213 protein-coding genes, 2 tRNA genes, 1 pseudogene and 1 riboswitch (2 of these 217 running past the window's edge) are annotated in these 225,606 nt (G+C 60.1%); of the genes and pseudogenes, 72 read left to right on the top strand and 144 right to left on the bottom strand.

All coding sequences use genetic code 11. From position 1 onward, the window contains the following. The 3 genes from H4V98_RS06165 to H4V98_RS06155 form a co-directional block, all read left to right on the top strand. Positions 1 to 3,695: the 3' portion of a translocation/assembly module TamB domain-containing protein gene (locus H4V98_RS06165; RefSeq protein ID WP_231374679.1), read on the top strand. It extends 283 nt beyond the left edge of the window; 3,695 of the gene's 3,978 nt are visible here — the last part of the coding sequence; the start codon falls outside the window, past its left edge; the stop codon is at positions 3,693 to 3,695. 76 nt (positions 3,696 to 3,771) lie between these two features. Beyond that, positions 3,772 to 3,846 (top strand) — tRNA-Arg (locus H4V98_RS06160). 107 nt (positions 3,847 to 3,953) lie between these two features. Beyond that, the gene (locus H4V98_RS06155; protein WP_196863060.1) at positions 3,954 to 4,184 is read left to right on the top strand and encodes a hypothetical protein; all 231 of its coding nucleotides are present in this window, start codon (positions 3,954 to 3,956) and stop codon (positions 4,182 to 4,184) included. A gap of 211 nt (positions 4,185 to 4,395) precedes the next feature. Here the strand turns inward: H4V98_RS06155 and H4V98_RS06150 are convergent, their stop codons facing one another. Continuing rightward, positions 4,396 to 5,379, bottom strand: coding sequence for a polyprenyl synthetase family protein (locus H4V98_RS06150; RefSeq protein WP_196863059.1), 984 nt, complete (start codon positions 5,377 to 5,379; stop codon positions 4,396 to 4,398). Positions 5,380 to 5,545: 166 nt separating this feature from the next. On the opposite strand from H4V98_RS06150, the gene rplU reads away from it, so the two are divergent. From rplU to proB, 4 genes are all read left to right on the top strand, one after another. Then, complete coding sequence (gene rplU, locus H4V98_RS06145; RefSeq protein ID WP_011800165.1) at positions 5,546 to 5,857, top strand: 50S ribosomal protein L21; 312 nt, start codon at positions 5,546 to 5,548, stop codon at positions 5,855 to 5,857. Between the two features lie 27 nt (positions 5,858 to 5,884). After that, on the top strand, positions 5,885 to 6,142 hold the full coding sequence (rpmA, locus tag H4V98_RS06140; protein WP_036805995.1) for a 50S ribosomal protein L27: 258 nt from the start codon (positions 5,885 to 5,887) through the stop codon (positions 6,140 to 6,142). Between the two features lie 99 nt (positions 6,143 to 6,241). After that, the gene (cgtA, locus tag H4V98_RS06135) at positions 6,242 to 7,336 is read left to right on the top strand and encodes an Obg family GTPase CgtA (protein ID WP_196863058.1); all 1,095 of its coding nucleotides are present in this window, start codon (positions 6,242 to 6,244) and stop codon (positions 7,334 to 7,336) included. 100 nt (positions 7,337 to 7,436) lie between these two features. Then, the gene (gene proB, locus H4V98_RS06130) at positions 7,437 to 8,573 is read left to right on the top strand and encodes a glutamate 5-kinase (protein WP_196863057.1); all 1,137 of its coding nucleotides are present in this window, start codon (positions 7,437 to 7,439) and stop codon (positions 8,571 to 8,573) included. 41 nt (positions 8,574 to 8,614) lie between these two features. Here proB and H4V98_RS06125 read toward each other — a convergent pair whose 3' ends face one another. Together H4V98_RS06125 and H4V98_RS06120 are read right to left on the bottom strand one after the other, a co-directional pair. Then, positions 8,615 to 9,127 carry a CNP1-like family protein gene (locus H4V98_RS06125; RefSeq protein ID WP_196863056.1) on the bottom strand — a complete coding sequence of 171 codons (513 nt, stop codon included), beginning with the start codon at positions 9,125 to 9,127 and terminating at the stop codon, positions 8,615 to 8,617. Further along, entirely contained in the window at positions 9,124 to 9,831 is a 708-nt protein-coding gene (locus tag H4V98_RS06120) for an RNA pyrophosphohydrolase (RefSeq protein ID WP_196863118.1), read from the bottom strand. Before H4V98_RS06120 ends, H4V98_RS06125 begins: the two co-directional genes overlap by 4 nt. A gap of 103 nt (positions 9,832 to 9,934) precedes the next feature. Here H4V98_RS06120 and H4V98_RS06115 point away from each other — a divergent pair, with 103 nt between their 5' ends. Both H4V98_RS06115 and H4V98_RS06110 read left to right on the top strand, forming a co-directional pair. Further along, on the top strand, positions 9,935 to 11,677 hold the full coding sequence (locus H4V98_RS06115; protein WP_196863055.1) for a proline--tRNA ligase: 1,743 nt from the start codon (positions 9,935 to 9,937) through the stop codon (positions 11,675 to 11,677). A 27-nt stretch (positions 11,678 to 11,704) separates the two neighbouring features. Then, entirely contained in the window at positions 11,705 to 12,370 is a 666-nt protein-coding gene (locus tag H4V98_RS06110) for a lytic transglycosylase domain-containing protein (protein ID WP_196863054.1), read from the top strand. Between the two features lie 21 nt (positions 12,371 to 12,391). Here the strand turns inward: H4V98_RS06110 and H4V98_RS06105 are convergent, their stop codons facing one another. The 5 genes from H4V98_RS06105 to secA all read right to left on the bottom strand — a co-directional run bounded on the left by H4V98_RS06105 (position 12,392) and on the right by secA (position 19,477). After that, a complete protein-coding gene (locus tag H4V98_RS06105; protein ID WP_196863053.1) occupies positions 12,392 to 13,732 on the bottom strand; it encodes a hemolysin family protein in 1,341 nt (446 codons plus the stop codon). Between the two features lie 313 nt (positions 13,733 to 14,045). Further along, complete coding sequence (locus tag H4V98_RS06100) at positions 14,046 to 14,477, bottom strand: NUDIX domain-containing protein (RefSeq protein ID WP_196863117.1); 432 nt, start codon at positions 14,475 to 14,477, stop codon at positions 14,046 to 14,048. Positions 14,478 to 14,503: 26 nt separating this feature from the next. After that, positions 14,504 to 15,385: an ATP-binding protein gene (locus H4V98_RS06095; protein WP_196863052.1), complete on the bottom strand. Its 882-nt coding sequence runs from the start codon at positions 15,383 to 15,385 to the stop codon at positions 14,504 to 14,506. Between the two features lie 18 nt (positions 15,386 to 15,403). Next, complete coding sequence (gene argJ, locus H4V98_RS06090; protein ID WP_196863051.1) at positions 15,404 to 16,645, bottom strand: bifunctional glutamate N-acetyltransferase/amino-acid acetyltransferase ArgJ; 1,242 nt, start codon at positions 16,643 to 16,645, stop codon at positions 15,404 to 15,406. A gap of 69 nt (positions 16,646 to 16,714) precedes the next feature. After that, the gene (secA, locus tag H4V98_RS06085) at positions 16,715 to 19,477 is read right to left on the bottom strand and encodes a preprotein translocase subunit SecA (protein ID WP_196863050.1); all 2,763 of its coding nucleotides are present in this window, start codon (positions 19,475 to 19,477) and stop codon (positions 16,715 to 16,717) included. Positions 19,478 to 19,779: 302 nt separating this feature from the next. On the opposite strand from secA, the gene H4V98_RS06080 reads away from it, so the two are divergent. Continuing rightward, a complete protein-coding gene (locus H4V98_RS06080) occupies positions 19,780 to 20,094 on the top strand; it encodes a hypothetical protein (RefSeq protein ID WP_196863049.1) in 315 nt (104 codons plus the stop codon). 112 nt (positions 20,095 to 20,206) lie between these two features. On the opposite strand, the gene H4V98_RS06075 is transcribed toward H4V98_RS06080, so the two are convergent. From H4V98_RS06075 to petA, 6 genes are all read right to left on the bottom strand, one after another. Next, a tRNA-Thr gene (locus H4V98_RS06075) sits at positions 20,207 to 20,282 on the bottom strand. A 12-nt stretch (positions 20,283 to 20,294) separates the two neighbouring features. Continuing rightward, entirely contained in the window at positions 20,295 to 20,846 is a 552-nt protein-coding gene (locus H4V98_RS06070; RefSeq protein WP_196863116.1) for a ClpXP protease specificity-enhancing factor, read from the bottom strand. Positions 20,847 to 20,888: 42 nt separating this feature from the next. Next, a complete protein-coding gene (locus H4V98_RS06065; protein WP_036806026.1) occupies positions 20,889 to 21,500 on the bottom strand; it encodes a glutathione S-transferase N-terminal domain-containing protein in 612 nt (203 codons plus the stop codon). Positions 21,501 to 21,618: 118 nt separating this feature from the next. Further along, positions 21,619 to 22,374, bottom strand: a complete 756-nt coding sequence (locus H4V98_RS06060; protein ID WP_196863048.1) for a cytochrome c1 — start codon at positions 22,372 to 22,374, stop codon at positions 21,619 to 21,621. 18 nt (positions 22,375 to 22,392) lie between these two features. Next, positions 22,393 to 23,802 (bottom strand): cytochrome bc complex cytochrome b subunit, encoded by a 1,410-nt coding sequence (locus H4V98_RS06055; RefSeq protein WP_196863047.1) that lies wholly within the window; start codon positions 23,800 to 23,802, stop codon positions 22,393 to 22,395. 107 nt (positions 23,803 to 23,909) lie between these two features. Continuing rightward, positions 23,910 to 24,536 carry a ubiquinol-cytochrome c reductase iron-sulfur subunit gene (gene petA / locus H4V98_RS06050; protein WP_196863046.1) on the bottom strand — a complete coding sequence of 209 codons (627 nt, stop codon included), beginning with the start codon at positions 24,534 to 24,536 and terminating at the stop codon, positions 23,910 to 23,912. Between the two features lie 261 nt (positions 24,537 to 24,797). Here petA and mscL point away from each other — a divergent pair, with 261 nt between their 5' ends. After that, entirely contained in the window at positions 24,798 to 25,217 is a 420-nt protein-coding gene (gene mscL / locus H4V98_RS06045) for a large conductance mechanosensitive channel protein MscL (protein ID WP_196863045.1), read from the top strand. Here mscL and pdxA read toward each other — a convergent pair. Further along, positions 25,208 to 26,341: a 4-hydroxythreonine-4-phosphate dehydrogenase PdxA gene (gene pdxA, locus H4V98_RS06040; RefSeq protein WP_196863044.1), complete on the bottom strand. Its 1,134-nt coding sequence runs from the start codon at positions 26,339 to 26,341 to the stop codon at positions 25,208 to 25,210. The two genes, mscL and pdxA, sit on opposite strands and share 10 nt — an antisense overlap. Next, entirely contained in the window at positions 26,338 to 27,102 is a 765-nt protein-coding gene (locus H4V98_RS06035; protein ID WP_280757347.1) for a Nif3-like dinuclear metal center hexameric protein, read from the bottom strand. The genes pdxA and H4V98_RS06035 overlap by 4 nt, the downstream gene beginning before the upstream one ends. A 191-nt stretch (positions 27,103 to 27,293) precedes the next feature. Here H4V98_RS06035 and H4V98_RS06030 point away from each other — a divergent pair, with 191 nt between their 5' ends. Then, a complete protein-coding gene (locus H4V98_RS06030; protein ID WP_196863042.1) occupies positions 27,294 to 28,460 on the top strand; it encodes a trypsin-like peptidase domain-containing protein in 1,167 nt (388 codons plus the stop codon). 138 nt (positions 28,461 to 28,598) lie between these two features. Here the strand turns inward: H4V98_RS06030 and tatC are convergent, their stop codons facing one another. The 30 genes from tatC to H4V98_RS05880 form a co-directional block, all read right to left on the bottom strand. Next, positions 28,599 to 29,402, bottom strand: a complete 804-nt coding sequence (gene tatC, locus H4V98_RS06025; protein WP_280757346.1) for a twin-arginine translocase subunit TatC — start codon at positions 29,400 to 29,402, stop codon at positions 28,599 to 28,601. A 64-nt stretch (positions 29,403 to 29,466) separates the two neighbouring features. After that, on the bottom strand, positions 29,467 to 29,934 hold the full coding sequence (gene tatB, locus H4V98_RS06020; protein WP_196863040.1) for a Sec-independent protein translocase protein TatB: 468 nt from the start codon (positions 29,932 to 29,934) through the stop codon (positions 29,467 to 29,469). Positions 29,935 to 29,989: 55 nt separating this feature from the next. Beyond that, complete coding sequence (gene tatA, locus H4V98_RS06015; protein ID WP_196863039.1) at positions 29,990 to 30,244, bottom strand: Sec-independent protein translocase subunit TatA; 255 nt, start codon at positions 30,242 to 30,244, stop codon at positions 29,990 to 29,992. Positions 30,245 to 30,399: 155 nt separating this feature from the next. After that, entirely contained in the window at positions 30,400 to 30,759 is a 360-nt protein-coding gene (locus H4V98_RS06010; RefSeq protein WP_196863038.1) for a histidine triad nucleotide-binding protein, read from the bottom strand. Continuing rightward, positions 30,756 to 31,136 (bottom strand): hypothetical protein, encoded by a 381-nt coding sequence (locus H4V98_RS06005; RefSeq protein WP_196863037.1) that lies wholly within the window; start codon positions 31,134 to 31,136, stop codon positions 30,756 to 30,758. Before H4V98_RS06005 ends, H4V98_RS06010 begins: the two co-directional genes overlap by 4 nt. A gap of 15 nt (positions 31,137 to 31,151) precedes the next feature. Next, positions 31,152 to 31,541 (bottom strand): phosphoribosyl-ATP diphosphatase, encoded by a 390-nt coding sequence (locus H4V98_RS06000; protein WP_196863036.1) that lies wholly within the window; start codon positions 31,539 to 31,541, stop codon positions 31,152 to 31,154. 6 nt (positions 31,542 to 31,547) lie between these two features. Further along, positions 31,548 to 31,937 carry a phosphoribosyl-AMP cyclohydrolase gene (gene hisI / locus H4V98_RS05995; RefSeq protein WP_196863035.1) on the bottom strand — a complete coding sequence of 130 codons (390 nt, stop codon included), beginning with the start codon at positions 31,935 to 31,937 and terminating at the stop codon, positions 31,548 to 31,550. A 133-nt stretch (positions 31,938 to 32,070) separates the two neighbouring features. Next, positions 32,071 to 32,850 carry an imidazole glycerol phosphate synthase subunit HisF gene (gene hisF / locus H4V98_RS05990; RefSeq protein WP_196863034.1) on the bottom strand — a complete coding sequence of 260 codons (780 nt, stop codon included), beginning with the start codon at positions 32,848 to 32,850 and terminating at the stop codon, positions 32,071 to 32,073. A 161-nt stretch (positions 32,851 to 33,011) separates the two neighbouring features. Continuing rightward, positions 33,012 to 33,752 carry a 1-(5-phosphoribosyl)-5-[(5-phosphoribosylamino)methylideneamino]imidazole-4-carboxamide isomerase gene (gene hisA, locus H4V98_RS05985; RefSeq protein WP_196863033.1) on the bottom strand — a complete coding sequence of 247 codons (741 nt, stop codon included), beginning with the start codon at positions 33,750 to 33,752 and terminating at the stop codon, positions 33,012 to 33,014. A gap of 82 nt (positions 33,753 to 33,834) precedes the next feature. Beyond that, the gene (gene hisH, locus H4V98_RS05980) at positions 33,835 to 34,518 is read right to left on the bottom strand and encodes an imidazole glycerol phosphate synthase subunit HisH (protein ID WP_196863032.1); all 684 of its coding nucleotides are present in this window, start codon (positions 34,516 to 34,518) and stop codon (positions 33,835 to 33,837) included. 101 nt (positions 34,519 to 34,619) lie between these two features. Continuing rightward, on the bottom strand, positions 34,620 to 35,240 hold the full coding sequence (gene hisB, locus H4V98_RS05975; RefSeq protein ID WP_196863031.1) for an imidazoleglycerol-phosphate dehydratase HisB: 621 nt from the start codon (positions 35,238 to 35,240) through the stop codon (positions 34,620 to 34,622). Beyond that, positions 35,237 to 36,334 (bottom strand): histidinol-phosphate transaminase, encoded by a 1,098-nt coding sequence (hisC, locus tag H4V98_RS05970; protein ID WP_280757345.1) that lies wholly within the window; start codon positions 36,332 to 36,334, stop codon positions 35,237 to 35,239. Before hisC ends, hisB begins: the two co-directional genes overlap by 4 nt. Continuing rightward, positions 36,331 to 37,677, bottom strand: coding sequence for a histidinol dehydrogenase (gene hisD, locus H4V98_RS05965; RefSeq protein WP_196863029.1), 1,347 nt, complete (start codon positions 37,675 to 37,677; stop codon positions 36,331 to 36,333). Before hisD ends, hisC begins: the two co-directional genes overlap by 4 nt. A gap of 30 nt (positions 37,678 to 37,707) precedes the next feature. After that, a complete protein-coding gene (gene hisG, locus H4V98_RS05960) occupies positions 37,708 to 38,346 on the bottom strand; it encodes an ATP phosphoribosyltransferase (protein WP_196863028.1) in 639 nt (212 codons plus the stop codon). Next, positions 38,343 to 39,617: a UDP-N-acetylglucosamine 1-carboxyvinyltransferase gene (gene murA / locus H4V98_RS05955; protein WP_280757344.1), complete on the bottom strand. Its 1,275-nt coding sequence runs from the start codon at positions 39,615 to 39,617 to the stop codon at positions 38,343 to 38,345. The genes hisG and murA overlap by 4 nt, the downstream gene beginning before the upstream one ends. A 4-nt stretch (positions 39,618 to 39,621) precedes the next feature. Beyond that, positions 39,622 to 39,867, bottom strand: coding sequence for a BolA family protein (locus H4V98_RS05950; RefSeq protein WP_196863026.1), 246 nt, complete (start codon positions 39,865 to 39,867; stop codon positions 39,622 to 39,624). A gap of 214 nt (positions 39,868 to 40,081) precedes the next feature. Beyond that, complete coding sequence (locus H4V98_RS05945; RefSeq protein WP_280757343.1) at positions 40,082 to 40,837, bottom strand: ABC transporter permease; 756 nt, start codon at positions 40,835 to 40,837, stop codon at positions 40,082 to 40,084. Then, positions 40,834 to 41,793, bottom strand: a complete 960-nt coding sequence (locus H4V98_RS05940; RefSeq protein WP_280757342.1) for an ABC transporter ATP-binding protein — start codon at positions 41,791 to 41,793, stop codon at positions 40,834 to 40,836. The genes H4V98_RS05945 and H4V98_RS05940 overlap by 4 nt, the downstream gene beginning before the upstream one ends. An 89-nt stretch (positions 41,794 to 41,882) precedes the next feature. Beyond that, a complete protein-coding gene (locus H4V98_RS05935; protein WP_280757341.1) occupies positions 41,883 to 42,176 on the bottom strand; it encodes an STAS domain-containing protein in 294 nt (97 codons plus the stop codon). A 14-nt stretch (positions 42,177 to 42,190) separates the two neighbouring features. Then, positions 42,191 to 42,826 (bottom strand): ABC transporter substrate-binding protein, encoded by a 636-nt coding sequence (locus tag H4V98_RS05930; protein ID WP_280757340.1) that lies wholly within the window; start codon positions 42,824 to 42,826, stop codon positions 42,191 to 42,193. Between the two features lie 177 nt (positions 42,827 to 43,003). Further along, positions 43,004 to 43,774: a VacJ family lipoprotein gene (locus H4V98_RS05925; protein WP_280757339.1), complete on the bottom strand. Its 771-nt coding sequence runs from the start codon at positions 43,772 to 43,774 to the stop codon at positions 43,004 to 43,006. After that, a complete protein-coding gene (gene mlaD, locus H4V98_RS05920) occupies positions 43,771 to 44,280 on the bottom strand; it encodes an outer membrane lipid asymmetry maintenance protein MlaD (RefSeq protein ID WP_280757338.1) in 510 nt (169 codons plus the stop codon). The genes H4V98_RS05925 and mlaD overlap by 4 nt, the downstream gene beginning before the upstream one ends. An 85-nt stretch (positions 44,281 to 44,365) precedes the next feature. Beyond that, positions 44,366 to 45,148 (bottom strand): lipid asymmetry maintenance ABC transporter permease subunit MlaE, encoded by a 783-nt coding sequence (mlaE, locus tag H4V98_RS05915; RefSeq protein WP_280757337.1) that lies wholly within the window; start codon positions 45,146 to 45,148, stop codon positions 44,366 to 44,368. Continuing rightward, positions 45,145 to 45,978, bottom strand: coding sequence for an ABC transporter ATP-binding protein (locus H4V98_RS05910; protein ID WP_280757336.1), 834 nt, complete (start codon positions 45,976 to 45,978; stop codon positions 45,145 to 45,147). The genes mlaE and H4V98_RS05910 overlap by 4 nt, the downstream gene beginning before the upstream one ends. A 54-nt stretch (positions 45,979 to 46,032) precedes the next feature. After that, on the bottom strand, positions 46,033 to 47,499 hold the full coding sequence (locus H4V98_RS05905) for a glutamate synthase subunit beta (protein ID WP_280757335.1): 1,467 nt from the start codon (positions 47,497 to 47,499) through the stop codon (positions 46,033 to 46,035). Between the two features lie 142 nt (positions 47,500 to 47,641). After that, entirely contained in the window at positions 47,642 to 52,384 is a 4,743-nt protein-coding gene (locus H4V98_RS05900; RefSeq protein ID WP_280757334.1) for a glutamate synthase-related protein, read from the bottom strand. 232 nt (positions 52,385 to 52,616) lie between these two features. Then, positions 52,617 to 53,315: a transposase gene (locus tag H4V98_RS05895; protein WP_196863015.1), complete on the bottom strand. Its 699-nt coding sequence runs from the start codon at positions 53,313 to 53,315 to the stop codon at positions 52,617 to 52,619. A 144-nt stretch (positions 53,316 to 53,459) separates the two neighbouring features. Continuing rightward, positions 53,460 to 54,611, bottom strand: a complete 1,152-nt coding sequence (locus H4V98_RS05890) for an ABC transporter substrate-binding protein (RefSeq protein WP_196863014.1) — start codon at positions 54,609 to 54,611, stop codon at positions 53,460 to 53,462. Positions 54,612 to 54,779: 168 nt separating this feature from the next. Continuing rightward, a complete protein-coding gene (locus H4V98_RS05885) occupies positions 54,780 to 55,001 on the bottom strand; it encodes a hypothetical protein (RefSeq protein ID WP_196863013.1) in 222 nt (73 codons plus the stop codon). A 1,358-nt stretch (positions 55,002 to 56,359) separates the two neighbouring features. Then, entirely contained in the window at positions 56,360 to 56,515 is a 156-nt protein-coding gene (locus H4V98_RS05880; protein ID WP_196863012.1) for a hypothetical protein, read from the bottom strand. Positions 56,516 to 56,762: 247 nt separating this feature from the next. On the opposite strand from H4V98_RS05880, the gene H4V98_RS05875 reads away from it, so the two are divergent. Then, complete coding sequence (locus tag H4V98_RS05875) at positions 56,763 to 57,191, top strand: transposase (protein WP_255532153.1); 429 nt, start codon at positions 56,763 to 56,765, stop codon at positions 57,189 to 57,191. Here H4V98_RS05875 and H4V98_RS05870 read toward each other — a convergent pair. The 10 genes and pseudogenes from H4V98_RS05870 to H4V98_RS05825 form a co-directional block, all read right to left on the bottom strand. Next, positions 57,185 to 57,509: pseudogene (locus tag H4V98_RS05870) on the bottom strand (integrase core domain-containing protein); the annotation flags it as partial. The gene H4V98_RS05875 and the pseudogene H4V98_RS05870 sit on opposite strands and share 7 nt — an antisense overlap. A 182-nt stretch (positions 57,510 to 57,691) precedes the next feature. Further along, complete coding sequence (locus H4V98_RS05865; RefSeq protein ID WP_196863010.1) at positions 57,692 to 58,900, bottom strand: deoxyguanosinetriphosphate triphosphohydrolase; 1,209 nt, start codon at positions 58,898 to 58,900, stop codon at positions 57,692 to 57,694. Between the two features lie 85 nt (positions 58,901 to 58,985). Continuing rightward, a complete protein-coding gene (gene aroB, locus H4V98_RS05860) occupies positions 58,986 to 60,107 on the bottom strand; it encodes a 3-dehydroquinate synthase (RefSeq protein WP_196863009.1) in 1,122 nt (373 codons plus the stop codon). A gap of 89 nt (positions 60,108 to 60,196) precedes the next feature. Further along, positions 60,197 to 60,721, bottom strand: coding sequence for a shikimate kinase (locus H4V98_RS05855; RefSeq protein WP_196863115.1), 525 nt, complete (start codon positions 60,719 to 60,721; stop codon positions 60,197 to 60,199). Positions 60,722 to 60,738: 17 nt separating this feature from the next. Then, positions 60,739 to 62,148: a hypothetical protein gene (locus tag H4V98_RS05850; protein ID WP_280757333.1), complete on the bottom strand. Its 1,410-nt coding sequence runs from the start codon at positions 62,146 to 62,148 to the stop codon at positions 60,739 to 60,741. Between the two features lie 174 nt (positions 62,149 to 62,322). Then, the gene (locus tag H4V98_RS05845) at positions 62,323 to 64,344 is read right to left on the bottom strand and encodes a type IV pilus secretin PilQ (RefSeq protein WP_231374677.1); all 2,022 of its coding nucleotides are present in this window, start codon (positions 64,342 to 64,344) and stop codon (positions 62,323 to 62,325) included. 113 nt (positions 64,345 to 64,457) lie between these two features. Further along, positions 64,458 to 65,009, bottom strand: coding sequence for a pilus assembly protein PilP (locus H4V98_RS05840; RefSeq protein WP_196863006.1), 552 nt, complete (start codon positions 65,007 to 65,009; stop codon positions 64,458 to 64,460). Further along, the gene (locus H4V98_RS05835; protein ID WP_196863005.1) at positions 65,006 to 65,683 is read right to left on the bottom strand and encodes a type 4a pilus biogenesis protein PilO; all 678 of its coding nucleotides are present in this window, start codon (positions 65,681 to 65,683) and stop codon (positions 65,006 to 65,008) included. The genes H4V98_RS05840 and H4V98_RS05835 overlap by 4 nt, the downstream gene beginning before the upstream one ends. Positions 65,684 to 65,704: 21 nt before the next feature. Further along, on the bottom strand, positions 65,705 to 66,313 hold the full coding sequence (locus H4V98_RS05830) for a PilN domain-containing protein (RefSeq protein WP_196863004.1): 609 nt from the start codon (positions 66,311 to 66,313) through the stop codon (positions 65,705 to 65,707). Further along, positions 66,310 to 67,389, bottom strand: a complete 1,080-nt coding sequence (locus tag H4V98_RS05825) for a pilus assembly protein PilM (protein WP_196863003.1) — start codon at positions 67,387 to 67,389, stop codon at positions 66,310 to 66,312. The genes H4V98_RS05830 and H4V98_RS05825 overlap by 4 nt, the downstream gene beginning before the upstream one ends. A 261-nt stretch (positions 67,390 to 67,650) precedes the next feature. Between H4V98_RS05825 and H4V98_RS05820 the strand changes: the two genes are divergently transcribed. Beyond that, entirely contained in the window at positions 67,651 to 70,068 is a 2,418-nt protein-coding gene (locus tag H4V98_RS05820) for a penicillin-binding protein 1A (protein WP_196863002.1), read from the top strand. 62 nt (positions 70,069 to 70,130) lie between these two features. On the opposite strand, the gene cyaY is transcribed toward H4V98_RS05820, so the two are convergent. Then, entirely contained in the window at positions 70,131 to 70,466 is a 336-nt protein-coding gene (cyaY, locus tag H4V98_RS05815; protein WP_196863001.1) for an iron donor protein CyaY, read from the bottom strand. Between the two features lie 12 nt (positions 70,467 to 70,478). Between cyaY and H4V98_RS05810 the strand changes: the two genes are divergently transcribed. Together H4V98_RS05810 and lysA are read left to right on the top strand one after the other, a co-directional pair. After that, on the top strand, positions 70,479 to 70,694 hold the full coding sequence (locus H4V98_RS05810; RefSeq protein ID WP_196863000.1) for a lipoprotein: 216 nt from the start codon (positions 70,479 to 70,481) through the stop codon (positions 70,692 to 70,694). A 137-nt stretch (positions 70,695 to 70,831) separates the two neighbouring features. Continuing rightward, positions 70,832 to 72,124 carry a diaminopimelate decarboxylase gene (gene lysA / locus H4V98_RS05805; protein ID WP_196862999.1) on the top strand — a complete coding sequence of 431 codons (1,293 nt, stop codon included), beginning with the start codon at positions 70,832 to 70,834 and terminating at the stop codon, positions 72,122 to 72,124. A gap of 121 nt (positions 72,125 to 72,245) precedes the next feature. Here the strand turns inward: lysA and H4V98_RS05800 are convergent, their stop codons facing one another. The 5 genes from H4V98_RS05800 to H4V98_RS05780 form a co-directional block, all read right to left on the bottom strand. Next, positions 72,246 to 72,905 (bottom strand): protein-methionine-sulfoxide reductase heme-binding subunit MsrQ, encoded by a 660-nt coding sequence (locus tag H4V98_RS05800; protein ID WP_196862998.1) that lies wholly within the window; start codon positions 72,903 to 72,905, stop codon positions 72,246 to 72,248. Beyond that, on the bottom strand, positions 72,905 to 73,903 hold the full coding sequence (msrP, locus tag H4V98_RS05795) for a protein-methionine-sulfoxide reductase catalytic subunit MsrP (RefSeq protein WP_196862997.1): 999 nt from the start codon (positions 73,901 to 73,903) through the stop codon (positions 72,905 to 72,907). Before msrP ends, H4V98_RS05800 begins: the two co-directional genes overlap by 1 nt. A gap of 85 nt (positions 73,904 to 73,988) precedes the next feature. After that, positions 73,989 to 75,377: a c-type cytochrome biogenesis protein CcsB gene (ccsB, locus tag H4V98_RS05790; protein WP_196862996.1), complete on the bottom strand. Its 1,389-nt coding sequence runs from the start codon at positions 75,375 to 75,377 to the stop codon at positions 73,989 to 73,991. After that, positions 75,374 to 77,608 carry a cytochrome c biogenesis protein ResB gene (locus H4V98_RS05785; protein WP_196862995.1) on the bottom strand — a complete coding sequence of 745 codons (2,235 nt, stop codon included), beginning with the start codon at positions 77,606 to 77,608 and terminating at the stop codon, positions 75,374 to 75,376. Before H4V98_RS05785 ends, ccsB begins: the two co-directional genes overlap by 4 nt. A gap of 203 nt (positions 77,609 to 77,811) precedes the next feature. Continuing rightward, a complete protein-coding gene (locus H4V98_RS05780) occupies positions 77,812 to 78,468 on the bottom strand; it encodes a c-type cytochrome (protein ID WP_196862994.1) in 657 nt (218 codons plus the stop codon). A 203-nt stretch (positions 78,469 to 78,671) separates the two neighbouring features. Between H4V98_RS05780 and yihA the strand changes: the two genes are divergently transcribed. Both yihA and H4V98_RS05770 read left to right on the top strand, forming a co-directional pair. Continuing rightward, a complete protein-coding gene (gene yihA / locus H4V98_RS05775) occupies positions 78,672 to 79,433 on the top strand; it encodes a ribosome biogenesis GTP-binding protein YihA/YsxC (RefSeq protein ID WP_196862993.1) in 762 nt (253 codons plus the stop codon). Between the two features lie 110 nt (positions 79,434 to 79,543). Beyond that, positions 79,544 to 80,455, top strand: a complete 912-nt coding sequence (locus H4V98_RS05770; RefSeq protein ID WP_196862992.1) for an alpha/beta fold hydrolase — start codon at positions 79,544 to 79,546, stop codon at positions 80,453 to 80,455. Between the two features lie 111 nt (positions 80,456 to 80,566). On the opposite strand, the gene H4V98_RS05765 is transcribed toward H4V98_RS05770, so the two are convergent. Both H4V98_RS05765 and H4V98_RS05760 read right to left on the bottom strand, forming a co-directional pair. After that, positions 80,567 to 81,430 (bottom strand): lipid A biosynthesis acyltransferase, encoded by an 864-nt coding sequence (locus H4V98_RS05765; RefSeq protein ID WP_196863114.1) that lies wholly within the window; start codon positions 81,428 to 81,430, stop codon positions 80,567 to 80,569. 29 nt (positions 81,431 to 81,459) lie between these two features. Further along, a complete protein-coding gene (locus H4V98_RS05760; RefSeq protein ID WP_280757332.1) occupies positions 81,460 to 82,317 on the bottom strand; it encodes a lysophospholipid acyltransferase family protein in 858 nt (285 codons plus the stop codon). 169 nt (positions 82,318 to 82,486) lie between these two features. On the opposite strand from H4V98_RS05760, the gene metK reads away from it, so the two are divergent. Continuing rightward, positions 82,487 to 83,674 carry a methionine adenosyltransferase gene (gene metK / locus H4V98_RS05755; protein ID WP_196862990.1) on the top strand — a complete coding sequence of 396 codons (1,188 nt, stop codon included), beginning with the start codon at positions 82,487 to 82,489 and terminating at the stop codon, positions 83,672 to 83,674. 171 nt (positions 83,675 to 83,845) lie between these two features. Here metK and H4V98_RS05750 read toward each other — a convergent pair whose 3' ends face one another. Continuing rightward, entirely contained in the window at positions 83,846 to 84,064 is a 219-nt protein-coding gene (locus tag H4V98_RS05750; protein ID WP_196862989.1) for a hypothetical protein, read from the bottom strand. Between the two features lie 357 nt (positions 84,065 to 84,421). Further along, complete coding sequence (locus H4V98_RS05745; RefSeq protein WP_196862988.1) at positions 84,422 to 85,111, bottom strand: hypothetical protein; 690 nt, start codon at positions 85,109 to 85,111, stop codon at positions 84,422 to 84,424. Positions 85,112 to 85,441: 330 nt separating this feature from the next. Here H4V98_RS05745 and H4V98_RS05740 point away from each other — a divergent pair, with 330 nt between their 5' ends. After that, positions 85,442 to 85,732: a co-chaperone GroES gene (locus tag H4V98_RS05740; protein ID WP_196862987.1), complete on the top strand. Its 291-nt coding sequence runs from the start codon at positions 85,442 to 85,444 to the stop codon at positions 85,730 to 85,732. Positions 85,733 to 85,835: 103 nt separating this feature from the next. Continuing rightward, the gene (gene groL, locus H4V98_RS05735) at positions 85,836 to 87,485 is read left to right on the top strand and encodes a chaperonin GroEL (RefSeq protein WP_196862986.1); all 1,650 of its coding nucleotides are present in this window, start codon (positions 85,836 to 85,838) and stop codon (positions 87,483 to 87,485) included. A gap of 76 nt (positions 87,486 to 87,561) precedes the next feature. Here groL and H4V98_RS05730 read toward each other — a convergent pair whose 3' ends face one another. Both H4V98_RS05730 and H4V98_RS05725 read right to left on the bottom strand, forming a co-directional pair. Continuing rightward, entirely contained in the window at positions 87,562 to 89,028 is a 1,467-nt protein-coding gene (locus H4V98_RS05730) for a HAMP domain-containing sensor histidine kinase (protein WP_196862985.1), read from the bottom strand. Further along, on the bottom strand, positions 89,025 to 89,762 hold the full coding sequence (locus H4V98_RS05725) for a response regulator transcription factor (protein WP_196862984.1): 738 nt from the start codon (positions 89,760 to 89,762) through the stop codon (positions 89,025 to 89,027). The genes H4V98_RS05730 and H4V98_RS05725 overlap by 4 nt, the downstream gene beginning before the upstream one ends. 98 nt (positions 89,763 to 89,860) lie before the next feature. Here H4V98_RS05725 and H4V98_RS05720 point away from each other — a divergent pair, with 98 nt between their 5' ends. The 4 genes from H4V98_RS05720 (at position 89,861) to H4V98_RS05705 (ending at position 93,030) form a co-directional block, all read left to right on the top strand. After that, the gene (locus tag H4V98_RS05720) at positions 89,861 to 90,490 is read left to right on the top strand and encodes a cytochrome b/b6 domain-containing protein (protein ID WP_196862983.1); all 630 of its coding nucleotides are present in this window, start codon (positions 89,861 to 89,863) and stop codon (positions 90,488 to 90,490) included. Further along, on the top strand, positions 90,487 to 91,278 hold the full coding sequence (locus tag H4V98_RS05715) for a molybdopterin-binding protein (RefSeq protein WP_196862982.1): 792 nt from the start codon (positions 90,487 to 90,489) through the stop codon (positions 91,276 to 91,278). The genes H4V98_RS05720 and H4V98_RS05715 overlap by 4 nt, the downstream gene beginning before the upstream one ends. A gap of 88 nt (positions 91,279 to 91,366) precedes the next feature. Then, positions 91,367 to 91,687, top strand: coding sequence for a pentapeptide MXKDX repeat protein (locus H4V98_RS05710; protein WP_196862981.1), 321 nt, complete (start codon positions 91,367 to 91,369; stop codon positions 91,685 to 91,687). A 32-nt stretch (positions 91,688 to 91,719) separates the two neighbouring features. After that, positions 91,720 to 93,030 carry a cytochrome c biogenesis protein DipZ gene (locus H4V98_RS05705; protein WP_196862980.1) on the top strand — a complete coding sequence of 437 codons (1,311 nt, stop codon included), beginning with the start codon at positions 91,720 to 91,722 and terminating at the stop codon, positions 93,028 to 93,030. Positions 93,031 to 93,350: 320 nt separating this feature from the next. Here the strand turns inward: H4V98_RS05705 and H4V98_RS05700 are convergent, their stop codons facing one another. The 3 genes from H4V98_RS05700 to tal form a co-directional block, all read right to left on the bottom strand. After that, on the bottom strand, positions 93,351 to 93,680 hold the full coding sequence (locus H4V98_RS05700) for a DUF805 domain-containing protein (RefSeq protein WP_196862979.1): 330 nt from the start codon (positions 93,678 to 93,680) through the stop codon (positions 93,351 to 93,353). A 98-nt stretch (positions 93,681 to 93,778) separates the two neighbouring features. Continuing rightward, positions 93,779 to 95,353, bottom strand: a complete 1,575-nt coding sequence (gene pgi / locus H4V98_RS05695) for a glucose-6-phosphate isomerase (RefSeq protein ID WP_196862978.1) — start codon at positions 95,351 to 95,353, stop codon at positions 93,779 to 93,781. Positions 95,354 to 95,369: 16 nt separating this feature from the next. Next, entirely contained in the window at positions 95,370 to 96,317 is a 948-nt protein-coding gene (gene tal, locus H4V98_RS05690) for a transaldolase (protein WP_196862977.1), read from the bottom strand. A 150-nt stretch (positions 96,318 to 96,467) separates the two neighbouring features. Between tal and zwf the strand changes: the two genes are divergently transcribed. Both zwf and H4V98_RS05680 read left to right on the top strand, forming a co-directional pair. Further along, the gene (zwf, locus tag H4V98_RS05685) at positions 96,468 to 97,934 is read left to right on the top strand and encodes a glucose-6-phosphate dehydrogenase (RefSeq protein WP_280757331.1); all 1,467 of its coding nucleotides are present in this window, start codon (positions 96,468 to 96,470) and stop codon (positions 97,932 to 97,934) included. 1 nt (position 97,935) lies between these two features. Further along, positions 97,936 to 98,781, top strand: a complete 846-nt coding sequence (locus tag H4V98_RS05680) for an SIS domain-containing protein (RefSeq protein ID WP_196862975.1) — start codon at positions 97,936 to 97,938, stop codon at positions 98,779 to 98,781. 139 nt (positions 98,782 to 98,920) lie between these two features. On the opposite strand, the gene H4V98_RS05675 is transcribed toward H4V98_RS05680, so the two are convergent. The 3 genes from H4V98_RS05675 to H4V98_RS05665 form a co-directional block, all read right to left on the bottom strand. Continuing rightward, complete coding sequence (locus tag H4V98_RS05675; protein WP_231374685.1) at positions 98,921 to 100,213, bottom strand: M20 aminoacylase family protein; 1,293 nt, start codon at positions 100,211 to 100,213, stop codon at positions 98,921 to 98,923. Between the two features lie 316 nt (positions 100,214 to 100,529). Further along, entirely contained in the window at positions 100,530 to 101,558 is a 1,029-nt protein-coding gene (locus tag H4V98_RS05670; protein WP_196862973.1) for a porin, read from the bottom strand. Positions 101,559 to 101,909: 351 nt separating this feature from the next. Next, positions 101,910 to 102,968, bottom strand: a complete 1,059-nt coding sequence (locus tag H4V98_RS05665) for a porin (protein ID WP_196862972.1) — start codon at positions 102,966 to 102,968, stop codon at positions 101,910 to 101,912. Between the two features lie 133 nt (positions 102,969 to 103,101). On the opposite strand from H4V98_RS05665, the gene H4V98_RS05660 reads away from it, so the two are divergent. The 3 genes from H4V98_RS05660 (at position 103,102) to coq7 (ending at position 105,823) form a co-directional block, all read left to right on the top strand. Further along, entirely contained in the window at positions 103,102 to 103,371 is a 270-nt protein-coding gene (locus H4V98_RS05660; RefSeq protein ID WP_196862971.1) for a hypothetical protein, read from the top strand. A 336-nt stretch (positions 103,372 to 103,707) separates the two neighbouring features. Beyond that, on the top strand, positions 103,708 to 104,988 hold the full coding sequence (locus H4V98_RS05655) for a porin (RefSeq protein ID WP_196862970.1): 1,281 nt from the start codon (positions 103,708 to 103,710) through the stop codon (positions 104,986 to 104,988). Between the two features lie 205 nt (positions 104,989 to 105,193). Further along, entirely contained in the window at positions 105,194 to 105,823 is a 630-nt protein-coding gene (coq7, locus tag H4V98_RS05650; RefSeq protein ID WP_196862969.1) for a 2-polyprenyl-3-methyl-6-methoxy-1,4-benzoquinone monooxygenase, read from the top strand. Positions 105,824 to 105,836: 13 nt separating this feature from the next. On the opposite strand, the gene H4V98_RS05645 is transcribed toward coq7, so the two are convergent. Beyond that, complete coding sequence (locus H4V98_RS05645; protein ID WP_196862968.1) at positions 105,837 to 106,295, bottom strand: OsmC family protein; 459 nt, start codon at positions 106,293 to 106,295, stop codon at positions 105,837 to 105,839. Between the two features lie 323 nt (positions 106,296 to 106,618). Here H4V98_RS05645 and ilvA point away from each other — a divergent pair, with 323 nt between their 5' ends. The 10 genes from ilvA to H4V98_RS05595 all read left to right on the top strand — a co-directional run bounded on the left by ilvA (position 106,619) and on the right by H4V98_RS05595 (position 118,751). Continuing rightward, positions 106,619 to 108,268 (top strand): threonine ammonia-lyase, biosynthetic, encoded by a 1,650-nt coding sequence (gene ilvA / locus H4V98_RS05640; RefSeq protein WP_196862967.1) that lies wholly within the window; start codon positions 106,619 to 106,621, stop codon positions 108,266 to 108,268. Between the two features lie 11 nt (positions 108,269 to 108,279). Next, the gene (locus H4V98_RS05635) at positions 108,280 to 108,525 is read left to right on the top strand and encodes a cysteine-rich CWC family protein (protein ID WP_196862966.1); all 246 of its coding nucleotides are present in this window, start codon (positions 108,280 to 108,282) and stop codon (positions 108,523 to 108,525) included. Beyond that, the gene (gene cobT / locus H4V98_RS05630; RefSeq protein ID WP_231374675.1) at positions 108,500 to 109,540 is read left to right on the top strand and encodes a nicotinate-nucleotide--dimethylbenzimidazole phosphoribosyltransferase; all 1,041 of its coding nucleotides are present in this window, start codon (positions 108,500 to 108,502) and stop codon (positions 109,538 to 109,540) included. Before H4V98_RS05635 ends, cobT begins: the two co-directional genes overlap by 26 nt. An 8-nt stretch (positions 109,541 to 109,548) precedes the next feature. Next, positions 109,549 to 110,385 carry an adenosylcobinamide-GDP ribazoletransferase gene (locus H4V98_RS05625; RefSeq protein ID WP_196862964.1) on the top strand — a complete coding sequence of 279 codons (837 nt, stop codon included), beginning with the start codon at positions 109,549 to 109,551 and terminating at the stop codon, positions 110,383 to 110,385. Further along, on the top strand, positions 110,382 to 111,071 hold the full coding sequence (locus H4V98_RS05620) for a histidine phosphatase family protein (RefSeq protein ID WP_348535218.1): 690 nt from the start codon (positions 110,382 to 110,384) through the stop codon (positions 111,069 to 111,071). The genes H4V98_RS05625 and H4V98_RS05620 overlap by 4 nt, the downstream gene beginning before the upstream one ends. A 449-nt stretch (positions 111,072 to 111,520) precedes the next feature. Beyond that, the gene (locus tag H4V98_RS05615) at positions 111,521 to 113,272 is read left to right on the top strand and encodes a multicopper oxidase domain-containing protein (RefSeq protein ID WP_231374674.1); all 1,752 of its coding nucleotides are present in this window, start codon (positions 111,521 to 111,523) and stop codon (positions 113,270 to 113,272) included. A gap of 16 nt (positions 113,273 to 113,288) precedes the next feature. Then, positions 113,289 to 113,933, top strand: coding sequence for an SCO family protein (locus H4V98_RS05610; protein WP_231374673.1), 645 nt, complete (start codon positions 113,289 to 113,291; stop codon positions 113,931 to 113,933). 337 nt (positions 113,934 to 114,270) lie between these two features. Beyond that, on the top strand, positions 114,271 to 115,263 hold the full coding sequence (locus H4V98_RS05605) for a 5'-nucleotidase (RefSeq protein WP_196862963.1): 993 nt from the start codon (positions 114,271 to 114,273) through the stop codon (positions 115,261 to 115,263). 20 nt (positions 115,264 to 115,283) lie between these two features. Further along, a complete protein-coding gene (locus H4V98_RS05600; protein ID WP_196862962.1) occupies positions 115,284 to 117,119 on the top strand; it encodes an ABC transporter ATP-binding protein/permease in 1,836 nt (611 codons plus the stop codon). Between the two features lie 12 nt (positions 117,120 to 117,131). Further along, complete coding sequence (locus H4V98_RS05595; protein WP_196862961.1) at positions 117,132 to 118,751, top strand: MFS transporter; 1,620 nt, start codon at positions 117,132 to 117,134, stop codon at positions 118,749 to 118,751. A 56-nt stretch (positions 118,752 to 118,807) separates the two neighbouring features. Here the strand turns inward: H4V98_RS05595 and queC are convergent, their stop codons facing one another. From queC to H4V98_RS05580, 3 genes are all read right to left on the bottom strand, one after another. Next, on the bottom strand, positions 118,808 to 119,563 hold the full coding sequence (gene queC / locus H4V98_RS05590) for a 7-cyano-7-deazaguanine synthase QueC (RefSeq protein WP_196862960.1): 756 nt from the start codon (positions 119,561 to 119,563) through the stop codon (positions 118,808 to 118,810). Positions 119,564 to 119,669: 106 nt separating this feature from the next. After that, positions 119,670 to 119,921, bottom strand: coding sequence for a GlsB/YeaQ/YmgE family stress response membrane protein (locus tag H4V98_RS05585; protein WP_196862959.1), 252 nt, complete (start codon positions 119,919 to 119,921; stop codon positions 119,670 to 119,672). Between the two features lie 59 nt (positions 119,922 to 119,980). Further along, positions 119,981 to 120,562, bottom strand: coding sequence for a hemerythrin domain-containing protein (locus tag H4V98_RS05580; RefSeq protein WP_196862958.1), 582 nt, complete (start codon positions 120,560 to 120,562; stop codon positions 119,981 to 119,983). A gap of 203 nt (positions 120,563 to 120,765) precedes the next feature. Between H4V98_RS05580 and H4V98_RS05575 the strand changes: the two genes are divergently transcribed. Next, entirely contained in the window at positions 120,766 to 122,226 is a 1,461-nt protein-coding gene (locus tag H4V98_RS05575) for a bifunctional aminoglycoside phosphotransferase/ATP-binding protein (protein ID WP_280757330.1), read from the top strand. Positions 122,227 to 122,247: 21 nt separating this feature from the next. Next, a complete protein-coding gene (ybaL, locus tag H4V98_RS05570) occupies positions 122,248 to 123,984 on the top strand; it encodes a YbaL family putative K(+) efflux transporter (RefSeq protein WP_196862956.1) in 1,737 nt (578 codons plus the stop codon). A gap of 129 nt (positions 123,985 to 124,113) precedes the next feature. On the opposite strand, the gene H4V98_RS05565 is transcribed toward ybaL, so the two are convergent. The 4 genes from H4V98_RS05565 to H4V98_RS05550 form a co-directional block, all read right to left on the bottom strand. Then, positions 124,114 to 124,476: a hypothetical protein gene (locus H4V98_RS05565; protein WP_196862955.1), complete on the bottom strand. Its 363-nt coding sequence runs from the start codon at positions 124,474 to 124,476 to the stop codon at positions 124,114 to 124,116. Further along, positions 124,473 to 124,613, bottom strand: a complete 141-nt coding sequence (locus H4V98_RS05560; RefSeq protein ID WP_196862954.1) for a hypothetical protein — start codon at positions 124,611 to 124,613, stop codon at positions 124,473 to 124,475. The genes H4V98_RS05565 and H4V98_RS05560 overlap by 4 nt, the downstream gene beginning before the upstream one ends. 99 nt (positions 124,614 to 124,712) lie before the next feature. Next, a complete protein-coding gene (locus H4V98_RS05555) occupies positions 124,713 to 124,961 on the bottom strand; it encodes a hypothetical protein (RefSeq protein WP_196862953.1) in 249 nt (82 codons plus the stop codon). A gap of 11 nt (positions 124,962 to 124,972) precedes the next feature. After that, positions 124,973 to 125,824 carry a DNA/RNA non-specific endonuclease gene (locus H4V98_RS05550; RefSeq protein WP_196862952.1) on the bottom strand — a complete coding sequence of 284 codons (852 nt, stop codon included), beginning with the start codon at positions 125,822 to 125,824 and terminating at the stop codon, positions 124,973 to 124,975. A gap of 324 nt (positions 125,825 to 126,148) precedes the next feature. Between H4V98_RS05550 and H4V98_RS05545 the strand changes: the two genes are divergently transcribed. Further along, entirely contained in the window at positions 126,149 to 127,447 is a 1,299-nt protein-coding gene (locus tag H4V98_RS05545) for a lytic murein transglycosylase (protein ID WP_231374672.1), read from the top strand. A 196-nt stretch (positions 127,448 to 127,643) separates the two neighbouring features. On the opposite strand, the gene H4V98_RS05540 is transcribed toward H4V98_RS05545, so the two are convergent. The 6 genes from H4V98_RS05540 to H4V98_RS05515 form a co-directional block, all read right to left on the bottom strand. Then, positions 127,644 to 128,606, bottom strand: a complete 963-nt coding sequence (locus H4V98_RS05540; protein WP_231374684.1) for a Brp/Blh family beta-carotene 15,15'-dioxygenase — start codon at positions 128,604 to 128,606, stop codon at positions 127,644 to 127,646. After that, complete coding sequence (locus H4V98_RS05535) at positions 128,606 to 129,814, bottom strand: lycopene cyclase family protein (protein WP_196862950.1); 1,209 nt, start codon at positions 129,812 to 129,814, stop codon at positions 128,606 to 128,608. Before H4V98_RS05535 ends, H4V98_RS05540 begins: the two co-directional genes overlap by 1 nt. Before the next feature lie 10 nt (positions 129,815 to 129,824). Continuing rightward, a complete protein-coding gene (locus H4V98_RS05530; protein ID WP_280757329.1) occupies positions 129,825 to 130,709 on the bottom strand; it encodes a phytoene/squalene synthase family protein in 885 nt (294 codons plus the stop codon). Positions 130,710 to 130,723: 14 nt separating this feature from the next. After that, the gene (gene crtI, locus H4V98_RS05525; RefSeq protein WP_196862948.1) at positions 130,724 to 132,244 is read right to left on the bottom strand and encodes a phytoene desaturase family protein; all 1,521 of its coding nucleotides are present in this window, start codon (positions 132,242 to 132,244) and stop codon (positions 130,724 to 130,726) included. 16 nt (positions 132,245 to 132,260) lie between these two features. After that, positions 132,261 to 133,214, bottom strand: a complete 954-nt coding sequence (locus tag H4V98_RS05520; RefSeq protein ID WP_196862947.1) for a polyprenyl synthetase family protein — start codon at positions 133,212 to 133,214, stop codon at positions 132,261 to 132,263. 93 nt (positions 133,215 to 133,307) lie between these two features. Beyond that, complete coding sequence (locus H4V98_RS05515) at positions 133,308 to 134,108, bottom strand: bacteriorhodopsin-like (protein ID WP_196862946.1); 801 nt, start codon at positions 134,106 to 134,108, stop codon at positions 133,308 to 133,310. A gap of 505 nt (positions 134,109 to 134,613) precedes the next feature. Here H4V98_RS05515 and H4V98_RS05510 point away from each other — a divergent pair. After that, positions 134,614 to 134,832 carry a hypothetical protein gene (locus tag H4V98_RS05510; RefSeq protein WP_280757328.1) on the top strand — a complete coding sequence of 73 codons (219 nt, stop codon included), beginning with the start codon at positions 134,614 to 134,616 and terminating at the stop codon, positions 134,830 to 134,832. A 180-nt stretch (positions 134,833 to 135,012) separates the two neighbouring features. On the opposite strand, the gene glmS is transcribed toward H4V98_RS05510, so the two are convergent. Further along, on the bottom strand, positions 135,013 to 136,869 hold the full coding sequence (glmS, locus tag H4V98_RS05505; protein WP_196862944.1) for a glutamine--fructose-6-phosphate transaminase (isomerizing): 1,857 nt from the start codon (positions 136,867 to 136,869) through the stop codon (positions 135,013 to 135,015). Between the two features lie 136 nt (positions 136,870 to 137,005). Here glmS and H4V98_RS05500 point away from each other — a divergent pair, with 136 nt between their 5' ends. Beyond that, the gene (locus H4V98_RS05500) at positions 137,006 to 137,491 is read left to right on the top strand and encodes an Lrp/AsnC family transcriptional regulator (RefSeq protein ID WP_280757327.1); all 486 of its coding nucleotides are present in this window, start codon (positions 137,006 to 137,008) and stop codon (positions 137,489 to 137,491) included. Positions 137,492 to 138,328: 837 nt separating this feature from the next. On the opposite strand, the gene glmU is transcribed toward H4V98_RS05500, so the two are convergent. Next, positions 138,329 to 139,747, bottom strand: a complete 1,419-nt coding sequence (glmU, locus tag H4V98_RS05495; protein WP_196862942.1) for a bifunctional UDP-N-acetylglucosamine diphosphorylase/glucosamine-1-phosphate N-acetyltransferase GlmU — start codon at positions 139,745 to 139,747, stop codon at positions 138,329 to 138,331. Between glmU and H4V98_RS05490 the strand changes: the two genes are divergently transcribed. Next, entirely contained in the window at positions 139,746 to 140,675 is a 930-nt protein-coding gene (locus tag H4V98_RS05490) for a DUF6279 family lipoprotein (RefSeq protein ID WP_231374671.1), read from the top strand. The genes glmU and H4V98_RS05490 overlap by 2 nt on opposite strands. A 35-nt stretch (positions 140,676 to 140,710) precedes the next feature. Here H4V98_RS05490 and H4V98_RS05485 read toward each other — a convergent pair whose 3' ends face one another. Further along, positions 140,711 to 141,469, bottom strand: a complete 759-nt coding sequence (locus tag H4V98_RS05485; RefSeq protein ID WP_196862941.1) for a Crp/Fnr family transcriptional regulator — start codon at positions 141,467 to 141,469, stop codon at positions 140,711 to 140,713. A 93-nt stretch (positions 141,470 to 141,562) separates the two neighbouring features. Here H4V98_RS05485 and H4V98_RS05480 point away from each other — a divergent pair, with 93 nt between their 5' ends. Continuing rightward, on the top strand, positions 141,563 to 141,964 hold the full coding sequence (locus H4V98_RS05480; RefSeq protein WP_348535217.1) for a BLUF domain-containing protein: 402 nt from the start codon (positions 141,563 to 141,565) through the stop codon (positions 141,962 to 141,964). 185 nt (positions 141,965 to 142,149) lie between these two features. Here the strand turns inward: H4V98_RS05480 and H4V98_RS05475 are convergent, their stop codons facing one another. Next, positions 142,150 to 142,788, bottom strand: coding sequence for a 5-formyltetrahydrofolate cyclo-ligase (locus H4V98_RS05475; RefSeq protein ID WP_196862939.1), 639 nt, complete (start codon positions 142,786 to 142,788; stop codon positions 142,150 to 142,152). 9 nt (positions 142,789 to 142,797) lie between these two features. Here H4V98_RS05475 and H4V98_RS05470 point away from each other — a divergent pair, with 9 nt between their 5' ends. From H4V98_RS05470 to otsA, 4 genes are all read left to right on the top strand, one after another. After that, entirely contained in the window at positions 142,798 to 144,879 is a 2,082-nt protein-coding gene (locus H4V98_RS05470) for a lytic transglycosylase domain-containing protein (RefSeq protein ID WP_280757326.1), read from the top strand. Positions 144,880 to 145,002: 123 nt separating this feature from the next. Further along, complete coding sequence (gene otsB / locus H4V98_RS05465) at positions 145,003 to 145,782, top strand: trehalose-phosphatase (RefSeq protein ID WP_196862937.1); 780 nt, start codon at positions 145,003 to 145,005, stop codon at positions 145,780 to 145,782. Further along, positions 145,779 to 147,599, top strand: a complete 1,821-nt coding sequence (locus tag H4V98_RS05460; protein WP_196862936.1) for a glycoside hydrolase family 15 protein — start codon at positions 145,779 to 145,781, stop codon at positions 147,597 to 147,599. The genes otsB and H4V98_RS05460 overlap by 4 nt, the downstream gene beginning before the upstream one ends. A gap of 157 nt (positions 147,600 to 147,756) precedes the next feature. Next, entirely contained in the window at positions 147,757 to 149,142 is a 1,386-nt protein-coding gene (gene otsA / locus H4V98_RS05455; RefSeq protein WP_196862935.1) for an alpha,alpha-trehalose-phosphate synthase (UDP-forming), read from the top strand. Between the two features lie 30 nt (positions 149,143 to 149,172). On the opposite strand, the gene H4V98_RS05450 is transcribed toward otsA, so the two are convergent. Both H4V98_RS05450 and H4V98_RS05445 read right to left on the bottom strand, forming a co-directional pair. After that, positions 149,173 to 150,132 (bottom strand): ROK family protein, encoded by a 960-nt coding sequence (locus H4V98_RS05450; RefSeq protein WP_196863108.1) that lies wholly within the window; start codon positions 150,130 to 150,132, stop codon positions 149,173 to 149,175. Positions 150,133 to 150,188: 56 nt separating this feature from the next. Further along, entirely contained in the window at positions 150,189 to 150,383 is a 195-nt protein-coding gene (locus H4V98_RS05445; RefSeq protein ID WP_196862934.1) for a DUF2905 domain-containing protein, read from the bottom strand. A 226-nt stretch (positions 150,384 to 150,609) separates the two neighbouring features. Here H4V98_RS05445 and H4V98_RS05440 point away from each other — a divergent pair, with 226 nt between their 5' ends. After that, positions 150,610 to 150,801, top strand: coding sequence for a hypothetical protein (locus tag H4V98_RS05440; RefSeq protein ID WP_196863938.1), 192 nt, complete (start codon positions 150,610 to 150,612; stop codon positions 150,799 to 150,801). Between the two features lie 79 nt (positions 150,802 to 150,880). On the opposite strand, the gene H4V98_RS05435 is transcribed toward H4V98_RS05440, so the two are convergent. Further along, positions 150,881 to 152,503 carry a methyl-accepting chemotaxis protein gene (locus tag H4V98_RS05435; RefSeq protein ID WP_196863939.1) on the bottom strand — a complete coding sequence of 541 codons (1,623 nt, stop codon included), beginning with the start codon at positions 152,501 to 152,503 and terminating at the stop codon, positions 150,881 to 150,883. Between the two features lie 292 nt (positions 152,504 to 152,795). Further along, positions 152,796 to 153,923: an SAM-dependent methyltransferase gene (locus tag H4V98_RS05430; protein ID WP_196863940.1), complete on the bottom strand. Its 1,128-nt coding sequence runs from the start codon at positions 153,921 to 153,923 to the stop codon at positions 152,796 to 152,798. A gap of 78 nt (positions 153,924 to 154,001) precedes the next feature. On the opposite strand from H4V98_RS05430, the gene H4V98_RS05425 reads away from it, so the two are divergent. The 10 genes from H4V98_RS05425 to H4V98_RS05380 all read left to right on the top strand — a co-directional run bounded on the left by H4V98_RS05425 (position 154,002) and on the right by H4V98_RS05380 (position 160,708). Beyond that, a complete protein-coding gene (locus H4V98_RS05425) occupies positions 154,002 to 154,784 on the top strand; it encodes an SDR family oxidoreductase (protein ID WP_196863941.1) in 783 nt (260 codons plus the stop codon). Positions 154,785 to 154,852: 68 nt separating this feature from the next. Further along, positions 154,853 to 155,224, top strand: a complete 372-nt coding sequence (locus H4V98_RS05420; protein WP_196863942.1) for a dihydroneopterin aldolase — start codon at positions 154,853 to 154,855, stop codon at positions 155,222 to 155,224. Between the two features lie 5 nt (positions 155,225 to 155,229). Beyond that, positions 155,230 to 156,174, top strand: coding sequence for a tRNA 2-thiocytidine(32) synthetase TtcA (gene ttcA, locus H4V98_RS05415; RefSeq protein WP_196863943.1), 945 nt, complete (start codon positions 155,230 to 155,232; stop codon positions 156,172 to 156,174). Between the two features lie 33 nt (positions 156,175 to 156,207). After that, a complete protein-coding gene (locus H4V98_RS05410; protein WP_196863944.1) occupies positions 156,208 to 156,828 on the top strand; it encodes a DUF4136 domain-containing protein in 621 nt (206 codons plus the stop codon). 3 nt (positions 156,829 to 156,831) lie between these two features. Then, on the top strand, positions 156,832 to 157,506 hold the full coding sequence (locus H4V98_RS05405) for a histidine phosphatase family protein (RefSeq protein ID WP_196863945.1): 675 nt from the start codon (positions 156,832 to 156,834) through the stop codon (positions 157,504 to 157,506). After that, a complete protein-coding gene (locus H4V98_RS05400) occupies positions 157,503 to 158,699 on the top strand; it encodes a DSD1 family PLP-dependent enzyme (protein WP_196863946.1) in 1,197 nt (398 codons plus the stop codon). The genes H4V98_RS05405 and H4V98_RS05400 overlap by 4 nt, the downstream gene beginning before the upstream one ends. Positions 158,700 to 158,814: 115 nt before the next feature. Then, positions 158,815 to 159,159: a hypothetical protein gene (locus tag H4V98_RS05395; RefSeq protein ID WP_280757325.1), complete on the top strand. Its 345-nt coding sequence runs from the start codon at positions 158,815 to 158,817 to the stop codon at positions 159,157 to 159,159. Positions 159,160 to 159,247: 88 nt separating this feature from the next. After that, on the top strand, positions 159,248 to 159,430 hold the full coding sequence (locus tag H4V98_RS05390) for a DUF3606 domain-containing protein (protein WP_196863948.1): 183 nt from the start codon (positions 159,248 to 159,250) through the stop codon (positions 159,428 to 159,430). 10 nt (positions 159,431 to 159,440) lie between these two features. Beyond that, positions 159,441 to 160,322 carry a hypothetical protein gene (locus tag H4V98_RS05385; protein ID WP_231374787.1) on the top strand — a complete coding sequence of 294 codons (882 nt, stop codon included), beginning with the start codon at positions 159,441 to 159,443 and terminating at the stop codon, positions 160,320 to 160,322. Beyond that, a complete protein-coding gene (locus H4V98_RS05380; protein WP_280757324.1) occupies positions 160,319 to 160,708 on the top strand; it encodes a hypothetical protein in 390 nt (129 codons plus the stop codon). Before H4V98_RS05385 ends, H4V98_RS05380 begins: the two co-directional genes overlap by 4 nt. 413 nt (positions 160,709 to 161,121) lie before the next feature. Here H4V98_RS05380 and ruvB read toward each other — a convergent pair whose 3' ends face one another. The 4 genes from ruvB to ruvA all read right to left on the bottom strand — a co-directional run bounded on the left by ruvB (position 161,122) and on the right by ruvA (position 163,487). Then, on the bottom strand, positions 161,122 to 162,189 hold the full coding sequence (gene ruvB / locus H4V98_RS05375; protein WP_196863950.1) for a Holliday junction branch migration DNA helicase RuvB: 1,068 nt from the start codon (positions 162,187 to 162,189) through the stop codon (positions 161,122 to 161,124). Positions 162,190 to 162,195: 6 nt separating this feature from the next. Next, positions 162,196 to 162,588 (bottom strand): type II toxin-antitoxin system VapC family toxin, encoded by a 393-nt coding sequence (locus tag H4V98_RS05370; protein ID WP_196863951.1) that lies wholly within the window; start codon positions 162,586 to 162,588, stop codon positions 162,196 to 162,198. Next, positions 162,585 to 162,836: a type II toxin-antitoxin system prevent-host-death family antitoxin gene (locus tag H4V98_RS05365; RefSeq protein ID WP_196863952.1), complete on the bottom strand. Its 252-nt coding sequence runs from the start codon at positions 162,834 to 162,836 to the stop codon at positions 162,585 to 162,587. The genes H4V98_RS05370 and H4V98_RS05365 overlap by 4 nt, the downstream gene beginning before the upstream one ends. 78 nt (positions 162,837 to 162,914) lie before the next feature. Beyond that, positions 162,915 to 163,487: a Holliday junction branch migration protein RuvA gene (ruvA, locus tag H4V98_RS05360; RefSeq protein ID WP_196863953.1), complete on the bottom strand. Its 573-nt coding sequence runs from the start codon at positions 163,485 to 163,487 to the stop codon at positions 162,915 to 162,917. Between the two features lie 91 nt (positions 163,488 to 163,578). On the opposite strand from ruvA, the gene H4V98_RS05355 reads away from it, so the two are divergent. Continuing rightward, complete coding sequence (locus tag H4V98_RS05355; protein ID WP_196863954.1) at positions 163,579 to 164,610, top strand: PhoH family protein; 1,032 nt, start codon at positions 163,579 to 163,581, stop codon at positions 164,608 to 164,610. Next, on the top strand, positions 164,600 to 165,055 hold the full coding sequence (ybeY, locus tag H4V98_RS05350) for an rRNA maturation RNase YbeY (protein WP_280757323.1): 456 nt from the start codon (positions 164,600 to 164,602) through the stop codon (positions 165,053 to 165,055). The genes H4V98_RS05355 and ybeY overlap by 11 nt, the downstream gene beginning before the upstream one ends. Before the next feature lie 79 nt (positions 165,056 to 165,134). Here ybeY and dtd read toward each other — a convergent pair whose 3' ends face one another. Together dtd and tyrS are read right to left on the bottom strand one after the other, a co-directional pair. Then, entirely contained in the window at positions 165,135 to 165,599 is a 465-nt protein-coding gene (gene dtd / locus H4V98_RS05345; protein WP_196863956.1) for a D-aminoacyl-tRNA deacylase, read from the bottom strand. 19 nt (positions 165,600 to 165,618) lie between these two features. Further along, on the bottom strand, positions 165,619 to 166,851 hold the full coding sequence (gene tyrS, locus H4V98_RS05340) for a tyrosine--tRNA ligase (RefSeq protein WP_280757322.1): 1,233 nt from the start codon (positions 166,849 to 166,851) through the stop codon (positions 165,619 to 165,621). Between the two features lie 269 nt (positions 166,852 to 167,120). Here tyrS and H4V98_RS05335 point away from each other — a divergent pair, with 269 nt between their 5' ends. Together H4V98_RS05335 and H4V98_RS05330 are read left to right on the top strand one after the other, a co-directional pair. Continuing rightward, on the top strand, positions 167,121 to 168,470 hold the full coding sequence (locus H4V98_RS05335; protein WP_280757321.1) for a M23 family metallopeptidase: 1,350 nt from the start codon (positions 167,121 to 167,123) through the stop codon (positions 168,468 to 168,470). A gap of 41 nt (positions 168,471 to 168,511) precedes the next feature. Then, positions 168,512 to 169,651: an anhydro-N-acetylmuramic acid kinase gene (locus H4V98_RS05330; protein ID WP_196863959.1), complete on the top strand. Its 1,140-nt coding sequence runs from the start codon at positions 168,512 to 168,514 to the stop codon at positions 169,649 to 169,651. Between the two features lie 102 nt (positions 169,652 to 169,753). Here the strand turns inward: H4V98_RS05330 and erpA are convergent, their stop codons facing one another. The 3 genes from erpA to rplM form a co-directional block, all read right to left on the bottom strand. Continuing rightward, complete coding sequence (erpA, locus tag H4V98_RS05325; RefSeq protein WP_196863960.1) at positions 169,754 to 170,119, bottom strand: iron-sulfur cluster insertion protein ErpA; 366 nt, start codon at positions 170,117 to 170,119, stop codon at positions 169,754 to 169,756. Between the two features lie 152 nt (positions 170,120 to 170,271). Continuing rightward, positions 170,272 to 170,664 (bottom strand): 30S ribosomal protein S9, encoded by a 393-nt coding sequence (gene rpsI / locus H4V98_RS05320; RefSeq protein WP_196863961.1) that lies wholly within the window; start codon positions 170,662 to 170,664, stop codon positions 170,272 to 170,274. Continuing rightward, positions 170,661 to 171,116: a 50S ribosomal protein L13 gene (rplM, locus tag H4V98_RS05315; protein WP_196863962.1), complete on the bottom strand. Its 456-nt coding sequence runs from the start codon at positions 171,114 to 171,116 to the stop codon at positions 170,661 to 170,663. Before rplM ends, rpsI begins: the two co-directional genes overlap by 4 nt. Positions 171,117 to 171,323: 207 nt before the next feature. Between rplM and rlmJ the strand changes: the two genes are divergently transcribed. Beyond that, positions 171,324 to 172,340, top strand: a complete 1,017-nt coding sequence (gene rlmJ / locus H4V98_RS05310; RefSeq protein ID WP_196863963.1) for a 23S rRNA (adenine(2030)-N(6))-methyltransferase RlmJ — start codon at positions 171,324 to 171,326, stop codon at positions 172,338 to 172,340. A gap of 125 nt (positions 172,341 to 172,465) precedes the next feature. Here the strand turns inward: rlmJ and H4V98_RS05305 are convergent, their stop codons facing one another. The 7 genes from H4V98_RS05305 to ahcY form a co-directional block, all read right to left on the bottom strand. Next, on the bottom strand, positions 172,466 to 173,497 hold the full coding sequence (locus tag H4V98_RS05305; RefSeq protein ID WP_196863964.1) for a cytochrome d ubiquinol oxidase subunit II: 1,032 nt from the start codon (positions 173,495 to 173,497) through the stop codon (positions 172,466 to 172,468). Further along, positions 173,490 to 175,040 carry a cytochrome ubiquinol oxidase subunit I gene (locus tag H4V98_RS05300; RefSeq protein WP_196863965.1) on the bottom strand — a complete coding sequence of 517 codons (1,551 nt, stop codon included), beginning with the start codon at positions 175,038 to 175,040 and terminating at the stop codon, positions 173,490 to 173,492. Before H4V98_RS05300 ends, H4V98_RS05305 begins: the two co-directional genes overlap by 8 nt. Positions 175,041 to 175,042: 2 nt before the next feature. Continuing rightward, the gene (locus H4V98_RS05295; RefSeq protein WP_196863966.1) at positions 175,043 to 175,684 is read right to left on the bottom strand and encodes a GbsR/MarR family transcriptional regulator; all 642 of its coding nucleotides are present in this window, start codon (positions 175,682 to 175,684) and stop codon (positions 175,043 to 175,045) included. Between the two features lie 136 nt (positions 175,685 to 175,820). After that, positions 175,821 to 176,606 (bottom strand): septal ring lytic transglycosylase RlpA family protein, encoded by a 786-nt coding sequence (locus tag H4V98_RS05290; protein ID WP_196863967.1) that lies wholly within the window; start codon positions 176,604 to 176,606, stop codon positions 175,821 to 175,823. Further along, the gene (metF, locus tag H4V98_RS05285; RefSeq protein ID WP_196863968.1) at positions 176,606 to 177,436 is read right to left on the bottom strand and encodes a methylenetetrahydrofolate reductase [NAD(P)H]; all 831 of its coding nucleotides are present in this window, start codon (positions 177,434 to 177,436) and stop codon (positions 176,606 to 176,608) included. The genes H4V98_RS05290 and metF overlap by 1 nt, the downstream gene beginning before the upstream one ends. A gap of 10 nt (positions 177,437 to 177,446) precedes the next feature. Further along, positions 177,447 to 178,487: a TlyA family RNA methyltransferase gene (locus H4V98_RS05280; RefSeq protein ID WP_196863969.1), complete on the bottom strand. Its 1,041-nt coding sequence runs from the start codon at positions 178,485 to 178,487 to the stop codon at positions 177,447 to 177,449. A gap of 140 nt (positions 178,488 to 178,627) precedes the next feature. After that, positions 178,628 to 180,064, bottom strand: coding sequence for an adenosylhomocysteinase (ahcY, locus tag H4V98_RS05275; RefSeq protein ID WP_196863970.1), 1,437 nt, complete (start codon positions 180,062 to 180,064; stop codon positions 178,628 to 178,630). A 100-nt stretch (positions 180,065 to 180,164) separates the two neighbouring features. Further along, positions 180,165 to 180,239: riboswitch (S-adenosyl-L-homocysteine riboswitch) on the bottom strand. Between the two features lie 71 nt (positions 180,240 to 180,310). On the opposite strand from ahcY, the gene H4V98_RS05270 reads away from it, so the two are divergent. Further along, on the top strand, positions 180,311 to 181,132 hold the full coding sequence (locus H4V98_RS05270; RefSeq protein WP_196863971.1) for an HAD-IIB family hydrolase: 822 nt from the start codon (positions 180,311 to 180,313) through the stop codon (positions 181,130 to 181,132). Between the two features lie 16 nt (positions 181,133 to 181,148). On the opposite strand, the gene H4V98_RS05265 is transcribed toward H4V98_RS05270, so the two are convergent. After that, entirely contained in the window at positions 181,149 to 182,132 is a 984-nt protein-coding gene (locus tag H4V98_RS05265; RefSeq protein WP_196863972.1) for a tripartite tricarboxylate transporter substrate binding protein, read from the bottom strand. A gap of 169 nt (positions 182,133 to 182,301) precedes the next feature. Then, positions 182,302 to 188,361 carry an excinuclease ABC subunit UvrA gene (gene uvrA, locus H4V98_RS05260; protein ID WP_280757320.1) on the bottom strand — a complete coding sequence of 2,020 codons (6,060 nt, stop codon included), beginning with the start codon at positions 188,359 to 188,361 and terminating at the stop codon, positions 182,302 to 182,304. A gap of 277 nt (positions 188,362 to 188,638) precedes the next feature. On the opposite strand from uvrA, the gene H4V98_RS05255 reads away from it, so the two are divergent. Beyond that, positions 188,639 to 189,757: an ABC transporter substrate-binding protein gene (locus H4V98_RS05255; RefSeq protein ID WP_196863974.1), complete on the top strand. Its 1,119-nt coding sequence runs from the start codon at positions 188,639 to 188,641 to the stop codon at positions 189,755 to 189,757. An 8-nt stretch (positions 189,758 to 189,765) separates the two neighbouring features. Here the strand turns inward: H4V98_RS05255 and H4V98_RS05250 are convergent, their stop codons facing one another. From H4V98_RS05250 to H4V98_RS05205, 10 genes are all read right to left on the bottom strand, one after another. Next, a complete protein-coding gene (locus tag H4V98_RS05250; protein WP_348535216.1) occupies positions 189,766 to 190,542 on the bottom strand; it encodes a hypothetical protein in 777 nt (258 codons plus the stop codon). Positions 190,543 to 190,663: 121 nt separating this feature from the next. Beyond that, positions 190,664 to 192,325 carry an MFS transporter gene (locus H4V98_RS05245; RefSeq protein ID WP_196863975.1) on the bottom strand — a complete coding sequence of 554 codons (1,662 nt, stop codon included), beginning with the start codon at positions 192,323 to 192,325 and terminating at the stop codon, positions 190,664 to 190,666. 170 nt (positions 192,326 to 192,495) lie between these two features. After that, positions 192,496 to 193,155, bottom strand: a complete 660-nt coding sequence (locus H4V98_RS05240; RefSeq protein WP_196863976.1) for a 2-hydroxychromene-2-carboxylate isomerase — start codon at positions 193,153 to 193,155, stop codon at positions 192,496 to 192,498. 222 nt (positions 193,156 to 193,377) lie between these two features. Further along, complete coding sequence (locus H4V98_RS05235; RefSeq protein ID WP_280757319.1) at positions 193,378 to 195,549, bottom strand: exonuclease domain-containing protein; 2,172 nt, start codon at positions 195,547 to 195,549, stop codon at positions 193,378 to 193,380. Beyond that, complete coding sequence (locus H4V98_RS05230) at positions 195,546 to 195,920, bottom strand: response regulator (protein WP_196863978.1); 375 nt, start codon at positions 195,918 to 195,920, stop codon at positions 195,546 to 195,548. The genes H4V98_RS05235 and H4V98_RS05230 overlap by 4 nt, the downstream gene beginning before the upstream one ends. Next, positions 195,917 to 198,676 (bottom strand): sensor histidine kinase, encoded by a 2,760-nt coding sequence (locus tag H4V98_RS05225; RefSeq protein ID WP_196863979.1) that lies wholly within the window; start codon positions 198,674 to 198,676, stop codon positions 195,917 to 195,919. Before H4V98_RS05225 ends, H4V98_RS05230 begins: the two co-directional genes overlap by 4 nt. Positions 198,677 to 198,678: 2 nt before the next feature. Beyond that, entirely contained in the window at positions 198,679 to 198,891 is a 213-nt protein-coding gene (locus tag H4V98_RS05220) for a hypothetical protein (protein ID WP_196863980.1), read from the bottom strand. 55 nt (positions 198,892 to 198,946) lie between these two features. Beyond that, positions 198,947 to 199,099 (bottom strand): hypothetical protein, encoded by a 153-nt coding sequence (locus H4V98_RS05215; protein ID WP_196864048.1) that lies wholly within the window; start codon positions 199,097 to 199,099, stop codon positions 198,947 to 198,949. 133 nt (positions 199,100 to 199,232) lie between these two features. Continuing rightward, on the bottom strand, positions 199,233 to 199,442 hold the full coding sequence (locus H4V98_RS05210) for a hypothetical protein (protein WP_231374786.1): 210 nt from the start codon (positions 199,440 to 199,442) through the stop codon (positions 199,233 to 199,235). Continuing rightward, positions 199,439 to 200,359, bottom strand: a complete 921-nt coding sequence (locus tag H4V98_RS05205) for a hypothetical protein (RefSeq protein ID WP_280757842.1) — start codon at positions 200,357 to 200,359, stop codon at positions 199,439 to 199,441. Before H4V98_RS05205 ends, H4V98_RS05210 begins: the two co-directional genes overlap by 4 nt. A gap of 126 nt (positions 200,360 to 200,485) precedes the next feature. Between H4V98_RS05205 and H4V98_RS05200 the strand changes: the two genes are divergently transcribed. Further along, entirely contained in the window at positions 200,486 to 200,758 is a 273-nt protein-coding gene (locus H4V98_RS05200) for a hypothetical protein (protein WP_196863981.1), read from the top strand. Between the two features lie 363 nt (positions 200,759 to 201,121). Here H4V98_RS05200 and H4V98_RS05195 read toward each other — a convergent pair whose 3' ends face one another. The 16 genes from H4V98_RS05195 to H4V98_RS05120 form a co-directional block, all read right to left on the bottom strand. Beyond that, positions 201,122 to 201,499: a hypothetical protein gene (locus tag H4V98_RS05195; protein ID WP_196863982.1), complete on the bottom strand. Its 378-nt coding sequence runs from the start codon at positions 201,497 to 201,499 to the stop codon at positions 201,122 to 201,124. Between the two features lie 186 nt (positions 201,500 to 201,685). Beyond that, complete coding sequence (locus H4V98_RS05190; protein WP_196864045.1) at positions 201,686 to 203,440, bottom strand: MFS transporter; 1,755 nt, start codon at positions 203,438 to 203,440, stop codon at positions 201,686 to 201,688. A 471-nt stretch (positions 203,441 to 203,911) separates the two neighbouring features. Beyond that, complete coding sequence (locus H4V98_RS05185; RefSeq protein WP_196863983.1) at positions 203,912 to 205,345, bottom strand: bifunctional serine/threonine-protein kinase/universal stress protein; 1,434 nt, start codon at positions 205,343 to 205,345, stop codon at positions 203,912 to 203,914. 1 nt (position 205,346) lies between these two features. Continuing rightward, positions 205,347 to 206,087, bottom strand: a complete 741-nt coding sequence (locus tag H4V98_RS05180) for a metallophosphoesterase family protein (RefSeq protein WP_196863984.1) — start codon at positions 206,085 to 206,087, stop codon at positions 205,347 to 205,349. 610 nt (positions 206,088 to 206,697) lie between these two features. Continuing rightward, positions 206,698 to 207,447 (bottom strand): YbaK/EbsC family protein, encoded by a 750-nt coding sequence (locus H4V98_RS05175; RefSeq protein WP_196863985.1) that lies wholly within the window; start codon positions 207,445 to 207,447, stop codon positions 206,698 to 206,700. Further along, a complete protein-coding gene (locus tag H4V98_RS05170; RefSeq protein WP_196863986.1) occupies positions 207,447 to 208,358 on the bottom strand; it encodes a hydroxymethylglutaryl-CoA lyase in 912 nt (303 codons plus the stop codon). Before H4V98_RS05170 ends, H4V98_RS05175 begins: the two co-directional genes overlap by 1 nt. A gap of 119 nt (positions 208,359 to 208,477) precedes the next feature. Further along, positions 208,478 to 210,310 carry a putative nucleotidyltransferase substrate binding domain-containing protein gene (locus H4V98_RS05165; RefSeq protein ID WP_196863987.1) on the bottom strand — a complete coding sequence of 611 codons (1,833 nt, stop codon included), beginning with the start codon at positions 210,308 to 210,310 and terminating at the stop codon, positions 208,478 to 208,480. 102 nt (positions 210,311 to 210,412) lie between these two features. After that, positions 210,413 to 212,140: a cation acetate symporter gene (locus H4V98_RS05160; protein ID WP_196863988.1), complete on the bottom strand. Its 1,728-nt coding sequence runs from the start codon at positions 212,138 to 212,140 to the stop codon at positions 210,413 to 210,415. After that, positions 212,137 to 212,445, bottom strand: a complete 309-nt coding sequence (locus H4V98_RS05155; RefSeq protein ID WP_196863989.1) for a DUF485 domain-containing protein — start codon at positions 212,443 to 212,445, stop codon at positions 212,137 to 212,139. The genes H4V98_RS05160 and H4V98_RS05155 overlap by 4 nt, the downstream gene beginning before the upstream one ends. A 202-nt stretch (positions 212,446 to 212,647) precedes the next feature. Then, positions 212,648 to 213,568: a glyoxylate/hydroxypyruvate reductase A gene (locus H4V98_RS05150; protein ID WP_196863990.1), complete on the bottom strand. Its 921-nt coding sequence runs from the start codon at positions 213,566 to 213,568 to the stop codon at positions 212,648 to 212,650. Between the two features lie 18 nt (positions 213,569 to 213,586). Next, complete coding sequence (locus H4V98_RS05145) at positions 213,587 to 215,578, bottom strand: acetyl/propionyl/methylcrotonyl-CoA carboxylase subunit alpha (RefSeq protein ID WP_196863991.1); 1,992 nt, start codon at positions 215,576 to 215,578, stop codon at positions 213,587 to 213,589. Continuing rightward, complete coding sequence (locus tag H4V98_RS05140; protein ID WP_196863992.1) at positions 215,571 to 216,695, bottom strand: endo-1,4-beta-xylanase; 1,125 nt, start codon at positions 216,693 to 216,695, stop codon at positions 215,571 to 215,573. Before H4V98_RS05140 ends, H4V98_RS05145 begins: the two co-directional genes overlap by 8 nt. A gap of 15 nt (positions 216,696 to 216,710) precedes the next feature. Next, positions 216,711 to 217,382 (bottom strand): DUF4126 domain-containing protein, encoded by a 672-nt coding sequence (locus tag H4V98_RS05135; protein ID WP_196863993.1) that lies wholly within the window; start codon positions 217,380 to 217,382, stop codon positions 216,711 to 216,713. 20 nt (positions 217,383 to 217,402) lie between these two features. Further along, entirely contained in the window at positions 217,403 to 218,182 is a 780-nt protein-coding gene (locus H4V98_RS05130; RefSeq protein WP_196863994.1) for an enoyl-CoA hydratase/isomerase family protein, read from the bottom strand. A gap of 4 nt (positions 218,183 to 218,186) precedes the next feature. Continuing rightward, the gene (locus H4V98_RS05125; RefSeq protein ID WP_196863995.1) at positions 218,187 to 219,794 is read right to left on the bottom strand and encodes a carboxyl transferase domain-containing protein; all 1,608 of its coding nucleotides are present in this window, start codon (positions 219,792 to 219,794) and stop codon (positions 218,187 to 218,189) included. A gap of 31 nt (positions 219,795 to 219,825) precedes the next feature. Then, positions 219,826 to 221,574: an AMP-binding protein gene (locus tag H4V98_RS05120; protein WP_196863996.1), complete on the bottom strand. Its 1,749-nt coding sequence runs from the start codon at positions 221,572 to 221,574 to the stop codon at positions 219,826 to 219,828. A gap of 124 nt (positions 221,575 to 221,698) precedes the next feature. On the opposite strand from H4V98_RS05120, the gene H4V98_RS05115 reads away from it, so the two are divergent. Then, positions 221,699 to 222,763 carry an AraC family transcriptional regulator gene (locus tag H4V98_RS05115; protein WP_196863997.1) on the top strand — a complete coding sequence of 355 codons (1,065 nt, stop codon included), beginning with the start codon at positions 221,699 to 221,701 and terminating at the stop codon, positions 222,761 to 222,763. 13 nt (positions 222,764 to 222,776) lie between these two features. On the opposite strand, the gene H4V98_RS05110 is transcribed toward H4V98_RS05115, so the two are convergent. Together H4V98_RS05110 and H4V98_RS05105 are read right to left on the bottom strand one after the other, a co-directional pair. Further along, positions 222,777 to 223,472: a hypothetical protein gene (locus tag H4V98_RS05110; protein WP_280757318.1), complete on the bottom strand. Its 696-nt coding sequence runs from the start codon at positions 223,470 to 223,472 to the stop codon at positions 222,777 to 222,779. Between the two features lie 194 nt (positions 223,473 to 223,666). Further along, positions 223,667 to 223,801: a hypothetical protein gene (locus tag H4V98_RS05105; RefSeq protein WP_255532190.1), complete on the bottom strand. Its 135-nt coding sequence runs from the start codon at positions 223,799 to 223,801 to the stop codon at positions 223,667 to 223,669. 153 nt (positions 223,802 to 223,954) lie between these two features. Between H4V98_RS05105 and H4V98_RS05100 the strand changes: the two genes are divergently transcribed. After that, positions 223,955 to 224,398, top strand: a complete 444-nt coding sequence (locus tag H4V98_RS05100) for an ion channel (protein ID WP_196863999.1) — start codon at positions 223,955 to 223,957, stop codon at positions 224,396 to 224,398. A 197-nt stretch (positions 224,399 to 224,595) separates the two neighbouring features. Here the strand turns inward: H4V98_RS05100 and H4V98_RS05095 are convergent, their stop codons facing one another. Continuing rightward, positions 224,596 to 225,255: an HAD family phosphatase gene (locus H4V98_RS05095; RefSeq protein ID WP_196864000.1), complete on the bottom strand. Its 660-nt coding sequence runs from the start codon at positions 225,253 to 225,255 to the stop codon at positions 224,596 to 224,598. Positions 225,256 to 225,320: 65 nt separating this feature from the next. Then, positions 225,321 to 225,606 carry the 3' portion of a YchJ family metal-binding protein gene (locus H4V98_RS05090; RefSeq protein ID WP_196864001.1) on the bottom strand. The gene runs 134 nt beyond the window's last position, so only the last 286 of its 420 coding nucleotides appear in the window; the start codon falls outside the window, past its right edge; it ends in the stop codon at positions 225,321 to 225,323.

Here is a 225,606-nt window from a genome sequence, read left to right as displayed (position 1 = left end):
GCCCCCCAAGTCCCACGCCGGCGGCACCGCCCAATGCTTTGGGCCTTCCCTTGCGGATTGCGCTCGACGAGTTCTCGGTGGGCCAGTTCAAGCTTGCAGGCAACACCGCATTCACCGCCTTCAAAATTGCAGGCGGTTATGTCTACACCGGGCTGGCGCATCAGCTTGACCTGAAAAGCGTGTCCATTGACAAGGGCCGCTACAGCGGACGTGCCGCATTGACAGCCACCAGCCCGCTGACACTCGATGCAAGTCTGTCAGGCACGCTCGATGCGGCCATCCCCAACGGCGCACTGTCCGTGCCGCTGGCATTCCAGGGGACCGTCAAGGGACCCCTGACCGAACTGCTGGTCAAGGCCGAACTGCAAGTCACCACGCCAGCCACCGGTGAACAAAAACCATCCGGGCAGCCCCAGGCGAGCGCGACTGCTCGCGTCATGCCTTGGGCGGCACAGCCCTTGCCGCAAGCCGATGCCACCTTCCGTGACCTGGATATCGCAGCCCTGCTTCCAGACATGCCGCAAACGCTGCTGACAGGCAGCGCCAGCGTCAGGCCGCTCGAAGCCAGCAGACCGGTTGACCCCGGCAAGCCATCTTCCGCCCTGCAGGCCTGGGCACTGCAGCTAAAACTTGTCAACGCACTGCCCGGCCCCTGGGACCAGAAGCGCCTGCCGCTGGAGCAACTCGACACCCAGGGCGAATGGCGCAATGGGGCTGCCATGGTGCGTAGCCTCAAGGCGCAACTTGCTGACGGTGAACTTCTGGCCAACGGCCAATGGACCCAGCTACCCCCCGTTGGCGAAAACGCTGCGGCAGTTCAGGCTATGTCCGACCCGACCTGGAAAGTCGATGCCACGCTCAAGGGCATTAACCCTGCCCAACTGCACACCCAGCTGGCGCCCCTGCCGCTGAACGGCAAAGCCGAAGCCAGCGGCCAAGGCGCCAACCTGCGTTTCGATGCCAGCGTACAAACCGTGTCCGGCACGAAAGCAGCCGGCAGCCGGCCAGCGCCCCGAACCCATTCCGGACAGAATAACTTTTTGCAGCAATTGCGCCTGCGCGATGCCAGCGCCACGGGAACCTGGGACGCACAGCAAGCGGGCGGCACATTGGCGCTTTCGGCGCTGCGGGTCCGCACCGACGATGCCGAATTGAAGGGCCAGCTCGAAGTCCAACCCACGGAAAAAGCCGGTCAGGGCGCACTGGACCTGACGGCGCCTGGCTTGAACGCCCGGTTCAAGGGCGCGTTGCGGCCCACCACTGGCGATGGCGAGTTGCAACTGCAGGCCGGCGACGCAGCGCAAGCCTTGCGCTGGCTGCAAAAACTTCCCGGCATGCCGGCTGCCGCGTTGAACGCCTCCGCCAGTGGCAACGCCGGACTTCAGGCACTCTGGCAAGGCGGCTGGCAGAACCCGGCAGTGCAGGCGACACTGCAAGTCCCGTCAATGGACTGGATCGCGGCCAGCCCCAAGGCCGTGAAAAAGGTAAAAGTCACACCAGTAACACCAGTAACACCAGTAACACTAGAAACGCCCACAGCGCCGGTTGCTGCTACCGCAACCCTGTTGAAAATCCGCGAACTTCGGGCCACGCTGTCAGGCCGCCTGAGCCAGGCGCAGCTGCAAGCGCAGGGCCGCGTTGAAATCGACCAGCGCCGCTATGCGCTGCAAATGGCAGGCGATGGCGGGCGCATGCAAACGGCGGGCAAAGCCAATGACGGGCTGAACGAGGCGCCTTGGCAAGCCGTGGTCAGACAATTGAGCCTGAGCGTGGAAGACCCCGCCTTGGGCGCTGGTGCCTGGCGACTGGCCACGCGCGGTCCGCTGCCCCTCAAGTGGACCCCCACGCGCAATGGCGGCGCTTTTGAAAGTGGCGCTGGCGAAGCCCTGTTGACGGCGCCATCTACCAATGTGTCAATCGCTGCGCCATCACAAGCCGCAATCTCATGGCAACCCGTGCGCTGGCGCTCGGGTGAACTCGTGACCGCTGGAAGAATAACCGGCCTGCCGATCACCTGGGTTGAATTGATCGCCGGTCCACAAATGAAAGATGCCGGGCTGGGCGGCAGCCTGGTGTTTGACGGTCAATGGGACGTCGTGCTTGGCAATACCCTGCAGCTCAAAGCCAGCTTGGCGCGCAGCAGCGGCGATATTACCGTGCAGGCCGAAGGTGTTCAAGGAAATTCGGCGCGCGTGGCAGCCGGCATCAGGCAAGCCCGGCTTTCGCTGGAAACCGCAGGCGACGCCTTGAGCCTTGCACTGGTCTGGGACAGCGAACGTGCCGGCACGGCCAGCGGCCAGTTCAGGACGCGGCTGACTCGCGCCGCTGAAGGACAAGAAGCCATCGGCGGATGGCTCTGGCCCGAAGATGCGCCATTGAGCGGCCAGTTCAAGGCGCAACTGCCGCGCATCGGCGTCTGGTCCTTGCTGGCGCCGCCTGGCTGGCGCCTGCGCGGCTCGCTGGGCGCGGCCGTCGCCATTAGCGGAACACGCGCAAACCCTCGCCTGGCAGGCGATTTGCAGGCCAATGACCTGTCATTGCGTTCAGTGGTCGATGGCATCGAGTTCGGCAATGGCCGCCTGCGCGCCCGGCTCGACGGCACCCGCATGCGCATCGACGAATTTACCCTTCAGGGCGCAGGCGAAAAAGGCACCGGTGGCAGTCTTGACGCCCAGGGCGAAGCGGGCTGGATAGACGGCAAGCCGCAGGTGCAGCTTGCCGCCAAATTGAAAAAGCTGCGCGCCAGCATCCGCACCGACCGTAAAGTGACGGTTTCGGGTGATATCCAGGCCAGCCTAAAGGGCAACGCGGCTGAACTCACTGGCAAGCTGCTCATCGATCAGGCGCGCATCCTCTTACCCGAAGAAGGCACGCCGCAACTGGGCGATGACGTGGTGGTGCGCACCGCCAGCGGTGCGGCAGCAGGGCAGAAGGCCCCCGAGAAAACCAGCGCCCAGACTGCCGACAAGGCGCCAAGGCCCCTCAAGCTGGCGGTCGAGATCGACCTGGGACGCGATTTCCAGATTCAGGGCAAGGGCATTGACACGCGAATTCAAGGCACGCTCACCCTCAGCGGCGACTCGCTGACCGGTCCGCGCCTGCTGGGCACGGTCAGGACCGCTGGCGGTAAATACCGCGCCTATGGTCAGCGGCTGGATGTCGAACAGGGCCTGATTCGTTTCACCGGAGCCATCGACAACCCGACGCTCGACATTTTGGCCATTCGTCCCAACCTCACCCAGCGTGTCGGCGTGCAAATCACCGGCACCGCCTTGCTGCCCAGTGTCCGCCTGTATGCGCAACCCGAATTGCCGGATGCTGAGAAGCTGTCGTGGCTGGTCGTGGGCCGGGCGTCGGCTTCGGGCGGCGCTGAAGCTGCCTTGCTCCAGCAGGCGGCACTTGCATTGCTGGGCAGCAAAGGCGGCGGCATGTCAGGCGGTCTGGCCGCGTCGCTGGGTCTGGACGAGCTGTCGTTCCGGGGCGCATCAAGCAATGCGGACGGCACGGCCTCCGGTGGCGCAATTACATTGGGCAAGCGCTTTTCGAACAATTTTTACGCAGCCTACGAACGCAGCATTTCTGGCGCCCTCGGAACGCTGTTTGTTTTCTACGACCTGTCGCAGCGCTTCACGATCCGCGCCCAGGCAGGCCAGCAAAGCGCGGTGGACCTGATTTTTACCATTCCCTACGACTGATTCAGCCGCCACCGGCATTTAAAAAAGGGCTGGTCAGCGCATACAATTGACGGCTATTTGCTTGTTGCCAAGATGTGCCGCCATAGTTCAACGGATAGAACGAGTGCCTCCTAAGCGCTAGATACAGGTTCGATTCCTGTTGGTGGCACCACCTGATCAAATCGAGCAGTGTCATACATTCTCACAACCCGCGTAGCTCATAACTACAGCGGGTTTTTTGTTGTATCAAACGGCATTTCAAGAGATACCAAAAACTGAATGAGTTCTGAAATTTTCCGGGCTGATTTCAATACTCTGAAACACGCGAAAAGTAAAAATTTCAGCGTTTTCAAGCGCAGGCGCCAGAATCTTGCTGCAGTCAAAATTTGGCATGAAGCTGGTGTAGCTTTCCTTGTTCAGTTGGCTATAGCCGGTGTTGCCTGTTGCGTTTCAAGCAATAGCGGAACGCGTTTTTCTGGCAATCTCACCATTCAAAAAATTCAGCACTAACGCTATTCTATTGATAGCTACCAACATATGAATGGTATGCGGAAAAGGCATTTTTAATGATAAAAATTATTTCCTGGTTATGGCGGATTCGCTCTGGACTCTGGAATCCTTTGATGAACACAGGCGGACGTCGAGAAGGTTTGAAGTTTCAATCTTGAGTCCCAGATGCGGCGCTTGCCCAAACCAAGCCGCACCCCGATTGGCGCCAATCCTAGGAACGCCTCACCAGCAATTGCGAAGCAAGTTGCTCCAGCGCATGACTGTAAGGATTTTTAGGCAAGGCTTGCAAAGCATCCAGCGCACGCAGCGCTTCTCCGGCAGCAGCGTCCCGGGTGGCCTGCAGGGCGCCGGTCTGCTGGACAATGGCAATGATTTCTGCCATCTGCCCGGTGCCGCCGGTTTCAATCGCCTGCCGGATGGTCAGGCGCTCGGCTTCGGTGCCGCGCTGCATGGCGATGATCAGGGGCAGCGTGACCTTGCCTTCGCGCAAGTCATCCCCCAGGTTTTTGCCCATTTCCAGCACGTCGCCGTCATAGTCCAGCACATCGTCAATCACCTGGAACGCCGTGCCCAGCGCCTGTCCGTACTCGGCGCAATGCTGCTCGACAGCGGCTGAAGAACGGGCCAGCAAGGCGGCCAGCCGGGCACTGGCTTCAAACAGCTTGGCGGTCTTGGAGCGGATGACGCGCAGATAACCCTCTTCGGTCAGGTCGGCATCATGCATGTTCATGAGCTGCAGCACCTCGCCTTCGGCAATCACGTTGGTGGCCTCTGCCAGCGTTTCCATGATGCGCATCTCGCCGACTTCCACCATCATCTGGAAGGCGCGCGAATACAGGAAGTCGCCGACCAGCACGCTTGCGGGGTTGCCAAATACCTCGTTGGCGGTGGAGCGGCCCCGGCGCAGCGTCGATTCATCGACGACATCGTCATGCAGCAAGGTGGCAGTGTGAATGAATTCCACCACGGCAGCCAGGTTCAGCCGTTGCGGGCCGTGGTAGCCCAATGCGCCGGACATCAGCAGGACCAGGGCTGGCCTCAGACGCTTGCCACCGGCGGCAATGATGTATTGCGACACCTGTGCGACCAGAGGCACATCGGATTCAAGCCGGCGGGCAATGATGGCATCCATGGCTTTCATGTCGTCGGCGATCAGGGCAAGCGCAGCAGCGGTACTGGAAGAATTGGCAGACAAAGATAAATCCCGACATTAAGTTTGGGCAGATTATAGAAAGCCAGACATGCCTTGCAGGCCATCAAACCGAAGCAGGACAGGTTTGACTGTACATTTTTTAAGCGCAATGCTAGAATCTTGGGCTCTGTGGAAATCCGTCCGCAGAACTCAATTTACGAGGGTTTACATGTACGCGGTCATAAAAACCGGCGGCAAACAATACAAAGTTGCTGCTGGAGAAAAAATTAAAGTAGAACAGATTGCTGCGGACGTAGGCCAAGAGATCGTTATTGACCAGGTATTGGCTGTCGGCGAAGGCAGTTCAATCAAGGTTGGTACGCCCTTGGTTTCCGGCGCAACTGTTACTGTCACGGTGCTGTCTCACGGCAGGCACGACAAGGTTCGCATTTTCAAAATGCGCCGTCGCAAGCACTATCAGAAACGCCAGGGTCACCGGCAGAACTTCACTGAACTGCAAATCGGCGCGATCGTCGGCTAATCAGTCCAGTACCAGGAGTAACGAAAAATGGCACAGAAAAAAGGCGGCGGCTCTACGCGAAACGGGCGTGATTCACAGCCCAAGATGCTTGGCGTCAAGAAATTTGGCGGCGAAGTAATCAACGCCGGCAGCATCATCGTGCGCCAGCGTGGTACCCAGTTCCACCCGGGCGTCAATGTCGGCATCGGCAAAGACCACACCCTGTATGCACTGGTGGACGGTCAAGTCTCCTTTTGCGTCAAGGGTTCGATGAACAAGCGCACTGTCAATGTGACCTCGGCGTAAGCCGATCACTTCGATGGCATCGAAGCCCCGACCAGTCGGGGCTTTTTTGTTTGTCAAACGCCCTCCTGATTTCCTTTCCTTCCTGCACACCACTCCATCATGAAATTTGTTGACGAAGCTTATATTGACATTGCCGCCGGCGATGGCGGGAGCGGCTGCGTCTCGTTCAGCCACGAAAAATACAAAGAATTCGGTGGTCCGAACGGGGGGGACGGCGGGCGCGGCGGCCATGTGTACGCAGTGGCGGACATCAACCTGAACACGCTGGTCGACTTCCGGTTTTCACGCCGGCACGAAGCGCGCAATGGCGGCCACGGCATGGGTTCGGACATGTTCGGAGCCAAGGGCGACGACATCATCTTAAAAATGCCGGTTGGCACCATCCTGACCGATGGCGAAACCGGCGAAGTTCTTTTCGAGTTGCTGGTGCCCGGCGAACAGATCCTGATCGCCAAGGGTGGCGACGGCGGTTTTGGCAACCTGCGCTTCAAAAGCTCGACGAATCGAGCGCCGCGCAGCAAGACGCCCGGCTGGCCCGGCGACCGCAAAAGCCTGAAGCTCGAACTCAAGGTGCTGGCCGATGTGGGCCTGCTGGGCATGCCGAATGCCGGCAAATCGACGTTCATCTCGGCGGTCTCGAATGCCCGACCGCGCATTGCCGATTACCCGTTCACCACGCTGCACCCGAATCTGGGCGTGGTCCGGGTCGGGCCTGAACAGAGTTTTGTCGTGGCTGACTTGCCCGGTTTGATTGAAGGTGCATCGGAGGGTGCGGGCTTGGGGCACCTGTTTTTACGGCACCTGCAGCGCACCCGCCTGCTGCTGCATATTGTCGATCTGGCGCCGTTTGATGAAAACGTCGATCCGGTGGCGCAGGCCAAGGCCATCGTCGGCGAGCTCAAGAAGTACGACGAGGCACTGCACAAAAAGCCGCGATGGCTTGTCCTCAACAAGCTCGACATGGTCGATGGCGACAAGCGTGTTGAAGTCGTCAAAGATTTTGTCAAGCGTTTCAAGTTCAAAGGCCCGGTTTTTGAAATTTCTGCGCTGACCCGCGAAGGCTGCGAGCAGCTTGTCAAGACGATTTACCAGCATGTCAAGAAAGTCCAGAAGAGCGAGCAGCCCGAGGAAGAAATCGATCCACGTTTCATCGAACTGCCGCCCGAGCCCAAAAGCCCGGCGTCCTCCGACTGATGACGGTTCACTCCCCTGCAACCGAAGCCTGTCGGTTGCTCTGTAAATAATAGCTGACTACGCGCACCCACCTTGCGCCAGAGCCTTGAAACACTGAAAAATGTACGATCCTTCAGGTTCTCCTGTTTTGCGCAACGCCCGGCGCATTGTGGTCAAGGTCGGTTCCAGCCTGGTGACCAACGAAGGCCGGGGACTGGATGCCGAGGCCATCGGCCAGTGGTCCGAGCAGCTGGCCGCCCTGGTCAAGGATGGACGCGAAGTCATCATGGTGAGCAGCGGCGCGATTGCCGAAGGCATGAAGCGGTTGGGCTGGCGCACACGTCCCAAAGCCATTCATGAACTGCAGGCGGCAGCCGCCGTGGGTCAGATGGGCCTGGTGCAGATGTATGAAACCAAGCTCCGCGAAAACGGCATCGGCAGCGCGCAGGTGCTGTTGACCCATGCCGATCTGGCCGACCGGGAGCGCTACCTCAATGCGCGATCCACCCTGCTGACGCTCCTGCAGCTTGGCGTGGTGCCAGTAATCAACGAGAACGACACGGTCGTCAATGACGAGATCAAGTTTGGCGACAATGACACCCTCGGTGCGCTGGTGGCCAACCTGGTCGAAGCCGATGCGTTGATCATCCTGACCGACCAGAAGGGCCTGTACACCGCCGATCCACGCAAAAACCCGGCAGCGCAATTCATTCATGAAGCCAAGGCCGGCGACACAGCGCTCGAAGCCATGGCGGGCGGCGCGGGTTCCAGCATTGGCCGCGGCGGCATGATCACCAAAATCCTGGCAGCCAAGCGTGCGGCGGGTTCTGGGGCCTCGACCGTGATTGCCTGGGGCCGTGAACCCCAAGCCTTGATTCGGCTGACCCGTGGCGAGGCGATTGGCACGCTGCTGGTGGCCCAGACCCAGAAAATGCAGGCGCGCAAGCAATGGATGGCGGATCATCTGCAATTGCGCGGTTCCGTCACGGTGGATATGGGCGCTGCCAGCATGGTGAAGATCAGCGGCAAGAGCCTGCTGCCCATCGGCATGACCGGGGTACAGGGTTATTTTTCACGCGGCGACGTGATTGCCATCAAGGACACAGATGGAATTGAAATTGCGCGCGGCCTGGCCAACTATTCCAGTTCGGAAGCCCGGCTGATTTGCCGCAAGGTTTCGTCGGAATTCGAACGATTGCTTGGCTACACAGGCGAATCCGAAATGGTCCATCGCACCAACCTGATCCTCAGCCGCTAGCCTGACGCAGGCATTGCCAGCAAAGGCTTGCGACCCTGGGCCTATGGCGTCACGCCGTAATTCGGGTTCTTCAACCGGTTCACCATTTCCCTGACGGACGTTGCCGGTGCTGCATTGTCACAAGCACCCGCCTTTGCCAGGCGCAAGGGATGTTTGAAGGGTGCATTGCCATACATAGAGCGCCATTCCGGAGTGCTGACCGGCGTCCACTTCCTGTCAGTCGAATAACGGGCATAGGTCTTGAACTCACCGGTGGCGCAGCGTATGCCTTCATACATCACGTTGCGCACCCCGCTGGCGCTGGTCGCCACCATCACATAACGCACCAGACCATCGCTTTGGGTGATGCTGATGGACGCAGGATCAACGCCGTACACCAGTGATGAATTGGGTGAAACATCCACACTGACCAGCTTGTCCACATCAAAAGCAGGCGGCGGCGGTGCATCGGACTCTTTCCATTCGGGTTCATCGACGTCAAATTGTGACCAGACCGGGGTGGTCAAACCAAGCAGCAAGATACTTGCAACTATTGAGACGGACTTGAATTTCATATTTTTTTCGAGGGTACATCCAGGCCATGACTGGTTTGTGGATCAGGCTCGAAAGTAGCGCCGGGTGGCAACTCGAAAGGAACTCCCGGACGACTGGCGCAAGCAGGAATTCCAACCCCGGCAAGGAACGACGCAGACTCCGCCGACTGGCCGGCCAGCAGGTCGCGCTGGTGCAGTCCGCCGCGCAAGAAGCGGTTGCGCTGCTCAGGACGCACATCAAAGCGGAATTCGCAGCGTGGCACGAACCGGGACAACTCGGTCAGCGCCATTTCGTAAACGCCACGCTTGAACTCGACCACCACATCAAGCGGCACCCAATAGTCGTTCCAGCGCCATGCATCGAACTCCGGATGGTTGGTGGCGCGCAGGTTCAGATCCCAGTCGTGACCGACCAGTTGGAGCAGAAACCAGATTTGTTTCTGGCCTTTGTAGTGTCCGCGCGCATCGCGCCGGATGAATCGGTCGGGCACCTCATAGCGCAACCAGTCTCGGGTACGGGCCAACACCTGAACGTGCTGTGGGTGCAGGCCAACCTCTTCATGCAACTCGCGAAACATGGCTTGTTCAGGGTTTTCGCCCCGATCAATGCCGCCTTGCGGAAATTGCCACGAGTGGGTACGGATGCGTTTGCCCCAAAATACCTGACTTCTCTGGTTGAGCAAGATGATGCCGACATTGGGCCGAAATCCGTCCCTGTCAAGCATAATCAAACCTCAAAATTTTTAAACTGAGTCCATTATGCACAGCGAAGGCGCACCCGCCAAGCGCCCGGCCGGACGACAGTCTCCAAACCCAGAAAAATAGCCCATGAAAGCCTCCCAGTTCTTCATTTCCACTCTCAAGGAAGCCCCGGCCGACGCAGAAATCGTCAGCCACCAGCTCATGATGCGCGCCGGCCTGATCAAGAAACTGGGCGCCGGCATCTACAACTACATGCCCATGGGACTGCGCGTGATCCGCAAGGTCGAAGCGATTGTCCGCGAGGAGATGAACCGGGCCGGCGCGATTGAAATGAGCATGCCGGTGGTGCAGCCCGGCGAACTCTGGCAGGAAACCGGCCGCTTTGAAAGCATGGGGCCTGAACTGCTGCGCATCAAGGACCGCCATGGCCGCGACTTCGTGGTGCAGCCAACCAGCGAGGAAGTCGTCACTGACGTGATGCGCCAGGACATCCGCAGCTACAAGCAGCTGCCCAAAAACCTCTACCAGATCCAGACCAAGTTCCGCGATGAGCGCCGTCCGCGTTTTGGCCTGATGCGTGGCCGTGAATTCATCATGAAGGATGCTTACAGCTTCGACCGCGACCCCCCCGCCGCGAAGGTCAGCTACCAGAACATGGCGCAGGCGTATCGCCGTATCTTTGACCGTTTCGGCCTGACCTACCGCGCCGTGGCCGCCGACAGCGGCGCCATCGGCGGCGACCTGAGTGAAGAGTTCCAGGTGATTGCCGCCACCGGCGAGGACGCAATCGTCTACTGCCCCACCAGCGACTACGCGGCCAACATGGAAAAAGCCGAGGCGCTGGCTCCTGCCGGCCCGTGCCAGCAGGCTTCGCAGCCGCTCACCAAAACGGCGACGCCGGGCAAAGCCACCTGCGCCGATGTGGCAGAGCTGCTTGGCATCCCGCTGGAAACGACCGTGAAGTCGCTGGTGTTGGCCACGGACCAGACCAACGAAGCTGGCGAAGTCGTCAAGGCACAGGTCTGGCTGCTGCTGCTGCGCGGCGACCACCAAATGAACGAAATCAAGGTCGGCAAGGTGGTCGGTCTGGCTGGTTTTCGCTTCGCCACACTGGCCGAGATTGACGAGCACTTTGGCTGCGAGCCGGGCTACCTCGGACCACTGAACCTGAAAAAGCCGGTCAAGCTGGTGGTGGACCGCGAAGTCGCCGTGCTGGCCGACTGGGTCTGCGGCGCCAATGAAGCCGATTTTCACATCACAGGCGTGAACTGGGGCCGTGACCTGCCCGAGCCCGACTTGGTCGCAGATATCCGCAACGTGGTCGCCGGCGACGCGTCGCCTGACGGCCAGGGCGTGCTGGCCATTGAGCGCGGCATCGAGGTCGGCCATGTGTTCTACCTCGGCACCAAGTACAGCAAAGCTATGAACGCCACCTTCCTGGGCGAGAACGGCAAGCCGCAATTCCTGGAAATGGGCTGCTACGGCATTGGCATCACCCGCCTGCCGGCAGCGGCCATCGAGCAGAACCATGACGAGCGCGGCATCATCTGGCCGGATGCGATTGCCCCTTTCACGCTGGTGATCTGCCCGATCAGCCCGGACCGTTTTCCTGACGTGAAAGCGGCTGCCGACAAACTGCATGCCGAATTGCTGGTCGCAGGCGTCGATGTAATGCTGGACGATCGCAACGAGCGGCCGGGCGCCATGTTTGCCGACTGGGAGTTGATTGGCGTGCCGCACCGCATCACGATTGGGGACCGGGGCCTGAAAGAAGGCCATATCGAATACCAGCACCGCCGCGACACGGCCGCCAGCAAGGTCGATGCGGCGAACGTGTTCGACTTTCTCAAAAACAAACTGGCGTTGTGAACGCTGGCAAATCGTGTTGATCCGCTTATGACTGTGCTCCTGTCGGCTACAAAAGCACCATTGACTTTTTCAAGGAGAAAATGGCTCTACCGCTTTTCTGGCGGTGGGTTATTGCTATTTTTTTCGAAGCACGCAAGTGCTGGAGGGCAGCTTGAGGAACCGCTGATCGACTCGGTGCGAACGGCATTGGGCTCGGCCATTGCCAACCATGCACCGCCGATTCCCGAATTCGGCAGCACCGAATCCAAGCTGGCGTATCTGCGCTGGCTGGGCACCATGAGCGAGCGCCTGAAACGCAAAATACCCGAACTGCAGATTCGCAGGGAATTTTTGCAAACGGTCTGGTACGAAAGCAGGCGCGCCGGGCTGGACGTGACGCTGGTGATGGGCCTGATCCAGGTCGAAAGCAATTTCCGCAAGTTCGCCGTCAGCAGCGTTGGCGCGCGCGGCTACATGCAGGTCATGCCGTTCTGGACGCGCGTGATTGGCGATGGCGACCCGGGCAAGCTGTTCCACATGCAGACCAACCTGCGCTTCGGCTGCGTGATTCTTCGCCATTACCTGGACCGGGAGCGCGGCGATCCTTTTCTGGGACTGGGCCGTTACAACGGCAGCCGGGGCCGGGCGCCCTACCCCGAAGCGGTATTTGCCGCGCAGCGCAGCTGGCTGCCAGAAGACCGCGCCATCGGCTGAAGCACTCAAGCTGCCAGCGCGTCACGTTGAAACCGCAATGGCATCCACAGTGGCCAAGGTCGTGCCGGAAGTGCCATCGGCCAGCCGCGACACCATCACCTGGTCAATGCGGTAGCTGTCAACGTCGAGCACCTCGAACTTGAAGCCGCCCCAGCTCACGCTGTCAGTTCGCCGGGGCACGCGGCGCAGCATCACCATCAAAAAACCGGCCAGGGTTTCGTAGTCTTCGGCATGCGGCAAATGGTCAAGCCCCAGGGTGCGCAGCACGTTCTCGATGGGCGTGACGCCGTCGATCAGCCAGGAATTCTCGTCGCGCCGCACGATCAGTTCTTCATCGAAGGGCGACACCAGGTCGCCCATGACCGTGCTCATCACGTCGTTGAGCGTGACCACGCCAACCAGCATGCTGTACTCGTTCACGATGACGGCAAAGTCTTCATGCACCTGCCTGAATTGTTCCAGCACTTCGGACAGCGTCAGCCGGTCGGGAACGACCAGCACCTTGCGCACCAGGGTGTCGTCGGCGAGCGAAATCGGCTGGCCGTTGAGCACGCGCTGAAACAAGTCCTTGGCATCGACGTAACCCACCACATGGTCGATATCGCCCTCGCACACCGGATAGGTCGAAAACGGCTCGGCAGCGATGCGCAGCCTGATCACCGAGTCATGGTCATCGCGCAGAAAAAAGGCAATCCGGTCACGCGGCGACATGGCGCTGCCCACCGTACGGGTGTCGAGTTCAAACACATTCGTGATCACCTGCTGCTCACGTGCCGCCAGCACGCCGGCCACCGCGCCGGCTTCCATCATGGCCAGAATATCGTCCGAGGTGATGCGGTCGTCGCGCAGCGAGGACAAGCCGAACAGGCGAAACAGCGCATCGGCCAAGCGGCTGTAAAACCAGACCATGGGGCGCATCAGCGTCATGCAAACCGTCATGGGCGGCGACACGCGAATGGCCAGAAGCTCGGGCATCGCCATGCCCAGGCGCTTCGGAAAAAGGTCGGCGAACAAAATGAACAGCGACGTGACGATGAGGAAGGAGCTGAGAAAACCAACGGTCTGCGCGGTTGGCACTGCCAGCCAGAGTTCGAAAAACGCGTTGAAATGCGGGCTTAACGCGCCTTCGCCCACAATGCCGCCCAAAATGGCCACGGCGTTCTGGCCAATCTGCACGACGGTGAAATAGTCGCCGGGTTGCTCCTGAATACGCAGCACGCGTTCGGCATCTGCATTGCCGTCGTCAGCCATCTGTCGCAAGCGCAGGCGACGCGAAGCCGCCAGGGAAATTTCCGCCACGGAAAAAAATGCACTGGCTGCAATCAGCAGGCCAATCACAAAAAGGCTTTGGTAGAGGGTCATGGAAAGCAATAAGCAAAGGCCGGCAGCACAAGCGCACCGGGAACTGAGTTTAGCTGTCCATGAAGAGGTGCGGGCACGCTTGAAGCCAGGGCGCGGTGCAGTCAAAGACGCGATGTGCCGGTTTGCACAAAGTGCAGGAAGCGTGGGACGGTTGCGCCATTGGTCACTGAGAGCTCAAGGGCGCAAGCTTACGGCTGCCACTGCACGATATTCCAGAAATCAAGCAGAGATTTGCTATCTAATTAATAGCTACTTGCGTATATCAGTTGTGCGCTAGACACCTATTTTATAAAAAATAGGTGTTTGCAGGGCATCACGGCGGCGCCTGAACGTCACGCTCCTGCGCAAACCACGCCAGAACCGGAACTGTTCCCGGTAGCACGGGCGAGACCTGTACCGGCAGGCACTGCCATGCGAACTGTTGGCCTTCGTGCATCTGCAACTCGCCCAGCCAGTCAAAAACCTTGCAGAAGTTCAGGCGGACCAGCGCATGCGGGTAATCGACCATCTCGATTTTCCAGGGGTGAACGGCGCCAATGGTGATGCCGATTTCTTCCTGCAACTCGCGGCGCAGCGCTTGCTCAACGCTTTCACCAGCCTCAAGCTTGCCGCCCGGAAATTCCCAATAGCCTTCATAAACCTTGCCGGGCGGGCGGGAGGTCAGCAGGAACTGTCCATCGGGCTGGATCAACACCCCCACCGCCACTTCGACCACCTTGCGCTCGGGACCGCCTTCACGGGGCATTGCCACATCCGCCACCAGTACGTCAGTCACCCAATCGTGGCCGCATGCTGGCCGGCGTAGTCGCGCGCAAACTGGTAGGCCACGCGCCCGCTGCGCGAGCCGCGTTCCAGCGCCCAGACCAGCGAAGCCGGGCGTGCCGCGGCAATGGCTTCAGCGCCCACGCCAAACGACGACAGCCACTGCGCCACGATGGTCAGGTATTCGTCCTGGCTGAAGGGGTAAAAACTGACCCACAGGCCAAAACGCTCGGAAAGGGAAATCTTTTCCTCCACGACCTCGCCGGGATGCACTTCGCCGTCCTCGGTGTGGGTGTAGGTCAGGTTCTCCATCATGTACTCGGGCAATAGATGGCGGCGGTTGCTGGTGGCATAGATCAGCACATTTGGCGTGGCTGCGGCAATAGAGCCGTCAAGAATGGACTTGAGTGCCTTGTAGCCCGGCTCGCCTTCTTCAAAGCTGAGGTCGTCACAAAAGACGATGAACTTCTCGGGCAGGCCGGACACCACGTCAACAATGTCGGGCAGATCGGTCAGGTCGGCCTTGTCCACCTCAATCAGCCGCAAGCCCAGAGCCGAATATTCATTCAGGCAAGCCTTGATCAAAGACGATTTTCCGGTTCCGCGCGAGCCTGTCAGCAAGACATTGTTGGCCGGCTTGCCGTTGACGAACTGCTCGGTATTGCGGCGGATCTTGTCTTTCTGGTCTTCGATTTCCTTTAAATCAGTCAACTGCAGCGTGCCCAGGTGCCGAACCGGTTCCAGCGAAGCATGGCCGGAACCGCGCTTGCGGTAGCGGTAGGCCACGGAGGCACTCCAGTCGGGCGCGCCCAGGGGTTGCGGCAAGACAGATTCGATGCGCGCCATCAGCGACTCGACACGCACCATCAGGCGTTCAAACTGTTCATTCATGCGCAATCACCTGATTGTTTAGCTGCGGTAATCCGCGTTGATCTTGACGTAGTCGTAGGACAGGTCACAGGTCCAGATCGTGTCGGCAGCCGCACCCCGGCCGAGCACGACACGCACGGCGATCTCGGCTTGCTTCATCACGCGCTGGCCATCGGCTTCGACGTAGTCCGCATGCCGGCCGCCATTTTTGGCCACCAGCACATCGTCCAGGTAGAGGTCGATGTGCGTCGGGTCCAGGTCGGCGATACCGGCATAGCCTACGGCGGCCAGAATGCGCCCCAGATTGGGATCGCTGGCAAAAAATGCCGTCTTGACCAGCGGCGAATGGGCGATGGCATAGCCCACCTGTCGGCATTCCTCGCCGGTCTTGCCGCCTTCGACCCGGACGGTGATGAACTTGGTCGCCCCTTCGCCGTCGCGCACGATGGCTTGCGCGAGCTGCTGCGCAATGCCCATCATGGCCGAACGCAAGGCCTGGCCGTCGGCACTTTCCAGCGACGTCACAGGCGCATGCACCGCCTGGTTGCTGGCAATCACCACGAAGGAGTCATTGGTCGAGGTATCGCCGTCAATCGTGATGCGGTTGAAAGAGGCTTCGGCCAGTTCACTGGCCAGTTGCGCCATCAAGCCTTGCGACACACAGGCATCGGTGGCCAGAAAACCCAGCATCGTCGCCATGTTCGGGCGAATCATGCCCGCACCCTTGCTGATACCGGTGATGGTGACCGTGGCGCCGCCCAGGTTGACACGGGTTGAAAACGCCTTGGGCACCGTGTCGGTGGTCATGATGGCTTCGGCGGCATTCGCCCAGTTGTCTGCTTTGGCATCAGCCAGCGCGGCAGGAATTCCGGCCGCAATCCGGTCATGCGGCAGGGGCTCCATGATGACGCCGGTTGAAAACGGCAGGATCTGCTCTGGCGACAGGTTCAGAGCGCGGGCCAGTTCAATGCAGGTGGACTGGGCGCGAACCAGACCGTCCTGGCCGGTCCCTGCGTTGGCGTTACCGGTGTTGATCAGCATGGCCCGGATGCCGTGGCTCCGGCCCGCCTGGGCGGCCAGATGCTGGCGGCAGATTTGCACCGGCGCGGCGCAAAACCGGTTTTGGGTAAACACCGCGCCGACCGAAGCGCCTTCATCGAGCAGCAGCACAGCCAGGTCCTTGCGATGGGCCTTGCGGATGCCGGCTTCGGCAATGCCCCAGCGCACACCCGGCACGGCATGGAGGTCAGCGGCGGGTGTGGCCATCAGGTTGACAGGCATGAGATTGACTCCGGTAAAACAGGGTTGGGACGCCGCGAGCGCCCCTAAAAGATCAGGCTGCTGGGCGAATCAGGTCAGCTTGCCATGACAAAGCTTGTACTTTTTTCCAGAACCGCACGGGCATGGATCGTTGCGGCCCACACGCGGCATGGACGAAGCAGGAATGGCCTGCTGCCGGCGCGTCGCCTCGTCAACCCTGGTTTGCGTTTCGCCCGTTTCAGTCGGCTCGGTGTAGGTCACATTGATGATGTTCCCACCCCGGCTTTCAAGCGCTTCAGCCGCTTGCTCAAGTTGCTCATTGGACTGGACCTGGACGGTCATCAAGGTCTTGGTGACCTCGTTCTTCACGCTGTCCAGAAGTTGCCCGAACAACTCAAAGGCCTCGCGCTTGTATTCCTGCTTGGGCTGCTTCTGGGCATAGCCACGCAGGTGAATGCCCTGGCGCAGATAGTCCAGCGCGCTCAGGTGCTCACGCCAGTGGCTGTCGATGCTTTGCAGCAGCACGACACGTTCGAACTGCGTGAAGTTTTCCGCGCCAACTTTTTCCAGCTTGTCGGCAAAGGCGGCTTCGGCAGCGGCGTTGACCTTCTCCAGCACCTCCTCGTCGGTGATGGCTGTGGCGGCCTCGATTTCCTTGCGCAGATCCAGCTCGACATGCCAATCTTCGCGCAGCGTTTTTTCCAGCCCTGCCACGTCCCATTGCTCTTCGACGCTTTCCACCGGCACGTACTGCCGCGCCAGGTCGGTGAAGCAGCCTTCGCGCAGCGACGCGATTTGCGGCTGCAGGTCGCTGGCGTCCATGATGTCGTTGCGCTGCTGGTAGATCACCTTGCGCTGGTCGTTGGACACGTCGTCGTATTCAAGCAACTGCTTGCGAATATCGAAATTGCGCGCCTCGACCTTGCGCTGCGCCGACTCGATGCTGCGCGTGACGATGCCTGCTTCAATCGCTTCGCCATCGGGCATTTTCAGCCGCTCCATGATGGACTTGACACGGTCGCCAGCGAAAATACGCATCAGCGGATCATCCAGCCCGAGGTAAAAGCGCGAGGAACCGGGGTCACCCTGACGGCCTGAACGGCCGCGCAGCTGGTTGTCAATGCGGCGCGACTCATGCCGCTCGGTGGCAATGATGCGCAAACCGCCCAGCGCTGTCACTTGTTCATGCTCCTGCTTCCACTGGGCGCGCAAGCGGGCAATTTCAGCTTCTTTGGCGGCAGCGTCAAGTGATTCGTCAGCTTCCACCGGTTCCATCATTTTTTCAAGGTTGCCACCCAGCACGATATCGGTGCCGCGCCCTGCCATGTTGGTGGCAATGGTGATCATCTTTGGACGTCCGGCTTGCGCCACGATGTCAGCCTCGCGCGCATGCTGCTTGGCGTTGAGGACCTGGTGCGGCAGGTTTTCCTTGGACAGCAGCTGGTCAATAATTTCGGAATTTTCGATGGAACTTGTTCCCACCAGCACTGGCTGGCCGCGCTCATAGCATTCGCGAATATCCTTGATCGCCGCTTCGTATTTCTCGCGCGTGGTCTTGTAAACGCGGTCGAGTTGATCTTCACGCTTGCTCACGCGGTTGGGCGGAATCACCGTGGTTTCAAGACCGTAGATCTCCTGAAATTCGTAGGCTTCGGTGTCGGCTGTTCCGGTCATGCCGGCCAGGGTCTTGTACAGACGGAAATAGTTCTGGAAGGTGATCGAAGCCAGCGTCTGGTTTTCAGCCTGGATTTGAACCCCTTCCTTGGCTTCAACCGCCTGGTGCAGGCCATCGCTCCAGCGACGACCCGACATCAGGCGACCCGTGAACTCGTCCACGATCACGACTTCGCCCTCTTGCACCACATAGTGCTGATCGCGGTGGTACAGCAGGTTGCCGCGCAGGGCGGCATACAAATGGTGCATCAACGAAATATTGGCCGGATCGTAAAGCGTGGCGCCTTCGGGAATCAAACCCAGGTCAAACAGGATTTGTTCGGCACTTTCGTGGCCCTGTTCGGTCAGGAACACCTGGTGGGTCTTTTCATCGATCGTGTAGTCGCCAGGTTTTGTAACGCCCTCGCCGGTTCGCGGATCGGCCTCGCCTTCCTGGCGCGTCAGCAAGGGAACGACCTTGTTGATCGCCAGGTACATCTCGGTGTGGTCTTCGGCCTGGCCGCTGATGATGAGCGGGGTACGCGCCTCGTCAATCAAGATGGAGTCCACCTCATCAACGATCGCAAAGTTCAGGCCGCGCTGGACGCGGTCGCCGACTTCGTACACCATGTTGTCGCGCAGGTAATCAAAGCCGAACTCGTTGTTGGTGCCGTAGGTGATGTCGGAGTTGTAGGCTTCCTGCTTTTCCTGGCGCGACATGTTGGGCAAATTGATGCCGACACTCATGCCGAGAAAGTTGTACAGCTTGCCCATCCAGCGGGCATCCCGGCTGGCCAGGTAGTCGTTGACCGTGACCACATGCACGCCCTTGCCCGTCAGGGCATTGAGGTAGACCGGTAGCGTGGCGGTCAGGGTCTTGCCTTCGCCGGTACGCATTTCCGAAATCTTGCCGTTGTGCAGCGACATCCCGCCCAGCATCTGGACATCGAAATGGCGCATCTTCATAACGCGCTTGCTGCCTTCGCGCACCACAGCAAAAGCCTCGGGCAACAAAGCGTCCAGAGCTTCCCCGGCAGCTACCCGGTCCTTGAACTCCTGCGTCTTGGCGCGTAACTGGTCGTCATCAAGCTTTTCATACTGCGTTTCAAGCGTATTGATCTGGTCCACAGTTTTGCGGTATGTCTTGAGCAGCCGGTCGTTGCGGCTGCCGAAAATTTTTGTCAGGATATTGGAAGCCATAAATGCGAAGCCGCGAATGACTGCTCCCCTGAGCTTGCAATGCGGCCAAAATCCCTTATTGAGTACGGAACCTAGCTGTGGGCACAAACGGTTAGTTCAACCATGCGCAAACCGCAGATTTTAGCGCTGACAGGCAAACAGCTCTTCATGTACACCCAAGAAATGCGGTTTCCGGATCGGCAAACGGGAAATTGTGCGAAGCCTGAGCGTTTGTGACTATTTAAAACGATGGCGTAGAAAAAACCAGAGACAGACATCCATGATAATTACGCCGCCATGTTGACTTCCATCAAAAACTGAAAATGCACAGACGTTTGCAATCCGCAGTGAGTTTGCATCAGGCAGCCGGCAATTCGCCATCTCTCGCGCGGCTTGCCGACTTGGTTCGTGAGTCGAATCAACGATTGAAAGCGATTGAAACGCTGATTCCGGCGACTCTGAGGCCGTCCGTCAAGGCCGGGCCAATTGATGCCGAAAACTGGTGTCTTCTGGTAAACGGCAATGCAGCTTCTGCAAAAGTCCGACAACTGGTTCCACTCATCCAGTCGAGCCTTTTGCGCCAAGGCTGGAAGGCCAAGTCAATACGGCTCAAAATTTTGATCGCAAAAAACCGGTGATGGTTTGTGCTGAAAAGAGATTTGAAAAGTGGGTTTTGCTGTGCTATTTAATAAATAGCAAGAAATACTTTGTGGTGTTCGCAAACACTGCATTTACGCATGAACCATTGAATGGTGCCGCTTGTCGGAATCGAACTGACGACCTACCGCTTACAAGGCGGTTGCTCTACCAACTGAGCTAAAGCGGCACAAATAGTATTCTACTTCACGCGCTTGAGTGAAGGACGTGGGCGTGCTGGCGGTTTGGGCGGCTCAGGCGCATCCGTATTTTTTGGCTTGCCTTTGCCACCCGTATTTTTACTTGGTATGTTTTCCACAAGTTGCATGATTTTGTTGTCCGGCATTTCCGATGAAGGATTGTCAGTTTGCAAGACCTCTAAAACCGGCGCGGCAGGCTTTGATCCATCAGAATCGGTTGCTCCCGGAGAAATTGTTTCGAGAGGAAAAGCCATCCCTTGCCCATTTTCACGAGCATAGATGGCAATCACATGGCTAATAGGTACCAGAATTTCACGCGCAGCACCTCCGAAACGCGCCTTGAATTCAATGAACTCATTTCCCAAGCTCAGCGAACTGGTGGCGTCAAAACCGATGTTCAGCACGATCTCATTATCTTTTACGTACTCACGCGGTACTTGCACGGTGTTGTCTACCGATACAGCCACATAAGGCGTAAAGCCGTTGTCGGTACACCATTCGTACAAGGCACGAATCAGGTAGGGACGGGTTGATGTGGCGTTAGGAGCATTCATGAATTCGGCCAAGTGCTGATTCCTTTAAATTCGATGCGGTAGTTACTTGCGCATTACCTTTTCGGAAGGCGTCAGTGCCTCAATGTAGGCAGGTCGTGAAAAAATGCGTTCCGCATACTTGAGCAGGGGGGCAGCATTTTTTGACAGGTCGATACCGTAGTAGTCAAGGCGCCAGAGCAGCGGTGCAATCGCCACGTCAAGCATCGAGAAATTGTCCCCAAGCATGAACTTGTTCTTCAGAAAAATCGGTGCAAGTTGTGTCAGGCGGTCACGAATATGGGCACGTGATTTTTCAAGCGCTTTTTCGTTTCCCTTGGAAGCACGTGATTCAAGAGCGCTGACATGAACAAACAGTTCTTTTTCAAAATTCAGCAGAAACAGTCGAACCCGTGCGCGATCAACCGGATCGCCAGGCATCAGCTGCGGATGGGGAAAGCGCTCATCAATATATTCATTGATGATGTTCGACTCATACAGAATCAGGTCGCGCTCGACCAGAATGGGAACCTGGCCGTAGGGATTCATCACATTGATGTCTTCAGGCTTGTTGTACAGGTCAACGTCACGAATTTCAAAATCCATGCCCTTTTCAAACAACACAAAACGGCAACGATGTGAAAAAGGGCAGGTTGTACCTGAATAAAGGACCATCATGATTCGGAACTCCTAAAAGCAAAAGAGTGGAAGGCTAAGATTCAAACCTTAGAACCGTCCACTCCGAAGGTGCCAATATCCGCCAGGGCAAGCCCTGAACGCATTGATCAGCACAAAACTATTTGACGTCTTTCCAGAACGCCGCGTTGAGGCGCCATGCCACAAAGCTCAGACCAAGCAGAAACAGCAGCACCCACACACCAATACGAACACGGGTATTTTGAATAGGTTCTGCCATCCACTGAAGATAACCGACCAGATCGCCCATGGCCTGGTCATATTGCAGAGAGGTCATGGAGCCCGGCGTGACCTGTTCCCAACCTTTGAAAACAGCAACCTTGTGGCCGTGTTCTTCCTTCTCGTCATACAAGGGCTTGCGTATGCCCTGCAGCTCCCACAGAACGTGCGGCATGGCTACGTTCGGATAAGCCAGATTGTTCCAGCCCGTTGCCTTGGTTTCATCACGGTAGAAAGTACGCATGTACGTGTACAGGTAGTCCGCGCCTGAACCGCCTGCGCCGGCTCGTGAGCGGGCAATCAGGGTCAAGTCGGGTGGTGTACCACCAAACCAGTCCTTGGCTTGTTTGGGATCAATCGCCACCTTCATGGTCTCACCGACTTTTTCAGTCGTGAACAACAAGTTGTCCTTGATCTGCTGGTCGGTCAGGCCGATGTCTTTCAAGCGATTAAAGCGCATGAAGGCGGCTGAATGACAATTCAGGCAGTAGTTGACAAAAAGCTTCGCGCCGTTTTGCAAGGCAGCCATGTCATTTGTCTTGTTGGGCGCCTTGTCCCAGGCCATGCCACCTTCGGAAGCCTGCGCACCAGTCAGTAGACCCAGTGAAGCAATGAGGGCAAAAATTATTTTTTTCATAATCAAAATTTCCTGCTCTCAGTGGGCCGCGAAAGTAACACGGTCAGGAACACGTTTGAAAGTTCCCAGGCGACTCCACCAAGGCATCAACAGAAAGAAACCGAAGTAGAAAAGGGTTCCGATCTGCGAAACGCGTTCGCCAATAGCGGAAGGTGGCTGCACCCCCAGATAACCCAGGATAAAGAAGTTGAGAACAAAAACACCATAGAGGTATTTGTTCCAGGTTGGACGGTAGCGGATAGATTTGACTTCACTGTTGTCCAGCCATGGCAGGAAAAACAGGATGATGACGGCGCCACCCATGACCACGACACCCCAGAATTTGGCATCAATCAACAGCATTGCACCGACCAGAGCCACGGCAGCACCCACGATGACGGCCTTGAACAAGCCAGCGATCCGGGCCTTCAGCACACCCAGAACGGCACCCAGAAGTACGCAGGCAATCAAGGCATACATCATCTCGCTCGTGATGGCACGCAGCATCGAGTAGTAAGGCGTGAAATACCAGACCGGCGCGATGTGCAGTGGCGTTTTCAGCGGATCGGCGGGAATGAAGTTGTTGTACTCCAGGAAATAACCACCAAACTCGGGGGCAAAGAAAATAATCGCGCTGAAAATCATCAGGAAAAGACTGACGGCGAAAATATCATGCACCGTGTAGTACGGATGAAAGGGAATGGCATCCAGCGGATGACCGCTGCTATCGCGTGGCGCGTTAGGACCCTTGACCTCGACACCGTCCGGATTGTTGGAGCCAACTTCATGCAGCGCAATGATGTGCGCCACGACCAGGCCCAGCAACACCAGCGGCACGGCGATCACATGGAAAGCAAAAAAGCGGTTCAGCGTTGCATCGCCCACCACATAGTCACCGCGAATCAGCAGGGCCAGGTCAGGACCGATGAACGGAATGGCGGCAAACAGGTTCACGATGACTTGGGCGCCCCAATAGCTCATCTGGCCCCAGGGCAGCAGGTAGCCCATGAAGGCCTCGGCCATCAGCGCAAGGAAAATCGCGCAGCCGAACACCCAGATCAGTTCACGCGGCTTGCGGTAGCTGCCGTAGATCAGGCCACGGAACATGTGCAGATAAACCACAACGAAAAATGCCGATGCACCGGTGGAATGCATGTAGCGGATCAGCCAGCCCCAAGGCACATCGCGCATGATGTATTCGACTGAACCAAAAGCCAGTGATGCTTCGGGCTTGTAGTTCATCGTCAGGAAAATACCCGTGACGATCTGGATCACCAGCACCAGCAAGGCCAGTGCACCGAAGACGTACCAGAAATTGAAATTCTTCGGTGCGTAATATTCGCTCATATGCTCTTTGAAGAGCTTGCTGGCGGGAAAACGATTGTCTACCCACGTCATCGCCTTGTCGGCGAGCGGGGCATCTGGGGAAATTTCTTTGAATACAGCCATGACTGATCCTGGTTCGGTGAGTTTCTTTGGCCTTGAATTGATACAGTGCGCAAAGGCAGGGTTTCAAGCGCAGGTGACAGGGTCTTTTATAAAAGGTTGGAGGGCCTTCAAGCCTTCTTGTCCTCACCAATCAATAATTTTGCATCCGACAGGTACATGTGGGGAGGCACTTCGAGGTTGTCAGGTGAAGGCTTGTTTTTGTAAACGCGGCCGGCCAGGTCGAACGTCGATCCATGGCAAGGGCACAGGAAGCCGCCATGCCAGTCGTCGGGCAGCGATGGCTGCGGACCGGCCTGCAACTTGTCGGAGGGTGAACAGCCTAGATGCGGGCAAATACCCACCACCACCAAAGTGTCTGCCTTGATGGAACGAGTTTCGTTGCGCGCGTATGCGGGCGTCCACTCGGGCAGTTTTCGTTCAGAGTTAGGGTCTGCAAGCATGCTGTCAACCTGGGACAGGGTTGCCAGTTGCTCAGGCGTGCGCTTGAGAATCCAGACCGGTTTTCCGCGCCACTCCACGGTCATTTTTTCACCCGGCTTCAAGGCAGAAATATCGACCTCGACAGCAGCACCTGTAGCCTTGGCGCGCTCGGACGGCTGAAAAGTGCTGACAAACGGTACGGCCACAGCAGCAACGCCCGCTCCACCTACGGCACAGGTGGCAACGATCCAGTTTCTTTTATCTTTATCAACAGGTGCGCCGTGTGGCGCGCCTATTACGCTTGCTTGGGTCATGAAAGTCCTTCAAGAACTGGCTTGAAAAAGGAATAGTGGGGGATCAACCCGTGATTGTAGCGGAGCAGGAAGTGATGCTTTAAGGCTTCACAACGGTTTCCGGCGATCCTGGCCTGCCCGTTTGCGATTGAAGGGCTGGCATGGTTTGCTGCAAACAATGCTTCAAAGCAACTTGGAAATTCACCCCGAAGCTGCATAATTATTTGTCGTCAGCTGTGCTGAGATGCACGTACAACAACCCGAAGGAACTGGAGTGAAACTATGGGAATGATGCAGGAATTCAAGGAATTTGCCGTCAAGGGCAATGTAATGGACCTGGCCGTCGGTGTGATTATCGGGGGGGCGTTTGGAAAAATCGTCGATTCCATCGTTGGCGATCTGATCATGCCATTGGTCAGCAAGCTTTTTGGAGGGCTTGACTTCTCGAATTACTATGTTGCGCTGGCCGGGCAGGCTGCCGGACTCTCATTGGTCGAAGCAAAGAAGGCCGGGGCCGTCTTTGCTTACGGCAACTTCATCACGGTGGCGCTGAACTTCATCATCCTGGCTTTCATCATCTTCATGATGATCAAGCAGATGAACCGCCTCAGGAAGCCCCGTCCGCTCGCCGCTCCGCCAGCAACGGCGGAAGACATCGTGCTGTTGCGTGAAATCCGCGACAGCTTGAAACGTCAAGCATGATTCCCGCCATGTTGGCGCACCGACAAGCGCAGCGCTGACTCCGCTTCCAGCACGCGGCCTTCTATTGTTGGCCAGGCAGCTTGCTGTCTTGCCATCCGTATCGCGGCCAGCAGGCTGGATGCATCTGCCTGGCCGGTGCCGGCAATATCGAAAGCCGTGCCATGGTCCGGACTTGTGCGCACCAGCGGCAATCCCAGCGTGACGTTGACACCCTGCTCCACGCCCAGATATTTGACGGGAATCAAGCCCTGGTCGTGGTACATGGCCACCACCACATCAAACTCGCCCGACTTCAAGACGGTGTTGCGCGCGCGCATGAAAACTGTGTCCGGGGCGAAGGGACCTTGCACATTCAAACCTTCGCGCAATGCGGCAGCAATGGCAGGGCCAATGATCAATTGCTCTTCTGAACCAAACAAGCCGCCTTCACCGGCATGCGGATTCAGGCCCGCCACGGCGATGCGTGGCGGGTGCCCCAGAGCCGCCTTGAGTGCTTGGTGCGCAATGCGCAGTGTCTGCAGCACGTTGTCAAAGGTCACGGCGTCGATCGAATTTTTGAGCGACATGTGGATGCTCACCAGAACCGTCCGGAGTTCCTCATTGGCCAGCATCATGCGCACCGGGACTTCACTCACCGGTTTGCCCAAAAACGCCGCAGCTTCGGCCTGTAGCATTTCGGTATGGCCCGGGAAACGGGCCGCCCAGCCGCCGGCGGCAGACAGAGCCTCCTTGTGGATTGGCGCTGTGATCATGGCGGCAGCCTCGCCCGCCAGCACGGTGCGGGCGGCCCAGACGATGCAATCCGCAGCGGCTTTGCCAGCCAGGCCGCTGATCTCTCCGTAGGAAACCAATTCAGGCAGCGCGCATTTTTGCAACACGCCAATGCAGTTCGGCGGCACGGCAGGCAGGTCAGACAGCGAATCCAGTTCGGCTACCGGCATTGCCGGACTTCCACATGCGATGGCCACAAGGGCGCAAGCGCGGCGCAGCGTCGGCACGTCACCGACCACCACGCAGCCCGTCATATCCCGTGGTGAGTGAGCAAAGGCCCTGGCGATGATTTCCGGGCCAATGCCAGCGGCGTCGCCCATCGTGATGAGGAAAGGTCGGGTTTGGGTGGTCATGCAGGGTTGTCGATCTCAATGAACTGGTGATGCAAGCCGAATTGCGCTGCGACATGCGAGGCAAGTGCCGGTGCGCCGTAACGCTCCGAGGCATGGTGGCCACAGGCAATGAACGTCACGCCCGTCTCGCGCGCAAGATGCGCCTGCGGTTCGGAAATCTCGCCGGTGATGAAGGCGTCGGCCCCGGCGGCAATCGCTGGCTCGAAATAGCCTTGCGCCCCGCCGCTGCACCAAGCTATTTTTTTAATAGCTGCATGCCCAACTCCCACCAGGGTAACAGGCCTTTTCAACGTATTTTTAACATGCAACGCCAGATCGCTGGCCGTGGCAAAACTGCCACCGTCGCTTCGTCCGCCTAGAAATCCCAGGTCTTGTTCGCTAAAGCAATTGCTGGCCGTCAAGCCCAGCCGCAGGCCCAGCTGCGCATTGTTGCCCAGTTGGGGGTGCGCATCCAGCGGCAAGTGGTAGGCAAACAAGCTGATGTCATGTGCCAGCAGCAGCGCGAGCCGCTGCTTCTTCCAGCCTGTAACGCGGCCGTCCTGACCACGCCAGAACAGGCCATGGTGCACAAATATGGCGTCGGCCTGCGCGTCGATGGCCGCTTCGATCAGCGCCCGGCTGGCCGTGACGCCGGAAATCACCCGGCGCACCTGGGTTTTCCCTTCCACCTGCAAGCCGTTGGGGCCGTAGTCCTTGAAACGTTCGGGCTGCAGCAGTTTGTCAAACGCCGCCAGCAACTCCTGTCTTGTCGTGGTGTTCATGACAGGATTGTCTCAGGCAGGACCATTTTGCCGCTTGTTCTGGATTTTTTTCCATGTTCAGGGCTTTGCATTGGCTTGCGTCCTACGCGGTGACATCCGGCATAAAGCACAATACGTGCTTGGCATCCTGCAGGCCGACTGCACCGACCACACCTGATTTTTTTTCATACCAGCCCACTCTTTTTTGTCCCATGAAGCGCACCTGGCTCCTGTTTTCCCAGACCGTCACTATTTTGGTGGCGGCTTATTTCGTCGTTGCGACGCTCCAACCACAATGGCTGAACAAACGCGCCACGATTGGCGGTGTTTCACTGATCGAAGCCCCCGCCAACAGCCAGCCACGCTCCACAACTTCGACTGGCTCCGTCAGTAACTTTGCGCAGGCAGCAAAAATAGCCTCGGCAGCCGTGGTCAGCATCAACACCAGCAAGGCCGCTGTCAAAAATCCGCAAATGAACGACCCCTGGTTCCGGTTTTTCTTTGGCGACCAGAACTCGGGTGAAGCGCAGGCAGGTTTGGGCAGCGGCGTGATCATGAGCAGCAGTGGCTACATCCTGACCAACAACCATGTGGTCGAAGGCGCTGATGAAATCGAGGTCGTTCTCAACGACACCCGCAAGACCCGCGCGAAAGTGATCGGCACCGATCCCGACACCGACCTGGCCATCCTCAAGATTGAGCTGGACAAGCTGCCGGTGATTGTCCTGGGCAACTCGGACGAGCTTCAGGTGGGCGAGCCAGTGCTGGCTATCGGCAATCCGTTTGGCGTGGGCCAGACCGTGACCGGCGGCATCGTCAGTGCCCTGGGCCGTAACCAGTTGGGCATCAACACCTTTGAAAATTTTATCCAGACCGATGCAGCCATCAATCCCGGCAATTCTGGCGGTGCGCTGGTCGATGTCAACGGCAACCTTCTGGGCATCAATACAGCCATCTATTCACGCTCGGGCGGCTCCATGGGCATTGGTTTTGCCATTCCGGTGTCTACCGCCAAGCAGGTGCTCGAAGGCATCGTCACTGAAGGCCAGGTGACCCGGGGATGGATTGGCGTAGAGCCGCAGGAACTCAATGCCGAACTGATCGACGCCTTCAGGCTCAAGCCGGAAGCGGCCAAGGCCGGCGGCGTGATCATCACGGGTGTGTTGCAAAACGGACCTGCTGCACAAGGTGGAATCCGTCCTGGCGATGTGATCATGGCTGTCGATGGCCATCCCGTGCGCAATGTCAGTCAGTTATTGACAGCAGTTGCTGCGCTCAAGCCGGGCACGCCTGCACCGCTGAAAGTGCTGCGCGGCGACGGACCTGTGGATATTTCGGTGACACCGGCCCAGCGCCAGCGCCCCAGAGTGCAGCGCTAAAGGCGCGCTGGTGATTCATTTGGCAAACGCCAGAACCTGTTCGGCTTGCATTGAATATCTGAAACTATAAAATCGATAGCAATAAACCCTTATGGGTATTGCGCAGACGATCTTATTTGTACAAGAGTCGCTGAGACTTCAGGATTTTGTAACTTCCGTGTCGGTGTCAGGCGCTTTGGTGCTTTTGAGGAACATCTGGGCGGCAAGAATGCCTACCTCGTACAACCCGCCTACCACCGCCAGCAGCATGATCATCGAGCCGGCATCGGGCGGCGTGACCAGTGCGGTGCCAATGGCAGCGGCCACCCAGAAATAACCACGGTATTCGCGCAGTTGGGCAACCGTCAGCACGCCCATGCGCACCAGCAAAATGACAGCGATCGGTACTTCAAAGGCCAGTCCGAAGGCCATGAACATGCCAAGCACGAAGTTCAGGTATTCCTCGATGTCTGGTGCCGCCGTGATCGACTTGGGCGCAAAGCTCTGGATGAACTTGAACACCTGCCCGAACACCACATAGTAGGAAAACGCCACACCGATGAAAAACAGCAACGTGCTGGAAATCACCAGGGGCATCACCAGCTTTTTTTCGTGCGAATAAAGACCGGGCGCAATAAAAGCCCACACCTGGTAAAGCACCACGGGCAGCGCAATCATGAAGGCTGCCATGAAGAGAATCTTGATCGGAACGACAAACGGCGACACCACGTTGGTGGCGATCAGGGTCGCGCCCTTGGGCAAACTGGCCACCAGCGGTGCGGCCATCAGGTCATACAAGGCACCCGGGCCGGGAAACAGCGCCAGGATGCCGGCCGCAATGCCGATGGCAATCACGGCCTTGATCATCCGGTCGCGCAACTCCATGAGATGCTGGACGAAAGGCTGCTCGGTGCCTGCGAGCTCGTCGGGTTTGTCGCCGCCGGTGGAGTGGGGATCGCTCATGAAGGAAGTTTGCGCTGTGTGGATTGCGCCGGTCTGCGCGCAAAGGAAAATTCAGGGAGATGCTTCATGCCTTGCGGCTGGGCTGCGGACGAAATCGTGCCACCCGGGCTGCACCGGACTGGGCCTTGGTGCGAATCCCGGAGCGGGCCTTGAACCATTGCGGCGTGGCGCCGCGCTTGAGCCGCCACTTCTTTTTAGGGTGCCGGTATTCGGGAAATACCTCAAAACCAGAAAAAGTGTCGGATGAAGTGGATGTTGCCGTGTCAGACCACGATTTCTCAAAGTCATTTGCACCGGTGCGGATTGAGCTTTCAACGTCGCGGGCCGCATCCTGGACGGTTTCCTTCATTTTCCGGAACTCGTCCAGATCCATGGAACGGTTCACTTCCTGCTTGACGTCGTTCACATAGCGCTGCGCCTTGCCCAGCAGCATGCCCACGGTGCGTGCCAGGCGCGGCAGCTTTTCGGGTCCGATGACGATGAGCGCAACCGCGCCGATCAGGGCGATTTTGGAGATGCCCAGATCAATCACGGCAGCTCAGCCCCGCAGGACAACGGCCACGCAAAAGGGACAGTTGTGGCATGCATCAGGGCTTTTGTCGGGCTTCGACGTCAACTGTGTTGCGCTCAGACGTGGCTTTGGCCTGGGCATGGGTCACCTGGCTGGCGGGCGCCTCCGGCTTTTCATCCTCGGGCAACTGGCTGCCATCCTTCATGCCGTCCTTGAAACCCTTGACGGCCCCGCCCAGGTCACTGCCCATGTTCCGAAGTTTTTTGGTGCCAAACACCATCACCACGATCAACAGCACGATCAACCAGTGCCATATGGAAAATCCACCCATAGTCATCTCCTAATCTAAAAACAGTCAATGGACTGCATGTTTGCGACAAAGCCTGATTCTAAAGGCCACATGTGACAGCGCTGATCACCCTGCAAGCCTGCAGGGTTGTTTAAAAATTACACCTGTCCGCGTCCTGGCCCCTTGCCCAGACGCACTCAGCCCTTGAGCCACGGCCGGGGACCACCGATCACATGCATGTGCAGATGATGCACTTCCTGACCGCCCTCTTCCCCAGTGTTGATCACGGTGCGAAAACCGCCCGCCGGGTAGGCATTGCAGCCCTGCTCCATTGCCAGTTTTGGCGCCAGCACCATCATGCGACCCAGCAATGCCGCATGCTCGGGCTCAAGCTGTGCCATCGACGGAATATGCGTTTTGGGGATCATCAGGAAATGCACCGGCGCCCAGGGGTTGATGTCGTGAAAGGCGAACACCTCGTCGTCCTCGTACACCTTGCGGCTGGGAATGGCGCCAGCGGCGATCTTGCAGAAAATACAGTTGTCAGAATGGCTCATGCGGCTTCCACGGAACGGTTGGCGTTCATACGCACCATGCCCTTGACGATTCGGTACAGGAACCAGAGCGAAATCAGCCCCCAGGCAATCCAGCCGGGCACGATGAACAGCAGCCAGAGCCACGAGGTCAGCAAATACAGCACGCCGGCCCAGACCACGGACCGGATCCGCCAGCTGAAGTGCGAAGCCTGCCAGGTGTTGGCGGCGTCGCCTCGCTTGACCAGGTCAATGACCAGCGCCACCACCAGCAGGAGGATGGACACCTGAGCACCCGGCAAGACGGCGGCCACCGCCACCACCAGGTGCAGCAAATAGCTGACCCAGCCCCAGGTTTTCAGCCCTTCGTCGGGCTCTATCGTCACAATGTCGTCGCGCATGGTTGGCTCTCTTCCTCAATCGTTGGTGGCTTCGCGGTGCTGCGCCTTGCGCAGTGCCTTTTCCTCGATACCGCTGGTGCCTTCACGGCGCTCCAGTTCGGCCAGTACATCGGCGGGACGCAGGTTATAGTGCGCCAGCGCAATCAGTGAATGGAACCACAGGTCGGCCACTTCGCCGACCAGTTTGCCTTGCAATTCGGGCGTGGCGCCGCCGCAATCGATGTCCTTGGCAGCCATCACGGTTTCGGTGGCTTCCTCGCCGATTTTCTTCAGGAAAGCATCGGGACCTTTGTGCAGCAGGCGTGCCACATAACTGGTCGATGGATCACCGCCTTGCGAGGGCTTGCGGCTTTCGATGATGGACGCCAGGCGCTCAAGGGTGTCGTTTGAATTCAGGGTGTGCATTACAGGCTATTTATAGATGCTGGCAGGGTCTTTCAAGACCGGCTCGGTCGCGACCCACTGGCCATTTTGATAAAGGCTGAAAAAGCAGCTGTGGCGGCCGGTGTGGCAAGCGATTCCCGGCTCGTGGCCTTGCTGGGTAATTCTGATCAACACCACGTCGTTGTCGCAATCCAGACGGATTTCATGCACGACCTGGAAATGCCCGGATTCTTCACCTTTGTGCCACAGCCGACCGCGCGAGCGGCTGAAATATACCGCCTGGCCCAACTTGGCGGTTTTTTCAAGCGCCTCGCGGTTCATCCAGGCGAACATCAGCACGTCGCCGCTGCCGGCTTCCTGCGCAATGACGGGCACCAGGCCCTTGTCGTCCCAACGGACTGTGTCTAACCAATTCATGAGGGTATTGTCCGCGATTGTGGCAGGCAATCCTGATACGGCCGGCGTGTCCATGCAGCGCATAACGGTACTATTAATTTCATAGCTACAAGCGCATATCCGTCAAGCGCAAACAGCCTGAAACGCTTGAAATTCAGAGCCGCACCGGAATTCCGCGACTGGCCATGTGGCGCTTGGCCTGCCCTACCGTGAATTCGCCGTAATGAAAGATGCTGGCGGCCAGCACTGCATCGGCGCCGCCCTGCTGCACGCCATCGGCCAGATGGTCAAGCGTACCGACACCACCCGAGGCGATCACCGGCACGCTGACGGCGTCGCTCACGGCGCGCGTCAGTTCGAGGTCGAAGCCCGACTTGGTGCCGTCGCGGTTCATGCTGGTCAGCAGAATTTCGCCCGCGCCGCGCTGCGCCATTTCAACGGCCCAGGCCACGGCGTCCAGCCCGGTGTTCTTGCGGCCGCCGTGGCTGTACACGTCCCAGCCCGCACCGCGCAACAGCGCGTCCTCATCGCTGCGGCGCTTGGCATCAATTGCCACGACGATGCACTGGGCGCCGTACTTGGCCGAGGCGTCGGTGATGACCTGCGGATTGGCCAGCGCGGCCGAGTTGAAACTGGTCTTGTCGGCTCCAGCGTTGAGCAGCCGGCGCACGTCCTCGACAGTGCGCACCCCGCCGCCCACCGTCAGCGGTATGAACACCTGCGAGGCCACGGCCTCGATGATATGCAGGATCAAATCGCGCCCGTCGCTGGTCGCGGTGATGTCGAGGAAGGTCAGTTCGTCAGCGCCCTGCTCGTTGTAACGGGCCGCAATCTCGACCGGATCGCCCGCATCGCGAAGTTCGAGAAAATTGACGCCCTTGACCACACGGCCGCCGGTTACATCGAGGCAAGGGATTATGCGTTTGGCCAGCATTGGGTAATTGTTTTGCTCAGTTTGTGCCACCAAGGCGCGATGGATGTGCGGGATGGCTATGCAGCAAGCAGGGGCCACGGAACCGGCTTTGCCGGGCCGTAGGCGCAGCAGCCCCCTCGGGGGGCAGCGCAGCACACGAAGTGGCAAGCGTGGGGGTCATGTCATCCGTTCAACTCGTCAGCGCGCGCTTGCGCCGCTTCAAAATCCAGGTCGCCGCTGTAGATCGAGCGGCCGCAGATCACGCCCTGCACGCCCTCGTCCTCGACGGCGCACAGCGCTTCGATGTCGGCCATGTTCGACAGGCCGCCCGAGGCAATCACCGGAATCGTCAACGCCTTCGCCAGCCTGACGGTGGCTTCCATGTTGATGCCGCTGAGCATGCCGTCGCGGCCGATGTCGGTGTAGATGATGGATTCGACGCCGTAGTCCTGAAACTTCTTGGCCAGGTCAACCACCTCGTGGCCGGTCAGCTTGCTCCAGCCGTCGGTGGCGACTTTGCCTTCCCTGGCGTCCAGGCCAACGATGATGTGGCCGCCAAACGCCGTGCACGCATCCTGCAGGAACCCGGGATTCTTCACGGCAGCGGTGCCGATGATGACGTAGCGCAGGCCGGCATCAAGGTAGCGCTCGATGGTGTCAAGGTCGCGGATTCCGCCGCCCAGTTGCACCTCGATTTCGCTGCCCACCTCGGCCAGAATGCGTTTGATCGCCGCCTCGTTCTTCGGCTTGCCCGCGAAGGCGCCGTTCAGGTCCACCAGGTGCAGGCGGCGCGCGCCCTTGTCAATCCAGTTGCGCGCCATGGCCGCCGGGTCTTCGCTGAAAATGGTGGACTGGTCCATGTCGCCTTGTTTCAGACGGACACAGTGGCCGTCCTTGAGGTCAATCGCGGGGATGAGAAGCATGTTGGGTTAAGGAAAAGCAGTTAACGAGGTTGAAGAAAAATTCTCTGTGGCTGGGGGCACATCAGAGAAAGCGCGAAGTGGTTCAGGGATTCCAGTGCAGGAAATTGCGGTACAGCGCCAGCCCTTGGTCGGCGCTTTTCTCAGGATGGAACTGGGTGGCAAAAATATTATCGCGCGCTATCGCCGCGGCAAAGCGTCCGCCGTAGCTTGCTTCGCCTGCGATGTGGCGCTTATCAGACGGACAGGCGTAAAAGCTGTGAACAAAGTAGAAATACGCAGCGTCGGGCACGCCGTTCCAGACCGGATGGGGCTTGGCGCCGTTGTCAGCATGCGCCTGATACACCTGGTTCCAGCCCATTTGCGGCACCTTGTAGCGGCTGCCGTCAGGCTGGATCTTGCCGGCCAGGTCGAACTTGACGACCTCGCCGTGGATCAGCCCCAGGCCGGGCGTGGGCGCGCCGTTCAGCCCCTCGTGGCTGTTGTCGAGCAGCATCTGCATGCCGACGCACACGCCAAACAGCGGCTTGTGGCCAGCGGCATGCAGCACGGCGCCGAGCATGCCCGAGTGTTCGAGCGCCAGCATGCAGTCGTGCATCGCGCCCTGTCCAGGCAACACGACGCGCTCGGCATCCAGCACGTCTTGCGGGTTGGACGTGACCCGCACCTCATAGCCGGTGCCCTGCACCACATGCCGGACCGCCTGCGAGACCGAACGCAGGTTGCCGGAACCGTAATCGACCACTGCCACCGTTTTCAAATTGGACATTCAGAAGGAAAAAAGTAAATTGCTACGGGTTTGATAACTGTCAGCGCAGACTTCGCCTGCGCAAAACAGTTAAACATGCACGAACGGCGACAAGGTTCGGTTTACAGCGAACCTTTGGTCGAAGGAATCACGCCAATCGAACGCGGGTCGATTTCCAGCGCCATGCGCAGAGCCCGGGCAAAGGCCTTGAACACCGTCTCAGCCTGGTGGTGGGCGTTTTCGCCTTTCAGGTTGTCGATGTGCAGCGTGACGAAAGCGTGGTTGACAAAGCCCTGGAAAAATTCATAGGCCAGCTGGCTGTCGAAAGTGCCGATCATGCCGCTCTTGAACGGCACGTTCATCACCAGCCCGGGACGGCCCGAAAAGTCGATGACCACGCGCGACAGCGCTTCGTCAAGCGGCACATAGGCATGGCCGTAACGGCGCAGGCCTTTTTTGTCGCCCACAGCTTGCGCCACGGCCTGGCCGAGCGTGATGCCGACGTCTTCGACGGTGTGGTGGCCGTCGATGTGCAGGTCGCCCACGGCATGGATGTCGAGATCAATCAGCCCGTGGCGGGCGATCTGGTCGAGCATGTGGTCAAAAAAACCGATGCCCGTTGACAGCGCAGCCTTGCCGGTGCCGTCCAGGTTGACCTTGACGGTGATTTTGGTTTCGGCGGTGTCGCGCGAGACCTCGGCGGTGCGCGGTACAGGCAAGGAATCGGTGGTGGAATTAGTCATAAGGAGTTTTCAAGCGCGGCCAGCAGTTGCGCGTTTTCTTCGGCGGTGCCGACAGTCAGGCGCAGGCAGTTGGCCAGCAAAGGATGCATTTTAGAAATATTCTTGACCAGCACCTTACGCTTTCGCAAGCCGTCGAAGGTGCGTGCCGCGTCGGGTACGCGGATCAAAATCATGTTGGCGTGGCTAGGCCAGGCCTTGACGCCCGGCAAGGCGGCAAGCGCGTCGAACAGAAAAGCGCGCTGTGCAATCAGTTCCTGCGCCTGGGCCTCGAACACATCCCGGTGTTCGAGCGCGAACAGCGCGCATTCGTAGTTCAGCACGCTGATGTTGTAGGGCGGGCGCACCTTGTCGATTTCGGCAATCAGCGCTTTTGGACCGATCATGTAGCCGAGGCGAACGCCGGCCAGGCCGAACTTGCTCAGGGTGCGCATCAGGAGCACATGGCCGTGCCGCGACATGCGGTCTGCATAGCTCTTGCTGGCAAATGGCTGGTATGCCTCATCCATCACCACCAGGCCGCCCTGCGCGCCGACGGCTTCGATGATTTTTTCAATCACCGCGTCGTCCCACAGGTTGGCCGTGGGGTTGTTCGGATAGGCCAGGTAGGTGATGGACGGCTTGTGTTCGGCAATGGCGGCCAGCATCGCGGCTTCGTCGAGCTCGAAGTCGGGCGTCAGATCGACGCCGATGAACTTCAGGCCCTGCAGCTGCGCGCTCATGGCGTACATCACAAAACCGGGCAACGGCGCCAGCACCGACCCGCCGGGCACGTCGCACGCCATTGCCAGCAGCGCGATCAGCTCGTCCGAACCATTGCCCAGCATGATGTCGAAGCCCTCGGGCATTTGTGCATAGTCGGCCAGCGCGCGGCGCAGGTCGTTGACACGGCCGTCCGGGTAGCGGTTCAGCGCCAGCGCACCCAGTCGTTGCCCCAGATGTGCCTGCAGGGCGGCGGGCAAGCGGTGCGGATTTTCCATGGCGTCGAGCTTGACCATGCCGGCGGAATCCTGAATGTTGTAGGCGTGCATCGACTGCACATCCTGGCGAATCAGTTTTTTCAGTTTCGGGTCGAGGGTGGAATCAGGCGCGGTCATGGCTTGGGTTTTCTCATATCAGGCACGGTATTCAGGCGCAATTCGGCGGCGCGGGCATGCGCCTGCAGGCCTTCGCCATAGGCGAGTTCGGCGGCAATCGGGCCGAGCACTTGCGCGCCGGCTTCACTGACCTCGATCAGGCTGGAGCGCTTCTGGAAGTCGTAAACCCCCAGCGGGCTGGAGAAGCGCGCCGTGCCGCTGGTCGGCAGCACATGGTTCGGGCCGGCGCAGTAGTCGCCCAGGCTTTCGCTGGTGTAGGCGCCCAGAAAAATCGCCCCGGCATGGCGAAGCAGCGGCTCCCAGCGGTGCGGGTCGCTGCTCGATATTTCCAGGTGCTCTGGCGCGATGCGGTTGGAAATTTCACAGGCCTCTTCCATGCTGCGGGTCAGGATCAGGGCCCCCCGGTCGGTCAGTGACTTGGCGATGATCTCGGCACGCGGCATGGTGGGCAGCAGGCGGTTGATGGCTTCCTGTACGGCATCGATATAGGCGGCGTCGGGGCACAGCAAAATGCTTTGTGCCAGTTCGTCGTGCTCGGCCTGGCTGAACAGGTCCATTGCCACCCAGTCGGCGGGCGTCGTGCCGTCGGCCAGCACCAGGATTTCAGAAGGCCCGGCAATCATGTCAATGCCAACCGTGCCAAACACGCGTTTCTTGGCACTGGCAACATAGGCATTGCCGGGGCCGGTGATCTTGTCCACCTTGGGCACGGTTGCCGTGCCGTAGGCCAGCGCGGCCACCGCCTGCGCGCCGCCGATGGTGAAGGCGCGGGTCACGCCGGCGACGTAGGCGGCGGCCAGCACCAGCGCATTTTTTTCACCTTTGGGCGTAGGCACGACCATGATGATCTCGCCAACCCCGGCCACATGGGCGGGAATGGCGTTCATCAATACCGACGACGGATACGCTGCCTTGCCGCCCGGCACGTAGATGCCGACACGGTCCAGCGGCGTGACTTTCTGGCCCAGCAGCGTGCCGTCTTCGTCGCGGTAACTCCAGCTTTCGCCACTGGCTTTTTTCTGCGCCTCGTGATAAGTCCGGACGCGCCGGGCGGCAGCTTGCAGCGCGTCCCGCTGGGCAGCGGGAATCGCATCGAACGCCGCCTTGAGTTCAGCCTGTGTGAGTTCGAGTTCGGCCATCGCGCCGACGCTCAGGCCGTCAAAGCGTGCCGTGTATTCCAGCACCGCCGCATCTCCGCGCTGCTGTACATCGGCCAGGATGTCGGCCACCCGCTGCTCGATTTGCGCATCGGTATCAGCCGACCAATGCAGCCGGTCCTTGAATTGAGACTCAAAAGTGGCATCAGCGCACGACAGTCGGGCGGGACTAGCTACTAAATTCATAGCATTCCTGATAATGAAAACAAAAACATGTCAGGCGCAAACCGCCCGGGAAAGCGCATCAATCAGCTTGCGGATAGGCGCCTGCTTGAGCTTGAGGGCGGTCTGGTTGACCACCAGATGCGAGCTGATGTCCATGATGCGTTCAACCTCGATCAAATGGTTGGCCTTGAGCGTGTTGCCAGTGGACACCAGGTCAACGATGGCGTCGGCAAGGCCTGTCAGCGGCGCCAGTTCCATGCTGCCGTAAAGCTTGACCAAATCAACGTGAACGCCCTTGCTGGCAAAAAAGCTGCGCGAAATTTCCACGTACTTTGTCGCCACTTTCAGCCGCGAGCCCTGCTTGACAGCGGCGGCGTAGTCAAAGCCGTCGCGCACTGCCACGCTGATGCGGCATTTGGCAATCTGCAGGTCCAGCGGCTGGTACAGGCCCTGGCTGCCCGATTCGAGCAGCGTGTCCTTGCCAACGACGCCGATATCGGCACCGCCGTACTGCACATAGGTCGGCACGTCCGTGGCGCGTACCAGCACCACCCGCAGGTCTGGCTGGTTGGTGTCCAAAATCAGCTTGCGGGACTTTTCCGGGTCGTCGAGCACCGCGATGCCGGCGGTCTTGAGAAGCGGCAGGATGTCGTCAAATATGCGGCCTTTGGAGAGGGCGAGCGTGATCATGCGTTCATCCGTTCAATGTCGGCGCCAATGCCGCGCAGTTTGGCTTCCATCTGGTCATAGCCCCGGTCGAGGTGGTAGATGCGTTCGACAACGGTCTCACCGCTGGCGACCAGACCGGCAATCACCAGACTGGCCGAGGCGCGCAGGTCGGTGGCCATGACCGTGGCGCCCGAAAATTTTTCAACGCCTTCAACGACGCAGACCTTGCCTTCGATCTGGATCTTCGCGCCCAGACGCACCATTTCATTGACGTGCATGAAACGATTCTCAAAAATCGTCTCGGTCACCGTGCTGGTGCCCTGCGCGATGGCGTTGAGCGCCATGAACTGCGCCTGCATGTCGGTCGGGAAACCCGGGTATTCGGTGGTGCGAAACGACTGCGCCTTCATGCGGCCGCTGGCCTGGATACGGATGAAACCGTCGCCTGCCGTGATGGTCGCGCCGGCTTCGCGCAGTTTTTCAATCACCGCTTCGAGGTGGTCGGCGCGGCCATGCCTCAAGACGACATCGCCACCCGCCGCCGCCACGACGCATAAAAAGGTGCCGGTCTCGATGCGGTCGGCCACCACCTGGTGCGTGCAGCCGTGCAGGCGCTCGACGCCCTGGATGCGGATGCGGCGCGTGCCATGGCCTTCAATGTTGGCGCCCATCTTGATCAGCATCTCGGCCAGGTCGCCGATCTCCGGCTCCTGCGCGGCGTTTTCAAGAATGGTTTCACCCTCTGCCAGCGTCGCAGCCATCAGGAAATTCTCGGTTCCGGTGACGGTGACCATGTCGGTCGTGAGGCTGGCGCCCTTCAGGCGCGTCTGACCTTTGGGCAATTTGGCCAGCATGTAGCCGTGCTCAACGGTGATCTCGGCGCCCATGGACTGCAGACCCTTGATGTGCTGGTCCACTGGCCGCGAGCCGATGGCGCAGCCGCCCGGCAGCGACACCGTGGCCTCGCCAAAGCGCGCCAGCAACGGCCCCAGCGCCAGCACCGACGCGCGCATGGTCTTGACCAGCTCGTACGGCGCTTCGGGCGAACTCAGCGGGCCGGCATTGAGCGTGACGGTGCCCGCAACAGTGGTGCTGCGCTCTGCCTCGACGCCCATGTTTCGGATCAGCTTGAGCATGGTGGTCACGTCCTGCAAACCCGGAACATTTTGCAGCGTGACCGTGTCAGCGGTCAGTAGCGCCGCGCAAAGTTCGGGCAATGCCGCGTTTTTGGCGCCAGAAATGTCAACCGATCCGGCCAGTGACTTGCCGCCCTTGATACGTAGTTTGTCCATCTGTTTATTTCGCCTTCAAGGAAGCCCATTCGTCAGGCGTGTAGGTCTTCATCGACAGGGCATGCACCTCACCCGTCTGAATCCGGTTGCCCACCGTTGCATAAGCCCGGTGATGGCGCGCAATCCGCGACAGGCCTTGAAAAGCGCTGGACACCATGGTGGCGTACCAATGGCTGCCGTCGCCGGACACTTCGAGGTGCTCGCACGGCAGACCGGCGGCAATGATGGCTTGGAGTTCTTCGCTGGTCATACAGGATTTCTAAAAAAATTCTCAGTGCCTTGGAGGGCGTAAAAAAATGGGTGCAATGCAGTACATAGCAAGCGTGGCGGCTCCAACCCAGCAGGGGCCGCGGGACTGGATTCGCCAGACCGCAGGCGCAGCGGTCCCCTCGGGGGGCAGGAAGCCACACGCAGTGGGCGACCGCGGGGGCCAACATTGCTGCCAAGCGACAAGCGTGGGGTCATTAGTGTCTGATCTTATAGCCGGTGCGCAGCATGTTGACCGCGATGGCGCTGATAACCAGAAACGCGGTCAGCACCAAAACCAGGCTGAGCCACGGCGATACATCGCTGACGCCGAAAAAACCATAGCGAAAACCGTCAATCATGTAGAAAAACGGGTTCAGGTGGCTGAGCTTCTGCCAGAACGGCGGCAGCGAATGGATGGAATAGAACACGCCGCTCAGAAAGGTCATCGGCATGATGATGAAGTTTTGGAAAGTTGCCATCTGATCGAATTTCTCGGCCCACAGGCCGGCAATCACGCCCAGCGCGCCCAGCATGGCCGACCCGAGGACAGCAAACACCACGATCCACAGCGGCGCCACGAAGCCAGGCGGGTCGAAAAACGCCGTGACGACGAACACGCCCGTACCGACCATCAGACCCCGCACCACTGACGAACCGACATAGGCCCAAAACCAGTGCCAGTGCGACAGCGGCGTGAGCAACACGAACACCAGGCTGCCCATGATCTTGCTCTGCACCAGCGACGAAGAGCTGTTGGCAAAAGAGTTTTGCAGCACGCTCATCATCACCAGGCCAGGCACCAGAAAGGCGGTATAGCTCACCTTGCCATAGACCAGCGCCTGACCCTGCAGCACATGGCCGAAGATCAGCATGTAGAGCACCGCCGTCAGCACCGGAGCGCCGACGGTCTGGAATCCGACTTTCCAGAAACGCAGGATTTCTTTATAAAAAAGCGTTTGCCAGCCGGTCATTTCATGGCTCCGGCAAGGTCCATCGCCCTGGGTTCCCTCACCTCTTTTTCATTCATCACTTCAAGAAACACGTCTTCCAGATCGGCCTTGCGGATTTCCACATCTTCGGCCACCAGTCCGGACTCGCGGACGGCGGCCAGATACTGCTCGATTTCGCGCGCATTGTTCGCCGGAAACTGTACGATTCGGCCAGTAATACGCGCTTGGCTCGCAAGATGCAAGGGCAGTTCACCGTCAATTTTGAAGCGCAAGATATTGCTGGAAGCTGCGCTGAGCAGGTCTGACGTTTGTGCCAGCGCGACCACCCTGCCCTGCTTGAGCATGGCGATGCGGCTGCACAAGGCCTCGGCTTCTTCAAGGTAGTGGGTGGTCAGCAGCACCGTGCTGCCCTGCTTGTTGAGCTTGGCAATGAACTGCCACAGGTTTTGGCGCAGTTCCACGTCGACACCCGCCGTTGGCTCGTCAAGCACGATGACCTGCGGCTTGTGTACCAGCGCTTGTGCCACAAGCACCCGGCGCTTCATGCCCCCTGAGAGCTGGCGCATGTTGGCGTTTCCCTTGTCGGCCAAGCCCAGGTTTTCCAGCAATTCGTCTATCCATTCGTCGTTGCGCTTGATACCGAAATAGCCCGACTGGATGCGCAATGCTTCGCGCACGGTAAAAAAAGGGTCAAACACCAGTTCTTGCGGCACCACGCCCAGTTTGCGACGGGCGTTGGCATAGTCGAGCAGCACATCGCTGCCATGCACCAGGACATGGCCACTGCTGGCATGCGACAGTCCTGCCAAAATGCTGATAAGGGTGGTTTTGCCGGCGCCGTTGGGTCCCAGCAAGCCGAAGAATTCGCCCTGCTGGATGTCAAAGCTCACATGGTCCAGGGCCTTGAGTCCGGTGCCAGACTGGTTTCGCGCGAGAGGATAGGTTTTGCAGACGGACTGGAATGAGATGGCTGGCATGAGCCCGCTATTTTAGGGGCTGATGGCTTTCTTATCCCAAGCAGGCGGCCAAGGCCTTTCCAGCCCTTGCCTGCACACGAATCAGGTGCTCAGGCGGCAGCGACTGAAGGTGATTGCGGCGCAGCGGGAACCAGCGTGGCAACGCCATAGACGTCGGCCAATTGCATCAATTGACCGGACGCGCCCTGCACCGAAAAACCTTTGCCCGCCGCCAAAGCCAGCCGGCGGCATTCCAGCAGGATGGCCAGCGCCGACGAGTCGAACTGGCTCAACGCGCTGGCATCCACGACCACTTCGCCGGGCATCGAAGGCACTTCCTTTGCCACGGTGTCAAAAAAGCCGCATGCTGCGGCATGGGTCAGTACAGCAGGAAGTTTCAGCATGTCAATCGACGTGTTCAGGACTTGCCGCTGCCGGCGTTGGTCTGGTTGCGCTGCGCCATCGACTCAATCAGTCCGTCGAGACCCTTGGCGCTGACTTCCTGGGCAAATTGGGTGCGGTAAGTTCCCACCAGCCAGATGCCCAGTACGTTGAGGTCATAGATTTTCCAGCCGCTGGGTGTTTTTTCCATGCGGTAGTCCAGCTGGACCGGCTGGCCGCGGCCCAACACCTCGGTGCGGACAGTTACCTCGTTGTCGCCAGCGGCCGCGCGCAAGGGCTTGACGTTGAGCTGTTGGTCGTTGACCTGCGACAGCGCGCCTGAATAGGTGCGGATCAAAAGGGTTTTGAACTCTTGCTGCAACCGGGCTTTTTGCTCTGGTGTGGCCTGTCGCCAGTTACGGCCAACCGCAGAAGCCGTCATGCGGGTGAAATTGACGTTGGGCATGACCTTGGTATCCACCAATGCCATGACGCGGTTCATTTCGCCGGCCTGAATGGCTTTATCCGCCTTGATCGCGTCCAGCACCTCGCTGGAAACGCGCTTGATCAGCGCATCCGGGGCTTCTTCGGCAGCGCGAACCAGAGGAGCCGACGCCAGCAGGGCCAGGCTGAGCGTGGCAGTCAACAAACGTCCGAGAGTTCTACGGTTCATGGTTTTTCTTTCCAAGTCTAAACAGATGGCTGCCGGCAGCGTTATGCAAAATTTCATATACGCCTTGGCAGCAAGCCATGTGTGATGAACTATTTTGCAGTTTGGTTCGGCATCAGCCGATAAAGTTTTAAAACGCTTTGGTAAAGCTTGTTACCAAAGCTTTACCAAATTATTGCGTTACTGTGGGTTAGGCGCAGGCGACGCAGACGCACCTGCGGGCAGGTCGAAGCGCTCTTCGGGTTCGGTACGCTGGTTGCCGTTAATCAGGCTCTCACGGCGCTGCAAATACACATCGCGGGTGAAGGCGTATTTGTCGAGTGCGGCCTGGTCAAGCAGTTCGCCGGCACGAAGCAGGCTGGCCCGCGTGTCGACAAGGTCCAGGGTCTTCAGGGAATTGCGCACCGGGACATTGCCTGACTGCGATACCAGGTCACCCTGCATGTCCACCAACCGGCCCGCTGTATCGCGCACGCTGGAGGGGCCAAACAGTGGCAGCACGACATAAGGGCCGGACGACAGTCCCCAGGTTCCAAGAGTCTGGCCGAAATCTTCCTTGTGCTTGGGGATTTTCAGTTCGGTGGCGACATCAAAGATGCCGCCCACACCCCAGAACGTATTGGTCGTGACGCGAAAAAACGAATCGACCGCTTCGGCTGGCTTGGCCTGCAGCGCATTGTTCACCATGGACCAGACATCCGAGATGTTTTCAAAGAAATTCGTGACGCCGGTGCGTACCGGCGATGGCGTAATGTTCTGGTAGGCGGTGGCGACGGGCTTGAGCACGGCACGGTCCAACCCCTCGTTAAAGCTGTAGACGCCACGGTTGAAAGGCTCCAGTGGATCGACAGGATTCGCCTGGGGACCGGTGGCGCAGCCCTGCAGCAGCACGATTGCCAGCGTTGCAGCGGCCCAGCCGGAGAGTTTTTTCAGAGGGATGGATTGCTTCATTTTTTGTCCGTCGTTGCAGTTGCTGGCAGGGAAGGCGCCGATGTTGAACTTTCGTCAGCCGTCTTGCTGAACAGGAACTGCCCGATGAGGTTCTCAAGCACCACGGCCGACTGTGTTTGCCGGATGATATCGCCAGCGGCGAGGTTTTCTTCATTTCCGCCCGCCTGTATGCCAATGTACTGTTCCCCGAGCAGGCCGCTCGTAAGGATTTTCAGCGAGCTGTCCTTGGGAAAAACATAACGGCTTTGCATGTCGATCGTGACCCGCGCCTGGAATGTCTGGTCATTGAAGCTGATGTCCTCAATGCGGCCCACCACCACACCGCCGCTGCGCACCGACGCCTTGGGCTTGAGACCGCCCACGTTGTCGAATTCAGCCGTGATCCGGTAGGTGGGCTGAAAGTTCAGGTTCAGCAAATTGGCCGCCTGCAATGCCAGAAACAAAATGGCCGCGGCGCCCACCATCACAAACAGGCCGACCCACACATCAATTTTCGAGCGTTGCATCAAAACTTCCTTCCAAACGGTTGAGGACAATGCCCGCCGGGCAATCGCACGGAAAAGGTCTGTCCCACGAATTTTTTCAAAGTCATCACTTCGTGAACATCATCGCGGTCAGGATGAAATCCAGGCCCAGCACTGCCAGCGAGGCGACCACCACCGTTCGCGTCGTCGCACTGGCCACGCCTTCTGGCGTCGGTTGCGAGTTGTAGCCCTGAAGCAGCGCCACGAACGTCACGGTAAAGCCAAATACGATGCTCTTGACGATGCCGTTGCCCACGTCGCGCCAGACATCGACGCTGCCCTGGATCTGGCTCCAGAAAGAACCGGCATCGATACCGAGCATCAACACGCCAACCACCCAGCCGCCAATCACACCCATGGCGCTGAACACGGCGGCCAGCAGCGGCATGGCAATCACGCCCCCCCAGAAACGCGGCGCCAGGATGCGCTGGATCGGATCGACCGCCATCATTTCCATCACACTGATCTGCTCGCCAGCCTTCATCAGGCCAATCTCGGCGGTCAGCGAAGTGCCGGCCCGGCCGGCAAACAGCAGCGCCGTCACCACCGGTCCAAGTTCGCGCACCAGCGTGAACGTGACCAGCTGGCCCAGCGCTTCGGTCGAACCAAAACGAAGCAGCGTGTAGTAGCCCTGCAAAGCGAACACAAAACCGACGAACAACCCCGAAATGGCAATGATGACAAGCGAATAATTGCCCAGAAAATGGATCTGGTCACGCACCAGGCCAAAGCGTTTGAAGCTTGACCCGAAGGTCGCCAGCAGCCGCAGGAACAGTCGGGTGCCATCGCCCAGGTTGGCGAGCCAGCTGCGGGTGGCGAATCCAACGTCAGCAGGCTTGTACCAGCTCATGAGGCGACTCCGGATTTCAGCGAGGCAGGACCGAAGTCCTGCTCGACGCTGACGCCGGGATAGTCAAAATTCACCGGGCCGTCTGGCAGCGCATGCACATACTGGTACACCAGGGGATCGGTACTCTGGCGCACCGCGTCGGGTGTTCCCTCAGCGGCAACCTTGCCGTTGGCCAGGATGATCACATGGTCGGCAATCGCAAACGTCTGTTCCAGTTCATGCGAGATAAACAGGCTGGTCAACCCCAAGCTGTCATTCAGATGGCGAATCAGCCGTGCAGACGTTCCCAACGAAATGGGGTCCAGCCCGGAAAAAGGCTCGTCATACATCACCAGTTCAGGGTCCAGGGCGATGGCCCGCGCCAGTGCGATGCGCCGCGCCATCCCGCCCGAGACCTCGCTGGGCATCAGGTCACGCGCGCCGCGCAGGCCGACCGCATTGAGCTTCATCAGCACGATGTCCCGAATCAGCGCTTCGGGCAGGTCGGTGTGTTCGCGCAGCGGAAAGGCGACGTTTTCGAACACGCTCAAGTCGGCAAACAGCGCGCCGAACTGGAACAACATGCCCATACGGCGGCGTGCTTCGTAGATTTGCGCCTGGTTCATCGGCGTGACGTCCTGGCCGTCGAACAGCAACTGGCCCGATTGCGCCCGATTCTGTCCACCGATCAGGCGCAGGATGGTCGTCTTGCCGCCACCCGATGCCCCCAGCAGAGCGGTGACCTTGCCACGGGGAACCGACAGCGAAATGTCATCCAAGATGACGCGTTCGCCATACCCAAAAGTCAGGTGGCGCAGTTCGACAAGGGAAGCGTTGGAAGATGGGGGCATAGAAAAGACAAAAGCCGGGGATTCCGGCTTCTGGATCATAAGGGATTACGCCAATCAGCGTGGCAGGTCGCTATAGCCCATCAGGAACTCGTCAACCGACCTCGCGGCCTGGCGGCCTTCGCGAATTGCCCACACCACCAGGCTCTGGCCGCGCCGGATATCGCCTGCTGCAAACACCTTGGGCACGTTGGTCGCATAGCCGCCGATAAAGTCCGTTCCAGCCTTGGCATTGCCACGACTGTCTTTTTCAATGCCGAAGACGTCCAGCACCGACGCCACCGGTGAGACGAAGCCCATGGCGAGCAGCACCAGGTCGGCTTTCAGAACCTGCTCGGAGCCGGGAACCTCGACCATCTTGCCGTCTTTCCATTCGACGCGAACGGTCTTCAGGCCGGTGACCTTGCCTTTTTCACCGATCAACTCTTTGGTCGAGATGGCGAACTCGCGCTCGCAGCCCTCTTCGTGGCTGGAACTGGTGCGCAGCTTGATCGGCCAGTAAGGCCAGGTCATGGGGCGGTTTTCCTCAATCGGCGGCTCGGACATCAGTTCGAACTGGGTGACACTGGCCGCGCCGTGGCGGTTGCTGGTGCCGACGCAGTCCGAGCCGGTGTCGCCGCCGCCAATCACGATGACGTGCTTGCCGTCAGCGCGCAGCTGGCCCTTGACCTTGTCGCCGGCGTTGACCTTGTTTTGCAGCGGCAAGAATTCCATCGCGAAATACACGCCGTCCAGGTCGCGGCCGGGCACCGGCAGATCGCGCGACTGCTCGGCGCCACCGGTCAGCACCACGGCATCGAAGTCTTTTTGCAGTTGTTCGGGCGTGATGGTTTCCTTGGCCCAGTTGGTGACCTTGGAACCCTTGGGCAGGCTGCCGACCATGACGCCGGTGCGAAATACCACGCCCTCGGCCTGCATCTGCTCGACGCGGCGGTCGATGTGGATTTTCTCCATCTTGAAGTCGGGAATGCCGTAGCGCAGCAGGCCACCAACGCGGTCGTTCTTCTCGAACAGTGTCACGTCATGGCCGACGCGGGCGAGCTGCTGTGCAGCGGCCATGCCGGCCGGGCCGGAGCCGACGACGGCGACCTTCTTGCCGGTCTTGTGCTTGGCCGGCCGGGGCTTTACCCAGCCCTCGGACCAGGCGCGGTCGATGATCGCATGCTCGATGGACTTGATGCCGACCGCGTCGTCGTTCACGTTCAGCGTGCAGGCCGCCTCGCACGGCGCGGGGCAGATGCGGCCGGTAAACTCGGGGAAATTGTTGGTGCTGTGCAGCGTGTCAATCGCATTTTTCCAGTCGTCGCGAAACACCATGTCGTTGAAGTCGGGAATGATGTTGTTGACCGGGCAGCCGCTGTTGCAAAACGGCGTGCCGCAGTCCATGCAGCGTGCCGCCTGCACATTGGCCTGCTGGTCGTCCAGGCCGATGACGAATTCCTTGTAGTTCTTCAGGCGCTCGGGAACGGGCTTGTAGCCTTCCTCAATGCGCTCATATTCCATGAAGCCGGTGATTTTTCCCATGATCAATTCCTGTGCAATTTTTTAAGCTTTTAATGCCGTTTGTGCATATCCAGCAGGTATAAGCAGCTATTAATACGATAGCAAAATAATAAACAGGCCAGAGCGGCCAGCGCCTTGCGGCACCGCGCCGGCCCGGTCCGCTTTATTTGGCCAGCACCGATTCCCGGTTGGTCGCCACCTGCGCTCGGGTGGTTTCAGTGGCCGCTTCAAGCCGGCGCTCCTTGCGCTCGATCAGGGCGCGCTTGTACTCGTTCGGGAACACTTTCACGAACTTCAGGCGCGACACGCTCCAGGTGTCCAGGAGTTCCCTGGCGCGCTTGCTGCCGGTCCAGCGGTTGTGGTCCTGCAGCAGGCGCTTGAGCTGCTCTTCGTCGCTTTGGCCGGCATGCCAGTCGGAGGGGTCATGGGTATGCTGCTCGGCGGTGGTGACCACGCGGTCCATTGACACCATAGAGGTGTTGCAGCGTGTCGCAAACAGGCCGTCCTCGTCGTACACATAGGCCACGCCGCCGCTCATGCCGGCAGCAAAGTTACGGCCGGTCTTGCCCAGCACGGCGACCGTGCCGCCGGTCATGTATTCACAGCCATGGTCGCCCGTGCCTTCAACAACCGCCGTCGCGCCCGACAAACGCACCGCGAAACGTTCGCCGGCCACGCCGCTGAAGAAAGCCTCGCCGGTGGTCGCGCCGTAGAGCACGGTGTTGCCGACGATGGTGTTTTTATGCGAGTCGCCGCGAAAGTCGATGCTCGGGCGCACCACGATGCGACCGCCTGAGAGGCCCTTGCCGGTGTAGTCGTTGGCATCGCCAATCAGGTACATGGTGATGCCCTTGGCCAGGAAAGCGCCAAACGACTGGCCGCCAGTGCCTTCAAGCTGAATGCGCAGCGTGTCGTCCGGCAGGCCTTCCGGGCGCAAGCGGGTCAGTTCGCCCGACAGCATGGCGCCCACGGTGCGGTTGACGTTGCGCGCCACCTCGATGAACTGGACTTTTTCACCCTTTTCCAGCGCGGCCTTCGATTTCTCGATCAGGCGCACATCGAGCGCATTTTCAAGGCCGTGGTCCTGGTTCATCACATGCAGGCGCGGCACATCGGCGGGCACCTGCGGCTGGTAGAACAGGCGGCTGAAGTCCAGGCCGCTGGCCTTCCAGTGTTCGATGCCTTTTTGCATGTCCAGCAGATCAGGCCGACCGATCAGGTCGTCGAATTTGGCGATGCCAAGTTGCGCCATCAACTGGCGGGCTTCCTCGGCGACAAAGAAGAAGTAGTTGACGACATGCTCGGGCTTGCCACTGAACTTCTGGCGCAGCACCGGGTCTTGCGTGGCGACGCCGACCGGGCAGGTGTTGAGGTGGCATTTGCGCATCATGATGCAGCCCTCGACGACCAGCGGCGCGGTGGCAAAGCCAAACTCGTCGGCGCCCAGCAATGCGCCGATGACCACATCGCGGCCGGTTTTCATCTGGCCATCGGCCTGCACGCGAATGCGGCCGCGCAGGCGGTTGAGCACCAGTGTCTGCTGGGTTTCGGCCAGGCCGATTTCCCAGGGCGAGCCGGCATGCTTGATCGATGACCAGGGCGAAGCGCCCGTGCCGCCGTCATGGCCGGCAATCACCACATGGTCGGCCTTGGCCTTGGCCACGCCGGCAGCCACCGTGCCGATGCCGGTCTCGCTGACCAGCTTGACGCTGATGCTGGCGCGCGGGTTGACGTTTTTCAGGTCGTGGATCAGCTGCGCCAAATCTTCAATCGAATAGATGTCATGGTGCGGTGGCGGCGAGATCAAACCGACGCCGGGCACGGAAAAACGCAGCTGGCCGATGTACTCGCTGACCTTGCCGCCGGGCAGCTGGCCGCCCTCGCCCGGCTTGGCGCCCTGCGCCATCTTGATCTGGATCTGGTCGGCCGACACCAGGTATTCAGCGGTGACGCCAAAACGGCCTGACGCCACCTGCTTGATGCGTGAACGCAGCGAATCGCCGTCCTGCAGCGGCAGATCGACTTCCACGACTTTTTCGCCAATCACGCTTTTCAGCGTGTCGCCGCGTTTGATCGGGATGCCCTTGAGTTCCTGGCGATAGCGGTTGGGGTCTTCGCCGCCTTCGCCGGTGTTGCTCTTGCCACCGATGCGGTTCATGGCCACGGCCAGCGTCGCGTGGGCTTCGGTGCTGATCGAGCCCAGCGACATGGCGCCGGTGACAAAGCGCTTGACGATTTCCTTGGCCGGCTCGACCTCGTCGATCGGGATGGCCTTGCTCGGGTCAATCCTGAACTCGAACAGGCCACGCAGCGTCATGTGACGGCGGTTCTGGTCGTTCACAAGCTGGGCGAATTCCTTGTACGTGTTCCAGTTGTTGGCGCGCGTCGAATGCTGCAACTTGGCAATCGTGTCGGGCGTCCACATGTGGTCTTCGCCGCGCACGCGCCAGGCGTACTCGCCGCCGGCGTCCAGCATGTTGGCCAGCACCGGGTCGTCGCTGAAAGCGGCCTTGTGCATGCGCAGCGCTTCTTCGGCAATGCCGAACACGCCCATGCCCTCGACCTGGCTGGACGTTCCGGTGAAGAACTTGTCAACCGTCTGGCGGTTCAGGCCGATGGCCTCGAACAGCTGCGAGCCGCAGTAGCTCATGTAGGTAGACACGCCCATCTTGGACATGATCTTGGACAGGCCCTTGCCGATGGCCTTGGTGTAGTTGTAGACCGCTTTTTCAGTGCTCAGGTCGCCCGGCAGGCCTTTCGACAGCTCGGCCAGGGTTTCCAGTGCTAAATAGGGATGAACCGCCTCGGCGCCGTAACCTGCCAGCACGGCGAAGTGGTGCACTTCCTTGGCCGAACCGGTCTCGACCACCAGCCCGGCAGTGGTGCGCAGGCCCTGCGTGACCAGGTGCTGGTGAATCGCCGACAACGCCAGCAGCGCCGGAATCGCAACCTGTGTGGCGCTCAGGGCGCGGTCGCTGACGATCAGGATGTTCTTGCCGGTCGTGATCGCATCGACCGCTTCGGCGCACAGCGACGCCAGCTTGGCCTCGACGCCTTCGCTGCCCCAGGCCAGCGGATAGGTGATGTCCAGGGTATAGCTCTTGAACTTGCCCTGGGTGTGCGACTCGATGTCGCGCAGCTTTTGCATGTCGGCATTGCCCAGCACGGGCTGGCTGACTTCGAGCCGCATCGGCGGGTTGACCTGGTTGATGTCCAGCAGGTTCGGCTTGGGGCCAATGAAGGACACCAGCGACATCACGATGGCTTCGCGGATCGGGTCGATGGGCGGATTCGTCACCTGCGCAAACAACTGCTTGAAGTAGTTGTACAGCGACTTGTTCTTGTTCGACAGCACGGCCAGGGGGCTGTCGTTACCCATTGAACCGGTGGCTTCCTCGCCATTGGAGGCCATTGGCGAAAGCAGGAACTTGATGTCTTCCTGGGTGTAGCCGAAGGCCTGCTGGCGGTCCAGCAATGACAATTCGTTCAGTGCAGGCGCGGCTGCATCGCTTTCCTTGGTCTTGCCAGCCACGTCGTCGAGCCGGATGCGCAGGTTCTCGATCCACTGCTTGTAGGGCTTGCTGTGAGACAGCGTGGCCTTGATTTCCTCGTCATCGACCATGCGGCCCTGTTCGAGGTCGATCAGGAACATCTTGCCGGGCTGCAGGCGCCACTTGCGGACGATCTTGTGCTCGGGAATCGGCAGCACGCCGGACTCGGACGCCATGATGACGAGATCGTCGTCGGTGACGCAGTAACGCGAGGGGCGCAGGCCGTTGCGGTCGAGCGTGGCGCCAATCTGACGGCCGTCGGTGAAAACGATGGACGCCGGGCCGTCCCACGGCTCCAGCATGGCGGCGTGGTATTCATAGAAAGCCTTGCGCCGCTCGTCCATGGTGGTGTGCTGCTCCCACGGCTCGGGAATCATCATCATCACGGCCTGGCTGATCGGGTAGCCGGCCATGGTCAGCAACTCCAGGCAGTTGTCGAAGGTGGCGGTGTCGGACTGGCCGGCAAAGCTGATCGGGTAGAGCTTTTGCAGGTCGGCGCCGAGCACCGGCGACGACATCACCCCTTCGCGCGCTTTCATCCAGTTGTAGTTGCCCTTGACAGTGTTGATCTCGCCGTTGTGGGCCACGTAGCGGTAGGGGTGGGCCAGCGGCCACTCGGGAAAGGTGTTGGTCGAAAAACGCTGGTGCACCAGGCCGAGTGCAGACACACAGCGCGCATCAGACAGGTCCATGAAGTAAATGCCCACCTGGTCGGCCAGCAGCAGGCCTTTGTAGACCACGGTGCGGCTGGACATGCTGGGAACGTAGTATTCCTTGCTGTGCGTCAGGTGCAGGCGCTGGATGGCGGCGCTGGCGGTCTTGCGGATCACGTACAGCTTGCGCTCCAGCGCGTCCTGGACGATCACGTCGTTGCCCCGGCCGATGAAGATCTGGCGCAGGATGGGTTCCTTGGCGCGCACGGTCGGCGACATGGGCATGTCCTTGTTCACCGGCACGTCGCGCCAGCCGAGCAACACCTGGCCTTCGGCATGGACAGCGCGCTCCAGCGCCTGTTCGCAGGCCATGCGCGACGCATGTTCCTTGGGCAAAAACACCATGCCCACGCCGTATTCGCCCGGTGGCGGCAAGGCAATGCCTTGGACGGCCATTTCTTCGCGGTACAACGCATCAGGCAGCTGGATCAGGATGCCAGCGCCGTCGCCCATCAGCTTGTCGGCACCCACGGCGCCCCGGTGGTCAAGGTTTTCAAGGATCTTGAGGGCCTGCTCGACGATCGCATGGCTCTTGTGGCCCTTGATATGCGCCACAAAGCCAACACCGCAGGCATCATGCTCGTTGGCGCCCGCGTACAAACCGTGTTGTTCAAAGTGCTTGATTTCAGCAGCCGTGGTCATGGCAATTCCTTGTCAGTGGGTAAGCAGTAAGCATCGATCAAGATCGTCAGTCCTGCTTGCCTGGGTGTTTCAAATTTCAAAAGATGAGCATAGCGCATGCCAGCTTTCACATCAAATTTTTTAATCAGGGTCAGATTCCTATTAAATACGATTATTTTATAAATCTTGGTATATAGGGACATATCAAAATATATAGCAAACTATGCATTGTTTGTAAGCAAAATTGATGGTTTTAGCCAATTTTATGAACCAATACAGGTCGTCCGGCTTTAGCTTGCACGACACGGCGGCTTGTCTGCTTTTTCAGCTTTTCCACAAAACGTTCATCGCCCATGGCCCAGCCACCCAGCGCAGCACGGGTCATTTCCTGCTGCTGTTCCAGCGCAATCCCCTGAGAAACGAGCGCCGCATACGCCGCTTCGCGCGAAAACGGGGTGTTGCCCAGCGTCCAGAATAGAGCATGCGGCGTGACCAGCCGGTCTGCCCGCTGGCCAACATAGTGCGCATGGCTGGACCACGGGTAGGCACCCGCTTCCTTGACGAGTCCGGCGCGCACCGGATTGAGGTCGATGTAGGCCATGCACGCCAGCAAATAGCGGTCAGTGTCGATAACGGTTGAGCGGTAACGCCCTTCCCACAGCGTGCCTGTGCGCCCTTGGCGGTCGTTGAAATACCGCACATAACGCCGTCCAACCGCCTGCATCATCAGCGGCAGGCCATCGGCCGTGGTCGGTGTGGCAAGCAGGTGGAAATGGTTGTCCATCAGCACATAGGCATGCACCGCAACAGCAAATTTCTGGGCGTTTTCTTGCAGCAGCGAAAGCAGCATCTGGAAGTCGGCGGCCGCTGAAAATATCGCCTGCCGGTTATTGCCGCGCTGGATGATGTGGTGGGGGTAACCGGGAACGGTAAGACGGGGAAGGCGGGCCATGAATTGCATCACCAGAAGTTCGCGCCATGATAAGTTGATCTGGCCAACTCCCAGATAACCTGATGCCTGCTTGCTTGTTTGCTTTCGCGCTGGTGGTGGCCAGAAAGCGAAGCAACGCAGCGACGGGTTTTAAGCGGATGGGAATTACCTGATGATCTTTCCGTCAGGTGTGATGCTTACCAGGTCAATGGCGCGTACCGATTCGTATTTTTTGGGTCGCAAATTGACCCGGAAACCACCCAGGTCGTAGTCGCTCATGGAAGAAAATGCTTTGCGCAATCCAGCCCGGTCCGGCTTGCCGGTGCCTGCACTGCTTCGTCGCACACCTTCGGCAAAGCAACTGGCGGCGATATAACCTTCAACACTTTCGTAGCTAGGCGCCTGATCGGTCTGGTTCAGCACCTTCAGGTATTCCTTGATCAGCGGCATGGCGGTACTGCGCGGAGAAGGAACGACCTGAGAAATAACAATACCGCCAATTTCCTTGCCCAGCGCACTAAACAAGGGATCAATGCCGACCACCGAAAAGGTCAGGAACTGACCACCATAGCCGCTGAGCCGCATTTTTCGGATAAAGGCTGCTGACGTGTTGAACAAGCTCACCAGAATGATCGCCTGGGGCTTGGCCTTTGCCAGCTGTGCAACAGCTGCATCGACCTTGTCACTGTTGACCGGCGACAAGGCACTGGCCACGAGTGGCGGACGTTTCAGGTCAACCAGCGCCTGGTTGACGGCTGCCAGGCCGGCACGCCCCATGGCATCGTCTTCAGCGAACACGGCGATTCGTTCCTGATTGAGGGTTGCGCAATGGCGCGCGACTTTATAAGCCTCGTCGGCCAGCGCCGGGCGCACATGAAACACGTTGCTCAGAGAAGGGTCGTGCAATGCGTCCGAAGCCGCGAAGGGTGCAAAAAACAAGGCGCCGGAAGGTTTTGCCACGGCATAGGCCGCGTCGCAACTCGCTGTACCGGTAAAGCCAAACAGCGCATCGACCCCGTTCTTGATGAAATTTTGAGCATTGGCAGCGGCCCTGACGGGGTCGTAACCGTCGTCAAGTGCCTTGACATCGATCCGGTAGCCACCCGCACCGCCTGCGGCATTGAGGGCATCAAAGCAGAGCTTCGCGCCATTGAGGTAAGCCAGGCCAATCTGGTCTGCCATGCCTGTCAGTGGTACAGACTGCCCCACTGTCAGTTTCAGGGTGTTTTTTCCGGTTTGTGCACGCAACGCGGGGCTGGCAATGACCGCCGTGGCGGCAACACTACTCAGCATGATCTGGCGACGATTGAACTTCATGACATGGCCTTTGAGATAAGGTTGACCAACAGACTTTTGATACATGGTATTTCAAATAGTCATAGAAGTATTAATTTGTGTTTTAGTCCATTCAGGAATTTTGTGTTGGGCGTTGTTGATTCCCCAAAATCGTGTCTATCCGCGTACACCTGAGAACTTTGCTGCAAACTACTCAAGTTGCCGTTCCAGTGACAGCCCGATAGCACAGCAAACCGAGGTGACCCAACCGGTCGATTTCCAGCCTCCTACCTGCGCCACCATCCATGCCACCAAAGGCGGACCCGCAAACTGGCCCAAAGCCGGCAACTGCCGCACCCGGGCGCCGAGCATGCGTTTGAGGCGTTCGGGCCGAACCAGCCAGCGCACCAGTCCGGACGCGTGCAGCAGCACCGAAAAACTCCCTAACCTTCCAGCGCGCGCTGCCAACAGCGAAATACTTAGGGATGTACTGCATAACACTCGCGAGGATGTGATGGTGCGGATCGGAATGGGCCGCAAGGCGTCTTTTCTTGCCAATAGCTGCGCTATCAACAAAAAAGCAACGCAGCGGACCTTCCGATAAGTTGTGGGCATTGCCGTGCGTGCGTGCGTGTGAGTCGTGCAGCAGTGGTGCGGCCTATCAGTCCATGCCATAAAAGAAGCCATCTTTGATATGCCGTTGCACCGCGAATTTACGGTTCCAGTCACTCAAGGGTGGCTGCGCAGAGTGCGCACGGGTAAGCCGACTGACGCGCATAAACGCGGTGGAGAAATAAGTGCCCCAGAAAAGTCCAAGTTTGACTCGCTGGCACGAGCGTGGCGTTGTGCTGCACACCGCAGAGCCCAGACAACAAGGTTGCCACTGGGTTGTTTAGAACACCCATGGGGACACAGTAAATCAATTTTCTCCGGTGCACCAATTTCAAAGAAGAGGCAGACACCCCGATACACCGATGTTGGTGCCAGCGCCAGTAACCATGTTGTTGAAATCGCTCAGTGGATAGGGCCAACGTGTTGCATGCGTGCCCATTGCACAGCGTAGCTGCCCATTATTTAGACACTGCCACGCAAAGGGTATATTGCCCAGACGATGGGCATCACCTAAAGGAGAAAACGGCATCCAAGTCGCTGCAAAAACGGCTTTTGCAGTCGATGAAGACGGGCTAATGTCAAAGACGCTTGCCGATCGTGTTGAAAACTAACGCGTTAGCCAGAAATAAACAAGGTGGTCGACCGCTGGCAAATGCGCAGGTTTACTGAACTGATTAACTTTAATATATCGATCATTCGGCTTATAATTGCGGAAATTAATATGCAATTGCCTGTTAAAGCGTGTTAATTTTTTAATTAAAAAGGCCCAGCAAACTGGGCCGATTAGAAAATAATTTTTTGAGTTAAAAACAGCTCATAGGCCATTTTTCGTGTTCATTATATCCAAAGCAATTTATAAATGAATAAATTGGCTTCTCTGGAAATAATTTAGTGTATTGAACAATACTAGTACTCACAATTCTATTTTTTTGTCGGTTGCCATCAGAAAAACTAATTTGACGTTGCTTTGCAAATAAGAAATATGGATTTCCATCAATTTTGTCGCGTGTCCAACGGTATTTACCGCCGCAAACACGATCAACATTGCCGGCACCAAAACGGTAGGACGGATACTCGCAAGTTTGCATGTATATGACCCGACTTAAATAGTAACTCGGTATGAGTTTACCTAGTTGTGTAATTGCCTGAAGACAAGTTGACGTGTCACCTTTATTAACCTAAGTTAGTATAAATAAACCATCAGTAATATTTTCAACCCCGCAAACTCGACTGCCTGCCTCTGCTGCAGCAGGCGCGGAATAAAGCGCAGGAACAATTGCGGAAATCGCCAGTAAAACACTCGAAATTTTCATTTTAGATAATATTTTCAGCATGAAATTCAATTAGTTAATTTGTTAATTATTTTCACTTTGCAATATAAATTAGCAAGCACTCACTCGCTAAGAATAATTGCAATTTTATTTTAAGATTTCTGCTTACTTTAAGTCAACATTTACTTACATTTTTTAAACGAACTATCTGAGCAAAAGGAACTCGTTGGTCGGTTTTTCACCACGACAAGTGTGATCCTGGGGACATCCTGCAAAACCTCCGGGTCAGTCTGACAGGCACGGACGAGGCATGGCATCCGCGCAGCCCATGAAGCAAAGCCACCTTGATCTGAACTTTGGCGTCAAACGAACCCGCAAGCAAGAGCTGCTCGCCCAGATGGAGCTCGTGGCTCCCTGGGCTGCCTTGGTCGAGTTCATTGCGCCGTATTACCCTAACGCAAGAACGGCCGCCCACCCTTTGCCCTTCAGACCATGCTGCGCATCCACTGCATGCAGCCAATGGTTTCGCCTGTCGGACCTGGGCATGGAAGAAGCCTTCTTTGACACCCCGCTCTACCGGGAGTTTGCCCAGCTCAATGCCCATGGACGCCTGCCCGATGAGAGCACCATCCTGAGGTTCCGCCATCGACTGGAGAGATACAAACTGGCAGAGCAGATGCTCGCCACAGTCAATGTGGAGTTGACCCGTTTCCACGGACACTGCGAGCTTGCTCATTGAAACTCAGGGATTATCTGGGTTTCGGTGTTGACGGTGTTGTCGTCGTGATGTTTCTTTTCAAAGTTATTGGGCGAGAGGTAGTTCAAGGCCGAGTGGCGCCGGTGCGGGTTGTACCAGCTCTCGATCCAGCTGAATACGGCCAGGCGTGCCTCGGTTTTGGTTTTCCAGCTGCGCTGGGCAATGAGCTCACACTCCAAAGTAGCAAAAAGCTCTCGGCCATGCGTTGTCATAGGCGTCCCCAACAGTTCCCATGGAAGGACGCCCACCCATTTCCTTGCAGCGATTGCCAAAGGCAATGCTCGTGTACTGGGTGGATTCAATCGGTCGTCGCAACACCTTACTCAAGGAGATGTTTATGGGCCGACCTGCAAGTTGGATGCAGAAATTGACGGGACGGGATGCGATGCGGTCACCTGGAGCGCCGTCGCAATCAAATAACGGGCAACGCGCAACTCGTGAGCGGTGTCAAGGGCCAGGGCGATCACCGCCAGGATGACCGGTCAGGCGGGGAAAACCGCATGGCCCATGAGCCGCTCATGTTCTTTGCCGGCAAAGCGGTCGGTCATGCCGGCGATGTAGTCGGCCACGACGCGTTCGGGGATTGCACCGGCTGCCTGCCGACCGTCGCGATTGTCAAAGCGATCAAAGCGGTCGATATGCGCCTGCGGCATCTGCGCCGGGTCGGTCATGTAGGCGTCGAACAAATCGCGCACCACCTGCTGAGCCGCCTGCGTGGTCTGCACAACCTGCGGGTGGCGGTATAGATTTTGTAGCAGAAAACGCTTGAGAGACGTGGACTGCAAGGCCATTTCATCTGAAAAGCAGACCAGACCCGCGTGCTGGCGAACCGCCAAAACATTGATCGGCGCGGCCTGCGCCAGCGCCCGCCCGCTTGCATCGATGACGTCGTAAACCTGGGCGCTGAGCATGCGCCGTATGGTTTCAAACAGCAGTCGCCGGCCCTGCAGCCGGGGGTAGACGGCCAGGGTTTCTCGCCGGTAGCGGCTGAACAGCGGCACGTCTTCCAGTTGCTCCAGGCTCAACAGGCCAGAGCGAACGCCGTCGTCCATGTCATGGGCGTTGTAGGCGATTTCATCGGCCAGGTTGGCCAGTTGCGCTTCCAGGCCGGGTTGTCGCCAAGCTGGTTCGGCACCGGGCTGATCGACAAACCGGCGCGCCACGCCACCCGGCTCTCTGGCCTCGATATGCCGGGCATTGCGTTTGGAGCAGTGCTTCAAAATGCCTTCGCGCGTCTCGAAGGTCAGGTTCAGGCCATCGTAGTCCGGGTAACGCTCTTCCAGCGCATCGACGACGCGCAGGCTTTGCAGGTTGTGCTCGAAGCCAGCGCTGTCCGGGTTGGCTTTCTTCAGGCAGGCGTTCAGCGCATCCTGACCGGCATGGCCAAACGGCGTGTGGCCCAGGTCGTGCGCCAGGGCAATCGCCTCGACCAAGTCTTCATTAAGCTGCAGGGTGCGGGCCATGGAGCGGCCGAGCTGCGCAACTTCCAGCGAATGCGTCAGCCGGGTGCGAAACAAATCGCCTTCATGGTTCAAAAAAACCTGGGTTTTGTAAACCAGTCTGCGGAACGCGGTCGAATGCACGATCCGGTCGCGGTCGCGCTGGAAGTCAGAGCGCGTCGGCGCGACCGGTTCAGGAATGCGGCGGCCACGCGATTGGGCCGGATCACAGGCGTAGACAGCCAGATTCATGGTTTATGCGTAAAAAAGGCTGTTAGCGCAATATGGACAAGCACAAGCAGCTATAAATTTCATAGTAAGGTGCATTACCCGTTGATCAGGCACAGCACAGGTCGATGACTTCGCGCACCAGCGCATCGGGCGCAGCGCATACGGCGGCCTTGCCGGGGCCGTCGATTACCACGAAGCGAATCTCGCCGGCTTCGGACTTCTTGTCCACGCGCATCAATTCGAGGTAGCGCCCGGCGTTGTCGGCGCTGGAAAGCACCGGGCCCTTGACCGGCAGCCCGGCGCGCTCGATCAGCGTGCGCAAGCGACTGACAAAAGCCGCATCTACCTTGCCCAGCCGCTGCGACAGATGCGCCGCCATCACCATGCCGCAACCAACGCCTTCGCCATGCAGCCATTTGCCGTAACCCAGCCCGGATTCGATCGCATGGCCAAAGGTGTGGCCGAAATTCAAAATCGCCCGCAGGCCCGACTCGCGCTCATCCTGGCCGACGACCCAGGCCTTGATCTCGCAGCTGCGCCGGACCGCGTGCGCCAGCGCGGCGGGCTTCTTTGCCAGAAGCGCATCGAGGTTCACTTCCAGCCAGCCCATGAATTCCATGTCGGCAATCGGCCCATACTTGATCACCTCGGCCAGGCCGGCGCTCAGTTCGAGGTCGGGCAATGTCTTCAGCGCGTCCAGATCGCAGACCACCAGTTGCGGCTGGTAGAACGCGCCCACCATGTTTTTGCCCAGCGGGTGGTTGATGGCGGTCTTGCCGCCGACCGACGAATCCACCTGCGCCAGCAGCGTCGTCGGAACCTGCACAAACGGCACGCCGCGCATGTAGCTGGCGGCGGCAAAGCCGGTCATGTCGCCGACCACGCCGCCACCCAGCGCAAACAGCACGGTCTTGCGGTCGCAGCCGTTTTCAAGCAGCGCATCAAAAATCAGTTGCAGCGTCGGCCAGTCCTTGTGCGCTTCGCCATCGGGCAGCGTGACCAGCAACACCCGGGCATAGTGCGCGCGCAGGGCTTCGGTCAGTTGCGCCGCGTACAAAGGCGCCACGGTCGTGTTGGACACCACCAGTGCGGTTGCGGCTTTGGGAAGGTGCTGGTACGTAGACGCCTGACCCAGCAAACTGGTGCCGATCACAATGGGGTAGCTGCGCTCGGCCAGGTTGATGTTGACCTGCGCCGTTGCGGGAGAGAAAGAAGGATTTGCGTGCATCACCGAAGTGTAGAGGCACTTTTCGGCAGGGATTGACGAGCTGCTGTATTACGCGGTGTTAAGGGTCAACACTGCTGAATGGCGCGGCTTCATGGCCCCGGAACAATGCCCGCCAGTTCGAGTTGCATGGCGATCATGTTGACCAGCGTGGACACCGAAGGGCGGCCGGTCTCGATGACGAAATGCGCGGTTTCGCGGTACAGCGGATCGCGCTGGGCAAACAGGTCGCGCAGGCGGCCCAGGGGGTCGGCGACCTGCAGCAAGGGACGGCTGACATCATGGCGGAGGCGGCGAAACAGTTCTTCGGGTGAAGACCGCAGGTACACCACATGGCCCCGGTCATGCAGTCGCTGGCAGTTGGCCGGGCGCAGCACCGAACCGCCGCCGGTCGAAAGCACCCCGCTTGTCTGCTCCGTCAGTTCGTTAATAACCGATTCCTCTACATCGCGAAAGCTGACTTCCCCTTCCCGCTCGAAATAGTCCCGTATGGAGCAGCCGAGCCGCTCCTCGATAACGTGGTCGGAGTCGAGAAAAGGGAGCTTCAACCGCCGGGCGAGTTGTCGCCCGACGGTGGATTTACCGGAGCCGGGGAGGCCTACTAGTGCAATCAATATAAAAGGCTTCAGATTTATTACTTCGGGTACGTAACGTTGATCAGTGGCAAGGTTGTCACGCGCGATCCAGCCCTAAACTTAACTTCGACTTGAGCCGTTGCAGTCCCAGATCCAGTTGGATTACATGCCGGGCTCAACGTGGTATTCGATGCGTCGAATTCTAAAGATACAGGGGTTCTTTGAGTTACCAAATCCAAAACTGGTGAACCTGTTTTCACAGAACCGGTAAAGTCAGTGGTGATACCCTTGATCTCGATTATTGTCCCCGAAGGCGCAGGAAAACCAGTTGGAGTACCAACAAACGCTGACACCGTAAATTTGCATACATTTCCAGGTGCGCTAAATATATTGATGATCGAACCTCCCGATGCCGCAGAATAGAGATTGACTAAATCGAGATTGGAAACTGTAAAGTCGAGAAAACCGCTAACGGCAACTCCATTACCTATCTGTGTGGAAGCTACCACGCGTGCACGTTCACCGTCAGCGGGACGGGGGTCTTGAACGGTATACATAACATTACAACTACCATTAAGAGTTGTGCAACCGCCTCGGGAGGAAGTGCCTACAGCACCAAAATTTGCTGTAAACACGACGGGCACGCCATCGGCAACGGGGTTTCCGTTGGTATCAACAATAGCCACAGTGATCTCAGAACTATCGCCAGTGATTCCGAAATTCAAGTTGTATTTAGTGGCGGACAAATCGAACCCTGCTTGAGTTACGACACCCGTTGTCACCAAAAGTTGATCCGACTGGGAAGTAATAGACGAGGTGTCTGATCGAGTAACCGTAGCCTTGATCACTACGGCCGTCGCCACGCTCTTAGATGACACCGTTGTGACTACAACGCCATCAGCATCACTGGTTGAACCGGGGATATTCAATGTCACGTCATTTGCTGGCACTACCGCGAAGGTGACAGTAGCGCCTTTCACTGGAGTATTGTTTTTGTCAACCACACGAAACCGCAAGGTTGCCGACTCCGATCGCCCATTGCCACCTGCACCGGCCAGAACGATAGATTTGTCAGCAGGATTTACATCTAAAAAATTCAATGCATTAGCCAATGCTTGAGGATCTGGCGCTGTAACTCCTCCCGTAGGCGCACTGGTCACTGCAATTGATTTTTGCGCAGCAATTGCACCTCCAGAAACCGTAGCGGAAGCACTAACAGTCGTTGCGCCGACTGAAGACGAGGAAGCCGCACGAATCTCAACGCTAGCAACTCCGCTTGCGTCAGTCAAAGCCGTCTTGGAGGCTGGCGCGAAAGAAAGCAAACCAGAACCAGTTTCGGCAAAGGTGACCACCGCCCCAGGGACAGCTTTACCTGCAGCATCTTTTAAAGTAATCGACACTTTGGAAATCTCAATTGCCGAAATAGAGTTTGTTGAGGCGCCAGCGCCGCTAATTACATCCATGCTCATAGATGCAGTCGCTGCTGTTTGTGTATCGCCAGTTGCAGAGGTCCCACCTGAAGCAGTAGTACCCGCACTTCCGCCCCCACCGCCACAAGCCGCCAAAGCTATCACTATCGCCGTGACCGATAAGCATTTTAAAAACTTCATTTCACTCTTCCCTACTTCAGAAATAAATTCTTGTTATCGCGCAGCAGCGCGGTCCGTAATCATCTTGGGCGTGATGAACACCAGCATTTCCTGTTTTCGGGAAGTGCGTTCGCGGCTTTTGAACAGGTTGCCGAGGTAAGGCACATCGCCCAGCAGCGGAACCTTGGTTTCATTGTTTGTTTCTTCGAGCGTGAAGATGCCGCCAATCACCACCGTGCCGCCGTTCTCAACCAGCACCTGCGTCTTGATGTGCTTGGTATCGATGGCAATGCCGGCGGCCGTGGTTTCGCCGCGGCTGTCCTTGTTCACGTCCAGATCCAGGATGATGTTGCCTTCGGGCGTGATCTGCGGCGTGACTTCGAGTTTCAGGTTGGCTTTACGGAATGCCAGCGACGTGGCGCCGCTGGAAGTGGCAGTCTGGTACGGAAACTCGGTTCCCTGCTCGATCAGCGCCTTGACCTGATCCGCTGTGACGACGCGGGGGCTGGAAACGATTTTTCCCTTGCCATCGGCTTCAAGCGCTGACAGTTCCAGATTCAGGAAGCGATTGGCTGCTGCGTTGAAGATCGACACCGCAAACGAAGCTGCATTGTTGGCAACGCCCAGCGTTGAGGCGGGAAAGCTGACGAAATTCCCGCTGGTATCGGCAGCCGTCGCGTTGTAATTAGTGCCCAGCGTGACATTGGTATTGCCATTGGACAAGGCACCGGCTGCGCCGATCATGCCGCCGCCAAGCCTTACACCCAAGGACCGCCCAAACGTGTCAGACGCCTCGACAATTCGTGCCTCGATCAGTACTTGCCGAACGGCAATGTCCAGTTTGCCAATAAGGCTTTGCACCTGCTCCAGCCTGGAAGGAATGTCGGTGACGAACAACTGGTTGGTTCTTGGCTCGGCGATCACGCTGCCCCGGCTGGACAGTATGCGTGCAGTGCCTGCACCCACGCCGCCAGCGGAAATCTGCACGGCAATTTCACTGGCCTTGGCATAGTTGATCTGGAAAGACTGGGTGCGAACCGCTTCCAGGCTCTGGATTGCAACGCGAGATTCCAGTTCCTGCTTGTCTTTGGCAGCGAGTTCATCTTTGGGGGCAATCAGCAGAACATTGCCGGTCTTGCGCATTCCCAAGCCCTTGGCCTGCAGAATGATGTCCAGCGCCTGGTCCCAAGGCACGTCTTTCAAACGCAAGGTGACCGAACCGGTGACTGTGTCCGAGGTGACCACATTGAAATTAGTGAAGTCGGCAATCACTTGCAGCAGAGAACGAATTTCGATGTTCTGAAAGTTAAGCGATAACTTTTCACCATTGAAGCCCGTGCCCTGCGTGAGCTTGTCGGGATCTATTTTTTGCGGACGCACTTCCAGCACAAACTGGTTGTCACTCTGGTAGGCGCTTTGCTCCCATTGGCCAGTGGGTTCCACCACCATGCGAACCTTGTCGCCCACCTGCGAGGTGGTCACGGTTTGCACTGGTGTTCCAAAATCTGTGACGTCGAGTCGGCGACGCAGCCCTTCGGGCAAGGCAGTTTTCAGGAACTCCACCACGACAGTCTTGCCCTGCTGGCGAATATCAACACCAACCTCGTTGTTCGGAAGAGCAACCACGATGCGGCCAGAGTTATCGGGACCGCGCCGGAAATCGATATCTTTGAGCGGCAGCGTATCGCGGTTACGGCTTTCTGCAAACACCGGTGCTGCAGCCATCGAAGGCGCAGCAATGGCTTGAGAATCCAGAATGATGAGCAACGACTTGCCTTGCAGTTCGGCCTTGTAAGCGGTGGGAGTTTTCAAGTTAAGCACGACGCGGGTACGCTCGCCGGCCTGGATTACGTTGGCTGAGCGCATGTTGCCCAAGTTGATTTCAATCGCCGAGCGGCCCAGGGAATTGCTGACCCCTTGAAAGTCAAGGGCGATGCGGGCAGGTGCCTGAATGCTGAAACCCGTGGGTACGCTGGTTAGTGGTTCAGTCAGTTCGATCCGGATCACTTCCGAGCCACCCTGCACCGACCCCGAAACCGCCTGGATAGAGTTTTCTGCTTTTGCCAGAAGGGGCATGCTGCTGGCCGCTACCATCACACTTAGCAATGCACAACGCATGCCGTGTCTAAACAAACGCGGCAGACTCTCTTGCGCCCTCGCCCTCACTGCCAATTCCGCTGCCTGTTTGTTCATTTCTTTTCCTCTAGAAGCTGTAAAGTCGCGGGGCGCTCTGTCCATTCGCCTGCTGCGTCCTGCACGATTTCACGCAGCACCACACTGGCCTCGGTCACGGAAGTAATGCGGCCATAGTTTTGGCCTAGATAATTGCCGACGCGGACCTGATAAATCAGGTTGTCAACGCGTAGCAGTGCCACGGGCTGCCCGGCTTTTGTCAAACTGCCGACCATGACCACGCTGTCCAGAGGCGTTGCCTCCAGCGGCTCCTTGCGGCGACTCAGTTCCGGTGTGATCAGCGCTGCATTGAATGTTGCCTGGCTGGAATCGCGTTTGAGTGCCAGCACCAGTTTCTGGTTGCTGAAAGGCTCTATCGATCCTTCCTGGTCATAGGTTTGCGGCGTGAATTTGGTCGGTGGCTGCAAAGGGGAGACCTTGGATCGGGTGATGTCGCGTTGAGCGCTCATCCATTGCTGCAGTTCTTCATGATCCGATGAACCACATGCTGCCAGCAAAAGCAGGCTGCACGCCATGGTCAAGGCAAGAGATTGCCGTATCGCACTCATTGCTTGGCTCCATTGGCCAGAGCATTCTTGCGCTGCTGCGCAATTTCTTCACTGTCGAGATAGCGGAAGGTTTTTGCCGTCGCGTCCATGACCAGGTTCCCGTCTTTTGCCGGTGTAATGGCCATATTGTTCAGCGTCACAATGCGCGAGAGGTTGGCAATATCGGCTGCAAATTCACCCATGTCGTGGTACTGGCCCGTGACCCTGACCGCAATTGGCAACTCAGCGTAGTAGTCCTTGATAACCACCTGCCCCGGGCGGAACAGTTCAAACTGAAGGCTACGACCCAGTCCGGCCTGATTAATGTCCGACAGCAAGGCGTCCATTTCAGCCTTGCTGGGCAACTGCTTTTCAAGCTGCGTTACATACTGTTGAACCTGTTCGCGCTGTCTTTTCAGCGCATCCAGATTGATAGCTTGTGTAAGCTTGCCGGTGTAGTCCTGACGAAGCTGAACTTCCTTGGTCTTTTCCGCAGTCAGTTCTTCATTCACTGCACTAAGCCATACAAACCATAGCGCGACCACCATCGCGGCCGTAAGGGCAACACACAGAAGATAGCGCGGTAAAACGGGCCAGGACGATGGATCGTTTGGGTCCAGTCCGGTAAACTGGTTCTGGATGCGACTTTGGAAAGCCGAAAAATCAAAGACAGGAGTGGACGTTTTTTTTACCATGATCAATTCATTCGTCCCGCATCAAGGCTTGGTGGCGGCAGGTGAAGACGAAGCGGCATTTTTTTGATCACTGGTCCGCTTGATTTCCATGCGCATCGAAAAATTTGAGACCCGGCGTTGATCACGAGGGCTCAGCGAAACCATTCCCGCAGTAATTTCTACCAGTTCAGGCTTGGACAACCATGCGCTGTTGTTGGAAACATTACGCAATAGCTCTGAAACTCGCTCGTTTGATTGGGCAATACCTGTTAGCAAGACCGTCTGGTTTTCTTGCTTGAGGCTGTTTACATAAACGCCATCTGGCAGCTGCCGTACCAGTTCGCTCAGTAAATATACCGGTAAGTTGCGGTTTTCCTGCAAATCCTCAACTGCTTTTTGACGCGCCTTGAGCGAGTTGATTTCTGCCTGCAAAGTTGCAATATCCTTGATCTGCTCGTCCAGACGTGTGATTTCAGTTTGCAAAAAAGTATTTCTTGCACGCTGGCTTTCGATTTGCGTCAAGTACCAGGAATACGTGATGCTGCAGATCAACACCCCAGCCAGCGCAGCCAAGCCAAGAGTTATAAAAAATACTTCACGTCGGCGTTTTCGTGCAGCTTCCCGGTGAGGCAACAGGTTGATCAGAATCACTGTGCAAACCTTCGCAAAGCCAAACCGCAGGCAGTCAGGTAGGACGAGGCTTCGCGCCGCATTTTGTTTTCCATCACGCCTTTGCCGATTTCCATTCCATCAAAAGGATTCACCAATTGACATGCAAAAGCCGTCTGCTTTGTCACCGATTCCGTCAGCCCGCCCAATGAAGATGATCCACCAGCCAGCATCACATAATCAACCCGGTTGTAGGGCGTGCTGGCAAAGAAAAATTGGAGCGCGCGGGTGATTTCCTGGGTCATGCTTTCAACAAACGGCTTCAGTACACCCAGGGCATAGTCTTCGGGCAGTTCTCCATTACGTTTTTTGGTTTCTGCTTCTTCAAGTGAGAAACCATATTGCCTGACTATCAGCTGGGTCAGTTGTGCGCCGCCAAACGCCTGGTCACGTTCATACAAGACTTCATCATTTCTGATGACCTGCAGGCTGGTGGTTACCGAACCAATTTCAAACAGCGCTACCATCGTGTCCACGCCCCTGTTTGGCATGTTCTCTATCAACCGCGCCGTTGCAAGCCGGGACGCATAGGATTCCACATCAACCACAATAGGTTTGAGTCCGGCAGCTTCCGCCAAACCTTGTCGGTCCTGGACTTTTTCCTTGCGAGAAGCAGCAATCAGCACCTCGACATCGCCACTGGAGGTTGCGCTTGGCCCCAAGACACAAAAATCAAGACTGACATCATCCAGCGAAAAGGGAATGTATTTGTTGGCTTCGGATTCAACCTGAATCTCGAGCTCTACATCGCTCAGCCCTCCAGGCAGAATAATTTTTTTACTGATTACCGCCGAAGGTGGCAGCGCCATGGCTACGTTGCGTGTGCGCGTGCCGCTTTTTTTCACAACACGGCGAAGCACGTCCGCCACTTCATCGAATTTCTCGATGTTGCCATCGGTAACCCATCCGGCATCCAGAGGTTCGATAGCACAGCGCTCAAGCACCAGGCGGCCAGCCTTGTCGCGACCCACCTCGACCAGCGTGACACTGGACGAGCTGATGTCTACACCCAGTAAAGGGGGTTGTTGACGGTTAAATAAGGATCCCAGTGAGATCAAGGGCGCCCCCGGATGAATGGCTACTTACTATGTAACCTTTGTTAAAAATTCAGTCGAATGTTAGCATTTAGCTCACAAAGAAGTAACCATTTTTACGAATCAAAATCAGGAACTCGTTGTCAAATTAAGACAAATTTCAGCGATTTTGCAGATGTAAGAAGTTACTACAAACTGTAACACCACCATTCAAAAATACTTGCCCGAAACACTTGGACATCCAGATATTTTTATAATGCGAATGCGACTCTAAGATTGACCTTGATGCCCCTATCCTCCCGAACTCCTGCTTCCCGAACAACATCCAGCACAGAAAAGCAGCCGACTTCCTGGCTGCGCTCTTTTACGAAGTTCTTTTTCGGCGGAATTGGTTTGGTACTGGCCAGTCTTGCCGGCTTGGCAATTTTTCTGGCGGTAGCGCTGGCAGTCGCCTATCCCAACTTGCCGGATATTTCCGCCTTGTCTGACTATCGCCCCAAGCAACCACTGCGGGTGTACACGGCTGACGGCGTCATCATCGGGGAGTTTGGCGAAGAGCGACGAAGGCTTACGCCTATTGAAGAAATACCGCAGAGCATGAAGGATGCGGTCCTCGCCATCGAGGATGCACGATTTTTCTCGCATGGTGGAGTGGATTATCTGGGCGTGGTACGTGCGGCTTTGGCCAATCTGGGCCGGGCCAAAAGCCAGGGCGCCTCAACCATCACGATGCAGGTTGCCCGCAATGTTTACCTTACCGCCGAGAAAAGCTACACGCGCAAGATTTATGAAATCCTGCTGACCTTCAAGCTGGAGCATTCACTGTCGAAAAACCAGATCCTCGAGATCTACATGAACCAGATTTTTCTGGGAAACCGCTCTTACGGCTTTGCCGCTGCGGCTGAAACTTATTTTGGCAAATCACTTAAGGACGTCAGCATTGCCGAAGCCGCCATGCTGGCTGGACTGCCCAAAGCGCCATCAACCTACAACCCGATTGCCAACTTCAGCCGGGCCCGGACGCGTCAGCTTTACGTCATTGAGCGTATGGAGCAAAACGGGTTCATCAATCCCCAACAGGCGAAAACAGCCAGGGAAGAAGCACTTCACATCAAGACCGGACGCGACGAGGGACGTGTGCATGCGGAATATGTGGCCGAGACCGTTCGCCAACTCGTGTTCAACCAGTATGGAGAAGAAACCTATACGCGCGGTCTGAATGTCTACACCACGCTCAAGGCAGCCGACCAGACGGTCGCCTACAAGGCCTTGCGCAAGGGCATCATGGACTATGAACGCCGGCAAATCTACCGGGGTCCCGAAAAATTCATCGACCTGCCATCCAACCCGCCGGAAGTTGAGGATGCCATTGACGAAGCCCTGGCCGAGAATCCCGATAACGGAGACATCATGTCGGCTATCGTGCTGGAAGCCGGTCCCAAGCGAATCATTGCGATGCGCCAGAACAGTGAAAAAGTGACCATTACCGGAGAAGGCCTTCGACCTGCACAATCAGGCCTGACGGACAAGGCCGGTCCGAACATCAAGATTCGCCCTGGCGCGCTGATCCGGGTGGTCAAGACATCTAAGGATGCGTGGGAAATCACACAATTGCCCGAAGTCGAAGGTGCCTTCGTGGCCATGGACCCACGCGATGGTGCGGTTCGTGCACTGGTTGGGGGCTTTGATTTCCAGAAAAACAAGTTCAACCACGTGACCCAGGCCTGGCGTCAGCCCGGTTCGAGCTTCAAGCCTTTTATTTATTCGGCAGCACTGGAAAAAGGTTTTACCCCTGCCACCGTCGTGAACGACGCACCCCTGTTTTTCGATGCTGGCGTGACCGGTGGACAGCCATGGGAGCCGAAAAACTACGACGGCGGTTTTGAAGGCCCGATGAGCATGCGCACAGCCCTTAAAAAATCAAAAAACCTGGTGTCGATCCGCATCCTGCAATCGATCGGTGCGAAGTATGGACAGGAATGGGTGACGCACTTTGGTTTCGACGCAGAAAAACACCCGGCTTATCTGACGATGGCGCTGGGTGCCGGCTCGGTCACACCGATGCAGATGGCAACGGGTTACTCGGTTTTTGCCAACGGCGGTTACCGCGTCAATCCTTACCTGATCACCAAAATCGTCGACCAGCGGGGCAAGGTCCTGCTTGAAGTCACGCCGCCAGCGCTCAACGAGTCAATGCGCGGCATTGATGCCAGGAACGCGTTCATCATGGACAGCCTGCTGCAGGAAGTGGCGCGTTCAGGCACTGCAGCCAAGGCCCAGGCGATGCTCAAGCGTCCGGATATTTTCGGCAAGACCGGCACCACCAACGACTCGATCGACACCTGGTTTGTCGGTTTTCAACCGACGCTGGCTGCTGCAGTCTGGATGGGTTACGACACGCCCAAAAAGCTCGGAGACCGTGAAACAGGCGGTGGCCTGAGCTTGCCCATTTGGATCAACTTCATGGAATATGCCCTCAAGGGCGTGCCGGTCACCGAATACCAGGCGCCTGCAGGCGTGGTCAACCTAAATGGCGAGTGGTATTACGAAGAATATGCAAAGGGCGCGGGCATCAGCAGCGTGGGCATGCAGCCAGAATCCGGTGCTTCCAGCGAAGAAACAGGGTCTGCGCCAGCCGGCGGCATTCAGGTACTGCCCCCGTCCGAAGAGAAAAAACGAATTCTGGACCTTTTCAAGAACTGAGATTTTCGTGTGCTTTTAAGAAAAAACGGACCTCAGGTCCGTTTTTTTGAGCTGAAGAATGGTCAATCAGCAGCGGAAAATACCAGTGTCTGGCCAGTCTGTTCGCTGGCGTAACGCGACAGATTGGCGAAAAACTCCCGTCCGTCCTTGGTATCGAGCCATTGCCCATTGGTGCATTTATAGTGAAATCCGCCGGCCCTGGCCGCCATCCAGACTTCCTGCAGCGGTTTTTGGAGGTTGATGATGATCTGGCTCTGATTGGAAAAAATCAGCGTGATCATTCCACCTGTGCGCTGGTTGTCGATGTCCACATCGCTCTCGTCATTCAAGCGGTCGCAAGTCTGCTCGACCGCCTTGAGCACGCGCTCCGCCTGGTTCTGGTATTCAAGGTCCGTCATTACAATCCTGTCATGGTTTTTTCATATCGAATTCTAGGCCGCCTTGCCCATGTCGTTGCCAGGCATGGTTTTGTTGGCATCGTGGCGGTCGCCGCAACCCTGTCCGGCTGCGGGCAGAAAGGCCCCCTGTTTTTGCCGGTTCCCCCACAGGCACCTCCACTGGCGATGTCGCCCAGCCTTTCATCACTTGCCGCGCCAGCAACAGCTCCGGCATCAGCAGCACGATAGGCATTGCGAGCGTGGCGGTGATTTATTTTTTCATGCGCTGATTGGCATGGCAGCGGGTCACGCCGCCTTACTGCAGCGCCATCCGCCAGCGTGTCATTGATCCCATTTTTGCCCTTTGCTTCAACAGAACCCACCCCATGCCACTTCCCGTTTCTCCCGCCCTTCCCGGTCACCCCCATTTTGCCTACCAGGACAACGCGCTGTTTGCCGAAGCTTTGCGCGTCAGTGAGTTGGCAGCCACGTACGGAACGCCTCTGTTCATCTATTCAAAAGCCGCCATGCTGTCGGCGCTGGCGGCCTACCAGCGCGGCTTTGAAGGCCGGGATGCACAGATCTGCTACGCGATGAAGGCCAATTCCTCGCTTGCCGTGCTGCAGGTGTTTGCCCGGGCAGGTTGCGGCTTCGACATTGTCTCAGGCGGCGAACTGGAGCGAGTTCAGGCAGCAGGCGGCGACGAGGGGAAAATCATTTTTTCAGGTGTTGGCAAGACGCGCGCCGAGATGCGCCAGGCACTTGGCGCAGGCATTGGCTGCTTCAATGTCGAAAGCGAAGCCGAACTCGACGTGCTGTCGGACGTGGCATTGGCCATGGGACTGCGCGCGCCCGTCAGCATCCGTGTCAATCCGAATGTCGATCCGAAGACGCATCCGTATATTTCCACCGGCTTGAAGGGCAACAAGTTCGGCGTGGCCCATGAAGACGCCGTGCGCATCTACCGTCATGCCGCTTCGCTCGGCGGACTGAAAGTCGTCGGTATTGACTGCCACATCGGCTCGCAGATCACCGAGGTGACGCCCTACCTTGACGCCATGGACCGCGTTCTGGATCTGGTGGCGGCGATTGAGGACGCAGGCATTGCGCTGACGCATATCGACTTTGGCGGCGGACTGGGCATCGACTACAACCACGACACGCCGCCCGAAGCCGATGCGCTCTGGCGGCAACTGCTGGCCAAGCTCGACGCGCGTGGTTATGGGGGAAGGAAACTGATGATCGAACCTGGCCGTTCGCTGGTTGGCAATGCGGGCATCTGCATTACCGAAGTGCTTTACCTCAAGCCAGGCGAACAGAAGAATTTCTGCATCATCGACGCGGCCATGAACGACCTGCCGCGCCCGGCCATGTACCAGGCTTTCCACGCCATCGTGCCTGTCGAGCCGGTCATCCCGGAGGTGGAGGGGACTGTTTATGACGTGGTGGGGCCAGTCTGCGAAAGCGGCGACTGGATTGGACGCGACCGCGTGCTGAACGTGGTGGCCGGCGACCAGTTGGCCGTCATGTCGGCCGGGGCCTACTGCATGAGCATGTCCAGCAACTACAACACCCGGGGCCGCGCGGCAGAACTGCTGGTGGATGGCGATGTGGCCCGGCTGATTCGTGCGCGCGAATCGGCGGCCGACACCTTTCGCGGTGAACTGCTGCTGCCCTGAGTAGAGCGCCAAAGTGTCTTGCCTGGAATCACAGCGCTGTCGCAAGCTGAATTTTAGGCAAAAAATGCCCCTGGCGCCTATCCCATATGCGCATACAGCTACTTATTTGATAGCATAAAAGTCAGCGAGTAGCCACGACTGGCTGACTTGAAACCTGCGCCCGTTTCTTGGACCAGTGGTGCCACACGCGCCAGCCCAATAGTGTGGCAACAATGGCAGCATAGACAAAGACTTCATTGAAGTTATTTTTTCCGGCGCGCATCCAGAAAAAATGCAGGATACCCAAGCCGGCAATCAGGTACACCAACTTGTGCAGCATCTGCCAGCGCTTCGCACCCATCGCCTTGATGGCGGCATTGAAAGAAGTGGCTGCCAGCGGGGTAAGAAGCACAAAAGCCGAAAAACCCACCAGAATGAACGGTCGCTGGATGATGTCTTTAACAATTTCGCCTACATCGAACCCTTTGTCAAACCAGCTATAGCTGAGCAAGTGAATCACGACATAAAAATAGCAAAAAAGCCCCAGCATGCGCCGAAACCGCGCCAGCGCCGGCGTTTTGCTGATGACCCGCAAAGGGGTGACCGTCAGCACGATGCAGACAAACCGCAAGGTCCAGTCGCCCGTGGCACGGATCAGCGCTTCCGCCGGATTCGCCCCCAGCTGGTCAGCAAAGGCCTGGTAGAAAAGCCATGCAAACGGCAGCAGGCACAGCATGAAGACCAGCGGCTTGGCCGCGGGGTGCAGCAACCATTTTTGCCGCTGCGCCATCACGGCAGCCATCAGAAGTACTTCTTGAGGTCCATGCCGGCGTAAAGCTGTCCGACTTGCGCTTCATAGCCGTTAAACATCAGCGTCTTGCGCTTGCGGGCGAACAACCCGTCCTCGCCAATGCGCCGCTCGGTGGATTGGCTCCAGCGCGGGTGGTCAACGAGTGGATTGACGTTCGAGTAAAAGCCGTATTCCTGTGCCGCCGCCTTGTTCCAGGCAGTGCGCGGCTCCTTGTCGGTGAAGCGGATTTTGACAATGCTCTTGCCGCTCTTGAAACCGTATTTCCAGGGCACGACCATGCGCACGGGCGCGCCATTCTGGTTGGGAAGCACCTCGCCGTACATGCCAAAGGTGAGAAGCGCCAGCGGATTCATTGCCTCGTCCATGCGCAAGGCTTCGACGTAAGGCCATTCAAGCACGCGCGAGCCGACAAATGGCATGGTCTTGGGGTCGGCCAGCGTGATGAATTCAACATACTTGGCGCTGCCCAGAGGCTCGACCTTTTTGATCAACTCGGACAGTGAATAGCCCACCCACGGAATGACCATCGACCAGCCCTCGACACAGCGCAGGCGGTAAATCCGCTCTTCCTGCGGGCTGAGCTTGAGCAACTCTTCAAGCGTGAAACTTTTCGGATTCTTGACCAGGCCTTCGACTGCCACTGACCAGGGTTTCACTGGCAAGGTTCCGGCGTTTCTTGCCGGATCAGCCTTGTCAGTGCCGAACTCGTAGAAGTTGTTGTAGGTTGTCACGTCCTTGTACTCCGTGACTTTTTCCATCGTCACGGCACCGGCAACTGAAGACTTTGCGCCGACCAGCGCCGCCAGCTTGTCCGGCTTGGGGAAGCCCTGAGCCAGCGCATCGCGCCCGGCCCAGCCAGCCAGCGCAGCGCCTGCCGTTCCGCTGGCCATAAGCTTGATCAGGTCGCGCCGGCCCTGGTAGATGCCTTGCGGTGTGATTTCACTGGTCACCGGATGGTTGTGTCCGCTTGAATTTGTCTTGATAAGCATGAGAGTTCCTTTCGATCCTGCAATGGTTGCCTGTAGTACGCAGCAAATCCCGCAAAGGATTCAATACCAAAGACTCACCTTGAGACTACAAGGTTCCGTAACTGTGCAAGCCTGACAGGAACATGTTCACACCCAGGAAGGCAAAAGTGGTGATGGCCAGGCCGCCGAGCGCCCACCAGGCGGCCACCGTGCCACGCAGGCCCTTCATGAGCCGCATGTGCAGCCAGGCTGCGTAGTTGAGCCAGACAATCAATGCCCAGGTTTCCTTCGGGTCCCAGCTCCAGTAGCCGCCCCAGGCTTCAGCCGCCCACAGGGCGCCCAACACCGTGGCAATGGTGAAAAATGCAAAACCGACGGCAATCGCCTTGTACATCACGTCGTCCAGCACTTCCAGGCTCGGCAGGCGGGCGGCGATATGCTTGCGGCTCAGCAGGATGCCACCCGTGATCAAACCGGCCACCAGCAGGTAGACAACCCAATAGTTGCTGCCGCCGGCTTCGAGCGGCGACTTGCGAAACACGATGGGCACAAAGCACAGCACCACGCCCAGCATCCACAAAGGGGTCAGCTTGTACCAGCGGGTTTCCTGCGCCTGTTGCTTGACGTGGTAGGACAGCGCCACCATGGCCGCCAGCGCAAACATGCCGTAGCCGATAAAGTTGGCGGGCACGTGCAGTTTCATCCACCAGCTTTTCAGCGCCGGCACCAGCGGCTGGATTTCGTGCGCCTCACGAACCACGGTGTACCAGAGCAAAAAGCCGACGGCGGCGCTGACCACCAGCATGACAAAGGCCCCCAATGCGCGGGTCTTGTACTCGGCTTCAAAGTACAGGTAAAAGGCGGCGGTCATCCAGCAGAACAGCACGAATACTTCATACAGGTTGCTGACCGGAATATGGCCGATGTCAGCGCCAATCAGATAGCTTTCATACCAGCGGACCAGTGTGCCGATCAGCGCCATGCCCACGCCCACCCAGGCGATTTTCGAACCCAGCGACTCCAGCGTGGCACTGTTGCTTGAGCCAACGCTGTTCGGCGTATTGCTGGCAAACATGCCAATCCAGTAAAAAATCGTGCTCATGAAGAACAGCACACTCATCCACAGGATGGCCGACTGACTGGACAGGAAATACTTGAGCCAGAACACCTGTTCGGCCTGCGCCAGATCGCCCTGGTAGGACGTGATGCCCAGCAGCGCAAAACCGGCGACAACCATCATCAGTACGCGCAGCGGTCGCCAGAACCAGCCCATCGCAATGGTGGCGGGAATGGCACCGAACAAGATACCTTTCTCATAAATATCCATGTAGGCGCTGTAGCGGGCAAAGGCATACAGGAAGCCGCCCGCCACCAGCACGGCAAACACCCAGTCCAGCGCATTGCGCTTGGCGAAATAGCCTTCGTTCAGGCTTAGCGTGCTGTCGCCGCCAGCCGAAAGGGTGGTCGTGGTGTTGATGCGCGTCGTGGTGTTCATTGGGGTGCCTGCAACAGTTTCGTTTTCAACATCTCGAATTCCTTGTCGCCATCCATGGTTTTACGGTTGGTAGACAAAGCCATGGTGGCCTGGCTGCTTTGGGCAGATTCTGACACCGAATGCCCGGCCTGGGTACCGCCTGCGGAATCGGCATTGCCGGGTGCATGGACAGACGCAATTGGTGCCAGCCAGACCCATATCCGGCGCTCGCGGATGTACAGCATGGCAAAGATACCCAGGATCAAAAAGGCGCAGCCCAAGTAGACAATGGTCTTGCCTGGCGCCCGCGCCACCTGAAAAACGCTGGCCTGGACCTGCTTGAAGTCCTTTAACTGAAACGCCATCGGCGCCGGGTAATGCGGCGCGTCTGACAGGCTCAGCACCATCTGCGACATGAAAGCCTGCGTTTTCTCGTCCTGTGGCAAGGGCTTGAGGCTGGCCTGCTCGCGTGTCATCGAGGTCAGCTCGAACAGCACGCCATTGAGGATGCGGACCAGCACTTCGCCGGCACGCTCGCGCTCTGCCTGCGGCACATTGGCCTCCATGAAATCGGAAATTGCCTGCAGTCCGGCAACCGGAACAGCCCTGCCCGCAGGCGTGCTTGCAGGCGCCACCGCAGCGGCCTTCGCACCGGCAAACAGCGCCAGCGCACGCGACGCCGACTCGTTCAGTTGCTGCGCAAGTTCTGGCCGGTCCGTGCCGACGGCCAGACGGGTATAGCGCCTGACTGCCAGGTCGCGCTGCGCAGGATCGGCCAGTGCGTCACGCAGTCGCACAAAAGTTGCCGTGCTGCTTTCTGGATCGGCCGGGATGCGCAGGTACTGGAAGGCGTCCATCGTGTTTTCACGAACGCCCATCAGGAACATGGGCGGGGTGTCGGGGTTGTCGTCCATCTTGACCGGCAGCATGTAGTTCTGGAACTCACGCGCCTGACCAGCGGCATCGCGCAACTTGTAACTCACACTGGGGCCAACATTGCGCAATTGCTTTTGCGTGACGGTCTTGTTGGCCGCACCGAGCCGCGTTTCAATCGCCTTGTGCAGGTCCACCTTGCGCACGTCGGCGCCCGGGCTTGCCGCGCTGCCCGAAACACCAGCGAAATTCTCGACATTGATGACGCGCAGCGCGGTGTATTCCAGCGTGAGCTGCTCGGCGCCAGCGCCTTGGCCGTTGGTCAGCGCGCTGCTGCCGCCGATGGTTCCCTGGATTTCAAAAGGCCGGGTGGCGGCGGACATCGGAATCGCGCTCAGCGTGACACTGGAGCCGCCGTCGTCGAAGCTGGACTGGTAAATCTCCACGCCTTTGTAATTGGCCGGGTGGTTGACCTCGACCCGCTGCGGAATCTTCTCGCCTGTCGCCTTGTCGTGGATGACGATGTCGCTGGCAAACAACTTGGGCATGCCGGTGGAGTAATACTCAACACTGAATTTCTTCAGTTCTATGGCAAAAGGCAATTCCTGCAGCAGGATGCCGCCTGGCTGGTTCAGAATCGCGGTGCTCGACTGCGTGCCCTCGGCCACCAGCAGGTTGGCGCGAAAGGTCGGGTTGCGCTCGCTCAGCCGGTGCTCGGCCGGCACATCGGCAATCAGCCCGCCGCCGGTAAAGGTGGTCTTGCCGTTGAGCAGCATTTGCGCCCGCACGATCATGTCGCCGTCAAGCAGGCCGCCAATGCAGATCAACACGATGGCGCTGTGTGCGGCGATGTAGCCCAGCTTGTTGACCGAGCCCTTTTTGGCGGCAACCATCCAGCCCGCGCTTCGCTGCTGGAGCTTGACCTTCCAGCCGCTTTCAACGAGGGTCTGGCCGATGCGCCGCGCAGCGACTTCGGGCGACTCGGCCAGGCCCGCATGCGCGCGGTGGCCAAAGGCCTTGAGGCTTTGCTCCCGCACGTCTTCCTTGAGCTGGTTGAAGTCGCTCAAAATCTTGGGCGTGTTGCGCGCGATGCACAAAGACGTGGACACCACCAAAAAAGCCAGGATCAGCAGGAACCACCAGGCGCTGTAGACCGTGTTCAGGCTCGCCAGGCTGAACACTTGCGCCCAGAACGGACCGAACTGGTTGACATAGTTGCCAAGCGGCTCTTGCTGCTTGAGCACCGTTCCGATCACCGAGGCAATGCAGATCACGGTCAGCAGCGAAATCGAGAAGCGCATCGACGACAGCAGCTCCACCGCCGCGCGCAGGGTGCGCGAGCCCCAGTTGACCTTCATGCCTTCGGTGGAAACTGTCATACGTGAAATTGAAAGCTCAAAGGCTTGGTGTGTGGCGTGGAAATGAACTGTAAAAAAACAAAAAGGCGGACTTTCCTCAGAAAGACCCGCCTTGATATGACTGACAAATGCGGCTTCGGTTCAATGCCAGTCAAGGATTTCTGGAGGAAACCGGCAAAAACAAAAACGGGCCCCGGACCACGGCAAAGCCGCAGTTTCAGGACTCAGCGCAAGCCGGCGATGTAGTCGGAAACTGCCCGGATTTCCTTGTCATTGAGCTTGGCCGCCACCTGGGTCATCTGCAGGCTGTTGGTGCGAACACCGTCACGGAAATAGGTCAGCTGCGCGGCGGTGTACTCGGAATGCTGGCCGCTCAGGCGCGGATATTGTGCAGGAATGCCGGCGCCCGTCGGGCTGTGGCATCCAGCGCAAGCGGGAACCTGACGATCGGCAATGCCGCCGCGGTAGATACGCTCACCCATGGTGACCAGTTCTTTTTCCTTGGCAAAACCGGGCTTGGCTTTTTTGCTGGTGGCCCAGTAAGCAACGTTCTTCATGTCGGCGTCCGACAAGGTGGCGGCAAAACCCTGCATGATGGCATTTTTACGTTTGCCTGACTTGTATTCCTGCAACTGCTTGACCAGGTATTCGGGATGCTGCTGCGCGAGCTTGGGGTACCCCGGCGTTCCGGAATTGCCGTCGGCACCATGGCAGGCAGCGCAAACGGCGGTGAAAGTGGCTTCCCCCTTGACCAGGTCAGGCTTGGCGGCCATGACTGGCGCCGCTGCAGCGGCTACCGGTGCGGCTTCGCCTGCTGCAAATGAAGACATGGCGGGCAAGGCCAGCAGGGCGGCCAGTAGGGAAGTAGCGAACAGCTTCATATCGGGACTTTTAATTGGTTGGCGCACAGAACTTGGGTAAGGCCGGATTTTACAATGGCTTGGACGCCAAGCCCTATTATCGGGATTTGGCAAACGGCTATTCGCCTGCCTTGTGGGCGAGCGCCTGCCGTTGCGCACTTTTATTTTTTCCGGCCTGCCTTGCAATGGCAGCGCAGCCACCGACTTCCAGGGATCGCCCCATCATGACTTCTTCCGCTTCCTTGCCTCTTGCAGCCGACGCCAAGCCCAATCCCAAGATCGCCATGGGCTGGCTGCACACCGCCAAATTCCTCACCACCGCGCCCGAACTCAAGCACCTGCCGCGCATCGAAGTTCCCGAGATCGCCTTTGTCGGCCGCTCCAACGCCGGGAAATCGACCTGCATCAACACCCTGACACAGCAGCACCGGCTGGCGTTTGCTTCGAAAACGCCGGGGCGCACGCAAAGCATCAACCTGTTTTCGCTGGGCAAGCAGGGCGTAACCGATGCGGTGCTGGCCGACCTGCCGGGCTACGGCTATGCCGCTGTTCCCAAAGAAGCCAAGTACCGCTGGCAACAGGTGATGGGCAATTACCTGCAGACGCGCGACAACCTCCAGGCCATCGTGCTGCTGTGCGACCCGCGCCTGGGCCTGACGGAACTCGACGAAGTGCTGCTCGACGTGATCCGGCCGCGTGTCGAGGACGGTCTGAAATTCCTGGTGCTGCTGACCAAGTCCGACAAGCTCAACAAGACCGATGCCGCCAAGGCGCTGCAGATCGTCAAGTTGCAGGCGGGCGGCGGCGACGTGAAGCTGTTCTCGTCGCTGAAGCGCCAAGGCGTCGAAGAAGTCGCCCAGCATTTGTGGGACTGGGCGCACCCCAAGGAAAAGCCGGTCAAGGCGCCCAAACCCGCGCCGGAGTCGCAAGGCGAACCGGAGTCAAGCGCTGAAGAACCAATACCGCCGGCGGCTGATCCGGCCTGATGCCTGACAGGACCATGCCCGTCCAACAGGCCCGAGAAGCGAAGTTTCAAGCAAATAACGGCTGTAGCGCACGCCCTGCAAGCGCAAGCAGCTATTAATAAAGTAGCATCATGATTGAAACCAACGACTACCTGTTAGCCCACGGCATCACCCTCTCCTGTCGCTGCACAGGCACCCAGGGCCGGCCGGTGCTGATGTTTCTGCACGGGTTTCCGGAAGCCGCTTTTGTCTGGGATGGCCTGCTGGAACATTTCGCGCGGCCCGAGCATGGCGGCTTTCGTTGCATCGCCCCCAACCTGCGCGGCTACGGGCCGTCCAGCGCACCGGCCGATGTGGCCGACTACCGGCCCCGGCACCTGGTGCAGGACATTGCCGCGCTGATCGAGCACGAAGGCGGCCCATTGGCCTGCCTCGTCGCACACGACTGGGGCGGCGCCGTCGCCTGGAACCTGGCGGCCAGCGCGCCGGGCTGCATGGAAAAGCTCGCCATCATCAATTCGCCGCACCCCGGCACTTTTTTGCGCGAGTTGCAGCATTCGCCAGCGCAGCAGGCCGCCAGCGCCTACATGAATTTTTTGATCCGTCCAGATGCCGAAACGCTGCTGGCCGAGGACGACTTTCGCCGGTTGTGGGCTTTTTTTACCGCCATGGGCGCAGCTGACGGACCGCACGCCTGGCTGACTGACGCCGTCAAGGCGCAATACCGCGACATCTGGCGCGCCGGACTGACCGGGGCGCTCAATTACTACCGCGCCTCGCCGCTGCGACCGCCCCGCCAGGGCCCGCCGCACCACGACCCGGCCGCCGCCGCCGTGGTGATTCCGCGTGACAAGCTGGAAGTGCATGTGCCGACGCTGGTTATCTGGGCCATGGACGACACCGCCCTGCCCCCGGCCTTGCTCGACGGTCTTGAAGATTTCGTGCCGCAAATGCAGTTGCACCGTGTCGAGGGCGCGACGCACTGGATCGTGCATGAGCAGCCTCAACGGGTCATCAACTTCCTGCAGGATTTTCTTCGCTAAACCATGAATTGTGTGCGCCATGCTATTAAAAAAATAGCTACTTATGCATGCCTGTAAAGCGCTAATCCACTAAGAGACTTTAAATCCGAACCGCCACATCCGAACTTTTGCTCAGTACAGCGAAGGCTCGCCTTCAGGCCGTGTCTTGAAGCGTTTGTGCACCCAGTAGTACTGCGCCGGCATGGTGTCGATGTAATCCTGCAGCCGCGCGTTCATCAGCGCGGTGTCGGCCACCGGGTCGCCACTGGGAAAATCGGTCCAGGCCGGCATCACCTGGACCTCATAACCGCCGGGCGTGAGGCGCGGCAGCAGCGGCACGACCTTGGCCCGGCCCAGGCGCGCAAAGCGCGACAGCGACGGCACGGTCGCGGTCGCAACGCCGTAAAACGGCACGAACACCGACTCGTCCGGTCCAAAATCCATGTCGGGCAGCAAGTACAGCGGCTGCCCTTCGCGCAGCGCCGCGACGATTGGCTTGACGCCCTCGATGCGGCCGAACAGGCGCAAATGGCCAAAGCGCTGGCGGCCCTGCAAGATCCACTGGTCCACGAGCTTGTTCGACTGGTCGGTGTAGATCGTGGTTGATGGCCGGGGCATGGCCAGCGCGGTGGCTGCCCAGGCTGCATCCAGGCCAATGAAATGCGGCAGGAAAATCACCGTCGGGTCGGTGCCCGCCAGTTCGTGGATGGCACCGGTCAGCCGGACACGCTGCCGCACGCATTGTTCAGACGCATGCCACAGCCAGGCGCGGTCCAGCCAGGCTTGCGAAAAACAGACAAAGGTCTGAATTGCCAGCTTGCGCCGCTCCACCTCGGAAAGCGCCGGAAAGCACACCGCGAAGTTTGCATGCACAACGCGCCGGCGCGCGCCGATCAGGCCATACAGCACCCAGCCCAGCACCGCTCCAAAGGCGCGCACGGCCGGCAGCGGCAGCCAGGCCAGCGCTTTCATGAAGCCAATGCCAACCCGCGTCATGGCATGTCCGATCGAGGGACGGAAATTACTCAAACCGCGTCCTTGCGGGGTGTCTTGTAACGCGCATAGCCCCAAAGGTATTGGCCGGGCTGACTGCGCACAATGGCCTCGATCGCCTGGTTGATGCGTGTGACCGCCTGCAGCATGTCGGGCTTTTCACCTTTTTCAGCCGCGTCAACCCCGGACACGGCCGGCCAGATCTTCAGGAAATAGCCCCGGCCCCGGGGCAGACGCTCGCAACTGACTGGCAGCAGGACCGCGCCGGTTTGCACGGCCAGGCGGGCGGCCAGCGTCATGGTGTACGCCGGCCGGCCAAAAAATGGCGCCCAGACGCCCCAGCCTTCGGGCGGCACCTGGTCGGTCAGCATGGCAACGGCCTGGTTAGACTTCAGGGTCTTGTGCATCAGCCGGATGCCGCTCAGGCTGGCCGGCACGACGGTCAGGTTCAGGCGGTCGCGGGCCAGGCTTTCAAGCCGGGCCAGCCAGGCCTTGCGGGCGGGCCGGTAAATGGCGGTGATTGGCCCGTAAAGCTCGGCCAGCGCCTGCGGCCCCAACTCGAAACTGCCGCAATGCGGTCCGAAAAATATCACGCCCTTGCCCTGCGCATACGCCTGTTCGGCATGCGCCTGGCCTTCGAGCCGGACATTGCCCAGGCACGACTGCGAACGCGGCCGCATCCAGAGCCTGGGCAATTCGCCGACAAAGCGCCCGGCCTCGGCAATCGCTGGACGGGCCGCTTCAAACGGCAGGCCGGCCTGCGCCACGTTGGCCCGGAACTGGGCGCGATAGCGGGCACTCAGCCACCAGACCAGCCAGCCCAGTCCGGCGCCGAGCGCATGCAACACCGGCAGCGGCCAGCGGGAAAAAAAACGGAATAACCAGAGCATGAAAAGGGTGCTGAAGGACCAATGAAGACAAAAAAGGGAGCGTCTTATAATCGCGCCTGTCGCCGAGTTATTGAACAACTTGCAGGGCGACATTAAACCAAACTGCTAAAGCGTTCGCCAAAGCACTTCCTGCTGGCAACGCGCCAGCAAAACTTATGGAGTGTACGCAATGGCGAACGATTTTCTCTTTACTTCCGAATCCGTCTCCGAGGGCCATCCCGACAAGGTGGCCGACCAGATTTCAGACGCCATCCTGGACGCCGTCTTCAAGCAGGACCCGCATGCGCGTGTCGCCGCCGAAACGTTGACCAACACCGGCCTGGTCGTGCTGGCCGGCGAGATCACCGCACGTGAGGACGTCAATGTCGACTACATCCAGGTCGCGCGCGACACCCTCAAGCGCATTGGTTACGACAACACCGAATACGGCATCGATTACAAGGGCTGCGCGGTCATGGTCTGCTATGACAAGCAGAGCAAGGACATTGCCCAGGGAGTGGACCACGCCTCGGATGACCACCTGAACACCGGCGCCGGCGACCAGGGCCTGATGTTCGGTTATGCCTGCGACGAAACGCCAGAACTCATGCCAGCGCCCATCTACTATGCGCACCGCCTGGTCGAGCGCCAGTCGCAGCTGCGCAAGGACGGGCGGCTGCCGTTTTTACGGCCCGACGCCAAGAGCCAGGTGACGATGCGCTATGTCGATGGCAAGCCGCACAGCATCGACACCGTGGTGCTGTCTACCCAGCACAGCCCGGACCAGAGCGAGACGCCCACCAAAATGAAGGCCTCGTTCATCGAAGCCGTGATAGAGGAAATCATCAAGCCGGTGCTGCCAAAAGAGTGGTTGCAGAACACCCGCTACCTGATCAACCCGACAGGCCGCTTTGTCGTTGGTGGCCCACAGGGCGATTGCGGCCTGACCGGGCGCAAGATCATCGTTGACACCTACGGCGGCGCCTGCCCGCACGGCGGAGGCGCCTTCAGTGGAAAAGACCCAAGCAAGGTGGACCGCTCCGCCGCCTACGCCGCGCGTTATGTCGCCAAAAACATCGTGGCCGCAGGTTTGGCCCGTCAATGCCAGATTCAGGTGGCGTATGCGATTGGCGTGGCCAAGCCCATGAACGTGACGGTGTATACCGAAGGCACCGGCGTCATCCCTGACAGCCAGATTGCAGAGCTGATCAACGCACACTTTGACCTGCGTCCGAACGGGATCATCCAGATGCTGGACCTGTTGCGGCCTATCTACGAAAAGACCGCTGCCTACGGCCACTTTGGCCGCGACGAACCTGAATTTACCTGGGAACGCACCGACAAGGCCGCAATTTTGCGCAATGCCGCAGGTTTGTAGTGCTATTTCCTTTGGCCGGGACCTGTCGGGTCAGGCCAAAGAAAGACACGAAATTGATGGATTGCAACAATCGGTGAGAAATCAGAAAAACACCGTTCTGTTTCACCTGTTCTGAAAGCCACGGGCGCAGTCCGTCAAGGTCAGGGCAAAAAAATCACTTGAACGCTGGCGCTATCCCCGGGTGTAAGGCGAATCGGGAATGAACTTGCTCTTGGTTCCCTGAAGTTCCGGTGCGGGTTCTGCGTCAGGCTGAGGAACAGGCACTGTCTTGTTGGTCCCCTCGAACCCGAAATCCTTGCCTCGGCGCTTGGGGCCGGAATCAGGGGCAGGATTGGCATTTTGCGTCCCTTTCGGATCGCGTGAATCGGGTGAATCAGGCGTTTTGGCCATATCTGGCACTCCCTCAGGTGATGAAATGGCTGTTTTCCTTGTGCGTCAGCAACAGGCTCTCGCCCACTGGCGGCTGTAGCAGCGCGTTGTCAATTTCAACGGTAAAAGGCCATCCGTTGCACAACCTGCCAACGGCAGGCCTTTCGTTGCGCACGGAAAAACTTTGAACCGAAATCGGTGTGGAGCCACTTGCGAAAGAACTATCTTTTGGCATGATTATTTATTGCTCAACAGTCAACAGGAATTTACTTTAAAGCTGGCTTTTCCTGTCCTCTATCGGAATTAGAGGAAATTACTGTAGGACACCAGGCAAGTGAGGCTCATCTACTTCCTAGAATCGCGCTGATACCTGAAAGTTCAGGGTTGCAAAAGTAACGTGCCGGTACCTGAGTATTTCATCTTCACAAAGCCCGCTGCATAGTCAATATGCACACCTTCGGCATCGGCAAGGGCTTGCACATCAGCCCATTGCAACGCACGGTAGGTCGGCATCTGGTTGCCCCCGGTGAGCAGCTCATTCGACGCGGCAGGTGCTGTCGTGATGCACAGCCGGTGGTCGCCTGCCTCGGTTTCCACGCTCACCACCACGACAGCCGGTGGCTCGAACGCATCGGTCAGCGCGATCAAACTGGCAGTGAACACGCTGCGAAGCATGCCCTTGGGCAGCCTGGCGACGGATTGCGCAGCCTGGTTGTCTAAAGAAAACCCGCGAAATGAAAGTTCGGTCGCCATCAGGCTCAGGGATTCCTCGACCGCGCTGTTTACCGCAACCAGTTCGTTGTCCTTCGGCGCCAGCCAGGTCATCAGGTTCATCGACGTGGCGGCAGCTTCCCGCGACAAGGTGGCAAGGGCCTGGGTGTTCTTGGCCAGCTGGTCCATGTCGGGTGCGGCGCCCTTGACCCGCCTTTCCAGCATGGCTGACATCATGCCGATAGGCTGAAGCGTCCCGGCGAGGTTGTGGCGAATGGCCGGCAGTAGCCGGCGCATGAGGGCATAGCGGGCCGCCTCGGCAAGACGCTCTTTCAGATTGATAATTTCGCTGGACATTAAGAAAAGGCAGATGGTGTTAATAAATCTTGGATCAGGGTTTCGCCTGGGCGGCCATGCATGATGCAAAACGTCAAGCAAAAGCGCCCCCGGCCACGGCCATTACCGGCCAAATAATAGCAGTGGCCGGCGGTCTGATTTTCGGTGCAATCGCAGGCAAATCAACCAATTCAACAGCCAGCCCTTGAAAACAGGGATGATTGCCCCTATTATTAGCACTCGATGGTATGGAGTGCTAACAACATTACACGCCGCCCAATCGACAGGCAATCGCTTCTCAGCGGTTGCGCTTCAACTTCAAAAACCATTGTTAAAAACAAGGAGCTTTTCATGAATCTTCGTCCTTTGCACGACCGCGTGATTGTCAAACGCGTGGAAAACGAAACCAAAACAGCTTCCGGCATCGTGATTCCGGACAGCGCTGCTGAAAAGCCAGATCAGGGCGAAGTGCTGGCCGTTGGTCCAGGCAAGAAGAATGACAAGGGCGAAATCGGCGCCATGGCCGTCAAGGTCGGCGACCGTGTGCTGTTCGGCAAATACAGTGGCCAGACCGTCAAGGTTGACGGCGACGAGTTGCTGGTCATGAAAGAAGAAGACCTGTTTGCAGTGGTCGAGAAGTAATCTTTTACCCGCTTCGATATTGCTACTTATTTAATAGCTGCTTATGTACGCAGGACGTGCGCAAGCAGCCTATTTCATTCATAAATCTTAAGGAATCCGAATCATGGCAGCAAAAGACGTAATTTTCGGCGGCGAAGCCCGCGCACGCATGGTCGAGGGTGTGAACATCCTGGCCAATGCCGTCAAGGTGACCCTGGGCCCCAAAGGCCGCAATGTGGTGCTTGAGCGCTCGTTCGGCGCCCCGACCGTGACCAAGGACGGTGTGTCCGTCGCCAAGGAAATTGAACTCAAGGACAAGCTGCAGAACATGGGCGCGCAGATGGTCAAGGAAGTCGCTTCCAAGACGTCTGACATCGCTGGCGACGGCACCACCACAGCGACCGTGCTGGCACAGGCCATCGTTCACGAAGGCATGAAGTACGTGGCTGCGGGCATGAACCCGATGGACCTGAAGCGCGGCATCGACAAGGCCGTTGCGGCCCTGGTCGAAGAGCTGAAGAAGGCTTCCAAGGCCACTACCACGTCCAAGGAAATCGCACAGGTCGGTTCGATCTCTGCCAACTCCGACGAAACCATCGGCAAGATCATCGCTGACGCGATGGACAAGGTCGGCAAGGAAGGCGTCATCACCGTTGAAGACGGCAAGTCACTCGACTCCGAACTCGACGTCGTTGAAGGCATGCAGTTTGACCGCGGCTACCTCTCCCCTTACTTCATCAACAACCCGGAAAAGCAGTCCGCACTGCTGGACAACCCGTTTGTCCTGCTCTACGACAAGAAGATCAGCAACATCCGTGACCTGCTGCCTACCCTGGAACAAGTCGCCAAGGCTGGCCGTCCGCTGCTGATCATTGCCGAAGAAGTCGAGGGCGAAGCCCTGGCAACCCTGGTCGTGAACACCCTGCGCGGCATCCTGAAGGTTGTCGCTGTCAAGGCCCCTGGTTTCGGCGACCGCCGCAAGGCCATGCTCGAAGACATCGCTGTACTGACCGGCGGCAAGGTCATCGCTGAAGAAGTCGGCATGTCGCTCGAAAAAGTGACGCTGGCTGACCTCGGCCAGGCCAAGCGCATCGAAGTGGGCAAGGAAAACACCATCATCATCGACGGTGCCGGCGAAGCGGGCGACATCGAAGCCCGCGTCAAGCAGGTTCGTGTCCAGATCGAAGAAGCGACCAGCGACTACGACCGTGAAAAACTGCAAGAGCGCGTGGCCAAGCTGGCCGGCGGTGTTGCCGTGATCAAGGTCGGCGCAGCCACCGAAGTCGAGATGAAGGAAAAGAAAGCCCGCGTTGAAGACGCACTGCACGCTACCCGCGCTGCTGTCGAAGAAGGCATTGTGGCTGGTGGCGGCGTGGCCTTGCTGCGCGCCAAGCAGACCGCTGGCGTCATCAAGGGTGACAACGCTGACCAGGACGCCGGCATCAAGCTGGTGCTGCGCGCCATCGAAGCCCCATTGCGCGAAATCGTTTACAACGCAGGCGGCGAAGCCTCTGTGGTGGTGAACGCTGTGTTGGCCGGCACCGGCAACTACGGCTTCAACGCCGCCAACGACACTTACGGCGACATGATCGAAATGGGCATTCTGGACCCAACGAAAGTGACCCGTACGGCCCTGCAAAATGCAGCGTCGGTCGCATCCCTGATGCTGACCACCGAAGCCATGATTTGCGAGTCTGCCAAAGACGACGCACCTGCAGGCGGCATGGGCGGCGGCATGGGTGGAATGGGCGGCATGGGCGATATGGGCATGTAATGTCCCGCCTGGCCAGGGTTTGACCCTGGCCTCCCGGTTAGCCAAAAGCCCCGCAGCGTCAAGCTGCGGGGCTTTTTCACGCCAGCCGGAAGGAAAACACGGCGCCTTTTTCTGCACGCTTGAGCAGCGCGATATCGCTGCCATGGAGTTGCAAGATACGCTTGACAATCACCAGCCCGAGTCCGCCGGCCAGCCCGCCCGCCGATGAAAACATGGGCCGCATGAAAAGCCCCTTGTGCAGCTCGTCAGGAATGCCCGGCCCCGTGTCACTGACTTCAACCCGTACACCTGTCCCTTCGGCACGCAACTGCACCACGATCTCACCGCCCTCGGGCGTATGGCGTATGGCGTTGTCCAGCAGATTGGTAAGCACCCGCTCGATCAGGCCAAGATCAGCGGTGACTGCTGGCAAGCCCGGCGCGATATCAGCCACCAGCCGTTGATGTCGAGTCTCCGAAGCCAACCCGAATTTCTGAAAGACGTCCTGAATCAGATCGGCCAGTGCAAAACTTTCCATCTCCGGCTGCAACACCCCGTACTCCAGCCGGGCCAGTTCAAACAGCTCTTGCGCCAGGCGCCCGACCTTGCGGCTCTGACCGAGTGCAATCTCAAGATAGCGGCGGCGGTCAGCATCCCCCAGCGTATCGGCCTTGATCAGCAAGGTTTCAAGATAGCCATGCAGGGAAGTGAGCGGTGTGCGCAAATCATGCGATATGTTGGCAAACAGTTCACGTCGTTGCTGCTCCTGAGCCGTCAGTTCGTGCCACTGCTCGGCGATACGCTGGGTCATCACTGCAAAAGACTTGGCCAATGTGGAAATTTCGTCGCTGCCTTCGCATGCTTGCGCCAGCGCGGGTGCAGCGCCTTCAAGCGCCGCCAGACCATCGGTTTGCAGGTGGCCCACAGCATCCGATAGCTGGCGCAAGGGACGCGTGATCAGGTGAAAAGCCGCCAGCCCGGCCAGCAAACCCAGCAGCGTCACCAGGCCCATGGACCAGAGCGTCGAACGCAGCAGGCTGTCGGCCGAAAGCCTGGCGGCCAGGGTGTCGCGCTCTTCACCGAACAACACGACATAGACATAGCCGGCATCACGTCCATCGACCTTGAGCGGCGCGGCGCTGAACACTTTGCGTGAACCAGGGCTGCGCGGATCGTCGCCAAAAACCGGCAATGGCGCACCGGCCAGCAGGCGCCGCACTGGCGCCATATCAACCCGCTCACGCTTGAGATGTCCCGGCGGTGCGGCCTGCGCTTGAATACGCCCGTCAGGCGCCAGCAGATAGACCTCAACGCTGGGGTTGACCGCCATGAGTTTGTCAAACAGGTCATGCACTGCGCCCTCGTTCACACCACCCTGTGCCATTAACGTCGAGTTTTCGGCAATATGCGCTGCCAGCCCGATGGACAGGCGCTGGGTCAACTCTTCTTCATACTGACTGTGGGCTCTCGTCTGCAGCCAGACCGACGCGCCGCAGCACGCCAGCAGCAATACGGCAAAGACAATTGACAAATTCTGGGAAAGGGAAAGGCCACGAAGCTTCATGGCATTTTTTCCGAGGACATCACGGATGAAGTGTCGGCTACCAGCTTGTAACCGCGCCCCCATACCGTGAGGATGCGCCTGGGCTCCGCCACATTGGCTTCCACCTTGATACGCAGGCGGTTGATGTGGGTGTTGACCGTGTGTTCATAGCCGTCATGCTGATAGCCCCAGACCTGGTTGAGCAGGTCGAGCCGCGAAAAAACCTGCCCCGGATGGCGTGCAAAAAAATACAGCAGGTCGAACTCTCGGGGGGTGAGCTCAATCGGCTTGCCGTCCATCTGTACCGAACGTTCGAGCGGGTCGATGCAAAGGTTGCCAAAATCGATGCGGCCCGAACCTGCACGCGCAATGCGCGCCATGGCGTCCGTGCGCCGCAGCAGCGCACGCACACGCGCCACCAGTTCCAGCACGGAAAAAGGCTTGGTAAGGTAGTCATCGGCACCCAGTTCCAGCCCCAGGATACGGTGTACTTCGCTGGAGCGGGCGCTGATGATGATGATGGGCGTGTAGCGCGTCATCGCGCGGGCACGTCGGCAAATCTCGAGACCATCGACGCCTGGAAGCATGACATCGAGCACCATGGCATCCCAGCGACCACCCTCCAGTTCACGCAGGCCCGCATGCCCGTCAGCGGCATGGACCACCGTGAAACCTTCGTCGCACAAGTGCATTCGCAAGAGTTCGGCGATGTGGGGGTCGTCCTCGACGACCAAAACGCGTTTGGCAAGGTCCATGGCTGGAAATTATCACGTCATCCGCGTTTTTTAGTTATCACAATTAATTGAAGATTCGGTGATAAATCTGCCATGTGACAAATCTAATAATCCACCCCATGAAACCCAATATCAATGCAGCAGACACGGCGCCCATCCACCCGGTGTGGATGCGCATCACCCATTGGCTCAACGCCATCGCGGTGCTGGTGATGGTGGCAAGCGGCTGGCGCATCTACAACGCGTCGCCGTTTTTTCCTTTCAGTATTCCGTCTGAGCTGACGCTGGGCGGCTGGCTCGGCGGTGCATTGCAATGGCATTTTGCGGCCATGTGGCTGCTGGCCGCCAATGGCCTTGTCTACCTGATGCTGAACATTGCAAGCGGCCGCCTGTTCCGCAAGTTTTTTCCATTGTCAGTGCCAGCCATCATGCGCGACGCCCTCGCTGCACTGCGCGGCCAACTGTCCCACGCCGACCCGCGCCGATACAACAACGTGCAGCGCTTTGCCTACCTGTTCGTGATGCTCGACATCGTGCTGCTGGTGCTGTCAGGGCTGGTGCTGTGGAAGTCCGTTCAATTCGGATTCCTGCGCGACCTGCTCGGCGGCTATGAGTTTTCCCGGCGAATCCACTTTTTTTCCATGGCGGCCCTGGTTGCCTTTGTCGCCGTGCACCTGGTCATGGTCGCACTGGTTCCCCGCACGCTGCTCACCATGCTAAGCAGTGGTCGCACACGAAAGACAGTATGAAAATCATTCAACGTCCACCCCTGGCCGGCATTGACAGCGATGCCGCACTGTCTGAAGCCCGCAAACTGATCGGCAGGCGTATCAAGCAGCCGGCGCGCCGTGCGTTCCTGCAGCGTTCGCTGACATTGGGCGGCCTGTCACTGCTGACGGGCTGCAGTATCAGCGACAACGACAGCGTCGAAGCAGCTCTGGCGCGAATTTCGCGTTTCAATGACACAGCACAAGGCTGGATTTTTGACCCCAAGCAGTTGGCGCCGACCTATCCAGAATCGATGATCACACGGCCTTTCCCCTTCAATGCCTATTACAGCGAAGACCAGGTCCGTGAAGTGGACGAGGCCAGCTACAAACTCGAAGTGACCGGTCTGGTCACCGACAAGCGCAGCTGGACACTGGCTGAACTTCGTGCATTTCCCCAGCAAGACCAGGTCACACGGCATATTTGTGTCGAAGGCTGGAGCGCCATCGGCAAATGGGGAGGCGTGCACTTTGCTTCTTTCCTGAAGCGCATCGGTGCCGACACCAGCGCGAAATACGTCGGCTTCAAATGCTCGGACGACTACTTCACCAGCATCGACATGCCGACAGCCTTGCATCCGCAGACGCTGCTCACGCTGAGCTATGACGGTCAACCTCTGCCGCCCAAATACGGCTTTCCGATGAAGCTGCGCATGCCGACCAAGCTGGGCTACAAGAATCCGAAACACATCAAGGCGATGTTCGTCACCAACACCTACCCTGGCGGCTATTGGGAAGATCAGGGTTACAACTGGTTCGGCGGAAGTTGAGCACTTTGAAGTGCTCAACACTGTTGATACGTGCGGCACGCGTTCATCCCGAACGCGGCCATCTGAAAACGACTCTCAAGGAATTGAAATGAACAAACTCTCTGCAACCCTCCTGGCCACCTGCATGACCATCGCCTCCGTTTCGGCATTTGCCGCAGACGAGATGAAAAAAGATGCCATGGGCAAAGATGCCATGGGCAAAGACGCCATGACCAAGGATTCCATGAGCAAGGACCACATGGCCAAAGACGGCATGATGAAAAAAGATTCCATGGGCAAGGACCACATGGCCAAAGACGGCATGATGAAAAAAGATTCCATGAGCAAGGACCACATGGCAAAAGACGACATGATGAAAAAAGATGCCATGGGCAAGGACGCCATGTCAAAAAATGAAATGAAAAAGTGATTTTTTGACAGCGCTCTGACCTGAGGTTCCTCATGATTTTTTACCTCCTGTCGTATCTTGGCGGCGCGCTGACCATTCTCGCGCCCTGCATCCTGCCGGTACTGCCCTTTGTTTTTGCACGGGTTGACCGGCCTTTCATGAAAAGCGGCTTGCCATTGCTAGGCGGAATGGCATTGACTTTCGCGGTGGTGGGAACATTGGCCGCGGTTGCAGGCAACTGGGCCATGCAGGCCAACCAGTACGGCCGACTGGCCGCGTTGGCACTGCTCGCGCTCATGGGCTTGGCCTTGATTGCGCCGCGCTGGGCGGAACGATTGGGCCGGCCCGTGGTGGCACTGGGTTCCCGCTTTTCCAGCACGACGTCGAAAGCCAGCGGCAATACGGAAAACTTCATTCTTCCGGCATTTTTCACCGGTATGGCCACCGGCCTGCTCTGGGCGCCGTGTGCAGGTCCCATCCTTGGCCTGATCCTGACCGGAGCCGCCATCGAAGGCCCGAGCGTGCGCACTTCCCTGTTGCTGCTGGCCTATGCGGCTGGCGCGGTGAGTTCACTGGCGCTGGCGCTGCTTGCCGGCAACCGCGTCTTCAGCGCCCTCAAGCGATCCCTCGGCATGGGCGAGTGGGTTCGCAAGGGGCTGGGTGTGGCCGTGATTGCCGGCGTTACGACAGTCGCGCTGGGACTGGACACTGGCTTGCTGGCCCAGTTTTCGTCGGGAAGCAGCGCATCGGCAGAAAAAAGCCTGTTCAAGTGGCTGGCCCCCAAGCCAGGTGGTGCTGCGCCCATGGCGGCGACAAGCGCCTACAAACTGGCTGGTACGGCAGATTCAGGCCGATTCATCAAGATGCAGGCACGCCCGGCATCGCCGGTGCTCAACTTGCCGGTGGAAGGCAAGATGCCCCCGATCAGCGGCGCCGTCGAGTGGCTCAATTCGCCACCTCTCTCGGCTGAAGAACTTCGCGGCAAAGTGGTTTTGGTCGATTTCTGGACTTTTGGCTGCATCAATTGCCGCAACGCCCTGCCTTATGTGAAGGAGTGGCACCGCAAGTACAAAGACCAGGGGTTGGTCGTGATCGGGGTCCATTCACCTGAGTTCGCTTACGAGAAAAATATCAGCAATGTGAAGCGTGCACTCGGTGATCTGGGAGTTGTGTTTCCGGTCGCGGTTGACAACAACTTTGCGATCTGGCGCGCGTTCAACAACATGTATTGGCCAGCACATTATTTTGTCGATGCCCAAGGCCGAATTCGCTTTCATCACTTTGGCGAAGGCGAGTACGAAAAATCAGAACAGGTCATCCAGCAGTTGCTGGAAGAAGCCCGAAAACAGGCCAAACCGGTGTGACTGCGCCCTTTGACAAAGCGCAAGGTACAGCCGGCGAAGGCGCTTTGACAAACCAGCGATTGACGCATCCAGCCCTGAAGTGGACCCCGCGAAAGTGACCCGCATGGCATTGCCAAATGCGGCTTGCGTCGCATCGCTGATACTGACAACCAAAGCCATGGTCTGCGAGTCCGCCAATGACGACGCACCTGCCGGCGACATGGGCCGGGCTTTGTTAAAAAGCCTGGTGGCAGGCCCCGCATTTTTGGCCTCCAGCCAAAAGGGCCACAGCGCGCAAGCGTTGTGGCCCTTTTTTGATGGATGGGCGAAAACCGAAAACGTCAGGCCAGGTTGGAGCCGTAACTGCTGACGTTATCTTCCGTGGGTTGGACCCACCAGTAAAGCAGCACCAGGAATCCGATTCCCGAGATCATCAGGAGCTGCCACCAGCCGCTCTTGCCAATGTCGTGCAACCGGCGCGCACCCACCGCCAGCGCCGGCAACAGCAAGCCCAGGCTGACCAGGCCGCCCAGTTTCGCGCTGATGGTGTTGGCAGCCACCGAAACCAGTACCTGGAACAGAAAAAACCACCAGAATTCCGAACGCGATGCCCGCCCAGAAAACGTTGCATAGTTGCGCAGGCAACTGGAAATGGCTTGGCTAAAATTCATGATTTCCTTCCCCGGGTTGATTAGAAAACTCAAGAGATTACCCTTGGTTCATCATAAGCCGATGCGCTGACAGCCAGCCTGTCAAAACAGCGCCCTTGTCAACGCAAGCGCTGCAGCAATCCGGCGGTCGAGCCGTCCAGCCCGGAAATATTGCCACTTTGCAGGCGTGGCTCAATGTCTTTGGCCAGCACCTTGCCCAGTTCGACGCCCCACTGGTCAAAGCTGTTGATGCCCCAGATGGCGCCGCTAACAAACACGCGGTGCTCCTGCAGCGCAATCAGCGCGCCCAGGCTGGCGGGCGTGAGCCGCTCCAGCAGCAAAAAGGTGCTGGGCCGGTTGCCGGGAAAATCGCGGTGGCCGCCGGCGTCCACCTTGCCCTGCATCAGCGCCTGCGCCTGCGCCAGAACGTTGGCCAGCAGCTTGCCATGGTGGCCGGGCAGGTCATCCGGCGCATGCGCCGCTTGTTTGATCGCCACGAATTCGACCGGAACCACCGAGGTTCCCTGGTGCAGCATTTGAAAGTAGGCATGCTGCCCGTTGGTGCCAGGCTCGCCCCACAGCAACGGCGAGGTGTCAAAAGGCAAGGGCTGGCCATCCTGGTCCACGCGCTTGCCGTTGCTTTCCATTTCCAGTTGCTGCAAATACGCTGGCCAGCGACGCAAGGCGCTGCTGTAGGGCGCGATAGTGCGGCTGGAAAAGCCGTGAAAGTTGCGGTACCAGACATCGAGCAGGCCCAGCCGCACCGGCAGGTTGTGCGCCAGTTCGGCCGTGCGAAAGTGTTCGTCCATTGCATGCGCGCCGGCCAAGAAGTCACGAAAGCCCGCCGCGCCAATCGCAATGGCAATGGGCAGTCCAATTGCCGACCACAGTGAATAGCGCCCGCCCACCCAGTCCCAGAAACCGAAGGTGGTGGTGATGCCGAAGTCGTTCGCCGCCGCCACATTGGTCGTCAGCGCCGCGAAATGCCGGGCGATGTCGTGGCCGCCCTGCGCTTCGAACCAGGCCTTCGCCGAATGCGCATTGGTCATGGTTTCAGTGGTGGTGAAGGTCTTGGACGCCACCAGGAACAGCGTGTTCTCGGGCTTCACAAGGCGAAGTACGGCAGCCAGCTCGTCACCGTCAATGTTCGACACAAAGTGAATCCGCTTGCCGGCTGTGGCGAATTCACCCAGCGCCAGCACCGCCATCTGCGGCCCCAGGTCTGAACCGCCAATGCCGATGTTGACGATGTCGGTGATGGCCTCGTCGGCGCGCACCTGCTCCGCGTAGTCCAGCATGGCGTTCAAAGTGGTTTCCACCTCAGCCTGCGCATCCGCTACTTTATTGATAGCTACTTGAGCAGGTATGTATTGCGCGGAAGGCGGATTTCGCAATAAAAAGTGCATCACGGCACGGTTTTCGGTGCGGTTGATGCGTTCTCCGGCAAACATCGCGTCGCGTTGCGATTCCAGTCCGCACTGCCGCGCCAATGCCAGCAGCAGCGCCTGGCTGTCAGCATCAATCAGGTTTTTGGACAGGTCGGCAAACACATGCGGCGCGTCCTGGCTGAAGGCTTCGAAGCGGTGAGGGTCGCGCGAAAACGCTTCGCGCAGGTCGAAATTTTGGCCGCTGGCTTCAAAACAGGCCTTGAGTTCTCCCCAGGCGGGGGTCCGGTCGCAACGCACTGGTTTCATGAAAATTCCCTTGTGTTCAGACAGCCTGCATCAACTGCTCAAGCTTGACCGCGTCCACGGCAAAGGCACGAATGCCTTCGGCCAGCTTTTCCGTCGCCATGGCGTCTTCGTTGAGCGCATAACGAAAACGCACTTCGTCAAAGTCCACCACGTCCATATCGAGCGAACCGGCGGCACTCGCATCCAGCGCGCGCGGCAATGGCGCGTCACTGGCGGCCAGCTGGGCGAGCAACTCAGGACTGATGGTCAGCAAATCGCAACCGGCCAGCGCAGTGATCTGGCCGACGTTGCGAAAACTCGCGCCCATGACTTCGGTGGCAATGCCGAATTGCTTGTAGTAGTTGTAGATTTCGCGCACCGACTTCACGCCGGGATCGTTGGCGCCGGCATTTGCGTCTTCGGTCCAGGTGCTGCCAGCTGACTTCTTGTACCAGTCGTAAATCCGGCCGACGAAGGGAGAAATCAGTTGCACCCTGGCCTGACCGCAGGCCACGGCCTGGCAAAAGGAAAACAACAACGTCAGGTTGGTGTGGATACCGCGCTGCTCCAGCAGCCGGGCGGCCTGGATGCCTTCCCAGGTGGCGGCCACCTTGATCAGCACGCGGTCGATATGGATGCCTTCGGCCTGGTACAACTCGATCAGGCGCTCGCCCCGGGTCACCGTGGCGATGGTGTCAAAACTCAGGCGGGCATCGACTTCGGTCGAGACGCGGCCCGGGATGATGGACAGGATTTCGCAGCCAAAGCGCACCAGCAGCCGGTCCATGGTTTCGTCCAGCGCCCGGTCCTTGAAACGCGCCACCGTGCTTTGCATCAATGGCGCGTAATCGGCTTTTTGCACCGCCTTGAGGATCAGGGAAGGGTTGGTGGTGGCGTCTTGCGGCTTGAACTGCGCCAGCTGGTTGAAGTCGCCGGTATCGGCCACGACGGTCGTGAGTTGTTTCAGTGCATCGAGTTGGTTCATGGGCTTGGGGAGCGCCGGGCAAGGGCGAAAAGTGGATCAGGACACCCGAAAACCGCACCGTGCCAACACAGGGGTCACAGCAGGTCACCGGGTGTAGTTACCATTATGCCCATAGAATGTGAAACTTTATTACCATCACAAGTCCTTACCATGAGTTTTGACCTCATCCTGTTTGGTGGAACCGGCGACTTGGCCTGGCGCAAGATCATGCCCGCCCTGTTCCAGGCTTTTCGCCACGGCTCACTGCCCGCCGATGGCCGCATCATTGGCGTGGCCCGCGACGACCTGACAGACGACCAGTACCGCACGCTCATCAAGTCGCGCTTTGACCAGGTCGAATTGTCGAAGCGGCCAAACGAAGAAGAATTCACGCGTTTTGCCCGGATGCTCGGCTACCTGCGCATGGACCTGTCAAAACCGGACGACTATGCGCGCCTGGCAGACCTGCTCAGGCAGCGCCCGGCCGATGTGGTGGTGATGTACCTGGCGACCGCGCCCGGCCTGTTCACCACGGTTTGCGAACAGATCGCCGCCGCCGGGCTGAATGGCCCGCAAACCCGCGTGGTGCTTGAAAAGCCGCTGGGCCATGACCTGGCGTCGAACCGCGCCATCAATCAAACCGTTCGCAGCGTGCTGACCGAGCAGCAGATCTTTCGCATCGACCATTACCTGGGCAAACCTTCGGTGCAAAACCTGTTTGCGCTGCGCTTTGGCAATTCGCTGTTCGAGCCGCTGTGGCGGCGCGAGTACATCGCCAACATCCAGATCACGATTGCAGAAGAACTGGGCGTGGAAAAACGCGGCGCTTTTTACGACAATACGGGCGCGCTGCGCGACATGGTGCAAAACCATGCGCTGCAGCTGCTTTGCGCCGTGGGCATGGAGCCGCCCATCAACTCGCATGCCGATGCGATTCGCGACGAAAAGCTCAAGGTCTTGCGCGCGCTCAAGCCCTGGACGCCTGAAACCCTGAACCAGCATGTCATCCGCGGCCAGTATGCGGCCGGAACCATTGATGGCGAAGCAGTGGAGGCCTATCGCAGCGCGCCGGGCGTGAATCCGGAAAGCCGCACGGAAACCTTCGTCGCCCTGCGCACCGAGATCGAAAACTGGCGCTGGGCCGGTGTGCCCTTCTACATCCGCACCGGCAAGCGGCTGGCCGGCCGCGACGCACACATCGAGGTCAACTTTCGCCCGACGCCGCACGCTATTTACAAATCGCGGCAGGACTGCAGCACCGGCAACCGGCTGGTCATCGACCTGCAACCCCGGGATGGACTGGAACTGCACCTGCTCGCGCAGGGCGCCGACCAGCGCCAGCGCCGTGGCACGCCGACGCTGGAGCCGGTGCAGCTTGACCTTGACTTCGACAAGCGATTCGGTGCCGAGCGCGTGGGCGCTTACGAGCGTCTGCTGCTCGATGTGATCGACGGCCGGCTGAACCTGTTCGTGCGCAGCGACGAGCAGGAAGAAGCGTGGCGCTGGGTCGAGCCGATCCTGGACCGCTGGAGCCACGACCCGACCGCACCGCGCCCGTATGCGGCAGGCACCTGGGGACCCAGCGCAGCCAGCGCGATGATCGCCCGCGACGGCTACTGCTGGAGCGAGGAGCGCTAGCATGCTCGACCGAATCAAGGCGTCCCTGCCCTCGCTGGCCCCGGCAGAACAACGCGTGGCGCGCCTGGTGCTGGCCGATCCGCGCGCCTTTGCCAGCCTGCCCATCACCGAGCTGGCCAGCCGCTCGCATGTCAGCAAACCGACGGTGGTGCGCTTTTGCCGCAGCGTCGGCTACGACGGACTGCTCGACTTCAAGCTCAAGCTGGCTGGCAGCGTCAGCGAAGGCGTGCCCTTCATTCACCGCAGCGTCGATGTGGACGACAAGACCGGCGACGTGATGGTCAAGGTGATCGACAACACCGTGGCGGCCTTCCTGAAATACCGCAACGACGCCAGCCCGGTGGCCATTGAAAAAGCCGTGCTTGCGCTGCTGGGCGCATATCACACCGGCAAGCGCATCGAATTTTTTGGTGCGGGCAACTCCGGCATCGTGGCGCAGGACGCGCAGCACAAGTTTTTCAGGCTCGGCGTCCAGAGCATTGCCTACAGCGACGGCCACATGCAGGTGATGAGCGCGTCGCTGCTCGGGCCGGGCGACTGCGTGGTGGTGATTTCAAATTCAGGCCGCACCCGCGACCTGATGGACGCCTGCGACATTGCGCGCAAGAACGGCGCCACCACCATCGTCATCACCGCCACTGCGTCGCCGCTGGCCGCTGCCGGACACATCCACCTGGCCGCCGATCATCCCGAAGGCTACGACCGCTACAGCCCGATGGTGTCGCGCCTGCTGCACTTGATGATCATCGACATCTTGGCAACCTGCGTGGCGCTGCGCATCGGCCCCAAGCTGCAGCCGTTGCTCAAGGAAATGAAAAACAATTTGCGCAACAAACGCTACACCTGATGCGGCGGCCGGTATGGACATCAAGATCGGACTGTCCCGTGAATAGCCAGAATTTTTTATGCTAAATACTGCCTTTGCGCAATATGGGCGGGCATTTATAGCTATTATTTAAATAGCAATTGCTCAACAATGTTCAAATTCACGCCAACGGCATTGAGCGCTCCACAATGCCGGCAAACAGCGCTGCGCCCAAAGGCAGGACGCTGTCGTTGAAGTCGTAGCAGCTGTTGTGCAAGAAGTGGCTGCCGACGCCGCCGACAACGCTGCCTTTGCCATCGGAAAGCTGCTCACCCTGGCCCAGCCGCAAATAGGCCCCTGGCTTTTCCTTGAGCATGAAGGAGAAATCTTCCGACCCCATGCTGGGCTCCAGGTTGCTCACCACGTTTTCGGCCCCTACCAGTTGCTCGGCCACCAGTGTCGCCAGACGGTATTCACCCGGCGAGTTGATGGTGGCAGGATAGATGCGTTCGTAGTTCACCGTCGCCGTGGCGCCAAAGCCGTCGGCCACTGCAGCGCACAGCTGCTTCAGCCGCTGCTCGACCACATCCTGCATCTCGGGCTTGAAGGTGCGAACCGTGCCGACCAGCGTGGCGTGGCCGGGCACCACGCTCATCGCCGCCATGTCACCGGCTCGCATGGCGCACAGACTGATCACGACGTTGTCCATGGCCTTGACGTTGCGTGACACGATGCTTTGAACGGCCGTGATGATATGCGCCGCCACCAGGATCGGATCGACGGTCAGGTAGGCATGGGCGCCATGGCCGCCCTTGCCGGTGATCTCGATGGTGATGCGGTCGGCCGCTGCCATCATGGGACCCGAATTGATGCCGATGGTGCCGGGCCGCATGGCCGGCCAGTTGTGCATGGCGTAAATCGACTGAACCGGAAAACGCTCGAACAATCCGTCGTTGATCATCGCCTCTGCGCCGCCGCGCCCTTCTTCGGCCGGTTGAAAAATCAGCACGGCGTCGCCTGCAAAATTACGCGTTTCAGCCAGGTAACGCGCAGCACCGACCAGCATGGTGGTGTGGCCGTCATGGCCGCAACCATGCATCAGGCCGGGCTTGGCTGATTTCCAGCCGAACTCATTGCGCTCGGTCATGGGCAGCGCATCCATGTCGGCGCGCAAACCGGTCATCGGCCTGAAGTCGGGATGCATGGCGCGGGGGGGACGGCCGGCTTGGCGGCCCTTGATAACTGCGACAACACCGGTTTTTCCGATGCAGCTGTGCACTTCGTCCACGCCGCACAGCTTGAGCGCCTGGGTCACGCGGCTGGCCGTGTAAATCTCTTCAAAACCCAGTTCAGGATGCGCATGCAGGTCCCGGCGAAAGGCGGTCAGTTCGGGATGAAAGCGGGCAATTTGGGCAAAGGCCCTGCCGTTGACCTGCAAAGGTCGTGGTCGTTCAAGAGCGACCGTATCCCCCATACCCTCTGACAGCGGCGACAGGGGTTTTTCAAGAAGAGCTGGAGTGCGCATGTCTGTGGAATCCTGGTGTCAGCAAGTGGTAAATACTATGGCGAAACTTTGATGGCGTAAACATCAGGTCGCCCAGGCTAACGGTGTTTGCGTACAAACCACAGTACGAAAACAGAAACCAGCGAACAACACAAACACAAACAGCCGTGACGATCGCTGGAAAAATCAGTGTCTGGCGGCAGGCCATCCATGAAAAAACCCCACTGTGTCGCCACAGTGGGGTTTTATTTTCTGCTTTAACCGCTAGCTTGCGCTAGCTGAAAAATTAGAACGAGTGGCGAACACCCAGACCGTAGGTCGTGGTTTCGGTTTCAGCAGCTGAGTTCAGGACAAAAGCCTTGGTGTTCTGTGCACCAGCGTACAGACCGGTGCGCTTGGACACTGCGTAGGTACCCAGGATGGAGTAGCCCTTGCCAGTGCGCTCAACGCCCAGGCCTTCGCTCTTGGAGCGAACATAACCGACGGAAACTGCAGCAGCGCCGAAGGGAACCGACACGCCGACTTGACCTTCTTTGTCCTTGAAGATGTTGTTCTTGGCAGTGTTGTAGCTACCAGTCACTTTGGCCATGCCGAAGTCGTAAGAACCGCCAACCAGGTTGTACTTGTTCTTGTCCTGAACGCCACCAACGGCAGCAAGTTTCTCTTGCTGGTATGCGTATCCAACCAGGATAGGACCGTTGGCGTACTTGATGTGCAAGCTGGCGTTGTCGGTAGCGTCGCCGTTCACGTTGGCAGCGGTGTTCTTGTTTTCGCCGAAGCCGTAAACCACTGCACCGCTGAAGCCGCTAAAGCTTGGCGAAGCGTAGGCAACTGAGTTGCTCACACGGCTGGTGTAATCGGCCATGCCGTTGGCAGCAACACCACCAGCACCGGTAGCTGCATTGAAGGTGAATGCATCGTAGTTGTGGTTGGTTGCACCGTGCAGGTTGTCGTACGCAGAGTACTGACGGCCTACGGACACGGTACCAAAGCCGCTTTGCAGGCCAACATAGGCTTGACGGTCAAAAATGCTGCCGGGGGTCTTTTGCGCGCCGGTGTCGAGGTTGAAGCCGCTTTCCAGCGTGAAGATGGCTTTCATGCCGCCGCCGAGGTCTTCAGAACCCTTCAGGCCCCAACGCGAACCATTGACACCGGAGGTGCTGAGGGTGGTTTGGCGCTGGCTTGGAGCGTTGCCGACTTCGGTCTTGGAGCTGCCGACGAAAGCGTCAGCGATGCCGTACAGGGTTACCGAAGATTGGGCCATTGCGGCGCCGGATGCTGCCAATACTGCCAAAGCGATGAGTGATTTTTTCATTGAGAATTTCTCCAAGGTTAAACATAGGGCTCCGGTAAGAGGACTGCCCAATACTTTCGCATTTGCAGCTCCCCCAGAGACCCGGGCCAACCCCCTTTCGGGAAGTTGGGTCTATTGCACCAGAATGAACCTTGATCCGCAAAGAAATGCGCCACAAAAACGCTTTTATGTTGCATAGAGGCGACAAACGGGGTCGTTGCGTGGAGAGAAAACAACGCTGATGCGCTGGCGCTCGAATGCTTTCAATTTAAAAAATTTAAATCATGGGAAAAAGAAAAACAAAAAGCCGCTTCAGGTCTCCCCAAAGCGGCTTGTAAAAGCTCGACGGCCAGGCGTCAGGCCAGGAACCGATCAGAAGACGTGACGAACGCCAACAGCGTAGATGCGAATCTTGTTTTCAGCAGTGGCTGCATAAGCCGTTTGCTTCGAGTCTTGCGCACCAACGTAAAGATTGGTGCGTTTGGACAGTGCGTACAAACCAGCCACGCCAAAGCCTTTGCGGGTGATGTCTGGGCCAGCAGCCAATTGTGTGTCTTTGGAATGTGCGTAGCCACCAGACAGCGTTACGACGCTGTTGACGGGAAAATCAAGGCCAAGTTGGTACTCGGTCGATTTGGCAACAGCCAGGCCGTATGGGTTTGCACCGTCCTTGACGCGACCCAACGCACCCAGCAGTTTGACAACGCCAAAATCATACGATGCGTTCACCTGTGTGAATTTGGTGGAAACAGTGGAACCGTTGGCTTTTTCAGTCTGATACGACACTGCAGCAGCAATCGGGCCGCCAGCATAAGCAACATTCACCGCAGCGATCTTGCCAGCAGAAACTGTCAAGGTCTTGTTTTCACCCAAGCTGTACATGCCTGCAGCGGTGAAACCGCTGAAACTCGGCGTTGCGTAATAAACCGAATTGCCTGGACGGTCGTTGTAGTTGTTGCTGGCCCAAACATTAGCAGCAGGCGCAAAAATGTTGGCATCAAATGCCGCTGCACCAGAACCTTTGACTTCGTCGAATGGTGTCCACATTTTGCCAAGGCGAACTTCGCCGAAACCACCTGACAGGCCGACCCATGATTGACGTCCAAAAATTGCAGAGGAATTGACTCCGGTGTAGGGATTTGTATAGCTGTTGGCAACGCCCGTGCTTGGGTCGAAGCCAGCTTCCAGCACAAAGTTGGCTTTCATGCCGCCACCGATGTCTTCTGAGCCCTTCAAGCCAAAACGGCTGGTATTCAGCGCACCACCCGAACCACCAGCCGGACTGGCGAGATTGACGCCGGTCTGGCTCAAGCCGTTAATCTTTTGATTTCCGACATAAGCATCGACCAGACCGTAGAGGGTCACACTGGATTGAGCTGATGCAACACCGGATACAGCGAGAACTGCCAAAGCAATCAAATTCTTCTTCATTCAAAAACTCCAAAAGATGAAAGTCAAAAACACTGGGGCCAAAACATTGCGCGAGGAATTTCTGGTTAACCCTTATAAGATTTGACCAAATTGTTACATTCAAGGCAAGTGTTTAACAAATATAGCAATATTTATGCCCAATCTGTTGGCGACAGGCGACGATCGCGCTGTGCAAGGAAATTTTCTTTTTGAGGCTAAAAGGAAACGCCCAACTTCAGGGCATTCAGATCCATGCTGCACAGCAAGAGCACAAAAAAAGTGCAAAGCGTTGAACCAATTTTTTACAACTCGATTTTTAAGTGGCGTATCAAGTAAAGCTGCCAAAAATTCAGGTGGACTTTTGGATTTGCATGCTGCCTTGACCTATCAACAATTCAAAAATCCTGCATTCGCTGAAGCTTGAGTCTCTTTATTACAACGCTTGTAGAAAATCTAATTTCTGACGGTAAAAATTTTTTGCAATCACACGACTTAGCAAAAACGTTCAGTGCAACGAAAATGTTGCTGCTATCGTAAGAAACAACAACCCGTAAAGTGCAGGCTTACTGGGTTCGTACATACAACTGTAGGTGGTTGAAAGTACAGGGTTTTCCCCTGTCTCTGAAGTGATACGCCTGCGTGATTACGCTCTTTACGTGATTTTGCTAAGCCCTTAATCTTGCTCTGTCGAAAACACCGGCTCAGTGGCGGCGCATCGAAAACCTTCTTTCTCTTATCGAATAAAAACTCTGGAGACTTCATGAAAAAACTCACTTTCGTTGCAACTGCCGTGATGGGGCTTTTGTCTGCAACCGGTGCCATGGCCCAAAGCACGGTCACTCTTTACGGTCTGGTAGATGCGGGCTATAACCACGTCAGCGGCCTGAAGAGTGGGTCTTTCAACGGCCTGGCCAGCGGCATCATGGAGGGTTCGCGCTGGGGAATGCGCGGCACTGAAGACATTGGCGGCGGTTACAAAGCCATTTTCACGCTTGAAAGCCGGTTTGAGGCGGATACCGGCTCCTTTACCAATCGGCCTGCTTCGGGCAGCCAGGTGCCGGACCGGGTGAATACGGCCGTTTTGGGTAGTCTGGCGGCCCAAGGCTTGCCAGGCGCTGCTCCACTGGCACCGGGCGTCACGGTGGCATCCCTGGCCAACCAGCTCACCACAGGCCTGGCCAACAGTGCTTTCGGTGTAAACATTGCCGGAAACATCTTTGATCGCCAGGCGTTTGCAGGACTGATCACCCCGTTCGGTGCATTCACGCTTGGCCGTCAATACACACCAGGCTATTTGGTGAGCGCTGCATTCGACGCCTCGCAGACACAATCAAGCCTTGCCGCGGGTCAAGTCGCCAGCCTGCCTGCGGCGTTTGACATCCGGCTGCCCAACACCTTCCAATACGGGATCAAGACAAACGGCATTACCGCGACTTTGATGTATGGCGCGGGCGAAGTGCCTGGTGGCAGCAGTTCCGACGGTCGTTTTCTTGGCGCCATGGCCATTTATACCGGGGCTGGCTTTTCTGTAGGCTATGGTCATAACGAGAAGAAAAATGAGCTGGGCCAGAAGTCTCTGCACAATGATGTGTTTGGCGCCAATGTGGTTGTTGGCCCCGGCACTTTGTATGCGCAGTACGCCACCATCAAAGATGACAATCCTACCGGCCTATCGCCATTATTTGCCGGTGTTCCCCTGGCGATTCGTACGCAATTCCGGAACGCTTACAACGTCGCCTTTCGGCAGGATGCACGTCTGATGCACATTGGCTATAAGTTCAACACTGGCCCCCATACCATCGTCACGGCGTTCAACCGGCTTGACGACAAACGCCCCGTCAATGCCGACACCGACTCCTACGGCGTAACCTATACCTATGCCCTGTCCAAACGCACCAACCTGAACGCCGTGTTGACGCGCTTCAACAACAAAGGCCAGGGCCAGGTTGCTCCGGGCGGCAATGGCTTTCTGGGTGGCGTGACGGCATCGGCTGGAACTGATTCGACCAACGTGGCTTTTGGTATTCGCCACACGTTCTAAAGAGCGCTCCGGCACTGACGCCGGAGATGGTTGGCTTGAAGCCCCCTTTTTGGGGGCTTTTTCAATTCTGTGCAGGCTGGCGCGCGGGCGCTAACATGGCGGCAACACCACTGATCCGGCAACGGCCTGCTTGTTCCGATTGATTCGACAGGTCTTGCAGGCTTGCCACTTGTTCCGTACCCAGTACGCACCGATGAAAGCTGCCATGACCACCGCCCTTGACCTTGCCCTGAATGCTGCAGACGGCGCACTGCGCACCTTGTTTGCCAAACCGCATGCCAGCCGAACCTGCCCCACGGTAGCGGCCCAGACGACCGACTTGAGCGCCGAGGACAAAGCCGTGTCGGGCGCACTGATGCGCGTCAACCATGTGGGCGAGGTCTGCGCGCAGGCGCTGTATGCGGCGCAGGCGCTGGGAACACGCGATCCGGCGCTGCGCAGGCATTTCCTGGATGCCATCCGCGAGGAAGGCGACCACCTGGCATGGACCAAGGAGCGGCTGGACGAACTGGGTGCCCGCCCCTCCCTGCTCAACCCCTTATGGTACGCAGGCGCCTTCGGACTGGGCCTGGTGGCAAGCCGCCTGGGCGACCGGGTGAGCCTGGGCTTTGTGGTGGAAACCGAGCGCCAGGTCGAGGCTCACCTGGCCAGTCACTTGGAGCATCTGCCGCAGGGCGACCACGAATCGCGCGCCATTGTGGCGCAGATGAAGGACGACGAAGCGCACCATGCCAGGGTGGCACAAGAAGCGGGCGGCGTGCAGTTGCCCGCACCGGTCCGGCTGATGATGCGTTCTGCTGCCAAGGTGATGACGACGGTGGCGCACCGGATTTAAGACTCTGGCCTACTCAGGCCTCGTGAAGCTCGAAACTGGTGGTGATGTCTGCCGTCTTGGCCAGCATGATGGTGGCCGAGCAGTACTTGTCATGGCTCATGGCAATCGCGCGCTCAACGACGCTGTCGCTCAGCTTGCTGCCGGTCACGACAAAATGCATGTGAATTTTGGTGAAGACCTTGGGGTCCACGGATGCCCGTTCGGTGCTGAGCCTGACCGTGCAGCCCCGCACATCGTGGCGGCCACGCTTGAGGATCAGGACCACGTCGTACGCCGTGCAGCCGCCAGCGCCGGCGAGCACTGTTTCCATCGGCCGGGGCGCCAGGTTGGCGCCGCCGTTTTCAGGCTTGGCGGCATCGGGCGCGCCGTCCATGACCAGCGTGTGGCCGCTGCCGGTTTCGGCCAGGAAGGTCATTCCCGATTTGGATCCATTGACCGCATTGCTGCCGGTCCAGCTGACTGTGCATTCCATAACTGCCATTCCTTGTCGAAGATATTTGATGTTGCCAAGCCTAGCTGCATTCAGCGCGATGGCGGCCGGAGTGGTGCCTTGTAGGTAAAACCCCTTAAACCCTGTAATTTTGAGACTTTTGCAACACATGCATTGTGCAGTGCACCATTGACTCCGATATACTGGACACATCGCATCAGTACACAGTCTTCGAAGACGCTGTATTTTTGCACTGGTTGTCTCCTCCACCTCCTCAAAGGGTGGATTTACAGGCCCAGACCGCATGGTCTGGGCCTTTTTTTCGTGCGCCTATGATCCTCAGGTTCTGCCGCGAGAAAAAAAACATGCCCTCTGCCAAAAAACCCCTCTCTGGCGCTGCGTCTTCAGCAGCTGCTCCATCGCGCCCCAAAGCCGTCGCCAAAACAGTCCCCACGCCTGCGGCCAAGACGCTCAAGCCGGCCGACTACCTGAAAAAAATCCTGACGGCACGGGTTTATGACGTGGCGGTCGAGTCGGCGCTGGAGCCGGCCAAAAGCCTGAGCCTGCGCCTGAACAACACCGTGCTGCTCAAGCGTGAAGACCAGCAGCCGGTGTTCAGCTTCAAGCTGCGCGGTGCCTACAACAAGATGGCGCACCTGACGCCGGCTCAGCTCAAAAAAGGCGTGATTTGCGCCTCGGCCGGTAACCATGCGCAGGGCGTGGCGATGAGCGCGCAAAAACTCGGCAGCCGCGCCGTGGTCGTCATGCCGACGACCACGCCGCAGCTCAAGATTGACGCGGTCAGGGGCTGGGGTGGCGAAGTGGTGTTGCACGGCGACAGCTATTCCGACGCCTATACGCACGCGGTCGCGCTGCAAAAAGAGCAGGGTCTGACCTTTGTTCATCCCTTCGACGACCCGGACGTGATTGCCGGCCAGGGAACCATTGCCATGGAGATCCTGCGCCAATTGCAAACCCTGGGCTCGCGCCGGCTGGACGCGGTGTTTGTGGCGATTGGCGGCGGCGGGCTGATTTCTGGCGTGTCCAACTACATCAAGGCCGTGCGGCCCGAAATCAAGGTCATCGGCGTGCAGATGAACGACTCCGACGCCATGATGCAGTCGGTGGCGGCAAAAAAACGCGTCACGCTGCCCGACGTGGGCCTGTTTTCGGACGGCACGGCAGTCAAGCTGGTGGGCGAGGAAACCTTTCGCATCAGCCGCGAACTGGTCGATGAATTCATGACCGTGGACACCGATGCGGTCTGCGCCGCCATCAAGGACGTGTTTGTCGACACCCGCAGCATCGTCGAGCCAGCCGGTGCGCTGGCCGTTGCCGCGATCAAGCAGTACGTTGCCAAAAACAAGACCAAGGGCGAAACCTACGCGGCGATTTTGTGCGGCGCCAACATGAACTTCGACCGCCTGCGCTTTGTTGCCGAGCGCGCCGAAGTCGGCGAAGAGCGCGAAGCATTGTTTGCCGTGACGATTCCCGAGGAGCGCGGCAGCTTTCGGCGTTTTTGTGCGCTGATCGACAAGTCGCCCGGCGGGCCGCGCAGCGTGACCGAGTTCAATTACCGCATCAGCGACAACGCCATGGCGCATGTCTTTGTCGGACTGACCACCTCGAACAAAGGCGAAAGCACAAAAATTGCGGCCAATTTCACGCGCCACGGTTTCAAGGCGCTGGACCTCACGCATGACGAACTGGCCAAGGAACACATCCGCCACATGGTCGGCGGGCACAGCGCGTTGTCGAAAGACGAGCGCCTGCTGCGTTTCATCTTTCCCGAACGGCCAGGCGCGCTGATGAAGTTCCTGAGCCTGATGCGGCCCGGCTGGAACATCTCGCTGTTCCACTACCGCAACCAGGGCGCCGACTATGGCCGCATCCTGGTCGGCCTGCAGGTGCCGCAGGCCGACAACGGCGCGTTCCAGGAGTTTCTGGACACGCTGGGCTACCCGCATGTGGAAGAAACCGACAACCCGGTGTACCAGCTGTTCCTGAAAAGCTGAGCCTTGGCAATATGGTATTGCCCGAACTGAAATCAAACACCTCGGTCTGTGCGCGTTGTGGTGCGGGCCTGCGCTGCGGCATGGTGGCCGGCGATGCCGAATGCTGGTGCGTGCAGCTGCCCCATGTGATGCCGGTTCCCCCTGTCTTGTCTGAATACGCGCTGCCGGACAGCAGCGCAGCCTCCTGCTTTTGTCCTGCCTGCCTGAAACAGATCACCGATGAACGAAAAAATGCGCTTCCAAATCCCTGCGATTGAATCCACCGCCGACGCTTCACTGCAAGCCCGGCTGCGGCACAAGATCGACCACAAGACCAAGCCGCTGGGCGCGCTCGGGGCGCTGGAAACCCTGGCGCTGCAGCTGGGCCTGATCCAGCGCAGCGAATCGCCGGTGCTCCAACAGCCGCAGATGGTGGTGTTTGCGGCCGACCACGGGATTGCCGCCGAAGGCGTTTCGGCCTATCCGCAAGCGGTGACCGTGCAGATGGTGGGCAACATGCTGGCTGGCGGCGCGGCGATCAATGTGTTTGCCCGCCAGCATGGCTTTGCGCTGCAGGTGGTCGATGCTGGCGTGGCCGCCGAGTTGCCGGCGCATCCGCAACTCCAGCCGCGAAAAATCGCCATGGGCACGAAAAACCTGTGCCATGAACCCGCCATGTCGCGGCTTCAAGCGCAGGCAGCGCTAGCGGCGGGCAGGGACGTCATGCAGGCCCTGCCCGGCAACGTCGTCGCCTTTGGCGAAATGGGCATTGCCAACACCTCGCCCGCCGCGCTGCTGCTGACGCGTCTCACAGGCACCCGTATCGAAGACGCTACCGGACGCGGCACGGGTCTGGACGACGCGCAACTGCTGCACAAGCAGTCAGTGCTGGCGCGCGCTTTGGTGCGACACCCGGCGACCGAGCCATTCGATGCCGTCGGCGAGCTGGCGGCGCTGGGCGGTTTTGAAATCGCCATGATGACCGGCGCCATGCTGCAGGCGGCCAGCGAACGCCGGGTGGTGCTGGTCGATGGCTTCATTGCCGGCGCGTCGGCGCTGCTGGCGCAAGCCATGGCGCCTGCTGTGCGCGACTACCTGGTGTTTTGCCACCGCTCCGCTGAAACCGGCCATCGCTTGCTGCTGGCCTGTCTGGACGCCAAGCCGCTGCTCGAACTCGACCTGCGCCTTGGCGAAGGCACGGGCGCGCTGCTGGCCTGGCCGCTGGTGCAGTCGGCAGCAAACTTCCTCAATGAAATGGCGAGTTTCGAGTCGGCCGGCGTGAGCGAAAAATAAGGGCGCCAATGGTCCGGTTCATTCGCCACTTCCTGCTGGCCCTCCAGTTTTTCACCCGCATCCCGGTCACCGGCCGGCTGGCCGACTGGGTGGGCTACAGCCCCGCCATGCTGCGCGCCAGCGCCGCGCACTTTCCGGGCATCGGCGTGCTGATTGGCGGCGCGGCAGCTAGCGTCTTTGCGCTGCTGCTGCTGCTTCTGCCCGACACCCCCTTCACGCCGCTGGTGGCGGCAGCGCTGTCGACGGTCGCCACGGTCTGGCTCACGGGCGGCTTTCATGAAGACGGCCTGGCCGATGTGGCCGATGGCCTGGGCGGCAGCTATGACCGCGACCGCGCGCTGGAAATCATGAAGGATTCGCGCGTCGGCGCATTCGGCGCCATGGCGCTGGTGCTGGCGCTGCTGTGCAAGGTGGCGCTGCTGGCGCTGCTCGGCTCGGTCGAGGTGATTGCCGATGCCGGGGACGCCCCGGTTTTCAGCGGCTGGTATGTGTGCGCCGCGCTGTGGCTGGGCCATGTGGTGTCGCGGACCCTGCCGCTGATCATGATCCGTCTGCTGCCGCATGTGGGCGACAGCGCCACGTCCAAATCCAAGCCGCTGGCCGACCAGATCTCGGCAGGGGGGCTGGCAGTTGCTTTTTTATGGTGTTTTGGGGCTCTTGCGCTGGCCAGTCCTTTATTTGATGCTATCAATCTTGCAATTGCCTGCGGCTTGTCAGTGCTGGCGCTGCTGGGGCTGCTGCGCTTTTTCAGGCGGCGGCTGCAGGGCTTCACCGGCGACTGCCTGGGCACCGTGCAGCAGGTGTGTGAAATCGCGTTTTACCTGGGCCTGGCGATCAGCCTTTGAACGCATTGGAAACGCCGCCCGCCACCCATTCCCTGCGTCATGCCGGCGACGAACCGGCACGGATGGACCTTTGGCTGGTGCGCCATGCCCAGCCGCTGGTGGATGCCGGCATCTGCTACGGCCGGCTGGACGTGGCGGCGGATGCCGGGGCCACCGCTGAATGCGCCCAAGCGCTGGCGCAATGGCTTCCCGCCAGTAGCCGCGTCATCAGTTCACCGCTACAAAGATGTGAGCAGCTTGCGCACGCCCTGTATGCGCTAAGGCCTGATTTGTCTTATAAAACCGATGCCCGGCTGCAGGAAATGGATTTTGGCCAGTGGGAAGGCCGCGCCTGGAACGACATTGGCGCGGCCGCGCTTGACGCCTGGGTAGCGGACTTTGCCCTGCACCGGCCTGGCGACGGCGAGTCGGTGCAGGTTTTCATGCAGCGGGTGGCCGAGCTGTGGGACGAAGCATCCGCGGCGGCGCCTGCTGCCGGCGCGGACAGGGCAGCGGGCGCCGGCACGCTGTGGATCACCCATGCCGGCGTGCTGCGTGCTGTCAGCCTGCTGGAGCACGGCATCCGGTGCATCAGCCGGGCCGACCAATGGCCCCGGGCCGCTCTGGGATTCGGCCAGTGGCGCAGGCTGGCACTGGCCCGGAACGACCGGCCGGAACCCGCCGGCGTTAACGACCAGGGCGGCTGAAAAGACCCCTGCCGCCGCACCGCCCCAAGCATTTTCCGGCCCGAGGTGTCGCATTTGTAACCAACAAAACGGGCGTATATGCAAGCCCCTGCAATGCGGCAACAGCGCATGCGTCGCATGTCGAATATCACTTCAATGCAACTGAATTTAATTTTTACGATTTTCGTTTCCACAAGCGGAAAGCGCTGTTTGCTGCTTCGAAAATTGCGGGTAAACCAGCATAAAAATCGCCAGTTCAGAAGCCTTGGCAACTGACTTTTTTATATTTTTTAAGTGATTGCCGACGGCGAAACTTCTGTCCAAACTGCTGTCTGGCTCGGGCAACTGTAACAGTAGCAAGCATTTTTCCCCTCTCACAACCCATGCAAACTGGAGCCAGCGCCCGCAGACCCTTGCTGCCTTGTCAGGGTGTTCCTGAACCAGCAGCCGTCACTCATAGGAGAGATGTGATGCCATTGCCAGAACGCGCCAGTCCGCTGAAGATGAGCCGGCGGCGCTCGCTACAGGTCGGGGCGGCCACCGCTGCGGCCGGATTAGTGACGAGCTCGAAAATCGCCCCGCCGGCGCAGGCCGGTAATTTGCCCCCCGGCCCGGCAACGCCCGCCTTCATGGTGGAGTTACCGGTGTACACCGCCAAGCTGCCCGTCGCCAGATTGACGCCGGCCTCAACGCAGGCGGCAAGTGTCGCCGACGGCGAATGCGGCCGGCCAGACCACCAGCGGCGGGACAACTGGCCGCCGCAAAAGTCCTACACGCTCGATGTGCGCGAAGGGTGGCACTCGTTTCACCCCAACCTGCCAACCCAGAAAATCTGGGGCTACGACGGCATTTACCCCGGCCCCACCTTTGTGGCCCGCTATGGCGAGCCCATCATCGTGCGCATCTACAACAACCTGCCGCGCAACAGCGTGGGCTTTGGCTCACCCGAAATCAGCACCCACCTGCACAACCTGCACTGCGCCTCAGAAAGCGATGGTTTTGCCGGCGACTACTACAGCGCCGCCAATTACGGCCCCACCCTGACAGCCGCCGGCAACTACAAGGACCACCACTATCCCCACTTTTATGCCGGCTATGACCATTTCGGTGCCACCAACGGCGATCCGCGCGAAGCGCTGGGCACGCTTTGGTACCACGACCACCGCGACGGGTTCACCACCCCGAACGTCTACAAGGGCATGACGGGCATGTACCTGCTGTTCGATGACATCGATTCGGGCGACGAGCGTGACCCCAACCCGAAGGCCTTGCGCCTGCCCAGCGGCGTGGGCAAGTACGACATTCCGCTGGTGTTTCAGGACAAGCAGTTTGACTCCAGCGGCTACCTGTTTCTGGACCAGTTCGAAAACGATGGGATCCTGGGCAACAAGTTCTGCGTCAATGGCAAGATCCAGCCCTTTTTCAAGGTGGAACGTCGCAAGTACCGGTTCCGGCTGCTCGACGGCGGCCCCTCGCGTTTTTATGAGTTCTACCTGACCACGCCGGACCATGTGGTGCAGAGCTTTAGCTTCATTGCCAGCGACGGCAATTTGCTGCCGTCGCCGCTGACCATGAGCAAGGTGCCTCTGGCCCCGGCGGAGCGGGCGGACATCGTGATCGACTTTTCCAAGTACGACACCGGCACCTCGCTGTTTCTGGTCAACCGCCTGGTTCATACTGACGGCAAAGGCCCGGATGGGGAGAGTGTCAACACGCGCAACGCCAGTGGCCTGCTGACCAAAAGGGGCACGCAGATTTTGCGCTTTGACATTGGCAATGCGCCAGCGCTGCCCGATGTCAGCCAGGTGCCGGCGCTGCTGCGCGCCTTGCCCGACATCGACCTCAAGCAGGTGGTCAAGACCCGGCGGTTCGAGTTTGACAAAACGAACGAGGTCTGGACGGTGAACGGCCAGATTTACGACGCGGAAAAAGCCACGGTAAAGCCAAAAATGGGAACCGCCGAAATCTGGGTACTCGAAGGCAAGGGCAGCTGGCACCACCCGGTGCATATTCATTTCGAGGAAGGCCGCATCCTGACGCGCAACGGCCGGCAGCCGCCGCCACATGAGCGAGGCCGCAAGGATGTCTATGTGCTGGCGCCTGGCGAGGTGGTGCGGGTGTTCATCCGGTTCCGTGACTTCACCGGCAAATACATGATGCACTGCCACAACACCATCCATGAAGACCACGCCATGATGATCCGCTATGACATCGTCGAATAACCCGGGAGACACCAGCATGAACTCCAACGAATCAGCCCACCGCCCGGTTATGTCAAACGAGCCAGGCGGCAAGCGTGACTGGCTCAAGCAGATGGGCGCCGCCATGGCGCTCGCCCCGGGGCTGGCCCTGGGGCTGGCCGCCAGCGGGCCGGCCCATGCGGTGCCGGCGGGGCCGCGCGCCGGCTACTTTCCCAATTCACGGGTGACCACCCATGAAGGCCGGGAACTGCGCTTTTACGATGATCTGGTGCGGGGCCGCACGGTGATATTCAACATGATGTATTCGGTGTGCACCGGCATTTGTCCGGGGAACACCGCCAACTTGCTGCAGGTGCAGGAAGCGCTGGGAAGCCGCATGGGCAAGGACATCTTCATGGTCTCGATGACGCTGCAGCCCGAGTTCGATACACCCGATGCCTTGCGCGACTACGTCAGGCGGTTCGGCATCAAGCCCGGCTGGACGTTTCTGACCGGGCAGCCCCGGGAGATGGAGACCTTGCGGCGCAAGCTGGGATTTTTCAATAAAAACCCAGCCCTCGACAGCGACCTGGCCAACCACACCGGCATGGTGCGGATCGGCAACGAGGCGCTGGACCGCTGGATGATGATGCCAGCCCTCGGCACGCCCCAGCAGATTGCCCGCGCCGCCTTGCAGATGTAATGCCACGCCTGGCATTCGGCCCGCGAGGGTACGAAGGGTCAGGCGCCGGCGCAGCCCGCCCCGCGAAACGCCCGGCGTGGTTTCACGCGGGCGTGCCCACCACCACCACCACCTAGTTGCTCCAGAAAAGTGAGCAGCTTGCGCACGCCCTCGCCTGTGCAAAAGGCTGATTTGGCTTGAAAACTGTTGTTTGTCCGCAGCCATTAGGCCCTGTTCCGTCGGACGCGCCAAAGAATGGACAATGGCGGCTAGTCAACCGGCGGGTCTGGCCTGGCGCGCTGCCCTGCGGCGGCGTTGCGCCAGACACGCCAACGGCAATTCAAAGAAGGGCAAACCCATGTCGGCAAGTCTTGAGGGCCAGCTCGTGGTGGCGATTTCCTCGCGCGCGCTGTTTGATTTCGAGGAAGAAAACCAGGTGTTTGAAACCGGCCTTGACCCAGGCGGTGATCCACGCCATGACCCGGGCATGCCGCCGGGCGTGAAGAAAGACGCGGCCTACATGAAGCTGCAGCTGGAGCGGCTCGACGTGCCGGCCAAGCCGGGCGTGGCGTTTTCGCTGGTCCAGAAGCTGCTGGCCTTCAACGATGCACCGGAAAGCATCGGGGAAAGTGCAAGCCCCGGCGCGGCGCGCCAGCGCGTCGAAGTGGTGGTGCTGTCGCGCAACGACCCGGTGTCGGGCATGCGGGTGTTTCGCTCGGCGCAGCACTACGGCCTGAACATCCAGCGCGGCACCTTCAACCGCGGCGCGCCACCGTGGCGTTACCTCAAGCCGCTGCATGCCAACCTGTTTTTGTCCACGCATCTCAGCGACGTGCGCGCCGCCCTGCAGGCGGGTGTGCCGGCGGCGCAGGTCTATCCGCAATCGGCCCGGGCCAGCGACGCGCATCCCAACCAGGTGCGCATCGCCTTTGACGGCGATGCGGTGCTCTTTTCGGACGAGGCCGAACTGGTGTTCCAGGCGCAGGGCCTGAGCGCCTTTCAGGCGCATGAACGCGACAAGGCCGCGCAGCCGCTGCTCGCCGGCCCGTTCAAGCCGCTGTTAGAGGCCTTGCAGCGGCTGCAGCAGGCCGGCACTTCGCGCATGAGCATCCGCACCGCGCTGGTCACGGCGCGCAGCGCGCCGGCGCATGAGCGCGCCATCCGCACGCTGATGGACTGGAACATCGAGGTCGATGAAGCGATGTTCCTGGGCGGTCTGGCCAAGGGCGAATTTTTGCGCGAGTTCGAGCCCGATTTTTTCTTTGACGACCAGACCGGCCATGTCCACTCGGCCGCCCTGCATGTGCCGGCTGGCCATGTGGTCAGCGGCGTGTCGAATCCACCGATGTAATTTTTTCCAGAGAGCGCTGAATGAACCTGCTTTCCCGCATTGCCCAGAAATTTCGCGACTTCAGGCATTTCACCCGCCGCGTCTGGGCGCTGTCTGCGCCCTACTTCCGTTCCGAAGACAAATGGAAGGCGCGTGGGCTGCTGGCGGCCATCGTGCTGCTCAATCTCGGCGCGGTCTACATGCTGGTACTGCTCAACGAGTGGAACCGGGTGTTCTACGACGCACTGCAGAACAAGGATGCGGCGGTGTTCTGGGCACAACTGGCGCGCTTTACCTACCTGGCGTTTGCCTTCATCATCATCGCTGTCTACCGCTTCTACCTGACGCAGTTGCTCGAAGTGCGCTGGCGCGCCTGGATGACCGCGCACTATTTGCAGCGCTGGCTGAGCGACCATGCGTTCTACAAGATGGAACTGGCGCGTTTTACCGGTGAAGGCCATGCCAGCGCGGGCACGCCGGACAACCCGGACCAGCGGATTCAGGAAGACATAAACCTGTTCACCACCTACAGCATTTCGCTGAGCATGGGGCTGCTGAACGCGGTGGTCACGCTGGTGAGTTTTGTCGGCATTTTGTGGACGCTGTCGGGCGCATTTGCCTTCAATTTCAACGGCGCCAGCTACTCGATTCCGGGCTTCATGGTGTGGATGGCGGTGCTGTACTGCGTTGTCGGCAGCGTGATCACGCACTACATCGGCCGGCCGCAGATCAAGCTCAATTTCCAGCAGCAGCAGGTCGAAGCCGATTTTCGGCACCACATGGTGCGGGTGCGCGAATACAGCGAATCGATTGCGCTGGACAAGGGTGAAGCGGTGGAACGCGCGCAGCTCGACACGCGCTTTGCCGCCGTGCTGTCCAACTACCTCAAGCTGATCAAAAAGCAAAAGAACCTGGTCTGGTTCACCAACTTCTTCGGCCAGGCGGCGGTGGTGTTTCCGTTCATCGTGGCGGCGCCGCGCTTTTTCAGCGGCGCCATCCAGCTCGGCGAGCTGATCCAGATTTCGTCGGCCTTTGGCCGCGTGCAGGATTCGCTGAGCTGGCTGGTTGACAACTACAGCAGCCTGGCAGCCTGGCGCGCCACCACCGACCGGCTGACCAGTTTTGAAGACAATATAAAGGCTGTCGCGCAACAGGGACAGGCGCAGGCGGCCAGCAATTCAGCAGCAAACAATGCCAGGCCTCTGGTGGCGGACACGCTGGCCGTCAACGACCTGTCGCTCAAGCTGCCGACCGGCGTGACGCTGCTCAGCGGCGTGTCGCTGCAGGCAGGGCCGGGCGAAAGCATCTTGCTCAAAGGCCCGTCGGGCAGCGGCAAATCAACGCTGTTCCGCGCGCTGGCGGGCATCTGGCCATTTGCCACCGGGCAGACGCAGCTGCCGGCGGACGCCATGTTCATTCCGCAGCGCCCCTACTTTCCCGATGGCAGCCTGCGCAATGCGCTGGCCTATCCGCAGTCCGCCGCGCAGTACGACGACGCCGCCCTCAAGCAGGCGCTGATTGACGCGCTGCTGCCGCAACTGACCGGCCGGCTCGACGACAAGGACGCCTGGAGCCAGAAGCTGTCGGGCGGCGAGCAGCAGCGGCTGGCGATTGCCCGGGTGCTGCTGAAAAAGCCGCGCTGGGTGTTTGCCGACGAGGCCACCAGCGCGCTCGACGAAACCGCCGAAAAAACCCTTTATGGCAAGCTGCTGGCCAGCGTCAAATCGGCCCACGGCAGCCTGGTGTCGATTGCCCATCGCCCTACCGTGGCGGCGTTTCATGGCAAGTTGTGGGAACTGCACAAACTGCCCGAAGGCGCACCTGCCTTGTACCAGGTGCGTGAAACCCCTCACGACGCGGTGACCGCTAAAGCCTGAAAATGACAGGCCATGTCTGAAGAAGCCATTTCCCCCTCGTTGCCTGTCGAAGCCCCTTCCCTTTCGCCCTGGGGGCCCATCAAGCGGCCGGCGTTCCGCATGCTCTGGACCGTCTGGCTGACGGCCAACATCTGCATGTGGATGAACGACGTGGCGGCCGCCTGGATGATGACCTCGATGACCAGCACGCCGCTGTGGGTGGCGCTGGTGCAGTCGGCCTCGACACTGCCGGTGTTTTTGCTCGGCCTGCCCAGTGGCGCGCTGGCCGACATCCTGGACCGGCGGCGCTATTTCATCATGACGCAGTTCTGGGTCGCCGGCGTGGCCACGCTGCTCTGCATTGCCGTCATTTCAGGCGTCATGACGCCGGCGCTGCTGCTGGCGCTGACCTTTGCCAACGGCATTGGCCTGGCAATGCGCTGGCCGGTGTTTTCGGCCATCGTGCCCGAGCTGGTGCCACGCAGCCAGCTGCCGGCAGCGCTGGCGCTGAACGGCATTTCGATGAACGCGTCGCGTATCGTCGGGCCGCTGGTGGCCGGTGCGCTGATTGCCAGCGCCGGCACCGAATATGTGTTCGTGCTGAATGCCGTGCTGTCCATCATTTCGGGCTTTGTCATCATGCGCTGGCGCCGCGAGCATGTGCCCAGCCCGCTGGGCCGCGAGCGCCTGGTCAGCGCCATGCGCGTCGGACTGCAGTTTGTCAGCCAGTCCACCCGGCTGCGCGCGGTGCTGCTGCGGGTGGCGCTGTTTTTCCTCCATTCGACGGCCTTGCTGGCGCTGCTGCCGCTGGTGGCGCGCGGTTTGCACGGCGGGGATGCGGGCACCTTCACGCTGCTGCTGGCGTCCATGGGCTCAGGCGCCATCGCAGCCGCGCTGTTCCTGCCCCGCCTGCGCCAGATGATGACGCGCGACACGCTGGTGCTGCGCTCGGTCATGCTGCAGTCGGTGTCCACCGCCGCCATGGCGCTGGCGCCCAATGCCTGGGTCGCCGTGCCAGCCATGCTGCTCAACGGCATGGCCTGGATCACCTGTGCCAACGCCCTCAGCGTATCGGCGCAACTGGCGCTGCCCGACTGGGTGCGGGCACGCGGCATGTCGATGTACCAAATGGCCATCATGGGTGCCAGCGCATTGGGCGCGGCGCTGTGGGGCCAGGTGGCGACCGTGACCGATGTGCCCACCGCGCTGCTGGTGGCCGCCGTGAGCGGTACCGTCAGCATGCTGCTGGCGCAGTACTGGGTGCGCGACCTGAGCATTGAGGAAGACCTGACGCCCTCGCACGATTTCAAGACGCCTGTAGTCCATGCGCCACCCGGCACCGGACGTATGGTGGTGACGATCGAATACCTGATCGAGCCGACACGGGCAGATGATTTTCACAAGATCATGCGGATGAGCCGCCGCAGCCGACTGCGCCAAGGGGCATTGGAATGGAATTTGCTGCGGGACGTGAACCAGCCGGGGCGCTTTGTAGAGCAAATTGTTGACGAATCCTGGACCGAACACCTGCGGCGTTTTGACCGCGTCACCGCCAGCGACGTGGCACTGCGCGAACGCAAGCTGGCGTTTCACATTGGCGACGGGCCGCCGGTGGTGACGCGCTGCGTGGTCGAGGAACTGGCACGGGCTTGATATTGCCCCCTGCGCCTGCGGCCCCTGCTGTCTTGAAGGGCAAACCCTGCGCTTTTTTACACGGCACCCTGCAACTCAAACCGCTCATAGCCGTTTTCACGCAACTCGCACGCCGGACACTCGCCACAGCCGTAGCCCCACGCATGCCGGTGCGTGCGGTCGCCGAGGTAGCACGTATGGGTATGCTCGATGATAAGGTCCACCAGCGCCTGGCCGCCACCGGACAGGCCGGTTTGCTCGCCAAGCGAATGCGCCAGCGCCCAGGTGTCGGCCTTGTCGATCCACATCAGCGGGGTTTCGATCAAAAAACGCTTGTCCATGCCCAGCGACAGCGCGAGTTGCATGGCCTTCATGGTGTCGTCGCGGCAGTCGGGGTAGCCCGAAAAATCGGTTTCGCACACGCCGGTGACCAGCACCTGCAGGTCGCGACGGTACGCCAGTGCCGCTGCCAGCGTGAGGAACAGCAGATTGCGTCCCGGCACGAAGGTATTGGGCAAACCCGAGCTTTCCATCTTGAAGGCGACGTCACGCGTCAGCGAGCAGTCACTGACCTGGCCCAGCACCGCCAGGTCGAGCAGATGGTCTTCACCGAGCTTGTCAGCCCATGCCGGAAACTGGTTTTTAATTTCACGCAGCACGTTGAGCCGTGCGTCAAGCTCAACCCGGTGCCGCTGCCCATAGTCGAAAGCAATGGTCTCGACGCGCTGGTATTTACTGAGGGCCTGTGCCAGGCACGTGGTGGAATCCTGCCCGCCTGAAAACAGGACCAGGGCAGAAGTGTGGGCACGGGATGTGGAAACAGGCAGGTTCATGACAAAGCCAAAGGAAAATTTTCACTATTGTCGCCTGCCCACCACGCCACTCAATTCAAGGCCTGTGCCTGAAGCGCGCTGGGCAGTTCAGGCAAATGCGCAAAGCTCAGGCTTTTCTGCCAGTCACCATGCGGTACAGGAACAGCAGGATGATCGAGCCCAGGACCGCAGCAATGAATCCGGCGGATTCGCCGGGCCGGTAGAACCCGAGTGCCTGGCCCAGGTACGTCGCGATCACGGAGCCGACGATGCCAATGATGGCGGTGATGACAAAGCCTCCCGGGTCGCGGCCTGGCATCAGGAATTTGGCAACGATGCCGACAACCAAGCCAATGATGATGGTCCAGAGAATGCTCATTTTTTTCTTTCAGGGTGGTTAAAAAACAGGGTCAAGGCGGAGTCAGGGTGACAACGGGATCAATAGGCGGCAGCCAGTTCGGCCACCGGCTTGACAACTTTGTGTTCTTCCTGCGCCATCAGTTCGTCCTTGCGCTGCCTGAGTTGCGCCGCCAGGCCCACAAGGTCCAGCTTGCTGGCGCGCGCCTTGGTGAACATCTCGGTGCGCTCTTCCTTGACGTGGTGATCGATGTATTCGCCGAGGACCGTCACCTTGGCATCGAACAGGTCATCGGATGCCTCCATGCCCTTGATCTGCGCGATCAGGTCTTTGGCGCTGGCATGCTCCACCGTGGCTTCGTTCATCAGGTCGTTGTCCTTGATGGCCTTGCGCACCGCCGGGTAGAAAATTTCTTCCTCGATGGTGGCGTGAACCGTCAGTTCCTTGCAGATCTGGTCCGCCAGCTGGCGCTTTTTGCTGGTAGACCGGCTGCGGCTTTCGGTCAGGCTTTCATAGTCCTTGAACAGCGCCTTGACGGCCTTGTGGTCTGCATCGAGCAGGTCGCATGCGTCCTTTTGCCGTTTGGCTTTGGCAGGCGCGCGGACCGGTGTTGCCTTGGTGCTGGCCGTTGGTGTCTTTCTGGCGGCGGCTGAAGTGGCCATGGTGGTTTCCTCGTGGTGATTGCTGTCATGAACCGGCATTTTCCGGACAAGAAGAGATTCCCATGGCAGCGCTTGCAGCCCCTGTCGGAAAACGCGCATACCAGCGTAGGAGCACGCACAATCCACGCGCACGGCGATTCTTAGCAACTAAATGCGCCGCTCCAGAATGTATTCGGTCGTTCGCATGTGCTAACTTTCAGGCCATGCGCAACACCCATTTACTTGACCAGGCCCGTGTCCTGGTCGGCACCTTGGCCAGCAGTCTGGGCGCCGACCTGATCGAAACCCACATCTCCTGGGTGCTGCTGGCCGGCGACAGCGCCTACAAGATCAAGAAATCGGTGCGCTTGCCGTTTGTCGATTACAGCGCGCTGCAGGCACGCCGGCATTTTTGCGAAGAGGAACTGCGGCTGAACCGCCGGCTCGCGCCTTCGCTGTACCTGTGCCTGGCGCGCATCACCGGCACCCCGCAAGCGCCGCAGCTGGACGGCAGCGGCCCGGCGCTGGAATATGCGGTACATATGCGCCGTTTTCCAAAAGGCGCGCTGTTTGCCGAACAACTCGCAGCCGGAACGTTGTCGCACCTCGACGTGGACGCTCTGGCCGACCTGCTGGCCGATTTTCACAACACCCAGGCGCCGGCCGCGCCCGCAACGCCCTTCGCCAGTGCCCCAACACGCCACATGGCAGCGAGGGCAGCACTCAAGGGCGCGCTGGCAGCGGCCCAACCGGCCGAACAGGCGAAGCTGCGCGACTGGATCGAATCCGAAGCGTCCACGCTGCAAGCGCTGTGGACTGAGCGCCGCCATGCCGGCCGGGTGCGCGAATGCCACGGCGATTTGCACTTGAACAACGTGGTCAGCCTGCCGGGCAGCGTGGCGGCGTTCGACGGCATCGAGTTTGACCCGGCGCTGCGCTGGATCGATGTGCTGGACGACATCGCCTTTGCGGTGATGGACTTCATGGCGTGTGGCCGGGCCGACTTGGCCTGGCGGCTGCTCAACCGCTGGCTGGACGGCACCGGCGACCATGCCGGCCTGCCGGCGCTGCGCTTTTCGATGCTGTACCGCGCCCTGGTGCGGGCACAGGTCGAACAGCTGAACGGCCCGGGCCCTGCAGCTGCTGCGCGCCGTTACCTGGACACCGCGCTGGCGCTGACGCAGCCCGGCCAGCCCCGGTTGTTCGTCACCCACGGCCTGCCGGGCTCGGGCAAGACATTTGCGTCACAAAAGCTGCTTGAGTGCGAGGGCGCCATCCGGCTGCGCTCGGATGTGGAGCGCAAGCGCCTGTTTGGCTTGGACATGCTCGCCGATTCGCGCGCCAGCGGGCTGGACCTGTACCAGCCGGAGGTCACGGCCCGCACCTATGCGGCGCTGTTCAGTCGGGCACGGGCGGCGCTGAAGGCGGGCTGGCCGGTCATTCTCGACGCCGCTTTCCTGCACCGCGCCGAGCGGGCACAGGCACTGGCGCTGGCCGGCGAACTGGACGTGCCGTTTTCGATCATCGACTGCCAGGCGCCGCCGCAGGTGCTGCGCGAACGCCTGCAGGCGCGGCGTGGCGATGCGTCGGAAGTCACCGCCGAGGTGATTGACCATCTGCGCCTGTCCGCCGAGCCGCTCACAGCCGAAGAACTCCGGCATGTCCTACCGGCACCCGGCCACTGAAATCGGAACCCACCCGACCGCATGGAACACAACATCCCCCTCATCACCACGATCACCGCCGGCTTCGGCATGGCGCTGATCCTGGGCTTTATCGCCGAGTGCCTGAAGGTGCCGGCGCTGGTCGGCTACCTGCTCGCCGGCATCGTCATCGGCCCGGCGACGCCAGGCTTTGTCGCCGACGTGCAGATCGCCTCGCAACTCTCGGAAATCGGCGTCATGCTGCTGATGTTCGGTGTCGGGCTGCATTTTTCGCTGAGCGACCTGATGGCGGTCAGGCGCATTGCCGTTCCCGGCGCGGTGGTGCAGATGACGCTGGCCACGCTGCTCGGCATGGGCATGGCCTGGTGCTGGGACTGGAGCTGGGGCGCCGGGCTGATCTTCGGGCTGTCGCTGTCGTGCGCCAGCACCGTCGTGCTGCTCAAGGCACTCGAAGCGCGCGGCGTGCTGGACACCATGAACGGCCGCATTGCTGTGGGCTGGCTGGTGGTCGAAGACCTGGCCACGGTGCTGGTGCTGGTGCTGCTGCCGCCGCTGGCCGGCGTGCTTGGCGGCGCGGCCGTTGCCGAAGGCGCTGCGCCGCTGTGGCGCACCATCGGGCAGACGCTGCTGGGCGTGTCGGCGTTCATCGCCTTGATGCTGATCGTCGGCCGGCGTGCGCTGCCGTGGATGCTCTGGCAGGTGGCGGGCACCGGCTCGCGCGAACTGTTCACGCTGGCCGTTGTGTCGTCGGCCATCGGCATTGCCTACGGCGCGTCGGCCTTGTTCAATGTGTCGTTTGCGCTGGGCGCCTTTTTTGCCGGCATGGTGATGCGCGAGTCCGAGTTCAGCCACCGCGCGGCGCATGAATCGCTGCCCTTGCGCGATGCGTTTTCGGTGCTGTTCTTTGTGTCGGTCGGCATGCTGTTCGAGCCGGCCATCCTGATGCAGGAACCGGTCCACGTGCTGGGCGTGGTGGCCATCATCATCGTTGGCAAGTCGCTGGCCGCGCTGGTGCTGGTGCTGGCTTTTCGCTATTCGCTCAACACCGCGCTGACCGTTGCCGCCAGCCTGGCGCAGATTGGTGAGTTCTCGTTCATTTTGGCTGGCCTGGGCATGTCGCTGGGCCTGCTGCCGGCCGAGGGCATGAGCCTGGTGCTGGCGGGCGCACTGATTTCGATAGCGCTCAACCCGCTGCTGTTCGCCGGCATTGCGCCATTGCAGCGCTGGCTGCTCGAGCACTCCGACCTGGCGCGACGCCTGGAGCAGCGCGGCGACCCTTATGCCGAGCTGCCGGTCAGCACCGACGACGAATTCCTGCACGGGCAGGTCGTGCTGGTGGGCTATGGCCGGGTGGGGCGGCGCATTGCCGGTGCGCTGCAGGGGCGCGGCATTCCCTTCGTGGTGGCCGAGCAGAACCGGGAACTGGTCGAGGACCTGCGCCGCCAGGGCATGGCCGCCGTGTCAGGCAATGCGGCCGAGCCGGCGGTGCTGATCCAGGCGCACATTGCCAACGCCGCCATGCTGGTGGTGGCCACGCCCGACACCCTGGACGTCCGCCAGATGGTGGACACCGCCCGCGCACTGAACCCGTCCATCGAAATCGTGCTGCGCACCCACAGCGAGGACGAGTTGCAGCTGCTGCGCAATGACGGTATTGGAACGGTTTTTCTGGGCGAGGAAGAATTGGCCAAGGGCATGACTTGCCACGTCCTGCAACGCTTCGAGCCTAGCGTGGCAGCCAGCCCTGCGGCGGGGCAGGCTTTGCGCACGCCGGGCTAGGCAGGGCTGCACCGACACTTGCCATGCGCGTTGATCTGAAAAGCGACATGAACAGCCATAAAAATTTCAACCAAAATAGCCTCCAGCGCAATCAGGACGGGCGTTAACAGCTATTAAATTAATAGTATTTCAGGCTGGTGTTGCAGGCACCCATTGCACCCCGGCGACAGCCAGCATGCCCTGGTGCAGGTCGTCTACAAACAAGGGCAGAACGGTTTGCATGTTGGTCGCGTAGTGCTGGCGCCACATCTGCTGCAACTGCCCAAGAGCGGCCTCGTTTTGGTAGCGTACGCCGGCCTTGTCGATCAGCAGCATGGCAACCTCCTTGTCTTCAACCACCAGGGCAATCAAGGCGTCGTCGCCGTCTTCGCGCAGCGACGTCTGCAGTTCGCCAGCGGCGTCCATCAGCACTTCCGTGCACAGCGCAGCGCTCATGGCGGCGCCGTGCAGCAGGGCTTGGTCAAGCGCGGCGCGCAGGGTTTTCTTGCTCATGCGCCGTCCTTCGCCAAACAGATGCGCTTCCGGCATTCATGTTTCAGGTGCTGGTTGGAAAACACATCGGTGGCTTGGGCGATGGCGTTGAATTTTGCCTGCAGGGCGGCAGGCACGCGGGTCAAGGGGCGGTTCATGGTGCGGCTTTCAAAAAATGGATTGAACCTGCGTTCCGAGTGAAGGTAACGCCAAAATATCGGCTTTCAAGATCGCATTCGTGTCCGGTTGCAAGCCGTTCAAAATGGGTTTTTGACAACCTGCGCTGGCATGACCTCAATGGTTTGGGGGAGCTTTTCTTCCGCCTGCAGCGCCTTGACGACCTGGCCGAGCAGCGTATGCAGTTCTTTGGCCAAGGCGAGGCCGGCCTGGTCCCGGCTCAGCACCACGTCACCGGTGAGTGAGACGCGGTCGGTGCGGTTCTCGATTTCCAGCGCGCCAATGCGGATCACATCGCTTTCGTTGGCATAGGGTTTGAAGTGGTTCATTGCGTTTTTCCTCAATGTTTGATTGCGCGGGTCAAGGCATCCATCAACAGGCTGGTGAAATCGCGCAGTGTAAATTCGTCTTGCGGCCTGGTTTTCTTTCTGCGGTCCTGGCGGGGCTCGGGCTTGGGCAGCGCCATGCCGGCATCGCGAACGTTTTGCGGCAGGCCGGGCAGCAGGCTCAGGCCAACCATCTTTTCCAGTTTCGAAACCGAGACCACTGCATAGTCACGGGTGTTGTCGTTGGTGATCAGGTAGGCCCCGGCGCGCTGCTGTGTCGGGCTGTAAATCACCTTCCAGACGTGCGTGGGCACCAGCACATTGCCGATTTTCTTCAGATTGCTGCCAATGAAGGCCGGGCCGGAGATGACATAAATATCGCCTTCGGCAATGGCCAGCTGGCGCGCTGCACTCTCGATGCCGGCCCAGACGCCGGCATTGCTCTCATGCACCTGCGGCACCATGTTGGCCAGCGAAAACGACTCGGCCTGCGCCTTGCGGTTGGCAAAGTCGGCGTTCGGCGCCATGTGGCCCCGGTCGTAGCCCGAGCGTTCGTAGTCGCTGAGTTCAGCGCGGTCGCGTTCCGGCAAGGCGTCTTCAGAATGAAAGGAATCCTTGCGCGACAGCTTGGCCGCATTTTTCAAGTTTTTGCGCGTCAGGTATTCGGCCGAATACAGCGGCGTGCGGCTCAAGCCCGAATGCAGCACGGCAAACGCCCGAAAGCAGAGTGGCTGCGTGCGCGGCTGGAACTTGGGGTTGGTGACGACCGGCGGCTGGCCAGCGGCAAAGTGCTGCGGGCAGTCGGTGCCCGCCAGAACAGAAGTGCTGACGAGCACCGTCAGTGAAAAAACCAGGGTACGGAACATGTGTAAAAACCGGGGAATGACTTTTCAAGGGCGACAGTGTGCCTCAAGCCGGCGCTTTCCTTCTGGAACGGCCGAAGTCACACTGCGCGCCATTGGTCAGGACGCGCCAAATTACTCGTCCAGCGGTGCAAGGTGCAGGCGGCGCACGACACAATCCCGGCGTCGACCCGCCTGCAGGAGGTCATCACAAGGGCGCAGCAGTCGCATTGGCTCTCGCAGCGGAACGGCATCGCGGGCCGACCCGCCGGCCTGTACGGGCGTGCACGGAGCAAGGCCATGCGCGCTGTGGCCTTGAAATCAAGCTGGCTTTATCCAGCAGCGAGAATGACAGGAATGCAAATACCATTCCGATTTCTTGCGCGAAGCCACAACAGGCTGGCGCCTGCCCTGCTGGCCATCTTTGCGATGGCGGGTTGCGCTTCCACGCCTTCAGTCCCCCCAACACTGACAGCCCCTTCGACGGCCGCCGCCACAGCGACGCAAACCGAACCCACCGAACCAACAGAGAACCAGAAGTTTGCCCAATGGGTGGCCGAATTCAGCACCTTTGCCCGTGCAGCCGGCATCGAAGAGGCCACGCTTCACAGCGCCTTTGACAGCGTGCGCCTGGTGCCGCGTGTGATCAAGCTGGACCAGTCGCAGCCGGAGTTCACCCGCACGGTGTGGGACTACCTTGACAGTGCGGTGTCGCCGCAGCGAGTCACCCGTGGTCAGGACAAGCTGCTTCAACTGCGCCCCCAAAGCGATGCCCTGACAGCGCGCTACGGTGTGTCGACAGAAACAATTGTCGCGATCTGGGGGATGGAGAGCAATTACGGCGGCTTCGTCGGCGACATTCCCACCATCGACGCCCTGGCGACGCTTGGCTTCGAGGGCCGGCGCGAGGCGTGGGCGCGGGGCCAGTTGCTCGCCGCCTTGAAAATTTTGCAGAACCGCGACATTGACCGTGCGCAAATGATCGGGTCATGGGCAGGCGCGATGGGCCAGACGCAGTTTTTGCCGTCAAACTTTCTGGCGTATGCGGTCGATGCCGATGGCGATGGTCGGCGCGACATCTGGGGAAGCATTCCCGATGTGATGGCGTCAACCGCCAACTTCCTGGCCAGCTCTGGCTGGAAGGCGGGTCAGCCGTGGGGGCTGGAGGTGACATTGCCGCCCGGTTTCGACTATGCGCGCGCCGACGACGGGGTGCGGCAGCCCGCGTCAGCCTGGGCCAACGAAGGCGTGCAATCGATGGACCGCACGCCATTGCCTGCACTGAACGACAGCTCGGTCATGCTCCCGGCCGGTGCGCGCGGGCCGGCTTTTTTGGTCGGCGCCAACTTTCGCACGATCCTGCGCTACAACAACTCGACCAGCTATGCGCTCGCCGTCAGCCTGCTGGCGCAACAAGTCGCCGGCGGCCCTGCGGTGCAGACCCCCTGGCCGCGCGATATGCCGGCAATGGCGCGCAGCCAGTTGCAGGCACTGCAGACGGCGCTGAATGCGCGCGGCTTTAACAGCGGCACGCCTGACGGCGTGATGGGCCCGGCCACACGCGACGGCATTCGCAACTACCAGCGCAGCCTGGGGCTGCCGGCGGACGGCTATCCGACACCAGACCTTTTGCAGCGCCTGCAGTGAAGTAACAGGCGTCGCGCATTGACGTTGAAGTTTGTCGGACGTGCAGCCGCTTCGTGCCAACCCGTCACGTTTCAGGGTGCGGAAAAATACCAGTTTTAAGTTTCGGAAGTAGCGTCATCAAATGCTGAAGGAATGAGCGCAGCCATCGACAATTGTTGATCAGGCCTCTGAACACCATGAGTCATGCCTTGGTTGATCAGGCAGACGATTGCGCAGTCAGCCAATGGGCGTTGCGGCTGACCAGCACCAGGTGCGGTAGCGTGACTGCGGTAAGCGCAATCAGCAACCCGTTGAGCAGACTATGGGGTTCAGCGGCAGCGATAGATGCACTTTGCAGGTACCAGGCCAGTGTTAGCAGCAGCAGCAGTGTGGCCAGGCTGGTGATGGCGATAGACCTGCCGATGCGTTCATCAAGCTTGATATTTATCCCGTTTGCATTTTCGATTGCTGCGCCGTGGCGGTACCTTGCGGCAACCCTGAAAATGTGTGCACCGCTGTGAAGTACACCAAAGTAAACTGAAAAAGCCATGAGCGGTGACAGCGCCAGATTGAGTACAAAAACCCCGGCGACTTCTGCCCAGAGCGGTTTGCGAAACAGCCCCTGGCGTAATACGGCAAGACTCAATCCGCACAGGCCCAGCCACAGCCAGGCCAGGGTTTGCCAGATCGTCCACGCCAACGGTGCGTCCAGGCCAACAGCCATTGGCAGAACATCTTGCAGCGCTTGGACCGACAGCAGTGCGGGCAGCATCACAGGTGCGCCGCCTGCCATCACGCGTTGCGCCCACGCACCTTGTTTCGACGTGCCGATTCCCCATCGGCCATACGGTTCGCCAAAATGCCAAACCGACATGGCCAGCAATATCAGCACCATCAACCAGCCACTTTGTGCGCAAACCAAGGCAAGCAGCAGGACCGCTCCAACATATGCAACCAAAGCGCCAGCCAGGCGGCGTGCGCCGGTAAATTCGCGCTGCATCAAGACGATATCGAGAGCACCGTGGAAAAAGCCCGCCGTCAAGGTCAGGCCCACAAACAGCCATAGCCCAGATCGCGCAAAGTTTTGGTCCAGGTAACGCATCGCTGCCAAAGCCAGTAGGGCCAGCACCGTCAGCACAACCTGGACAAGCGGGGGCTTGGAAAATACCGGGGAGGGCATCAATGCGAGACTCCCGATAATTTCGATGCATGCTTAAATAACAATGACAACGCCTGCGCCGAAAAAGGCAGGGTTGGCAGTGCACGGGTCACTAGCAAACGTTGCCGCCAACTTGCATTGCCACTTAAAAACGCAACCATCGTCTCGGCATCAAGCTTCTCAAAAAGTTGCATGAAGTACCATGAACTTCGACTCCAGTCACGCTCCAGCACTGTCAGAAAAACCGTGTCCATCCACTCGTCCAGCGCCTCGCGCTTGAATGGCGCAGGTATCCAATTTTTCAGATCGCCGATGCTGGCATGGCTTTTGAGTGATGTTGCTGTTTGCACTGCATGCGCCAGCGTCTCTAAAAATGCGTATCCGGTTGAAGCGCGCAAGGTCCCGGCGGCTCGGCCCAGAGAGGCTACATGCAATGCATTTTTTGCCAGGGTCTGGTTCAGGTTCAGCGAGCCTTTTTCCTGGTACACCACTTCATAGGCAGCCGATCCAACACAGCTTGCAATAAATTGCTGCAATTCAGCATCGAAATCCGGCTTGAAGGAGGCTGGGGAAATCCAGGTTGTCTCGATCAAGGCGTTGCGCGGGCTGTAGGGCAGCACATAAAAAAAGTGCAATCCGTCGGTGCTGGGTTGAAAATGCATTAACTCCACCATTTTTGGGTCGAACACATCGCTATTGGTTGTTATCTCATGCCCTGAAAATTGTTGAACCAACCCGTTCGCGATGGTTTTTACAGGCGGCCGGGCATCGAATACCCATGCAGCCTGTATCACTTCGCCGTCGCTGGTTTCTACGCTCGGTGTGTCTCCACCCACTATTTGCCGCACCGATGTGCCCAACCGCAACTCAACATGACCGCTTTGCGAAATGACGTGTTGCGCCGCTGAATAAAAGGCATCGCCATCGAGCGTGCAATAGCATGTCACTTTGCCGTCATCACCGCCTTTTGTGACAGTGGGTGACGCTTTTTGATGAGTGCTTGTGGCTTGCCGCACACACCATTGGCTCCATTGCTGTCGCTCCAAGTGGCTAAACCGATGTGCGGCGCTGTGCGGCGTTTTCCAGTAACTCCATGTACGGTCACGAACATAGCTTTTACGCTGTTCCAGCACCAGCACCCGCAGCATTGAAAACTCAGCTTGCGCCAGTTCAGCAGCCAGCGCCAAACCACTCAGGCCACCTCCCACAATGACGATGTCATACGCCACAGAGAGGCCGTCAGACGTTGGCCGGAAAACCCGGAACCAGCGCCAGGTGCTTCAAGTCGTGGCCCACCACATCTCTCACCGCGGCGCTGGGAAACTGATCTGCGCCTGCATAGCAAGCCAGGATCAACCTTATTTTCTCTAACCTTCCAAGCGATGCTCTGCCAAGCCAGTAACGGTTTGCACCACCGGTCAAAATCTTTTGTCCAATGCCTCGGTACAGGGCCGCTGCGACGCGGATAGCCCGCCGATTGCCAGAAGGTATGTACCCCAGCCCTTGTTGTGAATAGGCGTAGAAGTCATCCGCCAGGTTCAGCAGCTTTTGAATAGCCGAAAAGCTCTGGAGGGCTTGCGCCGGATTTTTTGGTGCGCGTAACGTTTCTGCGTTCACGCCCCACTGCGAGGGGATGTAGCAGCGCCCGCGCGCGGCGTCTTCCACCACGTCGCGTGCAATATTGGTCAGCTGCATTGCCACGCCTAAAGCCGTAGCATACGGTTGCCCTTTGCTGGCAGCGCCCAAAATGGGACACATCATTTGCCCCACCGTGCCTGCAGCGCCATACGCAAATCGTAAAAGTTCTTCTGTTGTCTGAATACAGCGTGGGCTGGCGTCTTGAACCAGGCAGTCCATGAAATTGCGAATCACCTCGGCGTCAACCCTCTTTGAAAGCAGCATCTTGCCGACTTGATGCCCCAGCTCGCTGCCAGCACCGGGATCCAGCACATTGCCTTCCAGGGCTTGTAACTGTTCCATGCGTTCGGCCCACGGACCCAGTGCCTCTTCATCGGCCAGGTCATCTGCCAATCGGGCAAACGCATAGAGTTGCGCGGCGTCACGTCGCGCCTCGGGCAATAAAAACCGGGCAGCCCATGAGAAAGATTTGGCATGCAGATCCATCACGTTTTGCGGTGTCATTGCACAGATCCAAACATCAACCGCTCCACCACTTTGGCAGAAGTCATGACACCGGGAACGCCGGCACCCGGATGGGTGCCTGCGCCGACAAAATAAAGATTCGGAATGGATTTTGACCGGTTGGGAAAGCGAAATCCCGCAGACTGCATCAGTGTCGGTGTGATGGAAAACCCCGCGCCCCACGGCGACAACAACTCTTTTGAAAAGTACTCGGGCGTCACGTAAAAATCATCAACGATGTGCTGTTCGAGATGCGGAAGTGCGCGCTGCGCCAAGGTGGCTTGCAGTGCTGCCTTGAATGTCTCTGCAACGTCTTCCCAAACAATATTGCCCCGCAAGTTGGGCACAGGCACCAAGGCATAAAAGCTGTCATGGCCCGTAGGTGCGCAAGCGGGGTCTGTTGCACTGGGACGATGGAGGTAGATGCTCAAATCTTCCGGCAATTCAAGCGTGTTAAAAATTTTGTGGAGCACCTCGCGGTAGGTTTGGCCAAACAAAATTGTGTGGTGTGCAACGTCGGGGTAGGTAACGTCAGTGCTGAAATACCAGACAAACAAACTCATGGAGTATTGTTTACGGTCTATGGCATCGACTTTTTTGTAAGGGCTGGGGAGCAAGTGGGTCAGCACATAGCCTGGGTCGGCATTACAAACCACCGTGTCGGCATGAACCGTGCGGCCATCATGCAGGCGTATGCAACTCGCCAAGCCACTGCTCACCTCAATAGCCGCCACTTCGGCGTTCCATAAAAACTGCACGCCATGGCGTGTGGCAAGCGCTACCAGTGCGTCAACCAGTCTTGCCATGCCACCGCGAACAAACCACACGCCCCATTTGCGTTCAAGGTAGTGAATCAAACTGTAAATACTGGTGGTGTCGAACGGGTTGCCGCCAACCAGGAGTGGCTGAATACTGAACGCTTTGCGAATGTGAGCATGCTTGAAGTAGCGTGCCGTCAGGGCGTAAACCGAGCGGTCTGCTCGTAATCTCGCCATGGCAGGCAGCGCCTTGGCCATGGCGCGCCAGCCTAAAAATGCCTGCGTGCCCAGTTCTTCATAACCTTTTTCAAAAAGCTTTTTAGAGTGCTCCAGATAGGCTGGATAAGCCGCGGCATCGGCTTGGGAAAACTTGGCAATCTCTGCCTGAATTTGCTCAGTCGTGCCGCCGTAGTCCAAGTGCGAACCATCGGCAAATTGCATTTGATACCAAGGCTTGACAGGCATGAGTTCGACATGGTCCTCAAGCCGCTCACCTAGCAATGCGAACAATTCCTTGAACAGCACAGGTGCGGTGAGCACTGTGGGTCCGGCGTCATAGCGAAAAGTCAGCCCTTCAGCATGACGAACAAACTCGGCAGCCCGTCCACCGGGCTTGTCAAGCCGGTCAACCACCGTTGTATTCACACCGCGTGCTACAAGACGTATTGCTGCGGCGAGGCCGCCAAACCCTGCACCGACGACAACCGCTGCGCGAGTTGCCGTCGAAACACTATTTTGACACTTGGTGTCGGCTGGCAAATCAGATCTCAAGCTGTCAGTTGGCACCGATCATTGCCTCTGATTTAAGGCCGAGCAACACATTGCGAAGCTGATGGGCGTAGTCCCCCAGACATTCTCCAATGTTGTACGGCAAACGCTTCGCCAGCACAATCGCAAGATCAATTTTTTCAAGCCCGATCATTCTTGCTTTCTTCAAAGATTCGTCCAGGGAATTTGTCTCTTTAAAAATCGAAATAATGTTGTATACGTTTTTTGTAGTGCCAGAGAAGACATCGGCTTGGAAGTCGTGCAAATCATCCGCTATTTGATAGCCGACCGCAAAAGCCTCGGTTGCGTGCAAGGCTTGCGGCAAGTAGTCTTGATGGCCTGCTGCCAGAAGTACCAGTTCAAGGGGCAAGCCGAGCAAGGCACCCGACTTTGCCATTGCAATTTGCTGGTATCGCAATAATGCTGTTGCGTCATCGTCGAATGTTGACCTGCCAGCCGTCAAGTCAGCGCTTTGCCCTTCTATTGCCATGGCCACACGTTCGTGCACCAGTAAAATCATGTTTGCCAACGCCCGTGAGTCATCAAGTTGACAAAGCGTCATGTAGGCTGCGGACAACAGCAAATCTCCAGCGCAAATAGCCGTATTCGCTCCGAAACGAACCCACACGGCTTGCTGACCACGCCGAACCTCATCGCGATCCTGGATGTCATCGTGTATTAACGACGCGTTGTGCAGCAGTTCCACAGTTGCCGCAATAGCAATTGCATTTGCCGTGCTCAAACCCACTGCAAGCCCTGCATGAAGGGCTATCTTTGCTCTGACGCGTTGTCCCCCTGCACTTAAATGGTAGGCGGCAGCGTTTGAACCGCCCCTTTTTTCTTTTGAAAGATTAGTTGCTTTGGATTTGATGGATCCAAGCATTATTTCCTCAACTGCAATCAGTAAAGGCAAAAGTGGGTCCGGCACCAATGCTGGATGGACTGCAATACAAGTTTGCATGATTGATCCAGATTAAAAAGCTGCAAGTATTCATTTTTCTTGACAGGCTTTTCATATTGATGAAAAGCCTGTCAACCGGGACCGGCACATCAATTACTTCTTTGAACTTTCGGTTTCGCTTACTGCAACTTGCCAGATAATCAAACCGAATGCAATTTTATTAAGCACGTCTGCCAAGTTATAAATGATATTCAAGGCATTGACACTATTTTCCGGACTGCTGCCGGTTAGATAACCAAAGAAGTAGCCAAGCGGATAAATTGCCCAACCAAAGGTCACGATCAAGCGCATGGTCTTGAATGCAGATTGCACAGAAGGAGGCGCACTTTTAGCATTAATCTTGCTGGCTTCTCCAGCAAAAATTTCATACAAAATATATGCCCAGCCTACCATGCCGATGACAAAGGCAATCCATGTATTGAGATAACCGGCTTCACCCAAATAACCACCCACCAACATGACCAGTGTGCCGACCATCAGACGCCAAAAAACACCAACTGGCACTTTGGCAATGGCTGACAAGATCAGGTAAAACTCGATCATCAACAACGGTACTGTGATTAACCAATCGATGTAGCGAAACACCGTGGGCGTTGAGCCTGTGGTCACCCATACTTCCCGCATGTAAAAATAATGGACTGCTGCAACCAATGTCACCAGGCCAGACACCGTAAGTGATGTTTTCCACTTAGGTGAGACCCTGTCACGCTCTAAAAAGAAAAATACCGTTGCGGCAACCAGCGCCATGGAAATAAGCCAGAAGCTGATTCCGACGAAATCGTCTGGTTTTAATACGTCCCCGGAAGCAGCACTGGCTTGGCCAGCAACCAAAGCCAATGAGACGCCAGCACTGACGACTGCCAGTATTTTTGATTTAATAAATTTGAACAACATGCAGTACTCCAGAAAATGCATGACCGGTTAACAAAAAGAAATTCAGAATTCTTCACCAATCATGATTTCAGTGATCTCGTATTGACGAGTCCAAACTAATCATGAATTTGCAGTGTATGTGATGCTGCTCATCAGGATAAAATAATTTTTTCAATAACGCAATTGACACACTAACGCGAACCAAGAAAACTGATAACACAACTTATTAAATTTGAATTTTCAGGTTTCAGCTTTCTATTCTAGTGACTGGCAATGCTGAAGGTTTTATGAGTCGTGGTTTTTACGGTTATTCATTCATTACTTTGCTGTTTAAAAAAAAACGGCCGCCAAGCGGTAGCCGACTTTTAAAGTTGCGGATCATGTGGCAGCTCGGTAGCTGTGCTCAAGTGTCATGTTCCACCTCGCCAAGCTATTGGTGCTGAGCATGCGATCTGATAAAACTCGGGCAAGTCGAAAGCGGCCAAGTCCACAGGCAGTTTTTCTTGGTTCAGGCAACCCGTTGCGCGTGGCTGAACTGCCGGTTTTTGAGCGCCACGTTGAGCAGGCGTTGTGCTTGAATCACCCGTTTTTGCAAAACGTGAAGATGCAAACGGGTGGAAAGGCCTTACCCGAAAATCCCTGCCCGCGTCAGATTCATGGCGTGAACAGGAGGCAATTCCGGATCTTCAAGGTGCTGGGATCAAAGTCAGCCCAGTACTCCAGCGGCAACTGGAAAGCGACTTGACCCGGAGGGTTTTTATAGCCGTTCGCGTTCCCGGACGTCTGACCGGGTTCCCATAAGGCAAGCCTGAAGAGGCTGCGCGCACTCAGTGCGAAAGGCTTTGTTCATCAAAATGCGCAATGCTTCATTGTTAACGTGCAGGAATGCCGCACTACCAGTGAACATTCCTCACCAACCCGAGCTTTACTCCACCGTGACGCTCTTGGCCAGGTTGCGTGGCTTGTCGACATCGGTGCCGCGCGCGCAGGCGGTGTGATACGCCAGCAACTGCAGCGGCACGACGTGCAGCAGCGGGCTGAGCGCGCCGTAATGCTCGGGCATGCGGATGACGTTCACGCCTTCGCTGCTGTCGATACGGCTGTCGGCGTCGGCCAGCACATACAGCACGCCGCCCCGGGCGCGCACTTCCTGCATGTTGCTTTTGAGCTTTTCCAGCAGCGCGTCGTTCGGCGCGACGGTGACGATGGGCATGGCGTTGGTGACCAGCGCCAGCGGGCCGTGCTTGAGTTCACCGGCCGGGTAGGCCTCGGCATGGATGTAGCTGATTTCCTTCAGCTTGAGCGCGCCTTCGAGCGCAATCGGGTAGTGCATGCCGCGCCCCAGAAACAGCGCGTTTTCCTTTTTCGCAAAGTCCTCGGACCAGCTGATGATCTGCGGCTCCAGCGCCAGCACGGCCTGCAGCGCGGCAGGCAGGTGGCGCAGGGCCTTGAGGTGGCCCGCCTCCTGGTCTTCGCTCAGCCGCCCCTTGGACTGGGCCAGCGCCAGCGTCAGCAGGAACAACCCGGCCAGCTGCGCGGTGAACGCCTTGGTCGAGGCCACGCCGATCTCGACGCCGGCTCGGGTGATGTAGGCGAGCTTGCATTCGCGCACCATGGCCGAGGTGGCCACGTTGCAGATGGTCAGCGTCTGCGTCATGCCCAGGCTTTGCGCATGGCGCAACGCAGCCAGCGTGTCGGCGGTTTCGCCGCTCTGGGTGATGGTGACGACCAGCGTGCGCGGATTCGGCACCGAGGTGCGGTAGCGGTATTCGCTGGCGACCTCGACCTGCGTCGGGATGCCGGCGATGGACTCTAGCCAGTACTTGGCGGTGCAGCCGCTGTAGTAGCTGGTGCCGCAGGCCAGGATCAGCACCGAATCGATGTCCCTGAAGGTGCGATACGCCTCGTCGCCGAACAGCTCGGGCACGATGCCATTGATGCCTTCGAGCGTGTCTGCAATGGCGCGCGGCTGCTCGAAGATTTCCTTTTGCATGTAGTGGCGGTAGGGGCCGAGTTCTGCCGCACCGCTGTGCGCATGCACCGTCTTGACTTCGCGCAGGGCGCGCTGGTGGTGGCGGTCAAAAATCCAGTACTTGCCAAGTTGCAGATCGACCAGGTCGCCTTCTTCCAGGTAGACGATCTGGTCGGTGACGCCGGCCAGCGCCATCGCGTCGCTGGCAAGGAAGGTGTCGCCGTGGGTGTCGCCCGACCCCACGCCCAGGATCAGCGGCGAGCCGGCGCGCGCGCCGACGACGCGGTGCGGCTCGTCCTTGCAGAAAGCGGCAATGGCATAAGCGCCGTGCAGTTGCGCCACGGTGGCCTTCAGCGCCTCGAACAGGTCGCCGTCGTACAGGCTGTCCATCAGGTGGACGATGACTTCGGTGTCGGTCTGGCTTTCGAACACATAGCCCCGGGCCTGCAGGGCAGCGCGCAGTTCGTCGTGGTTTTCAATGATGCCGTTGTGCACCAGCGCGATCTTGCCCGGCCGCGCCGCACTGCCCGCACCGGTGCCATGGCTGAAATGCGGGTGCGCATTGTGCACGGCAGGCACGCCGTGGGTGGCCCAGCGCGTGTGGGCAATGCCCGTGCCGCCTTCGATGTGTTCGCTGCTGACCTGCGCCTGCAACTCGGACACGCGTGCGGTGCTGCGCGCGCGCTTCAGGCCATTGGCGTACACCGCCACGCCGCAGGAGTCATAGCCCCGGTATTCCAGCCGCTGCAGGCCCTGCACAAGGATGGGAACAATGTTTCGGCTGGAAACCGCTGCAACGATGCCGCACATGAAAAGCACTCCTGAAAAAATGATGGACTGATGCTACGGATTAACGAGCTGTCAATGTGATCGAAATATCATCATTTTTGAAATTAAATTTCAAAAATGATGAGCTTTGAAATTATATTTCTTTAATAATATCTTTATGGAAGAAATATTTCTGGACCCGACCGACATCAAGCTGCTGGAATTTCTACAAGCAGATGCCAGCTTGAGCAATCAGGCGCTGGCCGAACACGTGCATGTGTCGCCGCCGACCTGCCTGCGGCGTGTCAAGCGGCTGCGTGATGCAGGGCTGATCGAATGTGAGATTGCCGTGCTGAACGCCGACCGGCTGGCGGCCGCGCTGGGCCACGGGCTGACCGCGCTGGTCGAGATTTCGCTGGACCGCCAGGGTGCCGAGGGGCTGGAGGCGTTCGAGGCGCGGGCCGTGATGGACGACGCAGTGCAGCAGTGCTACCGGGTGTCGCCGGGGCCGGACTTCATGCTGGTGGTGCATGTGGCTGACATGCCGGCTTATCTGGCGCTGGCGCAGCGGCTGTTTACCAGCGATGCGAATGTGCGCAATGTGAAGGCTTTCTTTAGCCTGAAGCGAGCCAAATTTAGGCCTAAAGTGCTGTTTGCGCAATGACTGCTTGCGTATTCAGCTATTGAATTCATAGCTCTGTTTTGTTTGTTTGGGCTGGTGAGTTGTTTGCTCGCTAGCTGGCGCTGCTTGATTGGGCTGGCCGGGGGTAGCCCGGCGGCTACTCACTTTCTTTATTTCGCCAAAGAAAGCAAGCAAAGAAAGGCGACCCCTGCTGTCCGCGACCCCTTCGCTTCGCTACGGGGCACCCTGCGGTGTTCAGTCCAGCCGGGGTCTCGTGCAAACTCGCCTTCGGCTCAAACAAGCACAAGCCCTGATCCGTCTGGCCTTGCGCTCCTCAGCGCAGACAGAAGGGGCCGGGGAATGGAATATACAGGCCAATACAAACAGCCGAACAGCCGAACAGCCGAACAGCCGAACAGCCGAACAGCCGAACAGCCGAACAGCCGAACAGCAAAAGCCAAACAGACCTCGCACCCAATAAATAAAAAATACTACAAATTTAATAGCTGCTTATGCATACCCAATATGCGCAAAAGGCATTTTTGACTCCGAATTCTCCCCCCTCCCCACCCCGTTCTGGCTGGGCCTGTGATGAGTGGCAAAAGCGGGATCAGGGCCGCGCGCTGTTTGAGCGAAACGAAGTGAAGCGAGTTTGCGCGGACCCCCGCTTTTGTCGCTCATCACAGGTTGCCCGAAGCGCAGCGAAGGGACCCGGACAGCCGGGTCGCCTTTTCTTTGGTGACTTTCTTTTGGCGAAGCAAAAGAAAGTTACTTGCCGCCGGGCAACCCCCGGCCAGCAAAACCAAGCAGAGAAAACAAAGCCACGAACGCAAGAGCAGCCAGCGCAAGACAGCATTGCGCCAACAGCCAATAAACCCCTCAGCCCTTGGATTTCTTCAAAGGCCGCGACCAGTTCGCAAGGTTCACCTGCTTGCCCCGCGCCACACTCAAACTGCCAGCAGGCACATCCTTGGTGATCGTCGAGCCCCCGCCCACCGTACTTCCCGCGCCAATCGTCACCGGCGCCACCAGCACGCAGTTGCTGCCGATGTGCACATCGGCCTCCATCACCGTGCGGTGCTTGTTGGCGCCGTCGTAGTTGGCGGTGATGCTGCCCGCGCCATAGTTCACGCGCTCGCCGACCGTGGCATCGCCCAGGTAAGCCAGGTGATTGGCCTTGGCGCCCCGCGCCATCGTGGAGTTCTTGACCTCGACAAAATTGCCGATATGCACCTCGGCGCCCAGCCTGGCCCCGGGCCGCAAGCGCGCAAACGGGCCGACCAGCGCGCCCTCGCCCACCTGCACGCCCAGCGCTTCGCCGTCGATGTGGGTGAACGGATGGATCACCGCGCCGGAGGCAATCGCCGCGTTCGCAATCACGCAGTTGGCGCCAATGCGCACGCCCTGCCCCAGACTGACCTGGCCGTCAAACACGCAGTTCACGTCGATCTCGACATCCGCGCCGCAGGTCAAGATGCCGCGCACGTCCAGCCGCGCCGGATCGGCCAGGCGAACGCCCTGATCCATCAGGCCGACCGCCAGGCGCCGCTGGTACACGCGCTCCAGCTCGGCCAGCTGCACCGGGCTGTTGACGCCTGCAACCTGCGCGGCATCAATAATCTGGTGCGCCACCACGGCCACGCCGTCGGCCACGGCGAACTTCACGATGTCGGTCAGGTAGTACTCGCCCTGCGCATTCTGGTTGTCCAGACGCTCCAGCCAGCGGCGCAGCAGGCGCGTCGGCACGGCCATGATGCCGCTGTAGATTTCATGGATGGCGCGCTCGGCTTCGCTGGCGTCCTTGTGCTCGACGATGGCGCGCACCTGGCTTGATGCCTGGGTGCCGGCGCGAACGATGCGGCCATAGCCGGTCGGGTTGTCCATGCTGAGCGTCAGCAACGCCAGCCGCTGACCGCCGCATTGCGCCAAAAGGGCCTCCAAGGTTGCGGCCTGCGTCAGTGGCACATCGCCCGACAGCACCATCGTGATACCGTCGTCGTCCAGAAAGGGCATGGCCTGCTGCACCGCGTGACCGGTGCCGAGTTGCGGCTCCTGGCGCGCGAACTTCAAGCCCAAAGCGGCTGAAGCGCCCGTCCTGCCTTCGCAGGCTGCTTCAACTTGCATGGCACCGTGGCCGGTGATGACGACCGCCTGGCGGGCCGATAACTGCGCGGCGCAGTCCATGACATGCGCCAGCAAAGCGCGTCCGCCCAATCGGTGCAACACTTTGGGCAATGCGCTTTTCATCCGCGTGCCTTTGCCAGCGGCCATGATGACAACGTCAAGAGGGTTCGACATGAGATTTCCTGTGAATTTTGGACTGCTAAAAAAAACCAAGGCGCGGCCCGGCCGGCGCTTTTGCTCCCGGATTATCGGGGTGCTCGGCGTGCTGGCTGTGGCTGGCGTGCTGCAGGCCTGCAGCGTCATGAAGCTGGCCTACAACCAGGCGCCCGACCTGGCTTACTGGTACCTTGACGATTACCTGGACTTCACGGGCGAACAAAGCCTGCGGGTCAAGGCCGGTTTGAGCCAGCTCCAGACCTGGCACCGGCAGACGCAGCTGCCGGTCTACATCACGGCGCTGCAGCAGTTGCAGCAGCAGCTCCCGTCAGACACCACCGCCGCAGCCGCCTGCACGGTGGCCGCCGACGTGCGCAAAAATCTTGGCGCGATGACGCAGCGGGCCGAATCGCTGGCCGCCGGAGTGGTCGTCATGCTCCAGCCGGACCAGCTCAAGCACATGGCGCAAAAGTTTGCAAAAACCAATGCCGAGGCTGAAGACGAACTGGAAGACGACCGCGTTAAAACCCGGCAAGGCAAGCGCTACCAAAAACTGCTCAGCCGCGCCGAGAGCCTGTATGGGACGCTTGACGAGCCGCAGCGCGCGGTCATTGCGCGACGTTTGGAAAAGTCCCGTTTTGACCTGCGCGTGCTGTTTGCCGAAAGGCAGCGTCGTCAACGCGACGCGCTGCAAACGCTGCAGCCCATGGCGGGCGGCCAGTCTTCAGCCGCGCAGGCGCAGGCGGCTTTGCGCGGACTGGTCGAACGCACCCTGAACCCGCTGGAGCCCGTCTACCGGCGCTATCTCGACGAACTGAGCCAGGAAAACTGCCAAAGCTTTGCCGAACTGCACAACAGCACGACGCCGGCGCAGCGCAGCAAGGCTGTGGAAACCCTCAAGGGCTACGAGCAGGACTTCAGGATTCTGAACGAAAGCAAATCCTGATACAGGCAACTGGCGGGGCGTTGCGCCGTGCCGCGCTACAGAAGCGGCACCTTGCGCGGCGGCGTGTCGTAGTAATCGGCCAGCCGCTCCAGCGCCTTGGAATTGAGCAGCCAAAGCCGCCCGCCGTGTATGTCGTGCAGCCCGAGCAACTTCAGCCGCCGCAGCGTCTTGTTGGTGTGCACCAGCGACAGCCCCAGGGTGTCGGCGATGTGTTGCTGGTTGACCGGAAATTCAACCGATCCTTCGTGCGCCAGCCCGAGCCGCTCCAGCCGGCGGTACAAATGCATCAGCAGCATGGCGACACGCTCGGCGGCATTGCGCTGGCCGGTGGTCAGCAGGTTGTCATCGACCATGCCTTCCTCGCGAGCGGCCAGCCAGGTGGTGTCGTATCCCAGGCGGGGGAAACTGCGGAACAGATCCAGCAGGCCTTCACGCGGAAACGCACACAGGCTGACATCGGTCACGGCCTCGATGCCGTGCATGGCGCCGTCGCCGAACTCCTGCTGCAGGCCGATCAGGTCGCCCGGCAGCAGGAAATTGAGGATCTGCCGGCGCCCGTCGCTCAAGGTCTTGTAGCGAAACGCCCAGCCTTCGTACAGCGTGTACAGCCGCCCGTTGGGCTTTTGCTCATGGATCAGGGTACTGCCGGCCTGCCGGGTCAGGGCGTTGCTGCGAAACGATTCGATGAACGCCAGTTCTTCACCCGACACCGCCGTGAAGGCACCGGTCTTTCGAAGCCGGCAAGCTGCGCATGGCGGCGGACAGGAGACGGGAACGGGTTGAAGAGTACGCATGCATGCCCTTGGCAAAAATGAACTGAAACACTGTGTCTTTTGACATTGTTCTGATCTGCACAGCCTTGTACATTCTGCCGTACCGCCATGCACATGCCATCTTCCGATCTCCACGAAATCATTTACGTCAGCACCCTTGCCGATGACACGCCGGTCCGCGCGGTCGCCGACATTGCCATGCAGGCGCGCAGCAACAACCACCAGTCGGACATCACCGGTCTGCTGGTGTTCGACGGCCTGCATTTTTGCCAGCAACTCGAAGGCGGTGCCCAGAAAGTGGCCGCCGTCATGGCGCGCATCCAGGGCGATCCGCGTCACCGCAATGTCGAGGTTTTGCACCAGGGGCCGCTGGACCAGCGGCGCTTCAGGCGCTTCAGCCTGGGCTATACGTCAGTGGAAGATATTGAACTGCTGGAGCGGCTGCAGCGGCTGAAGGGCCAGGCGGCGATTGATGGTTTCGTGGCCTTGCTGTCTGGGCTGGACCTGGACGGGTAAACGGATGGATTCGTTGCGAAACGCCATGCCGCCAAGCCCAGGACGCGGCGCAGGCATGCGAAACGATTTGCGCTGCGCAGCCTATATTGGCTGCCGATAAATATCAATGAAATCAGCGCTTACCTCATATAGATATTGCCTAGGCAGCTATATATTCAATAGCATCCAGATAAAAGGCCATGCTTTCACAGCGGCCAGGCCACGCCCTGGTCGTTAAGCAGTACATCGAGCGCAATGTCGTGCGGCTCGGGCAGCAGGTCGGGCAGCCAGCCGTGGCTGAAACCCAGCCCCACCGTGACCGGGCGCGGCGACAGCGTGGCCAGGGTGCGGTCGTAGAAACCGCCGCCATAGCCCAGCCGGTAGCCGCCTGGCCCGTAGCCGACGCAGGGCACAAACAGCAGCGTGGGAACGATCACCTCGGTGTCCTTGGGCTTGGGAATGCCGTAGGCGTCTTCCTCCATTGGGCAGCCGGGGTACCAGGCGTGAAAGGTCAGCGTCTTGTGCAGCTTGTTGACCACCGGCAGCCCAATCTTGCGCGGCGACCTGCCCGCTATGCTTTCGGTAGCTAACTGCGCTTGCGCCGCCTGCGCAGAAGCCGTATTTTCCTTGAATTCGGGGGCCAGCACGGCGTCTTCCTGCCAGCGGTACAGCGCCGGCAGCGGGTCGAACTCGCCCTTGATCGGCCAGTAGGCACCAATCACCTCGTGCTTTGATCCGACCAGCCAGATGCGCATCACCCGCTGGAGCAGGTCAGCCCGGGCCAGCCGGTCGGGCATGTCGAGGCGCGACTGCACCAGTGCTTTGCGTGTACTTAATTTGTCCATAATCCTCCAATGCTATACAAAATTTTATGCAGCGCGGCAGTTTCAGCCGTGCTGGCCGTTCCAGCCCTGGCGCAAACCTCTTCCAGCACCTTCACGCCGGGTGCCAATGCCGAGGGTGACAGCCTGATTGCGGAGATGAGCAAAGCCTATCGAAGCAACAACAAGGGCCGGTTGACGCAACTGCTGCCGCAGGCCCGGGGTCTTGCGCTGGAGCCTTGGGCTGCCTACTGGGAACTCAAGGCGCGGCTGGACGAAGCCAGTCCGCAGGAAGTGCAGGAGTTTTTGCGGCGCTACGCCGGCAGCTACCAGGAAGACCGGCTGCGCAACGACTGGCTGCTGCTGCTGGGCCAGCGCCGCGACTGGGACGCGTTTTCTGCCGAATACCCGAATTTCCGCATGAACGACGACCGTGAAGTGCGTTGCTATGCGTTGCTCGTCGAGCACCTGAAAAACCCGTCGCTCGATGTGCGCCTGTCAGATGAAGTGCGCAAGAACTGGTACGCCCAGCGCGATGCGGACGACGGCTGCACCGCTGCGGCCGAACGGCTGATGGGCAGCAAAAACCTTACCTCGCTCGATGTCTGGCAAAAAGCCCGCCTGGCCCTCGAAAGCAACCGCCCCAAGGCCGCCCGGGATGCGGTGCAAATCGTGGCGCCCGAAGCGCTGGCCATGGTGGCCGAGCTGAACAACAGCCCGATCAAGTTTTTGTCCGGCAAATACCTGGCGCTGCGCACGGTACGCAAGGAAATCATCACCCTGGCGCTGGTCAAGCTGGCCGCCAGCGATTCGGAAGGCGCCGCTTTTCAGCTTGACGGGAAATGGTCGCTGCAGCTCACCGCCGAGGAACGCAACTGGGTCTGGGGCCTGATCGGCAAGCAGACGGCCAGCCGCATGGGCACGGTGCCGGCGGGCGATGCGCTGGCGTATTACGCCCGGGTCACCAAGGACACCGACCTGACCGACGACATGCTGGCCTGGAAAGCCCGCGCCGCGCTGCGCGCCGGCACCTTGCCCAGCTGGCAACTGGTGCTGCAGGCCATCAATGCCATGAGCGAAGAAGGCCGCGCGGACCCGACCTGGACCTACTGGAAGGCGCGCGCGCTGCTGGCCACGTCAACGCCAGACATTGCCACCGCCGTCATCACGCCGCAAGGCCCGGCAACCACCATGGTCATCGCGCCGCAGCGTGCCGAGGCGCTGGCGCTGCTGCGCTCCATTGCCTCGGTGCGCGGCTTTTATGAGCAGCTCGCGCTCGAAGAACTGGGCCTGAAGATTTCCGTGCCGCCACGGCCGGCCGCCCTGACCGCCGAAGAAAAAAATGCAGCACTGGGCAACCCGAGCCTGATGCGGGGGGCCTACGCCATCCAGACCGGGCTGCGGTCAGAAGGTGTGCGCGAATGGAACTACGCCACCAACCTGCACCGCAATGGCGGCATGACCGAGCGCGACCTGCTGGCCGCTGCCCAGCTGGCCTGCGACCGCCAGATCTGGGACCGCTGCATCAACACCAGCGAGCGCACCACCAGCGTGGCCGACTTCGAGCAGCGTTTTCCGATGCCGTTTCGCGATGCCGTTGTCAGCCGCAGCCGGGGCATCGCCCTGGACCCGTCCTATGTCTATGGCCTGATTCGCCAGGAAAGCCGCTTCATCATGAACGCCCGCTCGGGCGTGGGCGCTTCCGGGCTGATGCAGGTCATGCCCGCCACGGCGCGCTGGACCGCCCGCAAAATCGGCCTGGACAGCTTCACGCCCGACCAGATCAACGACCGCGACACCAACATCACCATCGGCACCGCCTACCTCAAGCTGGCACTGGACGACCTGAACGGCTCGATGCCGATGGCCGCCGCCGCCTACAACGCCGGGCCGGGCCGGCCGCGCACCTGGCGCAACGGCCCGGTGCTCGACGCTGCCATCTGGGCCGAAAACATTCCGTTTTCCGAAACCCGCGACTATGTCAAAAAAGTCCTGTCCAACACCACCAGCTATGCGGCCATCCTGACCGGCCAGCCGCAGTCTCTGAAAAGCCGCCTGGGCAAGGTCGGACCGCGCGATGCAGCCACGCCCGAGCCCTACAAAGACTTGCCCTGAAGCGCGGCCCGGCCGTCGAAGCGGACCGGCGTCGGCCTTTGTCATCGTTGGGGAAAATCAATAAACCTGCGGACTGCACATTCACCTACAGCCAGGCAACCGGCTATCTGCTATGGTTTTGAAATGTCCCTGCCTGCTGAAAACCTTCCCCGCATCACGCCCGAAACGGCGCTTTTCCTTGACTTTGACGGCACGCTGGTGGCGCTGGCGGCGCAGCCCGAACTGGTGCAAATTCCCCAGGGCCTGACAGGAACGCTGGCCGAACTGCACCGCCGGTTGAGTGGTGCGCTGGCGCTGGTTTCGGGCCGGCGCCTGCTGGACCTGGACGGTTTTCTGGCGCCGCTGATGCTGCCGGCGGCCGGCGAACATGGCGCGCAGCGCCGCACCGCCGACGGCCTGATGGTCAGCGCGCCCCCGGCGGACCTGGGGCAACTGCTGCAGGCGGCGCAAGGCCTGGTTGACCGCCATCCGGCGCTGAAGCTGGAACGCAAGAACCTGGCCCTGAGCCTGCACTACCGGCAGGCCCCCGAACTCGAAAGCCTGTGCCTGCAGGTGATGCGCGAAGCGCTGGGCCGCAGCCAGGGCGTCGAGATGATGCAGGGCAAATGCGTGATCGACCTGAAACCCGAGGGCTTCAGCAAGGGCACGGCGATCAATTTTTTCATGGCCGAAGCGCCGTTCGCCGGCCGCGTTCCGGTGTTTGCCGGTGACGACGTGACCGACGAGGCGGGTTTCGAGGCGGTGCAGCGCATGGGCGGCCACGCCATCAAGGTCGGCCCGGGGCCGACGCTGGCACGGCACCGCTGCGACGGCGTATTGCAATTGGCCGCGTGGCTGCAATCGGCCGTGGCGTCCCTGTCCGGCCCGGGTGTGCCCGCCCGCCCTGCGGGGTTTGCAGCATGAGCGCCCCGGTCTCAACCCTGCAGTTTTCGCCCCCTGCGCCGCCATCGCTGTCGCTGGGCGTCATCGGCAACTGCGCCTTCAGCGCACTGGTCGATGTGCGCGGGCGCATTGTCTGGTGCTGCCTGCCGCGCTTTGACGGCGACCCGGTGTTCAACGCGCTGCTGGACGAGAGCGACCAGGCCAGCGCCTTCGCCATCGAAATCGAGAATTTTTCCCACTCCCAACAGTTCTACGACCCGAACACGGCCGTGCTGCGCACGCAGCTGTTCGACACCAGCGGCCAGGCGGTCGAGATCACCGACTTCGCGCCGCGCTTTTACAGCCGCTCGCGTTTTTTCAAGCCGATGATGCTGGTGCGCCGGGTGCGCCCGATTCACGGCGCGCCGCGCATCCGCGTGCTGCTTGACGTGCTGTTCGACTGGGGCCGTTCGCGTCCGGTGGTCACCCAGGGCAGCAACCACCTGCGCTTTGTCGGCGATGCGCTGACGCTGCGGCTGAACACCGATGCGCCGCTGTCGCACCTGCTGTCCAAGCAGCCTTTTGTGCTGACCCGCGAGCACAATTTTTTGCTCGGCTCTGACGAGTCATTGTCTGGCGGCATCGCCGACACGGCACGCCTGTTCGAGCAGGAAACACTGGCCTACTGGCGCAAGTGGAGCCAGCGGCTGCACATTCCGGTGGAATGGCAGGAAGCGGTGATCCGCGCGGCCATCACGCTCAAGCTGTCGCTGTTCGAGGACACCGGCGCGATCGTCGCGGCCATGACCACCAGCATTCCCGAGGCGCCGAACAGCGGCCGCAACTGGGACTACCGTTTTTGCTGGCTGCGCGATGCCTTCTTTGTGGTGCGGGCGCTCAACAGCCTGTCCGAAGTCGGCACCATGGAGGACTACCTGCGCTGGCTTGGCAATGTCGTGGTCCAAGCCGACGGCGGGCATATCCAGCCCCTGTTCGGCATCGGCCTGGAAATGGAGCTGCCTGAAGCGGTGTATGGCCATCTGGGCGGCTACCGGGGCATGGGACCGGTGCGCGTGGGCAACCAGGCGCAGGAGCATTTCCAGCACGACGTGTACGGCAACGTGGTGCTGGGCGCGGCCCAGGCGTTCCACGACCACCGGCTGCTGCACCGCGCGGGCGCGGCCGAATTCACCCGCCTTGAAGCGGTCGGCGAGCAGGCCATTCGCTGCTATGACCAACCCGACGCCGGCATGTGGGAGCTGCGCACCCGCGCCCGGGTGCACACCTCTTCGGCGCTGATGTGCTGGGCCGCTTGCGACCGGCTGGGCAAGATCGCCGTCACGCTGAAGCAACCCGAGCGCGCGCTGTACTGGAGCGGCCATGCACAGGTGATGCGCGAGCGCATCCTGCGCGAGTCCTGGAGCGAGGAGCGCCAGGCCTTTGCCGAAAGCTTTGGCGGACGCGACCTGGACGCCAGCGTGCTGTTGATGATCGAGGTCGGCTTCATCGAACCAAAAGACCCGCGCTTCGTGGCGACCGTGGACGCGCTGGAAAAGTATTTGTGCGACGGCCCCTACATGCGCCGCTACGAGGCGCCCGACGACTTCGGCAAGCCCGAGACGGCGTTCAACATCTGCACCTTCTGGCGCATCGACGCGCTGGCGCGAATCGGCCGCAAGGACCAGGCGCGGGAGATTTTCGAAACCATGCTCGCCGCCCGTAACCATGTCGGCCTGCTGTCCGAAGACACGCACCCGGTGACCGGCGAGATGTGGGGAAACTTTCCGCAAACCTATTCCATGGTCGGCATCATCAACGCCGCGATGCGCTTGTCGGCGCCCTGGGACAGTCAGGTATGACCCCCACGCTCCGCCGCTTCGCGGGTCGCTGCCCTCCGAGGAGACCGTCCCGCCTGCGGCCTGGCAAAGCCAGTTCCGCGGCCGGTGCTGGCACTGGTTTGCACCTCGTGCTGCGTCGCGCCTCGTTTCTTTAATTTCCACCCCTGGCAGAAAATCTATGGCTCGATTGGTTGTTGTTTCCAACCGCATTGCCGACCCGCGCAAGTCGGCGGCGGCTGGTGGCCTGGCGGTGGCGCTGGGCGATGCGCTGTCGACCAATGGCGGGCTGTGGTTTGGCTGGAGCGGCACGGTGGTCGAAAACGGCACGCCGGGCGAAGGCGAGGTGCACACCCACCACTCGGGCAATGTCACCCTGACCACAGTGGACCTGTGCAAGGAAGACCACGACAGCTACTATCTCGGCTACAGCAATGGCGTGCTCTGGCCGGTGTTTCATTACCGGCTCGACCTGGCCGATTTCGATGCCGGCTACATCGGCGGCTACCGGCGCGTGAACAAGCTGCTGGCGCGCAAGCTGATGCCGCTGCTCCTGCCCGACGACATCATCTGGGTACACGACTACCACCTGATCCCGATGGCGGCCGAGTTGCGCGCCATGGGTTGCAAGAACCGGATCGGGTTTTTCCTGCACATTCCACTGCCGCCGCCGCTGATCCTGGCTGCCGTGCCGCAACACGAATGGCTGATCCGCTCGCTGTTCGCCTATGACGTGGTGGGCTTTCAGTCCCAGGCCGACATCGAGCATTTCGCCAGCTATGTCGGCAGGGAAGTCGGCGCCGAAACATTCGACGCGCACCAGTTCCGCGCCTTTGGCCGCAAGGTGCATGCGCAAGCCTTTCCGATTGGCATCGACGTGGACGAATTCGACGCGCTGACGCATGCCAAGGAAGGCCGCGACATGTACCAGCGCATGAAAAAGGAGTTCTCGCGCCGGCGCATTCTGCTGGGCGTCGAGCGGCTCGACTATTCCAAGGGCCTGCCGCAGCGCGTGAAGGCGTTTCGCGAACTGCTGAAAAATTACCCGGAAAACATCCGCAGTGCGACCCTGATTCAAATTGCCTCGCCCAGCCGCGAGGCGCTGGACACCTACGCCGGCCTGCGCCAGGAGCTGGAGAGCCTGTGCGGCGCCGTCAATGGCGACTACGGCGAATTGGACTGGATGCCGGTGCGCTATATCCACCGCAACGTTGCCCGCAAGCGCCTGCCGGGGCTGTACCGCGTGGCCGACGTGGCACTGGTCACGCCGCTGCGCGACGGCATGAACCTGGTGGCCAAGGAATTCATCGTCGCGCAGGACCCGGCCGACCCCGGCGTGCTGGTGCTGTCTCGCTTTGCCGGCGCGGCCGAGCAGCTCAAGGAAGCCATCCTGGTGAACCCGTACGACGTGCACGGCACGGCCGAAAGCATCCAGCTGGCGCTGCAGATGCCGCTGATCGAGCGCCAGCGGCGACACCAGCAATTGCTGGAGCGCGTGCGCAGCCAGGACGTGCACTGGTGGCGCAAGGCTTTCTTGGAAACGCTGGCGGCCTGCGAGCCCGACTGAGCCACCTGCCGTTGGTCGGGCCAGCCTGCGTCAGGCGACCAACGCGAGCGCCGCAAAGTCGCCGACCTGCTCGCCCAGGCCGGCCGGCACCAGCGTGCAGCCGTCGGTCAGCGCGGGCAGCCGGCCCTTGAGTTGCGCCTGCAGGCGCGGCAGCAGATAGTCGCGGTGGTGCCAGAAGACACTGCCGCCCAGGCTGACGCGCTGCAGGTCCAAGGTGACGACCAGGTTGTAGAGCATCCGGCCCATCACCTGGCATATCGCATCAATAATGGCGATGGCGCCCGTCTCGCCTGCCTTGGCAGCTATCAAAACACTGGCAGCATCAGGATAGGCAGGAAAACGCCGGGGCAGCGCGTTGCCGGCCACCAGCGCCTCGACATCGCCGATGTTGCCGCAGCCGCACAGCGCGTCCAGGTTGTCGCTGACAAACATGTGGCCCGCATGCCCGGCATTGCCGTTCTTGCCGCGCAGCACCCGGCCATCGACGCACAGGCCAACGCCGACGCCGGTGCTCCAGGTCACGTAAGCGCAGTGGTCCAGGCCCTGCAACGCGCCCCAGCGGCGCTCGGCCTGCAGCGCGGCAATGCCGTCGTTCTCTACCTGCACCCGGGCAAACGCCTCGCGCAGCGGCGCTTCGAGCACAGCCGTGGTCCAGTCGTTGGGCAGACCGCGCTCTGCGCCGGCCATGCCGCCACAGATATTCGGCGACGCCAGTTCCACCAGCCCCTGGTTCAGCACAAACGGGCCGCAGGAGGCCACGCCGACGGCGGCGATGTCACGCGCGTCGATATGCGCGGCCTGGCAGCTGGCGCCAATCATGCGCAGCACTTGCCGGGCCAGCGCATCGGGCGCGCCCTGTTTGGCGGTCGGCTCGACCAGACGGCCGAGAGCCCCACGCGCGTTGACCACGTTGACCGCCACCTTGGTGCCGCCAATGTCAACGCAGGCCACGGGCGCCGCCCCGTCATCCAGGCGAAGTTCGGACAGCATGGGCAAGAAAGGTGAAGAAGCGTTCATGGCAGGCACGTCCTTGTTGATGGGTCAGGTCAGATCAGCTTGCTGACCAGGCTGGCGGCAAAGCTCAGCAAAATGGTGGTGGTCACCGGCACAAACCCTTCACGGCCAAACAGGCGAAACCGCAAATCGCCCGGCAGCTTGCCAAAGCCCGGTTTTTGCAGCAGCGGACTGAACCAGCTAATGAGCATCAGGGCCAGGAAAATGACGATGAACCAGCGGATCATGGACTGGAGTTTAGACGGCGACGGGCAGTGCCGCCGTGCACGACCCATCGAAGGATGGGACTGCGGTTGCTTGCCGTTACTAAGCTGCAGTTTACTTACCTCATGCCGCCCTCTCTACAGGTTAACCCGTATTAAACAATGCCGCAGGCCACGCTTTCGCGGCCCCGGGCCATGCGGCTTGAGCCCCCCCTCTAAGCCATCGTGAATTTTCAAGTGGAGAAAGCACATGCAAAAACACCTTCAAAACCTGGAAAGAGTCTGCCAAAAACTACAGTTCCGTTATGGCGATAACGATGAACTGGTCATTGAGTTCAAGCACGAACTCGAATCCCTCAAGACCAAAAAATCCCTGAATCGTTCGCGGACACTTCGAAACCAGGGTGAGCAAAACGCGAAATTAGCAGCACCGCTGCACTGAAAGCCGGCAATCGGTGGTGACGCCATTGCCGATACCCTCAAAATGACTGCTGAACCGACCTGCTCGCCCCAAGCGGCTTTCAGGCGCTGAAGGCCAGTTGCGGTGCGTGCACGGCAGCGCGCTTCGGCGAAAAGCGCTCAGCCTGCTCGGGCAGCACAAAGCGGCTGACAAGCGCTGCCAGTTCGTGCGCCTGGTGGCGCAGGCTCTCAGATGCCGCCGCCGACTGTTCCACGAGGGCCGAGTTTTGCTGGGTCATCTTCTCGAGTTGCGAGACGGCGGTGTTGACCCGGGAAATGTCCTGCGTCTGGGCGTGGGTGGCGCCGGTGATCTCGCGCAGGCTGAGAGCCACATTCTGGATCGCTTCCACGGTCTGGCCCATGGTCTGGCCGGCATAGTTCACCAGGTGCACGCCGGACTCCACCCGCTGCACCGACGCATGAATCATCGCCTTGATTTCCCGGGCGGCCGTGCTGGACCGGTTGGCCAGACTGCGCACTTCCGTCGCCACCACCGCAAAACCCCGGCCTTGTTCGCCCGCCCGCGCCGCTTCCACCGCCGCGTTCAGCGCCAGAATGTTGGTCTGAAAGGCAATGCCTTCGATTACGCCGATGATGTCCTCGATGCTGCGCGAGGACTGAAGTATCTCTTGCATGGTGCCGACCATCTCGCGCACCGCCTGGCCGCCCTGGACGGCCAGGGTCGAGGCCGAGGAAGCCATGGCGTCGGCACGATTTGCCGCCTTGGCCGACTGGTGCACGGCAGAGGTGATCAATTCCACCGATGCGGCGGTCTCCTGCAGGCTGCAAGCCGCTTGTTCCGTGCGGCTGGACAGGTCGGCATTGCCGCTGGCAATGTCGCTTGAAGCATGGCTGATGTTGTGGGTCGCTCCCTGCACCTGCTGCACCAAGGTGCGCAGCGCGCCCTGCATCACGCCCAGCGAGGTCAGCAGCCGACCGGCTTCGTCGCGCTCGTGCCCCTCGATGTCATGGCGCAGGTCCAGGCTGGCCACTCGGTCCGCCGTGGCGCCGGCCAGACGGATAGGCTGGGAGATGCTGCGCACCAGCCACCCGGACAGCACGGCGCCCAGCACCAGCGCGGCAATGCTGAACACGACCAAGGCCATGCGCGCCGTGGCGCTCCACCGGGCGATCTGGCTGGCGGCAGCGTCGATGGCCTGGCGCTGAAAATCGGCCAGAGCGGACACCGCGGCCAGAAGCGCATTGGACGCTGGCTGGAAGCGCGCCGAATACACCTTGCGGATGCGCTCGGTCAGCCCCGAGTCACGCGCCGCCACCAGTTCGGCTTGGGCCTTAGCAAAAACCTTGCCAGCCGCACTGATTTTTGTCAGCAATGCCTGCTCGTCCGTGGTCTGCAGGCGGCTTTGCAGCTGCTTCATCAGCGCGTCATAGCGCTGCTGCGTGGCCACGATATCAGCCGCCAGGATGTCGCCCACTTCGGGCTCGGAACTGAGCGCCATCGCCTTGTAGTTCGCCGCGTTGATTTCCTGGTGGCGGTAGGCATCCGTCACCAGCCTTTCGCTCGCCATGTTTTGCCGCACCATCTGCTCTGTCTCGCCGTTGACGTAGTAAAGCGACCAAAGCCCAATGGCAGAACCCATCATCGTCAGCAGCAAGATGGTGGAAAACGTGGCCAGCAGGCGTCGGCCCAGCGTATTGCGAAGGGGGGTGGTGATTTTTTGCATTTGATGGTTATGCCCTGCCACTGCCGTGGATCGCCAGCGAACGAGGACAGGAGCATGCAGGGTGAGGAGGGGTATGCAGGCATGTACCTGCCGCTGGATTAGACAGGCGCTCTATGACGGCGTCATGTCAGGCAACAGTAAGAAGGCGATTAAAAATAACCGACAGACGGTTTAATAGGCATCAAATAGGCATTTTAGGCACGGCCTACATGAATAAACAGCTATAAAATTAGTAGCAAAACGCGCCAGCACCCTGGCCGCCGTGCTTGCGCGCCAGATGATGCCAGCAGCGCTACAGCGTATGCAGGCGGTCGCCTGCCGAAAAGCCCATCGGTTCCCATACGGCGCTGCCTTTGGCGCCGAAGGCAATCACCTTGAACAACTCGCCCATCTCGTGCTCGTTGACCAGCTTTTGCGCCATGGCGCGCCCGGCCAGCGAAGCGTCTTGCAGCCTGTCCAGCAAGCCGCAGTTAAGCAAAAACCGCCCTTGGCTGGTGTAGCCCAGCACTTCCAGGCCGGCGTCCTGCCCGGCCAGCGCAATGCCGGTGAAGTTGACATGCGCGGTGATGTCTTTTTCGCCGACATCGGCCAGCGCGTCGCCGTCCGCCAGATGGGCGCGGTGGCACATCACCGTGCCCATGCTGCGCTGCGGGTGGTAATACTCGTTTTCGGGAAAGCCGTAATCGAGCAAGAACACCGCACCGGCTTCCAGCCGGTCAGCCAGCGTGCCCACAAACCCTTCGGCCTGGGGATGGATTTCGGTGACGTAATCGTGGCTGCCCGCGACTTCCAGCGGCGGTCGCAGCTGGGTTAATTGGTCGGCGTAGGCAAAACGGCCTGCATGCATCGCCACGCCGCGCTCGTGCCAGACGCCGTTCAGCCGGGCCAGCAGTTTTACCGGCATGGCATCGAGCACTTCGTTGCCCAGCACCACGCCGCGCATCCGCACCGGCAACCCGGTTGCCCAGCGCACCTTGCAGGCGTGCGCCGCCAGCCGTGTGCGCTGGCGTTCACGCAAAGAAACTGACAGATCGACAATCGTGTAGCGCACCACCTGGTCGCCCAGCGCGTCGAGCACCTGATGCGCCAGCGCGCCCGAACCCGCGCCAAACTCCCAGACTTCATCCGTACCCGTGGCCTGCAGCGCCTCGGCCACCTGCCCTGCCAGCGTGCAGCCAAAATGCGGCGACAACTCGGGCGCAGTCACGAAATCGCTGCCGCCGGTCTGCGCGCCATTGATGCTGTGGGCGACTGCAGGCATATGTCCGAATTTGAGCGAGTCGTTGGCGTAGTAGCCCATGCCCGGCTGGTACAGCGCCAGCGCCATGAAGGCATCAAAACCCAGCCATCCGCCGGCGTCGTCAATCGCCTTGGCTATCAGGGTTTGCAGGGTGTTCGTTAAAATGGAGCGATTCGTCATGTTTGTCACCAAGCCTGATTGTCTGCGATTCCCCCGGCCATCCAGCCTCTTCACTGACCTGACCTTTTGCACCACCCCATGACACCTGCCCTGCCCCGACCCGTGGTTCTTGTGACCGGCGCTGCCCTGCGGCTGGGCCGTGAAATCGCGCTGACGCTGGCCGCTGCGGGCTGGCAGGTGGCGGTGCATTACCGCCACTCGGCCCAAGACGCTCTTAAAACCGTAGCTGACTGTGACCGCCTGACGGGCGGATCAGCCGCTTTTGATGCTGATTTGTCAAACGAAGCCGCGGTGCGTGGCCTGCTGCCCCGCGTCATTGCGCATTTTGGCCGCGTCGATGCGGTGGTCAACAGCGCCTCGACCTTCGAGCACGACAGCGCCGCGACCTTTGGCTTTGCCGCGCTCGACAAGCACCTGCACAGCAACGCCGCCGCGCCCATCTTGCTGGCCCAGGCGCTGCATGCGCATGTCGTGTCGCGAAGCGCGCCAGAGCACGCCGGCCAGTGCGCGGTCGTCAACCTGCTGGACCAGAAGCTCTGGAACCAGAACCCCGATTTCTTGAGCTACACGCTGTCCAAAGCCGCGCTGGAAGCGGCCGGCACCATGCTGGCGATGGCGCTGGCGCCGCAGGTGCGGGTGGTCGGCGTCGCGCCCGGCCTGACATTGACCAGCCATCTTTTGAGCGACGCAGAATTTGCCGCGCGCCACCAGCTCTCGCCGCTGGGCCGTTCGTCCACGCCGGCCGATGTGGCCAATGCGGTGAAGTTCGCGCTGGAAAATTCGTCGATCACCGGCACCACGCTGCTGGTCGATGGCGGCCAGCACCTGATGCGCTTCGAGCGCGATTTTTCGTTGATGTGATTCTTGCCACGTCCAAGCGTCGGCAATGGCTGACAGACCCCTTTTCTTACCTATTACAGACTGTCTACATGTTCACCACCCGGGGCAACCAGATCCTGAACCTCACCGGCTTGCGCTTTGACGCCAACCTCGGCATCCTGGAGCATGAAAAAAACGCACCACAACCAATCCAGGTCGATGCCGAACTGAACCTGGGCACGCAGCCGCTGCTGCCCCGCGACGACGACATCCACCATGTGCTCGACTACCGCAAGGTGCGCCAGATCATCATCACCGAATGCACTGCAGAGCATGCCAACCTGCTGGAAAGCCTGATCGGCAAGCTGGCGCACCGGCTGATGCAACTTCCCGGCGTGCTGGGCGTGCGTGTGAAGATTGCGAAACTTGAAATTTTTGACGACTGCGAAGTGGCCATTCGCATCGAGACAGGGCAGTGGTGAACGGCATGAATGCCCTCTGGATAGACGAACAACTTGAGACGTCTGCCCGCGTGCAGAACGCGCTGAAGATCGAACGCGAAGACCACAAGCTGGAAAAGCGCCTGTGCCGCGAAGTTGGCCGGGCAATTGTCGATTTCAACATGATCGAGGAAGGCGACAAGGTGATGGTCTGCGTGTCCGGTGGCAAGGACAGCTACGCCATGCTGGACATCTTGCTGAAACTGCAAAAACGCGCGCCGATCAACTTCGAGCTGGTCGCCGTCAACCTCGACCAGAAGCAGCCGGGCTTTCCCGAGCAGGTGCTGCCCGACTATCTGGGCAAGCTCGGCGTGCCGTTCCACATCGAGAACCAGGACACCTACAGCATCGTCACGCGCGTGATTCCCGAGGGCAAGACGCTGTGCTCGCTGTGCTCGCGGCTGCGGCGGGGCATCCTGTACCGCGTGGCGGGCGAGTTGGGCTGCACCAAGGTTGCCTTGGGCCATCACCGGGACGACATGCTGCAGACCTTCTTTTTGAACATGTTCTTTGCCGCCAAGCTCAAGGGCATGCCGCCCAAGCTGGTCAGCGACGACGGCAAGAACATCGTCATTCGTCCGATGGCCTACGTGACTGAAAAAGACCTGACGCGCTGGGCTCAAATCCAGGACTTCCCGATCATTCCGTGCACGCTGTGCGGCAGCCAGGAAAACCTGCAGCGCAAGCAGATAGGCAACATGCTGCGGGACTGGCAAGAGCTGTATCCGGGCCGCATCGAGAACATGTTCGCCGCGCTGCAAAACATCGTGCCGTCGCACCTGATGGACAAGCAGCGACACGACTTCAAGGGCATTAAAACCACCGGCGTTGCCGACCCCGAAGGCGACAAGGCGTTCGATGCCGAAGAGTTCGCGCAGGCAACGCTGCCAGGCCATGCCGTGATCAGCATCGGCCTGCGAACGGCCCGTTGAGCATTTTTTCCATCCCCTCCCACAGGAGACAATATGAAACGAGCACTTTCGGCCATTTTTTCAATTGCAATGCTGGGATTTTTCATGGTCGGCTGTTCCGGATTGCAGCTGGTTGAAAACAACGTCACCGCCTTTCACAGCTGGAACGCGCCGCCGCCCGGGCCGGGCACGCCCTACCGCTTCGAGCGATTGCCGTCGCAGCAGGTGAGCGCCGCCTACCAGGACCGCGTCGAGGAAACCGCGCGCATTGCGCTGGCCAAGGTCGGGATGGAGCTGAACCCGGCGGCGGCGCGCTACAGCGTGCAGGTGCGGGTCAGCACGCAGGTGATCGAAGCGCTGCCCTATGGCCCCGGCTATGACGGCTTCGGTTTTGGCATGCCCGGCGTTTTTCTGGGTGGTGGCAACCGGGGCGGGGCGTTCGGTTTGTCCTTTCCGCTGGGTTACTCAACGCCCAGCCCCTATTTCCACCGCGACCTGACGCTGCTGGTGCGCAACCTCGGCAACAGCCAGGTGGTGTTTGAAACCCGTGTCACGAATGACGGGATTCAGAACGAAACGCCTGCGGTGTTGTCGGCCATGCTGGACACGGCGCTGCTGGGCTTTCCCGAACCGCCGCCGGGGCCGCGCCGGGTCAATGTCCAGATACCTCGATAAAACATGATTGAACCCACCCGCATCATTGCCATCCGCCATGGCGAAACCACCTGGAATGTGGACACCCGCATTCAGGGCCGTCTTGATATCCCCCTGAATGCCACGGGCCGCTCGCAGGCTGCCCGCATGGCACAGGCGCTGAAGCATGAACCGATCGCGGCCGTGTACGCCAGTGACCTGGTGCGCGCCTGGGAAACGGCCGAATACCTGGGGCGCGCACACGGGCTGACCGTCAACGTCGAAGCCGGCCTGCGCGAACGCGGCTTTGGCGACTTCGAAGGCATGACCTTTGCCGAAATCGAGACCCGGCTGCCTGAGCAATCGATGCGCTGGCGCAAACGTGATCCGGAATTCGCCCCTTCTGGCGGCGAGTCGCTGGTGGACCTGAACCGCCGGGTGGTCGAGGCCGTCGAGCGGCTGGCCGCCAGGCATCCGGGCGAGCTGATCGCAATGGTTGGCCACGGCGGCGTGATGGATGTGCTTTACCGCGCGGCCGCGCGCCTGCACATTCAGGCTCCACGCACCTGGACCCTGGGCAATGCCGCCATCAACCGCTTGCTCTGGACGCCGCAGGGCTTCAGCCTGGTCGGCTGGGCAGACACCCAGCACCTGGACGACGAATCGCTGGACGACGGCCTGTTCGCTGCCGGACCGGCTGCTGGCGTTGGTAACCGATGAACAAAGCGGTTGCGTACCTGTCCGAGCTGATTGGCAAATCCGTCCACGACATCGATACCCCAGCCCTGGTGATTGACCTTGACGCCATGAAACGCAACCTGGGCCGGATGGCCGAATTTGCCCGAAAGCACCAGGTCCGCTGGCGTCCCCATGCCAAACTGCACAAAAGCATTTTGCTGGCCAAGATGCAGATCAAGGCCGGCGCCGTTGGCGTGTGCGTGCAAAAGACCTCCGAGGCCGAGATCATGGTCGCGGGCGGCGTGCACGACGTGTACATCAGCAACGAGGTGATCGCGTCGGCCAAGCTGGCGCGGGTGGCGGCCCTGACGCAGGCCGTCGCCGCGCATGGCGGACAGATTGCCATTGCCGTGGACAGCCTGGAAGGCGTGAGCCGGCTGGCGCAGGCGATGTCCGACGCCCGGACCGGCATCCGTAACGGCACGCCGAGCACTGCCACGGTGATTGACGTGTTTGTCGAGATCGATGTCGGCCAAGGCCGTTGTGGCGTGCAGCCCGGGCAGGACGCAGTTTTGCTGGCACTGGAAATCCGCAAACATCCGGCCCTGCGTTTTGCCGGTCTGCAGGCCTACCACGGGAAGGTTCAGCATGTGCGCAACGTGCAGGAGCGGCGCATGACCGCCGCCGACGCCATGAAGTCGGTCGAGTTGACCTGCGAGTTGCTCAAGGCGCAGGACATGGCACCAGGGCTGGTGACCGGTGCAGGAACCGGCAGCTTCGCGCTGGAGGCCGCCAGCGGTGTTTATGGCGAACTGCAGGCCGGCTCCTTCATCTTCATGGATGCCGACTATGCGCAGAACGAGCGCGACCCGGTTCAACCTCACTTTGAACATGCCCTTTTCGTCAAGACACAGGTTGTCAGCCGCCATGCCAGCCACGCTGTGTGCGATGCCGGCCACAAAAGCCATGCCATCGACTCCGGCCTGCCCCAGGTGCATGCGTTGAAGCGCCAGGAGGGACTGGATTATTTCAACGGGGGTGATGAACACGGCATCTTGCGGCCGTCATCGGGCCAGACTGGCTTGCCCGATTTGGGCCAGATGCTATGGCTGATTCCTGGCCATTGCGATCCGACCGTGAACCTGCATGATGTGATGATTGGTGTGAGCGGCGGCCTGAAAAGTGGAACGGTCGAACGCATCATCCGTGTGGATGCACGGGGCGCACTGACTTGAAATTCAAGCAAAAACGGCTTTAGCGCATTACCATCTTGCATAAGCTGCTATTTAATCAATAGCAAAATTCCATCAAGCGCGTCTTTTTATACAGTACACGGTCAAGGGACTGCCTATGATCAATCCCAACCTCTGGAGTCCAACCTTGAAAAACGTTTTTGCCCTGCTTGCGACCTGCGGCCTGACGATGGCGGCGCACGCAGGCTGCTACAGCGTGTACAACCCCGCTGGCAATCTGATCTTCCAGTCCAGCGAAGCGCCGGTGGACACACGGCTTGAATACCACAGCACCGTTCCGCAGCGCTTTGGCCAGGGCGCAACGCTGGTTTACATCAACGACGAACAAAGCTGTACTCAAGTGGGCACGCTGGTGGGCATGTCGGACGCCACCACAGGAAGGGTCGGCCAAGGCCAAGGCCAGGGAACCCAAATCAGGCCGGGTCGCGCAGACAGGGGCTGAACCGGTGGCGGCTGAAAGGTGAAGGTATTGCCTCGCAACAGGCACGCGAGTATCGTGACGGGGACAAAACCAACCCGCAGGAGTGCACATGACCGACCATCCCTCCCCTTTCAAGCCGCTTGACCCCGGTCGCATCGACATCATTGACCCGGAAGAACTGGCCTACTGGCGCGATGAACTCCACTGCACCGAGTCCGAACTGGCAGAGGCGGTGACCCAGGCCGGCGAACACGTTACGGCAGTGCGCGCGTATCTGGCGGCGCGCAAATAAGCACGGGGCCATGTCAGCTTTGGTCATTAAAAACACCATGCCGACCATCAACGTGACCACCAACACATTGTTTTTTATGCGCTGTGCGAAACCAATGGCGTGGACATGCCTTGTCGCCTCCACCTGCCTGAGCGTAGCGGCGCAGGACAAAACCGGCGGAAATCTCCCGACGGTCACGATCTCGGCCAAGGCGAACCCCGACCCTGTCGAAAAATCCTACCGGAAAATGATCAGCGCAATGGACCTGTTCGAGCAGGAGCGCGGCCTGCGCGCACCCGACGCATCGCTGCGCTTCAAGCTGCTGCCGCGCCGTCCGGACACTGACCTGCAACGCATCGAGATGGAAGTGGTCGGCTCCACGGTGGATTTTCAGGTGCCGATTGCGCCCGACCAGACATTTACCCTGGCGCGCAACCAGAAGGCTTATGACGAAAACGCCCAGGTGTCGCCCAACCGCAGGGCGCAAAGCATGACCTGGCGCAGCGAGGTGAAGACGCCCGGTCTGCCGCCCGACACCCGGCGTTTGGGCGATCTGCGCATGGAGTGCCGGGTGGGCATGGAAGCCGGCCTGATTTCCAACCGCAGCAACATCGTCGGCCGAATGGTCAAGGCCTTGCTGGACACGCCGGCCTACTGCGACCGGCAGCTGCCGCTCTACCTGTTCTTTGCCGACCGGCCACTCTTCAGCGTCACCCTGGTCGCCGGGCCGCGCCGCGAAATCCTGCCCATCGACATGCTCTACGCAGCCGCCAGCGACGACCCGAAGCTCAAGGATGAACTGCCCTATTGCGATTGCGAGGTGCTGGTAGACCGCACCTATGTGCTGCCGCTCGGCGACCGCAGCTGGCCGGACGACACGCGGGTCGAATTTGAGTACATGGAGGACGAATGAAGTGCCTGATGCAGTTGCCTGTCGCTTTGCGCAGTGGCTCCGTCATGGCCGGAGTGCTGGCATCGTGCCTGTGGCTTGCCGGGTGTGCCGGCGCTTTGGGGTTTGCAGGTGCAGGAGACAGCACGCACCCCTTTCGCGACCCCGGCCTGTCGATGCAAGCGGCCATGCAAGCCGTCGCCACCGGCACATCAAACCAGCAAGATGTGATGGCAGCCCTGGGCTCGGCCACGGTGGTCAGGTTCGACAGCGGCTATGAAGTCTGGGTTTACCGCAAGAATCCGCTCAGGAGCGAGCCGGCGAATGCAGAATTCGTCATCTTGTTTGACCCGTCAGGCCACGTGAAAAAATCGCGCTTTCGCCCCGCCTATGCGCCAAAGGGCAGCTGAACCCAAGCGCTGAATGAATGGCGCGGACAGGCATTGCGTCCGACAACACAATTGAGCGAAAAAATCATCTTGCTATATTTTTAATAGCTGCCTACGCAATTCCACCGTGCGCAAATGCCGTATTTGATACACAAAGCGCAACCACACAGATCACTTTTCAGGTGAACTTGCATGGCAGGTGCCAGCATTGGCCTGGCCCCTTCTCTCATCCCTGCCCCTTCTGTGATCCGTGTCTCTTCTGTCATCCCTGCCCGTTCAGTCATCCCGGGCTCGACCCGGGATCCATGCCTCCACCAGCACAGGCACGCATTGCAGATTCCCGGATCAAGTCCGGGGCAGGCTCAACCTACAAAGACAAAAGAGAATGCGAAGAGCTTCAGGAAACTCAATAGTTACCTCAAAGCAATCTCCGATCACTTGCCAAACAACCCTTCGCCCGACTGCGGCGGAACCACGTCCAGATGCCGGTACGCGGCCAGCGTGGCGATGCGCCCGCGCGGCGTGCGCTGGATGAAGCCTTGCTGGATCAGGTAGGGCTCGATCATGTCCTCGATGGTGCCCGGCTCCTCGCCAATGCTGGCGGCGATGTTGTCCAGCCCGACCGGGCCGCCGTCGAAGCGGTGGATCAGCGCTTCCAGGAACTTGCGGTCCATCAAGTCGAAGCCCAGCGGATCGACGTCCAGCATCGCCAGCGCGCGGTTGGCAATGTCCAGCGTGATGGTGCCGCTGCCCTTCACGTCGGCATAGTCGCGCACCCGGCGCAGCAGGCGGTTGGCAATGCGCGGCGTGCCGCGCGAACGGCGGGCGATCTCGAAGCCGCCTTCTTCGTCCATGGGCGCATTGAGCAGACCGGCGCTGCGCTTGACGATGCGCGCCAGCTCCTCGGGCGTGTAGAACTCCAGCCGGGCGACGATGCCGAAGCGGTCGCGCAGCGGATTCGTCAGCATGCCGGCGCGCGTGGTGGCGCCGACCAGCGTGAAGGGCTGCAAGTCGAGCTTGATCGAGCGCGCCGCCGGACCTTCGCCGATCATGATGTCGATCTGGTAGTCCTCCAGCGCCGGGTACAGGATTTCCTCGACCACCGGGCTCAGGCGGTGGATCTCGTCGATGAACAGGACGTCGTTTTTTTCGAGGTTGGTCAGCAGCGCCGCCAGGTCTTTCGGCTTTTCCAGCACCGGCCCGGAAGTCGAGCGCATGTTCACGCCAAGCTCGTGCGCAATGATGTGGCTCAGCGTGGTCTTGCCCAGGCCGGGCGGGCCGAACAGCAGCACGTGGTCCAGCGCCTCGCCGCGCTTGTTGGCCGCACCGATGAAGATTTCAAGCTGCTCGCGCGCCTTGGCCTGGCCGACGTAGTCGTCGAACAGCTTGGGGCGCAGGGCCCGCTCGATGGCTTCCTCTTTCGGTGAGGCTGGAGCGGCGGACAACATCCGCCGGGCGGGCGGCAGGTCGGCCATGTCGAAGTCGTCGGTTTGGATGCTCATGGTTTTTCAGACCTTCAAAATAGGGCCGGGGTAACTGGCCAGCAGGGCATCGGCCGTGACCAGCGTCAGGTCTTCGCGCATGGCCTGGGCCAGCAGCAGGCGGTCAAACGGGTCTTTGTGCAGATCGGGAAGGTTGCGAACGTCCATGGCGTGCAAGGAAGTGATCACCAGTTCCTGGTAGCCGTTGTCCAGCATGCCGGCTCGCCATTCCTGAACATCAATCGCCAGATCCTTGCGTGGCCGACTCAGCTTGATGCTGATTTCCCAAATGCTGACAGTGCTGAAATACAGCGTGTTTGCCGTATCACGCATCAGCCGGTCTGCTTGTTCAGGCAGGCGCTCCGGAAACAAGGCCGCCCATAACAGCAGGTGGGTGTCGAGCAAAAGGCGCTGGCTCACAGCGTGCCGTTGCCATTGAACAGGTCTTCGATTTCCTTGGCATACATCGTGTCGAAGTCTTCAGGGATTTTCCCCTTGCCTTTCATGAACCCCAGACGCTGCGGCGTGTGCGGCGTCTCGGGCTCGATCGGCACGACCCGCACCATCGGCTTGCCCGCCTTGGCGATGATGAAGGATTCGCCCTTGGCGGCCCGATCCACCAGCCGCGACAAATGGGTTTTGGCTTCATGGATGTTGACGGTTTGCATCAAAAACTCCTTGTGAACTAAGTCGGGTTAGTTTATCCAATCCCATGAAGAACCATCTACCAAGCCTGACGTCCCGGATTATTTCCCCAGACTCTTCAACGCCAGCTTGATACCCTCGCTCACGCCAACGTCCTGCGGCAGCGCCTTGAGCGCCAGCGCCGCATCCTTGTCGCTGTAGCCCAGCGCGACCAGTGCCTGCAGGATGTCGAGCTGCGCTTCGTTGGTCACGCTGGCCTGCGCACCGATGTCGGCGCCGAGCTTGCCTTTCAACTCCAGCAGCAGGCGCTCGGCGGTTTTCTTGCCGATGCCGGGCACCTTGATGATGCGGCCGGTTTCTTGCAAAGTTACCGCCTGCGCCAGATCGGCCACGCTCATGCCGCTGAGTACGCTGAGCGCCATGCGCGGACCGATGCCGGTGATCTTGATCAGCAGGCGAAAGGCGGCGCGCTCGGCGGTGTTGCCAAACCCATAGAGCAGCTGCGCGTCTTCCCGCACGATGAAATGCGTGTGCAGGCTGACTTTTTCGCCCAGCCCCGGCAGGTTGTAAAAGGTGCTCATGGGCACCAGCACCTCGTAGCCGACGCCATGGCAGTCCACCAGGATTTCGGGCGGGTTTTTTTCGGCCAGCTGGCCAGTGAGTCTTCCTATCATGGGCAAATCTTAGCAGCCGGCCAGCGGCGCGGATTTAGGCAGACAATCGCGTTTTGCCACCCTGTTTTGACCGCCAGAGGAAACCCCGATCTTGATGCTTCGTCACACCTTCACGCCGCCCAACAACACCCGCATGGCCAACCTGTGCGGACCCATGGACATCCACATCCGCACCATCGAGGCCGGGCTGCAGGTGACGATTGCGCACCGCTTCGAGCAGTTCAAGATCGATGGCACAAAGCTGCGCGCGACCCAGGCGCTGGAAGTGCTGCAGGCGCTGTATGAAATCGCCCAGCGCCCCATCGAACCCGAAACCGTGCAGCTGATGCTGGCCGGCGACATGGCGCTGAACACCGTCGAAGGCGGGATCGCATTGACGACGCGCCGCGCCGACCTGCGCGCGCGCACCGTCAACCAGGGCACTTACCTGGAAAACATCGCCGCGCACGACATCACCTTTGGCATCGGCCCGGCCGGCACCGGCAAGACCTACCTGGCGGTGGCCTGCGCGGTCGATGCGCTGGAACGCAGCACGGTGCAGCGCATTGTCCTGACGCGCCCGGCGGTCGAGGCCGGTGAGCGCCTGGGCTTTTTGCCCGGCGACATGGCGCAAAAGGTCGATCCGTACTTGCGGCCGTTGTATGACGCACTGCACGAGCTGATGGGCTTCGAGCGCGTGCAAAAAGCCTTTGAGCGCCAGCAGATCGAGATTGCACCGCTGGCCTTCATGCGCGGCCGCACGTTGAACCATGCCTTCGTCATCCTGGACGAGGCGCAAAACACCACACCCGAACAGATGAAGATGTTTTTGACACGCATCGGTTTTGGCAGCAAGGCCGTGGTGACGGGCGACGTCAGCCAGGTCGATTTGCCACGCACGCAAATGAGCGGGCTGATCGATGCCGAGCGCGTGCTCAAGCGCGTGCAGGGCATCGCCATTACCCGCCTGACCAGCGCCGACGTGGTGCGGCACCCGCTGGTGGCGCGTATCGTGGACGCCTACGACAAGACGCCGAGCAACCGGGACGATGCCAAGGCCGCGCTTGAAGCGGCAGATGACGCTGTTGTTGTGCTGGCCACGCCCATCCGCAAGACCAGCGCCAGGAGCCGAAATGGCTCTTGATGCACTGAGCTTGTCGCTGCAGTTCGGAAAATTCCCTGACGCTGCGCTGCACCGCGCCGCCCTGCCCCGGCACAGCGTCGCCCGCTGGATTCGTCACGCCTTGCAAAGCGATGCCGAAATCACCGTGCGCATCGTTGGCCAGGAAGAAGGCCAGACGCTGAACCGCGACTACCGGGGCAAGGACTACGCCACCAATGTGCTGACCTTTGACTACACGCAAGCGCCTTATGTGACGGCTGACCTGGTGCTGTGCGCGCCAGTAGCGGCGCGGGAAGCGCAGGAAAACGGCAAGACCCTGCAGGCGCATTACGCGCATCTGCTGGTACACGGCACGCTGCACGCGCAAGGCTGGGACCATGAAACCAGCGACGACGATGCCCAAGAGATGGAAGCATATGAAATCGACATCCTGGCGGGTTTGGGCTTCGACAACCCCTACCGCTGACAATTTATGCATCAAATAGGGCACTGGCGCAACAGGGACGGGCGCCAGCAGCTATTTAAAACATAGCATTCAACGGCATTTAGACATCGGGGGCGATGTGCAGCGGAATCGTCACCGGCCCGTCATTGACCAGGTGCACCTGCATGTCGGCGGCAAACCGCCCGGTTTCGACTTGCGGGTGCAGCTTGCGCGCCTGGGCCACGAAATAATCGTAAAGCCGCCGGCCTTCGTCAGGTGCTGCCGCGCCGGTAAAGCCCGGCCGGTTGCCGCCCGACACATCGGCCGCCAACGTGAACTGGCTGACGACCAGCAACCCGCCGCGCGCACCCTGCCCGTCAAGGTCCTGCACGCTGCGGTTCATCTTGCCGGCGTCGTCGGCAAAAATGCGCAACTTGAGAAGTTTGGCGAGCAGCTTGTCGGCTTGCGCTTCCTTGTCGCCCTGTTCGGCGTAAACCAGCACCAGCAGGCCGCGCTCAATTTGTCCAACGGTGTCGCCATTCACCACGACCCGGGCTTCGGACACACGCTGCAGCACGGCTTTCATGAACGACGGACCCGGCGCATCAGCTGAGCGTGACCCGCACAAACTTGCGCTTGCCGACCTGCACCACATACACGCCGGCTGGCAGCTTCAGCGCCTTGTCACTCACCACGCTCGAATCGACGCGCACGCCGCCGCCGTCAATCAGGCGACTCGCTTCGCTGCCCGAAGGCGCCAGTCCCGCCGCCTTGAGCAGCGCGCCAATGCCCAGCGGCGCGCCGGACAGCGTCACCTCGGCAATCTCGTCAGGCACGCCGCCCTTGCTGCGGTTGATGAAGTCCTGTTCGGCGGCGTCAGCAGCAGCCGCTGAATGAAAGCGTGCCGTGATTTCCTTGGCCAGCGCCACCTTGGCGTCTTTCGGGTTGCGGCCGTCAGCCACTTCGGCCTTGAGCGCGGCAATGTCGGCTTCGCTTTGGAACGACAGCAGCGTGTACCACTTCCACATCAGCACGTCGGACACCGACAGCACCTTGGCAAACATGCTGTTGGGGTCTTCGGAAATGCCGATGTAGTTGTTCTTGCTTTTCGACATCTTCTCGATGCCGTCCAGACCTTCGAGCAGCGGCATGGTCAGAATGCACTGCGGCTCCTGGCCATATTCCTGCTGCAGGTGCCGGCCCATCAGCAAATTGAACTTCTGGTCCGTACCGCCGAGTTCCAGATCGCTCTTGAGCGCCACCGAGTCATAACCCTGCAGCAGCGGGTACAAAAACTCATGCACGCTGATCGGCGTTCCGGCGTGGAAACGGTCATGAAAGTCGTTGCGCTCCATCATCCGTGCCACGTTGTAGCGCGAAGCCAGCTGGATCAGCCCACGCGCGCCCAGCGGATCGCACCATTCGCTGTTGTAGCGAATCTCGGTCTTGGCCGGGTCCAGCACCAGGCTGGCCTGGCGGTAGTAGGTTTCGGCATTCACCTTGATCTGCTCGGCCGTGAGCGGCGGGCGGGTGGTGTTGCGCCCCGACGGGTCGCCAATCAGCGTGGTGAAGTCGCCGATCAAAAAGATCACCGTATGCCCCAGGTCTTGCAACTGGCGCATCTTGTTCAGCACCACGGTGTGGCCGATGTGGATGTCGGGCGCGGTCGGGTCCAGCCCGAGCTTGATGCGCAACGGCACGCCGGTGGCTTCGCTGCGGACCAGTTTTCGCGTCCATTCGTCCTGCGGAATCAACTCGTCACAGCCTCGCAGAGAGACGGCTAGCGCCGTCTTAACACGCTCAGACAGAGGATTGTTTGTAACAGGCACTTGATTCATAAGGGTTTTTCCAGGGGTCGCGTGATGTCTTACAGATATAATTCCGACTTTCCTACGCCGGGCCGCCATTTTAAAGGCCCTACTGATCGCTGGCGAGGAAGCCAAAATTTTCGAGTTCGATGCTCACCGGCGCTGGCAAAACGCCTGGTAACGGTATCGATCGACCTGTCATCATTGCCCGGCCGCTCCTGAAAGCCCCGTGCACTTTAGTTGGGATTCACGTTTTGCGCCTGCCCGTCGCCTCCTATGTTCCATTGACCTTTTCTCGAGTGCTGACCGCTGTTGGCGAAAGCCTGCGCCGCCACCCCCGGCGCATCACTGGCAGCTTGGCCATGCTGCTTCTGGGAACCGGCGTGACGGCTTTCGGGGTTGCGCCGCTGGCGCCCGATGCTGCCGACCTGCCGGTCCGCCAGGTGCTCGAAGCGATTAAGCCGCTGGCTTCCGCGTCCGCCCAGGCCCAGACCGAGGCGCTGGCGGGCTTCAGCTTCAAACTGTTCCGCACCGAGGCCACGCGCAGCAGCGACACCGCCAGCGCACTGCTCAAGCGTCTGAACCTTGATGACGCAGAAGCCGATGCTTTTTTGCGCAGCGACCCCAACGCGCAACTGATTCTGGGCGGCCAGCCGGGGAAAAATGTAACAGTTGAAGCCAGTGAGCGTCAGCAATTGCTCAAGCTCAGCATGCGCTGGCCGACTGACGACGAACAGATGTTCCAGCGCCTGGTGATCGAGCGCAGCAGCACGGGCTTTACGTCGCGCATTGAAACCGCGCCCTACACCCGCTCTGCCCGGCTCGCCAGCGCCGCCATCCAGTACACGTTGTTTGGCGCCATTGACGATGCGCGTATTCCTGACGGTGTCGGCGTGCAGATCGCGGAAATCTTCGCCACCGACATCGACTTTCGCCGCTCACTGCGCAAGGGCGACCGCTTCAACGTGGTGTATGAAACGCTAGAAGCCGATGGCGAAACCATGCGTTCCGGCCGCGTGCTGTCCGCCGAGTTTGTCAACAACGGCAAGACGTTCCAGGCCATGTGGTTCCAGCCACCGGGCAAGGATTCCGCCGGCATGGAGATCAAGGGCGGCTACTACACGCTGGACGGCCAGAGCCTGCGCCGCTCTTTCCTGAGTTCCCCGGTCGAGTACTCGCGCATCAGCAGTGGCTTCGCGATGCGCTTTCATCCGGTGCTGAAAACCTGGCGCGCCCACAATGGCACCGACTTTGCCGCCACCACCGGCACACCCGCCCGCACCATCGGCGACGGCGTGGTCGAGTTCGCCGGCGTGCAAAACGGTTATGGTAATGTGGTTTTCGTGAAGCACCGAAACAACATGGAAACCGTTTACGCCCACCTGAGCAAGATCAATGTCCAGGCCGGCCAGACCGTGACGCAGGGCCAGACCATCGGTTTGGTCGGATCCACGGGCTGGGCCACAGGCCCGCACCTGCATTTCGAGGTGCGCGTCAATGGCGTCCAGGAAGACCCGATGACGATTGCCCGAGAAAGCGAAGTGGTGCCGGTTCCGGCCGCCGCGCTGCCGCAATTCAAGCAGCTGGCGAATGGTTTTCGCAACCAGTTGCAGGCGGCCGCCACCATCGACGTGAACCGCGCCGAATAAGCCAGCGCAGTTGCTGGCAGCGGCTGCGGCAAAATCGCTGCATGCACGACTATTTCATCGGCCTGATGTCAGGCACTTCCCTTGACGGCGCCGACGGCGTGCTGGTCGATTTTTCTGGCGAAAAACTGCGTGTTGCCGCCAGCGCGAGCCAATCATTTGCCAGCAGCTTCCGGGCCGAACTGCTGGCGCTCAATACACCTTCGCACAATGAACTGCATCGCGCCGCGTTGGCAGGCAGCGAACTGGCTGCGGTGTATGCGCAGGTAGTCGCCGACCTAGTGCAACAGGCCCAGGCACGCGGAATTGCCATCGGCCAGATTCGGGCGATAGGCGCGCATGGGCAAACCGTCAGGCATCAGCCGCAGCGAATATCCCCAGACCCTTCAGGCGTCGGGTACACGCTCCAGCTCAACAACCCTGCACTGCTGGCCGAGCTGACCGGAATCGACGTGGTGGCGGATTTTCGCAGCCGGGATGTGGCGGCAGGCGGCCAGGGCGCACCCCTGGTACCGGCGTTTCACCAAGGTGTTTTTGGCTGCGCCGACGTCGGCGTGGCGGTGTTGAATCTGGGCGGTATTTCCAATCTCAGCGTATTGCCCCCTGCAGACTCGGCACGACCGGTGGTTGGCTTTGACTGTGGCCCGGGCAATGCGCTGATGGACGCCTGGTGCCTTCAGCACACCGGCCAGCCCTTTGATGCAGGCGGTGCCTGGGCTAAAAGCGGCCAACGCATTCCTGCACTGCTCGCCAGCCTGCTGGACGATCCTTACTTTGCGCAGCCAATCCCCAAAAGCACGGGGCGGGATCTTTTCAGCCTTGCGTGGCTGGCTGAAAAGATCCGGTCTTTTGCCAGGGAACGGCCTGAGGATATTCAAAATACATTGACCGAATTGACGGTTCGCGCATGTGCTATGGGCGTTAACAGCTATGCAAAAGAGAGCAAGGAACTGATTGTCTGCGGTGGCGGCGCTTTCAATCTTCATTTGCTTGAGCGCCTGCAGGCAGCGTTGCCCTGGCTACCCGTCAGCACCTCGGACGCGCACGGTTTGGGGCCCCTTGAGGTCGAGGCCGCTGCCTTTGCCTGGCTGGCCCGTCAAATGCTCAGGCGCCAGCCGGGCAACCTGTTCGGCGTGACCGGGGCAGCCGGGGCGCGGGTGCTGGGAGCGCTGTATCCGGCCTGATTCCATTTGGCTGGTCGGAAGGAAATTTCCCCGCCATCAAAAAAGCCGCCTTTGAGGCGGCTTTTTTGTAAAAACAGCGTGAGCTGCCTGTTTATAGAATGCTCAGACCGAAAAGCTGGAGCCGCAGCCGCATGAACTGCTGGCATTCGGGTTCTTGATGACGAACTGAGCGCCTTCCAAATCATCTTTGTAGTCGATTTCCGCACCGACCAAGTATTGGTAGCTCATCGCGTCGATCAGCAACGACACGCCGTTCTTGGTCATGGTGGTGTCGTCTTCGTTGGTGATTTCATCAAATGTGAAACCATACTGGAAACCCGAGCAGCCACCGCCCTGCACGAACACGCGCAGCTTCAGGTCGGGGTTTCCTTCCTCGGCAATCAGTTCGGCTACCTTGGAAGCCGCGCTGTCGGTGAACACAAAGGGGGAAGGCATTTCAGTCTGGATATTTTCGGCAACTGCGCTCATGGGGGACTCCGTTAATCTATAGGCAATGGGGGAAATAGTACAGTAAATCGATCAACCATACCGGCTGCGCGTCTTAGCATGCAACGCTAGGCCCAACGAAAAAAGCCGCCCGGCGAACCAGGCGGCTTTTTGCGAAGCAGGGAAAGCGAAAATTAACGCTTGCTGAACTGCTTGCGGCGGCGGGCTGAGCGGAAACCGACCTTTTTACGTTCGACTTCACGGGCATCGCGCGTCACGAAACCGGCTTGGCTCAACGCTGGCTTGAGCGTTGCGTCATAGTCGATCAGGGCGCGGGTGATGCCGTGGCGCACTGCGCCGGCCTGGCCGGACTCGCCGCCGCCGTGGACGTTGATCATGATGTCAAACGTCTCGACGTGGTTTGTCAGGAACAGGGGTTGGCGGCAGATCATGATGGAGGTCTGGCGACCGAAGAACGCCTGGATGTCCTTGTCGTTGACCGTGATCTTGCCGGTGCCTTTTTTCAAGAACACGCGGGCAACGCTGGATTTTCGACGGCCAGTGCCGTTGTTCCATTCACCGATCATTTGGCTGACTCCCGGGATATGCCTGCGATTTCCAGCACTTTAGGCTGTTGGGCGGTATGCGGATGCTCTGCACCACCGTACACCTTGAGTTTCTTGATCATGGCGTAACCCAGCGGGCCTTTGGGCAGCATGCCCTTGACGGCTTTTTCCAGGGCGCGGCCCGGGAACTTGGTTTGCATGTCGCGGAAATTGGTGGCAGTGATGCCGCCTGGATAACCGGAATGGCGATAGTAAATCTTGTCGGTCGATTTGGCACCGGTCACGCGCAGCTGGGCTGCGTTGATGATGATGATGAAATCACCGGTGTCGACGTGAGGCGTATAAATGGCCTTGTGTTTGCCGCGTAAACGGAGAGCAACTTCGCTGGCTACTCGTCCGAGGACCTTGTCGGTCGCGTCAATCACAAACCACTCGTGCACTACGTCAGCGGGTTTTGCGCTGAAAGTATTCATGAGTTTTCTCTTTACAGAAAGGGGTTTGTCGGGTTCTTTTCCACGGTCGGCGTTCCTCTGATGAGAACCTCTTAGGTGGTCATTTGCCTTTTCAAGCAACCCTGCCGCGGAACCACATGTGCGCTGCAGAGTCTGCGATTATATGAAGAATCAGGCGCTTGCGTCAATTTTTGAGGTTTTTTGCGTGCGAGAAGGTACGATAGAGGGATGTTTTCCTACCGCCACGCCTTCCATGCAGGCAACCATGCCGACGTTCTCAAGCACACCACCTTGATCGCGTTGATGAAGTACCTGACCCAAAAAGACACGGCATTGACCGTGATCGACACCCACGCCGGCGCCGGCCTTTACCGCCTCGACGGCGACTACACCGAGACCAGCGGCGAAGCCAGCGAAGGCATCTTCAAGCTGATTGAAGCGTCAAAAGTCGCTCCAGCGACTGCAGGACGCGCCGGAACAGCTACCAAAAAAATAGCAGCCGACGCCAAAACCGCGTTTGCTGCAGCCGATGCGGCCACGCCAGCGGCCAGCAATTACGCCTGGGCACCAGCCTTGCAGGACTACCTGGAACTGCTGCGCAGCCTGAACCCGCATTTCGCGCAGACGGGTGATCCGGCACACCTGAAGATTTACCCGGGCTCACCTTTCATTGAACAAAAATTCCTGAGCGGGCGCGACAAGCTCAAATTGTTCGAGCTGCACCCAACCGATTTCAAGTCGCTTTCCGGCAACATCGAGCAGCTTGGCGTCGGCCGCCAGGTGGTGGTGGCACGCGAAGACGGCTTTGAGGCGCTGAAAACATTTTTGCCGCCGCCGGCCCGGCGCGCCATGGTGCTGTGCGACCCAAGCTATGAAATGAAGAGCGACTATGCCCGCGTGGCCGCCTGCATGACGGACGCCGTCAAGCGCTTTGCCACCGGCACCTATGTGGTCTGGTACCCAATTATTCCGCGCCCGGAAGCACACGACCTGCCGCGCAAGCTGAAAACCCTGGCAGTCAAGGCGCACCGGAGCTGGCTGCATGCCACGCTGACGGTCAAGTCCAGCAAGCTGACCACCGACAGCGAAGGCGAGGTGATTCGCCCCGGCCTGCCCGCCAGCGGCATGTTCATCATCAACCCGCCCCACACGCTGAAGACCGACCTGCAAGCCGCGCTGCCGCAGATGGTCGCACTGCTGGGTCAGGACCGCAATGCCGGCTTCACCCTGGAACACGGCGGCTGAAACAGGGCCCCCACGGTCGCCCACTGCGTGTGGCTCCCTGCCCCCCGAGGGGGTCGCTGCGCCTGCTGCCCCTTCTGGGCGGGCAATAGCTTTGATGGCGGGTGTGCAGTTGTCAGAGTCTGGCTTCAATACTTTAGAGCGGTGCTTTTGCCCCAGAACACGCGGTAGGCAAACACCGTGTAGCCGATGATCATCGGCAGCACGACAGCAGCGCCGACCAAAATGATGCCCATGGATTCCGGTGCAATGGCGGCCTGCCAGATGGTGATCCGGTCAATCACCAGCCACGGAAACAGGCTGTAGGCCAGGCCGTAGAACGCCAGCACAAACACGCCGATGGTTGCGCCGAAGGGCACCCAGGCACCGTATTCATTGCCTTGCGCCAGCCGCGTGGACAGGCGCTGCAAGCTGCGGTAAATCACCCAGAACAGCACGGCCGTGGCCACCGGAATGGGCAGCAGCAGCACGATGTTGGGAAAGGCAAACCATTTGTCAAAGATGTTTTGGCTCACCAGCGGCGTGGCAATTGAAATTGCGGCAATACCGGCCATGGTGAAGAACAGGCTGGCCCGCCCCCAGCGCACCGCCTGCAATTGCAGTTCGCCCTCGGACTTGATGATCAGCCAGCCGGCACCCAGCAGGCAATAGGCCGACACCAGCGCCGCACCAATCACCGCATTGAAGGCGATGACCCAGCCGCCCGAGTCAAAGCCGGTGATCAGCGAGCCGAGCATGTAGCCCTGGCTCCAGCTGGCCAGCACCGAACCGCCAAAAAAAGCGCGGTTCCAGAGCGGCTTGAGCGCGGCACGCGCCTTGACGCGAAAGTCGAATGCCACGCCACGCAGCGTCAGGCCGATCAGCATCAGGGCCACTGGCAGGTAGAGCGCGCCCAGGATGACGCCGTGCGCCATCGGGAACACCGTCAGCAAGATGCCCACGCCCAGCACCAGCCAGGTCTCGTTGGCATCCCAGAAGGGGCCGATGCTGGCAATCATGCTGTCCTTGTCGTCCTCGCTGGCGCGGTTCATGAGCACGCCGACGCCCAGGTCGTAGCCGTCGAGCACCACATAGGCCAGCATTGCCAGGCCCATCACCACCAGGAACACCATCGGCATCCAGCCGGCGGCCTGTGTCAGGTCGGGGGCGAGGTCAAGCATGGGAGGCTCCTGCGGGTTTGACTTGACGGGTAACCCGGGGGTCAGGATAGTTCACCGGATTGAGCGTGTCTTCCATGCCGGCCTCGGTAGGCTTGTCGGCATGCGTGCGATGGCGCGCCAGGTAGAACACCACCGACACATAGGCGACGATCAGCGCGGCATACATGGCCAGGTACAGGAAAAGCGTCAGCGCGATTTTGGGCGCCACCACCTTCGAGGCCGCGTCGGCGGCGGTCAGCACACCCGACACCAGCCAGGGCTGACGGCCGATTTCTGTGGTGTACCAGCCGGCAATCAAGGCCACCCAGCCGGCAAAGGTCATGGCCACCAGCGCCCTCGCCTGCCAGGTTTTCAACTCGCGTGCCGGAGGAAGTGTGCGGCCGCTAGCAAGCCCTTCCATATCCGTCGGGGCCGCGGAACCGGCTTCGCCGGGCCGCAGGCGCAGCGCCCCCTCGGGGGGCAGCGCAGTACGCGAAACGACAAGCGTGGGGGCTTGCTTCTTCCAAGGTGCCAGCTGTAAAACACTGGTCCAACTCACGGCGAGCATCAAGAGGCCCATGCCGACCATGATGCGAAAGGCCCAGAACACCGGCGCGACAGGCGGATGCTTGCCCTCGAACTCGTTCAGCCCCTTCACCTCGCCGTCCAGGCTGTGCGTCAGGTAAAGCGAGGCGAGCTTGGGAATGGCAATTTCATAGCGGTTTGTCCGGGTTTTCTCGTCCGGCAGCGCAAACAGCACGGCCGGCACGCCTTTCTGGGTTTCCCAGATGCCTTCCATCGCAGCCAGTTTGGCGGGCTGGTGCTCCAGCGTGTTCAGGCCGTGAAAGTCGCCCGCCACGATCTGGAGCGGAATCAGGAAAGCGGCCAGGTAGACGCCGGTTTTCAGGCTGGCGATGACATCGGCAGCACGGTCCTGACGCAGCCAGCGGTAGGCGGAAATGCCGGCGACCAAAAAGGCGACCGTGAGGCCTGAGGCCAGCATCATGTGCGTGAAGCGGTAAGGAAAAGACGGGTTGAAGATCACTTCCAGCCAGCTGGTCACATGCGCCTGGCCGTTGATCATTTCAAAGCCGGCGGGCGTATGCATCCATGAATTGAGCGCCAGGATCCAGAAGGCCGACAGCGTCGTGCCGCCAGCCACCAGCAGTGTGGCGATGGTGTGCATCCGTTCACTGACACGGGCCCGGCCAAACAGCATCACGCCCAGCATGGTGGCTTCCAGGAAAAACGCCGTCATCACTTCATAAGCCAGCAGCGGGCCGGCCACATTGCCGACGGTTTCCATGAAACCCGGCCAGTTGGTGCCGAACTGGAAACTCATGGTGATGCCGCTCACCACGCCCAGCGCAAAGGTCAGCGCAAAGATCTTGACCCAGAACTGGTAGGCGTCCATCCAGTGCTGCTGGCCGGTCTTGACAAAGCGCAGCTTGAAAAACAGCAGCACCCACGCCAGCGAGATGCTGATGGTCGGAAACAAAATGTGAAAAGTCATGTTGGCCGCAAACTGAATCCGGGCCAGAACAACAGCGTCAAGTCCATCCATGATCAACTCCTTTCGTTATCGGAAAAAGTGACAGCCGCCTTGGGCGCCAACGCCAGTGCCGGCGCGGCGACGGGCGGCACGCGGCCTTTGAAGCCGGCCTTCACGCTGCTGGTCACCCGGTCCTTGGCTTCGAGCAGCTTTTGCACCTTGGCGCCCATCTTCATCAGGCTCACCAGCGTGGCGGAATCCATCTTTTGCACATCGGCCATCCAGCCGGTCATCAACTCGATCAAATCGTGCATCTGCTTCATGCGCTCTTGGGCGTGGATATCGTCTTTGTCGCTGGGTTTTTCCATCAGCGCATCGCGCAACATCGACAGCGTCGGGTCAATCTCGCGCTTGCGCCGCTCTTCGGCCAGCGTGCGAAAGATGGCCCACACGTCTTCGGGCGCCTGGAAGTATTCGCGCCTGTCACCCGGCAAATGCTGCAACCGGACCAGATTCCAGGACTGCAGTTCCTTCAGCCCCATGCTGACGTTGGAGCGCGAAAACGACAGCGCGTCGCCAATGTCGTCGGCATTCAGCGCCTGGGGCGAAACATACAGCAAGGCATAGATCTGCCCCACGGTGCGGTTGATGCCCCAGCGGCTGCCCATCTCGCCGAAATGCAGGACAAAACGCTGGGTCAGGGGAGCAAGGTTCATGGTACGCAATATACAGAAGTTTCAGGAATTACTGAAATTCTAATAAATACGAACACTTCATGCTGCTGCTTTGACTTGACCCTTATCGAAAAAGGTTAACCGCTACAGACAGCTGCCATTGCCCACGGGGCAAGCCTTAAAGCAAGGGATGGCGGCGGCTAATGGCGGTTTGACCTGGAGGCCGGTGGCGAGAGGATTTACGAATTTTCCTGCTCGGCTTGGCACGCGGCGTCACCACTTTCAACGCTTTTTCCACGTTCAACGACACCTCGGCAACGCCGACGCCTATCAGCCCCAGCGCCTCGGCGGCGGCCCGGCTGACGTCGATCACGCGGTCCGAGGAAAACGGTCCCCGGTCGTTGATGCGCACATCGACTTCGCGGCCCAAGGCCAGACTGCGCACCCGGACGATGGTGCCAAAAGGCAGTGTCCTGTGGGCCGCTGTCAGCGCATATTTGTCATAGCTCTCGCCGCTGGCGGTGGGGCGGCCGTGGAACTTCCCGCCATACCATGATGCATTGCCGCGCTCCAGTTCCCGGGCGTCTTCGCCGGTAAACTGGTATTTTCCATCCACCGGAATGTCCGGCGTCACGGGCGCTTCGGCCTCGACGGCGGGCGCTGGGGTTTCAATTTGCTTGCGCAGGCGCCTGGCAATGAAATCGGCCAGGCGCGACGGTCGCGGCGTGTTCTCGGTGAAGGGTGCCGGTGGAGGCGTTGCCTGAAGCGATTGCGTGGGCGCTGGAGTGGCTAAAACCAGTGCCGGGTCACTCGGATCAGCCATATCTGCCGCAGCTGCTGGAGGCGTTGAATCCGCAGGCACGGGGGGCTCGGACGGCGTGGCGCAGCCAGCCAGCAGCGCAAAAAGGCCGGCGGCCAGCCAGCCTCTGGCGGCCGCCGGAAAAGCGAGAACCGGCCCGGCCATCAAGCCGGCGTCAACCGGCGAATGATCTCGGACGTCGCTGCCGCCTGGTTCATCGTATAAAAATGAATTCCCGGCACGCCCGCTGTGCGCAACTGCTCGCACATGTCGGTTATCACGTCCAGTCCAAAACTCCTGATCGAGGCGATGTCGTCGCCAAAGCCCTGGAGCCGCAAACGGATCCAGCGCGGAATCTCGGCACCACAGGCATCCGAAAAGCGCATCAACTGGGTTGAACTGGTGATCGGCATGATGCCCGGCACTACTGGAACATCAGCGCCCAGGCGCTGAACATCATCCACAAAGCGGAAATAGGCGTCAGCATTGAAAAAATACTGGGTGATGGCCGAATCGGCGCCGGCCCTGACCTTGGCCACAAAAGCCTGCAGATCGGCCTCGGCGGATTTGGCCTGCGGATGGATTTCCGGGTAAGCGGCCACCTCAAGGTGAAAGGCATCGCCGGTCTCGTGCCGGATGAAGGCCACCAGGTCGCTGGCGTAATGGAACTCGCCACCCGCGCCATAGCCGCTGGGCAGGTCACCGCGCAAGGCCACCAGTCGCTGGACGCCCATGGCCTGCAAGGTGGCCAGCTGGTCACGCACCGTTGACTTGGTGGCGCCGACGCACGAAAAATGGCAGGCGGCGGCCACACCCTCGTCCAGAATTGCTTTGACCGTGTTGAAGGTGCCCTCTTGCGTTGAGCCTCCGGCGCCAAAGGTGACCGAGCAGAACTCGGGCTGGCTGGCGTACAGCGCCTGTCTTGTCAGACGCAGCTTGTCCACGCCTTCAGGTGTCTTGGGCGGGAAAAATTCAAAACTGACCGGAATGTTCATCACGGGCTTTCTAGTCGCTGGTGTCGTTGTTGTCGGCTTTTTTGCCGCGCCGCTTGGCCGGTCCATGCTGGCCGGCATGCGCGGCTTCGGCCGCCTCGGAGTCTTCGTGCGGCTCGCGGGAGGCGCGCATTTCGCTGCGCGACACGCGCTTGGCGACTTGTCGTTTCGGCGCAGCGGCCAGCGGCTGGTCTTCGCCCTGCACTTCGTGGCCCTTCCTGGCCTGGATGAAAAATTCGCGGTTGCCGTCGCCGCCAGCAATCGGTGAGGCCAGCCAGGCCTTGACCTCCAGCCCCAGGGCGGCGCAGGTATCACGCAGGCGCTTTTCCACAAAATCGAAATGCACCGGGTCGCGCACGATGCCGCCTTTGCCGATCTGGCCGGGCTGCAACTCGAACTGCGGCTTGACCAGCATCAACAGCTGGCCGTCCGCTTTAAGCAGGCGCGCCACGGCGGGCAGCACCAGCGTCAGCGAGATAAAGGACAGGTCGCCGGTCAGGAAATCGAACACCGGGCTGAAACCGTCCATGTCCTGGTCGCTGTAGCCGTCTTCCTCGACATCGGCAAACGTGTCGTCGTCCAGGCTGCTGCCATGCAAGGCGCGCCGGTAATGTTCGGTCAGCTCGTCGGCCGTCAGCGAACGCGCATTCACACCCTCGATGCAGACCACGCGCTCGTCGCTGCGCAGGCTGTCGTGCAACTGGCCGTGGCCGACATCGACGCCCACGACCTGAACAGCGCCATGCTGCAGCAGGCAGTCGGTAAAGCCGCCGGTGGACTGGCCGATGTCGAGGCAGCGCAGGCCGCTCACGTCCAGGCCGGTTGCTTTCAGCGCGCCTTCGAGCTTCAGGCCACCGCGCGAGATGTATTTCGCCTCGGTGGTGTCGAGCAGTTGCAGTTCGGCAGCGGCAGGAATCTCGTCGCCGTTCTTGGCGATTTTTTTCCACGCCACCGCCTCGTCAACCCGCCAGTGGACGCCCGAGGCAATCAAGCGCTGGGCCTGGGAACGGGTAGTGGCATGGCCGTGTTCGACCAAAAATAAATCAGCGCGCATAAAGTTGGGGCAACGTCAAGGTTGCGTACAGGAAAATAAAACCATCATTTCGATAGCTGATGGCGCATGCCCAGCATGCGCCAGAGGCCAATTCGGCTTAAAAAATCCCCTGCACCGTGATGCAGGGGACGCCAACCACTTCAATAGCGGTAGGTGTTGGCTTTGTACGGGCCGGCCTTGGACACGCCAATGTACGCGGCCTGCTCGTCACTCAGCTCGGACAGCATCGCGCCGACCTTTTTCAGGTGCAGGCGGGCGACTTTTTCATCAAGGTGCTTGGGCAACACATAGACCTTGCCGGCGTCGTATTCATGCTGCTTGGTGAACAGTTCAATCTGCGCAATCGTCTGGTTGGCAAAGCTCGACGACATGACGAAGCTCGGGTGGCCCGTGCCGCAGCCCAGGTTCACCAGCCGGCCCTTGGCTAGCAGGATGATGCGCTTGCCATCCGGAAAGATCACATGGTCGACCTGCGGCTTGATTTCTTCCCAGGTGCATTTCTCCAGCGACACCACGTCGATCTCGTTGTCGAAGTGGCCGATGTTGCAAACGATGGCCTGGTCCTTCATGGCCGCCATGTGCTCATAGGTGATGACGTTCTTGTTGCCGGTGGCGGACACGAAGATGTCGCACTTGTCGGCGGCGTATTCCATGGTGACGACCTTGTAGCCTTCCATGGCGGCCTGCAACGCGTTGATCGGATCGATCTCGGTGACCCACACCTGGGCGCTCAGTGCGCGCAACGCCTGGGCAGAGCCCTTGCCGACATCGCCGTAACCGGCGACAAGGGCGACCTTGCCGGCAATCATCACGTCGGTGGCGCGCTTGATGGCGTCGACCAGCGACTCGCGGCAACCGTAGAGGTTGTCGAACTTGGACTTGGTGACCGAGTCGTTGACGTTGATGGCGCGAAACGCCAGCGTACCCTTGACCGACATTTCATTCAGGCGCAACACGCCGGTGGTGGTTTCCTCGGTCACGCCGATGATGTTTTTCAGACGGCGGCTGTACCAGGTCGGGTCTTGCGCCAGTTTGAACTTGATGGCGTTGAACAGGCAGGTTTCTTCTTCGCTGCCGGGGTGTTCCAGCAGACTGGGGTCTGTCTCGGCCTGGGTGCCCAGATGCATCAGCAGCGTGGCATCGCCGCCGTCGTCCAGGATCATGTTCGGGCCTTCCTCGGGCGTGCCCTTGTGGCCGGTGAATTCAAAGATGCGGTGCGTGTAGTCCCAGTAGTCGGCCAGGCTCTCGCCCTTGATGGCGAACACCGGTGTGCCTTCGGCGGCAATCGCGGCGGCGGCATGGTCTTGCGTCGAGTAAATGTTGCACGACGCCCAGCGTACTTCGGCGCCCAGCGCCTGCAGCGTCTCGATCAGCACGCCGGTCTGGATCGTCATGTGCAGCGAGCCGGTGATGCGCGCGCCTTCCAGTGGCTGGGACGCGGCAAATTCCTGCCGAATGGCCATCAGGCCGGGCATTTCGGTTTCGGCGATTTTCAGCTCTTTGCGGCCCCAGGCGGCCAGCGACAGGTCGGCAATGATGTGGTCAGTGTTCAGGATGGTCTTCAGTACGGCGTTCATTTGGGAACTCTCCAAAATCAGGTTCAAGCGGGCAAAATAGCCACGACCGCAGGGCTTGTCAAGGGAAGTGTGGAATTCACTCACCCGGCATCAAGGCACATGCGGGTGAGCGTGGTTGCAAGAAAAAGTCCTGAGCCTAGACCACATGCCGTGGGTTGCAACGCTCCTCAGGAGAGCATATATTGTACAGAACGCTCCACGCCAGGCCGCGCATCGCGGCAAAAGCCTGCATGCCAGAATGGCGCGATGCAAGCACTTGAACACTGGCCGATCAACAGCCGCCGCCGAATCACCGGCGTTTTCACCGACATCGACGACACCCTGACCACCGAAGGCGCCATCACGCCCGACGCACTGGGCGCGCTGGCCGCACTGAAAGCCGCCGGCCTGGACCTGATCGCCATCACCGGCCGGCCGGTCGGCTGGAGCGCGCCCTTTGCGCGGGTCTGGCCGGTCAATGCCATCGTTGCTGAAAACGGCGCAGTGGCGCTGCTTTCAAGCCAAAACGGGCTTCAACCTCTGTCTGGCGGGCGTGGGCAGCTGTCAAAGATCTACCAGCAGGACGAAGCGACACGGCAAACCAATTACGCCCGCATGCAGCAGGTGGCGGCGCGTGTCGTGCGCGACGTGCCCGGCGCGGTGATCTCGCAAGACAGTCCGGGGCGCGAGACCGACATGGCCATCGACCACAGCGAATTCGCGCACCTGCCGTCAGCCGCCATCGCCCTGGCCGTGCAGATCATGCAGGACGAAGGCATGAACGCCACGGTCAGCTCGATCCACATCAACGGCTGGTTCGGCCCCCACAACAAGCTGCAGGGCGCGCGCTGGATCGTTCGCGAATTGCTGGGCCGCGACCTGGATGCCGAAATGGACCGCTGGGTGTACGTTGGCGACTCGACCAACGACCAGCTGATGTTCGAGGCCTTTGGCAACTCGGTTGGCGTGGCCAATGTGCGGCGCTTTGAAGCGCAACTGAGCCACCTGCCGCGCTACATCACCCGGGACGAGCGCGGCGCGGGCTTTGCCGAAGTGGCCGCCGCCGTGCTGGCGGCGCGCGCCGATTAAAAAGCAGGCTGACGCGTCAGGACGGCTTGCCCAGCCCCAGCTTTTCGACCAGCGCTTTTTCCTTCAGAAAGGTTTCCTGGGCGAACTTGGTGTAGGCGGCCGTGCTCATGTAGTTGGGCAGCATGTCATAGCGACCGAGCGCGGCCACGTAGCTGGGCTCTTCCATGGCTTTCTTGAACGCATCGTGCAGCCGCTTCACCACGTCGGGCGGCGTGCCCTTGGGCGCACCGATGCCGAAGGGCGAGTTCTGCACGATGTCGTAGCCCAGTTCCTTGAGCGTGGGCGCATTGGGAAACTTGTCCAGCCGCTTCTCGCCCCAGGTGTTCAGCACCCGCAGCTTGCCGGCCTCGACCTGCGGCGCAAAACCGGTGCTGTCGGCCGCCGCCATCAACTGGCCGCTGACCACCGCCAGCATCAGGTCGGCGCTTCCCTTGTAGGGAATGTGCAGCAGCTTGATGCCGGCCTGTTGCGCGATCAACTCGGTGGTCAGGTGCGGGCTGGTCAGCGTGCCGGTCGAGCCATAGCTCAGCTCGCCGGGATGGGCCTTGGCATAGGCGACAAAGTCGGCCCAGGTCTTGAACGGCGAGTCGGCCGGCACGACGATGCCGAAGGCATAACCGGTGACATTGAGCACATAGGTGATGTCCTGGACCGGGTCCCAGTTGATCTTGGTGGTGTACGGCAGGCGAAACACGCCCAGCGGAATCTGCGCCAGCGTGTAGCCGTCGGCCGGCGCTGTCTGCAGCTGCTGCGCCGGCAGCGTGCCGCCGGCGCCGGGTTTGTTGTCGACGATCACCGGTTGGCCAAGGATTTTCGAGGCGTTGTCGGCCAGCGAGCGCATGGTGATGTCGGTCGGCCCGCCAGCCGGAAAGGCCACGATGAGCTTGATCGGACGGACCGGAAAGCCCTGGGCCTGGGCTTGAGCGAAAGGGGCACCCAGCGAACCCAGTGCGGGAACAGCCAGGGCGGCGGCGGATTGAAGCAGTTGGCGGCGTTGCATGAAGGCGTCTCCTGAAAGGTCTGGCAGTTGGCGAAACCGCCATGATGCGTCACTCCGGCCCCGGCCACATCAGGGCAACACCTGAAGCGCTGTCGCCTGCGCGTCAGGTGGTTTTACAAGCCTTTCAGGGTGTTTGCGCAATGGGCGCGGTCACAGTCAGCTATTTATTTCATAGCACATACGATTTTCCGGATCGCGCCAGCACGCTCGCCAGCGCCTTGCCGGTCGGTGTTGCCAGTGCCACCACGGCCTCGGGCGGCGCGGACGCGACGACCAGGCCACCGGCGTTGCCGCCGTCCGGCCCCAGGTCGATCACCCAATCGGCTTCGGCGATCACGTCGAGGTCGTGCTCAATGACGATCACGCTGTGGCCGCCGTTGACCAGCCGGTGCAGCACATGGATCAGCTTTTCCACATCAGCCATGTGCAGGCCGACGGTCGGCTCGTCGAGCACATACAGCGTGTGCGGCGCTTTCTGGCCGCGCCTTGTGATGTCATCGCGCACCTTTGACAGTTCGGTCACCAGTTTGATGCGCTGCGCCTCGCCGCCCGACAGCGTGGGCGACGGCTGGCCGAGCGTGAGATAACCAAGTCCCACGTCTTTCAGCAATTGCAGCGGATGGCCGATGGCGGGCATGGCGGCGAAAAAGTCCACCGCTTCATCGACTTCCATCTTCAGCACGTCGCCGATGCTCTTGCCGCGCCAGGTGACGGCCAGCGTCTCGGGGTTGAAGCGCGCACCGTGGCAGGTTTCGCACAGCACCTTCACATCGGGCAAAAAGCTCATGCCGATGGTGCGAACACCCGCGCCCTCGCAGGTCGGGCAGCGGCCTTCGCCGGTGTTGAAGGAAAAGCGCCCGGCCGCGTAACCACGCGCGCGCGCTTCGAGCGTGTCGGCAAACAGCTTGCGCACCGTGTCCCAGAAGCCGATGTAGGTCGCTGGACAGGAACGCGGCGTCTTGCCGATGGGCGTCTGGTCGACCTCCAGCACGCGGTCCACGGCGCGGTAGCCGTCGATGCGCTCGCAACCGGTCCAGACCGGGTGTTTTCCGGCGTCGTCGGCTTCGCGGCCGGCTTTCGTCGAGCGCAGCGCAACGCCGGCGTGGACGTTGGTCAGCAGCACGTCGCGCGCCAGTGTGGATTTGCCGGAGCCCGACACGCCGGTGACCGCGACCAGCCGGTACAGCGGGACATCGACCGAAACGTTTTTCAGGTTGTGCAGGCTGGCGCCTTCGACTTTCAGCCACGAGGTGTACTCGCTGGTGGAGGCGGGCGCGGCGTTGTGCAAGGCGCTGGCCGTGGCGGCTGCGGCTTTGAGGGCTGCAGCTTTCAGGGCGGCTTGCTTGGCTTTGCTGACAGGTTTGGTTGGGGTGGGGGAGCCCTCACCCCCGCCCTCTTCCTGAGGGAGAGGGAGTAAATCCGCCGCGCGTACCAAATCACCAGCGCCGGCATCCGTTTCGCTCCCTTGCCCGGCTGGCTTCGTCACACGCCGCGCATGCAGCGGATGAATCAGCGGATTCGCCAGATAGCGCCCGGTCAGCGATTCCGGCACGGCGGACAGCTGCGCCGCCGTGCCTTGCGCCACCAGTTGCCCGCCGCGCTTGCCGGCGCCGGGGCCGATGTCGATGATGTTGTCGGCCCGGCGAATGGTGTCTTCGTCGTGCTCGACCACCACCAGCGTGTTGCCGCGCTCGCTGAGCTTGCCCAAAGCGCCCAGCAAAATCTGGTTGTCGCGCGGATGCAGGCCGATGGTCGGCTCGTCCAGCACGTAGCACACGCCCTGCAGATTGGAGCCGAGCTGCGCCGCCAGCCGGATGCGCTGCGCCTCGCCGCCCGACAGCGTGGGCGCGCCCCGGTCAAGCGTGAGGTAGCCCAGGCCCACATCTTCGAGGAATTCGAGCCGGCTCTTGATCTCGGGAATCAGGTCTCTGGCAATGCCGGCTTCGCGACCCGTCAGCGCCAGCGTGTCCACCCAGGCGCGGATCGCGGTGACGCTCAGACGGGCGATGGCGGTGATGGGCCAGCCCTGGCCCGTGCCATCGTCCAAAAGCGCAAGTTCCTGCTTGAAATAGGCCTTCCCGCTTGATGGGCTTGCGTCAGCAGCTATCAATTTTGAAAAGCCGGCGCCAAAGCGCACGGCCCGCGCCGTGGCATTGAGCCGCGCTCCCTGGCAGCCGGGGCAAACCGTGTCCAGCACGTCGTCGGTCTCGGGTTCGCCGAAGGTCTGCTCGCGGCCCTTGTTGTCGTCCGTGTTCAGCACCGAATCGTCAAAGGCCTGGCGCTGGTCCTTGGTCAGCTTGACGCCGGTGCCGACGCAGTCCGGGCACCAGCCATGCTTGCTGTTGTAGCTGAACAGGCGCGGATCGAGTTCGGGGTAGGAGGTCGAACACACCGGGCAGGCGCGCTTGGTCGAGAAGGCTTCGAGCTTGCCAATCGCCTGGGTGCTGGTGCCGGCCAGCATCGCTTCGCGCAGGCCATCGAGCGGCGCCAGCACATGCACCACGCCCTTGCCATGCTCCAGCGCGCTGGCCAGCGCGGCACGCAGTTCGGCCTCGTTGTCAGGCGTGACGTGAATGTCGGCAATCGGCAGCTCGACCGTGTGTTCCTTGAAGCGGTCGATGCGCGGAAACTTCGTCGTCGGCAGGAATTCGCCATCGACGCGCAAGTGGGGGTAGCCACGCGGCCGCGCCCAGTCGGCCAGCTCGGTGTAAACGCCCTTGCGGTTCATCACCAGCGGCGCCAGCAGGCCGATGTGCTGGCCCCGGTAATGCTTCAGCAGCTGCGCGGCGATGCTCTCGGGGCTTTGCGGCATGACCGCCGCGCCGTCCTTGGTGCAATGCTGGATGCCCAGCTTCACGTACAGCAGGCGCAAAAAGTGCCAGACCTCGGTGGTCGTGCCGACGGTCGATTTGCGCCCGCCGCGCGACAAGCGCTGCTCGATCGCCACGGTCGGCGGAATGCCATAGACCGCATCCACCTCGGGCCGGCCGGCCGGCTGCACGATGCTGCGGGCATAGGCATTGAGCGATTCGAGGTAACGGCGCTGGCCTTCATTGAACAAGATGTCAAACGCCAATGTCGATTTGCCCGAGCCGCTGACGCCGGTCACCACATTGAACTTGCCGCGCGGAATATCGACCGACAGGCTTTTGAGGTTGTTTTCCTTGGCGTTGACGATCTGGATCAGGTTGGAGAACGCCGGCCGGGTCTTCCAAGCCTTGGGGCGCTGTTCCTCGACCTGGTGCGTCTGGTTCATGGTCAGTTCGTACTCGCGCAGCGCCAGCGCCGTGTGCGACGTGGGATGCTGACGCACGAGCTCCGGCGGCCCTTCGGCGACCAGCAGACCGCCGTTCTCACCGCCTTCGGGGCCCAGGTCGATCAGCCAGTCGGCCGAGCGGATCACGTCGAGGTTGTGCTCAATGACGATCAGCGAATGGCCGGCTTCCAGCAGCCGGCGCAGCGCGCGCATGAGCTTGGCAATGTCGTCGAAATGCAGCCCGGTGGTCGGCTCGTCGAACAAAAACAGCGTGCCGCGATGCGGGCGCATCAGCGCCAGCCCCTGCCGGCTCAGGCTGGGTTTGGCCGCCGACTTGCTGGCGCCGGCCAGGAAGCCCGCGAGCTTGAGCCGCTGCGCTTCGCCGCCCGACAGCGTGGGCACCGGCTGGCCGAGCTTGACGTACTCCAGCCCCACATCGACGATGGGCTGCAGTGCGCGTATGACTTCGCGGTCCTGGGCGAACAACTGCACCGCTTCGCTGACGGTCAGGTCGAGCACATCGGCCACATTCAGCAAGCGGGGCATGAGCTGGCCAATGGCTTTTCGCTCGATGGTGACCTCCAGGATTTCGGGCCGGTAGCGCTTGCCGTCGCAATCGGGGCAGCGCAGGTACACGTCACTCAGGAACTGCATCTCGACATGCTCAAAGCCCGAGCCACCACAGGTCGGGCAACGGCCGTCGCCGTTGTTGAAGCTGAATTTGGTCGCGGTGTAGCTGCGTTGCCGGGACAGCGGCGACTGGGCAAACAGCTCGCGCACCGCATCCCAGGCGCCGACATAGCTGGCCGGGTTCGAGCGCGCGGTCTTGCCGATGGGCGACTGGTCGACAAACACCACGTCCGTCAGGTGGTCGGCGCCCATCAAGCGGTCATGCAGGCCCGGCGTTTCGGTCGCCTTGCCGAACTGGCGCAGCAGCGCGGGCGCGACGATGTCCTGCATCAGCGTCGATTTGCCCGAACCGCTGACGCCGGTCACGCAAACCAGGCGCTGCAGCGGAAACTCGATGGTCAGGTTTTGCAGGTTGTGGTCGCGCGCGCCTTCCAGGATCAGGCGCGGCGTGCTGTCCGTCACGGCGCGTTTCAGCCCCATGCCGACCTGCTTGCGCCCGCCGAGGTAGGCGCCGGTCAGCGTGTCGGCATGCCGGACGTCCTCGGGCGGGCCGTCGAACACGATCTGCCCGCCCCGCTCGCCGGGCCCCGGTCCCATGTCGATCATGCGGTCGGCGGCCAGCATCACCGCCGGGTCGTGCTCGACCACGACCAGCGTGTTGCCGGCATCGACCAGCCGGCGCATCGCCTGCGTGATGCGGTTCATGTCCCGCGGGTGCAGGCCGATGGACGGCTCGTCCAGCACGAACAGCGTGTTGACCAGCGAGGTGCCCAGCGCCGTGGTCAGGTTGATGCGCTGCACCTCGCCGCCCGACAGCGTGCGGCTCTGGCGGTCCAGCGTCAGGTAGCCGATGCCCACGTCGCACAGGTATTTCAGCCGGGTCTGGATTTCCTCGAACAGCGACTTCAGCGCCTTCTGTTCGGCATCAATGCCCTCGGCGGTCAGCGACAGGCTGCCGGAGAATTTTTGCAGCCGGTCAATCGGCAAGCGCATCAGGTCGTGCAGGCACAGCCCCGGCATCGCTTCGAGTTGCGCGCGGGTCCATTGCACACCGACCGGCATGAAACGCTGGTCCGGCGGCAACACCGCATCGGCGGCTTCTTTCGTGCCCAGCCGCCATTGCAGCGATTCGAGCTTCAGGCGCGCGCCACCGCAGGTGTCGCAGGTGGTGTAGCTGCGGTACTTGGACAGCAGCACCCGGATGTGCATCTTGTAGGCCTTGCTTTCCAGGTAGGCAAAAAACCGCTTGATGCCGAACCAGTGCCTTTCCCATTTGCCCTTCCAGTGCGGCGAGCCGTCGATGACCCAGGCCTGCTGCCCGGGCGTGAGCTTGTACCAGGGCGTGTCGCGCGGAATGCCCTCGGCCTCGGCATGGCGCATCAAATCGTCCTGCGCTTCCTTCCAGGCTGGCGTCTGCATCACCTTGATGGCGCCGGCGCGCAGCGTGAGCTTGTCGTTCGGGATCACCAGCCCGTAATCGACGCCAATCACCCGGCCAAAGCCCTTGCAGGTCTCGCACGCGCCCATCGCCGAATTGAAGGAAAAAAGCGACGGCGTGGGTTCGGTGTAGCGCAGGTCGCTGTCGGGGCAATGCAGCCCAGTGGAAAACCGCCACATCTCTTCGACGGCACTTTCCTCACCGTTCTGGACATAGACATTGAGCCGGCCGCCGCGCTTCAGCGCCGTTTCAATCGCTTCGATGGCGCGGATTTTCTCAGTGAGGTGCAGGCGAAAGCGGTCGGCCACCACGTCAAGCAGCTTGTGCGGACCGGCGGGCGTGGCGACTTCGCGTTGCGCATGGACCCGGGTGAAGCCGCTGGCCGACAGCCACTGTTCGATCTCTTCGGCGCTGGTGTTGCCCGGCAGTTCGACCGGAAAGGTCATGATGACGCGCGGGTCGCTGGCCTCGGTGCGTGCCATCAGTTCGGCGTAGATGGATTCGGGCGTGTCGTGGCGCACCGCCTGCGCGGTCTGCCGGTCAAACAACAGCGCAGCCCGGGCATAGAGCAGCTTCAAATGGTCGTTCAGCTCGGTCATCGTGCCCACGGTCGAGCGCGACGAGCGCACCGGGTTGGTCTGGTCGATGGCAATCGCCGGCGGCACGCCTTCGACCTTGTCCACCGCCGGCTTGTCCATGCGGTCAAGGAACTGCCGGGCGTAGGCCGAGAAGGTTTCAACATAACGGCGCTGGCCTTCGGCAAACAGTGTGTCGAACACCAGGGAGGACTTGCCCGAGCCGCTGGGGCCGGTGACCACTGTCAGTTCGTTGGTCCGAATGTCGAGGTCAATATTTTTGAGATTGTGCTGGCGCGCGCCGCGAATGCGGATGATTCCCTGGGACATCGGTGAAGGTCTTTCCTGAAGAAGTCGAACATTTTAGGGTTCCTCAACGGCGTACGTGCGCATGGCAAAAAGCAGCCCCAACGGGCATGGCGCTTCACGGATTTGCAGAAAAACAGCGGTGCTTCTACACAAAAAGAGGGGGCAATGGCGGGCCGTCCATCAAATCAGGCTGGCATGGATTTCGGCAAGCCCCGCCACTAATGGTTTTCATATAGTCAGGCGATGAGACTTTGCCGTTAAATGAAACACTTCTTTCATTTAAATACACATTGCCACAATGAAAAAAATATTCTTGTCTTTCACCGCCATCCTGGTTTGCGCCCTGAGCCTTGCCAGCCAAGCCCAGATCCTGATTGGGCAGACGGCAGGGTTTACAGGCGCTGTAGGTGCTGGCGTCAAGGAAACCACGGACGGTGCTGTGCTTTACTTCAATTCAGTCAATGCCAAAGGCGGTGTGGGGGGACAAAAGATCGAATTGATTTCCATGGACGACAAGTTCGATGTCCCACTGGCGGTGGACAACACGCGGAAGTTGATTCAAGAAAAAAACGTGGTGGCGATGTTCCTTACACGCGGCACGCCACACACCGAAGCCATTATTCCCCTGCTTGACAAGCATGGCGTGCCGCTGGTCGGACCTTCTGCAGGTTCAATGGTGCTGCACCAGCCTGTCAGGAAACATGTTTTCAATGTGCGGGCAACCTACCAGCGCGAAGCAGAAAAAGTCATTTCACATTTTGCGACCATGGGCATTACCCGGATTGCACTGGTCTACACCGACGACAGCTTTGGTGCCGATGGGCTGGCCGGTGCCCAAAAAGGCATGACAAGGGCCAAGCTCACGCCAGTGGCAATAGAAAAACTCAACCGTGCCAATCCCGACTTCAGTGGGATAACGCCCAAAATCTACCAAGCCAATGCGCAGGCCGTCATCATGGTTGCTTCAGGACAGGCGGTCGCCGCGGGACTGAAGGCCTTGCGTGCGGCGGGCTCTGCTGCGCAGGTCGCAACCTTGTCCAACAATGCCTCCAGCGGCTTTGCAAAGAGTCTGGGTGACAACGCGCGCGGCGTGATCGTGACGCAGGTGTTTCCATCAGAACGGTCCATCAATTACTCAATGGTCAAGGAAGCCCAGGACTTGCTCAAGGCCAGTTCCAAGGCTCCGGGGGAACTCAGCCCGGCGATGCTGGAGGGTTTTGCGGCGGCCAAGGTGCTGGTGGAAAGCCTGCGCCGTGCCGGCCCCAAGCCGAGCCGTGAAACAATCCAGACGGCATTGGAAGGCATGCGCAAGTTCGACCTCGGGGGGCTGGAGGTGAACTTCAGCCCGGAGGATCACACCGGACTTGATTTTGCAGACCTGTCCATCATTGGCGCCGATGGCAAGTTCAAGCGTTGATCGGCGGCTCAATCGTAGAGGGCGCTCTGAAGTTCCATGAACTTTTCAGGGCCGATTGCCGTCTTGATCTTGGGGGCCAGCTCTTGCAGTTTGGCCAGGTTGGTGGCGCCTTCAACAGCCAGGTTGAGCAGAAAGCCGCGCAGACCCAAGCTCGCCGTCAGTCGGGTGGCGATGGGATAGGCTCTTGAATATTGCGCCCGGGCCGTGGCGATGGACAGGCCCTCCTCGTCCGGGGAAGAAGGCACAGAGTAAGAACCTTCAGTTGCCGCTTTGGCAAGGAAAGTCGAAGGTGCCTCAGCCTGAAAGCCCAGCATGCCGTCTGGCGCAGTGGCGATAACGGACACCTGGACGGCAACGTTGCAGGGCGCCAGCAGGCCGTGCGCTACCAAATGGCCTATGTCCTCCGAACTGACTCCAAGCCCGGCCGTGGCTCTCATGACCTCCTCCAGATCGCGCTTTCCATCAAACAAAATGAAGGCTGAACGTTGCCGTGGCGTCAGCAAGACGGCCCGGCACTTAAAAGCTGACTGTCCGTGCTGTGTTTTCATATAAATCATGGCGTGCCTTCTGTAAATGCCGGTATCTGGGCCATGAAGCCCTTGCGTCGATTGGCTGATGTTACATTTTGACACTTTTTTGACTTTTTGCAATCCTGTTTCATTTTTGCTTTTTTGGAGTTGCCTTTGCGCGGTGCCGGCAGCGCGGGGGAAGTGGTGCAGCATCAGACTGGGCATGGCCAAAACGAACTGTTTTCTGCCAAAGTCAGGGTTGCCGCAAGGATTCACGGCAGGAACAGTGCAAAGCCGGTCAACCGTAAAAACGTCTGTGCCGGATCGCAAGGGCTTTAAAAACTGACAAAGGTTTTGAAGGGTGCACAGCAGAACACCGGCACCCTTTGCCGGTCCGTCAGTCGTTGGCGTAGATGTCGACGTCCTTGGTTTCCTTCACGAACAGCGTGCCTATGACAAACGTCATGCCGGCAATGATGATCGGATACCACAGCCCGTTGTACATGTTGCCTGTCTGCGCCACGATCGCAAAGGCGGTGGTGGGCAGCAGGCCGCCAAACCAGCCATTGCCGATATGGTAGGGCAGGCTCATGGACGTGTAGCGGATACGTGTCGGAAAGAGTTCCACCAGCATCGCGGCAATCGGGCCATACACCATGGTCACCAGAAGCACCAGATAGAACAGGATCAGGGTGACCATGAACTTGTCCACTTTGGCCGGGTCGGCCTTGGAGGGATAACCGGCGGTCTTCAACGCGTCGGCCACGGATTTTTTGAACTCAGCGTCCTTCTTCCTGGCTTCGTCGGCCGGCAGGCCCTTGGCGGTGTAGCTGGAAATCTCGGTCGTGCCGATCTTGATGGTGGCCGGCGTGCCGGCCTTGCCTGGCGCATTTTCATAGCTGACCGAAGCGCCGGCCAGCACCTGTTTGGCAATGTCGCAGGAACTGGTGAACTTGACGGTGCCGGTCGGGTTGAACTGGAACGAGCATTCCGAAGGGTCGGCGGTCACCACCACCTGGTTAGCGGCCTGTGCGGCGGCCAGGTCGGGGTTGGCAGCCTTGGTCAGCGCGGTGAACACCGGGAAATAGGTCAACGCCGCCAGCAGGCAGCCTGCCATGATGATCGGCTTGCGGCCGATCTTGTCCGACAGCATGCCGAAGACCACGAAGAATGGCGTGCCCAGAATCAGCGAGTAAGCCACCAGGATATTGGCCGTCGGGCCGTCCACCTTCAGCGCCTGCGTCAGGAAGAACAAGGCATAGAACTGGCCCGAGTACCAGACCACGGCCTGGCCGGCGGTCAGGCCGACCAGCGCCAGAATCACGATTTTCAGATTTTTCCACTGGCCAAAGGACTCGGACAGCGGCGCCTTGGAGGTCTTTCCCTCGGCCTTCATTTTCTGGAATGCAGGCGACTCGTTCATCGACAGGCGGATGTACACCGACACGGCCAGCAGCAGGATGGAAACGAGAAACGGAATGCGCCAGCCCCAGTCGGCAAAAGCGGCCTCGCCAATGGCGGTTCGCACGCCCAGGATGACCATCAGGCTCAGGAACAGGCCCATGGTCGCCGTGGTCTGGATCCAGGATGTGTAGGCGCCGCGCTTGTGCTGGGGCGCGTGCTCGGCCACATACACCGCCGCACCGCCATACTCGCCGCCCAGCGCCAGGCCTTGCAGCATGCGCAGGGCAATCAGGATGATCGGCGCAGCAACCCCGATCGACGCATAGTTGGGCAGCAAGCCGACGATAAAGGTGGACAGCCCCATGATGACGATGGTGACCAAAAACGTGTACTTGCGGCCGATCATGTCGCCCAGGCGGCCAAACAGCAGCGCGCCGAAAGGCCGGACGATGAAACCGGCGGCAAACGCCAGCAGCGCAAAAATGAAGGCCGAACCGGAGTCCAGTCCGCTGAAGAATTGCCGGGCGATGATGGCCGCCAGCGAGCCATACAGATAAAAATCGTACCACTCGAAAACCGTGCCCAGCGAAGACGCGAAGATCACGCGCCGTTGCTCGGATGACATCGGTCTGTTGTCGATTGCACGTGTCGCCATTGTTTTGTCTCCCACTGATAAATACCTCTGGAATAGAAGCTGCCAGTAGTATTTTTGAAACACCTGTCAGCAATCTGACTTGAAAATAACAAAACCTTACATAAAACTTTCACGAAACTGACAAATAAATGCTAACCCTTATGACATTTTTCAGCATGTGAAGAACCTACTTACAAACCCTGATGTCGACGGGCAATGCCTGACGAAACCGTATGCACCGAGTTCCAGTCCGGCCCATCAAACCACGGGTCGCCCAGCAGGTAATTGCGCAGCATGACAAGCGCATCCAGCCCCCAGAAAAGCTTGTCGTCAACGGCAAAAGTGGGAACGCCAAAAACGCCGCGCGCTATGGCGGCGTCGGTGTTTTTCTTGAGCTGCACCTTGACGGCATCGCTTTCGGGATCATTCCCTGGCCGAAGCTGTCTTGTCAGCGCCTCTTGGCGCTGCGCATCGACGGCTTCGGCGCCGCCACGCCAGACATGGCGAAAAATGGTTTCGCACACATAGCGGTTGGGCGCGCCCGGCGTCGCCTCGGCGCTGCAGGCCAGCGCCAGCCGCAGCAATGCCAGCGGGTTGAAGGGATGGCTGGCGGGCATGTCCAGCGCAATGCCCCGGCTGTGCGCCAGCCACAGCACCTGGCGATAGGTCCATTCGCGCTTGGAGGCGATCTCGGCCGGCCCCAGCTGGCCATGGTGCTTGAGCAAGCCGGCGAACAGCACCGGCACATGGCTGACGCGGTAGCTCACGCCCATCAGCGCTTCGGGCAGGGCTTCAAACGCCAGATGGGCATAGGGAGAGATGAAGTCGAGATAGAACGTGATGTGTTTCATGGCGGGCGATCCTTGTTTGAATCGAGCATAGCGGCAAGGCCAGCCACCGGCACGCTGGCGGCGCCAGTCGTGCAGACCTTGCCAGGTGTGATGCGGCAGCGTTATTGGAGGGGACGGTTTCGAGCCGCTGCGGAACAGGTGGCCCAAGACCCTAAACGCTATGAATTAAATAGCTACTTAAGCATACCTATATTGCGCAAACAGCACTTTTATCTTGAAAATTCAATATTTGAGCCGCGCGTAGTAGGTTTCTTGCGCCGCCTCCCGCGCCTGCCGCAGGGTGTGGATGCCCATGCCCTGCAGCAGCGGCAGCAGGCGCAGCAGCACTTCAGCGGTCAACATGGCGTCGCCCAGTGCCGTGTGCCGGCCCAGCACGGTGATGTTGAAGCGCCCGGCAATGGCTTCGAGCCGGTGCGATTTTTGGCTTGGATGCACCACCGCCGACAGCAGCAGCGTGTCCAGCACCGGCTGGTGAAAGGCAACGCCGGTGCGAGCCTCCTGCAGCTGCAAAAACTTCATGTCGAAAGCCGCGTTGTGCGCCACCAGCACGGTGTCCTGCGCAAACGCATGAAAGGCGGGCAACACCTCGGCAATCGTCGGCTGGCCGGTGACCATGTCCTGCGTGATGCCGTGGATGGGAATCGAGGCGGCTGAAATCAGCCGGCCCGGGTCCACCAGCTGTTCGAACGACTCCTGGCGCAGCAGCTTGCCGTTGACGATGCGGGCCGCGCCGATCTGGATGATCTCGTCGCCTTGCGAAGGGTTCAGGCCGGTGGTCTCGGTGTCGAACACGGTAAAGGACAGCGACGACAGCGGCTGGTCGTCGAGCGCGCTGGCCTGCTCGCTGAGCTGGAACAGATCGAAATCGTAGTACTCGGGCCGGCTCTCGCTCTGCATGATCTGCGCGGCATCAAGCTGCTCCTGCGCGCTGGCCAATGGCAGCAAAAAGCGGAAAAAAGCCTGGTGGCGCACGCGCTCGCGCTCGAACCACATCTCGCCGCCGTGGCGCTCGACCACGTCACGCACCGTCAGCGGCGTGCTCTGGGTGCCAAAACGCATCGGGTCCATTTCCCAGGCCATGACGGTTTCGGTGCTCATCACCTGGCCCGACCAGATCAAATCGAGCTGCGCGCGCTGGCCGGCCTGCTGCAGCCGCAGCTGCAAAAACTTCACGTCGAATTCATCGACCAGCCGGCTCGCCAGGTAGGTCAGCGCCTGCAGCAGCGTGAAGCTTTCAACCTTGAGCCACAGGGCGGCGTCGGCGCCTTCAATCGCCACGCTGCGCCGGCAATGGCTTTCAATCTGCCGCTGGGCGGCGGTGACAAAGTCGGTGCCGAGCATTTCCTCAAGCGGCCAGCGGGTCTTGAGCGCCTGCGTCGAGCGTGCTACCTGGTCAGTGATGCGCGCGCTCATGGCGCTGACTTCTTCGCGCACCACGCGCAGAAACTGCTCGCGCATCTCGGGTTCGAGGTCGGCGTAACCGAGCATGTCGACGGCCGCCTGCATGTTGGCCAGCGACGAGCGGCTGCCCTCGGTCAGGCCGTGCAGCAGCTGGTCGCGCAGCGTCGCTTCCTCGAAGCTCTGCGTCACGTTGTCGAGCATCAGCACAAAGCCGCTGATGCCGGCGTCCGGCGCGTCGCCGGTCGCCGGGTCGCGCACCGGCGCCATCTGCACGCGGATCAGCTGGCCGGAGCGGGTGGCCGTGACAAACTGCGCCGACGGGCTGGCCGCGCCCCGGCGCAGGCGCTGGTGAATGGTTTGCAGCGCATGCGCCACCAGCTGGCGGTCGAATACGGCGTAGATTGAGCGGCCGATGCCCATCAGCTCGGCGCCATCGGCCAGCGCGGGAGCCTGCGACAGGGCGCGAAACTGCAGCCTGGCGCGGCTGTTGTAGAGCAGGATGCGGCCGCCCTGGTTGCAGACCACCACGCTTTGCGTCAGCTCGGCCATCAGCGCGGCCAGGCGGTTTTTTTCCTGCTGCACGCTGCGGCTGGCCAGCGCGATCTGCTCGGCCATGCCCTCGCGCAGGCGGTCGCGCTGGGCGGCCAGTTCGTTGATGCTGCCAGCGAGGGCGCAGAGTTCGCTGCTGCCCTGCAGCGTGAGCGGCTGCGCCTGGGTAGCAGCCAGCAGCACGCGGGTTTCCTCCAGCAGGCGGGCCGGGGCGCTGGCGTAGCGCAGGTACAGCCAGTGCAGCCCATACGCCACGCCCACCAGCGCCGCCCCCCAGCTCATGCCAAGCAAGGCGATGCGCGGCCCCAGCAGCGCACCCACGGTTTCGCGCTCGGCGGGCGCCAGCGTGGACCAGACCAGCGCCCCGCTCAGGACCAGCCAGGCGGCCAGGGCCAGCCCGACGGCGACAATTGCCAGTACCAGCCGGCGGTCGGGCGGCTTCATGGCGGGACGCCGAGCATTTCGGCCACCTTGTCGGCCAGTTCTCGGGTGGAAAACGGCTTGGTCATGTAGGCGTCCGCGCCCAGCGCCAGTCCCTTGGCCAGGTCGGTGTCGCGGCCCTTGGCGGTCAGCATCAGGATCTTGGTGGCCTGCAACGCCTCGCTGGCCCGCACCGCCTGGCAAACCTCGAAGCCGGATTTTTTCGGCATCATCACATCGAGCAGCACCAGGTCGGGCCGGTCACGGGCGATCATGTCCAGCGCCTCCTGGCCGTCTCTGGCCACCAGCACGGTGTAGCCTTCGCGCTTCATGAGGTATTCGAGCGAGATCACGATGTTCGGCTCGTCGTCGGCGACCAGTATTTTCAGGCTCATGTCTTGTCTCCTCTTGTTGGCTTCGCTTGTGGCATGGGCGCGTGCCAAGGCAGGTGAAATGCAAAGCACGCGCCCTGTCCGCTGCCAGGCTCCAGCCACAGCCGGCCGCCGAAATGCTCGACGATCTGGCGGCTGATCGGCAGGCCCAGGCCGGTGCCCTGCGGCCGGTTGACGCCGTTGCCGCCTTGCAGGAAGCGCTCAAAAATCAGGCTTTGCTGTTCGGCTGGCACACCGGGCCCATTGTCTTGCACGCACACTGTCAGGCCGCTGACATCGCTCGCCAGGCGGACCACCACCTCGCCGCCGGGAACCGGCACAAACTTGGCGGCGTTCGACAGCAGGTTCAGCACCACCTGCGTCAAGCGGTCCGGGTCAGCCCATAACAGGCGCACCTCCGGGGGCAAGTGCAATTGCACCGCGCACTGACGTTCGCGAAACATCTCGGACGTGGTTTCGACCGCCTGCGACAGCAGCGCGCGCAGGTCCACCTCGGCGTTGTGCCACTCGGCGTTGCCCGACTCGATCTTCGCCAGGTCCAGAACCTGGTTGACCAGACGCGTCAAGCGCTCGGTTTCCGACACGATGATCCGCATGAAATGCTGGCGCTGCGTCAGGTCCATGTCGGCGTCGTCGCGCATCAACTCGGCGAGTGCGCGGATCGAGGTCAGCGGCGTGCGCAGCTCGTGCGTCACCGAGGACATGAAATCGTCTTTCAGCCGGTCCAGGCTCTTGAGCTGCTCGTTGGCCTGGCGCAGCTCGGCCGTTGCACGCTCCAGCGAATGCGACTTTTCTTCCAGTTCATGCGAATAGGCGCGAATTTGCGACGACTCATCCAGAATGCGCAGCACGTCCTCGGGCGTGAGCACTTCTTCTTCCACCACCGAGGCCACCAGCACCCGGGCCGAAGCGCTGCCGACGGCGCCGGCCAGTTGGGTTTCGACAAACTGCACCAGCCGGGCATCGGGCCGGATGCTCTCTATCTGGCGCACGCCGGCCTGACGCGCATAGGACGCGAACAAGGCCCCGGCCTTGGCTGCACCCATGAAACGCTCGCACAAACGCAGCAAGTCGGGCACCTTGGCCTGGCCGCGCCAGAACACCGGGCTGGACGCTGCCGTGCGGTGGAACACATCGACAAACAGCAGCGCCTGGCTGGCTTCCTGCCCCGATGGCGCGCGCCACAGCGACAGGCCGACATAGGCGCCGACGTTGACCAGCAGGCTCCAGAACAGCGCATGCGTGAGCCCGTCCAGGCCCTGCAGGCCGAGCAGCTGCTCGGGCCGCAGCAGCGTGATGCCCCACGGGCCCAGCGTCAGGAAGTCGGTGCCCAGCCAGCCTGACTTGGCAATCGACGGCAGCATCAGCGTGTACGCCCACATCAGGAACCCGGCCAGCAAGCCGGCCAGTGCGCCAAGGCGGGTGCCGCCCTTCCAGTACAGCCCGCCCAGAACCGCCGGCGCGAACTGGGCCACCGCGGCGAAGCTGATCAGGCCGATGCTGACCAGCGCATAGGCCTCGCCCGCCAAATGAAAATACACATAGCCCAGCACCAGCACGCCCAGAATGGCGGCGCGCCGGATGCCCAGCAGCAAGCGGCTCAGGTCATGGCCGGCAGCGCCGTGAAAGTGCCGGGAGCGCAGCAGCAGCGGCAACACCAGCTCGTTGCTGACCATGGTGGACACGGCAATGGTCTCGACAATCACCATGCCGGTGGCCGCCGACAGGCCGCCGATGAACGCGAACAGTGCCAGCATCGGCTGCCCAGCAGCCATCGGCAGCGACAGCACAAAGGTCTCCGGGTTCATCGGACTGCCGCCAAAATACAGCAGCCCGCCCAGCGCAATCGGCAGCACGAACAGGTTGATGAGCAGCAGGTACAGCGGAAACACCCAGACCGCGCGGCGCAGGTGGCTCTCGCGCACGTTTTCCACCACCATCACCTGAAATTGCCGGGGCAGGAACAGCACCGACAGCATCGACAGCAAGATCAGCGCAAACCATTGCGTCCAGGCAAAGTCAGCGCCCTGCTCCAGCCGCACCAGTCTTTGCAGGGCCGGCACCGCCTGGGCCCGGACAAACAGGTCGGCCAGGCCGTCGAACAGGCCATAGACCACGAACACGCCCACCGCCAGGAAGGCCACCAGCTTGACCACCGACTCGAAAGCAATCGCCGCCACCATGCCCTCGTGGCGCTCGGTGGCGTCCAGGTGCCGGGCACCAAACACCATGGTGAAACCGGCCAGCACCAGCGCGACATAAAAAGCGCTGTCCTGCATCCAATGCGGCGACCCCGGCGCCGCGCTGCCCGCAGGCGTGGTCAGCAGTCCATAGCCTGCCGACACGGCCTTGAGCTGAAGGGCAATGTAGGGAACGATGCCGACCAGGGCAATCAGCGTGACCAACCCGGCCAGTAAAGGGCTTTTGCCGTAGCGGCTGCCAATGAAGTCGGCAATCGACGTGATGCGCAAGGTCTTGGCAATGCGGATCATCTTGCGCAGCACCATCCAGCCGAGCACCATCGCCAGCGTCGGTCCGAGGTAGATCGGCAAAAACCACACCCCGCCAGACGCGGCCCGGCCGACGCTGCCAAAGTAGGTCCAGGCGGTGCAGTACACGCCCAGCGACAGCGCATAAGTCCAGGGGTTGGCAATGATCGAGCGCCCTTCGGCGGCCCGCCGGTCGCCGTACCAGGCGACCCCAAACAGCAGCAGCAGATAGGCCAGCGACGCACCGATGACCCAGACGGGCGACAGCATACCTAATCGTCCGCCTGCGTCTGGCCGGGCCGCTCCATCTGCCAGGCCAGCACGGCAATCAGCAACGCCCAGAGAATGAACAGCGCCGCCGGGAACAATGGAACGCCCAACAGCGTGGCGTCCCGGTCCCACAAGCCCAGCAAGGGAAAGTTAAACAACAGCCAGCCACTGGCGAAAAGCGCCAGCAACCGCTGTGCTCGCAGTCCTTTGAACACCAGCGCCTCCTTGCCGCGACAACCGGGTTGATGCCGCTCAGCTCTTGGTGCTGGGCTAGGCAATGCTGGCATGGGCATGCTTGAGCGTGACTTCGGAAAGATCACGCCTGACCAGAATGCGCCAGGCCCGGCGCAGCCAGAAAAACCCCATCGGGAACAGCGCCAGGAAAAGAATCCACGTCAAGGCCACGCTGAAATTAAAAACCATGCAGCACTCCCTGAAACCGGCGCGGCACCCTGCAGCACGACGTCGATTGAATTGAAAAAAAGGCCCTGCCAGTGCCAGTGGCAGGGCCTCCATTGTCACGCCCTACCCGCCTGAACGGGCAAAGGGATTTGCATCAAATCATGGCGTACCAGACTCGATGGCTGCCCGTGACCAGTTTGGAGCCGCGCGGAACAGGCACGGCTTCAACCATCGCCTGGATATGCGCTGGCGGTTCTCTGGTGAATTTTCCAACCAGGAAAACCATCCCGAAATTCACCATGGCGCCGACCGCACCGAAGGCTTCCGGCCTGATGCCGAATAAGCTGCTTGCGCCGCCGATCATCGGATGGAACCCGGTTCCGTTGATGAAGAAAGTACCTTGTGCGCCACCAGATAGAACAACGTGACGAACAAGCCCGACAGCATGACGGCAATGGCGCCTTGCTTGTTCATCTTCTTGCTGAAGATACCCATCATGAGGATCAGCAAGCCCGCAGCCGTTGACAGTGCTGCGGCCAGGCCACCCGCTGCCACCAGCGCGATCACCCAGTTGGGCAGCAACGCAATTTCAGGATTGGCCAACACAATGATGTCGGGGTTGACCGTCAATTCGTTGCCTTTCCAGCCGGCTGCTTCTGCCTGGCCCGTGGCAACTTCGTTTTTGCTGGTGTCGTTGTAGTACTGGATGCAGCCGTCGCCGTTTTTGTCTTCAAACTTGAGCAACCCGGTTTTTTTCCAGCGCTTCATCCAGTCGGGGCGGTCCCCGTTCAGGATGCTGGATTGAGGGGCATACAGGTCTTTGCCGGTTGCCACGGCAGTGTTCACCGTCGCAGGCAGGTTCGGTTTGGCCATGGCCGCTACGGCGGGTGCCGTGGTGTAGAGGATGGCGATGAAAACCAGTGCCCAGCCCGCAGAACTGCCGGCATCCTTGACCGACGTAACGGTGAAGAATCTCATAATGACGTGCGGCAAGCCAGCGGTCCCGATCATCAGCGACAGCGTGTACATGAACATGTTCAGCGTGCTGCCGGCTGTGGTGATGGTGGTGTATTGGCTAAAGCCCAAATCGGTGACGACCAGGTCCAGCTTGGCCTGTAGCGACATGTCGGTGCCGGAAAAACCACGACCCAAGCCCAGATGTGGAATCGCGTTGCCCGTCAGCTGCAGCGAGATAAAGACCGCTGGCACGGTGTAGGCAATGATCAGCACGAAGTACCGGGCCAACTGGGTGTGGGTGATGCCTTTCATGCCGCCGAACACGGCGAACAAAAAACAATTCTTATACCTACGTAGATGCCCACCTCGTTGCTCGTGTCCAGGAGGCGGGAGAACGCCTAAACTCTCTCTACTTTAATCTTTGATACATGAGGCAAAGGAGACCCTGCCGTGACCGATCTTGTACTTTCGCAACTGACCGACCCGTTTCGCATCGGTCTGATCATCGCCCTTGTGGTCACGATGATCAGAACCTCCGCTGTGACCGGGCGCGCCCTGCCTTTAGCCCTGGGGGTGGTTTTCGTGGCCGTGATCCTGCCCAGCACCATGCCAGGCGGCGCTGCAATCCTCAGCGATGCCATTCTTGCAGGGCTGATCTCGAACCTGATCATATTGGGACTGGCCCTTCCCATTGCGGCGCTGGTCGCACGACTGCGCCGCTGACCTCCTCTGTTTGATCCCAGATCAAAGGCACCCATCGTGCGTGCGTGGAGGTGGTTGGTTGGCATGATGCGCAGCCATGGGTGTAACCGTCGGCAAGCCTGGCCAGACACAAAGGGCGATAAGGCTTTGGTGTCCAACAGTGGCGCATATCGTTATTGCGCCCGAAGCGTGCCGCTTCTGGAAACATCAGCCGGACAGGTTCGCCTCGCGATTCTTTGTAAAGGCCGTGGTGCGTGCCAAGACGCTTCCCCTCACTCTTCCTGGGCCAAAGTATCAGTTTGTGGATGGCACTTGTCCGGGGCCAACTTCCGCCAATCAAGGCGCTGCAGCAGCGTGTAAACAGGCGAGCGTCACAGCGCATCATCAAGGCGATGCTTGATTTGGCCAACCACAATGGCGCCTTCCTCGCGGACTTGCGCCAGAAACGGATTGAGTGCAGCAGCCTCTTTTTTCCGCGTGAAGTTTTGTCTGCGCCGCCCCCACGCGCTGGAATGGGGCTGCCGCGCACGGCCTTTCCGTGAAGGAATTGGTGCGCTGCTTACTTGCCCAACCGTTGAACAGTCCGATTGCTTTAGCTGTCTGCTCCAAGCTCAATGCAAATCGCAATGAAAATATCTCCGCCTGCACGTAGCGCAACGGTTCGGCAGTTACAGCATTGGAGATGGCTTGTATCGAAATATGAACAACATCTTCCATCGTGCAATTCTGGCCATGACGAAAGCCGAAATTGATACGTTTCAATGAAGTGGATCTGTTGAGTTGCGGACGCGGGCATCTCGCTTGCCCTTTCCTGCTTCCTGCAAATCGGGCGCAGCATGCTGCGCCCGATTTGCAGGAAACAGACCAGCCTGGCCCCTTGGGGGCTGATGGCCGTATCGCAAAGAAGGCCGGGCCAGGGACCCGAAGGCCCCGGTCCGGCAGTTGGATTTACTTACCGCTGTCGCCGGCGAAGATATCCTTCTTGTGGGTGCCACCCGGCACGAACAGCGTGCCGATCACCACCGTCATGACCGCAATCACGATCGCGTACCACAAGCCCGAGTAGATGTTGCCGGTCTGGGCAGAGATCGCAAAAGCGGTCGCTGGCATCAGTCCGCCAAACCAGCCATTACCGATGTGATACGGCAACGACAGGCCGGAGTAACGGATGCGGGTCGGGAACATTTCGACCAACATCGCCGCAATCGGGCCGTAGACCATCGTTACCAGCAGGACCAGGTAGGTCAAGATAAGAATGATCGTCAACTTCTGTGCCGTGAAAATGTCGACAAAATTCTGCGCCTTGGCGATGGTCGTGTTGTCGGCTGGCACCAGCGGGTAACCCGCCTTCTTCAGCGCGGCGTTCAGACTGCCGTCAAAGGTTGTCTTCGCCTTTTTCAGATCGTCGCCGGTCAGTTTGCCTGCGTCATAGGACTGGATCTCCGTTTCCCCAACCTTCACCATGGCCAAGGTGCCCGATGCGGCCCCTTCAATGGTTTCGTAATTGACCGAAGTCCGCGCGAGCTGTGCCTTGGCGATGTCGCAAGACGATGTGAACTTCACCGTTCCGGTCGGGTTGAACTGGAACGAGCAGTCTTCTGCCGCTACCTTTACCGATACCGGGGTCTGGTGTGCGGCATAGATGGCTGGATTGGCCGTCTTGGTCAAAAAGCCGAACACCGGCAGGAAGGTGGCGGCGGCCAGCAGGCAGCCCGCCAGGATGATCGGCTTACGGCCGATACGGTCAGACAACGATCCAAAGAACAGGAAGCCCCCGGTACCCAGGATCAGCGACCAGGCCACCATGACGTTGGCGGTGAAGCTGTCGATCTTGATCACGTTTTGCATGAAAAACAACGCGTAGAACTGACCGGTGTACCAGACCACGGCCTGACCGGCGACCAGGCCAAACAAAGCGATGACCGCAATCTTGCCATTTTTCCAGTTGCCGAACGCTTCACTTAACGGTGCTTTGGAGGTGCGACCCTCTTCCTTCATCTTCTTGAAGGCGGGGCTCTCATTCATCTGCAGGCGGATATAGAGCGAGACCATCAGCAGGAAGATCGAGCCGATGAAGGGGACACGCCAACCCCAGGCGTTGAACGCCTTGACCATGGTCGGTGCGCCGTCGGCCATCAATACCGCGACGCCGTCTTTCATCAGAGGTACATCGGGGTAGTTGCCGTTGACGTAGCCTTGCACCGACAGAATCACGACCAGCGACAGCAGCAGGCCCAACGTTGCCGTGGTCTGAATGAAGGCCGTGAAGTAGCCGCGCTGGTTGGCCGGCGCGTGTTCGGCCACATAGATGGCTGCGCCACCGTACTCGCCGCCCAGGGCCAGACCTTGCGCCATCCGCAAGACGATCAGGATGATGGGCGCGGCCGTGCCGATGCTTTCGTAGTTTGGCAGCACGCCGACCAGGAAGGTCGATACGCCCATGATGACGATGGTCATCAGGAAGGTGTATTTACGGCCGATCATGTCGCCCAGCATCCCGAATACCAGCGCGCCGAACGGGCGCACGATGAAGCCTGCAGCAAAGGCAAGCAGCGCAAACACGTTGCGTGTATTTTCGGGGAAAGCTGTGAAAAACTGCGCTCCGATGATCGCTGCCAGTGCACCGTAAAGGTAGAAGTCGTACCACTCGAAAATAGTACCCGCCGAAGAGGCCATGATGACCTTCTTCTCTTCGCGGGTCATTGGACGGGATCGCTCCCGCACATTCGTCACCGTGTCAGCTATCGCCATTTTTTGCTCCATGTGTGTCCGGCAATTTGGCCGGACGGTTATTTTCAGAAGTTAGCCTCTGGATCGCTTCGCTCGCTACGGGCGCAGGGCCCGGAGGCGATGTGATGTCACAGGCTTCCCACTACTTGCTGCTCTGCCCTTTTCTGCCCAAACCCGAACATCGACTGCCCTGGATGCCAGCCAGTCGATCCAGTGCAACACACACTATTTATTGTTGCTTTTTGCTCTGCTGGCGCGACTGTGTAGGAGGTTTCTTACGCCAAAATTGCAGACTTGGAGCCATCACGTCAATAGCAGGGTAAGCCCCTAATAAATAACGGACTGTCCGAGGCGAAGTTTTCAAAAGTGACGCATTTGACCGGGAAATGCCTGTACGGAAATGGGCTGGCAAGGCTGGGTGTTGCGGCAACATCCGGCCAAATTTCACACTCGCGCCATACCTTCGCGCCGTTCGGGCACCCGGATCACCGTCACCGAACAATGCGCCTCGGCCACCACCTGCGTCGAAATAGATCCCAGGTAGCGGCGCGCCGTCGAATGGCCGCCCGCGCCCAGCAGGATATGGCTGACGTGGTTCGCCGTGGCATAGTCAATGATCACCGGCCCCGGATCAGGCCCCGCCAGCACGGCAAAGGTCAACCGGTCCTCCGGCAGATCAATCCCTGCGGCCCAGGCCCTCAGCGCCACAAGCCGCACCACATGCAGGTTATTGCCCGCCTCGTCCGTGGCCTGATCTATGCCGATACGGGCGGTCTTCAGGACGTTGACACAAGCAATCCGTGCATCCGGCTGGGTCAACAGCATGCGCTGGACCGAGTCGCGAAGGATTTCAGCCAGCCGCTCGCCCTCGGGGGAAAAATCCACCGCCACGCAAATGATCGGCACCGAAGCGAGATGAAGCGCCACTGAAACTGGCGTCGTGAACCGCTGTATCTTGCGCATCACGCGCCAGCGGTGGAAAACAGTCAGCCGGCTGTCTGGTAGGGTCTTCATCCCCCGTGGTGTCAGCTTGACCTGCAGCGGATACGCCAGATCGAACGCCATCTGCGCGGCTGTTTGGTAACGGTGCATCGGGTCCACCTCCAACGCGCGCAGGATGATCTCCTGCAGCCACTCTGGAACCTCGGGTCGCAGGGCACGCGGCGGCACCGGGTCGCGCCACAGGCGTTTGCGCACCCCTTTCAACTTTTCAGGCATGCCGAATGGCAACTTTCCAGTGGCCAGCTCATAGACCATCGCGCCCAGAGCAAATAAATCCGACCTAAGGTCATCACGGCAACGCAGATACTGCTCGGGCGCGATGTAAGGGAAGGTTCCCATCGGGATGGAAAATTCCTCAGCCAGGAGGTCCGGCAATTGATCATGGCGACTGAGGCCAAAGTCAATCAGCACCGTTTCACCGCCCGACGCCTGAGAAACCGGTCGTTGCATTAAATTTTCTGGTTTCAGGTCCAGATGGATCACATGCTGGCGGTGCAGTTCGGCCACTGCCTGCACCATTTGAGCAGCAATTTCCATCACGTCAGACAGCGGCAGGGGCGCATGCTTGAACACGCCAAGCAACGACCCCCCTTCGATCTTTTCGGCCACGATATAAGGCATCGCCGAAAAATCGCCCACGCCCACCACCCGGGGCACATGGGGCCCGGACAGACGCGGCATGATCATCTGCTCCACCTCGAAGCCCACGATGGCGGGGCCGTCATAGCCGTCCATGATGATCGGGACCTTCATCACCATGGAGGTGGGATGGTCGGGGTGCGTCACCTCCCAGATCGTGGCGAAGGCGCCTTGATGCAGTTTTTCGCCCAGGCGAAAACCATCGATCGCCATTCCAGGATGCGGCAGTACCGGCATCTCATTTACCTTTCATCAAGCGACGCGCCAGTTCTTCGGGCAGTCCGGCCACCCGCATTTTCTGAACCGTTTTCGCCGTGTCATACGGCGTTCGGCGAAAGGTCAGCTCATTGGTTCCAGTGTCCAGCAGCGCATAACCTGCCTGCGCCGTCCCGTCGCGCGGCTGGCCCACCGCACCCACCACCGCCAGCCAGCGGCGCGAGCGAACCAGAGGAATCGGCGTGGCCATACGGAACGAATGCACCCGCACCACGCCGCCCACGTTGCTACTGGCCAGCAGGGGCACATGCACATGCCCGCACAGGATGATTCGCGCTTCGCAAGACCGGAACGATCCCCGGGCCATGCTGGCCGATGTCACATAGATCCACGCCCCCGGATCATTGGCCGAGGCGTGAACAAAAAGCACATCCCCTGTCGTTGCCATCAAGGGCAAGCCTGCCAGAAACGTCCGGTGCGCGTCGGTCAGCTGGGCCTTGGTCCAGACCATCGCCCGTCTGGCATTGGCGCTCAACGATTCGACCCCACCTGCGGCCGCGCTGTCATGGTTGCCCCGGATGCAGACGGCCCCTGCCGCCACCAGACCGGCGGTCTTGTCAACGCACCATTCGGGGTCAGGGCCGTAACCCACCACATCGCCCAGAAGCACGATCCGGTCCACCCCGCGCGCGGCTGCATCGGCCAGAACAGCCTCAAACGCCTCCCGGTTGGCGTGGATATCGGTCAGAACGGCAAACCTCATCGGAACTCCTCCCAAGACGCAGCGCGGATCTTCCTGCAAACGCCCCAACCCTGCCATGTGGCGGATCAAGCTGGCACATAGTCAAAAATATCTCAACAATCATCACAACACCACGCCCTTTTAACGCCTTAATTCCGCTGGGGAGTGGCGCCTGCAGGAGTCAAAATCGGTGCTGACTGACGTGGTCTCGGTGCTCCACCGTGAGCACTCAGCGTCAGGTATGGAGTATGCAGCGTGTCCATGGGGAATTCCAAAATGGGGTCGCCCTCAAACGTGTCCAGGCCCAAGGACACCACCAGCGCCGGCAGCCCAAAGTCGGCCACACCCTGCAAGGCGGCGTGCCAGACTTTAAAACCCGTACTGCGCAGCAAGATGACGGATGACGGCCAGACCGATTCCCTGCACGCTGGCCATGAGCTGCTACGCCGACCTGGAGGTGTTGACCATCGACGAGTATGGGGGTTAGCGATGGGACCTCAAGGGAAAACACCCAGACACACTTCTCACAGCAAAAAGCGCTTTGCCTGTGTGTCCCTGGCCCATCAACAGCGCGTGCCGCCCCCCATGGCCACCCTGTCAAAGGCCGGCCATGGGAAGGGGGGCGGCGACATCAAGCCTGCAAGGCCTGCATGCGCTGCGCAATGAGGCGCCAAGCGGCGCGCTTGCCGTCGTCATTGGCGCTGCTCCAGCCGGCGATTTCGTTGCGCGTGCGAAAGCAGCCTTCACACAGGTCCGTCCGGGCGTTCATGCGGCAAATTGAAATGCAGGGCGAGGGGATATCGGCAGCCGTGTCCACGGTACGCAAGCGCAAGGTGACCAGGGAGATGGCGCGCGCCAGCGCCTGTTGCTGCTCGTCGGTGTCCACCGCCAGATCCACCACGGGCGCATCGGTCAAGCGCTGAAGCGCCTGCGGCGAGAGCCTGAACACCGCATGCGGATGGCCAGCCGCCGCCCAGAGTTCGTCAAAACGGAACAACGACTGGTCGATCAGCACCAGCACCGGTGTGGCGTGAGCCAGCGGTGCCACGCCGCCAATCGAAAAGCCGGTACTTGCCTTCACAAATGCCGCATCGGCCCGGCCCAGCCGCTTGCCATCGCAGACCAGGGCTTCGACTTTTTTCTCGTCCACACGCTGGTCGCCGGAGGTCACCACCAGCACGGCGGCATCGTCCTGCTTGCGGCGAAACACAATGCTTTTGGCAATCTGGCCAACCGACACACCCAGCGCATCGGCCGCCTGTTGCGCGGTTCGGGCAGCGTCGTTCAGCATGACAGGGGCGTGCGCATGTCCGCTGGCCAGAAGCACTGCAGCCACGCGTTGAACGCCTTCGGGCAAGGTCAGGATTTCGGCGCCGCACATCACAAAGCCGCCCGCATGTTCAATAAGGCCGTACCGGCACGCGAGCCGGATTTCCGGCCGAGAAAATCGCTGATGAACTGGCCGGCGTCGATTAGCTTGTCCAGGTCGATGCCGGTGGCTATGCCCAGGCCATGCAGCAAATAGACCACGTCTTCGCTGGCCACGTTGCCGGTCGCGCCCTTGGCATAAGGGCAGCCGCCCAGACCCGCCACCGACGTGTCGAACTGCCACACGCCCATTTCCAGGCTCGCCAGGGTGTTGGCCAGGGCCTGGCCATAGGTGTCGTGGAAATGCCCGGATATGTCGTCGATGTCGAAGTGGCGCAGGGTTGCTTCGAGTGCGCGCTGCACCTTGAGAGGCGTGCCTACGCCAATGGTGTCGGCGACGCCAACATGCTGCACACCAATGCCCTTCATCAGGCGCGCCAGCATTTCCACCCGCTCTGGCGCTATCTCGCCCTCGTACGGGCAGCCCACGGTGCACGACATCGCGCCCCGCACATGGATGCCGCGGGCTCGTGCGGCCTCCACCACCGGTCGGAAACGCTCGATGCTGTCGGCAATCGAGCAGTTGATGTTGCGCTGGCTGAACGCCTCGCTGGCGGCGCCAAACACCACAATCTCGTCGGGGTGCGAGTCCAGCGACGCTTCGAAGCCCTGGAGGTTGGGCGTCAGCACCGAATAGCACACGCCCGGCTGGCGCTGGATGCCGGCCATCACCTCGGCGTTGTCGGCCATCTGGGGCACCCATTTGGGCGACACGAAGCTGGTGACTTCAATGTTTTTCAAACCCGCCTCCTGCAGGCGGTGAACCAGTTCGATCTTGATGGCGGCGGGCACCGGCTGCTTTTCATTTTGCAAGCCGTCGCGCGGGCCGACATCGACGAGTTTGACGTGGGCAGGGAGTTTCATGGACAGAGGATTCCTTCTGGGCTCAAGTATCTCAAAAACCGGGGCCGCGATTAACGCCACCGGCGTATTCGGGACAGACGGCAGGGTCAGCAAAGCGTTTTCATGACCATCAAACCGGCTCAGCCAGGAAGCTGGTAGCGCAATTGCAGGTGTTGCCTGAAGCGCTTGATGATGATTAACGAGTCTTTCAGCAAGTCACGGTCCAGCGTGCCAAGGCTGGAAAAATGCGACAGGTTGTCAAGCGGTTGCTCCAGCTGTTTTTGCCGAAGATTGCTTTTAAGCTTCATGCTCATCAGGAAATGCAGTGCGTCAATCAGGTCGCGGGCCAGATCGGACGGAATATGCTTTCGGCTCACCAGCACCTGCAGCCGGGCCGTCGTGCCCACCTCGTCAAGCCGATGCTCCAGCGCCAGGGAACGTACGCCATGCACGATGGGAAACGTGCCAAGCTTCTTGAGATCGAACACCTGCTCTTCCCGCCCGCGCAGCGTGGCAAGGCGCACCCACCAACCGGGAGGTTCGCTGAACTGGTCAATAGCAGCTGCAAAACGGGCAAAAAATGCATCGCTGCCTGCCATGATGCGATGCGCGTAATCCCGGGCCTGCCGGAGCAGCGACGCGTCACCAGCAACGGCCCGGGCATCCATGAAGATCGCCAGATTCATCGGCCCGTCCGCATCGGTGCCATAAAGCCATTCCAAAAGACTGTTTTGAAAACCGGCCAGCGGCTGGCACCACAGCGGATTGGTCACCATGATGTTGCCCGGACACAGCGGGTAGCCAAACTCCGTCAACGCCTGGTTGAAACGCTGCACGCTCTGCTGAAGTTCGGCGCACACAAAGCCGTCGCGCAGCAGCAGGGCATTGTCCTGGTCTGTCTTGAGGATCTGCTCGCCACGCCCTTCGCTGCCCATCACGATCAGGCAGCTGTTGGCGACCAGCTCGGCCGGTGCGACAAACGACCACAGGCGGGCAAAAATCTGCTGATTTAGCTCGCTCACCAGGCTGGAAATCAATTCAACCCGGGCACCTCCGCTGTGAAGCAACGCAATCAGGCCATCCATTTGCAAGGCTGCCGTGCGGAGTTCCGAACTACAAGCGGCCTGCTCCACCTGCAGTGCAATCAGGTGTGAATGGTTGGATACAAAGCTCATCAGGTCAAGCTGGCTCAACACGCCCAAAATAGCATCGCCTTCGCGCACCAGCACGCGATGCACACGGTGACGAATCATCGCCAGCAGCGCTTCCGACAGCTCGGCGCCGGCCTGAACCGAGACCAGCGAGAACTGCGTGACCTCGCGAACCGCCAGTTCATGCGGCCGCACGGGCCGAAGCAAGGCATCGCGCAAATCGGTGGTGGTGAACATGCCGATGCGCTCCACGCCGTCCTGCGTGTCACGCACCAGCGCATTGCCCAGCCCCTGCGCCGACAGCAGGCGGCAGACCGACACCAAATCGAGGGCGCCATCGACAAAAAATGGCTTGCGGATGTAGGCATCGCGCACACGCACCATCATGAGTGACAGCAATTCACGGCTATTTCGATTTTCTGATGCAGCCGAAAGCCGCTTCGACAGGTCGGCAAACACCAGCGCGCTGAACAGCGCGTTGCCTGAAATCAGCGCACGCGCCGTGGCACCGGGCAGTTGCCAGGCCTGCACGTCGTCCAGCGCCTGCAGCACGCCGCTGGCGCGGCCAGCCATCACCGCGCGAAAGGCAAAAAAATCAGGTGGCGTGTAGACCGCGACGACCTCTCCCGCTTCCATCTGCTGCACATGGCCCTTGAACAGCACGTACACATGGGCCGGTTCCATGTCAGGGGTCAAAATCACCGTATCTTTCGCAAAAGACACCCGGCGCAAGCTTCCCCGCACCAGCGCCTGCTGCTCCGGGTTCAGGCAGTCAAAAGGCGGCGCATCAAAAGAAAAGGGGTCTGAAAAATGATCCGGCACGGCGGGTTTCCCATGAAAAAAGGACTGCAGGCAATGTTCCTGCAGTCCTTCCAGATTATGGCAAGGTGGACCGAACGGCCCGCCTTGGTCAGGCAAACAACATCAGTGGCCCGAAGCACCCGCAGCGCCAATGCCGGTTTCAGACCGCACCTGCTGCGCCAGGAAGCCAGCCCGGTCGATCTGGGCTTGCTTGCTGTTGTCCAGAATGGAGAACAACCAGATACCCAGAAAGCCCAGGGTCATGGAGAACAAGGCCGGCGAGGCATAAGGGAACAGCGCCGAGCCCTTCGGGTTGCCCAATGTGGCTTCCCAGACAGAAGGCGACACCACCGTCAACGCCACCGACGAGATCAGGCCCAGGAAGCCGCCAATCACCGCGCCGCGGGTCGTGCAGTCTTTCCACAGCACCGACATGAACAGCACCGGGAAGTTGGCCGAAGCCGCAATGGCAAAGGCCAGTGACACCATGAACGCGATGTTCTGCTTTTCAAAGGCAATGCCCAGGACGACTGCAATCACGCCCAGCACCAGGGTGGTGATTTTCGAGATGCGCAACTCTGACGCGCTGTCGGCCTTGCCCTTCTTGATGACCGTGGCATACAGGTCATGCGAAACAGCCGAGGCACCCGACAGGGTCAGGCCGGCCACCACGGCAACGATAGTGGCAAACGCCACCGCCGAGATGAATCCCAGGAACACGTTGCCGCCCACGGCATTGGCAAGGTGAATGGCTGCCATGTTGTTGCCGCCAAGCAGCGCGCCCTTGGCGTCCAGGAAGGACGGATTGGTCAGCACGAAGCTGATGGCGCCAAAACCAATGATGAAGGTCAGCAGATAGAAGTAGCCGATCCAGCCTGTCGCCCACATCACCGACTTGCGCGCTTCCTTGGCGCTGGGCACGGTGAAGAAGCGCATCAGGATGTGCGGCAGGCCGGCGGTACCAAACATCAGCGCCATGCCGAAGGAAATGGCCGAAATCGGGTCTTTCACGAAGTTGCCCGGGCCCATGATGGACTGGCCCAGCTTGGCGGCTTCTTCAGCCGTCTTGCCGGTGCTCGAAGCCAGGTCGGCCTTGATCTTCACCGCCTGGGCAAACATGGCTTCAGGGCTGAAGCCGAAATTCCAGAGCACCATGAGCGCCATGAAACTTGCGCCGCCAAGCAGCAGACAAGCCTTGATGATCTGCACCCAGGTGGTGGCCGTCATGCCGCCAAACAGCACGTAAATCATCATCAAGCTACCAACGATGACCACCGCGATCCAGTATTCCAGACCGAACAGCAGTTTGATCAGCTGGCCCGCGCCCACCATCTGGGCGATCAGGTAGAACGCCACCACGACCAGCGTGCCTGATGCCGCAAAAATGCGGACCGGCGCCTGCTTGAAGCGGAATGCGGCCACGTCGGCAAAGGTGAACTTGCCCAGGTTGCGCAGCCGCTCGGCCATCAGGAAGGTGATGACCGGCCAGCCGACCAGAAAGCCGATGGAGAAAATCAGGCCGTCAAAGCCGCTGGCCATCACGGCGGCGGAAATACCCAGGAAGGAAGCGGCCGACATGTAGTCGCCGGCAATCGCCAGGCCATTTTGAAAGCCGGTGATGCCGCCGCCGCCGGTGTAGAAGTCAGCAGCCGATTTGGTCTTGGACGCGGCCCATTTGGTGATGAACAGGGTCAGCACCACGAAGCCGCCGAACATGCCGATGGCCGTCCAGTTGGTGGCCTGCTTTTCAGCCTGGCCCAGGTCTGCGCCGGCGGACCAGGCCGCAGCCGACACGCCAAACAAGGCCAGCAGCGTCAAAAGACGCCGCATGTTGTCAGATTTGAAATTCATTTGAGCACCGCCTTGGTAACTTCTGCCGTCAGGTCGTCAAATTCCTTGTTGGCGCGCTTGACGTAAATGGCCGTGATCAGAATCGTAAAAATAATCACGCCAAAGCCGATGGGAATGCCGACGGTCATGACACCCTCGCCCAAGCGCTGGGAAAGAAAAGGCTTGTTGAAAGCCACCAGCAGAATGAAGCCGTAGTACACGACCATCATGGCCAGCGTGAGCCACCAGCCATAGCTGGTGCGCTTGGCCTTCAGCTCCTGGTATTTTGGATTTTTTACAATCCGTTGGACCAAATCATCATCCATATCGCTATCTCCTCTAAATAAATTTGTTAGGAGGAGATTAAGGAGGAGGACTTACCGCCTACTTACTCAGCGACTAGGCGTTTACCCTGTAGTTGCGCGCAACGCAGACAGGGAAAAAACCGGTAGTTTTCCGGCGCATTTTCAATAGAAAACCGCTCATCTTTTGCCATGAACAAGACCGGCATGATCAAACGCTGTCCGATCAATAGCCGCGCGCTGGATCGACGATGCCGGACACGGGTTGGCCACCTTGCAGCGCGGCGATCTTGCCAGCAATCTGGGCAATGCTTTCGTCGCGCAGCGTACGCGCCGACGTATGCGGTGTGACAGTAATTTTGGAATGCTGCCAGAACGGATGCGCCGCCGGCAGCGGCTCGGTGCGAAACACATCAAGCGTGGCGCCGGCCAGGTGGCCGCTGTCAAGCAGCGCAATCAGATCGTCGTCCACGAGATGGCTGCCACGCGCCACGTTGATGACATAGCCGCCCGGCTGCAACCGGGCCAGTGTGTCGTGACGCATGATGTTGTCGGTGTCCGGCGTCAGGGGCAGCAGGCACACCAGAATGCGGCTGGCCGCCAGGAAATCATTGAGGCCCGATTCGCCTGAAAAGCATTGCACGCCGGGAATGGTCCTCGCGCTCCGGCTCCAGCCCTGAACCGGAAATTCAAATTGCGCCAGTGCCCGGCTGACGCGCTCGCCCAAGATACCCAGGCCCATCACGCCGACCGGAAAATCCTGGCGCATCCGGGGTTTGCGGTAAGTCCATTTGCCTTCTGCAGCATCCGCCTCGTAGCCACCCAACTCCCTGAAATGCCGGATCACCGCATGGCAGACGTATTCGGCCATCTGTACCGACATGCCGGCGTCGTCCAGGCGCACCACCGGAACGCCTGGCGGCAGGCGCAGCGCCATCAGCGCATCGACTCCGGCGCCGATGTTGAAAATGCCCTTGAGCTGCGTTTGCTCGTCGATGAACTGCTGCGGCGGCGTCCAGACCACGGCATAGTCGGCAAGCGGCGCACCTGCTGACCAGGTTTCAACCTCGGCGCCCGGAAAGGCGTCGCGCAGGCCTTCCAGCCAGGGCTGGGCTTTGGTGCCGGTACAGCAAAAACTAATGCGCATTCAAAATTTCCTTTAATTTCAGACCGTTATTTTGAGCAGTTCCGACCCCTCGGTGACCTGGTCCCCGGGGGCGTACATCAATTCATCGACCACGCCGTCGGCGGGAGCGGCAATCGTGTGCTCCATTTTCATCGCTTCCATCACCGCCAGCGGCTGACCTTTGGTGACTTTGTCGCCAGCCTTGACGGAAAACGACAGGATTTTTCCGGGCATGGGCGCGGTCAGGCGTCCGCCTTCGGTGTGGCTTTCGCCGGCATGCGCCAGCAAGTCAATCGCGGTGATCTGGGTCGCGCCGCGCGCGGTGAAGACATGGCCCACCTCGCCCTGGCTGTACACCGTTGCGGTCAGTCGCTGGCCGGCGAACTGGATGTCAATGCCCTGTGCGCTTTTGGCAAACACCAGTGGTCCCGACACGCCGCCCACCGCCAGTTGCAAGGCGCCGTCATGGCCATAGGTCAAGGTGGCGTTGGCCGGCTCGCCCTTGAAATCAAATTCAAAGGGCCGCTGCGCGACGCCATGCGTTTGCCAGCCGTCGCGGCGGCTGAACGGGTCGCGGCCCTCGCTGGCTTGTTCGTCCAGCAGCGTCCGGGCAATCGCGCTGGCCGCCGCCATCGGCAGGCCGACCGGCTCCTGCTTGAACAGCACGGCTTCTTCGCGCGGGATCAGCGCCGTGTCGAGATTCGCCTGCGCAAACGACGGGCTGCGCACCACATAGCGCAGGAACTGCACATTGGTGCTCAAGCCCACGATGCGGGTCTGCGACAGCGCCTCGCCCATGCGAGCCAGCGCCTCTTCGCGTGTCTGGCCGTGCACGATCAGCTTGGCGACCATCGAGTCGTAGAACGGTGAAATCGTGTCACCCTGGCGCACACCGTCGTCGATACGGACAGTGCCGCGCTCAAAGGCGGTACAGACCGGCTTGTCGTAAACGTGCAGCGTGCCGGTGGTCGGCAAGAAATTGTTGTCCGGGTTCTCGGCACAGATGCGCGCCTCGATGGCATGGCCGTTGATCTTCAACTGGTCCTGCGCCAGCGGCAGTTTTTCGCCCGAAGCGACAAGCAATTGCCACTCAACCAAGTCCAGGCCGGTGATGGCCTCGGTCACCGGATGCTCGACCTGCAGCCTTGTATTCATCTCCATAAAGAAGAAATTCATGCTGCCGTCCGCGCGCTGCTCGACGATGAATTCGACCGTACCGGCGCCGACATAGTTCACGGCCCGCGCCGCCGCCACCGCCGCTTCGCCCATCTGCCGGCGCATGGATTCGCTTAATCCCGGCGCGGGGGCTTCTTCCAGCACCTTCTGGTGCCGGCGCTGCACCGAGCAGTCGCGCTCGAACAGGTAAACGCAGTTGCCGTGCATGTCGCCGAACACCTGGATTTCGATATGTCGCGGGCGCTGGGCGTACTTTTCGACCAGCACCGTGTCGTTGCCAAAGCTGTTGATGGCTTCGCGCTGGCACGAGGCCAGCGCCGCTGCGAAATCCGCTGATTTTTCCACTGCCCGCATGCCCTTGCCGCCGCCACCGGCGCTGGCCTTGATCAGCACCGGGTAACCGATGCGGTCGGCTTCGCGCTGCAGCAGCGCCGGGTCCTGGTCTGCGCCGTGGTATCCCGGCACCAGCGGCACGCCAGCCTTTTCCATCAACTGCTTGGACTCGGCTTTCAGGCCCATGGCCTTGATGGCTGACGCCGGCGGGCCGATGAAGACCAGCCCGGCGTTGGCACAGGCCTGGGCAAATTCCTCGTTTTCACTCAAAAAGCCGTAGCCGGGGTGAATCGCCTCGGCACCTGTTGCCCTGGCGGCTTCAATGATTTTTTCCCAGCGCAGGTAGCTGTCCTTGGGCGCACTGCCGCCGATATGCACGGATTCGTCGCAAAAGCCCACATGCTTGGCGCTGGCGTCGGCGTCCGAATACACGGCCACGGTCTTGATGGCCATGCGGCGGGCGGTGGCGGCAACGCGGCAGGCGATCTCGCCCCGGTTGGCAATCAGTATCTTTTTAAACATATTTGGTCTTTGTATTGTTCAAGTCAAAAGGTACAGCGGCATGAAGCAAGCTCACCGCTACCGCATCAAACGCATTTTTCGGCCGGCCTTGCGTATCAAACAAGGTTGGCCGCATGGAGTGCCCGTCGGCGCGGCGGGTGCCCTGCATTCCCCGATTCATCCAGCTTTCTTCGTCGGTCACATTGCACATCACGACCATTTCGACCGCAGCATGACCAGCGCAGGTCTCCATGAAGTCTTTGTAGAGTGCAGCGGTCGCTGCGTCGCGGTCTGACACCGTACCGGGTTGCAGCGCATCACGTAAATCCAGTTCGGTGATTTGAATGCCCAGGCCGAGCGCGCGCAGTTCATCAAAAAAGCGGGAAAGCCGGGTAGCAGAAAACTTGCGCGACAAATCCAGGTGCGCTTGCAAGCCCATCACATCAACCGGCGTCTTTCGTTTGATCCATTGCTCGAGCATGCGCAGCACGGCCGACCGGCGACGTTCGCACCAAGGCTCGTCCTGCTCCATACCGTAGTCGTTGTAGGCGAGTTTGGCGCGTGGGTCCGATGCACGCGCGAGTTCAAACAGCTCCGGGTATCGGTCCTTGCCCCACAGCTCCGATAAAACCGATTCACGAAGGCCGCTTTTGTTTTTCTGGTCCCCGTAGATCACTTCATTGAGCACGTCCCATGTGTGAATGCGGCCACGGTATCGGGCCGTCATGGATTGCAGATGGGCGGATTGCGCCACTGCGAACGCCTTGCGTGTCGCAGTCGAAAGGTAAGCGGGCGTGGACTGATGCCATGCCAGCGTGTGGCCGCGCAGGGCTGCGCCCAAGCTTTCCGCAGTGTCAGCGACCCAATCAGCGCGGGTGTAGTCGGACACACCCGCCGCGTTTTCGATGTTGCGCCACTTCATGGCGTTTTCAGCAGTGATGACACCTGCATGCTGGCGCAGCAAACTTTTGACAGGCTCCTTGTTGGCGTACCCAGAATCAATCGCAAACCCGAATCTTCGGCCACTGCCAAGCGCTGCATCGTTCAGGCCCAGCCCGTCTTGCGCGCGCGCCAATCCGGCGGTGCCGACACACATCCCGGATGCCCACTTCAGAATTTCCCGGCGTTGCATCGTCATCGCGCATCAGGTTGGTCAATCATGTCCAACGTCCTTTGAAAAAGGCGGTTTGAAGGTAAAAGCAGGCAACAAACCCGGGTCGGGCTTGCCGCTGAAAATACGGGCGACACGGGTGAACAACTGCTTTAAAAACCGCCAGCATCGACGAATCAGCCAGACGCTGAGCACCAGCACCACGACCAGCAAGGGCATAAAGACAAAGGGATGCGCCACCGCCAGCCACAGGCCGGCAGGCACCAGGCTGTCCTCGACCAGCGAGGTGCCGATGTTGCTGAACGGCTCGGGCGAGGTGTTGATCGCCGCCCGTGACGTCGCCTTGGCGGCAAAACTGGTTCCAGCCAAGGTGCCGCCTACGAGAGCAGCTACCAAACTCATGGCAGCGCTGTCTGCACTGAACACACCGGCCGCCAGCGCTGCACCCGCCGGAATACGGATCACCGTGTGCACCACATCCCAGAGCGAGTCGAGCCCGGGAATCTTGTCGGCAAAAAACTCGACAAACACCATGAAGCCACTGGCGCCCAGCACCACCGGATTGGCCAGCAGGTGCAGCCCCTGCGGCAATTGCATCCAGCCCATGTAGCCGGCCAGGCCGGTCAGCAACAGCACCAGGTACAGGCGTATGCCGCTGGCCCAGCCGACAGCGCCGGCCAGGGCGACCAGTTGCGCGGTATCCAAGGCTTGCATGGTGAAGCTCCTTTGAAAACTCAGGCCAGCCAGGACGGCTTGCGCTTTTGCAGGAAAGATTGCACGCCTTCCCGACCTTCGCTGCTGGTGCGAATGTCGGCTATGCCTTCGACCGTGCGGCCGATCAGCGGCGCCTCGATGTCTCGGCCTGCCACTTCCTGCACAAGCGTCTTGCAGCTGCGCACGGCGTTCGGGCTGGCGTTGACCAGTGCATGCGTCAGCTCCGCCACCTTGGCGTCCAGCTGATTGGCGCTGACCACTTCATGCACGAAACCAATGCGGTGCGCTTCTTTCGCGTCGAAGCGCTCGGCGGTCAAAAAGTAGCGGTGCGCCGCCCGCGCGCCCATGGCGCGGATCACATACGGGCTGATGGTCGCCGGAATCAGCCCCAGCTTGACTTCGCTCAGGCAGAAATTCGCCGTATCGACGCTGACGGCCATGTCGCAGGCCGCCACCAGCCCCATGCCGCCCGCATACACATCGCCCTGTATGCGGGCAATGGTGGGCTTGGGGCATTCATACATCACGCGCAGCATCTCGGCCAGCGCGCTAGCATCCGCCAGGTTTTCGTCACGGGTGTAGTCGGCCATGCGGCGCATCCAGTTCAGGTCGGCCCCGGCGCAAAAGGCCGGCCCGGTGGCGGCCAGCACCACGGCACGCACCTCGGCGCGGCTGGCCGCGTCCTGGAAAGCGGCGGTAATCTCGGCAATCACCGCGTCGTTGAAGGCGTTGCGGATGTCGGGGCGGCTGAGCGTGATCGTCAGCACGGCGGATTTTTGGGTTATTTGCAGTGCAGTCATGGCGTCACATCCTGAACAAGCCGAACTTCGTCTCTGGAATCGGGGCATTCTGCGACGCGCTCAAGCCCAGCGCGAGCACACGGCGGGTGTCGGCCGGGTCGATCACGCCGTCGTCCCACAGCCGCGCCGTGGCGTAATACGGATGGCCCTGGTGCTCGTACTGGCTGCGAATCGGTGCCTTGAAGGCTTCTTCTTCATCTGCCGTCCACGCGCCGCCCTTGCCTTCGATGCCGTCGCGCTTGACGGTGGCCAGCACGCCGGCCGCCTGGTCGCCGCCCATGACGCTGATGCGGGCGTTCGGCCACATCCACAAGAAGCGGGGCGAAAACGCGCGGCCGCACATGCCGTAGTTGCCGGCGCCAAAACTGCCGCCGATGATGATGGTGAATTTGGGCACAGCCGCCGTCGCCACGGCCGTGACCATCTTGGCGCCGTTTCTGGCAATGCCTTCGTTCTCGTACTTGCGGCCGACCATGAAGCCGGTGATGTTCTGCAAAAACACCAGCGGGATCTTGCGCTGGCAACACAGCTCGATGAAGTGCGTGGCCTTGAGCGCCGATTCACTGAACAAAATGCCGTTGTTGGCGATGATGCCTACGGCCAAGCCTTCGATGTGCGCAAAACCGCAAACGATGGTGGTGCCGTAGCGCGCCTTGAACTCGTCAAAGTCACTGCCATCGACGATGCGGGCGATGATTTCACGCACGTCGAAGGGTTTGCGCACATCGACCGGAATCACGCCGTACAGCTCTTCTGCTACGAATTCAGGAGCTACTGGCGCTCGTCCAGTAAGCGCCGGAGCCTTGTTTTTATTCAAATTCTTGACCGAAGCCCGCGCCAGCGCCAGCGCATGCAGGTCGTTTTGCGCCAGATGGTCGGCCACGCCCGACAGGCGCGTGTGCACATCGCCGCCACCCAAATCTTCTGCCGTCACGACTTCGCCAGTCGCAGCCTTCACCAGCGGTGGGCCGCCCAGGAAAATCGTTCCCTGGTTCTTGACAATGATGCTTTCGTCGCTCATCGCGGGCACATAAGCGCCGCCGGCGGTGCAACTGCCCATGACCACGGCGATCTGCGAAATGCCCAGCGAACTCATGGTCGCCTGGTTGAAAAAGATGCGGCCGAAGTGGTCGCGGTCGGGGAACACTTCGTCCTGGTTGGGCAGATTCGCGCCGCCCGAATCGACCAGGTAGATGCAGGTCAGGTTGTTTTGCTGGGCAATTTCCTGGGCGCGCAGGTGCTTCTTGACGGTCAGCGGGTAGTAGGTGCCGCCCTTCACAGTGGCATCGTTGCAGACGATCATGCAGTCGACGCCGCTGACGCGGCCAATGCCGACGATCAGGCCGGCGCAGGGCGCGTCTCCCTTGTACATGCCGAGTGCGGCCAATGGCGCGACTTCGAGAAACGGCGTGCCGGGGTCGAGCAGCCGCTGCACGCGGTCGCGCGGCAGCAGCTTGCCGCGCGCCGTGTGCCGGGCGCGGGACACGTCGCCTCCGCCGGCGGCGGATTTGGCCAGCTGCACATGCAGGTCATCGACCAGCGCGCGCATGGCGGCGGCATTGGCCTGGAAGTCGGCGGAACGGGCGTTGAGTTTGGATTCGAGCGTGGGCATGTTTGCGTGTTCTTTCAGGGTATCAAGCGATTCAGGCGGTGGAGTCTTCTTCCAGCCCGAGCTGGTTTTTCATTTCGTCGCGGATCTTGAACTTCTGGATCTTGCCGGTCACGGTCATCGGAAAGCCGGACACAAAACGAATGTAGCGCGGCACCTTGTAGTGCGCAATCTTGCCTTTGCAGAACGCGCGCACCTCGTCTTCGCTCAGGGTTTCGCCGGGACGCGTGACGACCCAGGCGCAGAGTTCCTCGCCGTAGCGCTTGTCGGGCAGACCGACCACCTGCACGTCCTGCACCTTCGGGTGGCGGTACAGGAATTCCTCGATCTCGCGCGGGTAGATGTTTTCGCCACCGCGAATCACCATGTCCTTGATGCGGCCGACAATGTTGACGTAGCCTTCGCCGTCCATGGTGGCCAGGTCGCCGGTGTGCATCCAGCCCTCGGCGTCAATCGCCTCTTGGGTTCGGGGCGCGTCGTCCCAGTAGCCGTGCATGACCGAATAGCCGCGTGTGCAGAATTCGCCCGACACGCCGGTCGCGACGATCTCGCGGCTCTCGGGGTCGATGATCTTGACTTCGATGTGCGGCTGCACCAGGCCAACGGTCGAGACGCGCTTGGCCAGCGGCGTGTCGATGGAGCTTTGGCAGCTCACGGGGCTGGTTTCGGTCATGCCGTAGGCAATCGTGATCTGGCCGAGGTTCATGCTGCTCACGACGCGCTTCATCACCTCGGTCGGGCACGGCGAGCCGGCCATGATGCCGGTGCGCAAGGTGGACAAATCAAACTCGGCAAAGCGCGGGTGGTCGAGTTCGGCGATAAACATCGTCGGCACGCCGTGCAGACCGGTGCATTTTTCGTCCTGCACCGCCTGCAGCACGCTCAAAGGCTCGAAGCCGTCGTTCGGATAAACGATGGTCGCGCCGTGCGTCAGGCAGGCCAGATTGCCCAGCACCATGCCGAAGCAGTGGTACAGCGGCACCGGGATGCACAGGCGGTCGGCGGGTGTCAGCCGCATGGCTTCACCGATGAAAAAGCCGTTGTTCAGGATGTTGCGGTGCGTCAGCGCCGCGCCCTTGGGGAAGCCGGTGGTGCCGCTGGTGAACTGGATATTGATCGGGTCGCTGGCCTTGAGCGTGGCGGCGATGTCAGCCAGCCGCGCGTCATCGGCATTGCCGCTGGCGAGCAGATCGGAAAACCGCATCAGGCCGGGCTGGTCGTGTTCAGAGGAGTGCTGCCCGGCTTCGTCAATCCAGACCACGGCTTTCAAATGCGGCAGCGTCAGCGATTCAAGCTCGCCCGGCTGGCCATGCGCCCACTCGGGCGCCAGTTCGCGCAGCATGCCGAGGTAGTCGCTGGTCTTGAACTGCGCCATGGTGACCAGCGCTTGGCAACCGGCCTTGTTCAACGCATATTCGACTTCCGCCGTGCGGTAGGCCGGGTTGATGTTGACCAGAATCAGGCCGACTTTGGCGGTGGCCAGTTGCACCAGCAGCCATTCGGCATTGTTGTGCGACCAGATGCCGACGCGCTCGCCGGGCTGCAGGCCCAGGCCGAGCAGCGCGCTGGCCAGGCGGTCGGTTTCACGCTGCAGTTCACGGTAGCTGTAGCGGCGGCCCTGGTGAACGCTGACCAGCGCTTCGTGCTCAGGCTGACGGGCCGCGATGGCATCGAAAAACGCCCCGATGGGCTGTTCGATCAGCGGCACATCGGTGGTGCCACAGGCGTAGCTGCGCTTGAAAACTGGTGCGGCGGGATGCGATGCGGAAAAATCTGCGCTCATGCTTGTCTCCTTGCGACCGCCAGCAAGGGCGGATTCGCCAGTATGGCGCATCCCCGGCGAATCGCGCCATCAGAAAAAGCCAGGATGGTTGCAAATCGAGCCACAGTCCACCACACTTGCTCCCATGCCATCACACCTTCCCGCCGCTTGCGCAATACCGCCCCCGGACGCGCCTGCCGTCACGCCGATCGCCTTTGTCCAGGCGATTGTGCTGGCTTACGAGCGGCGCGGCATGGACCCGGCCCATGCGCTGGCGCAGGCACAAATCGCGCCGGCTGCGTTGTTGAGCACGACATCGCGCATCACCGCCTGGCAGATGGAACACATTTCGGGCCTGGCGATGCAGGAACTCGACGACGAGGCGCTGGGCTGGTTCAACCGGCGCCTGCCCTGGGGCAGCTACGGCATGCTGGCGCGGGCGTCGCTCAGCGCGCCGACGCTGGGCGTGGCGCTCAAGCGCTGGTGCCGGCACCACGGACTGATTGCCGACGACATCGCCCTGACGCTTGGCGTGGCGGGCGACACGGCCAGCGTGTCCATTGCTGAACACCACGGCCTCGGCGCGCTGCGCGAGTTCTGCCTGGTTTCCGTGCTGCGCAATATCCTGGGCGTTGCCTGCTGGCTGATCGATTCGCGCATTCCGCTGCTGGGCGCACAACTGCCGTTTGCCGCGCCGCTCCACCGCGAGGTGTACGGCGTACTTTTTTCAGGTCCGACGATTTTCGACAGCGCAACGGCAGCCATCCGCTTTGACGCGCGTTATCTGGCATTGCCGCTGCGACGCGATGAGCGCGCCTTGCAGCAGATGCTGCAGCGCGCCCTGCCGCTGACAGTGCTGCCCTACCGACGCGACCGGCTGCTGGTGCAGCGGGTGCGCCAGGCGCTGGCGGTGCATCCGGCGCTGACCCACAGCGCCGGCGCGCTGGCTGAGCTGCTGCATGTGTCGCCGCGCACGCTGCACCGTCAATTGAAGGAAGAAGGCGCCTCGCTGCAGGCGCTGAAAGACGAGGTGCGGCGCGCGCATGCGACCGACCTGCTGCTGCGCAGCCACCGGCCGATCAAGCAGGTGGCAGAGGCGGCCGGGTTTCAGAACGAGAAAAGCTTCATGCGGGCCTTCAAGGCCTGGACTGGCCAGTCGCCCGCGCAGTTCAGGCAGCAGCTTCAAAGTACGCCGAAGAAAGCGAACTGAAGCGGCCTGATGTTTACTTCAAAAAGAAGGGCGGCGTGCCGTAAGTGGTCGCCGGCACCACGTCGGAAACCGGTGCAGCATCGGTTGGAAAAGCCCCGCGGCTGCCAATCGCAAAGCAGCCGCTTGTTGAATAACGTGAACCCAGCACCACCCGAATGGTGTCGACAGCCTTGAAAAAATACAGGTAAGTGCCGCCGCTGTCGGTGATGGGGATGCCACGGTAAGGCGTGCCGATCGTACCGCCAACCGAATACGGCGTGCCGGTGCAATCTGCCGTGGTGTAGTAGACCGATTCGAATTCAGACCAATTGGCGCCATTGCTGGCATACGTGCATCCTCGGATGGGATCACATTTGCTGTCTGAGCCCAGGCCGACGATCGTGGCGAGTTGGTTGTCGAAGGTTGCCAAAATGGCATAGTTGCCAATGGCCCGGCCCATCGTCCGGCCGGTTGAATCGACCCATTTGATCGCGGCAGTTTCGACTTTATCGCCTCTTTCGGCTTTCTCGGCTTTCTCGTTCTGGTTTTTGAACTTGCCTTCCTTGGCCGAGGTAGCCCACGCTCGCGAACTGGTGCGGTTTGGACCGGCAACGCGCTCCAGCCTGGACAGGTCGGATTTGTCAGAAGGCGCACTGGTTTCGGGTGGCAACTGCGCTTGACTTCCAAGGGCCAGGGTAAGCAAGGACAGGCCAATGACAAAAGATTTCACGATAATTTTCATGGATTTTTCTATTTTTTTAAAAGAACCAATTTGGAGCCTTTTTTAAGGTGAAAACCCGAAAAACTTTGAAATCCAATGCAACATGCCGCATCAGACGTTAACGACAACTCGTTCAAGGGTGCTTCAGGATCAAGCAATGTAGGGATTTCCCACACCCTCGTCAGAGTGTCTACGCAAGAAAATCAATCGACCGTGAGTCGGGCTGAAAAACAGATATTGCGGCGGACATACAACCCGACCATGAAATCTTCAGCCAATGTCTCGCCGCGTTGATCCCGCAGGTCGCGCAGCACATGTTCGGTTCCAAATTTCACCATTACTCACTTATTGATATCTGCTTATGCCCAGCTACTATGCGCAACAGTCTTTTTTGACACTGAAGCTGGTCTCCGTCCGCGCAAGACCGGCGTTCGCTTCGGTGCGGTGAAGAGTGGCTAGACTCCACAAATCAATACTGCCCGGCAAGCCACATGTTTATCGTCATTTTTTCTTGCGTCATGATGATTGCGCTGACGACGCTGATTCATTTCGAAATTTTAAGCAGCCTGAATACCCGGCTGCCCGCGCTCAGCTTTCCCAGCCGCAGCAAGCTGTTGATTGTCATGTTTGGCGCCTTTACCGCCCACGCGCTGGAAATCGCACTGTACGGCTTCGTGCTTTATGGACTGATTCATTTCACCGGCGCGGGCAGCCTGAGCGGCATTGGCAGCTCGTCGCTGGAAAACTGCCTGTATTTTTCAGCGGAAACTTTTTCCTCGCTTGGCTTCGGCGACCTGATTCCAATTGGCCCGATCCGGTTGCTGGCAGGCACGGAAGCCTTGAACGGCTTGCTGCTGATCGGCTGGTCGGCCTCTTATGCCTATCTTGCGATGGAGCGATTTTGGGTTTTCCCAAGCCAGGACAGCGAATCCTGACGAACACATGGCCGCGCATTCCTGATGCCACAGGCCCCGTGACCCATCCCAAAATCCGTCCCCATCTTCTGTGGACAACTTTGTGCACCATTGCAGGGAAAACCCTTGAAACCCTGATGGGCCGGGGCGTTCAACAGGGTGCCTGCCAAACAGGCACAGTGGGTAACTTTTGCCTTCAAGGTGCGTTCATCAACGCGTCAAATGGTTTCCAATAAAGCGGGCAACTCGGCCATATGGGCAAACAGACGGCTGGCACCTGCCTGCGTCAAGGCCGGGCCGTGGGCAGGCGTTGGGCAATACGCCCACACCGTCGCCCCCGCAGCAATACCCGCCGTGACGCCAGTCGTCGTGTCCTCGATCACCAGGCAATGTGCGCCCGCCGCACCCAGGTGGCTTGCGGCCGCCAGGTACACATCGGGCGCCGGTTTGGAGTGCGGCATTTCCTGGCCGCTGAAAATGCGACCGTCAAACCAGGGCATCAGCCCGACCTGCGCCAACTGCATTTCGACCTTGAAGCGGTCGGCACCGGACGCGCAGGCAATGCGCTGGCCGGCGTGCGCATGGGCAGCTTCCACCGCCGCGTGCGCACCGGCAATCGCCACCAGCCGCGCCTGCAACTCGCGGTTGCGCCGGGCATAAAACTCGGCCATCCAGGCCTCGGTCAGCGGCTGGCCGGTTTGGGCTTCGATCAGCACGCGTTCGTCGCGCACGGCCTTGCCGACAAACACGCGCATGCATTCGGCAGGCGAAAGCGACCAGCCGCTTTCTTCCAGCAAGTCGCGCAGCACGCCGTTGGTGATGGGTTCGCTGTCGACCAGCACGCCGTCGCAGTCGAACAGGATGGCTTCAAATTTCATGTCTTTTACTCACTTATTTATAGCTAATTGCGCTCGTCAATATTGCGCAAAAGCCGTATTTGATACTAAAACTGGTCGCCATCGACATAAAACCAGCGCCCCGACGCGCGCACGAAGCGGCTGCGCTCATGCAGTCGCGTGGCGCGGCCACCCTCGCGGCAGCGGGCGACGAACTCGACTTCGGCGTGGTCGGCGTCCAGCAGGCAATGCGAACGCACATCCAGCCCCAGCCACTTCGCGCCAGGCGCGAAGTCCAGCGTCGCCGGGCGCGTCGAGGCGTGCCAGGTGGCGAGCAAATAATCGGCCCGCTCCAGTACAAAGGCGCTGTAGCGCGATCGCATCAGCGCTTCG

It is taken from the genome of Polaromonas sp. CG_23.6, from assembly GCF_029892315.1.
Classification (GTDB): Bacteria; Pseudomonadota; Gammaproteobacteria; order Burkholderiales; family Burkholderiaceae_C; genus Polaromonas.
The sequence above is the reverse complement of the archived record's forward strand: the minus strand, read 5'-3'. Positions and strand labels throughout refer to the sequence as shown.

What these genes read in the sequence shown, in the direction of transcription:
- H4V98_RS06155 (WP_196863060.1), top strand. Translation starts at nt 3,954, where the DNA reads ATGAGTTCTGAAATTTTCCGGGCTGATTTCAATACTCTGAAACACGCG.
- rplU (WP_011800165.1), top strand. Translation starts at nt 5,546, where the DNA reads ATGTACGCGGTCATAAAAACCGGCGGCAAACAATACAAAGTTGCTGCT.
- rpmA (WP_036805995.1), top strand. Translation starts at nt 5,885, where the DNA reads ATGGCACAGAAAAAAGGCGGCGGCTCTACGCGAAACGGGCGTGATTCA.
- cgtA (WP_196863058.1), top strand. Translation starts at nt 6,242, where the DNA reads ATGAAATTTGTTGACGAAGCTTATATTGACATTGCCGCCGGCGATGGC.
- proB (WP_196863057.1), top strand. Translation starts at nt 7,437, where the DNA reads ATGTACGATCCTTCAGGTTCTCCTGTTTTGCGCAACGCCCGGCGCATT.
- H4V98_RS06125 (WP_196863056.1), bottom strand. Translation starts at nt 9,127, where the DNA reads ATGAAATTCAAGTCCGTCTCAATAGTTGCAAGTATCTTGCTGCTTGGT.
- H4V98_RS06120 (WP_196863118.1), bottom strand. Translation starts at nt 9,831, where the DNA reads ATGCTTGACAGGGACGGATTTCGGCCCAATGTCGGCATCATCTTGCTC.
- H4V98_RS06115 (WP_196863055.1), top strand. Translation starts at nt 9,935, where the DNA reads ATGAAAGCCTCCCAGTTCTTCATTTCCACTCTCAAGGAAGCCCCGGCC.
- H4V98_RS06110 (WP_196863054.1), top strand. Translation starts at nt 11,705, where the DNA reads ATGACTGTGCTCCTGTCGGCTACAAAAGCACCATTGACTTTTTCAAGG.
- H4V98_RS06105 (WP_196863053.1), bottom strand. Translation starts at nt 13,732, where the DNA reads ATGACCCTCTACCAAAGCCTTTTTGTGATTGGCCTGCTGATTGCAGCC.
- H4V98_RS06100 (WP_196863117.1), bottom strand. Translation starts at nt 14,477, where the DNA reads ATGCCCCGTGAAGGCGGTCCCGAGCGCAAGGTGGTCGAAGTGGCGGTG.
- H4V98_RS06095 (WP_196863052.1), bottom strand. Translation starts at nt 15,385, where the DNA reads ATGAATGAACAGTTTGAACGCCTGATGGTGCGTGTCGAGTCGCTGATG.
- argJ (WP_196863051.1), bottom strand. Translation starts at nt 16,645, where the DNA reads ATGCCTGTCAACCTGATGGCCACACCCGCCGCTGACCTCCATGCCGTG.
- secA (WP_196863050.1), bottom strand. Translation starts at nt 19,477, where the DNA reads ATGGCTTCCAATATCCTGACAAAAATTTTCGGCAGCCGCAACGACCGG.
- H4V98_RS06080 (WP_196863049.1), top strand. Translation starts at nt 19,780, where the DNA reads ATGCACAGACGTTTGCAATCCGCAGTGAGTTTGCATCAGGCAGCCGGC.
- H4V98_RS06070 (WP_196863116.1), bottom strand. Translation starts at nt 20,846, where the DNA reads ATGAATGCTCCTAACGCCACATCAACCCGTCCCTACCTGATTCGTGCC.
- H4V98_RS06065 (WP_036806026.1), bottom strand. Translation starts at nt 21,500, where the DNA reads ATGATGGTCCTTTATTCAGGTACAACCTGCCCTTTTTCACATCGTTGC.
- H4V98_RS06060 (WP_196863048.1), bottom strand. Translation starts at nt 22,374, where the DNA reads ATGAAAAAAATAATTTTTGCCCTCATTGCTTCACTGGGTCTACTGACT.
- H4V98_RS06055 (WP_196863047.1), bottom strand. Translation starts at nt 23,802, where the DNA reads ATGGCTGTATTCAAAGAAATTTCCCCAGATGCCCCGCTCGCCGACAAG.
- petA (WP_196863046.1), bottom strand. Translation starts at nt 24,536, where the DNA reads ATGACCCAAGCAAGCGTAATAGGCGCGCCACACGGCGCACCTGTTGAT.
- mscL (WP_196863045.1), top strand. Translation starts at nt 24,798, where the DNA reads ATGGGAATGATGCAGGAATTCAAGGAATTTGCCGTCAAGGGCAATGTA.
- pdxA (WP_196863044.1), bottom strand. Translation starts at nt 26,341, where the DNA reads ATGACCACCCAAACCCGACCTTTCCTCATCACGATGGGCGACGCCGCT.
- H4V98_RS06035 (WP_280757347.1), bottom strand. Translation starts at nt 27,102, where the DNA reads ATGAACACCACGACAAGACAGGAGTTGCTGGCGGCGTTTGACAAACTG.
- H4V98_RS06030 (WP_196863042.1), top strand. Translation starts at nt 27,294, where the DNA reads ATGAAGCGCACCTGGCTCCTGTTTTCCCAGACCGTCACTATTTTGGTG.
- tatC (WP_280757346.1), bottom strand. Translation starts at nt 29,402, where the DNA reads ATGAGCGATCCCCACTCCACCGGCGGCGACAAACCCGACGAGCTCGCA.
- tatA (WP_196863039.1), bottom strand. Translation starts at nt 30,244, where the DNA reads ATGGGTGGATTTTCCATATGGCACTGGTTGATCGTGCTGTTGATCGTG.
- H4V98_RS06010 (WP_196863038.1), bottom strand. Translation starts at nt 30,759, where the DNA reads ATGAGCCATTCTGACAACTGTATTTTCTGCAAGATCGCCGCTGGCGCC.
- H4V98_RS06005 (WP_196863037.1), bottom strand. Translation starts at nt 31,136, where the DNA reads ATGCGCGACGACATTGTGACGATAGAGCCCGACGAAGGGCTGAAAACC.
- H4V98_RS06000 (WP_196863036.1), bottom strand. Translation starts at nt 31,541, where the DNA reads ATGCACACCCTGAATTCAAACGACACCCTTGAGCGCCTGGCGTCCATC.
- hisI (WP_196863035.1), bottom strand. Translation starts at nt 31,937, where the DNA reads ATGAATTGGTTAGACACAGTCCGTTGGGACGACAAGGGCCTGGTGCCC.
- hisF (WP_196863034.1), bottom strand. Translation starts at nt 32,850, where the DNA reads ATGCTGGCCAAACGCATAATCCCTTGCCTCGATGTAACCGGCGGCCGT.
- hisA (WP_196863033.1), bottom strand. Translation starts at nt 33,752, where the DNA reads ATGCTTCTCATCCCCGCGATTGACCTCAAGGACGGCCACTGTGTCCGT.
- hisH (WP_196863032.1), bottom strand. Translation starts at nt 34,518, where the DNA reads ATGTCCAATTTGAAAACGGTGGCAGTGGTCGATTACGGTTCCGGCAAC.
- hisB (WP_196863031.1), bottom strand. Translation starts at nt 35,240, where the DNA reads ATGACTAATTCCACCACCGATTCCTTGCCTGTACCGCGCACCGCCGAG.
- hisC (WP_280757345.1), bottom strand. Translation starts at nt 36,334, where the DNA reads ATGACCGCGCCTGATTCCACCCTCGACCCGAAACTGAAAAAACTGATT.
- hisD (WP_196863029.1), bottom strand. Translation starts at nt 37,677, where the DNA reads ATGAATTTAGTAGCTAGTCCCGCCCGACTGTCGTGCGCTGATGCCACT.
- hisG (WP_196863028.1), bottom strand. Translation starts at nt 38,346, where the DNA reads ATGATCACGCTCGCCCTCTCCAAAGGCCGCATATTTGACGACATCCTG.
- murA (WP_280757344.1), bottom strand. Translation starts at nt 39,617, where the DNA reads ATGGACAAACTACGTATCAAGGGCGGCAAGTCACTGGCCGGATCGGTT.
- H4V98_RS05950 (WP_196863026.1), bottom strand. Translation starts at nt 39,867, where the DNA reads ATGACCAGCGAAGAACTCCAAGCCATCATTGCCGCCGGTCTGCCGTGC.
- H4V98_RS05945 (WP_280757343.1), bottom strand. Translation starts at nt 40,837, where the DNA reads ATGACCGGCTGGCAAACGCTTTTTTATAAAGAAATCCTGCGTTTCTGG.
- H4V98_RS05940 (WP_280757342.1), bottom strand. Translation starts at nt 41,793, where the DNA reads ATGCCAGCCATCTCATTCCAGTCCGTCTGCAAAACCTATCCTCTCGCG.
- H4V98_RS05935 (WP_280757341.1), bottom strand. Translation starts at nt 42,176, where the DNA reads ATGCTGAAACTTCCTGCTGTACTGACCCATGCCGCAGCATGCGGCTTT.
- H4V98_RS05930 (WP_280757340.1), bottom strand. Translation starts at nt 42,826, where the DNA reads ATGAACCGTAGAACTCTCGGACGTTTGTTGACTGCCACGCTCAGCCTG.
- H4V98_RS05925 (WP_280757339.1), bottom strand. Translation starts at nt 43,774, where the DNA reads ATGAAGCAATCCATCCCTCTGAAAAAACTCTCCGGCTGGGCCGCTGCA.
- mlaD (WP_280757338.1), bottom strand. Translation starts at nt 44,280, where the DNA reads ATGCAACGCTCGAAAATTGATGTGTGGGTCGGCCTGTTTGTGATGGTG.
- mlaE (WP_280757337.1), bottom strand. Translation starts at nt 45,148, where the DNA reads ATGAGCTGGTACAAGCCTGCTGACGTTGGATTCGCCACCCGCAGCTGG.
- H4V98_RS05910 (WP_280757336.1), bottom strand. Translation starts at nt 45,978, where the DNA reads ATGCCCCCATCTTCCAACGCTTCCCTTGTCGAACTGCGCCACCTGACT.
- H4V98_RS05905 (WP_280757335.1), bottom strand. Translation starts at nt 47,499, where the DNA reads ATGGGAAAAATCACCGGCTTCATGGAATATGAGCGCATTGAGGAAGGC.
- H4V98_RS05900 (WP_280757334.1), bottom strand. Translation starts at nt 52,384, where the DNA reads ATGACCACGGCTGCTGAAATCAAGCACTTTGAACAACACGGTTTGTAC.
- H4V98_RS05895 (WP_196863015.1), bottom strand. Translation starts at nt 53,315, where the DNA reads ATGGCCCGCCTTCCCCGTCTTACCGTTCCCGGTTACCCCCACCACATC.
- H4V98_RS05890 (WP_196863014.1), bottom strand. Translation starts at nt 54,611, where the DNA reads ATGAAGTTCAATCGTCGCCAGATCATGCTGAGTAGTGTTGCCGCCACG.
- H4V98_RS05880 (WP_196863012.1), bottom strand. Translation starts at nt 56,515, where the DNA reads ATGCTGAAAATATTATCTAAAATGAAAATTTCGAGTGTTTTACTGGCG.
- H4V98_RS05875 (WP_255532153.1), top strand. Translation starts at nt 56,763, where the DNA reads ATGGCATCCGCGCAGCCCATGAAGCAAAGCCACCTTGATCTGAACTTT.
- H4V98_RS05865 (WP_196863010.1), bottom strand. Translation starts at nt 58,900, where the DNA reads ATGAATCTGGCTGTCTACGCCTGTGATCCGGCCCAATCGCGTGGCCGC.
- aroB (WP_196863009.1), bottom strand. Translation starts at nt 60,107, where the DNA reads ATGCACGCAAATCCTTCTTTCTCTCCCGCAACGGCGCAGGTCAACATC.
- H4V98_RS05850 (WP_280757333.1), bottom strand. Translation starts at nt 62,148, where the DNA reads ATGAGCATGGATGTAATTAGCGGCGCTGGCGCCTCAACAAACTCTATT.
- H4V98_RS05845 (WP_231374677.1), bottom strand. Translation starts at nt 64,344, where the DNA reads ATGCCCCTTCTGGCAAAAGCAGAAAACTCTATCCAGGCGGTTTCGGGG.
- H4V98_RS05840 (WP_196863006.1), bottom strand. Translation starts at nt 65,009, where the DNA reads ATGAGTGCGATACGGCAATCTCTTGCCTTGACCATGGCGTGCAGCCTG.
- H4V98_RS05835 (WP_196863005.1), bottom strand. Translation starts at nt 65,683, where the DNA reads ATGGTAAAAAAAACGTCCACTCCTGTCTTTGATTTTTCGGCTTTCCAA.
- H4V98_RS05820 (WP_196863002.1), top strand. Translation starts at nt 67,651, where the DNA reads ATGCCCCTATCCTCCCGAACTCCTGCTTCCCGAACAACATCCAGCACA.
- cyaY (WP_196863001.1), bottom strand. Translation starts at nt 70,466, where the DNA reads ATGACGGACCTTGAATACCAGAACCAGGCGGAGCGCGTGCTCAAGGCG.
- H4V98_RS05810 (WP_196863000.1), top strand. Translation starts at nt 70,479, where the DNA reads ATGGTTTTTTCATATCGAATTCTAGGCCGCCTTGCCCATGTCGTTGCC.
- lysA (WP_196862999.1), top strand. Translation starts at nt 70,832, where the DNA reads ATGCCACTTCCCGTTTCTCCCGCCCTTCCCGGTCACCCCCATTTTGCC.
- H4V98_RS05800 (WP_196862998.1), bottom strand. Translation starts at nt 72,905, where the DNA reads ATGGCTGCCGTGATGGCGCAGCGGCAAAAATGGTTGCTGCACCCCGCG.
- msrP (WP_196862997.1), bottom strand. Translation starts at nt 73,903, where the DNA reads ATGCTTATCAAGACAAATTCAAGCGGACACAACCATCCGGTGACCAGT.
- ccsB (WP_196862996.1), bottom strand. Translation starts at nt 75,377, where the DNA reads ATGAACACCACGACGCGCATCAACACCACGACCACCCTTTCGGCTGGC.
- H4V98_RS05785 (WP_196862995.1), bottom strand. Translation starts at nt 77,608, where the DNA reads ATGACAGTTTCCACCGAAGGCATGAAGGTCAACTGGGGCTCGCGCACC.
- H4V98_RS05780 (WP_196862994.1), bottom strand. Translation starts at nt 78,468, where the DNA reads ATGAAGCTGTTCGCTACTTCCCTACTGGCCGCCCTGCTGGCCTTGCCC.
- yihA (WP_196862993.1), top strand. Translation starts at nt 78,672, where the DNA reads ATGACTTCTTCCGCTTCCTTGCCTCTTGCAGCCGACGCCAAGCCCAAT.
- H4V98_RS05770 (WP_196862992.1), top strand. Translation starts at nt 79,544, where the DNA reads ATGATTGAAACCAACGACTACCTGTTAGCCCACGGCATCACCCTCTCC.
- H4V98_RS05765 (WP_196863114.1), bottom strand. Translation starts at nt 81,430, where the DNA reads ATGACGCGGGTTGGCATTGGCTTCATGAAAGCGCTGGCCTGGCTGCCG.
- H4V98_RS05760 (WP_280757332.1), bottom strand. Translation starts at nt 82,317, where the DNA reads ATGCTCTGGTTATTCCGTTTTTTTTCCCGCTGGCCGCTGCCGGTGTTG.
- metK (WP_196862990.1), top strand. Translation starts at nt 82,487, where the DNA reads ATGGCGAACGATTTTCTCTTTACTTCCGAATCCGTCTCCGAGGGCCAT.
- H4V98_RS05750 (WP_196862989.1), bottom strand. Translation starts at nt 84,064, where the DNA reads ATGGCCAAAACGCCTGATTCACCCGATTCACGCGATCCGAAAGGGACG.
- H4V98_RS05745 (WP_196862988.1), bottom strand. Translation starts at nt 85,111, where the DNA reads ATGTCCAGCGAAATTATCAATCTGAAAGAGCGTCTTGCCGAGGCGGCC.
- H4V98_RS05740 (WP_196862987.1), top strand. Translation starts at nt 85,442, where the DNA reads ATGAATCTTCGTCCTTTGCACGACCGCGTGATTGTCAAACGCGTGGAA.
- groL (WP_196862986.1), top strand. Translation starts at nt 85,836, where the DNA reads ATGGCAGCAAAAGACGTAATTTTCGGCGGCGAAGCCCGCGCACGCATG.
- H4V98_RS05730 (WP_196862985.1), bottom strand. Translation starts at nt 89,028, where the DNA reads ATGAAGCTTCGTGGCCTTTCCCTTTCCCAGAATTTGTCAATTGTCTTT.
- H4V98_RS05725 (WP_196862984.1), bottom strand. Translation starts at nt 89,762, where the DNA reads ATGGACCTTGCCAAACGCGTTTTGGTCGTCGAGGACGACCCCCACATC.
- H4V98_RS05720 (WP_196862983.1), top strand. Translation starts at nt 89,861, where the DNA reads ATGAAACCCAATATCAATGCAGCAGACACGGCGCCCATCCACCCGGTG.
- H4V98_RS05715 (WP_196862982.1), top strand. Translation starts at nt 90,487, where the DNA reads ATGAAAATCATTCAACGTCCACCCCTGGCCGGCATTGACAGCGATGCC.
- H4V98_RS05710 (WP_196862981.1), top strand. Translation starts at nt 91,367, where the DNA reads ATGAACAAACTCTCTGCAACCCTCCTGGCCACCTGCATGACCATCGCC.
- H4V98_RS05705 (WP_196862980.1), top strand. Translation starts at nt 91,720, where the DNA reads ATGATTTTTTACCTCCTGTCGTATCTTGGCGGCGCGCTGACCATTCTC.
- H4V98_RS05700 (WP_196862979.1), bottom strand. Translation starts at nt 93,680, where the DNA reads ATGAATTTTAGCCAAGCCATTTCCAGTTGCCTGCGCAACTATGCAACG.
- pgi (WP_196862978.1), bottom strand. Translation starts at nt 95,353, where the DNA reads ATGAAACCAGTGCGTTGCGACCGGACCCCCGCCTGGGGAGAACTCAAG.
- tal (WP_196862977.1), bottom strand. Translation starts at nt 96,317, where the DNA reads ATGAACCAACTCGATGCACTGAAACAACTCACGACCGTCGTGGCCGAT.
- zwf (WP_280757331.1), top strand. Translation starts at nt 96,468, where the DNA reads ATGAGTTTTGACCTCATCCTGTTTGGTGGAACCGGCGACTTGGCCTGG.
- H4V98_RS05680 (WP_196862975.1), top strand. Translation starts at nt 97,936, where the DNA reads ATGCTCGACCGAATCAAGGCGTCCCTGCCCTCGCTGGCCCCGGCAGAA.
- H4V98_RS05675 (WP_231374685.1), bottom strand. Translation starts at nt 100,213, where the DNA reads ATGGGGGATACGGTCGCTCTTGAACGACCACGACCTTTGCAGGTCAAC.
- H4V98_RS05670 (WP_196862973.1), bottom strand. Translation starts at nt 101,558, where the DNA reads ATGAAAAAATCACTCATCGCTTTGGCAGTATTGGCAGCATCCGGCGCC.
- H4V98_RS05665 (WP_196862972.1), bottom strand. Translation starts at nt 102,968, where the DNA reads ATGAAGAAGAATTTGATTGCTTTGGCAGTTCTCGCTGTATCCGGTGTT.
- H4V98_RS05660 (WP_196862971.1), top strand. Translation starts at nt 103,102, where the DNA reads ATGCCCAATCTGTTGGCGACAGGCGACGATCGCGCTGTGCAAGGAAAT.
- H4V98_RS05655 (WP_196862970.1), top strand. Translation starts at nt 103,708, where the DNA reads ATGAAAAAACTCACTTTCGTTGCAACTGCCGTGATGGGGCTTTTGTCT.
- coq7 (WP_196862969.1), top strand. Translation starts at nt 105,194, where the DNA reads ATGACCACCGCCCTTGACCTTGCCCTGAATGCTGCAGACGGCGCACTG.
- H4V98_RS05645 (WP_196862968.1), bottom strand. Translation starts at nt 106,295, where the DNA reads ATGGAATGCACAGTCAGCTGGACCGGCAGCAATGCGGTCAATGGATCC.
- ilvA (WP_196862967.1), top strand. Translation starts at nt 106,619, where the DNA reads ATGCCCTCTGCCAAAAAACCCCTCTCTGGCGCTGCGTCTTCAGCAGCT.
- H4V98_RS05635 (WP_196862966.1), top strand. Translation starts at nt 108,280, where the DNA reads ATGGTATTGCCCGAACTGAAATCAAACACCTCGGTCTGTGCGCGTTGT.
- cobT (WP_231374675.1), top strand. Translation starts at nt 108,500, where the DNA reads ATGCGCTTCCAAATCCCTGCGATTGAATCCACCGCCGACGCTTCACTG.
- H4V98_RS05625 (WP_196862964.1), top strand. Translation starts at nt 109,549, where the DNA reads ATGGTCCGGTTCATTCGCCACTTCCTGCTGGCCCTCCAGTTTTTCACC.
- H4V98_RS05615 (WP_231374674.1), top strand. Translation starts at nt 111,521, where the DNA reads ATGCCATTGCCAGAACGCGCCAGTCCGCTGAAGATGAGCCGGCGGCGC.
- H4V98_RS05610 (WP_231374673.1), top strand. Translation starts at nt 113,289, where the DNA reads ATGAACTCCAACGAATCAGCCCACCGCCCGGTTATGTCAAACGAGCCA.
- H4V98_RS05605 (WP_196862963.1), top strand. Translation starts at nt 114,271, where the DNA reads ATGTCGGCAAGTCTTGAGGGCCAGCTCGTGGTGGCGATTTCCTCGCGC.
- H4V98_RS05600 (WP_196862962.1), top strand. Translation starts at nt 115,284, where the DNA reads ATGAACCTGCTTTCCCGCATTGCCCAGAAATTTCGCGACTTCAGGCAT.
- H4V98_RS05595 (WP_196862961.1), top strand. Translation starts at nt 117,132, where the DNA reads ATGTCTGAAGAAGCCATTTCCCCCTCGTTGCCTGTCGAAGCCCCTTCC.
- queC (WP_196862960.1), bottom strand. Translation starts at nt 119,563, where the DNA reads ATGAACCTGCCTGTTTCCACATCCCGTGCCCACACTTCTGCCCTGGTC.
- H4V98_RS05585 (WP_196862959.1), bottom strand. Translation starts at nt 119,921, where the DNA reads ATGAGCATTCTCTGGACCATCATCATTGGCTTGGTTGTCGGCATCGTT.
- H4V98_RS05580 (WP_196862958.1), bottom strand. Translation starts at nt 120,562, where the DNA reads ATGGCCACTTCAGCCGCCGCCAGAAAGACACCAACGGCCAGCACCAAG.
- H4V98_RS05575 (WP_280757330.1), top strand. Translation starts at nt 120,766, where the DNA reads ATGCGCAACACCCATTTACTTGACCAGGCCCGTGTCCTGGTCGGCACC.
- ybaL (WP_196862956.1), top strand. Translation starts at nt 122,248, where the DNA reads ATGGAACACAACATCCCCCTCATCACCACGATCACCGCCGGCTTCGGC.
- H4V98_RS05565 (WP_196862955.1), bottom strand. Translation starts at nt 124,476, where the DNA reads ATGAGCAAGAAAACCCTGCGCGCCGCGCTTGACCAAGCCCTGCTGCAC.
- H4V98_RS05560 (WP_196862954.1), bottom strand. Translation starts at nt 124,613, where the DNA reads ATGAACCGCCCCTTGACCCGCGTGCCTGCCGCCCTGCAGGCAAAATTC.
- H4V98_RS05555 (WP_196862953.1), bottom strand. Translation starts at nt 124,961, where the DNA reads ATGAACCACTTCAAACCCTATGCCAACGAAAGCGATGTGATCCGCATT.
- H4V98_RS05550 (WP_196862952.1), bottom strand. Translation starts at nt 125,824, where the DNA reads ATGTTCCGTACCCTGGTTTTTTCACTGACGGTGCTCGTCAGCACTTCT.
- H4V98_RS05545 (WP_231374672.1), top strand. Translation starts at nt 126,149, where the DNA reads ATGACAGGAATGCAAATACCATTCCGATTTCTTGCGCGAAGCCACAAC.
- H4V98_RS05540 (WP_231374684.1), bottom strand. Translation starts at nt 128,606, where the DNA reads ATGCCCTCCCCGGTATTTTCCAAGCCCCCGCTTGTCCAGGTTGTGCTG.
- H4V98_RS05530 (WP_280757329.1), bottom strand. Translation starts at nt 130,709, where the DNA reads ATGGATCTGCATGCCAAATCTTTCTCATGGGCTGCCCGGTTTTTATTG.
- H4V98_RS05520 (WP_196862947.1), bottom strand. Translation starts at nt 133,214, where the DNA reads ATGCAAACTTGTATTGCAGTCCATCCAGCATTGGTGCCGGACCCACTT.
- H4V98_RS05515 (WP_196862946.1), bottom strand. Translation starts at nt 134,108, where the DNA reads ATGTTGTTCAAATTTATTAAATCAAAAATACTGGCAGTCGTCAGTGCT.
- glmS (WP_196862944.1), bottom strand. Translation starts at nt 136,869, where the DNA reads ATGTGCGGCATCGTTGCAGCGGTTTCCAGCCGAAACATTGTTCCCATC.
- H4V98_RS05500 (WP_280757327.1), top strand. Translation starts at nt 137,006, where the DNA reads ATGGAAGAAATATTTCTGGACCCGACCGACATCAAGCTGCTGGAATTT.
- H4V98_RS05490 (WP_231374671.1), top strand. Translation starts at nt 139,746, where the DNA reads ATGAGATTTCCTGTGAATTTTGGACTGCTAAAAAAAACCAAGGCGCGG.
- glmU (WP_196862942.1), bottom strand. Translation starts at nt 139,747, where the DNA reads ATGTCGAACCCTCTTGACGTTGTCATCATGGCCGCTGGCAAAGGCACG.
- H4V98_RS05485 (WP_196862941.1), bottom strand. Translation starts at nt 141,469, where the DNA reads ATGCGTACTCTTCAACCCGTTCCCGTCTCCTGTCCGCCGCCATGCGCA.
- H4V98_RS05480 (WP_348535217.1), top strand. Translation starts at nt 141,563, where the DNA reads ATGCCATCTTCCGATCTCCACGAAATCATTTACGTCAGCACCCTTGCC.
- H4V98_RS05475 (WP_196862939.1), bottom strand. Translation starts at nt 142,788, where the DNA reads ATGGACAAATTAAGTACACGCAAAGCACTGGTGCAGTCGCGCCTCGAC.
- H4V98_RS05470 (WP_280757326.1), top strand. Translation starts at nt 142,798, where the DNA reads ATGCTATACAAAATTTTATGCAGCGCGGCAGTTTCAGCCGTGCTGGCC.
- otsB (WP_196862937.1), top strand. Translation starts at nt 145,003, where the DNA reads ATGTCCCTGCCTGCTGAAAACCTTCCCCGCATCACGCCCGAAACGGCG.
- H4V98_RS05460 (WP_196862936.1), top strand. Translation starts at nt 145,779, where the DNA reads ATGAGCGCCCCGGTCTCAACCCTGCAGTTTTCGCCCCCTGCGCCGCCA.
- otsA (WP_196862935.1), top strand. Translation starts at nt 147,757, where the DNA reads ATGGCTCGATTGGTTGTTGTTTCCAACCGCATTGCCGACCCGCGCAAG.
- H4V98_RS05450 (WP_196863108.1), bottom strand. Translation starts at nt 150,132, where the DNA reads ATGCTGTCCGAACTTCGCCTGGATGACGGGGCGGCGCCCGTGGCCTGC.
- H4V98_RS05445 (WP_196862934.1), bottom strand. Translation starts at nt 150,383, where the DNA reads ATGATCCGCTGGTTCATCGTCATTTTCCTGGCCCTGATGCTCATTAGC.
- H4V98_RS05440 (WP_196863938.1), top strand. Translation starts at nt 150,610, where the DNA reads ATGCAAAAACACCTTCAAAACCTGGAAAGAGTCTGCCAAAAACTACAG.
- H4V98_RS05435 (WP_196863939.1), bottom strand. Translation starts at nt 152,503, where the DNA reads ATGCAAAAAATCACCACCCCCCTTCGCAATACGCTGGGCCGACGCCTG.
- H4V98_RS05430 (WP_196863940.1), bottom strand. Translation starts at nt 153,923, where the DNA reads ATGACGAATCGCTCCATTTTAACGAACACCCTGCAAACCCTGATAGCC.
- H4V98_RS05425 (WP_196863941.1), top strand. Translation starts at nt 154,002, where the DNA reads ATGACACCTGCCCTGCCCCGACCCGTGGTTCTTGTGACCGGCGCTGCC.
- H4V98_RS05420 (WP_196863942.1), top strand. Translation starts at nt 154,853, where the DNA reads ATGTTCACCACCCGGGGCAACCAGATCCTGAACCTCACCGGCTTGCGC.
- ttcA (WP_196863943.1), top strand. Translation starts at nt 155,230, where the DNA reads ATGAATGCCCTCTGGATAGACGAACAACTTGAGACGTCTGCCCGCGTG.
- H4V98_RS05410 (WP_196863944.1), top strand. Translation starts at nt 156,208, where the DNA reads ATGAAACGAGCACTTTCGGCCATTTTTTCAATTGCAATGCTGGGATTT.
- H4V98_RS05405 (WP_196863945.1), top strand. Translation starts at nt 156,832, where the DNA reads ATGATTGAACCCACCCGCATCATTGCCATCCGCCATGGCGAAACCACC.
- H4V98_RS05400 (WP_196863946.1), top strand. Translation starts at nt 157,503, where the DNA reads ATGAACAAAGCGGTTGCGTACCTGTCCGAGCTGATTGGCAAATCCGTC.
- H4V98_RS05395 (WP_280757325.1), top strand. Translation starts at nt 158,815, where the DNA reads ATGATCAATCCCAACCTCTGGAGTCCAACCTTGAAAAACGTTTTTGCC.
- H4V98_RS05390 (WP_196863948.1), top strand. Translation starts at nt 159,248, where the DNA reads ATGACCGACCATCCCTCCCCTTTCAAGCCGCTTGACCCCGGTCGCATC.
- H4V98_RS05385 (WP_231374787.1), top strand. Translation starts at nt 159,441, where the DNA reads ATGTCAGCTTTGGTCATTAAAAACACCATGCCGACCATCAACGTGACC.
- H4V98_RS05380 (WP_280757324.1), top strand. Translation starts at nt 160,319, where the DNA reads ATGAAGTGCCTGATGCAGTTGCCTGTCGCTTTGCGCAGTGGCTCCGTC.
- ruvB (WP_196863950.1), bottom strand. Translation starts at nt 162,189, where the DNA reads ATGAGCATCCAAACCGACGACTTCGACATGGCCGACCTGCCGCCCGCC.
- H4V98_RS05365 (WP_196863952.1), bottom strand. Translation starts at nt 162,836, where the DNA reads ATGCAAACCGTCAACATCCATGAAGCCAAAACCCATTTGTCGCGGCTG.
- ruvA (WP_196863953.1), bottom strand. Translation starts at nt 163,487, where the DNA reads ATGATAGGAAGACTCACTGGCCAGCTGGCCGAAAAAAACCCGCCCGAA.
- ybeY (WP_280757323.1), top strand. Translation starts at nt 164,600, where the DNA reads ATGGCTCTTGATGCACTGAGCTTGTCGCTGCAGTTCGGAAAATTCCCT.
- dtd (WP_196863956.1), bottom strand. Translation starts at nt 165,599, where the DNA reads ATGAAAGCCGTGCTGCAGCGTGTGTCCGAAGCCCGGGTCGTGGTGAAT.
- tyrS (WP_280757322.1), bottom strand. Translation starts at nt 166,851, where the DNA reads ATGAATCAAGTGCCTGTTACAAACAATCCTCTGTCTGAGCGTGTTAAG.
- H4V98_RS05330 (WP_196863959.1), top strand. Translation starts at nt 168,512, where the DNA reads ATGCACGACTATTTCATCGGCCTGATGTCAGGCACTTCCCTTGACGGC.
- erpA (WP_196863960.1), bottom strand. Translation starts at nt 170,119, where the DNA reads ATGAGCGCAGTTGCCGAAAATATCCAGACTGAAATGCCTTCCCCCTTT.
- rpsI (WP_196863961.1), bottom strand. Translation starts at nt 170,664, where the DNA reads ATGATCGGTGAATGGAACAACGGCACTGGCCGTCGAAAATCCAGCGTT.
- rplM (WP_196863962.1), bottom strand. Translation starts at nt 171,116, where the DNA reads ATGAATACTTTCAGCGCAAAACCCGCTGACGTAGTGCACGAGTGGTTT.
- rlmJ (WP_196863963.1), top strand. Translation starts at nt 171,324, where the DNA reads ATGTTTTCCTACCGCCACGCCTTCCATGCAGGCAACCATGCCGACGTT.
- H4V98_RS05305 (WP_196863964.1), bottom strand. Translation starts at nt 173,497, where the DNA reads ATGCTTGACCTCGCCCCCGACCTGACACAGGCCGCCGGCTGGATGCCG.
- H4V98_RS05300 (WP_196863965.1), bottom strand. Translation starts at nt 175,040, where the DNA reads ATGGATGGACTTGACGCTGTTGTTCTGGCCCGGATTCAGTTTGCGGCC.
- H4V98_RS05295 (WP_196863966.1), bottom strand. Translation starts at nt 175,684, where the DNA reads ATGAACCTTGCTCCCCTGACCCAGCGTTTTGTCCTGCATTTCGGCGAG.
- H4V98_RS05290 (WP_196863967.1), bottom strand. Translation starts at nt 176,606, where the DNA reads ATGGCCGGGCCGGTTCTCGCTTTTCCGGCGGCCGCCAGAGGCTGGCTG.
- metF (WP_196863968.1), bottom strand. Translation starts at nt 177,436, where the DNA reads ATGAACATTCCGGTCAGTTTTGAATTTTTCCCGCCCAAGACACCTGAA.
- H4V98_RS05280 (WP_196863969.1), bottom strand. Translation starts at nt 178,487, where the DNA reads ATGCGCGCTGATTTATTTTTGGTCGAACACGGCCATGCCACTACCCGT.
- ahcY (WP_196863970.1), bottom strand. Translation starts at nt 180,064, where the DNA reads ATGAACGCCGTACTGAAGACCATCCTGAACACTGACCACATCATTGCC.
- H4V98_RS05270 (WP_196863971.1), top strand. Translation starts at nt 180,311, where the DNA reads ATGCAAGCACTTGAACACTGGCCGATCAACAGCCGCCGCCGAATCACC.
- H4V98_RS05265 (WP_196863972.1), bottom strand. Translation starts at nt 182,132, where the DNA reads ATGCAACGCCGCCAACTGCTTCAATCCGCCGCCGCCCTGGCTGTTCCC.
- uvrA (WP_280757320.1), bottom strand. Translation starts at nt 188,361, where the DNA reads ATGTCCCAGGGAATCATCCGCATTCGCGGCGCGCGCCAGCACAATCTC.
- H4V98_RS05255 (WP_196863974.1), top strand. Translation starts at nt 188,639, where the DNA reads ATGAAAAAAATATTCTTGTCTTTCACCGCCATCCTGGTTTGCGCCCTG.
- H4V98_RS05245 (WP_196863975.1), bottom strand. Translation starts at nt 192,325, where the DNA reads ATGGCGACACGTGCAATCGACAACAGACCGATGTCATCCGAGCAACGG.
- H4V98_RS05240 (WP_196863976.1), bottom strand. Translation starts at nt 193,155, where the DNA reads ATGAAACACATCACGTTCTATCTCGACTTCATCTCTCCCTATGCCCAT.
- H4V98_RS05235 (WP_280757319.1), bottom strand. Translation starts at nt 195,549, where the DNA reads ATGAAGCCGCCCGACCGCCGGCTGGTACTGGCAATTGTCGCCGTCGGG.
- H4V98_RS05230 (WP_196863978.1), bottom strand. Translation starts at nt 195,920, where the DNA reads ATGAGCCTGAAAATACTGGTCGCCGACGACGAGCCGAACATCGTGATC.
- H4V98_RS05225 (WP_196863979.1), bottom strand. Translation starts at nt 198,676, where the DNA reads ATGCTGTCGCCCGTCTGGGTCATCGGTGCGTCGCTGGCCTATCTGCTG.
- H4V98_RS05215 (WP_196864048.1), bottom strand. Translation starts at nt 199,099, where the DNA reads ATGGTTTTTAATTTCAGCGTGGCCTTGACGTGGATTCTTTTCCTGGCG.
- H4V98_RS05210 (WP_231374786.1), bottom strand. Translation starts at nt 199,442, where the DNA reads ATGATCGGCGGCGCAAGCAGCTTATTCGGCATCAGGCCGGAAGCCTTC.
- H4V98_RS05190 (WP_196864045.1), bottom strand. Translation starts at nt 203,440, where the DNA reads ATGACCCGCGAAGAGAAGAAGGTCATCATGGCCTCTTCGGCGGGTACT.
- H4V98_RS05185 (WP_196863983.1), bottom strand. Translation starts at nt 205,345, where the DNA reads ATGCCGGTACTGCCGCATCCTGGAATGGCGATCGATGGTTTTCGCCTG.
- H4V98_RS05180 (WP_196863984.1), bottom strand. Translation starts at nt 206,087, where the DNA reads ATGAGGTTTGCCGTTCTGACCGATATCCACGCCAACCGGGAGGCGTTT.
- H4V98_RS05175 (WP_196863985.1), bottom strand. Translation starts at nt 207,447, where the DNA reads ATGTGCGGCGCCGAAATCCTGACCTTGCCCGAAGGCGTTCAACGCGTG.
- H4V98_RS05170 (WP_196863986.1), bottom strand. Translation starts at nt 208,358, where the DNA reads ATGAAACTCCCTGCCCACGTCAAACTCGTCGATGTCGGCCCGCGCGAC.
- H4V98_RS05160 (WP_196863988.1), bottom strand. Translation starts at nt 212,140, where the DNA reads ATGAATTTCAAATCTGACAACATGCGGCGTCTTTTGACGCTGCTGGCC.
- H4V98_RS05155 (WP_196863989.1), bottom strand. Translation starts at nt 212,445, where the DNA reads ATGGATGATGATTTGGTCCAACGGATTGTAAAAAATCCAAAATACCAG.
- H4V98_RS05150 (WP_196863990.1), bottom strand. Translation starts at nt 213,568, where the DNA reads ATGCGCATTAGTTTTTGCTGTACCGGCACCAAAGCCCAGCCCTGGCTG.
- H4V98_RS05145 (WP_196863991.1), bottom strand. Translation starts at nt 215,578, where the DNA reads ATGTTTAAAAAGATACTGATTGCCAACCGGGGCGAGATCGCCTGCCGC.
- H4V98_RS05140 (WP_196863992.1), bottom strand. Translation starts at nt 216,695, where the DNA reads ATGACGATGCAACGCCGGGAAATTCTGAAGTGGGCATCCGGGATGTGT.
- H4V98_RS05135 (WP_196863993.1), bottom strand. Translation starts at nt 217,382, where the DNA reads ATGCAAGCCTTGGATACCGCGCAACTGGTCGCCCTGGCCGGCGCTGTC.
- H4V98_RS05130 (WP_196863994.1), bottom strand. Translation starts at nt 218,182, where the DNA reads ATGACTGCACTGCAAATAACCCAAAAATCCGCCGTGCTGACGATCACG.
- H4V98_RS05125 (WP_196863995.1), bottom strand. Translation starts at nt 219,794, where the DNA reads ATGCCCACGCTCGAATCCAAACTCAACGCCCGTTCCGCCGACTTCCAG.
- H4V98_RS05120 (WP_196863996.1), bottom strand. Translation starts at nt 221,574, where the DNA reads ATGAGCGCAGATTTTTCCGCATCGCATCCCGCCGCACCAGTTTTCAAG.
- H4V98_RS05115 (WP_196863997.1), top strand. Translation starts at nt 221,699, where the DNA reads ATGCCATCACACCTTCCCGCCGCTTGCGCAATACCGCCCCCGGACGCG.
- H4V98_RS05105 (WP_255532190.1), bottom strand. Translation starts at nt 223,801, where the DNA reads ATGGTGAAATTTGGAACCGAACATGTGCTGCGCGACCTGCGGGATCAA.
- H4V98_RS05100 (WP_196863999.1), top strand. Translation starts at nt 223,955, where the DNA reads ATGTTTATCGTCATTTTTTCTTGCGTCATGATGATTGCGCTGACGACG.
- H4V98_RS05095 (WP_196864000.1), bottom strand. Translation starts at nt 225,255, where the DNA reads ATGAAATTTGAAGCCATCCTGTTCGACTGCGACGGCGTGCTGGTCGAC.